Source organism: Algoriphagus confluentis (assembly GCF_036245625.1).
GTDB lineage: Bacteria > Bacteroidota > Bacteroidia > Cytophagales > Cyclobacteriaceae > Algoriphagus > Algoriphagus confluentis.
In genome coordinates this window covers 1-202,485 of sequence record NZ_BTPD01000010.1, presented here as the reverse complement: position 1 = coordinate 202,485, position 202,485 = coordinate 1, and the positions used below count along the sequence as shown (strand labels likewise).

Annotated in this window: 170 protein-coding genes; 116 read left to right on the top strand and 54 right to left on the bottom strand. The window is 44.5% G+C overall.

All coding sequences use genetic code 11. From position 1 onward, the window contains the following. Positions 1 to 5: 5 nt before the first annotated feature. The gene (locus AAA943_RS16200; protein ID WP_338225323.1) at positions 6 to 146 is read left to right on the top strand and encodes a transposase domain-containing protein; all 141 of its coding nucleotides are present in this window, start codon (positions 6 to 8) and stop codon (positions 144 to 146) included. Here the strand turns inward: AAA943_RS16200 and AAA943_RS16195 are convergent. Next, on the bottom strand, positions 123 to 1,640 hold the full coding sequence (locus AAA943_RS16195; RefSeq protein ID WP_338225320.1) for an L-serine ammonia-lyase, iron-sulfur-dependent, subunit alpha: 1,518 nt from the start codon (positions 1,638 to 1,640) through the stop codon (positions 123 to 125). The genes AAA943_RS16200 and AAA943_RS16195 overlap by 24 nt on opposite strands. A 456-nt stretch (positions 1,641 to 2,096) precedes the next feature. On the opposite strand from AAA943_RS16195, the gene AAA943_RS16190 reads away from it, so the two are divergent. The 3 genes from AAA943_RS16190 to AAA943_RS16180 all read left to right on the top strand — a co-directional run bounded on the left by AAA943_RS16190 (position 2,097) and on the right by AAA943_RS16180 (position 4,418). Beyond that, the gene (locus AAA943_RS16190) at positions 2,097 to 2,519 is read left to right on the top strand and encodes a hypothetical protein (protein WP_338225319.1); all 423 of its coding nucleotides are present in this window, start codon (positions 2,097 to 2,099) and stop codon (positions 2,517 to 2,519) included. Positions 2,520 to 2,563: 44 nt separating this feature from the next. Next, positions 2,564 to 3,181: a hypothetical protein gene (locus AAA943_RS16185; RefSeq protein WP_338225318.1), complete on the top strand. Its 618-nt coding sequence runs from the start codon at positions 2,564 to 2,566 to the stop codon at positions 3,179 to 3,181. Between the two features lie 391 nt (positions 3,182 to 3,572). Next, positions 3,573 to 4,418 (top strand): N-acetylmuramoyl-L-alanine amidase-like domain-containing protein, encoded by an 846-nt coding sequence (locus tag AAA943_RS16180; protein WP_338225317.1) that lies wholly within the window; start codon positions 3,573 to 3,575, stop codon positions 4,416 to 4,418. Positions 4,419 to 4,423: 5 nt separating this feature from the next. Here the strand turns inward: AAA943_RS16180 and AAA943_RS16175 are convergent, their stop codons facing one another. The 7 genes from AAA943_RS16175 to AAA943_RS16145 all read right to left on the bottom strand — a co-directional run bounded on the left by AAA943_RS16175 (position 4,424) and on the right by AAA943_RS16145 (position 14,989). Next, positions 4,424 to 4,963: an SRPBCC family protein gene (locus tag AAA943_RS16175; protein ID WP_338225316.1), complete on the bottom strand. Its 540-nt coding sequence runs from the start codon at positions 4,961 to 4,963 to the stop codon at positions 4,424 to 4,426. Positions 4,964 to 5,088: 125 nt separating this feature from the next. Next, positions 5,089 to 7,797 (bottom strand): DUF4184 family protein, encoded by a 2,709-nt coding sequence (locus tag AAA943_RS16170; protein ID WP_338225315.1) that lies wholly within the window; start codon positions 7,795 to 7,797, stop codon positions 5,089 to 5,091. Between the two features lie 7 nt (positions 7,798 to 7,804). Further along, positions 7,805 to 8,191, bottom strand: a complete 387-nt coding sequence (locus AAA943_RS16165) for a response regulator (RefSeq protein ID WP_338225314.1) — start codon at positions 8,189 to 8,191, stop codon at positions 7,805 to 7,807. A 209-nt stretch (positions 8,192 to 8,400) separates the two neighbouring features. Next, a complete protein-coding gene (locus tag AAA943_RS16160; RefSeq protein ID WP_338225313.1) occupies positions 8,401 to 8,895 on the bottom strand; it encodes a cupin domain-containing protein in 495 nt (164 codons plus the stop codon). A 1-nt stretch (position 8,896) separates the two neighbouring features. Further along, positions 8,897 to 12,961: a PAS domain S-box protein gene (locus AAA943_RS16155; RefSeq protein WP_338225312.1), complete on the bottom strand. Its 4,065-nt coding sequence runs from the start codon at positions 12,959 to 12,961 to the stop codon at positions 8,897 to 8,899. After that, positions 12,958 to 13,500, bottom strand: coding sequence for a heme NO-binding domain-containing protein (locus AAA943_RS16150; protein ID WP_338225311.1), 543 nt, complete (start codon positions 13,498 to 13,500; stop codon positions 12,958 to 12,960). Before AAA943_RS16150 ends, AAA943_RS16155 begins: the two co-directional genes overlap by 4 nt. 136 nt (positions 13,501 to 13,636) lie before the next feature. Continuing rightward, complete coding sequence (locus AAA943_RS16145; protein WP_338219618.1) at positions 13,637 to 14,989, bottom strand: sigma-54-dependent transcriptional regulator; 1,353 nt, start codon at positions 14,987 to 14,989, stop codon at positions 13,637 to 13,639. Positions 14,990 to 15,169: 180 nt separating this feature from the next. Between AAA943_RS16145 and AAA943_RS16140 the strand changes: the two genes are divergently transcribed. The 9 genes from AAA943_RS16140 to AAA943_RS16100 all read left to right on the top strand — a co-directional run bounded on the left by AAA943_RS16140 (position 15,170) and on the right by AAA943_RS16100 (position 27,061). Then, positions 15,170 to 16,045: a glycosyltransferase gene (locus AAA943_RS16140; protein WP_338225310.1), complete on the top strand. Its 876-nt coding sequence runs from the start codon at positions 15,170 to 15,172 to the stop codon at positions 16,043 to 16,045. A 26-nt stretch (positions 16,046 to 16,071) separates the two neighbouring features. Further along, entirely contained in the window at positions 16,072 to 17,157 is a 1,086-nt protein-coding gene (locus AAA943_RS16135; RefSeq protein ID WP_338225309.1) for a mannose-1-phosphate guanylyltransferase, read from the top strand. 38 nt (positions 17,158 to 17,195) lie between these two features. Continuing rightward, positions 17,196 to 20,186 carry a hypothetical protein gene (locus AAA943_RS16130; RefSeq protein ID WP_338225308.1) on the top strand — a complete coding sequence of 997 codons (2,991 nt, stop codon included), beginning with the start codon at positions 17,196 to 17,198 and terminating at the stop codon, positions 20,184 to 20,186. After that, positions 20,183 to 21,004, top strand: a complete 822-nt coding sequence (locus tag AAA943_RS16125; RefSeq protein WP_338225307.1) for a hypothetical protein — start codon at positions 20,183 to 20,185, stop codon at positions 21,002 to 21,004. The genes AAA943_RS16130 and AAA943_RS16125 overlap by 4 nt, the downstream gene beginning before the upstream one ends. After that, entirely contained in the window at positions 21,001 to 21,555 is a 555-nt protein-coding gene (locus AAA943_RS16120) for a hypothetical protein (protein WP_338225306.1), read from the top strand. Before AAA943_RS16125 ends, AAA943_RS16120 begins: the two co-directional genes overlap by 4 nt. A 3-nt stretch (positions 21,556 to 21,558) precedes the next feature. Next, positions 21,559 to 22,740, top strand: coding sequence for a glycosyltransferase (locus tag AAA943_RS16115; RefSeq protein WP_338225305.1), 1,182 nt, complete (start codon positions 21,559 to 21,561; stop codon positions 22,738 to 22,740). After that, entirely contained in the window at positions 22,737 to 23,225 is a 489-nt protein-coding gene (locus AAA943_RS16110) for a GtrA family protein (protein WP_338225304.1), read from the top strand. The genes AAA943_RS16115 and AAA943_RS16110 overlap by 4 nt, the downstream gene beginning before the upstream one ends. 136 nt (positions 23,226 to 23,361) lie before the next feature. Next, entirely contained in the window at positions 23,362 to 25,578 is a 2,217-nt protein-coding gene (locus AAA943_RS16105) for a T9SS type A sorting domain-containing protein (protein WP_338225303.1), read from the top strand. 160 nt (positions 25,579 to 25,738) lie between these two features. Beyond that, a complete protein-coding gene (locus AAA943_RS16100; RefSeq protein ID WP_338225302.1) occupies positions 25,739 to 27,061 on the top strand; it encodes an aminotransferase class I/II-fold pyridoxal phosphate-dependent enzyme in 1,323 nt (440 codons plus the stop codon). 8 nt (positions 27,062 to 27,069) lie between these two features. On the opposite strand, the gene moaCB is transcribed toward AAA943_RS16100, so the two are convergent. From moaCB to AAA943_RS16080, 4 genes are all read right to left on the bottom strand, one after another. After that, a complete protein-coding gene (gene moaCB, locus AAA943_RS16095; RefSeq protein ID WP_338225301.1) occupies positions 27,070 to 27,981 on the bottom strand; it encodes a bifunctional molybdenum cofactor biosynthesis protein MoaC/MoaB in 912 nt (303 codons plus the stop codon). A gap of 296 nt (positions 27,982 to 28,277) precedes the next feature. Then, positions 28,278 to 29,966 carry a sulfatase/phosphatase domain-containing protein gene (locus tag AAA943_RS16090; protein WP_338225300.1) on the bottom strand — a complete coding sequence of 563 codons (1,689 nt, stop codon included), beginning with the start codon at positions 29,964 to 29,966 and terminating at the stop codon, positions 28,278 to 28,280. A gap of 16 nt (positions 29,967 to 29,982) precedes the next feature. After that, the gene (locus tag AAA943_RS16085) at positions 29,983 to 31,677 is read right to left on the bottom strand and encodes a sulfatase family protein (protein WP_338225299.1); all 1,695 of its coding nucleotides are present in this window, start codon (positions 31,675 to 31,677) and stop codon (positions 29,983 to 29,985) included. 135 nt (positions 31,678 to 31,812) lie between these two features. Further along, entirely contained in the window at positions 31,813 to 34,239 is a 2,427-nt protein-coding gene (locus tag AAA943_RS16080) for a TonB-dependent receptor domain-containing protein (protein ID WP_338225298.1), read from the bottom strand. A 196-nt stretch (positions 34,240 to 34,435) separates the two neighbouring features. Here AAA943_RS16080 and AAA943_RS16075 point away from each other — a divergent pair, with 196 nt between their 5' ends. Next, positions 34,436 to 35,866, top strand: a complete 1,431-nt coding sequence (locus AAA943_RS16075) for a sulfatase (protein WP_338225297.1) — start codon at positions 34,436 to 34,438, stop codon at positions 35,864 to 35,866. A 2-nt stretch (positions 35,867 to 35,868) separates the two neighbouring features. Beyond that, complete coding sequence (locus tag AAA943_RS16070; RefSeq protein WP_338225296.1) at positions 35,869 to 37,329, top strand: sulfatase family protein; 1,461 nt, start codon at positions 35,869 to 35,871, stop codon at positions 37,327 to 37,329. Here the strand turns inward: AAA943_RS16070 and AAA943_RS16065 are convergent. Further along, positions 37,326 to 38,072 carry a LytR/AlgR family response regulator transcription factor gene (locus tag AAA943_RS16065; protein ID WP_338225295.1) on the bottom strand — a complete coding sequence of 249 codons (747 nt, stop codon included), beginning with the start codon at positions 38,070 to 38,072 and terminating at the stop codon, positions 37,326 to 37,328. The two genes, AAA943_RS16070 and AAA943_RS16065, sit on opposite strands and share 4 nt — an antisense overlap. After that, a complete protein-coding gene (locus AAA943_RS16060) occupies positions 38,069 to 40,132 on the bottom strand; it encodes a tetratricopeptide repeat-containing sensor histidine kinase (protein WP_338225294.1) in 2,064 nt (687 codons plus the stop codon). The genes AAA943_RS16065 and AAA943_RS16060 overlap by 4 nt, the downstream gene beginning before the upstream one ends. Before the next feature lie 140 nt (positions 40,133 to 40,272). Between AAA943_RS16060 and AAA943_RS16055 the strand changes: the two genes are divergently transcribed. Further along, the gene (locus AAA943_RS16055; protein WP_338225293.1) at positions 40,273 to 40,842 is read left to right on the top strand and encodes a hypothetical protein; all 570 of its coding nucleotides are present in this window, start codon (positions 40,273 to 40,275) and stop codon (positions 40,840 to 40,842) included. On the opposite strand, the gene AAA943_RS16050 is transcribed toward AAA943_RS16055, so the two are convergent. Beyond that, positions 40,839 to 41,423: a hypothetical protein gene (locus AAA943_RS16050; protein WP_338225292.1), complete on the bottom strand. Its 585-nt coding sequence runs from the start codon at positions 41,421 to 41,423 to the stop codon at positions 40,839 to 40,841. The two genes, AAA943_RS16055 and AAA943_RS16050, sit on opposite strands and share 4 nt — an antisense overlap. 224 nt (positions 41,424 to 41,647) lie before the next feature. Between AAA943_RS16050 and AAA943_RS16045 the strand changes: the two genes are divergently transcribed. Further along, on the top strand, positions 41,648 to 42,811 hold the full coding sequence (locus tag AAA943_RS16045; protein ID WP_338225291.1) for a sialidase family protein: 1,164 nt from the start codon (positions 41,648 to 41,650) through the stop codon (positions 42,809 to 42,811). Positions 42,812 to 42,842: 31 nt separating this feature from the next. Here AAA943_RS16045 and AAA943_RS16040 read toward each other — a convergent pair whose 3' ends face one another. Then, on the bottom strand, positions 42,843 to 44,993 hold the full coding sequence (locus AAA943_RS16040) for a glycoside hydrolase family 97 protein (protein WP_338225290.1): 2,151 nt from the start codon (positions 44,991 to 44,993) through the stop codon (positions 42,843 to 42,845). 74 nt (positions 44,994 to 45,067) lie between these two features. Between AAA943_RS16040 and AAA943_RS16035 the strand changes: the two genes are divergently transcribed. The 3 genes from AAA943_RS16035 to AAA943_RS16025 all read left to right on the top strand — a co-directional run bounded on the left by AAA943_RS16035 (position 45,068) and on the right by AAA943_RS16025 (position 49,101). After that, the gene (locus AAA943_RS16035) at positions 45,068 to 46,396 is read left to right on the top strand and encodes a hypothetical protein (RefSeq protein WP_338225289.1); all 1,329 of its coding nucleotides are present in this window, start codon (positions 45,068 to 45,070) and stop codon (positions 46,394 to 46,396) included. An 81-nt stretch (positions 46,397 to 46,477) separates the two neighbouring features. Next, on the top strand, positions 46,478 to 47,914 hold the full coding sequence (locus AAA943_RS16030) for a PhoPQ-activated pathogenicity-related family protein (RefSeq protein WP_338225287.1): 1,437 nt from the start codon (positions 46,478 to 46,480) through the stop codon (positions 47,912 to 47,914). Between the two features lie 2 nt (positions 47,915 to 47,916). Then, positions 47,917 to 49,101, top strand: coding sequence for a glucuronyl esterase domain-containing protein (locus AAA943_RS16025; protein WP_338225286.1), 1,185 nt, complete (start codon positions 47,917 to 47,919; stop codon positions 49,099 to 49,101). Between the two features lie 22 nt (positions 49,102 to 49,123). Here AAA943_RS16025 and AAA943_RS16020 read toward each other — a convergent pair whose 3' ends face one another. Next, entirely contained in the window at positions 49,124 to 50,443 is a 1,320-nt protein-coding gene (locus AAA943_RS16020) for a polysaccharide deacetylase family protein (RefSeq protein WP_338225285.1), read from the bottom strand. Between the two features lie 288 nt (positions 50,444 to 50,731). Here AAA943_RS16020 and AAA943_RS16015 point away from each other — a divergent pair, with 288 nt between their 5' ends. From AAA943_RS16015 to AAA943_RS15990, 6 genes are all read left to right on the top strand, one after another. Then, on the top strand, positions 50,732 to 51,079 hold the full coding sequence (locus AAA943_RS16015; protein ID WP_338225284.1) for a single-stranded DNA-binding protein: 348 nt from the start codon (positions 50,732 to 50,734) through the stop codon (positions 51,077 to 51,079). 164 nt (positions 51,080 to 51,243) lie between these two features. Then, entirely contained in the window at positions 51,244 to 52,239 is a 996-nt protein-coding gene (locus tag AAA943_RS16010) for a sialidase family protein (protein WP_338225283.1), read from the top strand. Positions 52,240 to 52,255: 16 nt separating this feature from the next. Then, the gene (locus tag AAA943_RS16005) at positions 52,256 to 53,191 is read left to right on the top strand and encodes a dihydrodipicolinate synthase family protein (RefSeq protein WP_338225282.1); all 936 of its coding nucleotides are present in this window, start codon (positions 52,256 to 52,258) and stop codon (positions 53,189 to 53,191) included. An 18-nt stretch (positions 53,192 to 53,209) separates the two neighbouring features. Next, positions 53,210 to 54,712 carry a sodium:solute symporter family protein gene (locus AAA943_RS16000; RefSeq protein ID WP_420915613.1) on the top strand — a complete coding sequence of 501 codons (1,503 nt, stop codon included), beginning with the start codon at positions 53,210 to 53,212 and terminating at the stop codon, positions 54,710 to 54,712. Between the two features lie 92 nt (positions 54,713 to 54,804). Continuing rightward, positions 54,805 to 55,020 carry a DUF2683 family protein gene (locus AAA943_RS15995; RefSeq protein WP_338225281.1) on the top strand — a complete coding sequence of 72 codons (216 nt, stop codon included), beginning with the start codon at positions 54,805 to 54,807 and terminating at the stop codon, positions 55,018 to 55,020. Continuing rightward, positions 55,017 to 55,343, top strand: coding sequence for a hypothetical protein (locus tag AAA943_RS15990; RefSeq protein ID WP_338225280.1), 327 nt, complete (start codon positions 55,017 to 55,019; stop codon positions 55,341 to 55,343). Before AAA943_RS15995 ends, AAA943_RS15990 begins: the two co-directional genes overlap by 4 nt. Positions 55,344 to 55,531: 188 nt before the next feature. Here the strand turns inward: AAA943_RS15990 and AAA943_RS15985 are convergent, their stop codons facing one another. After that, positions 55,532 to 55,672, bottom strand: coding sequence for a hypothetical protein (locus tag AAA943_RS15985; protein ID WP_338225279.1), 141 nt, complete (start codon positions 55,670 to 55,672; stop codon positions 55,532 to 55,534). 76 nt (positions 55,673 to 55,748) lie between these two features. Between AAA943_RS15985 and AAA943_RS15980 the strand changes: the two genes are divergently transcribed. From AAA943_RS15980 to AAA943_RS15965, 4 genes are all read left to right on the top strand, one after another. After that, on the top strand, positions 55,749 to 58,712 hold the full coding sequence (locus tag AAA943_RS15980; protein ID WP_338225278.1) for a DNA polymerase III subunit alpha: 2,964 nt from the start codon (positions 55,749 to 55,751) through the stop codon (positions 58,710 to 58,712). A 221-nt stretch (positions 58,713 to 58,933) separates the two neighbouring features. Then, the gene (locus tag AAA943_RS15975; protein WP_338225277.1) at positions 58,934 to 59,395 is read left to right on the top strand and encodes an antitoxin Xre-like helix-turn-helix domain-containing protein; all 462 of its coding nucleotides are present in this window, start codon (positions 58,934 to 58,936) and stop codon (positions 59,393 to 59,395) included. 3 nt (positions 59,396 to 59,398) lie between these two features. Beyond that, on the top strand, positions 59,399 to 59,854 hold the full coding sequence (locus AAA943_RS15970) for an RES family NAD+ phosphorylase (RefSeq protein WP_338225276.1): 456 nt from the start codon (positions 59,399 to 59,401) through the stop codon (positions 59,852 to 59,854). A gap of 79 nt (positions 59,855 to 59,933) precedes the next feature. Beyond that, the gene (locus tag AAA943_RS15965; RefSeq protein WP_338225275.1) at positions 59,934 to 60,890 is read left to right on the top strand and encodes a DUF1295 domain-containing protein; all 957 of its coding nucleotides are present in this window, start codon (positions 59,934 to 59,936) and stop codon (positions 60,888 to 60,890) included. On the opposite strand, the gene AAA943_RS15960 is transcribed toward AAA943_RS15965, so the two are convergent. The 5 genes from AAA943_RS15960 to AAA943_RS15940 all read right to left on the bottom strand — a co-directional run bounded on the left by AAA943_RS15960 (position 60,850) and on the right by AAA943_RS15940 (position 64,967). Next, positions 60,850 to 61,161: a hypothetical protein gene (locus AAA943_RS15960; protein WP_338225274.1), complete on the bottom strand. Its 312-nt coding sequence runs from the start codon at positions 61,159 to 61,161 to the stop codon at positions 60,850 to 60,852. The genes AAA943_RS15965 and AAA943_RS15960 overlap by 41 nt on opposite strands. A gap of 418 nt (positions 61,162 to 61,579) precedes the next feature. After that, positions 61,580 to 62,626, bottom strand: a complete 1,047-nt coding sequence (locus tag AAA943_RS15955) for a hypothetical protein (protein WP_338225273.1) — start codon at positions 62,624 to 62,626, stop codon at positions 61,580 to 61,582. A 96-nt stretch (positions 62,627 to 62,722) separates the two neighbouring features. Continuing rightward, the gene (locus AAA943_RS15950; RefSeq protein ID WP_338225272.1) at positions 62,723 to 63,133 is read right to left on the bottom strand and encodes a group III truncated hemoglobin; all 411 of its coding nucleotides are present in this window, start codon (positions 63,131 to 63,133) and stop codon (positions 62,723 to 62,725) included. Further along, entirely contained in the window at positions 63,130 to 64,371 is a 1,242-nt protein-coding gene (locus AAA943_RS15945) for an alkaline phosphatase family protein (RefSeq protein ID WP_338225271.1), read from the bottom strand. Before AAA943_RS15945 ends, AAA943_RS15950 begins: the two co-directional genes overlap by 4 nt. A gap of 83 nt (positions 64,372 to 64,454) precedes the next feature. Continuing rightward, a complete protein-coding gene (locus AAA943_RS15940; RefSeq protein ID WP_338225270.1) occupies positions 64,455 to 64,967 on the bottom strand; it encodes a GNAT family N-acetyltransferase in 513 nt (170 codons plus the stop codon). Between the two features lie 91 nt (positions 64,968 to 65,058). Between AAA943_RS15940 and AAA943_RS15935 the strand changes: the two genes are divergently transcribed. From AAA943_RS15935 to AAA943_RS15920, 4 genes are read left to right on the top strand one after another with little or no spacing between them, the layout of a single operon-like run. Further along, the gene (locus AAA943_RS15935) at positions 65,059 to 65,406 is read left to right on the top strand and encodes a PadR family transcriptional regulator (RefSeq protein ID WP_338225269.1); all 348 of its coding nucleotides are present in this window, start codon (positions 65,059 to 65,061) and stop codon (positions 65,404 to 65,406) included. 10 nt (positions 65,407 to 65,416) lie between these two features. After that, a complete protein-coding gene (locus AAA943_RS15930) occupies positions 65,417 to 66,103 on the top strand; it encodes a hypothetical protein (RefSeq protein WP_338225268.1) in 687 nt (228 codons plus the stop codon). After that, positions 66,100 to 66,726 carry a hypothetical protein gene (locus AAA943_RS15925; protein ID WP_338225267.1) on the top strand — a complete coding sequence of 209 codons (627 nt, stop codon included), beginning with the start codon at positions 66,100 to 66,102 and terminating at the stop codon, positions 66,724 to 66,726. Before AAA943_RS15930 ends, AAA943_RS15925 begins: the two co-directional genes overlap by 4 nt. Next, positions 66,723 to 67,421, top strand: a complete 699-nt coding sequence (locus tag AAA943_RS15920; RefSeq protein ID WP_338225266.1) for a hypothetical protein — start codon at positions 66,723 to 66,725, stop codon at positions 67,419 to 67,421. The genes AAA943_RS15925 and AAA943_RS15920 overlap by 4 nt, the downstream gene beginning before the upstream one ends. Here AAA943_RS15920 and AAA943_RS15915 read toward each other — a convergent pair. The 5 genes from AAA943_RS15915 to AAA943_RS15895 form a co-directional block, all read right to left on the bottom strand. After that, a complete protein-coding gene (locus AAA943_RS15915; protein ID WP_338225265.1) occupies positions 67,409 to 68,281 on the bottom strand; it encodes a bile acid:sodium symporter family protein in 873 nt (290 codons plus the stop codon). The genes AAA943_RS15920 and AAA943_RS15915 overlap by 13 nt on opposite strands. A gap of 151 nt (positions 68,282 to 68,432) precedes the next feature. Then, positions 68,433 to 69,566, bottom strand: a complete 1,134-nt coding sequence (locus AAA943_RS15910) for a DUF819 family protein (protein WP_338225264.1) — start codon at positions 69,564 to 69,566, stop codon at positions 68,433 to 68,435. A 50-nt stretch (positions 69,567 to 69,616) separates the two neighbouring features. After that, a complete protein-coding gene (locus AAA943_RS15905; protein WP_338225263.1) occupies positions 69,617 to 70,657 on the bottom strand; it encodes a DegT/DnrJ/EryC1/StrS family aminotransferase in 1,041 nt (346 codons plus the stop codon). A 22-nt stretch (positions 70,658 to 70,679) separates the two neighbouring features. Further along, on the bottom strand, positions 70,680 to 71,969 hold the full coding sequence (locus AAA943_RS15900) for a glycosyltransferase family 4 protein (RefSeq protein ID WP_338225262.1): 1,290 nt from the start codon (positions 71,967 to 71,969) through the stop codon (positions 70,680 to 70,682). 192 nt (positions 71,970 to 72,161) lie between these two features. Then, positions 72,162 to 73,616: an NADP-dependent isocitrate dehydrogenase gene (locus AAA943_RS15895; RefSeq protein ID WP_338225261.1), complete on the bottom strand. Its 1,455-nt coding sequence runs from the start codon at positions 73,614 to 73,616 to the stop codon at positions 72,162 to 72,164. 210 nt (positions 73,617 to 73,826) lie between these two features. Here AAA943_RS15895 and AAA943_RS15890 point away from each other — a divergent pair, with 210 nt between their 5' ends. From AAA943_RS15890 to AAA943_RS15810, 17 genes are all read left to right on the top strand, one after another. Continuing rightward, positions 73,827 to 74,612, top strand: coding sequence for an enoyl-CoA hydratase/isomerase family protein (locus AAA943_RS15890; protein WP_338225260.1), 786 nt, complete (start codon positions 73,827 to 73,829; stop codon positions 74,610 to 74,612). A 15-nt stretch (positions 74,613 to 74,627) separates the two neighbouring features. Next, entirely contained in the window at positions 74,628 to 76,133 is a 1,506-nt protein-coding gene (locus AAA943_RS15885; protein WP_338225259.1) for a lipopolysaccharide biosynthesis protein, read from the top strand. Between the two features lie 67 nt (positions 76,134 to 76,200). After that, complete coding sequence (locus AAA943_RS15880; protein ID WP_338225258.1) at positions 76,201 to 77,949, top strand: tetratricopeptide repeat protein; 1,749 nt, start codon at positions 76,201 to 76,203, stop codon at positions 77,947 to 77,949. Continuing rightward, positions 77,942 to 78,679: a lipoprotein insertase outer membrane protein LolB1 gene (gene lolB1, locus AAA943_RS15875; protein ID WP_338225257.1), complete on the top strand. Its 738-nt coding sequence runs from the start codon at positions 77,942 to 77,944 to the stop codon at positions 78,677 to 78,679. The genes AAA943_RS15880 and lolB1 overlap by 8 nt, the downstream gene beginning before the upstream one ends. A gap of 5 nt (positions 78,680 to 78,684) precedes the next feature. Continuing rightward, a complete protein-coding gene (locus AAA943_RS15870; RefSeq protein ID WP_338225256.1) occupies positions 78,685 to 79,926 on the top strand; it encodes a murein hydrolase activator EnvC family protein in 1,242 nt (413 codons plus the stop codon). 112 nt (positions 79,927 to 80,038) lie between these two features. Then, positions 80,039 to 80,236: a twin-arginine translocase TatA/TatE family subunit gene (tatA, locus tag AAA943_RS15865; protein ID WP_338219696.1), complete on the top strand. Its 198-nt coding sequence runs from the start codon at positions 80,039 to 80,041 to the stop codon at positions 80,234 to 80,236. A 19-nt stretch (positions 80,237 to 80,255) separates the two neighbouring features. After that, complete coding sequence (gene gatA, locus AAA943_RS15860) at positions 80,256 to 81,683, top strand: Asp-tRNA(Asn)/Glu-tRNA(Gln) amidotransferase subunit GatA (protein WP_338225255.1); 1,428 nt, start codon at positions 80,256 to 80,258, stop codon at positions 81,681 to 81,683. A 16-nt stretch (positions 81,684 to 81,699) separates the two neighbouring features. Then, a complete protein-coding gene (locus AAA943_RS15855; protein WP_338225254.1) occupies positions 81,700 to 83,073 on the top strand; it encodes a LysM peptidoglycan-binding domain-containing protein in 1,374 nt (457 codons plus the stop codon). 86 nt (positions 83,074 to 83,159) lie between these two features. After that, positions 83,160 to 84,254 carry a DUF4837 family protein gene (locus tag AAA943_RS15850; protein WP_338225253.1) on the top strand — a complete coding sequence of 365 codons (1,095 nt, stop codon included), beginning with the start codon at positions 83,160 to 83,162 and terminating at the stop codon, positions 84,252 to 84,254. A gap of 21 nt (positions 84,255 to 84,275) precedes the next feature. Beyond that, positions 84,276 to 86,549 (top strand): NADP-dependent malic enzyme, encoded by a 2,274-nt coding sequence (locus AAA943_RS15845; RefSeq protein ID WP_338225252.1) that lies wholly within the window; start codon positions 84,276 to 84,278, stop codon positions 86,547 to 86,549. Next, on the top strand, positions 86,546 to 87,142 hold the full coding sequence (ruvA, locus tag AAA943_RS15840) for a Holliday junction branch migration protein RuvA (protein ID WP_338225251.1): 597 nt from the start codon (positions 86,546 to 86,548) through the stop codon (positions 87,140 to 87,142). Before AAA943_RS15845 ends, ruvA begins: the two co-directional genes overlap by 4 nt. 249 nt (positions 87,143 to 87,391) lie before the next feature. Then, positions 87,392 to 94,291, top strand: a complete 6,900-nt coding sequence (sov, locus tag AAA943_RS15835; protein WP_338225250.1) for a T9SS outer membrane translocon Sov/SprA — start codon at positions 87,392 to 87,394, stop codon at positions 94,289 to 94,291. A 54-nt stretch (positions 94,292 to 94,345) separates the two neighbouring features. Further along, positions 94,346 to 94,723 (top strand): glycine cleavage system protein GcvH, encoded by a 378-nt coding sequence (gene gcvH, locus AAA943_RS15830; RefSeq protein ID WP_338225249.1) that lies wholly within the window; start codon positions 94,346 to 94,348, stop codon positions 94,721 to 94,723. A 10-nt stretch (positions 94,724 to 94,733) separates the two neighbouring features. Further along, positions 94,734 to 95,105: a VanZ family protein gene (locus tag AAA943_RS15825; RefSeq protein WP_338225248.1), complete on the top strand. Its 372-nt coding sequence runs from the start codon at positions 94,734 to 94,736 to the stop codon at positions 95,103 to 95,105. Between the two features lie 66 nt (positions 95,106 to 95,171). Then, the gene (locus tag AAA943_RS15820; protein ID WP_338225247.1) at positions 95,172 to 95,852 is read left to right on the top strand and encodes an energy transducer TonB; all 681 of its coding nucleotides are present in this window, start codon (positions 95,172 to 95,174) and stop codon (positions 95,850 to 95,852) included. 114 nt (positions 95,853 to 95,966) lie between these two features. Continuing rightward, positions 95,967 to 96,638: an energy transducer TonB gene (locus tag AAA943_RS15815; RefSeq protein WP_338225246.1), complete on the top strand. Its 672-nt coding sequence runs from the start codon at positions 95,967 to 95,969 to the stop codon at positions 96,636 to 96,638. 93 nt (positions 96,639 to 96,731) lie between these two features. Then, a complete protein-coding gene (locus AAA943_RS15810; RefSeq protein WP_338225245.1) occupies positions 96,732 to 98,300 on the top strand; it encodes an N-acyl-D-amino-acid deacylase family protein in 1,569 nt (522 codons plus the stop codon). Between the two features lie 18 nt (positions 98,301 to 98,318). Here the strand turns inward: AAA943_RS15810 and AAA943_RS15805 are convergent, their stop codons facing one another. The 3 genes from AAA943_RS15805 to AAA943_RS15795 are packed head-to-tail and all read right to left on the bottom strand — an operon-like array spanning position 98,319 to position 103,593. Beyond that, the gene (locus AAA943_RS15805; protein WP_338225244.1) at positions 98,319 to 99,197 is read right to left on the bottom strand and encodes a YicC/YloC family endoribonuclease; all 879 of its coding nucleotides are present in this window, start codon (positions 99,195 to 99,197) and stop codon (positions 98,319 to 98,321) included. 11 nt (positions 99,198 to 99,208) lie between these two features. Further along, positions 99,209 to 102,508, bottom strand: a complete 3,300-nt coding sequence (locus AAA943_RS15800) for a biopolymer transporter Tol (RefSeq protein WP_338225243.1) — start codon at positions 102,506 to 102,508, stop codon at positions 99,209 to 99,211. 20 nt (positions 102,509 to 102,528) lie between these two features. Next, entirely contained in the window at positions 102,529 to 103,593 is a 1,065-nt protein-coding gene (locus AAA943_RS15795) for an NAD(P)/FAD-dependent oxidoreductase (protein ID WP_338225242.1), read from the bottom strand. Here AAA943_RS15795 and AAA943_RS15790 point away from each other — a divergent pair. Genes AAA943_RS15790 through AAA943_RS15770 form a run of 5 tightly spaced genes read left to right on the top strand, consistent with a single transcriptional unit; the run spans position 103,574 to position 110,679 of the window. Next, positions 103,574 to 104,284, top strand: a complete 711-nt coding sequence (locus AAA943_RS15790) for an MBL fold metallo-hydrolase (protein ID WP_338225241.1) — start codon at positions 103,574 to 103,576, stop codon at positions 104,282 to 104,284. The genes AAA943_RS15795 and AAA943_RS15790 overlap by 20 nt on opposite strands. Further along, positions 104,281 to 104,973 (top strand): CDP-diacylglycerol--serine O-phosphatidyltransferase, encoded by a 693-nt coding sequence (gene pssA / locus AAA943_RS15785; protein WP_338225240.1) that lies wholly within the window; start codon positions 104,281 to 104,283, stop codon positions 104,971 to 104,973. Before AAA943_RS15790 ends, pssA begins: the two co-directional genes overlap by 4 nt. After that, positions 104,970 to 108,200, top strand: a complete 3,231-nt coding sequence (gene porU, locus AAA943_RS15780; protein WP_338225239.1) for a type IX secretion system sortase PorU — start codon at positions 104,970 to 104,972, stop codon at positions 108,198 to 108,200. The genes pssA and porU overlap by 4 nt, the downstream gene beginning before the upstream one ends. Then, on the top strand, positions 108,197 to 109,411 hold the full coding sequence (porV, locus tag AAA943_RS15775) for a type IX secretion system outer membrane channel protein PorV (RefSeq protein WP_338225238.1): 1,215 nt from the start codon (positions 108,197 to 108,199) through the stop codon (positions 109,409 to 109,411). Before porU ends, porV begins: the two co-directional genes overlap by 4 nt. Then, positions 109,411 to 110,679, top strand: coding sequence for a M16 family metallopeptidase (locus tag AAA943_RS15770; RefSeq protein WP_338225237.1), 1,269 nt, complete (start codon positions 109,411 to 109,413; stop codon positions 110,677 to 110,679). Before porV ends, AAA943_RS15770 begins: the two co-directional genes overlap by 1 nt. On the opposite strand, the gene AAA943_RS15765 is transcribed toward AAA943_RS15770, so the two are convergent. The 3 genes from AAA943_RS15765 to AAA943_RS15755 are packed head-to-tail and all read right to left on the bottom strand — an operon-like array spanning position 110,676 to position 112,973. Beyond that, positions 110,676 to 111,626, bottom strand: a complete 951-nt coding sequence (locus AAA943_RS15765; RefSeq protein ID WP_338225236.1) for a glycosyltransferase — start codon at positions 111,624 to 111,626, stop codon at positions 110,676 to 110,678. The genes AAA943_RS15770 and AAA943_RS15765 overlap by 4 nt on opposite strands. 2 nt (positions 111,627 to 111,628) lie before the next feature. Beyond that, positions 111,629 to 112,558, bottom strand: a complete 930-nt coding sequence (locus tag AAA943_RS15760; RefSeq protein WP_338225235.1) for a hypothetical protein — start codon at positions 112,556 to 112,558, stop codon at positions 111,629 to 111,631. Further along, the gene (locus AAA943_RS15755; protein ID WP_338225233.1) at positions 112,539 to 112,973 is read right to left on the bottom strand and encodes a sugar 3,4-ketoisomerase; all 435 of its coding nucleotides are present in this window, start codon (positions 112,971 to 112,973) and stop codon (positions 112,539 to 112,541) included. The genes AAA943_RS15760 and AAA943_RS15755 overlap by 20 nt, the downstream gene beginning before the upstream one ends. 203 nt (positions 112,974 to 113,176) lie before the next feature. Between AAA943_RS15755 and AAA943_RS15750 the strand changes: the two genes are divergently transcribed. Further along, entirely contained in the window at positions 113,177 to 113,791 is a 615-nt protein-coding gene (locus tag AAA943_RS15750) for an IMPACT family protein (protein ID WP_338225232.1), read from the top strand. Here the strand turns inward: AAA943_RS15750 and AAA943_RS15745 are convergent. The 3 genes from AAA943_RS15745 to AAA943_RS15735 are packed head-to-tail and all read right to left on the bottom strand — an operon-like array spanning position 113,781 to position 117,014. After that, a complete protein-coding gene (locus AAA943_RS15745; protein ID WP_338225231.1) occupies positions 113,781 to 114,383 on the bottom strand; it encodes a 3'-5' exonuclease in 603 nt (200 codons plus the stop codon). The genes AAA943_RS15750 and AAA943_RS15745 overlap by 11 nt on opposite strands. After that, positions 114,380 to 115,837, bottom strand: a complete 1,458-nt coding sequence (nhaC, locus tag AAA943_RS15740) for a Na+/H+ antiporter NhaC (RefSeq protein ID WP_338225230.1) — start codon at positions 115,835 to 115,837, stop codon at positions 114,380 to 114,382. Before nhaC ends, AAA943_RS15745 begins: the two co-directional genes overlap by 4 nt. 49 nt (positions 115,838 to 115,886) lie before the next feature. After that, positions 115,887 to 117,014: an NAD(P)/FAD-dependent oxidoreductase gene (locus AAA943_RS15735; RefSeq protein WP_338225229.1), complete on the bottom strand. Its 1,128-nt coding sequence runs from the start codon at positions 117,012 to 117,014 to the stop codon at positions 115,887 to 115,889. Positions 117,015 to 117,090: 76 nt separating this feature from the next. Here AAA943_RS15735 and AAA943_RS15730 point away from each other — a divergent pair, with 76 nt between their 5' ends. Continuing rightward, positions 117,091 to 117,570, top strand: a complete 480-nt coding sequence (locus tag AAA943_RS15730; protein WP_338225228.1) for an Mpo1 family 2-hydroxy fatty acid dioxygenase — start codon at positions 117,091 to 117,093, stop codon at positions 117,568 to 117,570. A gap of 47 nt (positions 117,571 to 117,617) precedes the next feature. Here AAA943_RS15730 and AAA943_RS15725 read toward each other — a convergent pair whose 3' ends face one another. Next, on the bottom strand, positions 117,618 to 119,879 hold the full coding sequence (locus AAA943_RS15725; protein WP_338225227.1) for a patatin-like phospholipase family protein: 2,262 nt from the start codon (positions 119,877 to 119,879) through the stop codon (positions 117,618 to 117,620). 195 nt (positions 119,880 to 120,074) lie between these two features. On the opposite strand from AAA943_RS15725, the gene AAA943_RS15720 reads away from it, so the two are divergent. After that, positions 120,075 to 120,566: a DUF4494 domain-containing protein gene (locus AAA943_RS15720; protein ID WP_338225225.1), complete on the top strand. Its 492-nt coding sequence runs from the start codon at positions 120,075 to 120,077 to the stop codon at positions 120,564 to 120,566. A 35-nt stretch (positions 120,567 to 120,601) separates the two neighbouring features. Here AAA943_RS15720 and AAA943_RS15715 read toward each other — a convergent pair whose 3' ends face one another. Continuing rightward, positions 120,602 to 121,213 carry an HD domain-containing protein gene (locus tag AAA943_RS15715; protein WP_338225224.1) on the bottom strand — a complete coding sequence of 204 codons (612 nt, stop codon included), beginning with the start codon at positions 121,211 to 121,213 and terminating at the stop codon, positions 120,602 to 120,604. Positions 121,214 to 121,294: 81 nt separating this feature from the next. Between AAA943_RS15715 and AAA943_RS15710 the strand changes: the two genes are divergently transcribed. Continuing rightward, positions 121,295 to 122,344 carry a PAS domain-containing protein gene (locus AAA943_RS15710; protein ID WP_338225222.1) on the top strand — a complete coding sequence of 350 codons (1,050 nt, stop codon included), beginning with the start codon at positions 121,295 to 121,297 and terminating at the stop codon, positions 122,342 to 122,344. Between the two features lie 52 nt (positions 122,345 to 122,396). Here the strand turns inward: AAA943_RS15710 and AAA943_RS15705 are convergent, their stop codons facing one another. Then, entirely contained in the window at positions 122,397 to 123,269 is an 873-nt protein-coding gene (locus AAA943_RS15705) for an SDR family oxidoreductase (protein ID WP_338225221.1), read from the bottom strand. Positions 123,270 to 123,347: 78 nt separating this feature from the next. Between AAA943_RS15705 and AAA943_RS15700 the strand changes: the two genes are divergently transcribed. Further along, positions 123,348 to 124,148 carry a hypothetical protein gene (locus AAA943_RS15700; protein WP_338225220.1) on the top strand — a complete coding sequence of 267 codons (801 nt, stop codon included), beginning with the start codon at positions 123,348 to 123,350 and terminating at the stop codon, positions 124,146 to 124,148. A 100-nt stretch (positions 124,149 to 124,248) separates the two neighbouring features. Here AAA943_RS15700 and ahcY read toward each other — a convergent pair whose 3' ends face one another. Both ahcY and AAA943_RS15690 read right to left on the bottom strand, forming a co-directional pair. Beyond that, positions 124,249 to 125,568 (bottom strand): adenosylhomocysteinase, encoded by a 1,320-nt coding sequence (gene ahcY / locus AAA943_RS15695; RefSeq protein WP_338225219.1) that lies wholly within the window; start codon positions 125,566 to 125,568, stop codon positions 124,249 to 124,251. Positions 125,569 to 125,643: 75 nt separating this feature from the next. Further along, positions 125,644 to 126,408 carry a biotin--[acetyl-CoA-carboxylase] ligase gene (locus tag AAA943_RS15690; RefSeq protein WP_338225218.1) on the bottom strand — a complete coding sequence of 255 codons (765 nt, stop codon included), beginning with the start codon at positions 126,406 to 126,408 and terminating at the stop codon, positions 125,644 to 125,646. A gap of 60 nt (positions 126,409 to 126,468) precedes the next feature. Between AAA943_RS15690 and rsfS the strand changes: the two genes are divergently transcribed. The 4 genes from rsfS to AAA943_RS15670 all read left to right on the top strand — a co-directional run bounded on the left by rsfS (position 126,469) and on the right by AAA943_RS15670 (position 130,625). Continuing rightward, positions 126,469 to 126,816 carry a ribosome silencing factor gene (rsfS, locus tag AAA943_RS15685; RefSeq protein ID WP_338225321.1) on the top strand — a complete coding sequence of 116 codons (348 nt, stop codon included), beginning with the start codon at positions 126,469 to 126,471 and terminating at the stop codon, positions 126,814 to 126,816. Positions 126,817 to 126,882: 66 nt separating this feature from the next. Continuing rightward, positions 126,883 to 128,952 carry an ATP-dependent zinc metalloprotease FtsH gene (gene ftsH, locus AAA943_RS15680; protein ID WP_338225216.1) on the top strand — a complete coding sequence of 690 codons (2,070 nt, stop codon included), beginning with the start codon at positions 126,883 to 126,885 and terminating at the stop codon, positions 128,950 to 128,952. A 63-nt stretch (positions 128,953 to 129,015) separates the two neighbouring features. Beyond that, the gene (locus tag AAA943_RS15675) at positions 129,016 to 129,792 is read left to right on the top strand and encodes a UDP-2,3-diacylglucosamine diphosphatase (protein ID WP_338225214.1); all 777 of its coding nucleotides are present in this window, start codon (positions 129,016 to 129,018) and stop codon (positions 129,790 to 129,792) included. Then, complete coding sequence (locus tag AAA943_RS15670; RefSeq protein WP_338225213.1) at positions 129,789 to 130,625, top strand: hypothetical protein; 837 nt, start codon at positions 129,789 to 129,791, stop codon at positions 130,623 to 130,625. The genes AAA943_RS15675 and AAA943_RS15670 overlap by 4 nt, the downstream gene beginning before the upstream one ends. A gap of 181 nt (positions 130,626 to 130,806) precedes the next feature. Here the strand turns inward: AAA943_RS15670 and AAA943_RS15665 are convergent, their stop codons facing one another. Then, a complete protein-coding gene (locus AAA943_RS15665; RefSeq protein WP_338225212.1) occupies positions 130,807 to 131,232 on the bottom strand; it encodes an FKBP-type peptidyl-prolyl cis-trans isomerase in 426 nt (141 codons plus the stop codon). A gap of 181 nt (positions 131,233 to 131,413) precedes the next feature. On the opposite strand from AAA943_RS15665, the gene AAA943_RS15660 reads away from it, so the two are divergent. The 11 genes from AAA943_RS15660 (at position 131,414) to AAA943_RS15610 (ending at position 144,307) form a co-directional block, all read left to right on the top strand. Continuing rightward, positions 131,414 to 132,796, top strand: coding sequence for a sigma-54-dependent transcriptional regulator (locus tag AAA943_RS15660; RefSeq protein ID WP_338225211.1), 1,383 nt, complete (start codon positions 131,414 to 131,416; stop codon positions 132,794 to 132,796). After that, positions 132,786 to 134,129 (top strand): sensor histidine kinase, encoded by a 1,344-nt coding sequence (locus AAA943_RS15655; RefSeq protein ID WP_338225210.1) that lies wholly within the window; start codon positions 132,786 to 132,788, stop codon positions 134,127 to 134,129. The genes AAA943_RS15660 and AAA943_RS15655 overlap by 11 nt, the downstream gene beginning before the upstream one ends. 73 nt (positions 134,130 to 134,202) lie before the next feature. Beyond that, complete coding sequence (locus tag AAA943_RS15650) at positions 134,203 to 136,632, top strand: poly(ethylene terephthalate) hydrolase family protein (RefSeq protein ID WP_338225209.1); 2,430 nt, start codon at positions 134,203 to 134,205, stop codon at positions 136,630 to 136,632. A gap of 12 nt (positions 136,633 to 136,644) precedes the next feature. Further along, positions 136,645 to 138,171, top strand: coding sequence for an ArnT family glycosyltransferase (locus tag AAA943_RS15645; RefSeq protein WP_338225208.1), 1,527 nt, complete (start codon positions 136,645 to 136,647; stop codon positions 138,169 to 138,171). 99 nt (positions 138,172 to 138,270) lie between these two features. Next, positions 138,271 to 139,308 (top strand): hypothetical protein, encoded by a 1,038-nt coding sequence (locus tag AAA943_RS15640; protein ID WP_338225207.1) that lies wholly within the window; start codon positions 138,271 to 138,273, stop codon positions 139,306 to 139,308. A 190-nt stretch (positions 139,309 to 139,498) separates the two neighbouring features. After that, on the top strand, positions 139,499 to 140,077 hold the full coding sequence (locus tag AAA943_RS15635) for a Crp/Fnr family transcriptional regulator (RefSeq protein ID WP_338225206.1): 579 nt from the start codon (positions 139,499 to 139,501) through the stop codon (positions 140,075 to 140,077). Between the two features lie 90 nt (positions 140,078 to 140,167). Beyond that, positions 140,168 to 141,328, top strand: a complete 1,161-nt coding sequence (locus AAA943_RS15630; protein WP_338225205.1) for a flavin-containing monooxygenase — start codon at positions 140,168 to 140,170, stop codon at positions 141,326 to 141,328. Positions 141,329 to 141,331: 3 nt separating this feature from the next. Further along, positions 141,332 to 142,288: a sterol desaturase family protein gene (locus AAA943_RS15625; protein ID WP_338225204.1), complete on the top strand. Its 957-nt coding sequence runs from the start codon at positions 141,332 to 141,334 to the stop codon at positions 142,286 to 142,288. After that, positions 142,269 to 142,925, top strand: a complete 657-nt coding sequence (locus tag AAA943_RS15620) for a hypothetical protein (RefSeq protein ID WP_338225202.1) — start codon at positions 142,269 to 142,271, stop codon at positions 142,923 to 142,925. The genes AAA943_RS15625 and AAA943_RS15620 overlap by 20 nt, the downstream gene beginning before the upstream one ends. A 159-nt stretch (positions 142,926 to 143,084) precedes the next feature. Continuing rightward, positions 143,085 to 143,849 carry a DUF6090 family protein gene (locus tag AAA943_RS15615; protein WP_338225201.1) on the top strand — a complete coding sequence of 255 codons (765 nt, stop codon included), beginning with the start codon at positions 143,085 to 143,087 and terminating at the stop codon, positions 143,847 to 143,849. A 104-nt stretch (positions 143,850 to 143,953) separates the two neighbouring features. Continuing rightward, positions 143,954 to 144,307 (top strand): hypothetical protein, encoded by a 354-nt coding sequence (locus AAA943_RS15610; protein ID WP_338225200.1) that lies wholly within the window; start codon positions 143,954 to 143,956, stop codon positions 144,305 to 144,307. Positions 144,308 to 144,460: 153 nt separating this feature from the next. On the opposite strand, the gene AAA943_RS15605 is transcribed toward AAA943_RS15610, so the two are convergent. Continuing rightward, positions 144,461 to 146,932, bottom strand: coding sequence for a S9 family peptidase (locus AAA943_RS15605; RefSeq protein ID WP_338225199.1), 2,472 nt, complete (start codon positions 146,930 to 146,932; stop codon positions 144,461 to 144,463). 246 nt (positions 146,933 to 147,178) lie between these two features. Here AAA943_RS15605 and AAA943_RS15600 point away from each other — a divergent pair, with 246 nt between their 5' ends. Together AAA943_RS15600 and AAA943_RS15595 are read left to right on the top strand one after the other, a co-directional pair. After that, the gene (locus AAA943_RS15600; RefSeq protein WP_338225198.1) at positions 147,179 to 148,054 is read left to right on the top strand and encodes a UDP-2,3-diacylglucosamine diphosphatase; all 876 of its coding nucleotides are present in this window, start codon (positions 147,179 to 147,181) and stop codon (positions 148,052 to 148,054) included. Then, positions 148,054 to 149,187, top strand: coding sequence for a glycosyltransferase family protein (locus tag AAA943_RS15595; protein ID WP_338225197.1), 1,134 nt, complete (start codon positions 148,054 to 148,056; stop codon positions 149,185 to 149,187). The genes AAA943_RS15600 and AAA943_RS15595 overlap by 1 nt, the downstream gene beginning before the upstream one ends. Positions 149,188 to 149,191: 4 nt before the next feature. On the opposite strand, the gene AAA943_RS15590 is transcribed toward AAA943_RS15595, so the two are convergent. Further along, positions 149,192 to 151,399, bottom strand: a complete 2,208-nt coding sequence (locus AAA943_RS15590; protein WP_338225196.1) for a M56 family metallopeptidase — start codon at positions 151,397 to 151,399, stop codon at positions 149,192 to 149,194. Then, a complete protein-coding gene (locus tag AAA943_RS15585; protein WP_338225195.1) occupies positions 151,399 to 151,905 on the bottom strand; it encodes a BlaI/MecI/CopY family transcriptional regulator in 507 nt (168 codons plus the stop codon). The genes AAA943_RS15590 and AAA943_RS15585 overlap by 1 nt, the downstream gene beginning before the upstream one ends. A gap of 155 nt (positions 151,906 to 152,060) precedes the next feature. Between AAA943_RS15585 and AAA943_RS15580 the strand changes: the two genes are divergently transcribed. Together AAA943_RS15580 and AAA943_RS15575 are read left to right on the top strand one after the other, a co-directional pair. Further along, positions 152,061 to 154,736: an MGH1-like glycoside hydrolase domain-containing protein gene (locus AAA943_RS15580; protein ID WP_338225194.1), complete on the top strand. Its 2,676-nt coding sequence runs from the start codon at positions 152,061 to 152,063 to the stop codon at positions 154,734 to 154,736. Next, positions 154,705 to 155,310 carry a ribonuclease HII gene (locus tag AAA943_RS15575; protein ID WP_338225193.1) on the top strand — a complete coding sequence of 202 codons (606 nt, stop codon included), beginning with the start codon at positions 154,705 to 154,707 and terminating at the stop codon, positions 155,308 to 155,310. The genes AAA943_RS15580 and AAA943_RS15575 overlap by 32 nt, the downstream gene beginning before the upstream one ends. Positions 155,311 to 155,392: 82 nt before the next feature. On the opposite strand, the gene AAA943_RS15570 is transcribed toward AAA943_RS15575, so the two are convergent. Genes AAA943_RS15570 through AAA943_RS15555 form a run of 4 tightly spaced genes read right to left on the bottom strand, consistent with a single transcriptional unit; the run spans position 155,393 to position 158,672 of the window. Then, positions 155,393 to 155,827 (bottom strand): lipocalin family protein, encoded by a 435-nt coding sequence (locus AAA943_RS15570; protein WP_338225192.1) that lies wholly within the window; start codon positions 155,825 to 155,827, stop codon positions 155,393 to 155,395. 35 nt (positions 155,828 to 155,862) lie between these two features. Then, positions 155,863 to 157,251, bottom strand: coding sequence for an NAD(P)(+) transhydrogenase (Re/Si-specific) subunit beta (locus tag AAA943_RS15565; RefSeq protein WP_338225191.1), 1,389 nt, complete (start codon positions 157,249 to 157,251; stop codon positions 155,863 to 155,865). Further along, entirely contained in the window at positions 157,248 to 157,535 is a 288-nt protein-coding gene (locus tag AAA943_RS15560) for an NAD(P) transhydrogenase subunit alpha part 2 (protein ID WP_338225190.1), read from the bottom strand. Before AAA943_RS15560 ends, AAA943_RS15565 begins: the two co-directional genes overlap by 4 nt. Positions 157,536 to 157,547: 12 nt before the next feature. Continuing rightward, a complete protein-coding gene (locus AAA943_RS15555) occupies positions 157,548 to 158,672 on the bottom strand; it encodes a Re/Si-specific NAD(P)(+) transhydrogenase subunit alpha (RefSeq protein ID WP_338225189.1) in 1,125 nt (374 codons plus the stop codon). Positions 158,673 to 159,042: 370 nt separating this feature from the next. Between AAA943_RS15555 and AAA943_RS15550 the strand changes: the two genes are divergently transcribed. Next, positions 159,043 to 160,509, top strand: a complete 1,467-nt coding sequence (locus AAA943_RS15550) for a Gfo/Idh/MocA family protein (protein ID WP_338225188.1) — start codon at positions 159,043 to 159,045, stop codon at positions 160,507 to 160,509. 93 nt (positions 160,510 to 160,602) lie between these two features. On the opposite strand, the gene AAA943_RS15545 is transcribed toward AAA943_RS15550, so the two are convergent. After that, the gene (locus AAA943_RS15545; protein ID WP_338225187.1) at positions 160,603 to 161,352 is read right to left on the bottom strand and encodes a carboxypeptidase-like regulatory domain-containing protein; all 750 of its coding nucleotides are present in this window, start codon (positions 161,350 to 161,352) and stop codon (positions 160,603 to 160,605) included. A gap of 140 nt (positions 161,353 to 161,492) precedes the next feature. Between AAA943_RS15545 and AAA943_RS15540 the strand changes: the two genes are divergently transcribed. From AAA943_RS15540 to AAA943_RS15390, 31 genes are all read left to right on the top strand, one after another. Beyond that, positions 161,493 to 162,533: a zinc-dependent alcohol dehydrogenase family protein gene (locus AAA943_RS15540; RefSeq protein WP_338225186.1), complete on the top strand. Its 1,041-nt coding sequence runs from the start codon at positions 161,493 to 161,495 to the stop codon at positions 162,531 to 162,533. A 24-nt stretch (positions 162,534 to 162,557) separates the two neighbouring features. Then, the gene (locus AAA943_RS15535; protein WP_338225185.1) at positions 162,558 to 162,752 is read left to right on the top strand and encodes a hypothetical protein; all 195 of its coding nucleotides are present in this window, start codon (positions 162,558 to 162,560) and stop codon (positions 162,750 to 162,752) included. 133 nt (positions 162,753 to 162,885) lie between these two features. Continuing rightward, on the top strand, positions 162,886 to 163,392 hold the full coding sequence (locus AAA943_RS15530) for a heme-binding domain-containing protein (RefSeq protein ID WP_338225184.1): 507 nt from the start codon (positions 162,886 to 162,888) through the stop codon (positions 163,390 to 163,392). Positions 163,393 to 163,544: 152 nt separating this feature from the next. After that, positions 163,545 to 164,549, top strand: a complete 1,005-nt coding sequence (locus tag AAA943_RS15525) for a Gfo/Idh/MocA family protein (RefSeq protein ID WP_338225183.1) — start codon at positions 163,545 to 163,547, stop codon at positions 164,547 to 164,549. A gap of 466 nt (positions 164,550 to 165,015) precedes the next feature. Beyond that, positions 165,016 to 166,419: a DUF6600 domain-containing protein gene (locus tag AAA943_RS15520; RefSeq protein WP_338225182.1), complete on the top strand. Its 1,404-nt coding sequence runs from the start codon at positions 165,016 to 165,018 to the stop codon at positions 166,417 to 166,419. 163 nt (positions 166,420 to 166,582) lie between these two features. Continuing rightward, positions 166,583 to 167,476 carry a hypothetical protein gene (locus AAA943_RS15515; protein ID WP_338225181.1) on the top strand — a complete coding sequence of 298 codons (894 nt, stop codon included), beginning with the start codon at positions 166,583 to 166,585 and terminating at the stop codon, positions 167,474 to 167,476. 212 nt (positions 167,477 to 167,688) lie between these two features. Then, positions 167,689 to 170,826: a WD40/YVTN/BNR-like repeat-containing protein gene (locus AAA943_RS15510; protein ID WP_338225180.1), complete on the top strand. Its 3,138-nt coding sequence runs from the start codon at positions 167,689 to 167,691 to the stop codon at positions 170,824 to 170,826. A gap of 76 nt (positions 170,827 to 170,902) precedes the next feature. After that, positions 170,903 to 171,688 carry a hypothetical protein gene (locus AAA943_RS15505; protein ID WP_338225179.1) on the top strand — a complete coding sequence of 262 codons (786 nt, stop codon included), beginning with the start codon at positions 170,903 to 170,905 and terminating at the stop codon, positions 171,686 to 171,688. Between the two features lie 47 nt (positions 171,689 to 171,735). Next, entirely contained in the window at positions 171,736 to 172,260 is a 525-nt protein-coding gene (locus AAA943_RS15500) for a hypothetical protein (RefSeq protein WP_338225177.1), read from the top strand. Next, a complete protein-coding gene (locus AAA943_RS15495; RefSeq protein WP_338225176.1) occupies positions 172,257 to 173,090 on the top strand; it encodes an agmatine deiminase family protein in 834 nt (277 codons plus the stop codon). Before AAA943_RS15500 ends, AAA943_RS15495 begins: the two co-directional genes overlap by 4 nt. 244 nt (positions 173,091 to 173,334) lie before the next feature. Then, positions 173,335 to 174,210 (top strand): formate/nitrite transporter family protein, encoded by an 876-nt coding sequence (locus AAA943_RS15490; RefSeq protein WP_338225175.1) that lies wholly within the window; start codon positions 173,335 to 173,337, stop codon positions 174,208 to 174,210. A 282-nt stretch (positions 174,211 to 174,492) separates the two neighbouring features. Continuing rightward, positions 174,493 to 176,319, top strand: coding sequence for an InlB B-repeat-containing protein (locus tag AAA943_RS15485; RefSeq protein WP_338225174.1), 1,827 nt, complete (start codon positions 174,493 to 174,495; stop codon positions 176,317 to 176,319). A 111-nt stretch (positions 176,320 to 176,430) separates the two neighbouring features. Further along, complete coding sequence (locus tag AAA943_RS15480; RefSeq protein WP_338225173.1) at positions 176,431 to 176,625, top strand: hypothetical protein; 195 nt, start codon at positions 176,431 to 176,433, stop codon at positions 176,623 to 176,625. Positions 176,626 to 177,604: 979 nt separating this feature from the next. Continuing rightward, on the top strand, positions 177,605 to 177,931 hold the full coding sequence (locus AAA943_RS15475; protein WP_338225172.1) for a hypothetical protein: 327 nt from the start codon (positions 177,605 to 177,607) through the stop codon (positions 177,929 to 177,931). 526 nt (positions 177,932 to 178,457) lie between these two features. Then, positions 178,458 to 180,107, top strand: a complete 1,650-nt coding sequence (locus AAA943_RS15470; protein WP_338225170.1) for an LVIVD repeat-containing protein — start codon at positions 178,458 to 178,460, stop codon at positions 180,105 to 180,107. 257 nt (positions 180,108 to 180,364) lie between these two features. Next, positions 180,365 to 181,219 carry an alpha/beta hydrolase gene (locus AAA943_RS15465; RefSeq protein WP_338225169.1) on the top strand — a complete coding sequence of 285 codons (855 nt, stop codon included), beginning with the start codon at positions 180,365 to 180,367 and terminating at the stop codon, positions 181,217 to 181,219. Between the two features lie 91 nt (positions 181,220 to 181,310). Further along, positions 181,311 to 182,054 (top strand): DUF3667 domain-containing protein, encoded by a 744-nt coding sequence (locus AAA943_RS15460; protein ID WP_338225168.1) that lies wholly within the window; start codon positions 181,311 to 181,313, stop codon positions 182,052 to 182,054. 42 nt (positions 182,055 to 182,096) lie between these two features. After that, a complete protein-coding gene (locus AAA943_RS15455) occupies positions 182,097 to 182,507 on the top strand; it encodes a cupin domain-containing protein (RefSeq protein WP_338225167.1) in 411 nt (136 codons plus the stop codon). Between the two features lie 290 nt (positions 182,508 to 182,797). Next, complete coding sequence (locus tag AAA943_RS15450) at positions 182,798 to 183,037, top strand: DUF6364 family protein (RefSeq protein ID WP_338225166.1); 240 nt, start codon at positions 182,798 to 182,800, stop codon at positions 183,035 to 183,037. Further along, positions 183,037 to 183,444, top strand: coding sequence for a type II toxin-antitoxin system VapC family toxin (locus AAA943_RS15445; RefSeq protein ID WP_338225165.1), 408 nt, complete (start codon positions 183,037 to 183,039; stop codon positions 183,442 to 183,444). Before AAA943_RS15450 ends, AAA943_RS15445 begins: the two co-directional genes overlap by 1 nt. A 55-nt stretch (positions 183,445 to 183,499) precedes the next feature. Beyond that, a complete protein-coding gene (locus AAA943_RS15440; RefSeq protein ID WP_338225164.1) occupies positions 183,500 to 184,393 on the top strand; it encodes an NAD-dependent epimerase/dehydratase family protein in 894 nt (297 codons plus the stop codon). Between the two features lie 115 nt (positions 184,394 to 184,508). Next, positions 184,509 to 185,441, top strand: a complete 933-nt coding sequence (locus AAA943_RS15435; RefSeq protein ID WP_338225163.1) for an aldo/keto reductase — start codon at positions 184,509 to 184,511, stop codon at positions 185,439 to 185,441. A 137-nt stretch (positions 185,442 to 185,578) separates the two neighbouring features. Then, the gene (locus AAA943_RS15430; protein WP_338225162.1) at positions 185,579 to 186,607 is read left to right on the top strand and encodes a zinc-binding alcohol dehydrogenase family protein; all 1,029 of its coding nucleotides are present in this window, start codon (positions 185,579 to 185,581) and stop codon (positions 186,605 to 186,607) included. Further along, positions 186,604 to 187,419, top strand: coding sequence for a TIM barrel protein (locus AAA943_RS15425; protein WP_338225161.1), 816 nt, complete (start codon positions 186,604 to 186,606; stop codon positions 187,417 to 187,419). Before AAA943_RS15430 ends, AAA943_RS15425 begins: the two co-directional genes overlap by 4 nt. A gap of 74 nt (positions 187,420 to 187,493) precedes the next feature. Beyond that, positions 187,494 to 187,835, top strand: coding sequence for an L-rhamnose mutarotase (locus tag AAA943_RS15420; protein ID WP_338225160.1), 342 nt, complete (start codon positions 187,494 to 187,496; stop codon positions 187,833 to 187,835). 236 nt (positions 187,836 to 188,071) lie between these two features. Then, a complete protein-coding gene (locus AAA943_RS15415; protein WP_338225159.1) occupies positions 188,072 to 188,881 on the top strand; it encodes an amidohydrolase family protein in 810 nt (269 codons plus the stop codon). Positions 188,882 to 188,961: 80 nt separating this feature from the next. Next, positions 188,962 to 189,906, top strand: a complete 945-nt coding sequence (locus AAA943_RS15410; protein ID WP_338225158.1) for a tetratricopeptide repeat protein — start codon at positions 188,962 to 188,964, stop codon at positions 189,904 to 189,906. Positions 189,907 to 190,289: 383 nt separating this feature from the next. Continuing rightward, positions 190,290 to 191,267: a serine hydrolase domain-containing protein gene (locus tag AAA943_RS15405; protein WP_338225157.1), complete on the top strand. Its 978-nt coding sequence runs from the start codon at positions 190,290 to 190,292 to the stop codon at positions 191,265 to 191,267. 82 nt (positions 191,268 to 191,349) lie between these two features. After that, positions 191,350 to 191,706 carry a DUF2200 domain-containing protein gene (locus AAA943_RS15400; RefSeq protein WP_338225156.1) on the top strand — a complete coding sequence of 119 codons (357 nt, stop codon included), beginning with the start codon at positions 191,350 to 191,352 and terminating at the stop codon, positions 191,704 to 191,706. A gap of 9 nt (positions 191,707 to 191,715) precedes the next feature. After that, on the top strand, positions 191,716 to 192,651 hold the full coding sequence (locus AAA943_RS15395; RefSeq protein ID WP_338225155.1) for an FAD-dependent oxidoreductase: 936 nt from the start codon (positions 191,716 to 191,718) through the stop codon (positions 192,649 to 192,651). A gap of 149 nt (positions 192,652 to 192,800) precedes the next feature. Further along, on the top strand, positions 192,801 to 194,195 hold the full coding sequence (locus AAA943_RS15390) for an MFS transporter (protein ID WP_338225154.1): 1,395 nt from the start codon (positions 192,801 to 192,803) through the stop codon (positions 194,193 to 194,195). A 56-nt stretch (positions 194,196 to 194,251) separates the two neighbouring features. Here AAA943_RS15390 and AAA943_RS15385 read toward each other — a convergent pair whose 3' ends face one another. The 3 genes from AAA943_RS15385 to AAA943_RS15375 form a co-directional block, all read right to left on the bottom strand. Next, complete coding sequence (locus AAA943_RS15385; protein WP_338225153.1) at positions 194,252 to 195,619, bottom strand: hypothetical protein; 1,368 nt, start codon at positions 195,617 to 195,619, stop codon at positions 194,252 to 194,254. Positions 195,620 to 195,697: 78 nt separating this feature from the next. Continuing rightward, the gene (locus tag AAA943_RS15380; protein ID WP_338225152.1) at positions 195,698 to 196,327 is read right to left on the bottom strand and encodes a response regulator; all 630 of its coding nucleotides are present in this window, start codon (positions 196,325 to 196,327) and stop codon (positions 195,698 to 195,700) included. Next, a complete protein-coding gene (locus AAA943_RS15375) occupies positions 196,303 to 198,147 on the bottom strand; it encodes a histidine kinase dimerization/phosphoacceptor domain -containing protein (protein WP_338225151.1) in 1,845 nt (614 codons plus the stop codon). Before AAA943_RS15375 ends, AAA943_RS15380 begins: the two co-directional genes overlap by 25 nt. 254 nt (positions 198,148 to 198,401) lie before the next feature. Here AAA943_RS15375 and AAA943_RS15370 point away from each other — a divergent pair, with 254 nt between their 5' ends. The 4 genes from AAA943_RS15370 to AAA943_RS15355 all read left to right on the top strand — a co-directional run bounded on the left by AAA943_RS15370 (position 198,402) and on the right by AAA943_RS15355 (position 202,302). After that, entirely contained in the window at positions 198,402 to 199,874 is a 1,473-nt protein-coding gene (locus AAA943_RS15370) for a potassium/proton antiporter (protein ID WP_338225150.1), read from the top strand. A 281-nt stretch (positions 199,875 to 200,155) separates the two neighbouring features. Continuing rightward, positions 200,156 to 201,682, top strand: a complete 1,527-nt coding sequence (purH, locus tag AAA943_RS15365) for a bifunctional phosphoribosylaminoimidazolecarboxamide formyltransferase/IMP cyclohydrolase (protein ID WP_338225149.1) — start codon at positions 200,156 to 200,158, stop codon at positions 201,680 to 201,682. Positions 201,683 to 201,851: 169 nt separating this feature from the next. Next, entirely contained in the window at positions 201,852 to 202,094 is a 243-nt protein-coding gene (locus AAA943_RS15360; RefSeq protein WP_338225148.1) for a type II toxin-antitoxin system HicA family toxin, read from the top strand. Beyond that, positions 202,084 to 202,302, top strand: coding sequence for a type II toxin-antitoxin system HicB family antitoxin (locus AAA943_RS15355; RefSeq protein ID WP_338225147.1), 219 nt, complete (start codon positions 202,084 to 202,086; stop codon positions 202,300 to 202,302). The genes AAA943_RS15360 and AAA943_RS15355 overlap by 11 nt, the downstream gene beginning before the upstream one ends. Positions 202,303 to 202,485 lie beyond the last annotated feature (183 nt).

The following is a 202,485-nucleotide window of genomic DNA, read 5'->3' as shown; positions in this document are numbered from 1 at the left end:
TTGCCATGTGTAAAACCGAAGAAGTCAACCCTCAGCACTGGCTCAAGTACGTCTTCGACAATGTCATGGACACCAACATCCAGAAAATACACGAACTCCTGCCCAAAAATTATAAACAATCTCTAGCAAAAAATCACACTACATAAAGACGCAGTTGCCCGGGTGGATACGTTAGGAATGCTTTTCCCAACCACATACATCGTCTCAATCACTTCATCCAAAGGTATCAAATGGTCATAATCCGCCAAGGCCATATTCGCACAAGAAAGCGAATTGGAAGCAGCCATCACGTTTCTGTTGAGGCAGGGAGCCTCTACCCGGTTGCCGATCGGATCACAGATCATGCCCAGTGAACTTTGCAAAGCCATAGAAGCTGCGGATAAACTTTGTTGGAGATTGCCCCCACCCAGATACACCAAGGCAGCCGCTGCCATGGTGGCTCCCGACCCACATTCGGCCTGACAGCCTCCGACTTCCGCTGCAAATGTGGAATGAGCGGCTATAAATACCCCGATCAATCCGGCGATCATTAAGGCCTTGACTGTTTCTTCTTCAGAAAGTCCCAAAGAATCTGCCACGCCCAACACAGCTCCAGGCATAGCTCCACAGGAACCTGCAGTGGGTGCTGCCACAATCACTCCCATGGAACTTTTGACTTCCATGATTGCCGAGACATACATGATGATTCGATTCAGCACATCCCCATCCATGAGTTTTTTCTGCTCCATCAGGGATTTGAATTTGACGGATTGAGGGCCCAAAATCCGGTCCTCGAAGTGGGTGCCCCGAAGCCCGGTTTCGACGGCAGATTTGAGGATTTTGCGGATTTCATCCATTTTCGCCAACACCTCATCTTGGGAAATATTTCCCCGCTGACTTTCATAACGCACAGCCAACTCCCACAGGGATAAGTTTTTGTCGGCATTGTACGCCAACATTTCCTCTACGGTGATGAAAGGAACCTGCGTATTTTTGGACGAAAGAACAGGAAGTACCGGACGGATTTCTTTGATCCTTTTCACTCCCTCGATTTGGGAAAGCTCCTCTTTCAGTATCGCATCCAAAGGAGCTTGAGCAGTCAGCAAGACCATGGAAGAAGTTCCCTTAAGTACCTCCAAACTATCCCAATCTCCTGCCTGCTTTAGGTAGTTCATCACCTGATCTGAAGAGTCAGCGTAGACCAAAGTCATGTATCGATCACCTGCAAGTGACACTTTTGCCCCATCGATTTCCACCACTTCGATCATACCTCCACCAGTAGATATAGCGACCACACGATGGGTTTCCCAAGGATTGGTGAGTGTTATTTGGTAAGCATTGGGATGCTTGTTTTCCAATTCTATGATTCGAATAGTGTAAGAAATCCCAGCTCCCTTCAGATGCATTTCTGAATCTACCAGCCGTTCATCGTGCGCCTCCCAACCCAAAAACCCTCCAAAAAGGCCCATATCCGATCCCTGATCTTTGTGAGTGGTTGCCAAAGAGCCATCGGGATCAAAGTCGATTTCAATAGAAGATATCCTCCCTCCCATCAAATCGTGACAAATTCGGGCAATCCTCAGGGAAGCTGCACAGTGAGAACTGGAAGGTCCGCGCATCACCGGACCGACTACATCATTGAAAATACTGGGGAGATTCATCGGGTTGTTATTTGATAGATGATGAAATTAAGAAAATTTCATGGACTAAATTTCTATCCAACCGATTTTCAGGGATAACCAATCTACAGTCCTTTTGCGAAAAGAAAACCTAGGCGAAAGAGTCTTGGAATTGAGTTGAGTCCTTGGATAAATGACCTCATTTTTAACTTGAAACCTGTCCACTTACTTTTCTTTTTTCCCTATTCCCAAGCTTGATCTAATGATTCTTTTCAACCATGAAAATTGAATAAATCCAAAATTCAATTTTTCCTCGAGTAATCTTCAAATTCCCTCCTTCTCAAAATCTTAAAAAACCAATAACCTTAGAAAACATCATCCGTAAAAATTTCAAATGATTTTGCCTTATGTCATAAATTTTATTTATGATTTATAAAAATACCTATCTATAAAGTTTTCAAAATACATCAAATCCATGGTTAACTAGAAGCTCATTATATGAATAAACTTCCTATCCTTATTCTGCTCTTGGCGCTTTATTCCTGCAATCTGGACGGAAATGAAGACACCAACAACTCGGACATCAGTGTAAGCCAACTTTCCAATGATCTCACCACGTCCTCTGGATTGAGAATAGTCCAATTTATCGAAGATGGAGAAGACGAAACTTCTGATGTGGATGGCTTTAGGTTTGATTTCAAAACAGATGGGACGGTTACAGCCACACAGGGAAATCAGGTCATATCCGGAACCTACAGGGTATTTAGGGATGACGGGGAGACGGAATTAGCGATGGCTTTTCCTTCCAATTCCGTCTTGAATAAACTAACAGACGATTGGTACTTCCGAGGTAAATCCAACAACCGGCTGACCTTTGAGGATGATGATGAGGACTTGGAAAGACTGGTATTCGAATTTTAGACAAAAAACAATCTTAAACCTACTACTATTTAACTCCACAAAAAATGAAAAAACAAGTAGCATTCTTGGGAATTATCCTAATCTCTGCTTTCGCCCCTCTGATGACCCAAGCCCAAAATTCAGCAGAACCTGAAACCCTTTTCAAAAAAGGGGACCCAATCTCCACAGAAAATTTAGGCCTTTTTATCGCACCTTCCTTTGGATTCACCCAAATGGATGGAGCAGGTGCAGCCCTTTTCAATCTGCGCGCAGGAGTAAGCATCAAGGACCAAATTTCTTTTGGGGGCTATTTCAGCACTTCGATGAATGACATAAAGCCACAAAGCGAAACTGTACCCAATGTGTACATGGACTATTGGACAGCGGGTGGTTTTGCAGAATACACCTTGAATGCTTCCAAATTAGTGCATTTGACATTTCCGGTTTACTTTGGCTATGGTGAGGTACAGATGGACAATGAAATCGGGGATACCGGACTTGGAGAAGCCAACTTCTTCCTAGTTGAGCCTTCTGCACTTTTGGAAATCAACCTTCTCAAATTCCTATCTCTGAACGCTGGAGCTGGCTACCGAATCGTCGGCAACATGAGCTACCGAAACTTCAATCAATCGGATCTCTCGGGAATCACCGGTTATGTCGGCCTAAAGTTCAATTTGTTTTAAGCTGATGGAAAAGGAAAAGAAAGCGGCTCAAAGAGTCGCTTTCTTTATCCCATTTCAAAAGACTAAATATCTATCAGGTCTAAAAACCGCCCCAATTGAAAACCTCATTTTTTATCAAAAATCAGGAACGATCACATCGCCCTCAAAAAACACCAAGTAGAAATTTGAGTCTTCCTTCATTTCGCTATCTGACAAAACACTAAAAATGTCGAAATAATTGATTTGTAGGATGCAAAAAGGATTCGATGATTTTATAAAAAAGACTCTGAAAATCAGATGGAATAGTACTCTACCCAAGAAAGGCATAGCCTTGGTAAAAATATTTTTGAAGCCGCTTCTTTTCAGATTTAAGTTAAAAAAGAAATATCTTCCCCTATCGAATCTTCACCCTATGAAACCAATTCTGGCGCTATTCGCCTTTTTATGCCCACTTTTTCTCTCTGCCCAAACCGTTTGTTCCTTGGAAAGCCGGCAACTTTTGGACAAAGAACTGGAGAATCTCGCGAGTGAAACCGCCAAAAACCAGTCAATTCAGGAATGGGTGGTAGAAATAGGAAGAGATTTTTTGGGAACCCCCTATGTCGAAAAAACCCTGGAAATCCCCGGTCCGGAGCAGTTGGTCATCAACCTGCAGGGAGTGGATTGCACTACTTTTCTTGAGGCGGTGGTGACCTTGGCAAGAATGACTGAAATGCAGGATTTGAGCTTTGAGCAATTCGAGAAAGAACTAGAGAAACTCCGCTACCGATCCGGAAAGAATGAAGGCTATCCGAGCAGACTTCACTATTTCACCGAGTGGATCGTAGCCAACCAGAAAAAAGGAATCATTCAGGATATAACAGCCGAAATCGGAGGCAGCCCCTACCCCAACAGTCCTTCCTTTATGTCGGAAAATCCCCAGTTTTACCCCCAACTCAGCGAACCTGCAAACCTTGCCAAAATTCGCGAAGCGGAGACTCAGATCAGTCAATATGCTTACTCTTTTATCCCAAAAGAAAAAATCCAATCCCTAGAAAAAGGAATTCAATCCGGTGATTTGATTGCAATCACCACCCCCATGGCCAATCTGGATGTGGTGCATGTTGGCTTTGCTGTCTGGCAAAATGGCCGGGTGCATCTGCTTCATGCCAGTTCCAAAAACAAAGAAGTAGAGATTTCCGCTCTACCTCTCCATGATTACTTGGCCGGCAATAAAGGACAATCGGGGATTATGGTTGCCAGACTTACCGGAAACTAGAAAACTTATTTTTCGAGAAGTCTCTTCAGGTTTTCCAGCCCAACGGTGAAATCATCCCCGATCATTTGCTCCATTCCCATCAGTGGAATCATCAGATTCATGGGATAGGCCATATTCCCTTCAAATCCCCAAGCCACTTCGGTCTGGTTAGGTCCCAAAGAGCTGAAGGTCATATAGGCTTTATCTTTTGCCTCAAAAGGTTCAAAAAACCTTAATTCGTAATCAATCCGCTCCATTTCCTGAATGGCAATGATTTCCTGCTCGCCGTGGCCGACATCTGGATTTTGGCTTTTCCATCCCGAGACAAAGCCGACGGTACCATCCTCTCCCTCGTAGTAATGCTCCATTTCAGGGTCCATCAGCTGCCATTTGCTGTATTGGTCCTGGTTTTTCAGGTTTTTGGTGAAAGCATAAACCTCCTCTATCGGGCGGTCAATGATGACTTTTTCCAAGACGCTGTACTGATTGGGGACAAATAGTCCATACAGCAAAAGGCTAGCAATAGCCAAAACCAGAACTAATCCGGCGATTTTCAGGAATTTCATAGTGTGGATATTTTAAGTGCTAAGGAATTTAAAAAGAAAAAAAGGGAAGTCCCAACTTACCCGAAAGCGAGTGAGACTTCCCGAGGGGAAGGGTGATTAGCAACTTCTCGTCCTCTTTTACTGTCTTAAAATGTCTTCTGAACTCTGAATGTGAGGTAATGAAATCGGTAACCTGTACCGGATGAGGCCGCAACATCACTGAATTGACCTCTCAATCCCAAATCGAATCCTGAAACTCTATAATTGAATTCAACCTGTCCTCTGAAGGTGGAGTCCCAAGGCTGATCTTCTATTTTTTGCAATCCTGCTGCCACCTGTAGCTGAAGAGCCAATTTGGAAATCAAAGGCATCGGAGTGCTGTAGTCCAAAAATACTTCGGTACTCAAAAAACGATCAGGAGCGAAGTATAGTGTGGTTTCGGAATCACTGTAGGTCAATCCTGAGAAATTCAAACCCGTCTTGAGCGTAGGCTCGGTACGCAATACGCGGTAAATAGACCCGAAAAACTGCATCCGGGTATTCTGATCATTAAGGGCTCCAAAGCTTCCTTGAGAGAAAATTCCAGTTCTACCATCCAACATCACATGAGCCATATATCCTACATCTTGACTTCTGATATTTTTTCCCAAAAGATCAGCTGTAAAATTGAGAATGTCTGACTGATAGAACAGGCCCACCATTCTCCGGTCATTGGGCTGATAGACAGTCTCTACCCTTCCCGTCAATCCTCTATAAGAATCCCCAACCTGAGGAGCGATTTGCTGCAAGGTTAATTCTCCCTTGGACTCAAGAGCAGCACTCCACCTGTAGCCAATTTTTCCGGAAATAAAGGAAGATTTGGTAGTCTGCCCTTCAGGAGATGAAACTTGGCTTGCACCTGCCCTGAATCCAACCTGTACAGGCTGATCTTTTTCATTCTGCCAGAAAATAGACTGGTCCAATCGGGAGTTACCTCCGATATCTTCAAAGAATCCCAGTTGAAGTCCTGCAGTCTGCAGGCTGGCTTGCTCTAGAAGCCCTTCTATTCGGGCACGCTGAGACTCACTCAGTTCGGCTCCCTTTGCCTCAACCAAGGCTTTTGCCTCTTGCCATCTTCTTTTACCGATCAATACCTCCCCGTACTCCAGAATGTAATGGGAAACCGGGAAGGCATTGACCAAAGTATCATAATAAGCCAAGCCGGAACGATAATCACCTGAGCTGGTAGCCAATCTTGCCTTCATCACCAAGTATTGATCCTGCTTCAACACCTCCTTATTAGCATCCAAAAAATCCGATGCTGCACTTGTTTTGGTGTTCCAAAGCATGGCGTTGAAGTGATTGACGATAGCTCCCTGATGAAGGGAATCTTGAGCCCAGGCTTCCTGAGCTACCTGGAGTGCCTTGGAAGGTTTTTTACTCATGAATAGGGCGTAGGACTTATTGATCCGAACTACAGTCAGTTCATAGTTTAGCGGTAAAAGGGCGTCATATGTCTCCACTGCTCGATCAAACTCTTTGTTTTGAAGGCAAAGATCACCTTTGAACAAAAGGATTTGGGCATCATCGGGATTGGCAGAAAGAATCTTGTCCAACTCCACGATTGCTTCAGAAAATCTTTCCTCAGCTCTCAGCTTGGAAGCCTGCTGTATAATTGCCTCCCTTTGTGCAGGATCCATGGTATTGGCAGCCTGAATAGCCATAGTTCCGGGTACTGCTGAAAAAATAAATAGAAGAACACCCAACACTTTACTCTTAGGATTAATATATTTCTTCAAATAAGTGAGACTATGGATATAGAGATCAATAAGTTTGTTGCTGCCGGGATTGGTGAACCCGCTCTTAGAATGATTCTGAGTGGAGAGGCTAAAGGAGCTGCTACCGAAACCCTGAGGAGCCACCTGAGTGAAATTCTTGGCAGCGATTTTAGCACGGTTTACTTGGATGTCACCGCCTTGACGGATAATGACCTGGGATTCATCAACGAGGTCATTCACTTCCATTACACTTTGGCTGAAAAGGGAAAGAGATTGATTCTTCTTTACAGAAAGGGATCTGATTTCGAAAATTGGATCAATACTTCCGGTATCGATAAGTTTATCGAACTCGCAGTCACTCCCTGAGAAAACTTTTCGGAACACCCAGAAAGCCAAAGAGGAGAAAATAAGCCCATAGAGTCCTGCCCCAACACACATCATAAATCCATCCCAAAAAGAAATAAACTCAGGGAAGAAATAGATCCTCGTTAAGACTGCCAATGAAGCTCCCACCCAAAGCAATGTCCAAAAAGGGAAATTGCTCTTTGCGAAAGCTACTTTAGGATAAACCGGCAGCTTGATCATCTCCCGGATCACCCATACCAATCCCAAAAGGCTTAAGCCCAGTTGAAGTACATGATAAAGAGGCATGGAGATGATTCCTAAGTGAATCATGCCGGACAAGAAAGAAAAGCGGCTTACCAATCCTCCGTCATGATGAGTAATGGAGTCAAGGATCAAATGAGAAGCAAGACCAATAGCAATAGAAATAAGAACAATCCAGATTCTGCTTGCCTTTTTCCAATCCGTGTTTGCCAGCGCTGCAAAGGAAATTCTTTGCTGAATAAATACCGGGCTAAACTGAAATAAGGTGGTTTTGATCAAACCTTGAAACAAGAAGAAACAAAGCAAAGCCACCGGGAAATCGAAAAGGAAAATACCTGCTGCTTTATGCCCGATATTCTCATCCAACCTCAATTTGAAATAGAATTCCAAATCAGGAACGATACTACCAATCACCAAAGCGGATACCGATAAGTTTTCAGACCGTTTGATAAATGGAACTATTGCTGCAGGATGAGAAAAGGTAAAAGGCATGGCTATTTTAGACTGTGTGGATTTTGTGGAAATTTTCTATGATATCAGCTAAGGCTTGCTCGGTAGCATTTGCCTTGAGCAAATACTCTGCAGAGCCAAATTCAATCGCACTGATGGCGACTTCCAGATCTTCCAGAGCGGTGCAGAATACTACCTCGATTCCTGGGTAGTAGGCTTTTACTTGCTGTAGTACATCAAGCCCGTTGGCATTACCCATCTGATAGTCCAGGAAAATCAGTCCGGGATTGAGGTGAATATGGTCTAGACAAGCTTCCCCGCTTTCGAAAGTAGAAATCTTGCTGAAGCCTAATCCCTCCAATAGTTGCTGGAGAATCGCAGTCCAAAATGGATCGTCGTCTACGATAAAGGCTCTCATGTTTTTTAAATCTCTCATGGTATGGTTTAAAGTTTATTTGTTCTTTTTCAGATGAGCCTTTTCTTTTTCCTTTTTTGCCGGATTAGAATTACTCAGCTCTGAACCATCTATTTCCATTTAGGTGCCAAAACAAAAAAGTGCCCCAGAATCCATCTGAGGCACTTTTTGAATTTTGAAATTCCGGTTATTGGAAACTTTTTCCGTTTTCTGGAATAAGAAATTGACTACTATCTCCCAAAATCATCCTGAAGTCGAACGATATCCTCTTCATCTGAAGGGTGGGAAGCATCGGTATGCTGCCAGATTTCAGCAACCACACCCCAGTCTTCCTTCCCGATCAGACGATGCCGCTCTCCTTGTTGCAGCTTGATCTTATCCCCTTCTTTCAGATGTTTGATTTCTGATTCCTCATCCGTTAGACTGGTAGCCACTGCCACTTCCCCATCAATACATCTCCAGATTTCAGCTCTGCGAAAATGATATTGCCAGCTAAGTCTTTTTTCCGGGGCTACGAGCAATATCTTGGGACTGAGTTTTTCAGAAATTTTTAAAGCTTCGAAATCCTCTTCCGGGAAAAACTGCTTGGCAAAAGCTGGGGCTTGACTTTCCTCTATCACCAAAAATCCTCCCCAAGGCCGATTTCGGTCTTCCTTAATTACCCGGAATCCCAGCTTATCCATCAATTTTTCTGCATGGGCAAATACTTCTTCTTTTTGTCTCATGTTATTTTTCTTTTAGGTCTTGCAATACTTCATTCAGAATCTCCTCCATATGCATGATGATGAATTTCATCCTGGGAGAATCCTTTTGTCCTTCTATTTCTTTTTCGAGCTCTGAGACCTCCTCCGAGATTTCCGATATTCTCATCATTTTGATTGAGGGTTTGATCCTATGGGCAATTCTTTTGACTTGAGTAAAATCCCCGTTTTCAAAACTTACCTTCAACTGCTCCATACCTTCCTTAGCATTGGTTTGGAAGAGTTCCAGCATTTTGGATACAAAATCTTCATTACCCTTCGCTATTGCCTCCAGCTCATCCAAGCTGTAGAGTTTTTCTTTTGGTTTTGTATCTATTTTTGGTTTGACGCTTTCCTTAGCATCCAGATCAAAGATTGACCCCAACACCCTCAGAATATCTTTTTCCTGGAATGGCTTTGCCAAAAAACCGTCCATTCCTTTTTTGGTATACTTTTCTTCATCTCCTTTCATGGCAAAAGCTGTCAAAGCGATGATTGGAACAGTCTTTTTGAGTTCTTCCCGGATAATTTGAGTGGCTTTGACCCCATCCATAATGGGCATTTGGATATCCATAAGGATAAGATCAAAGTCTTTCTCCCTGCAAATGCCCACTGCTTCCTGCCCGTGATTTGCTGTAGTGAGCTCCATTTCGAATTGATCCAAAACTGTCGTTGCTACCAGCCTGTTGAATTCATTATCATCCACTATCAGGATTCGTTTTCCTTTGAGCTTTTGCAAATCCACGGTCAATTGGGATTCCATTGGAATATCCTCCTCGGTTCCCTTCTGGAAGGTAAACTTTACGGTGACTTGAGTGCCAATCCCCTTTTTGGATTTGATTTCAAACTCACCTCCCATCAAATCCACCAGTTCTTTGGTAATACTGAGTCCTAAGCCCGTTCCTCCGTATTTTCGGGTGATTGCAGAGTCCTCCTGTGAAAACTTTTCAATGTTCCCTTTAATAAAAGAAGTATCCATCCCAATTCCTGTATCAGATATCTGAATAGAAACAACTTGCGAATCAGACCGGTCTTCCAGCACCTTGCAGGAGATTTGGACTTTGCCTTTTTCGGTGAATTTGACCGCATTGGAAATTAAATTCAACAAAATCTGATTGATCCGATAAGGGTCTCCAATCAAAATAGGATTAAGGCTTGAATCGCAGGAGGAAATATCTAAGTTCAGGCCCTTCTCCTCGGCTTTTGAATTCATCATCTGAATTACCTTGCTGAGAATTTCTCTAGGATCAAAACCGATAGATTCCAAGGTCATTTTGCCAGCTTCCAGCTTCGAAAGATCCAAGATATCCTTAATGATCACCGTCAGGTGATTGGCAGAACTATTAATGGTAGACAAAAAGACCTTTTGCTTTTCATCCAGCTTAGTTTTGGCCATTTGCTCACTCATCCCAACGATGGCATTCATCGGAGTCCGGATTTCATGGCTCATATTGGCAAAAAATATTTCCTTGGCACGCTTGGACTTTTCGGCTTCTTCCCGCTGTCGAATCAGCTCCTCTTCAAGCCTCTTTTGTTCGGTAATATCCAGATGAATACCGATCGATCCAATCAGCTCATTCTTGTCATTATAGTTTGGAGCTCCGCTGATATACCACCAGCGGGCTTCCCCATCTGGCCTATGATATTTTAGTTCATAAGAATCAGAAATTCCTTCAATTCGGCTTTTGGATCTTTTCAGCAGTTTTTCTTTTGAGTCTTCATCCAGAAGCAGATCAGTGGCCTTGGATCCGACGAGATTTTCCAAGGAATAGCCTGACATTTCGCAGAAAGTATTGTTCGCATGCAGTACATTCTCATTCAAATCCACCTCTAAAAGCCCCAAGTTCATGTTTGAAATAATGTTTCTGAACTTTTCTTCCTGATGAAAAAGGCGGGTTTCTGATTGCTTTCGCATCTGCACGTTGATCAGCATTTGGGCAAAAACAAAAAGCAGTTCGATTTCTTTTTGGGAATATGAATGTTTTTGATTGACTGAATCGAAGCCTACAAAACCCAAGAGTTCTTTTCGATACATCATAGGAATGGCAATGAGACTTTGTATCCCCTGAGGCTCTAAGATCTCTTTTAACTCTCCCAAGCCCTGCTGATCCAATACCGACACATCTTCTACCGAAAACGGTTCTCCTTTTTCGTGAGCTTCTACCCATTGGGGAAGGGCCTCCAAGGGCACATTTTGCGTGTTTTCTTTTTCCTCGGAAATTCCATGCTGCACCCACTCATAGGTACAGGAGCAGGTATTGGCTCCCAAATTATACTTGAAAATATAAGCCCGGTCCGCCCCCACAAATTCACCTATTCTTCTGAGGGAGTTCTGAATCTGCTGATCCACCTCATCCAGGTCCATATTGATATAGGTCGAGGATAGCTCAATCAGAATATTTTTAAGCTCTTCCTGGGCTTCAAGCAACTCCTCGGTTTTTTTCTTTTCGGTAATGTCGACCAAGATTCCATTCATCCGAATAGGAACCCCGTCTTCATAGATCAGCTTGCCTTTACTCTGGACCCATTTTATCTGCCCATCCGGGGTTTGAATCCTATATTTTTTCTCGTATTCTGATTTTTCAACTACTTCCGAAATGATTTCATTTAACACCGGAAGGTCTTCCTTATAGACTATTTTTCCCCACCAGGAATTATCCTTCATCAAGGTGTCCATATCCAATCCAAAAAGTTCTTCTGCTGATGGGGTAAAGAAAATACCGTTGAGGTCAGGATAGGTTACAGACCAAATCACATCCTTGAGTTCATTGAGCACACTTCCCAGCTTTTTGTTTACGCTGATCAGTTCTTGCTGGGCATTTTTCTGCTCTGTGATATCGGAGTGAGTGCCGATGATTTTCAGGGGTTTTCCTGATTCGTCCTTCTCGATGACGATCCCCCTATCTTTTACCCACTTGATGGTGCCATCCTGAGATTTAATCCGGTATTCGAGCTGATGGGAAGAGATCAGCCCTTTTCTGTAGTTTTGATCATTTTCTAACAAAACAGGAAGATCCTCCTCAAATATCGATCTATACCAAAGCTCAGCCAGATTGGTATTCTGATCAAATTTGAACCCAAGGAAATTGTTCTTTTTATTGGAAAAAATAGTTTTGTTTGTGTTGAAATCATGCTCCCAAACATTGTCTCCTGAGAACTCCAGTACTTTTCGGAACGTGTCCTCGAAGTCTCTCATTCTTTTCTTGGACACTTTTTCTTCCGTCACATTTTCGATTTGGGAAAAAAAGTGAAGGAATTTTCCCTGAGAATTTAAGATGGGCTGCCCATTGATCCTTGCTTCGAAGAAGGTGCCATCCTTGCGGTACATTTTGAGTTCCAGCTTGAAGCTCTCCTGACGGAAAAATGCCTGAAGCATAGCCTCAATTTTATCTTTTTCTGTTTCTGGACCACGTCCGATTTCAATGGGTGTGCTACCGATAACCTCAAATTTGGAATAGCCTGTCTGACGGATAAAACCCTCGTTGACGTAAGTAATCCTCCCCTCAGAGTCAGTATAGAGGATTCCATCTGCATTGGCACTTGCCACATAGGCCAATTTCTCCAGTTCTTGCTTTTGATTGTTGATCGTCTGAACGAGCTCTTTAAGATCATCAGTCACCAATTCCTGATTTTTGATCAAATGCAAGAGATCGATCAAAGGATCCAGTGGAGCAAAGTCTGAAATAGCGAGATCATTTTCTGATACCTCTTCGATACTTGAAAACCAAGGAGTTCCCAGAAAAATCAAAAAGCCTTGGTCCTTGAAATAATCAAATTGTCCTCTGAAAAGAGCGTTTTTCCCAACCTTTGCTTTAAATAGAAAAGTTTGATCCAAGGATTGGGTCATATCCTCCACATTAAAACCTAGAAGTTTTGGCCGTTCAAATTGGAAGAGATCCTTAAAAAAGCGCCCTCGAATGTCTCCCAACATTTTTTCCAAACTTGGACCTATAAAAAGAATTTTCCCTAACTCATCAAACCCAAAATGAAAAGGGAAAGTCCGGTTCATTTGGTTTTGACTGATGGAAATATGATTTGCCTTTGTTTTCACCAGCTTACTTTAAATGCTTCATGCTCCTTTCCGGTACTTTTTCCAAAAATATGTTCTATTTCTACCGGCGTCTCATACATTTTGCCGATTCCGGACAACAGGCCCTTCATGAATCCCACCAGACCTTCTCTTTTGGAAAAGTAGTGGACAATCAGGCTGTTTTCAGCTTCTTCCTCGATTTTGAATTCAGGCGGGGTCAGCTTGGGATAGATCATCATTATCCGGTCGTGAAAAGCCGGCAAGTTGCTTAAAAATTCCTTGACTGAACTCCCTCCTGCTTTCATAAGTCCGCCATATTTTTGAAGGCTAGTCTTTAAAATCCACCACTCCCCAAACGAAAATAAGACCTCGTCAACACTCACCCCCAACTCCTCAGAAGCTGCAATGGCTAGTTTATACGTGACTGAATCATCATAGGGCTCCGTACTGATGAAGTAATCGATATCTATCTGACTTCTTTCTTTGATGGTATTCCACTTTTCTTCACCATAGTTGGTGGTGATCAGGTCCTGAATGGCTTTGTTGACTAGTCCGTACATGATGTTAGCGCTTTATCTTTATCTATTGAAAAATCGGGCCATTCCAAAAACCCTCCCCTAGAGTCTGTATTTCGACTTTTTCAACTAAATCAATACTGGTTTTTTCCAAAAACTGGAAAAAATTCCAACTTTAAGACTATCCGGTCTTGACTTCGCCCTCCTGAATCATTTTGTAAATCGTGCTTTTGCCGATGTCCAAAACTTTGGCTGTTTCCAATACGTCCCCCTGATATTTATTTAGATAATGCTGAACAATATCGCAGGTATGCTGCCGAAGTGTCTTCTGTTCCAAAAAGAGTGTTTTCTCCTTCTGAGTACTGAAGAAACTCAAATCCTTGGCATCGATTGTCCCTTCATCAGCCATGACTGCAGCCAGCTCTACTACTGCTTTCAGCTCCCGGATATTTCCCGGAAAGGGATATTGGAGGAGTTTGTTTTTAGCCTCCTGAGAAAAGGAAATCGAGGACATTTTATTGGACTTGGCAAAGTCATCTGCAAAATGCTTTGCAAGAATTAAGACATCTGTTCCTCTATCTCTCAATGGAGGCAGCTCGATCGGTAAACCCATGACCCGGAAAAACAAGTCCTCCCTGAAATTTCCGGCTTTGACTTCCTCTGCGAGATTTTTGTGTGTGGCCGTGATGATTCGCACATCTAGCTTGACCTGTTCATTTCCTCCCACTCGGGTCAATTCCCTTTCTTGCAAAACCCGAAGAAGCTTGGACTGTAGATTAAGATCCATTTCGGCGATTTCATCCAAAAAGATGGTACCGCCCACCGCCTCTTCAAACTTTCCGATTTTTCTGGAAACAGCTCCGGTAAAGGCCCCTTTCTCATATCCGAAAAGCTCACTTTCGATCAGATCTTTGGGAATAGCAGCCATATTGACCGCAACAAAGCTTTTCTTCTTCCGCTCGCTATTGTAATGAATGGCTTTTGCTACAACCTCTTTTCCAGTCCCTGTCTCACCAGTAATGGACACATTGATATTAGTCTTGATTGCCTTTTCGATCAAGCCAAATACTTTGGTCAGTGCAGAACTCTTTCCGATAATAGTTTTTTCGAAGGAAAACTTCTGCCCCAGCTCTTCCTTGAGTACTTCCACTTCCTTCTTTAAGGATTGGTTTTCACGGATCTTGATGACCGAATTCCAAAGCAAGTCTTTCGTAGCTTCATCCTTGACCAGGTAATCACTTACTCCGGCCTTTAGCAATCCCACCGCCACCGAGATATCTTCCTGAGAACTGATTACCACCACCGGTATTGCAGGATCAAAGGCATTGATTTTTTGAAACAACTTGTCCCCCGAAATATCAGGTAAGGAAAAATCAACGGTCACCATGTCCGGTTTCTCATGAAGCCGAGACAGACATTCTTTACCCGTTTCGAAAAGCTTGACTTCGTAATCAGGATTCAAACTCAGATGATATTGAAGAATCTGCCCATACCAAGGATCATCCTCAACTATGAATATTTTGAACTGTGCCATGGCTATCTTTTGATTCTACGGAAGATAGGAAATCTATTTAAATCCTGTTCATAAAATGGAATTTTTTCCAATATCTGGAAAATAATTTTTTCTTAAAATTTACAAACAATTGATTTTCAATTATTTAATAATTTGGAAATGCTTTTGAATAAAAGTTGGCACACCGAAATCGAAACAGTCATGATCACAACCGAAACCAAAAACGCTCTTCAACTCAATCAGCTATTGAAAGATGCTTTGAAGTACCAGCCGGAGATTCAGCATCAATACGCCATCGTAGTTCCTTGCTACAATGAAGAGCAGCGTTTTGCTTACCAGCAGTTTAAATCCTTCGCTCTTGCACATCCAGAGGTTCTACTTTGCCTTGTCAATGACGGAAGCAAAGACAGAACGCTGGCGGTATTGAGAGGTTTACAAACAGAATCTCCATCCAATGTCTGCGTGCTGAATATGCCAAAAAACGGAGGAAAGGCAGAGGCGGTGCGATATGGAATGCTGTTCGTTCATAAAAATTTCGATTCCAAGCTGATTGGATTTCTGGATGCAGATTTGGCTACGGTACCAGAGGAATGGCTTCAAATGGCCAAATTCAAAGAAGCTCATCCAAAATTCGGTGCTATAGTCGGAAGTAGAATCCAGCGATTGGGTGCAGCCATCAACCGAGACGATAGCCGTTCATTTGCCAGCAAGATGATCAAGAAAATCATCAAGACTATATTGAAAGCAAACTTTCAGGACACCCAGTGCGGGGCAAAAATATTTCAAAGAAATCTGGTTCCCTTCCTCTTCAAGACTCCCTTCCAGACCCCTTGGCTGTTTGATGTGGAGATTTTTCTGAGACTTCAGGAAAAATTCGGTAAGACCACACTTCAGCGCGGAGTATTGGAGTACCCCCTTTTGCAGTGGACCGAAGTAGGTGATTCCAGACTCAAACTCAAGGACACCATCAGAATTCCTCTACAGCTTCTGGGACTATACTACCAGTATCATGTCAAATCAAAGCCACAAAAAATTTATACCAGCAAAACCAAAAAAATCTCAGTTCAATCCATTTGATCCATCAATCTTAAAAAAATATACCCATGAAAAATCAAAATCATTACGTCGCAATAATGGCCGGAGGAGTAGGAAGCAGATTCTGGCCCATGAGTAAGTCCAGCTATCCAAAGCAATTTTTGGACATTTTGAATACCGGACGAACGCTGATTCAGTCTACCTACGATCGATTCGCTGATTTCATTCCAGAAGAAAACATCTATGTGGTCACTTCCAGAGAATACATGGAAATCGTAAAGCAGCAGCTTCCAAACCTACCCGCAGAAAACATCCTGGGCGAACCGGAAAGAAAGAATACCGCAGCCTGCGTAGCCTACATTTCTTTCAAATTGAAAAAGATGAATCCAAAGGCAAATCTAATAGTAGCTCCGAGTGACCATTTGATCGGAGACTTGGACTTGTTTGAGGAAACCTGCCTGAAAGCACTGGACTACACCGAATCTCAGGAGGCTTTTGTCACCTTGGGAATTCAGCCCAATCACCCCAATACTGGATATGGCTATATCCAAAAAAGCCTAGAGAGTAAGCAGGAAGGAATTTTTCAGGTAAAGAGATTTACAGAAAAGCCAGATCGGGAAACAGCAAAAAAATTCTTAAAGTCAGGAGATTATTTCTGGAATTCGGGAATCTTCATCTGGAGAGCAGAGGAAATTGTCCATGCATTCTGGGAGCACGTGAAGCATATCTACGATTTATTTGAAGAAGCTCTTCCGGCTTTGAATACTCCAGAAGAGGATGCAGCCATCGAGAAGGCCTATGCAGAATGCAGATCGATCTCTATTGACTATGCCGTGATGGAAAAAGCAGAGAACGTGTTTGTGATTCCTTCCTATTTTCAGTGGAATGACTTAGGGACTTGGAATAGTGCCTGGGAAAACTTCTCCAAAGATGAATCCCTCAATGCATCCAATAGCAAAAGCACCATCCTAGTGGATAGTAAGGGCTGCTTAGTTCATAGCAACGAAGATAAACTCATGGTAATCGGAGGTCTGGAGGATCTGATCGTGGTCAATACTCCGGAGGCTTTGTTGATCTGCAAAAAAGAGAACGAGCAGCAAATCAAAGAATATGTTGCCCGAGTGAAAGAAGTCAAAGGAGAACTTTATATTTAAGGAAATCCAGCTTCTCTAATTTGAAAATTCAGGAAACGATGCTATGGGAAGATTTTATAGGGAAAAGGCTGCTCTTGGTAGCCCTTTCCCTTGGTTTATTGACCCATGGCATCATTGTTTATTTCACACTGCCTCAGACCTACGATGCCTTCGTGCATATCTTTTTTGCGGATCATTATTCCCGCTTTTGGTTTGAGCCCTGGGAATACCGTTGGTATACGGGATTTCTCACGATCAGCTACCCCCCGCTTGTTCATCAAGCAGTAGCCCTTATCGGCAAGCTTTTCCCTTTCAAAGTTGCCTTCGCCATTTATGCCATCATCGTCTATGAGGCATTAATTATTGGAGTCTACCGATTTACCAAAATGTTTTATGACAAGAGAACAGCTGGGGTTGCCGCCATTCTTGCTGTCATTCTGAGCTCATTGGTAGAGACCCTTCATGTCTACGGACAAGTCCCCACTCTGACTGGCTTGGCTCTTCTGCTCAACTCGATTCCTTTTCTTTACCAATACCTGAAAAGTTCAGATTCGAGGTATTTGGTCCTTTCTCTGTCATTTATTGCTGTAGTGGTCAGTTCTCATCATGTCACGGCGATTTTTGGAATGGTCTTTTTCATTGCACCTGCCATGCTGATGGCCTTAGTCGATTGGAAGGAAGGCTTGGCCGAAGAGAGTCTATTCAAAAAATTTGTTCCCCGGCTTTTAATGGCTGCTTGGGAAAAGAAAGTTGAAATCTTACTCTTTGGCATCATTGCAATTATTTTGGCCGTGGGATTGATTTTCCCTTACTGGTATTGGAGCAAAACTGACCCGATCAGTCAAGTATCTATTCCCCATGGTTCACGGGATAATTTTTTGGAAGTGACCAGTTCAGGACTGGTATTTTATATCATCCCTCTGCTGTTGATCTTGGCTCTACTGCCAGCCATTACCTTTTTGATAACCCGCCATAAAAGACACTTGGGCTGGGCGGTTTCTTTTTTCCTATGCCTGCTATTCGGTAGCGGAGGCACTACCCCACTTCCCAAACTGATGCTGGGGGAAAATGCCTTCAATATCCTGACCTTGGACCGATTTGGATTTTGGGCTTCGATCATTGCCATCCCTTACATCAGTCACTTTCTGGTATCCTTCCTGTCAGGTCCGATCCGACAATATTGGATAGGCAGGTTTGGAGAAACTTCCCACTTCCTACTTTCCGGATTGAGTGGTTTCTCTTACCTTCTCTTTATCATTTACATTTTTCATTTAGCCAGTTTTCGCCCTCTGCAGCCAAGAGAAGTGAAAATCGAACCCATTCTCAATTTTCTAAACCGGGACGATCACATGCGTTGGCGCTACCTGACTTTGGGTTTTGGAGATCAGATGGCCTGGCTTAGTGCCAATACATTGGCAGCTACCATCGATGGAAATTACCACTCAGCCAGAAGGCTTCCTGAAATGACTTCCCGAGCAGTGGAGCGTCTGGAAAATGCCAAGTATCTTTTTGAAGAAGGCATGGCTAGCTTGACTGACTTCCTGACCGATTCGGAAAAATACCAGCTGAAGTATGTATTCAGCAATGATCAATACTACGACCCGCTTTTGTTTTATACGGGTTGGAATCGAACTATCCGCTTGGAAAATGGAATTATGGTATGGGAAAAAGGAAACATATCTACAATCCAGCCTATTCAACCCAAAGACATTCACCCCATCCTGAAAAAGGCCTGGGGAATACTACCCTTCACCACAGTAGCAGTAGCTCTTTTGCTGACCTTCCTTTACCTCTTTCATTTCAAAAAATCTCAGACTGAAATGATTTCTCCTGAGATGGTGGAGCGCTATCCCAAGCCGGTGATTTTCCTCTCAGCTTGGATGCCTTTTTTGATTTTCTCCGGCTTTTTGACCTATCTAATCTATGAAATGCTGCTTGTCGATCAGCGAAAAGACCCAGAATCAACCATCTATGCCTTCTACGATCATTTGGACTTTCAGCGATTTGAGGAAGCTTTTTCCTATTTCAAATCCGGTCCAGATTATAATCTGGATCAATATTTATTGGAAAAATCAGTGAAAGACGGAGGACTCCTTCCCTCCTATGCCAAACTCAATCAGCTGGAAATAGACACTCTGGAGCTCGATGAAAACCGAATCAAATACCAAGTCAATACAACCTGGAGAACCTCCCTGGGGCCGAGGAATTTGGAGGAAGAGTTTGTACTTGAAAAAAATGGGAATCATTGGTCCATCCTTCCTCCCAAACTGGAATTGGAGATTCCCGAAAATCAGGTGATTTCCTATGATTACACCCTGTTTAAGAAAATGGGTAAAAGGGTCATTTCCGCTTTTCCGACTGTAAAAGACGATCGTATCAAAAAGCCCTTTGCGGCATTTTATCAAGCCAATCTGGTAGAAAGAGACGGATTGACTTCTATCACCGGAGAACTTATCAACGCAGACAACAACCCCATCACCCTTGCACTTAGAGCTGAAGTAACTTTTAAAAACGACAGTCTGGCGATCTTTTATCCTGAGCGAAAAATGCATTACAACCTTGCCCCAAAAGCCACGACATTTTTCGAAATTCCCTTGGCTAAGGATTCCACCCAAGTATATCCTATCCAAAGCATTACGCTGAAAGCAGAAACAGACGTGACAGAAAGAGGCTATATCCGGGGAATCCGGACAGGATTTGAAATCAAAAAAGAAAACCCCAATTCCTACCTACTCGAAATAGAAATGGAAAACCCGCTCACGACCGAGATCACTATTCCGGGAGTTCTGATTGCTGAGCGGGATAGTCTGGGAAGAATCATCCATGTAGCATTGGAAACACACCCTCGGTCCATCCGTAGTGGATTGGGCTCCATCTTCCAGATAGAACTGGAGAAAAAGGCCTTAGAGAGTGTGGTAGTAGAGGATATCCCGATTTTCCTCCAGATCAATGGGCAGGAGCGAAGCCTCGTCCTCAAAAGCTGGAATACTGAACAAAAAATACAGCTTTTGCCTCACTGCTTTATTTCACCTGAAATCTATCTGCAATGAAAAAGACCCTATCCCTACTCCTGTTGGTTTGGTTTTTTTCCTGCCAATCCCCCGAAGTCGATCAGCCTACTTGGATCAATCCTATTCAAGAATGGAGGGAATCGGATGGAATATTGAAGTTTAAAGTTCAGCCCGGAGACTGGTCAGTCCTCATTCAGACGAGTTCTCAGCCTATCCCGGCAGATTATCAAGTAGAAGAAGGCGAACTGAGGATTGCCTATCCCAAAGACCGTTCTTTTGTGGTAGGACAGGCTTTTATCGTTTTGGAATTGGAAGAAAAATCCTTTGCTTTTCCGGTAATCCTCAATCCCGAACTCGGAAATGGGAAATTGGAAGACATTCGCAGCCCAAAAACCCTGAACACGGACAGCAGTCTCGTGCAGCAGCAAATGCGCTATTCCTTTGGTAGAGGGGGAAATCTGGTTCCATTGGCGAACGGGGAGCTTTTCGAAGAGAGGTACATCAGTCAGAGCGATAAAGTCGGAACTTTTGCTGGTGAGTCTGATACCCAACTATCCAGCTTTTACATCACTGCCGGCACACCTGAGTCCATCCCGATGACCATTCAGTTTGATGAAATTCAAAACGAATTCACCGTCCTGGCAGGCCCCTTGAGGGACGCCTTTCAGAATCAGATTTCCAATGGAACCTTACTCACTTTTACCATTCGGAATTCCGGTAAAACCTGGATTATTGAAGAAGTGACAAGAGAGGGATTTGTAAGAGTTCGTTGTTCGGCAGAGCGCTTTGAAGGGGCTAGTGTTCACGCAAATGTGGCCCAGGTTTTTTCTGAAACTTTAATCTTCAAGAAGCAATGACACGATACATTTTTATCTCCTTTTTTGTGCTCGTCGGCATCTTGTTGTTTTCCTTGGCAAGCTTGCAAAAAGTCAAACCCGAACCACCCTATTTCCTTCGATTTGATGAGAGGGCATTTAATCATCAGACTCAAATGAACCTGAGAGTGGAATCCAGTGTGGAGCCCACCGATGATCAGTTGAGAACTCTGGAAAAAGATCTAGTAGCGATTTGGGCGCACCTGAACTACATCTATGAAAGCAATGATCTCAAACCCGGTAAGGACAGATTTACCGAACGGTTTTATCAAAGCCTGTCGGAAGCCTATCCCGGTCAGCTTTCTGGAGCGGTCAAAAGACAAGACATCAGCCACCTGGTGATAATTAAGAATTGGTCCCGCGATGGATTGGCTTGTCAGCTAATCGATTCTTCAGCAGTAATTCAGTACCACCTCCCCTCGGGAGACAGCATTCAAACTCAGGCCTCAATCGCCATGGCCCTGTATTTTCAGGGAGACAATTGGCGCTTGGATGCCTTAAAAATCATCAATGAAAAACCATTAAAACCTTAACATATGAAACTGGCCTTCATCACCCCATATCCACCAAGTCAAGTGACCCTGAACGAGTACGGATACCACCTGACCCGAAGTTTTCTGGGAAAGAAAGGAATCGATAAAATTTACATTCTGACCAATCATCTCGAGGATAACGCTCAATACTCTCGATATGCAGAAGAAGGTTTGGATATCATTCCTTGCTGGAAATTTGACAATTGGTTTACCGTACTGCATCTGCGGAAAAAACTCAAAGAGCTGAAACCGGATGCAGTGGTTTTGAACCTTCAATTCATGACCTTCGGAGCAGGTAAAATCCCTGCTGCCTTGGGACTTTTGACTCCTTGGATGTGCAAGCTTTTGGGAATCCCTTCTGTGGTCATCCTACACAATATCACCGAAACGGTTAAATTGGATACGATCGGCATGGCCGACAGCAAGTTTAAAGGACAACTTTTCCTTTGGATTGGGGAGCAACTGACCAAGTTCATCCTGAAAGCCGACTTGGTCGGAGTGACCATCTCCCAATATGTGACCATACTCAAGGAGAAATACAAGGCGAAAAATGTGGTTTTACTCCCCCACGGCAACTTTGAACTTCCCGAAAGAAATTACCTCCCAGATGAACCCGAGGAGATCAATTTGATGGCTTTTGGGAAATTTGGAACCTATAAAAAGGCGGAAGTAATGATCGATGCCATGGAGATTCTTCAGAAAAAGTATCCCAATCTGAAATTCAAGTCTACCGTGGCAGGCACAGACAATCCCAATGTCAAAGGCTACATCGATGGATTGAAGAAAAAGTATGCACATCTACCTAATGTGGAGTATACCGGCTATATCCCGGAAGAAATGGTATCCAAGATCTTTTGGGACAGCACCTTTGTCATTTTCCCTTATACCACCACTACAGGAAGCTCAGGCATCCTTCATCAGGCTGGAAGCTACGGCAGAGCCTGTATCCTTCCCAAAATAGATGACCTGGAGCGGGTAGTGGAAGAAGAAGGATACGGAGGAGCTTATTTTGAAACAGAAAATGCCGAAAGCTTGGCCCTTGCAGTCGCTTCTTTGATTGATAATCCAGAAGAACGAAAGAAAATTGAAGATCAAAACTTCAAAGCTGCAAAGGGCCTACCCATGAACGAACTGGCCCAATGGTACCTGAGTCACATTCAAAAACTCCTGCCTAAACCATCATGAATCTATCTTTGAGCAAAGGAATTGAGGCATTTCTTCAGTTCTTTTACCCCATCTTCAAAAAATGGCTAGCCTACGATGTCTACGCCTACCTGGCTGTGGGCGCCCTCAATACCGCACTGAATATTTTCCTCTTTGCTGTATTGTATGAATTTATACTTCCCAAAAGTGGGTTGGATGTGGGAGACTACAATGTGGCTTCTTATACCTTGGCTTTGATCATTTCATTTTTTGCCACTATTCCTACCGGTTTTTGGCTGAGCAAAAACTTTGCTTTCAAAACCGTGGATACGGGCAGAAAAAAAACCGGAAAGCAGTTTTTCAAATACATTCTGGTGGTTTCTCAAGGCTTGGGGAGCGATTATCTCATTCTTAAGGGCTTGATAGTTTTTTTTAATGCCCAACCCACAGTGGCAAAAATTGCATCTACAGTAATTGTCCTTACTGTAAACTTTCTTTTGCAAAAATACTTCACATTTAAAAAATAATTATTCCATATTTTGGAAAATAATCTCGCTATTTCCTGAAAATGGAATTAGATTAAATTTTTAAATACCTGATTTTCAATATTTTAAAAAACAGGATCATCTTTTGATCTTTTTGGAATAGCTAGAAAGATCAATTATGAAAAATCACCTGATCAAACCTTTACTATTTGCAGTTAAGTGGATAATCCTTGTTATCATTTCGCATTCAACTTTTGCCCAGGAAGTCGATAATAAGCGATGTCCTCAGATTTACAAAAGAAACAATGGCAACGGACAAAGAATAACCGAGTTTGCTTCAAATATCAGTCCTGTAAGTAGCTATTTTTTAAATGCGCTAACCAAAAACTATGAAGGGACATTCACTTTTGGCTGGGGAGGTCAGATTCTTTTTCCTCCTGTGGTCACCAAAAGCTGGATCACAGATACAAGCGGGGCTACAAGGCTGGATTGGACATTTGGGAACAATGACACAGGAAGCCCCTTCAATCCTCCGGGGGTACCTAATTCAAATCAGGTTTCTTATAATTTCCACAATAGTAACCTGCCTACCGCAGGGGTCATCACAATTGAATTTTCCGATCCTCAAGATAATCTACCGATATGTATTTGCTCTTATCCCCTGACCAACGGTAATGCTACGGATATCCAATTGATTGGGGAAGAAAACCTCAGGGTGAGTTCTGGAAGTGACGGAGGATTAGAAAGCAAAAGTTTGGGTACGGCAGTAGTGGAGCAAATTTTCTCAAAATACCAGAAAGGGAATATGGTATTGAACTACCAAAGACAGCCTAGCCTAAAAAACTACCGAACGGCTAGAACCCAAGGATTCACACTGGATTCTTTTATTCCCAATGAAGATCAGCTTGGGGAAGAGTACACTGGATATATTACCAGCCCGACTGAGCTTTTGGACATCACCAATGCAGAGGAAGTGGTTTCGGTAGATTACCTCAAGGAGGGAAATAATTTTGCCACTCTCTTTGCCACTGCAACTTCCGGAGTCATTTACGAGCATTCCAAGTACGTTTGTGACCGCCTCAAAGGATCTGAAGTGCTGGCTATTGACAGTCTTCAAGTTGGAAACTATAAACTCATCCGAAGCTTATTAAACCCACCTTCAGGTCTCAACGAATACGCAATCTCTTTTTCTGTTGGATTCAATCAAAATGGCTCGGAATTCCACCTTCAATCTGCCTGGTTGCTGGAGGATTATCAGCCAGAAGAGAAGTTTTTCAACTTTCAGCTTTGGAGTGCTGATGCAAAAGTCCTTCAACGCATGGTGGAAGCAGTAATTGAGTCATTTGAATCCAAAGGGACTATATTCCAAACCGTAGCGAAAACTCAGCCCGGCATTTTCGTCAGCAAATCGGTGAGGAAATCCAGTGATCCCAGCAAGGTGGAATTGACTATTTGGAATCGAACTCACCAATCCTCTGTCCAGTTGATCTCCACTTCCAAAAGGAATGAAAGCTCAAATGAAATGCTGACAGAGACAAAAGAAGTGGCATTGACTCCCATGGGAATTCAGAAAATCGAATGGGATGCTCAGGACTATGCAGAGTCTTCTCTGGAATTACTCTCCTCAACCAAGCAGGATTACATTTATGAAAGTGATGGTCTTTGGGCTTCATTTGTTCCATCAGGGGGTCAGGTTAGGGTTTTTGATATTCAGAATCAAAATGAACTTCAAGCCAAAGAAGGAACCTATCCCGTCTGGAGAAATGTACAGTTTGAATCTAGTGGTACGGATTATGCCACCGTATATAAAACAGTCAAAGGTGGCGGAGCTACTGCCGACTTAAGTTCTTTTAATTACCTAAACTTTGAAGCCTACGGAACTGGAAGTTTGACTATTCGGCTCATCAAAAAGTCAGTCCAAAATTTTGAAGATCACTATTCCTACACCATAGCCCTCAGTCCAAACTCCAGAACCTACAGCCTGCCGCTTTCTTCTTTTCAATCCCCAAAAATGAATACTCCTGTACAGTTGAATGATTTGGTTATCCTGTCTTTCACTGTAGAAAGTAAAGATGAACTTCAGGTACAGCTTAAATCAATCAATTTTGCCAGAGAAAAAGAATTGGTCAACACCAATCCCCTTCAGCTTCAGGCCTGCCCCAATCCAGTTTCTTCCCAAACGACTTTGGTATTTGAATCCGCTGTTGGTGGACCTATGGATTTAGGATTGTTTAGTATAGACTCTGGCAGATTGATTCAAAATCAAACCATTGAAACAAAAGCAGGATCGAATTCAACTTTATTAACTCTTAGTCCAGATGTAAAAAAAGGAATTTACATCCTTCGCCTATCTTCAAACAGAGAGTTGCTGACCACCAAACTACTGGTTCAATAAAAAATTAGAGCTGACTATCCAAAGTCTTAAAAGTGTCGGCAAGAAGAAAAGGCAAGTTCATTCTCCATAATTGAAGAAAACCAGATTATTGGGTTACATTGTATTTCAGACCTTGGAAGAAATACATTTTTAATCCCTCTGCTTTTCGCTGTACAAAACTATGCCTGACGCCTCTTTTCTGTCTCAAAAAGGATCAAAAGCTGCACAAAACCCCATCCGGGTAGATTTGAAAATCTACTCCGAAGCGATGGAAAACCTGTATCATCCCCAAACAAATCCCTCAGGCACACTTCCGATGAACATCGCAGAAAACCAGCTTTGCTGGGAAATACTGCGTGAACGAATTCAAAAAGTGACTCGGGAAAAGGATATCCCCGATTGGGTGGCCAACTATACCGATTCCAACGGAGCCCCATCCTTTAGGAAGGCGACAGCAGGGTTTTTGAGCAAATTTCTTTTCCATTGCCCAGTAGATCCAGACAGTCTTGCGCTCTCTGTGGGTGCTACTTCGGTGATTGAAATGACCAGTTTCCTATTGGCTAATCCCGGAGATACAGCCGTCATTCCTGCTCCAAGTTATCCAGTTTACACTGGGGATATTGGCAATTTACCGGGAGTGCTACGCTATGATTTGCAACTTCCGGGAGAATTCAATGAAAGCGAATATGACTTTGAAATCAGCCTGTTGGATCAGGCGAGGGCCGAAATCGAAGATAAGGGAAGTCAATTTAGACTACTGATTCTGACTTCACCTGACAATCCCACAGGGAAAATATACAGGGAAGACCACCTGAGAGCAATTGCCCAGTGGTGTATTAAAAATCAAACCCATCTCATAGTCAATGAAATCTACGCCTTATCCCAAATCGACATCAGGCATCCGGAATTGAAATCGGACTACCCCAACCCGGCCCCATTCGTTTCTTTTGGCAAGCTGATGCAGGAATTTCAAAGCCCATTCCTTCATTTTTGGTATTCCTTTTCCAAGGACTTCGGCATTTCCGGCTTTAGGATAGGCTTACTTCACTCGCACAATACAGCGCTGATTCAAGGGTATCAAAATGCCGGTGCAGGTCACTGCATTTCCAATTATACCCAATGGGTCATGCAGGAAGTTTTGGATGACTCCGCTTTTTTGGCTTCTTTTTTCAAGGAATTTCAAACCCTCCTGACTCAAGCCTACCTTTCCTTTACCAAAGGGCTGAGAAACCTGCATATCCCTTTCAATCCTTCACGGGGAAGCCTCTTTGTTTGGATGGATTTGTCCGAATTTTTAGAAGAAAAATCATATGCAGGAGAGGAAAAACTTTGGCTGGATATTTTCAATACCACCTCTTTATTGCTTACCCCTCCACAGGGCTTTGGTCATCAGCAGCGAGGGTGGTACCGGGCAGTCATTACTAGCCTCAGGCCGAATGAGATGGAAGTAGCCTTGAAGCGATTGGAAACCTTTGTGGAGAAGCGGAGAAAAGAAAGGATCTAAAGCAAAACTCACTCATGCCTCTGCCCTTCCAAGACTTTGAAAACATGCAGAAAGGCTGGAAAAACGGCATCGATAGTTTCTGAAGCTCCTTTGGTAGATCCTGGCACGGCAAGGACCATCATATCCCCCAGCTGACCTGCTAAAGATCGGGAGAGCATGGCAAAAGGGGTACGTTGCTGCCCATACGATCGAATTGCTTCTTCTATTCCGGGAATCCTCCGGTCTAGAATTTCCTCCAGAGCATCCGGTGTGACATCTCTCGGGGACAGACCGGTGCCCCCGGTGAAAATCACTAAATCCAGATTTTTCTCATGATAAGACCTGACTTGCTTTTGGATCAGATCGAAATCATCGGGAATGATCTCTTTCTCGATCACTTGAACTCCCAAATCCGTCAGCTTTTGGCGAATGACCTCTCCTGCTTCATCTTTCCCTTTTCCGGCTGAAATCGTATCCGAGCAAACAACAACAGCAGCTTGTATGACTCGACCAGGTTTTCCTATTCGATCCGATTTACCTCCTGTTTTTTCTACCAACTTGATCTGCTCAATACTTACCCCTTTGTCTATTGGCTTGAGCATATCGTACATGGTGAGGGCGACCACAGAGGCCGAATGCATGGCTTCGACCTCCACACCGGTTTTATAAATCGTATGGATTTCTACCAAAATCTTCACTTCCATCTCTTTAACCTCATAGCTGACCGAAGTGTATTCTATCGGCAAAGGATGACAATCCGGAATCATATCTGCTGTCCGCTTAGCTGCAAAAAGCCCTGCTACTCGGGCACATTCCAAAACATCCCCTTTGGGTACAGTCTTTTCCTGAATAGCCTGAATAGTTTCGGAATGGCTTACTTTGACGATAGCTTGGGCAATGGCTTTTCGAAGGGTAGTACTTTTTGGTGTGATATTGACCATCTTTCTGATTAATCTGATTTGATGCGTTTTGATTTTTTTCTTAGAGAAAAGGACCACACTGATGATGACAAATAGCCGAAAGTGTGGATTGATGCGATTAATTTACCAAAGAAAATATATAAATGAAATTTTAGTTGATTTATGAGGCTAGGATTGCGGAAAAATCCGGAAGGCTAATCCGAAAAAGGAATTAGCAGTCGGATTTACGCCAAGACTACAACTCAGCAATCTGACAATCTCATCTCTTCACAGTTCACCTTGCAGGTAATTCCTCTTTGAACCAACTTGTTATAAGCTTACTTGTTGCCTACTGTTCTTCTTTTCTCTTTAATCTCCTTTGCTCTTTCCCTGCTGATTCCCCAGACTTTTCCTTCCAAGGCGTCATTGAGTAGACGATCGATATACCCATTGCTGATCTCGCTGCTGTCTTTATATTTCACCCGAAGTTCTTCCAAACGCTTGTGAAGGGCTGCCTTAATTTCTGCATAGGCAGGATCTTCGTAGACATTTCGAAGCTCCATTGGGTCCTTTTTTCGATCAATTAGCTCCCAGTAATCTTGAATAAAATAATAGTGCACCAGCTTATACTCTTGAGTCACTAGGGCATAGTGTCTGTTGACCATGTGTTCGGCAGGATATTCATAATAGTGATAATACACCGCATCCCGAGTCCATTGTTCTGGTTTTCCGGTAAGAAGGGGAATCATACTTTCTCCCTGCATATCACTCGGAGCTGGAATCCCTGCAGCCTCCAAAAAGGTCTGCGCAAAATCAAGATTTTGGACTAACGCATCCGAGCGAGAACCTGGCGCGGTTTTTCCCGGCCAAGCGACCAACAAAGGGGTTTTGAACGATTCATCATAGACGAATCGCTTGTCATACCAGCCGTGTTCTCCTAGATAAAATCCTTGATCTGAGGTGTATACAATGATCGTGTTTTCCATCAAATTATTGGCCTCCAAATAATCCAGCAGGCGACCTACATTTTCATCCACGGCTTTGATTGTACCCAAGTAGTCCTGCATGTAACGCTGATATTTCCAACGCATGAGATCTTCCTTGGACATGGTGGGATATCTTTGTTTAAAATCCTCACTGATGGGATCGTAATATTTCCGGAAGTCTGCTGCTTGAGCTGGGGTAAACCGATTCATCTGCCCTATAAACCGGCTGGTATCATAGCCACCCACATCGGCAATTCCCAATTCTTTCAAAATCTCAGGCCGTAGCTTATTATCCCCTGACCAACCCATGTGGGTAAGGATATTCATCTCCGCTTCTGCTGCTGCAGGTCGGTTGGAATAGTCATCAAATAATGTTTTCGGCTCGGGAAAAGTCTTTTGAGTAAACTCTTCCATATGACGCTCTGCCATCAGCCAAGGCCGATGGGGAGACTTATGCAAATACATCAGTAGGAAAGGTTCATCTGGATTTCTTTCCTTTTCCAGCCAATCCAAAGTCATGTCGGTCACGATATCCGTCACATATCCCTCTACCTTGATATTCCCTTCGTTTTTGGTGATAAAATCGGGATTGTAATAGGAGCCCTGTCCAGGCAAAATCTTGAATTGATCAAAGCCCTTGGGATTGTTGCCAAAGTGAAGCTTTCCAAACATGGCTGTCTGATAGCCTGCCTGTTGCATGAGCTGGGGAAAAGTGACATTGGTGGTATCGAAGGGGAAATGATTGTCGATTTTCCCGTTGAGATGGGAGTGCTTTCCGGTCAGAATGGTGGCTCGAGAAGGTGCACAAATTGAATTGGTAACGGAAGCTTGGGTGAAAAGCATCCCCATTTTGGCAATCCGATCGATATTGGGGGTTTCGATCAAGGTATTGTCATAAGCCGAGATGGCCTGATAGGCATGATCATCCGACATGATGAAGATGATATTCGGCCGGTCTGTTCTAGCTTCTTCCTTTGGAGTACAGGATGCAAAACCAACAAGGAACGCTCCGGCAATCCATACTTTCAAGACATTTTTCATAGGCTATTCTAGTGGCTCAATTGCCCTTTTCCTTTCTTCGGTCTTCAAAAATCTTATTCAAAAGCTCGATGTTTTTTCCTCCGGCATAGGACTTGTTTTCCTCAAGATAATCCAAGTATTCCTGAAGGTACCGCTGTGAAATCTGGGAATTGTCCCCATACTTTTCTCTCAATCCATCCAGCCGCGTGTGAAGATTCTTGCGGATTTCGGCATATGCAGGGTCATCGTAGACATTGTTGAGCTCCTGAGGATCTTTGATTCGGTCAATCAGTTCCCATTCGTCGGTATCAAAATAGTAATGCACCAGCTTGTATTCCTTGGTCACGATCGCGTAGTGCCGCTTGACCATATGCACCGATGGGTATTCGTAATAGTGATAATAGACTGCATCCCGAGTCCATTTATCTGTCTGTCCTGTCAAAAGCGGAATCAGGCTTTCTCCTTGCATATCGCTTGGGGCTTGAATTCCTGCAGCCTCCAAAAAGGTCTGGGCAAAATCCAGATTTTGAACCATTTCATTGGACTTGGATCCGGGAGCCACTTTTCCCGGCCAGGCAACCAAAAGCGGGGTTTTGAAGCTTTCATCGTAAATAAACCGCTTGTCAAACCAGCCATGTTCACCCAGATAAAAACCCTGGTCAGAGGTGTAGACGATGATTGTATTTTCCATCAGGCCATTGGCTTCCAAGTAATCCAAAACCCTTCCTACGTTTTCATCCACAGCCTTGATCGTACCCAGGTAATCTTGCATGTAGCGCTGATACCTCCACTTCATTTTTTCTTCCTCGGTCATCTTCGGATAGCGCTTTTTGAAGTCCTCATTGATCGGCCAATAGTATTGATCCCAAACGGCCCTTTGGGATGGATTAAGTCTTCCTACCTCTCCTTCGAAGGCCGCTTTGCCCCAATTGGAAGTCTCTTCTATGCCCAACTCATCCATGACACTTGGATAGATTTTGGAATCTCCAGCCCAATGCATGTCCTTCAAAAGGTTCATTTCTGCTTCGCGAGCAGCTCTTCCCCGACCGGAATAATCGTCAAACAAAGTAGCCGGCTCGGGAAATGAACGCGTGGTGAATTCCGCCAAATGCCGCTCAGCAGGCAGCCATTCCCGATGGGGAGCTTTGTGCAGATAGAAAAGTAAAAAAGGATTATCCGCGTTTCGCTCATTTTGAAGCCAATCCAAAGTCATATCCGTGATGATATCCGTCACGTAGCCCTCCACTTGGATATTTCCTTCGTTTTTGGTGATAAAGTCCGGATTGTAATATTTCCCCTGTCCGGGCAGGATCTTAAACTGATCAAAGCCTTTGGGATTGTTGCCAAAATGCAGCTTTCCAAACATGGCCGTTTGGTAGCCTGCTTCCTGAAAAAGCTGAGGAAAAGTCACATTGGTGGTGTCAAAAGGAAAGTGATTGTCCACTTTGCCGTTGAGGTGGGAATGCTTTCCTGTCAGAATCGTCGCCCGACTGGGAGCGCAAATCGAATTGGTCACTGTGGCATTGGTGAAAAGCATCCCCATTTGAGCAATTCGGTCAATATTCGGGGTCTCGATCAGATGATTGCTGTACGCCGAAATGGCTTGGTAAGCATGATCATCCGACATGATGAAAATGATATTGGGACGTTCGGCTGGCTTTTCTTCCTGCTTGCAACTCCAAAAGGACACAATCAGCAGGACGATAGGAATTATTTGAAAAACTCTCTTCATAGACATTACCTTAAGCTGGTATAGCTAAAGTAAAAAAGATCTCTGTACCCAAGCCTCCATCCAAAGAATAATTGACGAAAACAAAAAAACCGTCCTCTTGATGAGAACGGTTTTATCAAAATCCATCTATTTATCTTAAAATTTCAATCCCAGCGTCAGGTAGAAGGTCCTTCCATCCGCAGGCATGATTCCGGGACCTGGATACCCTCCAGCTCTTCTTGTGAAATAGCGTTCGTCGGTTAGGTTGTTTACTCCTGCTTTTAACGAGTGCTGCTTCCAGACATTCCAGCTAGCCGACAGGTCCTGCACTTGGTAGGCAGGAATCAAACCTACTGTGGCCGCAGCATTAGGTTCTACTGTGTTGGAAGCATCGGAGAAGGTCTCACTGATGTCACTCATCTGCCAGGTCATGGAAAACTTACCATATTTATATGTAGCTCCAAATCGGTTGATGTTTCTTGGGGCATTTTCTACCTCATTTCCTGCTAGATTCCGTTCAGCAATCTCTCCGTTGCTCACCGAGGTGACTACAAAATCCTTATAGGTAGCATTGATGACTGCCACAGAGGCAAAAAGGTGCAAATACCCATATCTGGAACTCCCCACAAACGCGGTAATCGGATCAAACTCCACATAGCCTTCAAAACCTTGACTCACAGATCTTCCCAGATTGGTTCGGAAGTTGAAAATACTTCCATCAGCATTTGCCTGAGCAAGGGTACCGATTCGGTTGTCATAGTTCAGGAAGAAATAGCTGAGGTCAAAGTTGAGGTAAGAAGCGACTTTGCCTCGATAGCCAAAGTCAAAATTGTACCCCCGAGCATCCTGCAGATTGGGATCGATCACATCCGTGGTAGCCGGAGGAGTCAAATCAGAGATCAACACCGGGCGGTAAGCTTGAGAGAAATTGGTGTAAAATTCTGTGCTTTTTCCCACATGATATTCTGCACCCAGACCCAACAGTGCAAAAGTTCGTGTCCGGGTTGCTGGAGTTAAAATCTGAGGATTTCCATTGCTTATATTCAGCTGACCTTCCATGTTGGACTGGATATTTTCCAATCGGATTCCGGCGGTGAAAAGTAGTTTTTCATTGAACCGAAGTACATTTTCAGCAAAGGCAGCCAGGTTGATATTGGTAAAGTCGAGATCCCTTCTGAAGTCTCCGTCTACCACAGAAAAGTCCATTTCAGAGCCCGTTGTGCCGGTACCCAATTGCTTTCTGTCAATGGCGCCATTGAAGTAGCGTAATCCGCTCATTAAGGTTTGTTCTTGACCAAATAGCTGGTAATTGTGCTGCAGTCTTAACTCAGTGCCGTAAGTAGTGTAGAAATCACGGTCTACCTGCCTATTTCCCAAATCATCCTCTTGGTTAATAGGTCTCATGAAGCCCACTGAATTTCTTTCGGCGAAGGTCCCAAATGCTTTCCAACTCAGCTTGGTATTGGGTGAAACCAAATATTCGGCAGAAAGCGAAGGAATGAACCAAGGAGTATTAAACCAATTTCTGCTTCTTGAACTTTGTTGAGAATTCTCTCCAAATTGAGCATCAGTTAGCCCCCCCGGCTGTTGGGTTTCCGTGGTCATATAGGTCATTTCATACCCGAGCTTAAGTCGATTGCTAGCGGCATAGTTGACCTCAACATGTGCGTGATCGGTATTGAAAAACCCGTTTTCTCTCCACCCTTCTCCTCTTCTTTTCTGATAATATGCGGTGTAGTTCCACTTTCCTTCTGTTCCACCGATATAGTTGAAAGTGCTGAAAAGGCCATTGCTACCTACTGTATTGATAGACTCGGCAGTGAATCGGGTAGATTTGTCCGGCTTTCTCAGGACAAAGTTCATCAAGCCGCCAAACTGCGGACCGTACTGCAAAGAAGACGCTCCACGAATGATCTGAATCTCCTCTACCACTTCCATAGGAGGAGTGAAATACGCCTCAGGATAGCCCATGGGATCAGGAGTAATGTCATATCCGTTCATTCGGACGTTGAATTCCCAAGAGCGATTAGGACTGAGGCCTCTGGAAGCTACGCCGAGTTGGATCCCGGAACCGTCATTTTCCCAGATGGAAATCCCCGGTGTCCTTCCAAAAATCTGTCGGCTGTTATTCATCGCCAAATTGGCATCGATCTCAGCAAGCTTAATGACCTCGTTTTTCTTTCCGGCATTGATCTGAAAATCGCTGACTTCAGGCATATTTCCCTGTCCTAAAATCCCACGGCTTGCTGAAATGCTGAATTCGGAAAGAAGGTATTCCTCTTCTGTCAGGGTGATATCCAGATTTTTGGTTTCTTTTTCTCCAATGGAAAATGATCTCTCCTGAGATTCAAACCCCACCAGACTTACCACCAAGTCGTACTTTCCAGCGGGAAAATCCTTGATCTCAAAATTTCCCTGCAGGTCGGTCTGTACTCCTCTCACGGTTCCTTTCAACAAAACAGACGCACCTGACACCGGGGTCCCTTGGGGATCAATGACTTTACCTTCTACTTTATTCTTCTGAGCCAATGCGGTAGAAGAAAGAAAGAAAACGAAGATTAAAACTCCGTAAATCGAACGCATATCTATATTTATTTGGATTTATTTTAAATAATAACACAAACGTACAACAGGGGAGAATTGGATTCAATACTTATCTGGAAAAAATCTAAATAAAAATAATTAAGGTCTAAAAGTGGAGTTTTAGTAGATTTTGTCTGAACGGCAGGGAGAATAAAAAGAAATCATTTTACTTGCCCTTCCTCAATAGGATTGTAGCATGAAATGGATTTTGGCCAAATTTCTTTTGATTATTTCGGTTTCGGCTTTTTCTCAGAGCAAAAAACCAAATATTCTATTGATTGTCTCGGATGATCTGACCACCACGGCTTTGGGAGCCTATGGCAACTCAAAAGTAAATACTCCAGCCATCGATCAATTGGCCAAAGAAGGATTCCTGTTCGAGAACACGTATTCCCAATATCCTGTCTGTGGACCCTCCCGGGCTTCCTTTATGTTTGGATACTATCCTACCGCCACCCAGACCTACGGCTACGTCAGTGGGAGGGAGCAAGTCGGGCCCTCCAAAAAGTCTATGGCTCAAGTTTTCAAAGAAAAGGGCTACTACACTGCCCGAGTCAGTAAAATCTTCCACATGGGAGTACCCATCGATATCGAAAACGGAAGCGATGGGACCGACGACCCGGATTCATGGACCGAGCGATTCAACTCACAAGGGCCTGAATGGAGATCTGAAGGCTTGGCCGAATTGGTCCAAAACAACCCGGACGGCAGCATCGAGCGAAAAGGAGGCAATGTGATGACCCTTGTCCAATCCCTTGGGGGAGATTTAGCCCAATCTGACGGCAAAACTGCCGAAAAAACCATCGAATTGATCCAAAAACATAAGAACAAGCCCTTTTTTCTGGCGGTAGGCTTGGTCAGGCCCCATGTGCCTTTTGTGGCTCCCAAGGAATATTTTGAACCTTATCCTTGGGAAAAAATCGTTCCTCCACCCGTGGTAGCAGGTGATTGGGAGGATATTCCCGAAAAAGGAATCAATTACATCACCACCCAAAATGGGGAAATGACCTATTCCCAAAAGCAGAAAGCCATCGCAGCCTACTATGCCTCGGTCAGCTTTATGGATGCTCAGGTGGGAAAAATCTTGGCAGCATTGAAGCAAGAAGGTTTGGAAGAAAACACCATCGTGATTTTCACTTCCGATCATGGCTTCCATTTGGGTGAGCATGACTTTTGGATGAAAGTATCCCTGAAAGAGGAATCCGTAAAAGTCCCATTGATCATTCGGGCCCCGGGAATTGCTTCCGGACGGTCTTTGGCTTTTGCCGAATTGGTAGACCTCTATCCCACCCTTTTGGCATTCTCGGAATTGGAAAGCCCGCAGCAATTGCAGGGAAAAAGTCTGTTGCCGATTTTGCAAGGCAAAAAAGAAGCTGTCCGTGATTTTGCCTTTTCTGTCACTCAGGGAGGAGATACTTATCTCATCCGCACAGATCGTTGGGCCTATATTCAGTATGGAAAGGAGGGAGAAAACGGGCTGGAACTATTTGATATGTACCAAGACCCAGGACAATTTACCAACTTGGCATCCCTGGACAGCTTTCAAGCTGTAGTGAAGGAAATGCAAAGATTATTAACCCAAAAAATCGCTGAAGTCCAACAAAATGACTTAGGCAAAACCTATTGATAATGAAAAGACTCTTGATCGTACTTCTTCTTGCTTGCCTATTAGGCTGCCAAGAGAAAACTCCACCTCAAAAGCCCAACATTCTTTTCCTCTTTGCCGACGATCAGCGGGCAGATGCATTGGGAATTTCAGGGAACACTTATATCCAAACACCGACTTTGGACCAATTGGCCAGGGAAGGCAGCCGATTTACCCATGCCTATGTCATGGGAGGTAATCACGGGGCAATCTGTATGGCAAGCAGGGCTATGCTGCTCAGTGGACAAAGTCTCTTCCGCGTTTACGATCGGTTGAACGGAGTAGAAACGATGACCATGGACTTTGCCAAAGCAGGATATACCACCTTTGGTACCGGCAAATGGCATAACGAAAAAGAGGCTTTCGAAGCCAGTTTTCAACAGGCCAAGAATGTCTACCTCGGTGGTATGGCCAATCATTACGACATCCCGCTTAGAGATTATGGTCCTGACGGGAAATTGGGAGAGCCTACCAGAAAAGGATATTCTACCGAGGTTTTTGCCCAAACAGCCATTGATTTTCTCAATTCTCAAAAAGATGCCAGCAACCCCTTTTTCTGCTATGTGGCTTTTACAGTTCCTCACGACCCTTATTCACCGGAACTGGGACTGATCGGAAAATATCCCGATGGGTCAATCCCCCTTCCCAAAAATTACCAGCCTTTTCACCCTTTCCAGTTTGACGATCTGACCGTGCGGGATGAAAATCTGACGGGATGGCCCAGAAAACCGGAGGTGATTCAGATGATTCTTTCGGATTACTATGCCTTGGTTACCCATTTGGACTCCCAGATTGCCAAAATCATCCAAACCCTCAAAGAAAACGGCCAATATGACAACACGATCATTGTCTATGCCGCAGACAATGGCATTGCCGTAGGAAGTCACGGGCTGCTGGGAAAGCAGAGTCTCTACGAGCACAGCATGAAAGTCCCACTGATCCTCAAAGGTCCGGGAATACCACAGGAGAAAGAATTTGATGCCTTTGCTTACATCCATGACCTCTATCCGACTTTGGCAGAGCTAGCCGGTATCCCAGAAAGAGAGGGTCTGGATGGCAAAAGTCTGGCAAAAATCCTTTCCGGGGAGGAAAAGCAAGTCAGAGAGTCCCTATTTACTGCATACCGCAATACTGTCCGAGCTGTCCGTGACCAAAAATGGAAGCTTATCCGGTATCCGGAACGGGACTTCACCCAACTATTTGATTTGGAAAATGACCCGGAGGAAATGAACAACCTGGCAGAAGACCCCCGATTTGATTCCGAAAAAGTAAAAATGATGGGCCTGCTCCAAGCATCCCAAAAGGAATTTGGGGATACCATTCCCTTGACGGCTTATGTCCTGAAGCCGATGGTCTATAATCCGGATACCCTTCGAAGAAAACCGGATCAATGGCAGCCGGAGTACATCCTCAAGCGATACTTTTCCGATCTGAATCCAGATTAGCTACTTCCCAAAACCTGCATCAGTTCTTCTTTTCTGCGGGAGGCCACTTCTACCTCCGTACCATCAGAGAGGATCAAGGAGCCCCCTTTCCCTTTTTGGTAAAACTTGACTTCTGCTAGATTAATCAGATGGGAATTGTGAACCCGGAAGAATCCATGCGGTAGGAGCTGGATTTCAAATTCTTTAAGTGTTTTGGAAACGGTGATTTTTCGGCCGTTTTTGAGAAAAAAGTGGGTATAATTGATGTCTGCCTTACAGCGGAGGATTTCCTGAACTGATACATACTCGATCCCCACCAAAGAGGGCAGGGCGATTTTATGACCCAATTTTTCCTGAAAATGGAACTGTTTGAGCAGCTTTTCCAAGGCATCTACAGATTTGCCATTTTCTTTCTTGACCTTTTCCACGGCTAGTTTCAGCTCTTCCCGATCGATGGGCTTGAGCAAATAATCCATCGCGGCATGCTTGATGGCCTGCAGTGCATATTCTTGGTGGGCTGTGGTAAAAATGATCTGAAAGTCGATTTGCCCCAGTTGATTGAGCAATTCAAATCCTGTCTGCGCTCCCAGCTCGACGTCCAGAAACATCAGATCGACTTTTTCCTTTTTCAAAAACTCCAAAGCTTGAGGGACCGAATCCTTCCAGGCCAAAAGGTGAATGGAGTCTTGGTGGTCCGTTTCCAAAAAATACTGCAGGCGCTCTGCGCTGCCCTTTTCATCTTCAATAAGTAGTGCTTTGATCATACGTTTAGGGCAAGGGAATTGGCAATCCGAAGCTTCACTTCAAATCCGTCTTCTCTTTTTTCATAGTACAAAGAGGGATTAACTCCTTCTTTTTTCCCGTCCAGGTGCTCCAAGCGGTTTTTGACCAAACTGAGCCCCATAGAAGTGGCCTTGTAGGGAAGGGTTACCACATCGTCCTTTCCAGAACCATTGTCTTTTAAGGTTAGAATCAGCGAATTTTTCTCCGAGGTGATTTCCAACTGAATCTCTCCCGGATAAGGAGAATTGGCAATTCCGTGCCAAAGACTGTTTTCGACCAGAGGTTGAAGAAGTAAGGGGGGAATGGCGATTTTTTGCAAGTCCAGTCCTTCAGCATTGGTCAGAAGGAAATCTACAGGTTTTCCCATCCTGAGTGTTTCCAGAGCCAAATAATCCTCCAAAAGCTCCAATTCCTGATGTAGGCTGATTTCTCTTTTTTCTGAATATTCCAAAATCCGCCGAATCAGTCTGGAAAATTTGGTCAGGTAGCGGTCAGCCTCCCCGGGCTGATTTTTGAGCAGAAAATTACTGATTGAGCCCAAAGCATTGAAGATAAAATGCGGATTCATCTGAGCCCTGAGGGCTTTGAGTTCCAGCTCGACCATTTGTGCTCTGAAGCTGGCCTCCAGCTCTTTTTGGCGAATTTGATTCTGTCTTTTCACGAGAAAAAACACCAAGGTTCCGATACCCAAAAGGGACAAAATCCCAAGAAGCATCATGCTTGCCTTCAGCTTTTCCTGATTTCTTTCAGATTCAAGAAGGGACTTCTCCATGGCAAACACCTCCGCCATTTCCTTCTCTTTTTGATCATATTCATAGCCCAACTGAGCCCTGAGAAGCTTTTTTTCATTTTCCTGATTGAAAATACTGTCTTTATATAGGCTGTAATTTTTGAAAGAAACCAGGCTTTGTCGATACAGGCCCAATTGCTCCTCTCTCCGGGAAATTGCCTGCCATGCATGCTGCTGTGCATCAAGGGAGCCGGTCTTTTGGGCTTTTTCCAAAGCCATTTTTTCCAGCAAATATCCTTTTTGGGGGGAGTCGCCCAATTGATCTCCTACTTGAGCCAGTTGCAGCAAAACTGCCGAAAGCAAAAGCCCCTCTGAAACAGATTCGTAGATGACTCTGGCGCTGTCCAAAGCTAGTTTTGCCTCTCGGTACTGGCCAAATGAAATTCTCAAGGCACCCATATTGCTGAGGTCCGAAGCGATTTTTCTGGGGTTTCCTATTTCCCTATTCAGTGCCAAAGCTTGCTGGAGAAAATCTTCTGCCTCAGCAGGTTGATTCTGGAGCTGCTTGATGGAGCTGAGATTGCCCAAAATGCCAGCTTCAGAGGAGCGATTGCCCGTCTTTCGGTAGAGCTCAAGCCCTTTCCTGTAATAATCTTCGGCTTGGGAAAGGTTACCAAGATTCTTTTCCACCAACCCCAAATTGTTGTACAAATTACCCAGTTCCCAAATATCCTCCTCCTGGGCTTGGGCAAGGGCTTTGAGAAAAAGGCTTTTGGCATTCGGGTAATCCCCCAGCGCCAAAAACACCACTCCTTCATTGGATAGGCTGTTAATGAGATTTTTGCGAAGGGCTAATTCTTCAAAGATCTCCGTAGCCCGATGATGGGCTTCCAAGGCTGCTTTGAATTCATTTTGATTGTAATTCAAGAGTGCAATGTTATTGATCGTAGTGGCTTGGCCCTTTCGATTTCCATTGCTGAGATGATAATCCAACACCACCTGATACGCCTGAATAGCCAACGAATCCTGACCGGAGTACCAATAATTTACCCCTTTTCGATTCAAGGCGGCAATTTTCCCTGACTCAAACTGAAGCTCCCCAGCCAAAAGAAAAGCCGAATCTGCATAAAGCAAGCCCTTTTGGGGCTGGGTACCTGCCCATTCCCAAGCCAGTTCATTGTAGAGGTGTACCCGCTGAGTATCCCTCTTGGAAGTTTGAGACAAAATCTTTTGCAGGGAGTCAACAGCTGTCTGGGACCAAGCTTCAGCTTGGAAAAAAATCAGTGCAAAAAGAAAAAAAGACAGTTTCATAATCAAAGTAGAGAAGTCTCAAAATAGTCAATTTTCAAAAAATTGGGGAATTCAGACAAAAAATAAACAATTCAGGGCAATTAATCGGTAGCACTTGAGCGGATTAAACGAGGAATAGATTTTAGATAAAAAAACAAACCATGAAAACGAAAGCACTTTACCTCCTCGCCCTTGTCTTTTTCATTGTGGCCTATTCGAATGCCCAATCTTTCACCAAGGAAGACAAGGTGATTTCTCTGGGAATAGGCATCGGAAGTTCCTTGGGAAGTTTCGATTATAGCAGTCAGGTTCCAGCCCTTAGCCTAATGTACGAGCAGGGCATCGCGGTGGTAGGCGAAACTGGCGTGATCAGTTTGGGTGGGTATGTTGGATACAAATCCTTCGGGTATACCACCGGCAGTGGGGGATTTACCGCTGAATCCAAATGGAATTATACGATTGTCGGGGTGAGAGGAGCCTTTCACTTTTCTCAAATCCCCAATGAAAAATTGGATGTCTACGGAGGCCTTTTGGTCAGCTACAACATCCTAAACTATACCTACAAGGATAATTCCGGATTCAATGATGGAAGTTCGGGAAGCTACGGCAACTCTACCGGACTCACCCTGTTTGGAGGAGCCCGGTATTACTTTTCTGAAAATTTCGCCGGCTTTGCGGAAATAGGGTATGGAATTGCCTATCTCAACCTTGGGGTAAGCTTCAAGCTTTAAGGAATACTGCTGAGCATGGGAAGGGAAAATTGCCCTTCTGTGATCAGCAATTCAGTATTTCCTCTTCCGGTCAGGCTGCTTATCGGCCCTAGCAAAACTCCGGAAAAAGTCCCTTCTACCCATTTTGAATCGATTTTCGTGAATCGCAGCGTCGCATCATCCGTTACTTTGAGACCAGGAATAGTTTGCTGAACCAATACGGCATTGTATAGCTGCCCGATCTCATCGGAATAGGTCAAAAGGATGCGGACCATCGGTGCACCCTTGTAGGTAATCAGATCCTGCATTTGATAGTCGATCCCGGTCTGGAAATTGGATTCATTCCGCACACTGATACTCAGAAAGTTTTTGGTTCCATCTACAGGATTTCCCAAAATACTGGCAGTGGCTAAATACATCGGACCTGATGGATCCAAGGCAAATCCCATCAATTGATTCCCGGCGGCATATTCGATCCATTTCCCATCCACTTTAAACTTCAGATTTCCCTGAGTCTGCGGAATAGGGTCTTCTTCTTTTCCGCATGACAGCAGCAGCATCAAGGGAAAAATAAACGATAAAAATAGTCCAAGCTTCTTCATGATTTTTTCTGAATAATTTCTCAAAAGTCAACCCTGAATACCAGTGATTTTGATTGGTTGGGTTAGTTGAGTGATTGGACGAGCCAATTGGAGACTTGGATTGAGCGCAACTCTTTCCTCCTTATGCAGGCACCCGAGATCCAAGGAAAAAAAGACAATAATTTGAATGGAAGGCCATATTTCTGATTTTTTGCTTTCTTTGGATCACCCAAAATAGCCTATTGATGAAATCATTATGCCTAATCTGGCTCTGCCTATTTCTGAAGCAAAATCTCCAAGCCCAGGAAACGCCAGTGTTTGAAGGAGGACAGGAAGGTCATGCCATTTACAGAATTCCGGCGATTATTTCCCTTCCCAACGGAGATCTGTTTGCCTTTGCGGAGGGCCGGGTCAACGGCAGCGATGACTTTGGAGATATCAATCTTGTGATGAAAAAAAGTCATGACGGGGGGCACACCTGGTCCCCACTGAAGACTTTGGTAGACTACGACAGCCTGCAGGCTGGCAACCCGGCCCCTGTGGTGGATCTCCAGGACCCTGAATACCCGCTGGGAGTGATTTTTCTTTTTTACAACACCGGAAACAATCATGAATACGATGTGCGGATCAAAAAAGGAGTCCGGGAGGTTTGGCTAATCAAGTCTTATGACTTGGGAAAAACCTGGACCGAGCCTGAAAACATCACGTTGCAGGTTCATCGGCCTGATTTTCCGGAATTCAATACCGAATACACCTTCCCAGAAGACTGGAGACACTATGCGAACACTCCCGGTCATGCATTTCAATTCCAAAATGGCCCTTACAAAGGGCGGATTTATGTAGCTGCCAACCACTCTCAAGGTGGACCAAAAGAGGATTGGTCGGACTACCAAGCCCATGGATTTTTTACCGATGATCGAGGAAAAACCTATGGGATTTCTGAATCCTTGGAATTTGGCGGTTCCAATGAATCCATAGCCGCTGAACTCTCGGACGGAAGGATGATTCTGAGTTCGAGAAATCAAAAAGGAGATATCCGTCAGCGTATTATTTCTTACTCCTCTGATGGGGGACAAACTTGGGAGGAACAGTATTTTGAGGAGCAACTGCCCGATCCGGTTTGTCAGGGATCTATTTTGGATTTGGGAGAAAAAGAAGGAAAGACCATCCTCGCCCACTCCAATAATGCTGACGAAAAAGACCGAAACTACCTTACCATCAAGATCAGCTACGACTCGGGAAAGACTTGGGACCATGTGATCCCGGTTGACTTTACTTCAGATCCAAAAAAACTCCCTTGGACGGCCTATTCGGACTTGGTCAAATTGGATGAAAACACCCTCGGAATTATTTATGAGCGGGATAATTACCGGCAGATCGTGTTTAAACCCATCCAATGGAGAAATTGAAAAAAGCGGCAAAAAAGCCGCTTTTTCATTTTTACAATTTCTTAAGCCCCTTCAATTCCTCCTTGCTTGCCTCGCGGATTCGGATGGCATAACCTCCTCCCGGTGCGGAATACTCTTTCAACACTGATTTTGAGTTGACGGACACTTTTCTGATTTCATAGGCCTGAGGATTGGTTTTGAAGTGGGCATCAGCCTTGTCTGCATAGATCTCCGCTAAATAGGTCTTTTGCGGATCCAAAAAGTCAAACTTGATTTCTCCGATTCGTCCATCCAATCCATTGACATTCCCCACAAACCATTCTCCTGTTCCCTTTGCCTTTCTGGCGATAGTCAAATAGTAACCTGGTTCAGCTTCCAAATACAGGCTCTTTTCCCAATCCAAGGCCACATCCTTAATAAACTGGAAAGCATCCGGGAATCGATCATAATTCTCAGGAAAGTCTGCCGCCATCTGTAGCGGGGAATACATGGTCACATAAAGCGCCAATTGATTGGCGAGGGTGCTATTGACATGGGAACCGTTGAATACGTCCATCTCAAAAACTCCCGGCGTGTAATCCATCGGTCCGCCAATCTGCCGGGTGAAGGGCAAAATCGTCACGTGATTGGCTTTGTTTCCTCCGAAGGCCTGATATTCCGTTCCTCTTGCCGATTCATTGGCGATCAGATTGGGCCAGGTTCTAGCCACTCCGGTCGGACGAACCGCTTCGTGGGCATTGACCATGATTTGGTATTCGGCCGCTTTTTCGATGGCGTATTGGTAGTGATTGACCAGCCACTGACTGTAGTGGTATTCTCCCCGGGGGAGCATATCTCCTACGTAGCCGCTTTTCACAGCAGGATAGCCATAGTCTTTCATCAACTGGTAGGCCTCATCCATGTGCCGTTCGTAGTTGCGAGCCGAGGAAGAAGTCTCGTGGTGCATGATCATTTGCACGCCTTTTTCTTTGGCGTAAGTAGAAATCCCCTTCAGGTCAAAATCCGGATATGGAGTGACAAAATCGAACACGTAGTCTTTGGAATTGCCAAACCAATCCTCCCAGCCTACATTCCAGCCTTCGACCAATACCCCGTCAAAGCCATGCTTAGCGGCGAAGTCGATGTATTTTTTCACATTCTCAGTAGTCGCGCCATGGGTACCATTCGGTGTAGCTTTTGAGTAATCCGTCTCCCCCAGTTTGATGGCTTTGTAGTCGTTGGTGTAGGACCAGGAGCTTTTTCCGGTGATCATTTCCCACCAAACCCCGACATATTTCATGGGTTTGATCCAGGAAGTATCTTCGATTTTTGAGGGTTCATTGAGGTTGTAAGTAATTCTCGAAGCCAAAATATCCCCCGCCTTTTTGCCGACGATGATCGTTCTCCAGGGAGTCTGGGCCGGCGTATAGAGGTATCCTTTGTCTCCGATCGCATCCGGGGTGAGATGGGAAGTAAAAATCATCCGCTCGTCATCCAGCTCCAAGTGCATGGCCGGATAATCGATCAAAGCCGCCTCATGCAAGTTGATGTAAAGTCCATCTGCCGACTTCATCATCAGGGAAGTTTGAACACCTGTATCCGAAAAAGGCGTCTGAGAAGCATTGGGCGTGATGGCCGTTTTCATCAGGCCACGGATTTCAGATAGCTTTGATTCGGTAAAGTCATATTCTTGCGTGTCGTAATCCCCAGGAACCCAAAAGGCGGTATGATCTCCAGTCATCGCAAACTGGGTCTTTTCCTCTGAAATCACGAAATACCCCATCTTTTCCTGCAAAGGAAACTCATAACGAAAGCCCAAACCTTCGTCGAATGCCCGGAAACGAATGACCATTTTGCGGCCAGTAGCTGCTTGGGTCAATTCCACCATCAGCTCATTGTAATGGTTTCGGATTTGGCTTTCCTCACCCCACACCGGAGTCCAAGTTTCATCAAAAGTGCCAGTTTCGGTTTGGGTAATTTCGAATCCGTTCAAAAGATCCACTTCATCCTCTTTCAGGTCAAATCCCATAGTGCTGGGGAGGATTACCGGAAGGGAATTCAGATTAACCTGATACACAGGTTCTCCCCGATCGGAAAGCGAAAACTTCATTTCCAGCGTTTGGCTTGGAGAGGTAAGCACTTGAGCCTGAACAGTCCCCCAAAACAGAAACAAGAATACAAAAGATAAACGGTGCCGATTTGGGATCGAAATTAGGGTATACATAAAGCTTAGCGAAAAGAGGTGGTTCTGTCTCTTGAAATTATTAGATTGAATCAATTTCAAATCTAAGTGTAAATATGGCCCCTAAAAATACTTTTCTCCCAATTCGGGCTCAAATGCTCGTCTTCTGCTTGGCTTTTTTCGCCTGCGCCCCCAAAACTCAGGAAAAAACAGCCGATGTCCCTGACTTTACCCTCCCCTCCTTCCGACTGGTCCCGACGGATACTTTCCACTTCAACAATTTTGTAGATTGCAACATGGCGGAAGCTTGGGTGGGTGATACATTGAGGATTTTTCCGGGCAAATATGGAGAGGACCCAGTTTGGGGATTTGCAGAGGATTTGAAATTTGCCTCAGGTGCCAATGCCGATGAGGTATTCAGTACGCCTGCAGAAAAATACATTGCCCCTACCTTGCCAAAAAATGCCCCGGTAGGTCAACCCGGGCTTCATGGGGCGGTTTGGTTTGAGACGGTCTACCAGGATACCCGGGACCCTTCCGGTCGTACCCTTTTTGCCATTTACCACAACGAAAACTATCCCGAAACCCTCCCCTTCAATCCGGATACTGGAGAAGGCTATATCAATGAAAATTGGCCTTTGGGTCTTACCGATCGAATCACTCCGGCTGCTGTCCCGAGAATCGGCGTAATGAAATCTACCGACGGAGGCTGGAATTGGGAAAACAAGGGGCTGTTTCTGGAAGATAAGCAGCCAAGAATGATCCTAAAGCCACATAACATCTCCAAGACCTTCGCAGGAGGAGTAGGAGATCCCAGTGCAGTAGCAGTGGGCGACTACCTTTATCTTTTCTATGGAGAATATGGCTATCCAGGTGTATACCAAGCGAGCACCTATTCACCAGTTACAGAAGCTTCTGGCCAATGTATCAGCGTGGCCAGGATCAAAATCTCAGATCTAGAGAATCCCCAAGGCAAGGCCAAACGCTGGGATGGAAAGGGTTTTTCGGCAGATTGGGATGGCATAGGAAGCCCTATCTCTTCCCTCCAAATTCCAAAAGAAAAAGGAGGAGGACCGGCTTCTTCTCCTCAAGGTGGATTTCATTGGGGACCATCGGTGAGCTGGAATACCTACCTAGAGTGCTGGGTGATGCTGATGGGCCATGTGGAGGGCCAATCTTGGATAGGGGACAAACTCTACATTTCTTTCAACCCACACCGGGATTTGGGTGAAGGAAGCAACTCCCAAGCCTGGACCAGCCCTCAGCTGTTAGTCCAAAAGCCAGGACATGTACTTTGGTATCCTTCTCTTCAGCCTCTCAATACTGCTGAAGACATTGCTGAGAAAAATACCAGCCTTAAACTGGGAAAACGTGCCAGACTCTTTTTCAAGTACTCGGACTTGGGAACATACCTTTCTGAATTCATTGTGGAGTTTGAAAAATAACCATCAGGATCATTCCACAGGTGTTTTTCTTCCCATGTGTAAATCTTCCTTTCAAAAATATTAACCCAAAAACCTTCCCAGATGAAAAATCTAATTCTGACCAAAAGCCAAGCAATGCTCTTTGCCTTAGGGCTATGCCTGACTTTTTCCTGTAAAAAATCCGAAGAATTTCCTGAAACCCCTCCCAGATCCTTAACCCTTCTCCAAGACTATGTTCAGGCAGAGGACTCGACTTTTCGCTACGAAATCATCCATTCTGTACCAGGAGAGCAATTTGACTACCATGTGCTAAAGATGTACTCCCAGCATTGGCTGACCCCCGATATCGTGGACCAAACCGAATGGTGGCATTGGGTGTCTATGGTAATTCCCAAAGACACTCCCTACAGCACAGGCATGCTCTGGATCGGCGGGGGCAGCACCAACTCCAAAATGCCCGAGGAACCCAATGAGTTGATTTTAGCCGCTGCCACAAGTACCAATTCGGTGGTCGCCCAAATCCACAATGTCCCCTTTCAGCCGATCACGTTTGCCAATGACACCTTTGGAGAGCGCTATGAGGACGAGATCATTTCCTATGGCTGGAGAAAATTCCTGGAAGGTGGGGCCAAAGACGAAGATGCCATCTGGCTGGCCCGATTCCCCATGACCAAGGCTGCCAAGCTTGCCATGGATGCCGTCTCAGAGGTAGTTCAAAAGAATTACCAAAAGCCCATCGACTCCTTTATGGTCGGAGGAGCTTCCAAAAGAGGATGGACCACCTGGACCACCGCTGCTACAGACGATCGGGTGATTGCCATAGCTCCGGTGGTGATCGACTTGCTCAACTTGGTTCCTTCTTTTGAACACCATTGGAGAAATTACGGCTTTTGGGCACCTGCTGTGGGAGATTATGTCCGGGAAGGCGTGATGAACTGGGTGGGAACTCCGGAATTTGACCGGATGCTGGAAATCACCGAGCCGTATTCTTTCCGCAAAAATTATGACATGCCCAAGTTGCTGATCAATGCGGCAGGTGATGAGTTTTTTCAGCCGGACAGCTGGAAGTTTTATTGGGATAGCCTACCCGGAGAAAAGCACGTGATGTATGTTCCCAACTTTGGGCACGATGTGGGAGAATCGGACGCCTTGCCCAATCTGATTTCATTTTACAATTCCATCCTGAAAAAAGCCCAAAGACCGAACTACTCCTGGAAAATTGAGGGAGATCAGATCAAAGTCACTTTTGATCCAGCCAATAAACCCGCTGCAATCAAACTCTGGTCGGCACTGAACCCAATGGCTAGGGATTTCCGGATCGATGTCTTTGGTCCCAATTGGACATCCGAGGACATTGCTGTTCCTGATTCGGGAGAATTGACCGTGAATATGAACACACCGGAGTCAGGGTATCGAGGTTATTTTGTGGAATTGACGTACGGAGGAGAAAATCCGCTCAAAGTTACTACCGGAATTGACGTCCTTCCTAGGACTTATCCTTTCGAGCCCTTTGTCTCACCCATAGCTTCCGGCAATTGATTATGAGAAGTGTTTGGATTTGGATTTTCACCCTGACCAGCCTGACTGCTATGGCCCAACAAGAACCCAATTACGAAGAAAGCAAAGTACCTGCTGTGGTCCTTCCGGATATTTTTCTGAGTGAAAAAGGAAAATGGATTCGAACAATAGAAGAGTGGGAAAAAGTCCGAAGGCCAGAGATATTCCAGCTTTTTGAGTCAGAGGTGTATGGAAAAATTCCCAAGGATTTTGACTCCATGAATTTTGAAAAAGTCAAAGAGAGTCTAAACCCCTACCCGGAATCAGCAGATTTGGAAGAAATCAACATTACCGTCCGAAGAAATGGTAAATACCATACCATGCGAGTCAATCTATTTCTTCCCAAGTCAGGTAAAGGCCCATTTCCTGTAATTCTACTGATCAATTACCTTCCAAAATATCCCGATGGCAAGTTGGTAGATGAGTCTTTTTGGCCGGTGAAAAAACTGATTGAAAGAGGTTTTGCCACGGCATCCTTTCATGCAGAAACCGTGGCTCCTGATTTAACAGAATCCTATCAACAAGGCATCATTTCCACCCTTTATCCTGAGCAAATCGGTCAGCCGAATGGCCTCAAAGCCTTCGGTGCTTGGGGCTGGGCTGCCATGCGTGCCATGGATTATTTTGAGCAGCATCCTCAAATTGACAGCAAAAAATCGGTTTTGGTGGGCCACTCCCGAACCGGCAAAACCGCTCTATGGACTTCCGCCAATGATCCCCGATGGGCCATCACCTATGCCAATGAGTCAGGTTGCGGAGGTGCGGCTATTTCCCGAAGGAAGTACGGAGAAACTGTCGAAGCCATCAATCGGCGTTTTCCCTATTGGTTTGCAGACAACTTCCGAAAATACAATGAGCGGGAAGAAGCTCTTCCTTTGGATCAGCACATGCTGCCCGGATTGATTGCTCCGAGGGCAGTTTACTATTCCAGTGCGAGAGAAGATCGTTGGGCGGATCCAAAAGGGGAATATCTGGGACTAAGTCTAGGCAGCCGGGTGTTTTCGGAGATTTATGGGAAAAAGGCGGTTTTTGAACAGGAGTTTGAAGCCTTGAGCGGGCCTGTTCACCTTGAATCCGTGGGCTACCATATCCGGGAAGGCAAGCACGACCTGACTTGGGAGGATTGGAGGATTTTTCTGGAGTTTGTGAGTAAAACTTATAAAGAATGATCAATATGGAGATTGAATCAGATCAGTTTGCCTGCTCCAATACCACTTCTCTTTGAGAAAGAGGCACATCATAAACTACAAAATCACCCTTCTCATCATTTCCAAAGACCAAATCCAGCTTGTTCTTCCCTTGAGTTCCTTGCACTTTTTTCCAATCCGAAGGAATGTAGGTTTTAAGAGTCAAGGGAACCCGATAGATCTGTGGATCCAAAATTGAACTGAGACTGATCGAAATCCTCTCAGCATGGACTTCTGTAGTCACCTGAGTGGCTTTCCTCTCTCTGAGATATTGGGTTACCTCCCGAAAAGGCGCTACCCAAACCTGATCTTCTTTTGCCTTGATATAGGAGAAGTACTCGACCAATTCCTGACGGGTTTTGGGTTCCCAACCCAGATTCCCCACACCATGATACACCAAAACCAGCCAAGTGTGGTCGTGATTCATGAGTGTGTCAACCCAACTTTTCATCTGGGCTACATCAGTACGGGTAAGCGGTCCTCTTTGCCATTGAACATACTCTTTTTCAGATTGTCCGGGAGTCATTTGGCTGCCCCGGTTGATTTCTTCCAGCCATTCTTCCGGCATGCGATTTCGGAGAGCTGGATATATTGTGTGAGCATATTCCATGACCCTTTCATTTTCTGTTCCGTAGGGCCCTTCCGCTGTGAATACTGACTCAGGACCTATGAATTTCAATAAATCCGCTTTGCTCTGTTCAAGTTCATAAAGCATATTGGCTTCATCCAAAACAGCAAGCCGGGGATGAGTTACCGTATGGGAAGCTATTTCATGACCTTGATCTGAGTAGGACTTGTATTGCGCCCAGGTGGTGGTGTCTTCCACATTGTTGTGAAAAACCACATCATCGGTATCCTGGATGGTTCCTTTCCGGATTTTCTCATAGCCTTCATCAATCAGGGCATAGGCTTGGTCCACCCTTCCCTGTTCAAAAAGAGAGCCTGCCCGGGCGTGGTAATCTTCGGCCTCACTTGTACCGGTAAATGCAATCAATGATGCTCTTTCAAAAAAATTGCTGGAATCAGTCGGGATGGTCGCTGTCTCTTTGATGATCTCAGCCGGATCTCTTCCGATGAATTTTCCCTTGCCCGATCCTTCTACTTTTCCGGTAATGATGTAAAAAGTAGCCAAAAGATCAAGGCTGTCCAATATTGGCTTGGCAATCGTCAGTTGGTTGATAATTCCGTCATCAAAAGTGATGGAAACCGCCCCGGTTTTGTCTCCATACCACTTGGTGATTTCCGTTTTCCCGACCTGGGGATCGGGGGAAGTGCAGGAAACCCAGCAAAGAGTGGCGAAAATACAGGCGAGTAGCGTCTTCATGAAAGAGGGAGATTGGATGGAAAACCAATATCCGAAAAAGAAAAGGAGGGTAAAAACCACCAGTCAAGTTTTAGGAAAATGATGGAGATGAATGCTTAGACTTTTTTCCTGTTTTAAAAAAAATGCCCTGAGGGCTAAAAAACGGAGATTATCCGACAACAAACGACTACAATCGAATACAACTGCTTAACTACCGACTAGTCCCTGGATCTCTCCCCAATTTTGACCCATCAGTTTTCCTCTGGCGAAAACGCAAAACAAATCTTTCACATCTAACTATTCAACATCATGAACGCGCTAAGAAACAAAGTTCAACTCATCGGTCGCTTGGGCGACAAAGTCGAAATCAAAACCTTGGAATCCGGAAAAATAGTAGGCCGGGTAAGCATCGCTACTCAAGAGGTCTATCGGAATGCTCAGGGAGAAAAAATCACGGATACCACCTGGACTAATCTGGTGGTCTGGGGAAAGCAAGCTGAAACTCTTGAAAAATACACGGACAAAGGCTCAGAAGTAGCCATCGAAGGCAAACTCTCCAATCGTTCCTACACGGACAAAAACGGGGACAAAAAGTACATCTCCGAGGTGGTCATTTCAGACTTTCTTCTACTGGGAGGAAAAGAAAAACAAGATTAAAATGGGGATCAACCCATTGACCAAGCTAAACCGTGTACGCGAATAGTAATCCAAAATTCTAAATCTTCAAGAAAAGCTCAGGTCAGAGCCGGACAGTTTTCAAAAAATGTCCGGCTTTTTTGTTAGGTTCAATTCCATTTTGCTACCCAAACTAACCCAAGCCTATGTACTCCCTGATTTCATTTTTCGGACTTTTGAGTCTGCTGGTTTTCGAAGAAAAACCAAAACCTGAAATTCTTGCTTCTGGATTTATTTACGAAACAGCCCCTTTTCCTTCCTGCCATGCTTCAACCCTTTTGGAAACTCCTGATGGGATTTTGGCCGCTTGGTTTGGAGGCACCTATGAGCGGCATCCCGATGTGAATATTTACACCTCCCTGAGGAAAAACGGTTCCTGGTCCACTCCACGGGAAGCGGCAGACGGAATTGAAAACAAAGACTTCCGAAATCCAACTTGGAACCCAGTCTTGCACCAAAAAACCAATGGGGAAATTGTCCTTTTCTACAAAGTAGGCCCCAATCCTAGGGAATGGTGGGGGCTTTATAAAACCTCCACGGATGGGGGAAAAACCTGGTCCAAAGCCATCCAAACCCCTCCCGGCTACCTCGGCCCGGTGAAAAACAAATCTGTTGTTCTATCAGACGGCACCTTGTTGCATCCTTCAAGCTTTGAAACCAACGAAATCTGGACTACCCACATGGAATTTACCAATGCGGACTTGAAAAACTGGAAGAAAGTGGAAGTGCCAGGCCCCTTTCAGGCGATCCAACCCACGATTCTTTTTCATGGAGGGGAAAAACTTCAGGTCCTGACCCGAACCCAAGAAGGAGTCATCGCCACGGCCTTTTCAGAGGATAATGGAAAAAGCTGGACAGCATTGAGTTCCAGCGGCTTGGTCCACAACGGCTCCGGGATCGACGCGGTGACCTTAAAAAACGGATACCATCTGCTGGTTTGTAACCCAATTCCCAAAGGAAGAAATAAATTGAGTCTCTTGGGCTCGACTGATGGCAAAAACTGGGAAGAGCTTTTGGTGCTGGAAGATGAGCCCAGCGGAGAATTTTCCTACCCTGCCATTATTCAAGCCAGTGACGGTACTGTGCATATTTCCTACACTTATCAGCGGGAAAAGATCAAGTACGTTCACCTCAGCCTCTAACCATTTTTTTCAGCCTATGAAATCCAGCGCTTCCTATTTTGGAATTATTCCACCACTCATTACTCCCCTCAATCCGGATTGGTCATTAGATGGGATACACACTGAAAAACTTATCGAACACCTGGTGCAAGGCGGAGTTCATGGGATCTTTATCCTGGGTACCACCGGTGAATTTGCCAGCATCAGTCAGGATGTAAAAAGTGATTTGATTCGATTGACCTGCAAAAAAGTAAACCGGAGAATTCCCGTTTTGGTGGGAATTACCGGGTGCTCCATGGTGGAGAGTTTGGATTTGGCCAGCATTGCCAAAGATTCAGGAGCTGCGGCCCTAGTGGCAGCGCCACCTTTCTACATGAATATCGGGCAGGAAGAACTTCAAGCCTACTACCTGCAATTGGCAGACTCGGTGAATCTTCCCCTGATGCTGTACAATATGCCTTCCCACACCAAAATCAGCATTGCCATTGAAACAGTGGAAGTGCTGGCTTCTCATCCCAATATCATCGGAATCAAGGACAGCAGTGGGGATTTGGGCAATTTTCAGGAACTGTGCAAAAAATTCGAGGATATGCCTGAGTTTCGGATTTTTGTAGGCCCGGAGGAAATTCTTGCTTCCACCCTGAAAATGGGCGGTCATGGAGGAGTCACCGGAGGCGCCAATCTTTTTCCCAAACTGTATGTCCAAGCTTTTGAAGCCTTTCAGCAGGGAGACGAATCACGCTTGGGCCAACTCCAAGAAACCATCCTTTTTCTCAGCGAAAAACTCTATCAAAATGCCAGCTATAAATCCAGCTATTTGAAAGGACTAAAAGCCGCCATGAGTTTCGAAGGCCTATGCAAGGGGATTTTGGCACCTCCCCTGACTGCCTATTCTGAAGAGGAAAAGGCTTTGCTCAAAGAAAATTTTCTCGAGGTCAAAAACCGGGTAAGTCGAGTTTTAAACCCATCTTAAGTCTCGAAACAAATCCTTATGCCTGATTTAGACCTTTTGGTTTTTTTCGTTTACCTCCTCGCCATCGTAGGTTTTGGCGTTTCTTTTTCCTTCAAAAAAAGATCCTCTTCAGATTTTACCACCGGAGGTGGAAGGCTCCCTGCTTGGGCAATCGGGATGTCGATTTTCGCCACCTTTGTCAGCAGCATCAGCTTTCTGGCCTTGCCTGGAAATGCCTATTCAGGCAATTGGAATGGATTTGTATTTAGCCTCTCTATTCCTTTGGCAGCTTGGATTGCTGTCCGGTATTTTGTCCCGCTTTACCGGAAATTGGGCAGCGAATCCGCCTATTATTATCTCGAGGAGCGTTTTGGCACTTGGGCCAGAATCTATGCCTCGGCCTGCTACCTTCTCACCCAGCTCGCCCGAATGGGGGCCATATTGTACCTCTTGGCCTTGGCTGCCCAGGCATTGTTGGGTTGGAGTATTCCGACGATTATTCTGATTACGGGAATCAGTGTGATTGTCTATTCCATGTTTGGAGGAATCGAGGCGGTCGTCTGGACAGACGCTGTGCAGGGAATTGTGCTAATTGGAGGTGCTTTGGCTTGTCTAGGGGTGATCTTTTGGGAAATTCCCGGAGGAAGTTCGGAAGTGTTTCGCATAGCCGAGGAATCGGAAAAGTTCAGTTTGGGGAGTTTTGAACTGGATTTCACCACCTCTACCTTCTGGATGATTTTGGTGTATGGACTATTTATCAACCTGCAAAATTTCGGAATTGATCAGAGCTATGTGCAGCGCTATCTCACAGCCAAAACCGAGCAGGAAGCCAAGAAATCCACTTGGCTGGGAAGTTTGCTCTATGTGCCGGTTTCCTTTATTTTCTTCATGATCGGAACTGCGCTTTTTGGATTCTATCAAGCGCAACCGGAACTTTTGCCCAAAGGAATAGCCGGAGACAAGGTTTTCCCACACTTTATCGTAAACCAACTGCCTGTAGGAATCACTGGGCTGTTGATTGCCTCCATTTTTGCAGCGGGGATGAGTACGATCTCGACCAGTGTGAACAGTTCTGCCACGGTGATTTTGTCTGATCATTTCAAAAAGTACATCCATCCCAAGCCTTCGGAAAAGACTTCTCTATTGGTCTTGAGACTGGCTTCATTGGGGATGGGAATACTCAGCATTTTGGTGGGTTTTGCTTTCAATGGCGTGGAAAGTGCCTTGGATTCCTGGTGGGCTTTGGCTTCTATCTTTAGCGGAGGGATTTTGGGACTTTTCCTCTTGGGACTTTTGTCCAAAACCCAAAAACCACAAGCCTTGATTGCTGTGATTTTAGGCGTTTTGGTGATTGCCTGGATGAGTCTTTCTACGGTTTGGGTGAAAAACGGCTTTCCCGAAACCTTCGCCAATCCGCTTCACACGAATATGACCATTGTGATGGGCACGCTGACGATTTTTGTGGTGGGCTTTGGTTTGGGGATTTTCATACAAAAAAGAAACATTAAGATCAAGTCATTCCAGGATTTGAATAGGTGGTAATGCTATTTTGAGTCTCATGAATATTTGATCTTTTTCTTACCTTATGTCTGAAAATAAAAAAACACCCATTGCCCCCTACCGTAAAATAAACCATGAAAACAATCCTAATCGAACCAGAAGATCAAGAGCAGCTCAAAGCGATTACTACTGTTTTGAAAGCCATGAAGGTGAAATTTAGTACTTCAAAAATGGACGTCGAATCTCTTAGAATTCTTAAAAGTGTGGCAAAAGGATTCAAGGAACTAAAAGACGTCGAGTCAGGAAAAATCAAAGCCAGAAATGTTCAGGATGTATTGGCCGAACTATGATCTATCATGTCAAGACTCTTCCTGAATTTGAAAAAGAATTAAAGCGTCTGGCAAAAAAGTATCCTTCCCTCAAAGATGACATGCTCAAACTGGCCAAAAGCCTTTCTCAGCAACCCAATCAAGGCACTCCACTTTTTAAAAATTGCTATAAAATCCGTTTGGCTATCAAAAGTAAAGGAAAAGGGAAATCAGGTGGAGGAAGAGTAATCACACATTTTGCAATCAAGAAAGACAGTGTCTACTTGCTCACGATTTATGACAAATCGGAAAAGGATTCCCTGCCCAACCAATACATTAAACTATTACTTGAATCTTTTGAGTAGGCTTCTCCTCAGTTTCAAGGCTTTTTAGAAAAATTAGATGATTTGCAATTGTTCAGCCTAGTCGCCGCTTCAAAAATAACCCCGACATTTTTCTCCAAAAATCTCAACTTTCTTGGATGGAGAACATACTTTTTGTTTACATTATAAACACATTAATGTTAAAATAATTAACATTTAGCTTATCAGAATCAGCTTCCAAAAGTTGCCGCTATGCTGCTTCTGGAGAAGCGGCATTGAAGCATGTCCAGCGTCCCGAGACGCAGGACAAAACATGCTCTTGGAATCAACTTTTCCAAAGTTTCGAACTTTGGAAAAGTTCGTTCAAGCACAACTCCTCGGATTTGGCCATGCCAAACCTTCGAGGTTTCAAAACCCTCAAAGGTTTTACCCAATCATAATTCAAACATGTTTATCAACTGCCATTCTCACTTCAGCTTCAAATACGGGACGATGTCTGTGGAAGCGCTGATCGCTGAGGCGAAGGGCAAACGACTCGACGCCCTCGCCCTGACAGACATCAACTGCACTGCCGGGATTTTCCCCTTCATCCGGGAAGCCCAAAAATCCGGTATCCACCCCGTCATCGGCATCGACTTCCGCAATGGTATCCAGCAGCAATACATCGGCTTGGCTCGGAATCAGGAAGGTTTTTTCGAGCTAAACAAGCACCTCTCCGAGCACCTGGTTCACAAGCGGGAATTCAAAGCACGGGCTCCCAAGTTTGAAAACAGCTTTGTGATCTATCCTTTTTCGGAAAAGACTTTTCCCCTACGGGAAAATGAATACATCGGCGTACATCCTGCCCAACTCAACAAGCTGCTGACCTCGCCGTGGTTTCGCAGAAAGGAAAAGCTCGTGCTGCTCCAGCCGGCTACTTTTACTTCCAAGCTTGAGTTTAATGCGCATCGACTTTTGCGCAGCATGGATCTAAACACTTTGCTGAGCAAGCTACCCGTTGAGGAGCAGGCAGATGTTACGGATCAGCTCTACTCCTATGCGGACCTGATCGCCCGCTGCGAAAGTCACAGCTACCTACTCGTCAATGCCCAAAAGCTCCTGGAGCAATGCCAGTTTTCCTTCTACTTCCAAGCCGTCAAAAACCGACGGGATATTCTGGGTTCGGACTGGGAAGATTTTGACTTTCTCCGGCAGGAAACTTACAAAGGTGCACTGCATCGCTATCCGGATTTTTCGCCAGAAATTTCCAAACGCATCGACAAGGAGCTCGAGCTCATCCAGCAAAAGGGCTTTGTCTCCTACTTCCTGATCAACTACGACATCATCACCTTTGCCCAGCAGCGCAACTTCTACCACGTCGGCCGGGGATCGGGTGCCAACAGTATTGTGGCCTATTGTCTGGGCATCACGGACGTGGATCCGATCGAGTTGGACTTGTATTTTGAGCGCTTTATCAATCTCTATCGGGAAAATCCCCCCGACTTCGATATTGACTTCAGCTGGACCGACCGGGATGAGGTGACGGATTACATTTTCCGCAAATACAACGGAAAGCAAGAAGAGCATGTGGCTCTATTGGGTTCGTACAGCACTTTTCAATACAACTCCATGCTGCGGGAATTGGGAAAAGTATTTGGTCTACCCAAAACCGACATCGAGTCTCTGATCCATCATGCTGATAAGGAAGGCTACGTACCCGATCAGTTTGGCAAACTGATCATCAAGTACTCGCAGGTGCTGCATGACATGCCTTCGCATCTGACCATCCATGCCTGCGGAATTCTGATTTCCCACAAACCCATCCACTACTACACCGCGACGGACATGCCTCCAAAGGGCTTTCCTCTGGCCCATATCGACATGCACATTGCAGAAGATATTGGGCTGCACAAGTTTGACATCCTAAGTCAGCGGGGACTCGGTCACATCAAATCATCTTTGGAAATCATCTACCAAAACCAGGGTGTGAAAGTAGATATCCGGGAAGTAGAAAAATTCAAAAAGGATCCCAAAATCAAGGAGCATTTGCGCACCGGGCATACCATCGGAGCTTTCTATGTGGAATCCCCCGCCATGCGGATGCTTTTGGCCAAGATGAAAGCCGATACCTATCTGGAACTGGTCGCAGCCAGCTCTATTATCCGTCCGGGAGTGGCCCGGTCCGGAATGATGCGGGAATACATCCTGCGCCATATCAGCGAGGAGCGTCGCAAACAAGCCCATCCAGTCATGTGGGACATCATGCCCGAGACCTACGGGATCATGGTCTATCAGGAGGATGTGATCAAGGTCGCTCACTACTTTGCCGGATTGAGTCTGGCCGAAGCAGATGTACTGAGACGAGGCATGAGCGGAAAGTCCAGGTCCAAGGACGAATTCCAGCGGGTGAAGGACAAGTTTTTCGCCAACTGCAAGAAGCTGGGGCGGGAAGATCAAGTAGCCAAAGAAGTCTGGCATCAGATCGAGAGCTTTGCAGGATACTCCTTTGCCAAAGGACACTCGGCTTCCTTTGCCGTGGAAAGCTACCAGAGTCTGTACCTGAAAGCCTACTTCCCGCTGGAATTTATGGTCGGGGTGATCAATAATTTCGGGGGATTTTATCATACCGAATTCTACGTCCACGAGCTCCGGATGAACGGAGCCGACATCCAGGCTCCTCATTTGAACGAGAGTGAATACCTGACCCGAATCGCTGGAAAAACCGTTTTCCTGGGATTTATCCATATGAAATATCTGGAGAAAGCCGCGGTGGAAAAGCTGCTTTCCGAGCGGAGAGTAAATGGGCCTTTTCTGGGTTTGGCGGACTTTGTGTCCCGTGTGGAAATCGGCCTGGAGCAGCTGCTGATTCTGATTCGGATGACTTGCTTCCGGTTTACAGGAAAGACCAAACAGGAACTCCTCTGGGAGGCCCATTTTCTCCAAAACAAACGAAGTACCTTGGTTCATACCAATGAGCTATTCCGAACCGGGGAGATTAGCTTTGGCAAAAAGCCCCCGGAAGTGCCCGATCTGGACGAGACCGATATCCGTCAGGAGATTTTGGATCAGATCGATATCTTGGAATTTCCGCTGGACTCCCCTTTTCACCTGGTCAAAGACCAAAGTATCCAAGGGATCAAAGCCCGGGAAATGACCCAGTATTTAGGGAAAAATGTAATGATCTTAGGCTACCTCGTCACAGTCAAATATACCCGAACAGTCAAAGGAGATGTAATGAACTTCGGTACCTTTTTGGATCGGGATGGAGACTGGATCGACACGGTACACTTCCCTCCCGTGGTCAAAAAGTATCCTTTCAAAGGCCGGGCGATCTACAGGATCGAGGGTAAAGTCGTGGAAGAGTTCGGCTTCTACTCCATCGAAGTGGATAAATTGGAGCGGATGGCGTATTGGAATGCCGGGGAGGACTGAGCGTCAAGAAAGGCTCCAGTGAGCTTCTAGCAAAGGGCCAGATTGGAAGGTTTTTTTTTATCACGAAGTCAGGAAGACGCTATGTGGTGTGATAAAAAGTAATCCAAGGTCATAGGAAAATCTCTGTTTGTACTGATCCACTTAGATAAAAAAAGGTTAAGAAGAAGAATCATTTTCGGACAAATTACGTTATCTTAATGGACAAATTACCGATAAATACCATGGCAAAGAAACTATCTAAAGTAAGTGAGCCGGCGGTAGCCCTTTACCAAAAAGCAAAAATGAGCGTAGGAGACATTCTAAGAATAGATTTAGCTGACTTGAACGAGCCACTCTCCCGATTGGACACATTTCGAAGTGGCCTGGATAAGAGTGCCTTTGAAAGCTTCAAAGCACTTTCAGGCCTAGACTATGAGACCTTGGCAGACGCTTTGGGGGTCTCTGCCAAGACCCTGCAGCGCAAGGAAGTATTTGACACAGGTCAGTCCGAAAAGCTCTATCAGCTGGCTGAGCTGTATGCTATTGGGATCAATTATTTTGGTAGGGATGGATTCCGTCGCTGGATGGAGCGACCACTTTTTACCCTCGGTAATCGCATTCCCCTAGATCTAATCGACGTATCCGAAGGGATATCACTTCTCAAGACAGAGATCCTAAGACTTCAGCACGGAATTGCAGTCTGAGTAATGAAGGCCTATCGAATCGCACTGACTCCATTTTGTGATGCAAGTGGAGAAGGAGCCAAACTGTATGGTGGAAGATGGAATCTCCAAGGAACGCCAGCGATTTATACAGGAGCAAGCATCTCTGCCTGTTTACTGGAAAGGCTTACCATAGACTCTGAAATCCTATCCTCAGAGCGGTATTTGCTCTATTCTGTCATGGAATTTGAAATTCCCGACCATCTTATTTTTTATCCAGGTGAAACTGAACTACCCAGAGATTGGAACAAGATCCCTGCAGCCAAACCTTCAATGGAGTACGGCACAAATCTACTCAACTCTGGAATCACTTGTTTTGGAGTGCCTTCGGTAGTCGACCCTAGCTCCTTAAACTTTGTAATCAATCCTAATTCGAAGGATTTTCACTTGATAGAATCAAAAACCTATCCTTTGACACTTGACAAAAGAATTCTGCGGTAAGCCTTGAGAAGACTCTCTCTTCTCCTATTATTTGGTTTTTTTAGGTTTTGACTTATTTTCATCAAAAATCCACAACTGCATGAAAATCCTCCAAACCGCAATTATTCTGATTTTCACCATACTGGTTGTTCCTGTTTTTACCTATTTATTCGGAATCCCACTGGGAGAGAAAGAGTGGGAAGTCCTAAAAGTGCTGATGTATATCTGTGGATTTTCCATAGCTTACTGCTTTATCGTCGGGGAATTGACCAACAACAACAGCCAAGTGGATAAATACTGGAGTATCCTGCCGATAATCTATGCTTGGGTGATGGCCTACTATGGGGATTTCAGTCCCAGAATGATTTTGATGGCCTCTTTGGTCACTGCCTGGGGAGTCAGACTTACCTACAACTTTGCCCGAAAAGGAGCTTATCGATGGAAGTTTTGGGAAGGTGAGGAAGACTACCGGTGGGAAATTTTGAGGAAAAAACCGGAATTCCAGCCCCGTTGGAAATGGACTCTTTTCAACTTGTTCTTCATTTCTGGCTACCAGAATATACTCATCCTTCTCTTTACTCTCCCTATGCTGGTTTCTTTGCAATTTGATGGGGCAGCTCTCGGTATTTGGGAATTGATCGTGACTTCTGGAGTGCTCTTTTTTCTAGTCCTTGAAACTATCGCAGATGAACAGCACTGGAACTATCAAAGTGAAAAATGGAGATTAATCCGGGAAGGAAAGCTGCTTCATGGAGACTTTGCTAAGGGCTTTTTAGACAAAGGTCTTTGGGCAATTTCCCGTCATCCCAATTACCTTGGAGAGCAGGGAATCTGGGTCTGCTTTTACTTCTTTTCAGTAGCAGTTTCCGGTCTTTGGATCAACTGGTCCATTGTGGGAGCGATGTTGTTATTGATTCTATTTCAAGGGAGCTCCAACTTCAGCGAAGAAATAAGCGCCTCCAAATATCCGGAATACAAAAATTACCAAAAGAGAGTGCCTCGGTTCATTCCAAAAGTTAGGCCTGAAGGCGTTGGAAAGCCTGCCCCCTCCTCCTGAGATGGGTTAGATTTGGTCTGGCCGGGATCTTTGAGAGCTTATTTTCAAAGGACCTTATGATGTCCAAGGGGGATTGGATTTGATAATTATCTTCCTCGTCCAAGATCACTCCTAATCGGGTCTCTAATTCAAAGAGAATACCTTCAACATAGATTCGATCGACAGCTATTTCTGAATAAAATTTTCTCTTTTTTTGACTTCCTGTGGTAGGAATTCCAAATTCCTGAAATACGGAAAGAATGATTTTTGAGAGATTCATCTTGGTTTTCATAACAGTAAGGATTGGGGGTTAAATATGTCCATGTTTAATAGTCATACAGAAAATCAAATCCTTCATTCACGAATTAGTCACTATATTTTACTCTTTTACATTTGAAACGGGAATGATATGATTGAATTGGATTAAAGCAGGGAAAGGAAAAAATAAGTAGAAAAAAGATACCTGACTGGTTTGGATTTTAGGTAAAACAATCATTCAAAAATCAGTAGAATTACCTTTCCTTTGCTTGGATTAAGTTGGCTAATTCCGAAAGGAAAATCAGTCTAAAAATATAAATCAGGAATTTGATTTTAGCATTTATTGCAAATTCCATTTCATCCGGAAATAAAGAGTAAACCAAAGGGTTCCAGTGGGCATTTCAACTTGGCTTTGGCGCTAATCTTTTTTGGACACAAAAACAGTCCTTTTCCTAAAAAGAGTAGCTCCCATCCAAATTCCTACAAGAACTGACTATTCTATCCTTGAAAAGTTTGTCAGATTTCAGCATAACAAAGAACTCGGAAACGAAAGATTTCATCGCTTTCAAATCTGCGGAAGTATACAGGTCTTGATATTGGTCAATCAAGCCCATAAGCTCCGACTCCTTGTCCAGAAAATGCTGCCTTACATATTGAAATAAAGATTCATCCCTACAAAATCCTCTGTAAAGCCTTTCAGTGACTTTGCTAATGGGCACTGCTGAATTAACCTGAGCATAGGGAGGATTGACCAATCCGCACATGTCAAAATCATAGGCAAGTGGATAAATCGTCTTTTGACCTACGATCATTACTTTTTGATTATGCTGATACAGCCCTGACCAATCCGTATTGCCAATCATCATCTGATAGAAATCATGAATAACCGTGGCGGTATCTTCCATGATATTGGGTGGAATTTTCTTCTCAGAGATCTCAGCGTCAAATCGTTGGGCAACATCGTCATCATCCTCAATCACAAAGCCCAAAAGCTCCTCCTGCTCCCCTTTTTTATCATCCAGATTGGTCAGCTTCATTTTGACCAATCGGGTTCTGAAATAGTAATCAGTGACTAATTCATACATCTTGTAAGCCAAGTATTCCTTTCCTACATAGTTGCCGGAATTCTTCCCTTTCGCACAGGGAAGGACCAATTTCAACTTTCTGGTTCCCTGAAAAATAGACCCTTTGGCATCATCTTTTGCCATTCGGATGCGGGTGGGAGGATAATAGCAGTTTTTAAGTCGAAAATTTCCTCGGGTTCTGATTTCAAAAGGATAGGTTTCCCAAGTACCCTCTTCATTGACAGAGATATCCTGAGTCATAAAAGTAGAATCGTTGGTCTCAACTCTTAGCTTTTTTAGGGATATGGACATATCCAGTTCAAGAACCTCATTGGAATCAAAAAGCCGCTTTTCACTTTGCGCCAAAAGCTCCTGAAGAGAAAAAGAAAAGGCTATGGCTACAACTAGAATCCTTAGGGTTAGACGTGCTTGCATGGGTTGATAAAATTCGATCAGCATTAAAAGTTAGGAATTTTATCCTTCTTTTTCACCATACAAAAATTCAGACTAACCTAATCCACACTAGTGCTGCTAGCTGCTGGGAGGGATAGCTTGTCTTGCTTCCCAAATTCTCATAAAAAGCATATGAGCCATTCTTCGGGCATGTTCCTTGGCATATTCTGCTGTTTCCCCCTCGAAATACCGATTGACAGTAGCAAACCACAATTCCAACCAATTCCCAAAATGAGCTTGGTCGATGGTGTAATTTACCGACACATCAACTTCCCGATGAACCTGCGCCGGATTGAATTTTCCACGCCCCGGACCGGTCTGAAGCAGAATCATTTCCCAGAAATCCGACAGATGAATCAAATGGTGATCCCAATCCTTGACGATTTGATTGAAAATTGGCCCCAAAAGCTCATGCTCACGAACTTTCCCGTAAAACTTTCTAACCAAAAAATCAACTTCCTTTCGGGACTGGATAGGGATTCTGTTCATTTGAGGATAGGTTGTAGCACTTCCAATTTCCCATCGATATCCGAAGGAATAGGCAAACCCAATAATTGGCAAATCAAGGGATACACATGAATGTTATCAAAGGAATCAATGGTCAATCCCGATTTGATCTGAGGTCCCTTGGCATAGAAGATGGCATGCATTTCTTTCTCCTTGGGATCAAAACCATGCTCCCCACGTGCTGTAGAACCATCCATTCGCATTCTCCTAGCCACCACATCGAGGTATCCTTGATCATTGGCAAGGTAAAAGCCTAAGTCTGCTAAAATGATCAAATCCCCAATCCGATCGGCATGAGTAGATAAGTCACCATAGTACTCCAAATCAGCCGGATCAACGATCTTGAATCGCCCCTTTTTTGTCAATAGCTGTTGTTTGACTGCTTCTTTTTCCCCTGGATTTAGAAGGTACACATGCGCCAAAGCCCCGCTATTGACTATTCGGGCTTTGATTCCGTCCACCAGCTGATCCAGCAAAATTCGATTTTCCAAAGTCACATCCACCATTCCATGGTCTGACACAATAATGATATTTACCTCTTGATCCAAGCTTTTTACCCCTTCAAAAAGCGCCCCGAGTTCGGCATCCAGCTTTTTCAATCGGGCTCCGATTTGCTCTTCGTCACTTGGTCCATATCGATGCCCAATATCATCCATGTCGGAAAAATACATGGTAATCATCCTCGGCCGAATGGAATCCGGCATCTGAAGCCATTCAAAGGCTTTGGAAATACGGGTCAGGTTATTCACCCGCCCGTCATAATCGTAATAGTAGCTAGGCCTGACTCCTTGGATAGCGGCCTCTGAACCTACAAAGAAATAGCTTGCGGCTTTGATACCGTTCTGCTCCGCAAGCACCCAAAGCGGAGTGCCTCCGTACCAAGATCCATCCGTCACCAGTTCCCGCTTGCCGATCGCATAGACTTCGTCTTTCTCAGGATCGTAAAAGGTATTGTCCACGATTCCGTGCCGCTCAGGACGCATACCGGTGGCGATGGTGTAGTGGTTCGGGAAAGTTTTGGAGGGAAAGGAAGAGATCATGGATTGGGCCTGAGTCCCTTCCGAGATAAATCTGGAGATATTCTCCGGCTTGAATCGCTCCACATAATCGTATCTAAATCCGTCCAGAGAAATGAGAATTACTGTGGGTTCTTTTTCCTGGGCCAAAATGGTAAAACTAATTCCGAGAAGAAAAACAATTTGAAAAACGACCTTAATCATGTGAGACTTGATTTTTAGAAGAAGTCACAAACTTAAAGGTTTGTTCCCGGAAAAATGTTCCATTGATTTGATCAGGTCTATTTTCAAAAGTCAATGCGCATCAGGTAATCTGTCTGAATCTCGTCACCGAATGGAAAAGGATGGCTTCCGAAGATGCGAAGGCCATTTTTCTCATAGAAGCGGATCGCTCGGGGATTATGCTCCCACACGCCCAGCCAGAGGTATTTTTTTTGGTTTTGCTTCGCAAAGTCAATGGCCGTATCAAGTAGCCTTTTCCCAAATCCACTGCCCAAATGCTCCTCTAAAACGTACAGCCTTGCGATTTCCAGACTTTCTGGATCATGAATATCCGTCTGTGCAGGTACCTGATTGACTTTGGTATACCCGATAATTTCGCCTTCCAATTCTGCCACAAAAAAGGTAGAAGCAGGATTGGCCAGCTCCTTTTCAAATTGATTTAACGTAAAGGCTTCAGCAAGATAGGCTTCTACATTTTCAGGCTTATTTCCGGCGGTAAATGCCTGCAAAAAGGCCGTTCGGGCCATGTGGAGCAAGTCAGCTAGATCTGAAGGAATTGCTTTTCGGATGGAAATCATGGCGGCAAGCAGCAAATTTTTTGAAAAAAATAATATACCTCAGCTTCTTATGTATGTAAGATTTTGATATATTCGAATCAAACTTAACACCATGTCAAGCAACGCGCTGATCAAAGGAAGTCTTCAAACCATCATCCTCAAGCTGCTGGAAGAAAATGAAAAGATGTATGGCTACGAAATCACACAAAAAGTAAAGGAACTCACAGCCGGGGAGATCAAAATCACCGAAGGTGCCCTCTACCCTGCCTTGCACAAGCTCGAAGCCGAAGGACTCCTCACCACCGAAATCCAGCAAGTGGACAATCGGGTCCGGAAATACTACAGCCTGACCAAGGATGGGCAAAAAGAAGTGAGCTCCAAGCTCGCCGAGCTTCAGGCTTTTGTCGAGAGTATGCAACGCATCATCAATCCGGGATTGAAGCCGGAATTGGGATTTTAACTTTTGATAAATGAGAAAGCTTTCCGAACAAGAACTCAAGCTTGTCCAAATGGCCATATCCGAAAAGGGGATAAACTCTGCCGAACTTCTGATGGAAGTATATGATCACTTTTTAAGTCATTTGGAAAGCTTCCCCGAAGAGCAATTTGAAGTTCAATTGAATTCGCTGAACTTAAAATGGTCAAAGAGGTATTGTGCAAAGCTTCAAGACAACCTCAGAAAAAATCTGAATAAAACGGTAAGGAAAATCCAGTGGAATCTGATCAAAAGTTATTTTTCTTGGCCAAAGTTTTTCATTACCCTATTACTAATCGGCGGAATCACTCTATTGATCAATCTTCTCACCAGTAAATTACAATTGGCTATCCTTTTCTCAGTACCTCTGATTTACCTAACAGGGTTTCTGGCTATGGTTTTGTTTAGGACTCATCAAAAGCTAAAGCCCATTAAATCCACATTCAAGGATTCTGGTCTTAAAATCAACTCGCTTTACAGTTCGTATTTTATCACATACCTGACTTTGCCTTTTCATTTTTACAATATCTGCCTCAATATTCCTAGAATACTTAAAGCGAATCAATTGGTCTCTGATGAATTGGTGAATTATCTATCCATTGGCTTTTGCTTTATCATTTATATTCATGCTATTACAGTCTATGAAGCCTGGAAAATCAAATCCAAAACTGCTTTGATATGAGAACACTTTCATCTACTCAATTGGATAGAATTCGGAGAAAAATCAGCTCAAGTCAAGTCTACTACACCGACATCCGGGCCGAGCTGACTGACCATATTGCCTGCAAAATCGAAACGGAAATCAAGGATGAAGAAGAATTTGAAAGCTTACTCCAAAAGTCCTTGGCGGAGATCAATCCAAGTAAGTTTCAGCGAAATCTTTTGATTCAGTCGCACTTCAGTTCCTTGAAAGAGTTGTTGGGCAATTTGGGCAACCTGAGAATTATGGTCAAAACCGTCGGGATGACTTTGATTATCGGCTCCTTTATCAATGTATTTTCAACTTACACCCCTGAAACTGCCGAGAAAGCACTCAAAACTGCTTTCTTGATTACCTGTTATGGAGGATTCGTTTTGGGACTCTGGAAAAACAAATACCTCAGCAATTCTCAGGTATTGACCTCGGCAAATGTCTTATTCTTTATCGCCTCTCTTTCCCAGTTCTTTCTCCGACTGGAGTGGCTGGCATGGACTGGAGCGAATCCTAAACCGCTTTTGTTTTTTATGACTGCCTGCTTTTCCTTTATCCTTTGTTCAGGCTATGCCAACCTATTCCGGAAGTTAAAAAAGGTCCAATGGACATGAAACTTTCTCCTGACCAAATCACCACACTCAAAAAACTCATTTCCATCAAAGGCTATGAGGAAATCGACGTGCAATACGAGATTTTGGATCATGTGGCCTGTCGGATCGAAGTGCTGATGGACGAAAATCCCAAATTGTCTTTGGAGGATGCTTTCCGAAAAACCCACGCCGAATTCGGGATTTTTGGCTTTGCTGACTTGGCGGATTCCTACCGAGAAAGCATCCGAAAGAGGTTTTGGAGCCGATATTGGGCGAGTTTGAGAAGCTTAGTGACTTCCTATCGGGTAATTTATCTTATCCTACTCGCTTGGAGCTTTCATTTGGTCAGTCAGAATTTTACCTTTTTTGGAGAGCGTCTCACCGCACCGGGTTGGGCGGTGATTGGGCTGATGATCTCAATGGTCCTTTTCTTGATTTACTTTCATCGAGTAGGGAAAAAATTTAAAAACTACGCGACTTTCAAGCATGGGCTGAGTTTCTTTGGTGGGTTTAATTTGATCATCCATATTTCTATTCAGGGAATGCGGTTTTTGATGGGCCCCAAGATCCCCATGGAATTGAGCTTTCAAGGAATTATGGCTTGGATTACTATGGCTGCTTTGCTTATAGCTTGGGTTTCGCTTTTTCTTTTACCAAAAATCATCCAGGAAGCCTCCATGGAAACCCAGCGACTAAAAGCGATCTACGAAGCCTGAGTTTTCCTCTTCCTATTTCCCCAAAAAATCACCACAGCCGCCGTACCAAACATAATCAGGCTGTAAATCGCCGAAGGGATGGTCATCACCGAATTGACAATCAAGGTGGCTGCGATGGTGATTCCCAAAGTACCATTCTGAATTCCTGACTCTACAGCGATGGTGAGACTTTGTCGGAAATTCAACCCCGCCATCTTCGCAATTCCATATCCCAAACCTAAAGTAGCTATGTTCAAAGCTAAAGAAGCTGGTCCGGCTTCGATAAAAAACTGAACCAGATTGTCCTTTTCCTTCAAAATAGCCGCGATGATGATGATCACAAAAAATACGGCAGAAATCTTCCGAAAGGGAGCATCCCAACGCCTAGCCAGTTCAGGAGCTTTTTTCAACACCAACATTCCAATCGCCACAGGAATAATGGTGATCGCTAAAACCGCCACCACCGTCCCCAAAATCTCCAGCTTTAACTCTTCTCCCCCCGGGATAAAGTAGCCAATTGAAAAATTGACGATAAATGGAATGGTCACAACGGTAATCAAGGAAGAAAAGGCAGTCAAGGTGATCGAGAGTGCAGAATCCCCTTTGGCCAAATGAGTAATCAGATTAGACGTAGCACCGCCGGGACAGGCTGCCAAAATCATCAATCCTACTGCCAACTCCGGGGAAAGATCAAATGCCTGCGCAAGCAAAAAAGCAACTGCCGGCAACAAAATGATCTGATTGAATAATCCCAGAGAAACTGCCTTGGGGTAAATCAAAATCCGCTTAAAATCAGCCGGAGTAAGGCTTAACCCCATTCCAAACATGATCACGGCCAAGGATAAGGGCAAAAACAATTCTGTAAGCAAGCTGGATTCCATGGTATTTTGGGTTATTGGTTATTGGTAATTGAGTTATTGGTTATCAGGAATTTTTAACATCATCAATTCCATGAAAATTGAAAATTGCTCATTGGAAATTGATAATTCTTGTGTCTTATGTCTTGATACTAGATACCTGATACTGGATACTTCAAAGCATCCCCGCCACAGCAAACCCAACATACGTTCCGAGTGCATTTCCCAAACTCCCCACCAGCACCCCGGGAATCAATAAATCGGGCCGATTCAGACTCTCTGCCGCAGCCAAAGCCGTGGTATTTCCACCCACATTGGCTTGAGAGGCTACCGCAAGCACGTCCCAATCCATCTTCAGCAAGGCTCCTATCCCAAACAAAACTACCCCGTGGATCAATACCAAAAGCCCAACAAATAGCATCAGCGTTCCCGCCAACTCCCCCGTTTTTGCTAAAGCTCCAAAATCACATAGTGTCCCAATGACTGCCAAGAAAATCAGAATAAAGAAAAAGCCAAAAGTTTGCTTTCCATATAGTTGTTGAACAGAAGGAAATTGAGCCAGAATCAAGGCCAAGGTGGTGAGGAAGATGATCTCAGGCACTTGAGGAAACCAAGTCACCAGCACCTTGCTAATTGCCATGCCCAATAAGCCTAAAGCCAAAATCGAAGCCAAAGAAGATATAGAAATGTGCTCGATTGTCCGGATTTTCTCCCCGTTTTGGGCAGAAGCGAGTTTCTTTCGAGGGAATAGTTTCTGCAGGTATTTGGGTAAAATCAACGTAGCGATAATCCAGGGCGTACCGATCAGATTATCGACAACGGTAGTGGCTGCAAACAGATTCCCCGCTTCATTTACCTTGTAGTGTAGGGCTACCGCATTGAAATTGATCGATCCGCCGATATAGGTTCCGGTATACATACCCGCTACTGCCGGTGCAAGTTCCCCGATTTTCACCTCCGGATTCACCAAATACCAGGAAATAAGAACCCCGGCGACAGTTGCTGCCGAACCTAATAAAAACATGCCCAAAAGTGGTAATCCGGCATTTTTCAAACTTTTCAAATCCACCTCCAACAAGGCGATAAAAATCCCCAGAGGTGCCAAATAAAGGAAAACCCCATCATACACCGGACTTCCTTCCATGGCACTCGGAATCACACTCAGGTTGGAGAGCAAGGCACAGATCAAGATGACCCAAATCGGGGTTCCGACGGTTTTTCCCCAAGAAAACCGGGTTAGCCATTGGGCAAAAAACACAGCTATGCAGAGCGTACCTGCAATAAAGATTGGCTCTTGGGTGAAGGACATGAGGGAAAATAGAAAAAAAGAAGCAATTGCTGATAACAATCTCTTCAGACCTAAAAAAATCGCCGAACTTCCCGAATGATTTCCTCTGTCTCGGCAGAAGTCAAAAAGGGATTAAGTGGCAAGGAAAGCCCTCTATGAGCCAACCTTCTGGAATCCTTAAAATCTCCGGTTTGAGAAAAAGGCTTCATATCCGGCAAAATCATCGGATAGTGAATAGCTGTCCCAATTCCTTTCTCCGCCAGATAGAACTTCAGCTTATCCCTTCTTTCGGTTTGGATCACAAAAAGGTGAGCATTATGATCCTCCGCTAAAATCCCATCCGGTAAAGTCAGTTCGGGAATTCCACTAAACGCTTCCAGATATCGCTTAGCAATCGCTTTTCTCTTTTCCTGATTTTTTTCAAAATCCTCCAGCATCACATTCAAAAAAGCCGCCTGCAGCGTATCCATTCGGCTATTTCTTCCGACCAGTTCGTGCTCATCCCGGATGGGCTGCCCGTGATTGAGCAGGAGTCTGATTTTTGTAGCCAGTTCAGGGTTTTGCGACAGGCACATTCCTGCTTCTCCCAATGCTCCTAGATTTTTGGTCGGATAAAAACTCAGGCAGCCTACATTTCCCCAGGTTCCGGCTGATTTTTCGTTTTGAAAAGCGCCAAAAGCTTGAGCCGCATCTTCAATCACAAAAAGTTGACGGGATTTGGCTTTTTCCATCAATGGCTTCATGTCCACCATTTTTCCATATAGGTGAACCGGAAGGATAGCTTTGGTTTTTGGAGTGATAGCATTTGGCCAGTCTACTGAAATCAAACCTTGCTCATCCGTATCCACAAAAACTGGTTTTGCCCCTACCAGAATCACCGATTCGGCGGTAGACACCCAAGTCATCGCAGGTACAATGACCTCATCTCCTGGGCCGATTCCCAAAGCCCGAAGAGCCAATTCCAAAGCATCGGTCCCATTGGCGCAGGGAATGGAATGCCTGGAATTTAAAAAGCTCGAAACTGATTCTTCCAAGACCTGAACTTCCTTCCCTCCTGAAAAAACCCCAGCCTCCATCACCTCTGAAAATCGCGATTTTAACCGTGACTTCAAGGTTTCATCCATTCGGCCTAGATCAAGAAACGGTATTTTCATCCAAAATTTGAGCTAAATCAAAGGTGAGGGATCTTCGGGAAAAACGATCCAGATCGGCGCCATCTTTATTTGCTATTCCAGAATCCATCAGCTCCCTCAAAGCCACCTGAATACCCACAAAATCATCATGCCGAATAACTTTCCCGGCTTTTCCTTCCTGAATAATCTGAGCCGAATCCCCATTTGGGTCTCCCAAAGCCAAAATGGGAACACGGGTTGCCATGTATTCAAATAGCTTCCCGGGGATATTTCCCTGGGCATTTTTAGTATCCGTGAGGATCAGGACTAGAGCATCAGCTTGCGCATAAAACCCAAAAACCTCCCTGTGGCTGACATATCCTGGAAAACTGACCCGATCTGCCAACCAAGCATCCTGGGCTACAAACTCCCGAACTTGCTCAGACACCTTCCCCACAAAAGTCAGGCTGACGGCTTCTCCTGTTTCCGCAAACTCTTCCTTGAATGCTTTGAGCAGAGGAGTCGGATTCCGGATCGAGTCTATCACCCCAGAATAAACCAAATGAAGAACTCCAGCTTGTTTTTCTTTTGGAGAAAAGCCATCCGGAATGTCTGAAGGGTCAAATCCATTAGTCAGCAGGTGAATTTTCCTTTTGGCCAATTTTTCTAAATCCATTTGAAAAGTGGGAGAAATGGTCATTACTGCATCCGCTTCCTTCAAAACAGTTTCCTCCAAGAGTTGATGCTTTTTCCTTACTCTGGATGTCATCGGCAGCGTGTCCAAAAACTCCCAATGCGACCAAGGATCCCGAAAATCAGCAATCCAAGGCAGGCCTGTCTTTCGCTTGAGGTCTCTCCCGATCAGATGCATGCTGTGAGGGGGGCCGGTGGTAATGATGGCCTGGAACTGCCCACTCTGAGCTAAATCAGTCAAAAACTTCACCGATGGCTTCACCCAAAACACCCTAGGGTCAGGCACCAACAAATTAGCCCTAGCCCAAATGGCTGCTTTTTCCAAAAAACCCTTTTCCTTCTGCTCCAGCAATCTTCCAGGATGGGTTTTGGATTTTCTTTTCACTTTGGAGAAAAGCTGGTAAGGTTCCCAAATCGGGAATTTGATTACCTCCAGATGAGTGGGGATTTCTTTTTCCAGACTTTCATCTTTAAGATCAAAATCCGGATTTTCGGGCGTAAAAATCACAGGTTCCCAGCCTGCCTCTGGCAAATACTTGGCAAACTTCAACCAACGCTGCACTCCCGAGCCACCGCTTGGCGGCCAGTAATACGTGATGATGAGAACGCGTCGGGACATGGATGATTTGAAATTTATGGTTTGAAATTAGAAAATCCTTCCAAAAAGAAAGGGGAAAGTTTCCTCTCCCCTTAACTTCATTATTCAGTGTTAGAAGCTCGACGCTCGATTTTTTCTATAAGCCTCCAGCTTTCAAAAACCTCAAAGGCTCTTTCAAACCTCGTAACTCGTAAATCAAAATTCGTATTTCCTTTACTCCCCTTGCGCCAAGGAATAACCTCTGACTCCATCGAAAGTGTAAAGATGCTCAGTCTTGATAAAGTCAAAGCCCAGATCCTTAATCTGCCGGAGCAAGTCTAACACATCCCAGTGGGTGATTGGGGCTCCATCATCGGTTTTGAATCGACATCTCCAGTGGTCGGTACAGAAGGTTTCCTTTAGTCCTTCAGGGAAAACCTTCACACCTCGGTTGGTAATCAAATGAAGTTGTAGCCCGTTGGCATTGGCTTGTCTGAGTCGGTCACCGATTACGTTTGGATCTCTGCCTTCTTCATCCCAGTCGATAAACACATCCACCCCGGTCAGCTCTTTCTTCGCTTTGATTTTCGAAGTCAATCTGATTTTCATGGGCTCGGTATCCTCCTTGGAGAAGGTGACAGGAGTCATTTTCTCCGGTTTTTGTCCGAGTCGCTCGATGATAGCCTGAGCAAACTCCTGCGTACCGGCCTTTTTGGTAGAAAGCCCATCCTGATAGATATCTCCGGTATGGATGCCATCTTCGAGGGTTTTCATCCAGGCATTGGCTACTATTTCTGCGATATCCGGCTGCCCGATATGGACCAGCATCATGATGGCCCCGTTGAGCAATCCGGAGGGATTGGCCATATCCTGTCCTGCAATATCCGGAGCAGAACCATGGATAGCCTCAAACATTGCTACTTCCTCTCCTACATTGGCAGAGCCTCCGAGTCCTACCGAACCCGTAACTTGAGCTGCTACGTCGGAAATAATGTCCCCATACAAATTCAGGGTCACAATCACGTCAAATATTTCCGGTCTCTCAGCAATAAGGGCTGTTCCGATATCGATGATTTTGTGGTCAGTCTGGATTTCAGGATATTCCTTGGCTACCTCATCAAACTTCTTGTGGAAGTGCCCATCGGCCAGTTTCATGATATTGTCCTTGGTCATGCAGGTGACCTTCTTTCTGCCATATTTTTTGGCATATTCAAAAGCATATCGGATGATTTTTTCCGAACCCGGCTCTGAAATAAGCTTGAGGGTCTGGTAAACTTCCTGAGTTTGTCTGTGCTCGATCCCTGCGTAGAGGTCCTCCTCATTTTCCCGAATGATGACCAAGTCAGTTTTGGGGAAATGGGTTTTGACAAAAGGAGAGTAAGCTTTACAAGGTCTTACGTTAGCAAACAGACCAAAAGATTTACGGGTAGTCACATTGAGGGATTTGAAACCTCCACCCTGGGGAGTAGTGATCGGAGACTTCAAGAAAACTTTGGTCTCTCTAAGTGACTGAATAGCCCTTGGCTCCATCCCGGAACTGATCCCTTTCAAGTAGACTTTTTCACCTATTTCAATGACATCGTATTCCAGCTGCGCACCGGCCGCTTCCAGGATCGCCAGGGTGGCTTTCATGATTTCCGGACCGATTCCATCACCATAGGCAACCGTAATTTTTCTTTTGGAGGACATAGAAGTTATTGTTTAGTTTTGGATTAACTGCCGCAAAAGTAAGGAAAAATGAATGAAGCAGGCCTTCCTAATCCATGAATATACTTTATCCAACCCATAAATCTCCCTGAGCTACAGGGCTTCGCCTAACAGTTTTTGGATAAATATTTCCCTTCGATTTGGCATTGAGTCCCCTGACTGTATATTTGTTTTCCAACATCCCCCATTTCAATGGCAGATTTAGTAAATATCCTGACCGAAGAAAAAAACGGAGTTCTCTATCTCATCATTAACCGGGAAGACAAACTCAACGCGCTCAACTTCGCCACACTGGAAGAGATCAAGAGCATTTTTGAAGAAGTGGCAGACAATAAATCCATCAAAGCTGTCATCATCACCGGGGCTGGAGAGAAGGCCTTTGTCGCCGGAGCCGATATCCGCGAGATTGCTGATCTCAATGAAGTCAATGCCCGGAAGTTTGCCGAAAATGGCCAGGAAATCTTTGCCATGATTGAAAACTGCCACAAACCAGTTGTGGCCGTAACCAACGGTTTCGCTCTGGGAGGTGGTTGCGAATTGGCCATGGCCTGCCACATGCGTGTAGCCTCTGCCAACGCAAAATTTGGACAGCCTGAAGTCAATCTGGGAATCATTCCCGGATACGGAGGCACTCAGAGACTGACACACCTGATAGGAAGGGGAAAAGCCAACGAACTCATGATGACCGGAGACATGGTGGATGCCAATGAAGCCCTTCGCCTTGGTTTGGTCAACTACGTCCTGCCTACCAAAGCCGAGGCAATCGCCAAGGCAGAGGAGATGGTGGGGAAAATCATGAGCAAGGCCCCTTTGGCTATTGGCATGATAGTGGATTGTGTCAATGCTGCATTCCTCCCCGAAGAAAACGGCTACCAAACCGAAGCCAACAGCTTTGCAAGATGTGTCAAATCAGGCGACTACAAAGAAGGTACCTCTGCTTTTTTGGAAAAAAGAAAGCCCGTTTTCAAAGGGGAGTAAGCTCCTAGCTTCCCCATGAGCAATTTAAAACAACTTGCCGGACAGACCGCAGTCTACGGCCTGAGCAGCATTCTCGGCCGATCCATTAATTTTTTGCTGATCATCGTCTACACAGGTTATCTCAGCAAAGCCGACTTGGGTGCTTTCACTGGGATCTATGCACTGATTGGTTTTCTGAATATTGTCTTTACTTACGGTATGGAGACCTCTTTTTTTAGGTTTTCTACCGGCAAAAATCTTGATCCGCAGCAGGTTTATGCCAACACCCAATCCCTGCTCGTGACCAGTTCGGTGCTGATGGGCTCAGGTTTGTTTCTATTGGCACCGTGGATTGCGGAGATTATGGACTATCCCGGACAGTCCTATTTATTCAGATGGACTGCCTTGATTTTGACTTTTGATGCAGTTTTGGCTATTCCTTTTGCAAAACTGAGGTTAGAGAACAAGGCTTTGGTTTTTGCTGGTAGCAAACTCCTGAATATTCTGCTCAATGTCCTACTCAATCTACTTTTGATCATTTGGATGCCCAACTGGATCCAAAACGGCCTGTTACCGGGTGGATTTCTTGGCTATAGGATGGATTGGGGAGTAGAGTATATTTTCTTAGCCAACTTGATAGCCAATGGACTGATCATTCCTTTCGTTTGGTGGCAAGCAGGATTTTTTCGTTTTTCCATGGACAAAAAAATTCTCTTCCCGATGTGGAAGTATTCCCTGCCCCTTTTATTTATGGGGCTTGCAGGAGTGACTAACGAACTGGTTTCCAGACTTTTATTTGAATACACCATTCCAGACAAGTTTTACTCAGGGTTAAATCCCCGGGAAGCAGGGGGCGTATTTGGTGCCACATTCAGACTGGCTATTTTGATGAATCTGGTGATTCAAGCTTTCAAATATGCTGCTGAACCTTTCTTTTTCAGACAATCCTCAGACAAAAACTCCCCCCAGCTCTACGCCCGGGTGATGCATGCGTTTATTCTGTTTTGTACGCTTTTGATGATTGCCATTTCGGTCAATCTGAACTGGATCGGGCCCCTTTTCATCAAGGGCGAAGGATATGCTGAAGCGTTTGTTATCGTCCCCATGCTGCTATTTGGTTATTTGCTTTTGGGTGTCTATTTCAATCTTTCGATTTGGTTTAAGCTGACTGACCACACCCAGTACAGCTTTTGGATTACTGCCTTGGGTGCGGTGGTGAGTATTGTGGTGATTTTGGTGGCTGTTCCCAAGCTCGGCTACTTGGGTGGCGCGATGAGCACCCTTGCTTGCTACACAGTGATGACCATAATCTGTTATTACTTTGGTCAAAAATATTTCCCCATTCCTTACCAAACTGCAAAAGGGATTCTCTATTTGCTGACGGCGTTTGGCTTGAGTTACTTGGGTTTTTCCCTTCCTTTTGAAAATTTTTGGTTGGGGTTCCTTGCTAAAAACAGTCTCATACTGCTCTTTTTGGGATTGGTCCTCTACTTGGAAAAAAGCGAACTTTCCAAGCTGACCAATTCGTTTAAAAGAAGTTGAACTGCATCTGTCAGTTAGTCCAAAAACTTCCATTCTATTTCATAAAAGGCATTATGTTTGTGCTGAGATGCTGCATTACAGACCGCACGTGAGAATTACCCCCAGTATACTTCTTGGTTTTTTCTTTTTTCTAGGCATTTCCGCAGGATTTGCACAGGATAAAATTTCCAAAAAAGAAGCCAAACGACTCGAAAACCAAACCAAAGGAAGCCGCTACTTCATTGAAGGAGAAAAAGCCCTTGTCTTGGGAGATTTGGAGCGTTCTTTTTTCTACTTGCAAAAAGCATTGGAATTTTCTCCCGACGAACCAGCCATTCATTACAAGATTGCAGAAGTATTGGTCAGGTCCGAGCAGGCTGAAAAAGCACTACCCTATGCCAATCGGGCGGTGGAGACAGATCCAGAAAACAAGTATTATGCCCTCCTTGTGGCGGAGATTTACACTCAACTCAAGCAGCCGCTCAAAGCCGCTGAAATCCTGGATAGACTCACCGCCGATTCCGAAAAAAATCAGCAATACAATCTCGATCTCGCTTCGATTTACTTACAAGCAGGTGAATTTGACAAGGCTTTGGTGGTATTGGATCGAGCAGAGGAATACTACGGAGTCCGGGAGCCTTTCACTATGCAAAAGCAAAGGATCTATCTGAGAAAAAATGACCTTGCCCAGGCTTTGGCAGAGGGAGAAAAACTCATCGATGCCTACCCGGGAAATCCTACCTACGTCCTCAATCAGGTAGAAATCTTGTACAACAACGGACGATTGGATCAAGCGCTCACCTTGGTCGAGGAAGAAATGGAGAAATTCCCCAATCAACCCGAACTTAGAATGGCTGCCTACACGCTACTCAAGGAAAAAGGGCAGCAAGGAAAGGCTCAGGTGTACCTGATTTCTGCTTTTGCCAATCCTGACTTGGATCCTGAGGTCAAAGCTAAGACTTTTGTCTCCATTCTTTCCGAAATGCAGACCAGCCAAAGAGATTCTCTGCTAGATCAGATGGAGAGCCTGATGCTAGACCTCCACCCGCAGGAAGCCATGGTATTGGAAGCAGCAGGTGAACGAAAGAAAAGGCAAGGAAACATGGAGGAGGCTGTGGAATTGTATAAAAGATCCCTCCAATCCAATCCAAAAAATGCCAGCCTCCTAGAGCAGGTCATTCTGAATTCGTTTGGGGAAAATGCTGATTTCGCCAAGCTGGAAACCTTCACGGTCATGGCTACGGATGAATTCCCTGAAGCAGCGGAGTTTTGGTTTTATGACGGGGTAGTGAAGTCTGCCAGAAAGAAAGACTCTTTGGCCGTCAACTCACTCAACAAAGCAATCGGACTCAATCAAGGGAGGAATTCTCAACTGGACCAAGTGGCTTTCGGATCTTTGGGCAATAGTCTTTTTAATTTAGGGAAAAAAGATTCGGCATTCCACTACTTCGATCGAGCGCTCCTACTCAACCCCAATGACGAACAAGTATTGAACAACTTTGCCTATTTCCTTTCCCTCGAAAAAAAGGACCTGGAAAAAGCCATCGCTATGTCCGGGAAAGTGGTCGAAAGATTTCCGGACAATTCTACTTACCTCGATACACATGCCTGGGTTTTATTTCAGATGGGAAATTATCAGGAGGCGTTGACGTTTATGGAAAAGGCAATTGCAAACGAATCCGACCCAAGCGGAGTACTGTTGGAGCATTACGGAGATATTTTGTTTCATCTTGGCAAAGTTTCTGAGGCTTTAAGCTGGTGGAAGAAAGCCTCGGAAAGTGACGAAGCTTCTGAACTTATTTCAAAAAAAATTAGCGACAGGAAATATTATGAATAGATTTTTTGCATTCTCCCTTTTGATTCTTTTGGTGGTGTCTGCCGGATGCGCCAGGAAAGTAGTCCTTTATGAAGGAGATCAGGGCATGACTGACTTCACTCCCCGTAATGCAGATTATGACTACCTAAATGCCAAAGCCAAAATTGTCATCGAGGAAGAGTCTGGAAAAATCACACGAGGGACTCTTAGCCTAAGGGCAAAGAAAGACAGTGTCCTCTGGTTTACCATGTCTCCGGGCATGGGCATGGAAGCCATCCGAGGATTTTTCACTCAAGAGAAAATACAGATTCGGGATCGGATAGGACGTGACGATGTCAACCTGACCTATCAGGAGTTTGAGCGATTGTATGGACTCAAACTCTCGCTGGAAATATTCCAAAATGTACTTTGGGCAAATATTCCCCATCCGGTAGACTATCAGGATCGATTGGTCAGAATTGGAAAAAAGTTTGAACTGACTCAGGTAAGAGATGGGGTACGGTATTTTACCAAAGTGGAAACTTCTACAGCAAAGGTGGCCGAACTCACCTCCAATTCCTTGGATGACCGAGGTTCTTTCCTGGCTAGCTTCCCCAAGTTTATGGATGTCAATTCTCAACCCTTCCCTGCTGAAGCTCTTTTCAAACTCATGTACCAACTGCCGGAAGGAAGTCAAAATACGATCATCCATGTGGAATGGACCAGCATGGAGCCTACATCCGCTCCATTAAGTTTTCCATTTAGGTTTTGATTGATATGACGTCTTTTTTCCGGTTTTTTTTAGTCATGCTGTTGGTTTTTGGCCTGGGTAAAGACGCATTTCCTCAGACCAAAAAATCAAGAGAAGATCTCGAACGGGAAAAAGCCGAAGTGCAGGCACGACTCCGGGAGTTTGATGCAATCCTCAAGCAAACCACCGCCACCAAAAGGACCTCTATTGGCGAACTGAATGCGATCACCCAACAATTCCAGACCCAAAGCCGGTTGGTCACTACTTTGGACAGAGAAGTTCGTCTGATCAATCAGGAAATCCAGGAAACCGAGCGAAAAATCGAGATGCAGGAAAAGCAGCTCAAAGAATTGAAGGCAGAGTATGCCCGAATGATTTACAACTCTTCCAAGCTCAATCGGGGACTTTCCATTGTGGCTTTTGTGTTCAGTTCGGCCAATTTCAATCAGCTCTACATGCGATTAAAATACCTCAAGCAGTACAGCGATAGCCGAAAACAACAAGCCGAACAGATAGTCAAGCTTACCGAGCAGCTGGCCGAACAGCGGGTCCTACTCGATGAAAGAAAAGCCGAAAAAGAGGTAGTCTTGGCCGAGGAAAAAACCGAGCGAGAAAAACTCGAAAACCTGAGAAAAAACCAACAATCGGTGGTCAATACCCTTTCCCGAAAAGAACGAGATATCCAGAAACAAATTACAGCAACCAAGAAACAGCAGGAACAACTCAACCGAATGATCAAAGCGGCTATTGAGGAAGAAATCCGATTGGCTGAGGCTGCTGCTAGAAAAGAAAACAGCACCACGACCAAAAAAGCGGGAACTTCCATGCCTATGACTCCTGAGGCAGCAGCGCTTTCCAGCTCGTTCGCTGGTAACCGGGGAAAACTCCCTTGGCCCGTGGAGACGGGCTTTATTACCCAACGCTATGGAACTTACCCTCACCCGACCTTGAAAGGAATCACCCTGGATAGTGACGGAATTGACATTCGCACTCAACCCAACTCCAACGTCCGAGCGGTGTTTGACGGGGTGGTCACCAAAATCACCACCATTCCTGGGTATGGAAACACTCTGATTATCAAACATGGGGAGTATTTTACTATGTACAGCCGACTCAAAACCATCACCGTAAAATCAGGACAGGAGGTCAAAGCCAAAGATATCATCGGACAGGTAGCTACCAATGCCGAAGGACAGGCCGAAGTTCACTTCCAAACTTGGAAAGGATTGCAAATCATGGACCCTGCAACATGGATTACGTCCAAATAGGTCAAAAATTCGTAGCTTCATAAAAAAGATGCACCTCTACAGCCGGGAACTTTGGCTATGCGGGGGACAGTTGTATCTTTGTTATCTTATATATCCTTAAACACACACCATCATGCTTACATTAGGTTTCATTCAAAACATGGGCGGAGGTTCTTTGATTCTCATCATCCTCGTTATCCTTCTGCTCTTTGGTGCTAAAAGGATCCCTGAATTGGCCCGAGGATTGGGTCGTGGCATCAGAGAATTCAAAGATGCCACCAAGGAAATTCAGAACGATCTTGAAGATGGGCTGAAAGACAAAAAGAAATAATCTCTAAAGCCAATTCACATTGGAAAAATTCGATTCCTTCGACGATATAAAAAAATCGCTCGAAAAGAGAGAGGCTGATTGCAAGTCAATAGTCACGTATTATTTAAATAACATCCAGACGAAGGCGCATCTCAACGCCTTCGTCGAAGTTTATGCCCAATCCGCTCTCCAACAGGCAGAGCAAATTGACGAGAAAATTTCCAAAGGAAAAGCCGGTAAGCTTGCCGGAATGGTCATCGGAATCAAAGACGTTCTCAATTTTTCAGGTCATGAATCCAATGCCTCTTCAAATATCCTCAAAGGATACATTTCCCAATATACGTCCACGGCAGTACAGCGATTGATCAATGAAGACGCCATCATCATCGGTAGACTCAACTGTGACGAATTTGGGATGGGCAGCTCCAACGAGAATTCGGCACATGGAAAAGTATTGAATGCGCTGGATGAAAGCCGGGTACCCGGAGGCTCATCGGGCGGTTCTGCCGTGGCTGTCCAAGCCAATCTCTGCACGGTTTCGTTAGGTACGGATACCGGAGGTTCTGTCCGTCAACCCGCAGCTTTTACAGGAGTCATTGGCATGAAGCCCACCTATTCCAGAGTTTCCAGATGGGGATTGATTGCCTATGCCTCTTCTTTTGACACCATTGGAGTTTTCTCCAAAACCGTAAAAGACAATGCTTTGGTGATGGAAGTGATGGCTGGACACGATGAATTTGACAGCACTTCCTCCCGGAAACCAGTTCATCATTACAGTGAATTACTTCACTTTGAAAAAAAAGTGAAAGTGGCCTATTTCACCGAAACCCTGGAATCTCCTGCTCTTCAGCCGGAAATCAAAGTCCAAACCGAGGCTATTTTGGAGAAACTAAAAGCGGAAGGACACGAAGTGAAGGAGGTTCATTTCCCCCTTTTGAAATACACGCTTCCGACTTACTATATTTTGACCACAGCGGAAGCAAGCTCTAATCTTTCCAGATTTGACGGAGTCAAATACGGCTATCGGTCTCCCAATGCCCATAATCTGGAGTCCATGTACAAGCTGACCCGAAGTGAAGGTTTTGGAGAGGAAGTGAAGCGGAGAATCATGCTGGGAACATTCGTGCTATCGGCAAGTTATTATGATGCCTATTTTACTAAAGCTCAACGGGTAAGAAGAATAATCAAAGACTTCACAGAGAATCTTTTGGATGATTTTGATTATCTTATCATGCCGACTACGCCAACTACAGCGTTTAAGTTTGGTGAGCACAGTGGAGACCCCGTTGCGATGTATTTGGAGGATCTATTCACCGTTCAGGCTTCAGTCTCAGGAGTACCGGCTATTTCCCTTCCTAACGGAAAAGACCAAAATGGCATGCCGATTGGTCTACAGGTAATCGCCAATTCCTACAAAGAAGCTGAATTGTACGCTTTTAGTAATTATTTGACAGAATTAACAACCTAAATAAAACCTTATGAAAATGACTTGGCATAGAACCATCCTCAGCTCACTGGCAGTATGTTTGATTCCCATGACCGAAGTCTTTTCTCAGGAAGAACCCCTAGAAGTGGCTTCCGCTCTCAATGAAGAGATTCTTCCCAATTACCACTACGAATACATTCCCGACTTCACCTACAAAGAAGTGGAGCAAAGAATCAAATCCATGAAAACGGATATGCCCTTTGAGCTCAATGACCGGATTTTTTCCTTCATCCAATACTTCACCGTCAGAAATCGAGAGTACACCAAAATGGTTTTGGCAAGAAAGGATAAGTTTTTCCCCCTCTTCGAGTCAACCATGAAGAAGCACGAGATGCCGGTGGAAATCCAATACCTCTCCATCATCGAATCCGGATTGGATCCTCAGATTCGATCCAGAGTGGGTGCAATGGGGCTTTGGCAGTTTATGCCGGCTACAGGAAGGATGTATGGCATGTATGTCAACTCCGATGTGGATGACCGCATGGACCCTGAAATGAGCACTGATGCAGCGGCTAAATATTTGAAGTCACTTTATCGAATGTTTGGAAATTGGGAAGTTGCTTTGGCAGCTTACAATTGTGGCCCGGGAAATGTCCGAAAAGCTATCCGCCGTTCTGGAGGAAAAACCACCTTCTGGGGAATATACAATTACCTCCCTCGAGAAACTCGCGGATACGTTCCTCAATTTCAGGCGATGCTTTATATTCTGAATCACTTGGAAGAGCATAATTTCAATCTGGAAGAACCCACCTACCCTATCGAATACGAAAAGATTCGGTTTGATAGGGCATTTAGAATGGAAAAACTGGCTGAACTAACTGATATCTGCCTGAAAGATTTGGAAGAACTCAATCCCAGCATCAAAAACCGAAACATTCCTGAATCCAACAGGTCCATGGCGGTACGAATCCCCAAAAACAAATCCATGTTTTTGAAAGAGAATCTGGCTTGGATTGGTGATTCTCTGGGCAATGCTCCAACCTTGCTACTAGCTTCCCAGGTGGTACCTGTAAATGAGGCTGTGGCTGCTGTCAATAGGGAAGCTGTTACTTACCGGGTAAGGTCAGGAGATGTCTTGGGTAAAATAGCTTCCAACCACGGGGTAACTGTAACCCAACTCAAGGATTGGAACCATCTCAACTCCAACCTGATCAAAGTAGGTCAAACTTTGAAAATCTACTCCGGGAATTCATCCCCATCGGGTACCCTGGCAGAAAATTCCTCATCTGGCTCCAAGACTTACACCGTACGCCCTGGAGATTCGCTTTGGATCATTTCTAAAAAGCATTCGCTCACTGTAGAGCAAATCAAAAGGCTAAACAACCTCAACTCCAACAACATCAAACCCGGGCAAAAACTGATCATCGGTTGATTACTGGATGAAAAAAAATAAATCCTCCCCATTCCTTCATTTTCTGAGGTATTTGGAGATTAATTCATGACTTAAAAAACTTCGAAATGAAACGATTTACCCATATAATTTTGATTCTTTCAGCCCTTAGCCTATTCTCCTGCGGAGAGGGTAAAGAGGGCTTTGGAGGCAGCAAACCCAAGGCCAAAGGATCCATTGGTGAGATTGTCCTGGCCATAGATTCTGCAAAATGGGCGGGCCCAGTCGGGGAAGAGCTAAGGGGTATTTTTGAATCAGATTTACCTGGGATGCTTCGCTCTGAACCCATGTTTAAGGTACATCGGGTAGATCCCAGAGGGATGACTCGGATGCTGAAAATGTTTACCAATCTGGTCTATGTGACCACTTTTGACGACAAAAGCGGTGGTAGCCAGGTGATTAATGCGCAGTTTTCCAAAGAGTCCAAAGAAAAGGCTGCAGCTGACCCAGGTCTGTATTCCTTGAGGATGGAGGACGAATATGCCATAGGTCAGGAAGTATTGTATCTATTTGGCAACAATGAGGAAGAACTCATTGCCAATCTTCGAAAAAATAAAGATCGGCTTCAAAACCTTTTCGAAGTACGGGAAAGAGGCCGATTGGAAAAGGCTTTGCTGGCAAGAAAAAATTCAGCTGCTCAGCATGAAGCGAGAAACAATCTGGGAATTCAGATTCAACCACCAGTTTCCTACCAAATTGCCAAAAGCGAACCAGGATTTCTATGGCTAAGACAACCTTCCCCTACCGAAAAAAGACCGGATATCAGCCTGTTTTTTTACGAAATGGATTATACTTCAGAAGAGCAGACTTTTCCTGAAAACATCGTGACTCTCAGAGACTCAATCACCAAAACGAGGATTTTTGGGGACCCCGAAAACCCAAATTCCTATCTGGTAACCGAAAAACAAATTCCTCCGGCATTCAGAAACCTAGTGATAAATGATAATTTTACCGTCGAAATCAGGGGTACCTGGAAGACCAACAACATCAGTATGGGCGGTACTTATCTTGGCTATCTCATGGTAGATGAGGCAAAAGGTAAGCTATATTACATGGAGGGATTTGTCTATTTTCCCAATGAAATCCACCGGGATGCATTGAGAGAAATCCAAACCATTCTACTCAATACGGATGTAAGTTGGATGGAAAACCAGGGAGCCTAAACCCAGTCTAACCCATCATTTATGTCCATCAAAATCCGAAAACAGGATGCCTTAAATTACCATAGCCAAGGCTCCCCCGGAAAAATTGAAGTTATCCCTACCAAGCCCGTTTCCAGTCAGCTAGACCTTGCCTTGGCCTATTCTCCTGGAGTGGCTGAGCCCTGTAAGGAAATTGCCGAAGACGAGGAGAAAATTTACAAATACACTGCCAAGGGAAACTTGGTCGCCGTCATTTCAAACGGTACAGCTGTCTTAGGTCTGGGAAACATCGGACCTTCTGCCTCCAAACCGGTTATGGAAGGAAAAGGCGTACTCTTTAAGAAGTTTGCTGGAATCGATGTTTTTGATCTCGAAATCAATGAAACCGACCCCAAAAAACTCATTCAAATCATTCGCTCTCTTGAGCCCACCTTTGGTGGAATCAATCTAGAGGACATTAAAGCACCAGAATGCTTCGAAATCGAGCAGACCCTGAAGCAGGAAATGAATATTCCTGTGATGCACGACGATCAGCATGGAACTGCCATAATTTCCGGAGCGGCATTGGTCAATGCCTTGGAACTGGTCGGTAAAAAAATCGAAGACATCCGCCTGGTAGTCAGCGGTGCGGGGGCCGCAGCCATTTCCTGCCTGAGATTTTACATCAGTTTGGGAATTCAAAAAGACCATGTCATTGTCTGTGACAAAGACGGGGTGATTCGTACTGACCGGGAGGGGATATTGGACATCCACCGGGAGTTTGCGACCCATCAGGATATCACTACCATTGCAGAGGCTCTTCCCGGAGCTGATGTATTTTTGGGCCTTTCTGCAGGCAATATCATTTCTCCTGAAATGATCAAAACCATGGCACCGAATCCCATTGTCTTTGCCTTGGCAAATCCTGACCCGGAGATCGATTATTACACAGCCATCGCGGCAAGAGAAGATGTGATTATGGCCACTGGCAGGTCTGATCATCCCAATCAGGTGAATAATGTATTGGGTTTCCCTTACATCTTCAGAGGTGCCTTGGACGTAAGAGCCACAGTCATCAACGAAGAAATGAAATTAGCGGCAGCCCGGGCCATTGCCAAGCTCGCCAAAGAACCAGTACCTGAAACCGTGAACAAGGCCTACGGGGACAACAGTCTTTCCTTTGGCAAACTTTACCTGATTCCCAAGCCGGTGGACCCCCGATTGATCACGACAATCGCTCCTGCTGTAGCCAAAGCTGCTATTGATTCCGGAGTGGCCAAAAAAATCATTACCGATTGGGAAGGGTACGAACTTGAGCTTCAAAAAAGAATCGGTATCGATCAGCGACTCATGCAAGTGGTCATTGGCCGAGCCAAAAAAGACCCGAAACGGGTGGTCTTTGGGGAAGCGGACAACCTCAAAATTCTCAAAGCAGCTCAACTCATTCGGGATGAAAAAATTGCTATTCCTATCCTTTTGGGCAATCGGGAAAAGATCCTTTCTCTAATCGAAACCAACTCCCTGGATTTAGCCACCGTCACCATAATCGATCCCATTTCAGAGACTGAAAAGCTTCTCGAATTCGGAAATTTCCTCTACGAAAAAAGAAAACGAAAAGGCATGACCGTGCATGATGCCCATCGGCTGGTAAGAGAGAGAAATTACTTTGGGGCCATGATGGTGGAGAAAGGAGATGCCGATGCATTCATCTCCGGTCTTACCAGAGATTATCCGAAGACTATTCTCCCTTCACTGCATGCCATCGGAGTGAAACCCGGTGTAAATCGAGTGGCAGGGATGTACATCATGAATACGCCAAAGGGGCCTTATTTCTTTTCCGACGCCACGGTCAATGTCAACCCCACCGCCGAGGAATTGGTAGATATCATCGGCCTCACAGCCAATGCCGTGAAGTTTTTCAATATGGAACCAAGAATCGCCTTGCTTTCTTACTCTAACTTTGGGTCTGCTCAAGGCGAAACGGCTACCAAAATGGCTAAAGCTACTGCATTGGCCAAAGCGAAATATCCTGACTTGGTCATCGAAGGAGAAATGCAGGCGAATGTGGCGCTCAATCAGGACATTCAGCGGGAGGTTTATCCCTTCTCAGTGTTGGCCAATCAGCCGGTAAATACCCTGATTTTTCCTGACCTTTCTTCATCAAATATTGCCTATAAACTTCTGGCAGAACTGGGCAATGCAGAAGCTATCGGGCCCATTCTATTGGGAATGAATAAACCTGTTCACATCCTGCAGCTGGGGAGTTCCATCCGGGAGATTGTCAACATGGTCGCCATTGCCGTGGTAGATGCCCAATCTTCAGGAAACATGTTATGATCGCCTACTTAAATGGTCGCTTGGTTTTCAAAGATCCTACCTATGTCATCCTGGACGTGGGAGGGGTAGGCTATCAAGTCAAAATATCCCTACAAACCTACAGTCGAATCAAGGATGAGGAGCAACTCAAGCTCCTTACCTACCTTCATATCAAGGAGGATGCACATACCCTCTACGGATTCAAAGAAGAGCGGGAGAAAAATCTTTTTCTCCTGCTCTTGTCCATCAATGGGGTAGGCCCAAATACGGGTTTGATGATCTTATCTTCACTTAGCTCAGAAGAAATCGAGCAAGCAATCCTATCCAATGACGTGGCCACCATTCAGGCAGTGAAAGGAATCGGAAGCAAAACCGCTCAAAGGATTATTTTGGAGCTGAAAGACAAGCTGGGCAAAGGCTCTGGCACCGAAACGACCGCACCTCTTGGCTTCTTGCATTCCGGCAATAAAGTCCGCGAAGAGGCGTTACAAGCATTGATTACTTTGGGCTTCCCGAAAGCAGTCGCTGAGAAAAATATCACACAGGTGCTGAAAAAAACAAACGGAGAAATTTCCTTAGAAGATTTAATTAAAGCATCTTTAAAGACACCTTAATTTGAATCTGGATTGAACTTTAAGGACTTACTGACTTTTTGCAGGAGGAAGCCTGGAAGCTTGATCCCTGTTGGATTGATCCTGCTGATTTGTCTGTTAAATCTATCCCCAGTACATGCTCAGCAGACAGGAGAACGAGACAGTATCCAAGCTCGAATAGATTCTCTCAATTCTAGAAGACTTGCCCCCTCCTTTTTGCTGTGGCAAAATCTGAGGACAAATCCCCTGTTTCCATACAGCAACCCTTTTTTGAAACAGCGGTCCCCATTTCTGCCCCTCTCTCCGGTAGACCAGTCCGTAGAAGTCCGAATGGATTCTACCCTGAGATACAACATTCAGGATCAGGTAGACAGCGCCCGAATCGGCAACGAACAAGAATACAGTTTTGATGAGTTTTCGAAAATTCAGGAATATCGGGTCAGGCAGGATTATTGGAGATCCCGTGCCCGGGGAATGGACGGAGAAAGTGCCGTGGAAGGCAGGAACCTCATCCCTCCGCTCACAGTCAGTCCCTCTTTTGACCGGATTTTTGGCGGTGATCAAATCAACATAGTCCCCACAGGGTATGTCAATCTGGATTTTGGTGCGATTTTCCGACGAGTTGACAATCCCACCTTGCCAATTAGGCAGCAGCAAAACGGGGGATTCAATTTCCAGCAGCAGATCCAAATGGCCGTCAATGGAAGTTTGGGTGAAAAAATGAAAATCGCCGCCAACTTTGATTCCAACAACTCTTTCGATTTTCAAAATCAACTCAAGGTTGAGTACGATGGCTTTGATGAAGACATCATTCAATCCATTGAAATAGGCAATGTGAGTATGCCCGTTCAAAACCGATTGATTCAGGGGGCTCAGAACCTTTTCGGGGTAAAAACCCAAATGCGCTTTGGAAAATTAAATGTGACCGCTGTAGCCTCCACCCAAAGAGGCCGAAGAGACAACCTGGTAATCGACGCAAATGGGCAAGGAAGAGCTTTTGACATCCAAGCCTCCAGGTACGACGAAAACCGACACTTTTTCCTTTCTCATTTTTTCAGGGATAACTATGAGAGATGGCTGAGAGGACTCCCTCAGGTACTTTCAGGAGTGAATGTGACCCGAATCGAAGTCTATATTATGAACCGTGCTACCAATACCGAAACCCTGAGGAATTTTGCGGCATTTTTGGATTTGGGCGAAGGTCGGGTCATTTACAATCCTTCGAACCCCTCCATCGGCAACGGAGATCCCAATGCACCTGCGGGAAACGGAGCCAACCTTCTTTATTCGAATATTTCAACTAACCCCAGCTACCGGCCTTTTGACACGGGCGCAAGAGCCATGGAATCAGACTTGGGTTTGAGGAAGGGAGTGGATTTTGAGCAAATCAACGGCGCAAGAAAACTGGCTCCGACTGAATTTTTCTTTAACCCCCAATTGGGTTATTTATCCCTTTTTCGAAGACTTCAAAACGACGAAGTACTGGCAGTATCCTATGAATACACCTACAATGGGCAAGTTTACAAAGTCGGGGAATTGACCGAAGACTACCAAGTCAGAGCTGAAGACGAGCTGATTTTCCTCAAGCTCCTCAGACCAGCAAGAATCAACACCCGAATTCCTACCTGGGACCTGATGATGAAAAACGTCTACAGTCTCAATGCCAGTCAGATTCTAAGGGATGGTTTCCAGCTTCAGATCATTTACCGGGATGATCGCACGGGTCTGGATAATCCAGCCCTATTGGAAGGGGCCAATGTCAAAGATGTCCCCCTCATCCGGCTCACCGGACTTGACAACCTCAACCCACAAAATGATCCCGCACCTGACGGCAATTTTGACTTTGTGGAAGGCTTGACGATGATTTCCAACCGGGGCTTACTCATTTTCCCTGTTTTGGAGCCATTCGGTTCCAATTTGGAGCGAAGGTTTAATCCCGAAGAAATCGTACTTAAGGACAAGTACGTCTACGACACGCTCTATCGTACAACCCAAGCCGATGCAGAACTGGTCACCCGGCTCAACAAATATTTTATCAAAGGAAGGCTTACGGCAGGTTCTGCAAGCGAAATCCAACTTCCCGGCTTGAACATCGCTCCGGGGTCGGTGATCGTACAGGCAGGAAATATTCCTCTCACTGAAGGGGTCGATTTTACAGTGGATTACAATGTCGGACGATTGGTGATCATCAATGATGCCATTCTGCAATCAGGAAAGCAAATCAATGTGAGTTTTGAAAAGGCGGATTTGGTCTCGTTTCAAACCAGAAGCCTACTTGGAACCAGGCTCGACTACTTAGCCAGCAAAAAGCTGAATATCGGTGGTACTTTTCTCTACCTCAATGAAAGACCCAATGTGACAAGAATTGCCACTGGAAATGAGACTTTGAGAAACAGCCTCTGGGGCTTTGATGTAAACTTCAATGATGAGTCCCGATTTCTGACCAAACTGGCCGATGCTTTACCTTTCACTGATACCAAAGAAAAATCCCTTGTCCAGTTCAATGCGGAGTTTGCCCATCTTATCCCCGGGTCTTCCAACAGAGTAGATGGAGATGTGGCCTCCTACATCGATGATTTTGAAGCTGCAGTCACCCCGTTTTTTCTTGGAGCACAAGCTAATCAAACCTGGAAATTGGGAGCAACCCCAGTAACTCCAGACAATAAATTTGATCTGAGCAATCAAGCAGGAGACAACTTGGGAAACGCCTACCGAAGAGCAAGACTGGCATGGTACAATATCGACAATATTTTCTACAGGGAAAGTGGCCCTGGTGTCCCTACCAATCTGAGTGCAGAGGACCGGAGAAATCACTATGTCCGCAGAGTGGTGCCTCAGGAAATATTTCCCAACCAGGACAGGGAGGTAATCATTGTGCCTCAACCCCTGTTTGAAATGGCTTTTTTCCCCAGAGAAAGAGGAATCTACAATTACAACCCGGATCTGACTCCGGAAGGATTATTGCCCAATCCCAGGCAAAATTATGGAGCGGTAACCCGAGCGATTACCACAGAGGTGGATTTTGACCGAACAAACATAGAATACATCGAATTCTGGTTGATGGATCCCTTTATTTCGGGAGAAAACGGTCGGGTATTAGATGGGATTTTTAATCAAAATAATACCACGGGGGGTAAGCTATTTCTCAACTTAGGAGACATATCCGAGGACGTGATGAAGGATGGCCGTCACGCCTTCGAAAACGGTCTTCCTGCCGATGGTGATCCTACTAAAACAGGAGAAAACGAATGGGGAAGGATTACCAGAGAGCAGTTTTTGATCCCGGCTTTTGACAATTCAGAGGCCTCCAGAATCAATCAGGATGTGGGCTTGGACGGATTGAAAAATGAAGACGAGGTCGACTTTTTCAGGTCAAGATTTTTGGACCGGCTGAATGTGACTCCTGAAGCCCGAAACAGAATCACCCAGGATGTTTCTGCAGATGCGTTTCAATACTATCTGGATCAGGAATTTGACAACAACAATATCAAAATTCTGGAGCGATACAAGAAGTTTAACGGCTTGGAAGGAAACACCCCAGTCTCTGCCGACCCTAGTCTTCCTTACACTCCGTCCGGCACCAACTCCCCGGACAATGAAGATTTGAACACTGACAATACCATCAATGAACTGGAGAATTACTACGAATATGAAATCGACCTCCGACCCGGACAGCTCAATGTGGGCCAAAACTACATTGTAGACCAAGTCACCGCCAATGTCGGGGGGGATGAGGTAAACTGGTACCTATTCAGAATACCCGTAAGGCAACCAGACCGAGTGCAGGGAGATATCACCGGGTTTAAATCCATCCGGTGGATGCGAACTTACCTCACGGACTTCGAGCAGCCGGTAGTCCTGAGAATGGCTGAATTCAGAATGGTAGGAAGCCAATGGAGGATATTTCAGGAGTCGCTCTTTGAGCGTGGATTTTTTGAAATTCCAGAACCTGATCTTTCCAACGTAGTGGTGGACGTAGTAAATATCGAACAAAACTCCCAAGGAAGTGACAAGTCTAGCCCTTATGTGCTTCCTCCCGGAATAGTCCGTGACCGAGACAATACGTCTACGGTAGAAAGAAGATTAAATGAGCAATCTCTCCGGGTATGTGTGGAAGATTTGGCACCAAAAGATGCAAGAGCAGTATTCAAAAACTTAACCATTGATCTGGTCCAATATGAACGGATCAAGATGTTTTTCCATGCCAACAGCGAAGATGCCCAAGATGGAGAAGTAACTGCTTTCCTAAGATTGGGGACAGACTACACAGACAACTACTATGAGATCGAGGTACCTTTGACCATCTCTCCCTTGGGTAGCAATGATCCCACGTTGGTTTGGCCAAAAGAAAACGAAATAGACATTGCCATTCAGGAAATCGTAGGTGTCAAGGTAGAGCGTGACAATACGCAATCGCCACTGACTTTACCATTTTCTCAGAACATCAGGCAATACAAGGTGACGGTGGTCGGGAGGCCTGAGTTGAGCCTAGTTCAGGGAATGATGATAGGGGTCAGGAACCCCGGCACAGGAATCGGTTCTTCCAAGTCTATTTGTATATGGGCAAACGAACTCCGGGTCACCGGATTCACCAAAAGCAACGGCTGGGCTGCCAATGCCTTCCTCAACACCAAAATAGCCGATGTAGCTGTGGTCTCTGCCTCCATAAGGCACAATTCCATAGGTTTTGGAGGACTGGAAACCCGGCTATCTCAAAGGACCCGTTCAGCTACTACCCAATATGATATATCCACAAATGTGGAAGTAGACAAGCTTTTGCCCAAGGAATTGGGATTAAGCATACCGATGTACTTTTCCATCGAAAATTCCTCCACACGACCCGAATATGACCCCCTGAATCCCGATGTTCCCTTTGAGGTGGCTTTAGGAAAATTTGAAACTGAAGATCAGCGAAGAGCCTATCGGGAAATCGCCCTGGACCAACTCAACAGAAAGAATCTCAGCTTCAACAATATAAGGAAAATCAAATCAAATCCTGAAGCTCCAAACCGAATCTATGATCTGTCCAATTTTGCATTTTCCTATGCTGTGGGCACAGTGACCCAGACCAATGCACAGATCCAAGGCTATACATTCAAGACCAACCGAGGTAATTTGACCTATAGCTTTCAGCCCAAGGAGTGGGTAATTGCCCCTTTCAAAAAATCAGAGGGAATGAAATCCCCATACCTGAAATTGATCAAGGATTTCAGTCTCAACCTTTCCCCTACCCTACTCTTAGCCAGATTGGATGTAGACCGCCGTTTTGTAAGGTCACAGTACAGAAATGACCAATTGAGTACGGCAGGTGTGGACCCTCTTTTCCAAAAATCCTTCTTCATGAACCGTTCATTCAATGTAAACTGGGATCTTTCCAATAGCCTCAGGGTAGATTTTGATTCCAGAGCCATGGCAGTGGTGGATGAACCGGAGGGAGATTTGGATACGCAGGCAAAGATAGATTCTGTCCGTGCCAACTTCTGGAGATTTGGCCGAACCACCAATTACAATCATACCGCGACCGTCAACTACTCCATTCCCCTCAACAAACTGCCAATCACCGATTGGGTTCAGGCAGAATACCGCTACCTGACTTCCTACACTTGGCAGACGGGGGCCATAGGACAACGGGACACTTTGGGTAACGTCATTCAGAATACCCGAGACCAAAGCATTACCGGCAAATTGGACTTTCTAAAACTATATAACAAAAATAAAAGCCTTGCCGCTTTAAACGCCCCCAAACGACCCAGCATACCGGGAAGGAATTCCGTAGCGGCAGAGGACACGATAGGCACACCATTCAGCAATAAGTTGCTGAAATTTTTGATGATGCTAAAAGAGGTGACATTCAATTATGGAGTAGTAGAAGGGACCTTCCTACCTGGCTATATGCCCAATACCGGCCTTTTGGGCATGGATCGGGCTTGGAATAATCCGGGCTGGGCTTTTGTTTTTGGCAGTCAGAATCCCAATATCCGATTTGACCTTTCCGAAAATGGAAACATGGCTCCTAGTGTAGAACTCACCCAGCCTTTCCGACAAAACAGAGCCACCAACTTGCGTCTAACCGGATTGGCAGAACCTGTCCGTGATTTTAGGATTACCTTGGCCGCCTCTAAGCGGGAAATCGGGGACTATCAGGAGATTTTCCGGAATTCATCAGACAATCCGGGCAATTTCCAATCACTCAGTCCCAATCGCTTAGGCTCTTACAGTATCACAACCATTCTCATCGGAACCACTTTTTCCAGAGACAATGCTCAAAATGTGTCCCCGCTTTTCACCGATTTTGAAAATTATCGGTCCATTATCAAGGCCAGACTGGATGGGGCTAACCCCGAACAGGGCGAGTTTGGAATAAACGGGCAAGATGTGTTGATACCTGCATTTTTGGCAGCGTACCGAGGACAAGATCCCAATACCGCCAATTTGAATCCTTTTCCCAAAACACCTCTTCCCAACTGGAGACTGGATTATCGGGGACTCTCCCGCCTGAAAGGATTAAGTGATATCTTCTCCAGCATCAATATTACTCATGGATACTCTTCCACCTATGATGTGAGCAATTTTTCAAACTCACTTCAATACCAAAGAGGCCTGGAATTATTCAATTCCTTACAGCAAATTCAAAATCCGAGCATTGTCAACGACGATGGACTTTTTATTCCGATTTATGTATTGAATCAAGTGGTGCTTTCCGAACGGTTTGAGCCTTTTATAGGCCTGGATCTTTTGACCAAGGATCGATTCAATATCAATGTCAACTACAACAAGGAAAGAAACCTGGGCTTGAATTTCTCTAACTCACAAATTACCGAGCAAAAAACGAGTGACTTCGGACTGACCCTGGCCTATACCAAAGCAGGTGTGAAAATTCCATTCAAAATTCAGGGAAGTCAAAAAGTATTGAAAAACGACCTGCAATTTAGGCTAGACTCCAGAGTCGGAGACACCCGGACAGTCCAGCGAAAAATCGGGGAAACCAATACCGTAACCAATGGTAATCTGAATATTCAATTCAGACCTACTATAGGATATGTGATCAACCAAAACCTGAACCTAACCATCTATTTTGAGCGAACAATCAACGATCCCCGAGTCACTACCGTGTACCGAAGGACCTCCACCGCCTTTGGTGGACAATTGAGATTTAATTTGTCACAATAGATTTCAATCTGTCCTGAATCCTTTTAATTTTGACGCTCTGTAAATAAAAAAACTATGAATTTTCCTGAAGAATTAAAGTACACCAAAGACCACGAGTGGGTAAAAATTGAAGGGGATATTGCAACCATCGGAATCACCGATTTTGCTCAAAAAGAACTGGGAGACATCGTCTATGTGGAAGTAGAAACGATCGGCGAAACCATCGAAGCAGGTGAGGTATTCGGCACCGTAGAGGCCGTCAAAACCGTTTCAGACTTATTTATGCCGGTGACCGGTGAAGTTATTGAAGTCAACGAAGTATTGGAATCTTCTCCGGAGTTGGTCAACGAATCTCCTTACGAGTCCGGCTGGATGGTCAAAGTGAAAATTTCAGGGGACCTGCCTTCGGATCTGATGGATGCTGCTGCCTACGCAGAACTAATTGGTGAATAAATAAGATCATTTGAGAATATTCCTAGCATCAGTCTGGCAAATTTTCCTTTTCTGGGCCATGCTGAGCCCGGGAAATCAATTTCCTGAGATTGATGTTTTTGATCTTCAGGACAAGTTGATTCACTGGTTGGTATTTGTCGTTCAGACCTACCTATGGTGCGGAGTGAGTCTGAGAAGAACCCCTTCACTCAGCAACAAATGGAGAGTATGGATCCATTTTCTGGTGTTTGGATTGGCCATGGGAGTCTTCTTGGAATATGCACAACAGTTTATCCCCTACCGATCTTTCGATTATTGGGACATGATTACCAATGCAATAGGTGCTTTCTCCGGATTTCTTATCTACCGAAAGTGGCCTTCCATTAAATTCATTTTGGAATAATCTTCAATTATTCTTACTCTTGTTATCACTTTGGAAAAATATTAACCTGTATAAACCAATTAACTCATGGAAGCAAAAAAGACTCCTAAAGCTGACTTGACCAAGAGGGTGGGAATGTTCACCAACCTTGGTTTGGCAGTTTCTGTAGGTCTCACACTTGCTGCCTTCGAATACAAGTCTTTTGACGACAGTGCCTTGAAAGATCTTGGCGCCGTCAATGACAACTTCGAGGAACTGCTCGATGTGCCTATCACAGAACAGCCACCACCACCGCCACCACCACCACCGATGGAACAGCCTATCATTGAGGAGATTCCGGATGAGGTAGAAATTGAAGAAAAAATCGAGGTTAACTTTGACGTGGACGTGAAAGAAACCACAGTCATTAAAGAAGTAGTCATTGCAGAAGCTCCAGTAGAAGAAAAAGCAGACGAAATCTTTGACGTGGTAGAAACCCAACCCAATCCTCCGGGGGGAATGTCAGGATGGAATCAGTATCTTTCCAAAAACCTGAAATATCCAACTCAAGCACGAAGAATGGGTATCGAAGGGACAGTAATCGTAGTATTCGTAATCAACACCGACGGTTCTATTCAGGACGTAGAAGTACTGAGAGGTATCGGCGGAGGTTGTGACGAAGAAGCTGTAAGGGTAGTAAGTGAAGCCCCTAAGTGGGAGCCCGGTAAGCAGCGAGGTAGACCAGTACGTACTCGAATGAGACTACCGATCCGATTCAAACTAAGCTAAAACAAGCAGAGGCTGTCAGCAAAAACTGACAGCCTTTTTTCTTAATTATTGTTAGAGGATTAGTTTTTCAATAGAATAAAAATTAATTTTTTAATACACTAAACTCTAACAGCCATGGAAAACAAAAAGAACCCGAGACTTGATCTCCAGAGATGGAATCAAGTCTTTCTTAATTTGGGACTGCTTATTGCAGTTGGCGCTGTTTTGGCGGCCTTCGAATGGAAGGCTTATGAGGAAAAACCCCCAATGAATCTGGAAGATGGGATTACAGATTGGGATATTCTGGATATCCCAATCACCATTCAGGAACCTCCAAGGGCACCTGACCCTGTGGTCATTCCACAGTTCAAACCCACACCAGACGATATTGTCTTGGACGACCTTCCCAATTTTGATCTGAATGTGGACCCCACCTCAGAACTTCCCTCAGTGATTTTGGATAGTATTCCTCCAACTATCGAAAATGCTGACGAAATCTATGATTTTACAGAAGTTCAAGCCTCTTTCGTAGGAGGTATGCAGGGATGGTACGAATACCTCAAAAAGAACCTAGTCTATCCCAAAATGGAGCAACGGGCAGGACGAGAGGGAACCGTGATTCTCAGCTTTGTAGTGAATATTGACGGAAGTATCGAAGATGTGGTCATAAGGAGATCGGCTGGAGAGGGTTTGGACGAAGCGGCCAAACGAGTGATTGAAGCCTCTCCCAAATGGGAACCGGGAAGATTCAGAGGACAGGCTGTCCGCTCCAGAATGACCATCCCAATCCGGTTCAAGCTCAATTAATGAGGAAAAGGAACGCGAAGACAAAGTCTGATCTACTGAGGTCAGACTTTTCTTTTTATATTCCTTTATACTTGACATTTCCTCCCAGACAAAATGAAAAATCGACTGGCCTTAATTCTATTTCTTTTCATTTTCAGTTGTTCCCAAAATCCTGAATTTGATCTGCTTATTCTCAATGGAACCATCTACGACGGTACTGGAAGCGATCCGATCAAGGGGGATATTGGAATCAAGGGCGATCGGATAATTGAAATCGGTAATTTGAAAAGCAAGAAAGCCGCCACCACTATCGATGCCATCGGGCTTGCGGTAAGCCCTGGTTTTATCGATATGCACACTCACTTGGAACCGCTTATGCAACTGCCTCAAGCAGAGAGCTTAGTCAGGCAAGGAGTTACTTTTGCACTTGGCGGTCCAGACGGCGGCGGACCCTGGCCTTTTGGACCCTATCTTGATTCTCTGGCCCAATTTCCCTTAGGATTGAATGTCGGCTACCTTGTGGGACATAATACAATACGGGAAGAGGTCTTGGGCATGGAAGACAGAAAGCCTAGCCAGGAAGAATTATCAAGAATGGAGTCCATGGTGGAAATTGCTATGGGAGAAGGGGCTTTCGGTATATCCACAGGATTGAAATACCTGCCAGGCACTTTTTCAGAAGTAGACGAAGTGATCGCACTTTCAAAAAAAGCGAGCGAGCAAGGTGGAATATATACTTCCCACCTCCGCGAGGAGGGATTGGGACTTTTGGAAGCAGTGAGGGAGGCTATTTTTATTTCTAGAGAGGCAAATATCCCAGTGATTCTTACTCATCATAAGGCCATAGGGGTGAAAATGTGGGGAGCCAGCGAAAAAACTTTGGCCCTGGTGGATTCTGCCCGGAATATCGGACTTGATATTCGAATTGACCAGTATCCTTATGCTGCCAGTCATACCGGACTCAGCGTCCTGATCCCAAGTTGGGCTTTGGAAGGAAATCAATTTAAAGAGAGAACAGAGGATCCAGAATTAAGGAAAAAGTTAAAAGAAGGCATAGAATACAACATTCTAAATGACCGGGGTGGAAGCGATTTACGTCGGATTCAGTTTTCAAGAGTATCCTGGAAAAAAGACCTAGAAGGAAAAACCCTTCACGATTGGGCTGTCGAATCTGGATTGGAACCTACCGTTTCCAACGGGGCTGAATTGGTGATTGAAGCCCAGCTTAGAGGTGGAACGGGGACTATTTATCATGCGATGGATGAGCAAGATGTGGAAAATATTATGAAGCATCCGATGACCATGATCGGTTCGGATGGGAGACTTAGCCAGCCCGGAGAAGGACATCCGCACCCCAGAGCCTACGGGACTTTTCCGAGAGTACTTGGTCTTTACAGCAGGGAAAAAAGTCTTTTTCCACTACAAACAGCTATTTACAAAATGACTGGACTCTCTGCAGAATCACTGGGACTGAAGGATAGAGGAATTTTGGAAAAAGGAAAGGTAGCTGATATCACGATCTTCAATCCGGAAACGGTCATTGACCAATCCACCTATATAGATCCTCACCAATACCCAAAAGGAATTGAATACGTGATTGTAAACGGAATTCCAGCAGTGGAAAACGCTGCAATGACAGGCAAAACACGAGGAAGGGTAATCCGAAAAACAGAAATTTATTAGAGAACAGGCAAGATCCGGTTAAAGTACATTCAGACTTTGTTCTTTGATCTTTTCCAGCTCGTCTTTCATTAAGATGACATGCTTTTGGATTTCTGCGTCATTGGCTTTAGATCCAATCGTATTGATTTCCCTTCCGATTTCCTGACTGATAAAGCCCAACTTCTTACCCTGCTGAGCATCTTCATTCATCGTCTTTTGGAAATAATTCAGGTGGGTCTCCAAGCGAACCAACTCTTCAGTGATGTCGATTTTTTCAAAGTAATAAATCAATTCCTGTTCAAATCGATTGGGATCGAAGGAATTTTCTTCCATCCACTGTGAAAAATGACCTTGGATGCGCTCTTGGATTCTTGCTTTACGGATCGGATCTTTGATTTTGATCTCCCCCAACTCTCTTCGAATCAACTCAATGTTTTCGTTTAGCTTTTCATAAAGCGCTTTGCCTTCATCTGCCCTAAATCCATCACACTTGACCAAGGCTTGCTTCAGTACTTGTTTCACCAAATCCCAATCTTCGTTTTCCTCTCTTTCCTGAGGAATGGAGTTGATCACATTGGGAGATTGAAGAGCCAATTTGAACAGGTCTGAAGGTTCTTCTCCGACTTCATTGGCCAAGGTTTTAAACTCCTGATAGTACGATTTGAAAAGTTCCTTATTGATGGTAACGGGAAGACTTTCAGCTCCTTTCGGCACAAATTCAATAGACACATTGACCTTTCCTCTGTCTAGGTGAGTTTGGACGAGTGTCCTGATTTCCGGCTCCTTGTCTGAAAATTGCCTTGGACTCCTCAGGGAAAGATCCAAAAACTTGGAATTAAGCGAACGGACTTCCACCTGAATGACCACTTGCTCATTCTCCAATCCAGCTACACCAAAGCCGGTCATTGACTTAATCATGATACTATTGCTTAGAAATTGTAGCCCAAGGTAAAATAAAACTTCAAGTCTTCCTGCTGATAATTGCGAACTGGTCGGGCCACATCAAATTTCACGTAGTAATTCAACAGCACGGTACGAAGACCTGCTCCATAACTCTGAAGCCAAGGGTTATTGAAGTTATTCAGAATAATCTCAAAAGGCGAACCTTCCGTATTGATCACCTCTGTGTTTTGATCATTGACTTTTTGCCATGGATTGAAATCATTCCAAGCCGATCCAATGTCATAGAAAGCTACCAATTGGAAATTCCGGATAAAATTGGAGGTGATATTGCCTCTGGTGAGGTAAGAAAATACAGGAAGTCTAAGCTCAGTGGTAAAGGTGAGGACATTTCTTCCTCTGATTTCATCATAATCATACCCTCGCAGATCCACAAATTCGGTAAACAAAAGATTGGAGTTTTCGAGTCCGGTAGGGTTCCTCACCGGAGAAGGCTCCGGTCGGTTGGAAGGCGGGTTGTAGTATTCATTAAACAGCCAATTGTCCATGCCCCCCACTAAATAATTCTGAGGATTGTTTCCCATAAAGGAGCCGTAAAACAGGCGGGAAGCTAAGACAATATTCTTGTGAATTCTCTGGAAGTTACGGACATCTACATACAGATTACTGAAAGAGCGATCCCCATGATTCATTCCTTGGTAATGGACAAAGCCCACTTTTCCCTTAAGTCCGGTGAAGGAATAAAGTCCCAAAGGCTGAGTACGGTCATAGACGAATTCCGCTTTGCCACCGACATAATTGACATCAAATCGATTCTGGTCGGGATCTTGGCCAAATATCAACGAATCTGGGTTCAGATTAAAGTATTGAGTCTTGGCTAAGAACGGAGCCAAATACACTCGTGAATTGATATTCAGCGGATAGCTCACGCCTAACTCTGTTTTGGTCAATGCATATTTTTGGACTGATATATCGCTTTCATTGGATCGGATGACTCTTCTGTCGAACCTTCCTCTGAGATCAAATCGATTCTTCAAATATTCATACTCAAACCAAATATCCCCACCCGAACTGAAATCCAAGGACTGCATGATTCCTCCCATAAACACATGGTTATCGAGGATGTCCGTCATTTTTCCATTGAGATTGATTCCAAATCCCCGGATTGGATCCACTACAAAGTGAGTATTGATGTTGTTGGTGAAAAACTGAGGCTCCATTTGTCTGGGACCGGAAACCCTCTTTGTCATGCTTTGCTTGCGAAATGCCTCGAGAAGATTACTTCTTCCCGTCTCAGTCCTACTTACGGTTTCTTGGACATTCACTCGTTGTGGAAGGGTATCAAACTGATAATTTTCTGTATTGATTCCTCTTTTGTTATCAAATCTCAAGCGATCCAAGCTGATGGAAGAGGTACCGCTTCTGGTGGTATCTATTTTCGCATTGTCTATGGGAGCAGCAATCGGTTCCTGCAAAGGAGAAGGCTCTTCTTTGGCTTGATTGGTTCTCGCCTCCAGCAGTCTCCTTGCAGCCAATCGCTCATTCAATTCTTTGGCTTGGGCAAGCTGAATTCTTGGCGTACTGGGGGTAAATTGGTCAGCACCACTGTAGCTCTCCACGAACAACTCTGCCGATTTGCCATCCCGAACCGCATAGGCAATTTTGTTCATGCGGCTATTGACGTCAAAGACTTCTATACTCTTCCCCAAAGCAGAGATTTGATTGGAGACTTGATTTCCGATATTCAATTTCATCAGATTATTGATTCCGCTCAAATCACTCAGGTAAACCATCGTGTTGTTGTTTACCTTTCTGGGCATGAGGTTTTTGCTGTTCGAGTTGGTCAGTTTGGTGAAAATAGTCGTGTCTTTCAAAACCTGAACCATATACAGATTGTACAAATCGGGCAATACCTTAATATCCGGAGTGGCCGTTAGGACCGAATCAGGTAGCTCGGTGAAATTGGTGGAATAAATTATGGTAGAGTCATTCAAAAAGGCCGGAGTTAAATCATCAAAAAGATCATTGGTCAACCTTTTGCCCTGACCACGGACATTCAGGGTGTAGATATCCGATCTGCCATTGGAAATAGCAGAAAGAACCATATTCCTGCCGGATTCATTGAAATCCAAGCTGGTGATTTGGGTAATGTTTCTTAGGAAAATTTTATCCTGGGAAGAACCATCAATAGAACGGAGACGAAGGGTCGTGATTCCTCTTTTGAATGAAGCTATGGCGATGTTAGCAGAATCTCTCCACGCAATTATCGGAGAACCCGTATTGGGAGGAAGCTCATCGTACGAAGCACCGCCGGTGAAAATGGTTTGTTCCAATCCAGAAGACAAGTCCCGCACGATGACTTTGAATTTACCAGAATTGTTGACCACATAGGCAAGATTCAACCCATCAGGACTGAATTTGATATCTGAAATAGCGCCCTGAGTTCGTGAAGAGGTGGAAGCAATGGCGGAGTTGGGATTCACATCTTTGAAACCGGAATACACGGGTTCATTGATTTTGAGATAAAAATTTTTCCAATCATCAAAAAACTGCTTCACATTTAGCCCTATCGTATTGGAAATGCTGTTTTCCTCATTTCTGTTTATTCTCGATAGATTCAAAATGCTGGAGATGTACCTTCTCCCGTATTTTTCCGCAATAAAATTCCAAATGGACTGCCCTACCAAGGCGGCATCCGCGCCGGAAAGGTTCAAAATCTTAGGATTGGAGTTTTCTTTCAGATAATACCTTAAAAAATCATCCATTTCTCTGCTCCATCCTTTGGCAAGAAAAAGAGCAACACCATCGATATACCATTCTGGAAAATCATTAACCAGATTAGCCTGGAATGCATCCGACACAGAAGCTCCGTAGAGCATTTCTTTGATGATGACCTTGGTGGTGGCATAAATCAGATCTTCTTTAAACTGGTCAATTCGCCCTTTGTAAGCAAGTTCTGCGATAAGTCGGGTAAATTTGGTCTGCCCATCGATGGTATACTGCTGCTGATTAAGGTCCAGATTACTTTGGAGCCTCTCCTCAGGAGAATTGTAGATATATATTTTTGGTTTGGTGTAGGCTACATATCCAATGCTTTGGGTGATTCTGTCAAATTCTGACTCCAAATACTCTATCGCCATTTTGGCATTGGGTCCGCCCCGGTCGTAATAATAGACCTCAAAATTATTGGAGGAATAGAAATACCAATTGATTTCTTTGTGTTGCACCCTATTTTTACCAAAACGCTCCTGGTCAAATTGTGCCCAGGCAAGCTCTCCTGAACCCAGGAAAAAACATAGGATAAGAAGTCGAAAGACCAGTAATCGCATTCTTAGTGATTTGAACGGTTTTAAATATACTTAAAATACCTTTTGATATCCACTTCAGCCAATAAGGGTTGGTTTTGTAAAAGATAAGCGGTCATCATTTGACTAAAATAGGGAATTAATGACACTCCTTTAGCCCCAAAACCATTGAATATGTAAACGCCATCTTCTCCAGGATGTTTTCCCAAAAAAGGCTTTCTGTCTTTGGTCGCAGGACGTATTCCCGATCGGTGACTTTTCACCCCCTTTACAGCAGGTTTGACCAGTTTCTCGAGCTTTTCCAAAAGCTCATTTTTTGCAGTATCGGTGGGACCTTGGTCCAAATCATGCCAGGTGTAGGTAGACCCCACCCGAAAAAGCCCTTTTCCCAGAGGAACCCGGAAGACCCCGCGATTGACAATCCATCCCGGATCAAAATCCTGAAAAACCTCCAGAATTTCTCCTTTGACCGGAGCGAAAGGCAGAACGCCAAAGAAACGGGATTTTAGCTCTCCAAGTCCTCCACAATAGATAAGGGATTGGGTAAGGATACCTTTATACTCCCACCCTTTCTTGGTTTTGACCAATTCTTTTTCCTCAAACCAATCTAATATCAACCTTTCTCCTAAAAATCCGGCAAAACCATCCAGATATACGGGGATATCCAGCCATCCGGACTTCTTCAAAAGGACCCCTCCATAGGAATCTCTCAATTCGGATGATTGACTGCAAGTGGGGATACGCTCCAAAAACAAGTCAACCATCGGATCACTTGAGTGCCCCATCCACTCATTTTGCTCCTCTATCGTGAGAAAAGGCCGGTAAATAGGAAATTCATGGAGAAATTTCTTCCCGATTACCAGCTCCAACTCTCGGTAAAAAGGCACAATTTCAGGAAAAAGATGCTCTGCCATCCAGGATTTGACCATTTTTTTCCCGGTCACCGGATTGTACAATCCGGCGGCAATCCGGCTGCTTTGGTTGTTTTTGGGTTGATCAATCACGATGACTTTTTTCCCGGCCAGCAATAGCCTGTAGGCCATCGCACTGCCAGCCAAACCCTGTCCGATAATCAAAAAATCAATTTCCATGACCAAAAGTAAGTCCATATTTCTTTATTTTGCCGACTTTCAGCGGACTTTTACCATGCTTTCGATTCACTCCTTTACTTTCAATCCTTTCCAAGAAAACACTTATCTTATCCATGATGAAAATGGAGTGGCTGCCCTTATTGATCCGGGTTGTCATGAGCCGGGGGAAAAAGCAGAGTTGACCGAGTTTATCGAGAGGCATCAATTGGATCTCGTTTTGCTTTTGAATACGCATTGTCATATCGACCATGTGTTGGGTAATGCCTGGGCAAAGCGTAAATGGGGGATTCCGCTTTGGATTCATGAGAAGGAAATCCCCGTACTCAAATCTGTTGAAGTCTATGCGCCTAATTATGGGTTTCATGGATACGAAGGTGCTACTCCAGATCATTTTCTTCAAGAAGGACAGGTGATTACCCTAGGAGAGGAGGAGATTAAAGTCCTATTTGTGCCGGGACATTCACCCGGTCATGTGGTTTTTTACCACGAACCCAGCAAACGATGCCTCGGTGGAGACACGCTGTTCAAAGGAAGCATAGGGCGAAGTGATCTCCCTGGAGGAAATCACGCTCAGCTGCTTTCCAAAATAAAAAGTGAACTCTTCACTCTTCCAGAGGAAACAGTGGTCTTTCCCGGACACGGGCCAGAGACCACCATTCAATTTGAAAAAAGAAACAACCCCTTCGTGGGAGAAAAAGTAAGCTATTGACTATACTGAGACATATTCCCAACTTCATCACCCTTCTCAATCTGCTAACGGGAGTATTGGGGATCATTGCCGTGCTCGAAGGGAAGGTACTTCATGCCGCCACTTATGTCTTGCTTGCCGCAGCCTTGGACTTTTTGGATGGGTTGCTTGCCCGCCTGCTGAACGTACAGAGTGGAATCGGGAAAGAATTGGACTCGCTCGCCGATGTCGTTTCTTTTGGAGTGCTTCCAGGAATTGTCCTGTTCCGAATGACCTTGGGTAGCACTACCTGGGATTGGCTTCCCTATTTCACGCTGATTGTCCCTATGCTTTCAGCCTATCGACTTGCCAAGTTTAATCTGGACACCAGGCAAAATGATCGGTTTATCGGTCTTCCCACTCCAGCAAATGCACTGTTTATCAGTACCTTACCCCATCTTGCGTTACTTTGGCCAAAAATCGGAATTTGGATCACTGGCCCCGTTTCCCTGCTGTTTATTGCTTGGTTTTTTTCGATTTTATTGGTTGCTGAGCTTCCATTGATCGCTCTGAAGTTTAAACATTTCAGATTTTCGGGAAATCAGTTTAGATTTCTTCTGGTCGGAGTAAGTTTTTTGGCTTTTGGGCTATTTCAGCTCGCGGGAATCCCGCTAATCATTTTAACTTACATCCTACTATCGATTGCAGAAAATTTAGGGACAAGTGAATGAGGCGAAGATATTGGGTGTTGGTTTTCATCTTTTTTGCTCTTAATTACCAAAGAGCCTCAGCCCAATTTTTTGAGTTTGAAATCAAAGAATCAGGAGTTTATAAATTATCCGGAGAAAAAGCCCGATCGCTTGGCCTTGGTGATTTGTCCCAAATCAGCTTTTTCGGATATCCGGGTATGCTCCCTCAAAAACTGGATTCGACCCAACTCCAACTTCTGGAAATCCCCTCTTGGCGATCCGAAGACGAGCTTTGGGTTTTTCTCCAAGGTCCACATACGATAGCATTGGACTCTACCGGAGACATTCACTATCAGCATCACCTCTATTCCAATGCTTTAAGCTATTGGATAGGGAAAAATAATGATCCCAAACGGATTGCCAGGGAAGAATTTACAGAATCGACTCTCCCCTCCCCTGATTTTCTCTATCAATTGTATCCCTACAAAGAGGAAAAAACCAACCTTCTGGATTCAGGACGAGATTGGTATTCCCTTCCTATCCGTCAGGGACAAAGCCTGAATATCAACTTTGGGCTTACCTCCGAGGCTTCTGCTCCTTGGCTGATTCAAGGGCGCAGCATGGCCCAATCTTCCTCATCCTCGCTGATTCGAATCTTGTCGGGCAACACACTTCTTGAGGAAATTGAGTTTCTCCCGATTCCAAACACCCTTTACGGGATCAAAGGCCGAGAACAAAAGTTTTCCTTTACAATTTCTCCTTCAGACAATCGCCTTTCTCAGCTTCGATTTACCTATCAAGCATCAGTCTCCAACTCTTCTGGCTATTTGGATTACGTGGCAGTTGGCGCTCCTCGAACTCCGAATGAATGGAGAAACGGAATTTTCCACAGCATCTCACCCGTCCGATTTACCCTTCCCAATGCTGGTGTAGCTTGGGAAATCACGGATTTTTTTCACCCCATTGCCTCAGCTCAAAATGTAGCCTCCGGAAAGAAGTGGGCTATATTCAGTCCTGATCAAATCCCTGAAATCGAATCTGTTCGAGAAGTCACGCTGAGCAGAAGATTGCAGCCTTCAGAGTCAGAATTGTTGATTATTGCTTCGGAAGACCTCTTGAGTTCGGCCAGAAAACTTCAAGCACACAAGCAATCCTTGGGGGTTTCGACAGAGGTTGTTCCGGTAAATGAAATCTACAAAGAATTTGGGTACGGAAATCCAGACCTCACCGCAATCCGCAACTTTATAGCCTGGGAATATCATCAGGGAAAAGTGCTGAAAAATGTGCTGGTACTTGGGAAGGGCACTTTTGATTATAAGGGAATTTTGGGAGGAAGGCCAAATCTGCTTCCAATTTACACCAGTAGAAGCAGCCTAAATCCACTGACTACCTATAGTTCGGATGATTATCTGGGATTGATAGAATGGGGACAAGGTCAATGGGAAGAAAACCGAGAAGGAGACGAACGGATGCAAATCGGAGTGGGCAGGATTCCTGCAATTTCGCATGCAGAAGCAAACGAAATCGTCGAGAAAATCATCCGATACGAAACCGACCCACTTCCAGGCAAGTGGAAGCATCGACTCAGCTTTTTGGCAGATGACGCGGACAACAACATCCACATGAGGGACGCGGAGGCACATATAGCCTACCTTGAAGAAAATCATCCGGGATTTCTAGCCCAGAAGCTTTACCTCGACCGGTTTGAACAAGTAAACAGCTCAGGAAGCCAATCCTCACCTGCTGCCAAAGAAGCGCTGCAAAAGGCTTTGGATGAAGGCACTCTCCTGCTGAACTTCATCGGACATGGCAACGAAACTACCCTGACTGCCGAAGAAATTTTCCAGGTCAGTGACCTTCCAAACTGGCCAAAACAGCCCTTTCTGCCCATTTGGATGACAGCTACCTGCGAATTTGGCAGACATGACAGCCCTTTTATCCGGTCAGCAGCTGAAGAACTCCTTTTTGCTGAACAAAAGGGAGGAATTGCACTTTTGACTACAGGAAGACCCGTTTTCAGCAGTGTCAACTTTACTTTGAACAAGGAATTCATCGAAGAATTGCTTGCCTCAGAAGAAGGGCGATACCAAGATTTGGGCACTATTTTCAAAAACACAAAAAATCAAAGTCTAAACGGTCCTCTAAACAGAAACTTCTCCCTTTTAGGCGATCCGAGTTTGAGGCTTCCCCTTCCCGAACTACAGGTGTCAATAGGAAAAATAAGTCAGCCCGATTCAGAAAACGAAACAGACACCCTTACTGCTCAACAGGAATACGAGCTTTTTGCTCAGGTGGTGGACCCTCTCACTGGGGCGATTCAGCCCACTTTTCAAGGGGAGTATCAGCTGGAAATCCGGGATAAACCTGTGAACAAATCCACCTTGGGAGATGAAAACAGCCCCTTCGGTTTTTCGGAGGAAAGCACCTTGCTGGTTCAGGGGAAAGGTAAGGTGGTGGAAGGAAAGCTTGTGGCCAAGATTTTTGTTCCAAAAAACATGGACTTGAATTGGGGTGAAGGGAAAATTCGGATTTGGGCGGCTTCCGATTCCGATGTGGAAGCTTTTGGAAGTGAGCGAAAAAAAATGGGTGGCATCGCTGCTGACCCCACAAGTGACAGAGAAGGCCCTGAAATAACCATTTTTCCAGGAGGAATGACATCCCCGCCTTACTTGTTTAATGCGCCCAGCATAGGCATAGTTGTCCATTTGGAGGACCCGAGCGGAATCAATATTTCGGATTTGGTTTCTCAGGAATTATTGACCATCCAGGTGAACGAAGAGGCACCTGTTTATGTGGGCAGACGGTTCGAAGCCGTAGAAGGAGGATTTTCGAAGGGCTCATTTTCTATCCGGATTTCAGGCCTGAAAGAAGGAAAAAATCTAATTCGAGTCAGGGCTTGGGACAACGTAGGCAACGGGAGTGAAAAACAAATCGAGATTCAGGTAGAAGGGAGTAAGGAACTTCGGATTCTCACGCATTTGGTTTTTCCCAATCCTGCCACAGAGGTGGCTAATTTTCGATTGAGTCACAATCGACCCGGCGAAAACTTAATGCTCACGTTTCAAGTTTATAATTTGTTGGGTCAGATACTTCTTTCGGAATCCTATCGTTTAGTGAGGGCAGAAGAAACTATCGGGGATTTGTCCTGGTTTTTTTTCCAAAGTCAAACAAAATATCCAGCAAAAGGAACTTATATTTACAAATTAACGCTTCAATCAGAGTCGGATTTTAACTTCGACTCCAAAAGCGGGAAATTAGTTATCAGATGAAAATAAAGGCCATTTTCCTTAGGCAAAGCTCCTTATTCCTTTTCTTTTTCCTAATTGGTTTCTCCACTTTTGGGCAAAACAGCGTGATCATTTCCGGTCAAGACCCCAATCGACGGGTGATAACCACGGCAGTCCCTTTTTTGAATTTTGCACCTGATTCCAGACACTCCGGGATGGGTGATGTAGGGGTAGCAACCTCTCCAGACGCCAATTCTGCCCATTGGAATTCAGGAAAATTGGCTTTCATCAAGGATGATTTAGGTTTTTCACTTTCGTATTCTCCCTGGTTGGGAAAACTGGTCAATGACATGTCTCTCAGCTACCTGACCGGGTTCAAACGTATCGATGAAAACTCCGCATTTGGCTTTGACCTTCGGTATTTCAATATGGGAGATATTCAGTTGACTGATGGCCGAGGTAATGACGTGGGAGAATTCAATCCCAGGGATATTTCCATAGGCGGTACCTATTCCAGAAAACTTTCTCAAAATTTTGGACTGGGTATTTCTGCCCGATTCATCTATTCCAATCTTTCGGGTAACATCTCTTCTTCCGGAGGCAACGAAGCCCGTGCCGGTATCGGTGTAGGCGCTGATATTGGATTGTATTATCAAAAACCAACCCTGATTGGTTCCAAAGAGGGTACTTGGGCTTGGGGTTTGTCCATCACCAACATAGGACCCAAAATCACTTACAACAGTGCGGAGGATTTGGATTACATTCCCACCAACTTCCGAATAGGAACCTCTTACGGTATTTTCCTCAACCCAAACAACAAAATCACTTTCTCTCTGGACTTCAACAAACTGATGGTTCCTACCCCTCCGGTGTATGCCACCAATGACGACGGAACATTGGCCACGGATGAAAATGGAGACCTGATTATCGAAGCAGGCAAAGATCCCAACCGACCGTTGATATCAGGCATGTTCGGCTCATTCTCTGATGCTCCTGGTGGATTTGAAGAGGAAATGCAAGAATTCTCTATTTCATTTGGAGCAGAATATGTGTATGCTGAAAAGTTTGCCTTTCGTACCGGATATTTTTATGAAAACCCATCCAAAGGAGGAAGACGCTATTTCACCGTTGGTCTAGGTCTTGACATCAATCGAATCGGGATTGATTTTTCGTATTTGGTCCCGCAAATTCAAAACCACCCCCTCGCCGAAACCCTTCGATTTACCCTCCTCTATACCATTTCCAATAATTAATGCTGGATAGGACCCAGGCCCCAAAATTCCATCTGCCGGAGGACTTTACGCTCAGTGATCCTGTAAAATGGCTCACTCCATCTGGAGTTCCTGTCTTTTACTTTCGTACCCCATTACTTGAGGCAGTTAAAATCGAAATCGTATCCAAAGGAGCAAGAAAACATCTGCCTTTATCTAAAAATCTGGTTCCTTCCTTTACCTTGCAACTCCTCACCGAAGGAACCCATAGCCAAACAGAGAATCAACTTTCCGAATTCTTTGATTTTTATGCCAGCGAAGTCCAGCCTTCTTCTGGTTTTTCAAGGGAAGGAATCAGTCTTCTGACTACCAAAAAACACTTAACTACCGTCCTGCCAGTTTTTTTATCGCTCTTAACGGAAGCTAATTTCCCAGAAGAAAAGCTGAAAAAAAAGAAGTCCTTAAGAAAGCTCGGGCTCAAACTGGAGAGAGAAAAGACTTCCTCCAGAGCCTCACAGTTATTCAGGATGGCTCTTTTTGGACCTAATCACCCGTATGGACTGGAAATAAACGAGGCACATATTGATGAGGTCAGCAGGCAGGATCTTTTGGATTACCGGGATCAGATTCTCTGGAATGAAGCCGAAATTTTCATTAGTGGAGATTTTTCCCTGTCTGAATTAAATGAGCTTAACGGAAGATTGGAACAGGTACCCTATGTCAGGTTTGTGGAACCAGCCTGGACCGAGGAAATTCAGCAGCGTTTTGCTCTTTCGGAAGAACGTCCACAGGCCTTCCAAACCAGTATCCGAATAGGAGCTTGGTCAATCCCCAAAAATCATCCCGACTATTTCCCCCTCTCAGTTTTCAATACGGTATTAGGCGGGTATTTTGGTTCTCGACTCATCAAAAATATCCGGGAAGACAAAGGACATACCTATGGCATTTCTTCCTCCTTGGGCGAAATTGATGATTTCCCTTATTGGAGTATCGCTGCAGATGTCCAGAAACAGTTCAAAAAGGAAGTTTTGGAGGAAATAAGAAAGGAAATTCACCTGTTGTCCAGTCAATTAATCGCTCCCGATGAGCTGGAATTGGTGAGGAATTACTTAATCGGACAAATGGTCGGCCGGTTCAGTACTTCCTTTGATTGGGTAGACCGCTACAAAAGCGTTCACTTTTCCGGGCTGGATTTCTCTTTTTATCGAAAAAAGATGGAATTTTTGAGATCGTTTGATGCCGAAGAGATCCTCGAAAAAGGAAGTAAGTATTTTACAGAGGCTCCGGTCATCGAAATCACCGTAGGCTAGGTCAGCTTCTCATAAAGCCAAGAAATATCCCATCGTTTCTTGGCCCAAAAGCGGAACAATTTGAATCTCAAACTCCGCATTCCTATCCGGCCTCCCAGCTCGGCCAACTCCCTGGCAGAATCAAAATTAGCTGACCAAAGTGCGTGCTTGAGTTCATACATGACCCGTTCTCCCAAAGCCTTGTTTTCTTCCTCGGATTGATTCATTGCTTCAATTTTCAAACAGACCTTGACCGTGGTCGGAAGCATTTTGGAATCATAGCGCTTGTATTGCCCTTCAGACATGGAAGCGGCATGTTTTCTTTTCAACACTCCGATGTGATCGGAAAAAACCAAAGGATAATTACGGGCCAAACGCACCTGCACATCAAAATCCTCGTAAAACAGCTCTTCATCATAGCCTCCATTTCGCCTGAGAATATCCGTGTGGAAAACCATGGTGGGTGAACAAATGAAATTCCTCTTCACCAAGGTCTCATAGATATTAGTCAGAAGTACTTCCTCTTTCAAATCTCCTGCCTGATTTCTTGGATAAAAGGTGGAAATCTCATTGATCTGATTCAGGATGTAAGCATCAGAGAAACTGAAGGCGGCAAAGGGAGCAACTCTCAACTCCTGAACACTTCTGGAAATATGGTCGGGAAAAAGCACGTCATCCCCTGAAAGGTCCACTAGATATTTTCCCTTAGCCTTAATCAGGTAGTCATTAAAAAGTTGACAATAGGGCTTTTGCTCATTTAGGAAGTGCGTGGAAACCGACAGAAAGGAGGCATTTTGACTCAGCCAAAACTTAATCTTTTCCACCGTCCCATCAGTACTTCCATTGTCAATTATGATCAATTCTTTATAATAATATTCTTGCTCTTTTACGCTTGCTAGGGTCTCTTCTATCCATTTTTCCTGGTTATAAGTGATGCAAATGATGGTGACTAACTCTTCAGCTTCCATAGTCAGATTGTGCGGCTCCAGGTGATTTTGATACTAATATCGTTGGAAAACCTGGATTTAAAGTGAATCAAGTTGTGGTTGGGACCCTCATTCAAGTCCGAAGAGCCCAAATCCACCTCATTTACCTTAAGTTCACTGGCCAGGAAAAAAAACTTGGCCAAAAGAAGATCCCCAAGATTTTTTACTTCTGATTTGGGATTAATGGCAGAAAGAAAATAATAAAGGCAATCTTCAGTCAGCAATACTCCTAAGGCATGGGCTATCGATTGTTTATTTTTCAAAATAGAAACCAAAAAGTACCGCTCAGGAAACTCAGATACCTGCTGAATCAATCTCCCCTCTTCAAAAGTGACCGAATACCCCTTTTGAGCATTCCAATTTCTGATCTCCTCCAAAAATCCAAAATTTTGAATCGGCCCAATCATAGCCTTCAATCCCGATTCTTTGAATTTTGAGGACCATTTCATCTGTTGATCTTGAGCAAACTTTTTGATTTTCTTCTTGCCACAGAGAAAATGATGACTTACTACTTTTTCCACCGAGAAGCCGGTCTTAAACAACAAATACTGGATTAGATCAATCTCTTCACCATAGGGTTTGGGTGGCTGCACCAATAGGATTTTTCGAACTTTCCTCAATCGGAGATTTTCCACCACGGCATTCAAAAAAGCTTCCAGGGATGCCGAGCTGAGCTTTTCTTCCATCCAAATCCCTCCAAAAGGAGCATGAGGTAAGGAAACGGCCCGCCCATCTTGCGAAAGGGCAAAAGTCACTCCAGCTTTTATCCTTTCTTTTTTGACCCATTGGAAATCCAAAAGCTCCGGATACCCCGGCATAGGAAACTTCCTTAGGAAATAGGAAAATGTACCTTCAGCCGCAGAAGCCACACGAAGAAGGTAGGGGTTGCTCACTTCATTTTTGTATGCTTCCAAAGTCTTTCTTATCTCTGATATAGTCCGATTCGTCAAATTCCCGGTCAGCCAAGCCCAACAAGACCGCACCGGAGGAAAACTCCACCTCCACCCAATTCATGGGAGGCACGTATAAGCCCTCTGATGGGGAAGAAAGCTCAAACTGAGTTACCTCACCATTCAGGCCTTCTACCCTAATCTGGAGTTGTCCATTCATAGCCACAAGGAGCTGCGACTCCTGATAATGTGCATGCTTTCCTCTGATTTCTCCTTGGGCTACCCCGCAAATCCAGAAGCTTCTTTTGATCCCTTGAGGAAAAAGCGGAGAATCGTCCCAGAAGTAGATATTGCCTGAGGCATTTTCCAAACCTGGAATAGCCAACATTCTTGGAACTCGTTCCTGCTTGGAATCTTTGGGTGAAACCGATCGAATCATAGCTAAAATTAAGACAAAAGGCTTGAAGGTGACATTAGCGAAAGGTTAAATTTATAATTTACTGATCTTGGTGGAGCCTGTAGTCATTGGGGAAAATTCTGCTGAGGAAGAATTTACCAATTCGAACTCGCCACAGAAGGAAATCAAGACAAAGGAAGTGATGCAGGCCCAAGTCCCAACATGAAACAAAATAAAAAGTATACATGAGCGATGATCTGGGAGGAGACTCCTATCTCACGTTTGCCAGGGAGTCAGCAGGGCTATTCAAAGACCGCGGGAGTAAGTTTCATTTCTTTGGATTTCCTGTAGGCTCCGAAGAGGAAATCAGACTCAAGCTCCTGAACCTAAAAAAGGTCCATTTTGATGCCAGTCACCATTGTTACGCCTGGATGTTGGGTAAGGATGGGACACACTTTAGAGCCAATGATGATGGCGAGCCTAATCACTCTGCAGGGGATCCGATTTTGGGAAAGATTCGCTCCTTTCAATTGACCAACGTATTGATCGTGGTCGTCCGTTATTTTGGAGGCACCAAGCTTGGAGTCAGTGGTTTGATCCAAGCCTACAAAACTTCAGCCCAGATGGCAATTGAATCCAACGAAATCACCAACCACTTTCTTTTGGACCAAATCAGGCTGAATTTCCCCTATTCGGCGATGAATGAAGTGATGAAGCTGGTCAAAGGCCTCAATATGGACATTGTAGAACAAAACATGAATTTGAATTGTGAAATGGTTCTCAGCTTTCGAGCGGGACTGAAACAGGAGGTCGAAAACCGAATTCAGGACATGGAATCGGTCGTCCTCCTCAGGGGTTGATCAGCGTATCCAGAAAGCCCTCATCCCTCAGGACTTTATAGATCTCCAAGCAAGCCCATGCGTCTGTGGCGGCATAGCGAAGCTGTTTTTCACTCAACCTTTCTGCTTCCCAGTTGGATACTTGTTCCGTTTTGGAAATCCGGATTTTCAGTACCATCCCACTGAGGTTTCTAACTCCTACGTTGTGAAAACCAACTTTTTTCAACTCATCGTTGAGATCAAAAAAGGAATTCGGATGGAAGGAAGTAGTCAGCTTGCGAAGGGCCTTGATATCATCGTGCACAGCAGCGCCTACTTTGATCAAGTTGTCTTTTTCCAGAAGATTTCTGAGTTCATTGGGAAAGCCAATGGAGTTCAAGCGAAAAAGAAAAGCCTGAGTAGCCGTCGAAAGTTGCAAAAGTGAGACATGATTAAACTGTCCTTTTCTAAAAGAGGGTTTAGTCTCGGTATCAAACCCGATGATATCTTCATTTTCCAGGAAATCCACGACCTCTCCGACATCGTCACGATGATCGATCAAAAATATCTCACCTTCAAACTGTCCCAAAGGGAGCTCATTGATTTCTTCTTTGCTAATACTGTAAGGGATCATACCAACTCTTCTTCCGGCTCATAATAGCGGATACCCAGATTTAGGTATCCAAAAAGAATGGTCATAAATGGGCTTATTATATTGAAAAAGCAATAGGGGGCATAGACTAAGGTAGCCACACCCAAAACAGATGCCTGTGTAGCTCCACAGGTATTCCATGGCACCAAAACTGAGGTAACGGTGGCGGAGTCTTCCAAAGTTCGGCTTAGGTTTTCGGGTTTCAGCCCACGCTTTTTATAAACATCTGCATACATCCTGCCTGGCACCAAGATAGCCAGGTACTGATCAGAGGTGGTGACATTAAAGAATACACAGGTGGCAGCTGTGGAAGCAATGAGCGAACCTACCCGATGGACATTTCGGATAATCGACTCAGCCAATACCTTCAGCATACCGCTTTCTTCCATAATACCTCCAAACACCATGGCACAGACGATCAACCAGATCGTATTGAGCATTCCGGACATTCCTCCTGTCACCAATAGTTCATTGACAATGTCATTATCAGTCACTACACTTATTTCTCCGTAAAGTGCCATCATGAGTGCTTTAAAACTCAGATAGGCATAGGAACCGGATTCATTGGCAATCAACTGAATGATATCCGGTTGAAAAATCAAGGCAAAAATCCCTCCCAACAAAGCTCCTGTCAAAAGAGCAGGAATAGCAGGCACTTTTCGGATAATCATGACCAATACTACGATCGGAACTACAAAAAGCCAGGGAGTGATGTTAAACTTGGATTGAATCACCGAAGAGATAGTTTTGACATCTTCCACATTTCCCCCCGTCTCATAGTTTAATCCGATAATGATGAATAGGATGAACGTAATACTGATTGATGGCACGGTGGTTTTGGCCATGTATCGGATATGTGTGAAAAGATCAGTTCCGGCCATGGCAGGTGCCAAATTGGTCGTATCCGAAAGGGGAGACATTTTGTCCCCGAAGTACGCTCCAGAAATAATTGCACCTGCGATGATTCCTTCCTCAAAGCCCAGGGCTTTGCCTATCCCAAGAAGAGCAACTCCCACGGTAGCTACCGTGGTCCAGCTACTCCCAGTAGCGATGGATACCACCGCACTGATGAAGCAGGCAGCAAACAGGAAGATCACCGGACTCAACACTTGCAAACCATAATAGATCATAGCCGGAACTATCCCACTCAGCAGCCAAGTGCCGGCCAAAGCTCCGATCAGAAATAAAATCAGGATGCTGCTCATGGCAGAACTGATGCTTTTCACCACGCCATCCTGTAGCGTCTCCCAAGAATAGCCCAGTCGGAAAATTGCCACACAGGCCGCAACAGCCGCAGAAAGGACCAAAACAATCTGATTGGACCCCGACAAACCATCAGTACCAAACACACGAATATTGATCACCAAAAGGACAATTAAAAAGGAAAGGGGAATCAGCGCGTCGAGTACTTTGGGGGACTTGGGTAAGCTTTTCATCAACTAAGGAACAAGAAAATTGTGGTCCAATCTAAATAAAAAAAACCAATTACCGGACCGAAAGAAGCTCCGAAAGCTCTTTTCCTACCTGCCAGCCAATGGCCACACCCATACCTCCTAATCGGACCGCAGCACCTAATCGATTCCCAACTTTTTGGATTAGAGGTGTTTTCTTGGATCCAAAAGCCATTATACCAGTCCATTCCATTTCCCAGGTGATGCTTTTACCCGGCAGAATTACGGTTTTGGCCAAAGCGTCCAGGTGATTTTTAATCTTTGGATTGACTTTAAACTCCGTAGAAGTTTCACCTTCAAAATCCAAATTTCTCGCTCCTCCCAGCAATAGCCTCCCATCGATCTGACGGAAATACACGTAGCCTCTGTCTAAGTGGTACGCTCCTTTCCAAGGGATTTTCCCCTCTATAGGCTGGCTCAAAAGAATCAAACCTCTTCCCGGGTTGATTTCAGATTCTGGCCAGAGTTTTTTGGTAAATGCATTGGTGCAGATTCCAACCTTATCAGCTTGAAACTCATAAATTCTCGTCTTATCCAGATTTTCTGCCAATACTAGCCCAGTATCCTTTTGAACTTCAATCACTGAAATTCCGGTGAGGATTTTCACTCCCATTTCTGAGGCCATTCTCCATAGCGCTCCCAAGTATTTTCCAGGATCTAATTCCCCTTCAAATTTATTTTCTACTACCGCTTTTACTGAGGAAGAAAAGCCCAGCTTTTTCATTCTCTTTACAGGTGAAAAGACGTCTTTATTAAAAACATTCCTAAGTAGACGGTTTACTCTGTCCAAATCCTTCAAAGCCTCTTCGGACTTTTCATCCAAAATCTCAAATCCATGGTTCCCTTTATATTCTAAGGATTTGTCCCCAAATACCTTTCGGATCTCTTCCAAACCCCGGTACCTTTTTTTGACCAGACCCAAGACCTCTTCCTCAGATAGGGTCTGCAAATCGTCTAGAAGCTCGGTCAGGCTACCAAAACAGGCAAATCCGGCATTTTTTGTACTAGCTCCGGTAGGAAAAATCTCCTTTTCCAAGACCAATACCTTGGCTTTAGGATTCTTCTTTTTGAAATGGATCGCAGTAGAGAGCCCGGTAAAACCCGAACCCACCACAATTAAGTCATGATTCAAAAAGTTTTTTTGCTCCCAATAACTGATCATTTTCAAAGGGTTTGATTTAATTTTTTCTTTCAGTTGATTAATTTGACCCAACTTAATCGAAGAAACCCAAAAAGCCATGAGAAAGATAGACTTGCTACTCGAAGAATACGGGGAAAGCCACCAAAACCCCACCAACAAATTGATTCATTGGGTCTGTGTCCCTGCTATCTTTTTCAGCGTGATAGGATTGATTTTCAGTATTCCGGCAGGTTTCCTTCCCTCTGCTCTTCCTTTTCTTGGAAATTTTGCCAATTGGGCCACCATTGCTCTTCTGTTGGTGATGATTTATTACCTCTCTCTGTCTGTTCCGCTCTCATTGGGCATGTTGTTTTTTTCTGCCCTTTGCCTGGCTTTGGCTAATTTTCTGGACATCGCCTTTCCAGGATCACTTTGGATGATCAGTTTGGGCATTTTTGGGATCGCTTGGGTAATTCAGTTTTTCGGGCACAAAATAGAAGGGAAAAAGCCTTCCTTTTTCAAGGATGTTCAGTTCTTGATGATTGGACCAGCTTGGCTGATGCATTTTATATACAAGAAGATAGGAATCGGCTATTGAATCCATGCACCTCAGGACAAGGTCATTATCCTATTGAATGCCCGCGATCATTCCTCTTTTTGAAAGATTTCCACCAGTCTTTGAAGTGCTGCCTGATTCTTTTGGGTATTGATACTCATCAGAATTGATTTCTTTTCTCTTGCAGTCAGTCTCCAGTTGAGTGAGGCCCTTTGCATCGTTTCCTGACTTCCGGTAAGCTGGGTTGCCTGAGATTTTCCGGGTGCATATTCAAATTCCACCCGTTCCAATCCAAAAGGCATGGATTCCAACATGTAATTGAACAACACCTCATTTTGAATGGTCTGCACATTATCCCAGTTGGCGTAGATGTTTTTTAGTGGGTTAAAGACTTTCTGAAAAATACGGGGAAGTTCTGTTTCGGGGATTTCTGTGGTCTTTTCAGAATCCCTGATCGTGATTAGTATTACCCCTGATGTATTTTGACTGATCCATTCTCTGAATACATACATAAAGCGTAGCGCATCCTGAATACCGAAATTATCTGAAAGGCCTGTATCCATGGTCTCCATTTGGGGCCTGGAAGGCAGCTGAATATTGGGTGTGATGAAAGGAAAAGTAGCACTCATTCGCAAAGCGGTGAGAAACCGGAGATTTTGGGGTTGATGATTTTCAAAAAACCGGAGAAAATCAATAGACTGCTTCTTTTCTCCCGGGATGGTTTTGCCAAGAACCGAACTTCCCAAAAAAGACATAGAATGAGGTGAAATGACCAATTTTCGCCCATCATTGGTAATCAGAGAGGTGACGGGCAAGAGAGGAATGATTCCCTCAGATTCAGGTTGCAGGTAGGCGTGAAGCGGTTTGTCCAATATTCCCTCAGTATTGTCATTGAGCTGCTTTTCAAAAGCATACCCTCGATCCTTGAGGTAGTTAAAACCCTGGTAGCTGAATTTTTGATTACGAATCAAAAGATCATTTACAAGGAGGGTAAACAGAATGGGGTTGAGGTTGTCAGCAGAGATTTGGTCCAGGTATCGGGTGTCAGAAAGACGCATTTCAGAATCGGACAAAGACCGGAAGTACAGTTCCCGGAAGAAGGCCTCCCCAATCACGCCTCCTGAAGCCCCAGTGTAGAGCTTGGTGTGTCTTGTAGCTTCTCCATCAGTCAGGGTATGAATCGTCTGCAAGACATGAAAAGTCCATAAACTAGCCCTTTGTCCCCCACCACTTGCAGCGGCAATGACCAATTTGGGTAGAGCCTCTCCTCCTATTCTTCTTTTCCAATTCTCCAGAATTCGGATGATGTTTTTTTGGTCTTTAGTTAAAGTATCCGGATGGAGAAGATCATCCAGTCGCTCTACAGTATAGGGCGCTGGGTCTTGGGAATAATCCAAGCCAAAGGCCTCATGAGGTCGATTGAATACAGAAAGGTTGGAAAAGTAATTGCCCATAAACAGCAAAATCACCACCGTAAAAGTAGAATATCCCCTAAGCCAAAAACTAACCGCTCCCACAAGCATAATCAAAATTGACAAAAGCAGCAGGGAACTCATCGCTGCTGGGAACATCAGGAATTCCTGCTCTTTGAACAAGCCCAAAATCAAAACGAACAAAATCAGAAACAGCTGAATACTGAGAAGATTAAGATGATTTTGATCGAATACCCTCAACAACTGCCCCTTTTCAAAGCGGGCAATATCCGGACGGACATCCTGTGCCCGTAGACGATAATCCAAGAATACTTCTACCCTTTCTTTTTTATCTTTCAGCTCCTTAATTCTGCTCAGCGTACTTGCTCGGGTAAGCTTTACCTTGCGGAGCCGCTTATTGACCGACCCTGCAAACAGAATAAAGAAGTCCTTGTTGGTAAGAGCGGAATAGCCGAAAATCAAAATATAAGTCAAAATGCTCCCGCCGGCAAATCCCAGGTAATACTGCAAAACATACCAGTCGGAGGGGAGGTCATTGTCCAGCTGAAAAGTGACAAATTTGAAAGTATAGAGTAAATAAAAAAGGAGGGGAACCAGAGAATTGTTGACACAGTAGGTGATAAATGGCTTGGGTACGATGGCCAAAAACCGAAACCGGCTTCCATCCATGATGTAGGTAGTCATGTGATAGGCCATAGTAAGAATGGCCAAACCCACTCCCATCAGGAAAAAACTTATCCAGGAAACTTGATGAAGGTATTCCGGGTCCAGGAAAAGAAAAGGAATCCCCAGGACCACTCCGAACTGCTCCAAAATGATTCCGGAAAGTATCACCCAAACCAGAAGAAGGGCCAGATTTTTCCTCAATTGCAACAAAAAAAGCTGGACAGGAAAACTATAAATTAACTTATCTCTCATAGTGTTATTTGGTCTCTTAAGATATCTCTTTTTTATTGTTAGAGACTTGGGGCGCAGGTCGAAATACAAAGAATAAAAATTTGGCTCTAAGCAAATTAAACTTGCAACAAAAAAATCTTTGAAGATTCCAAGGGTAATCGCTCGCTGCTTTCGTCTAGAAAAAGTACTTTCGGCCAAGAAATAAATGCTGGAAAAATGAGAATTTGGTTTTTGTGCAAAGTAAAATATGCGAAGGAGAACGAGGAAGGCTTGCTAAAAAGCATTTCCGAACAATACTTGGTAGACGCCGTCTCTTTTACCGAGGCGGAGGCCATTCTTTACGATCGCTTGGGGTCCCAAATCCGTGGTGATTTCCAAGTCACCGGGATAAGCAAAAGCAACATTGTGGATGTCTTTTACTACGAGGATGCCGATATCTGGCACAAGTGCAAAATCACGTATCTCATCGCCGATGCAGATTCAGGGAAAGAAAAGAAGGTAACCCAATTCATGATTGTCACGGCAGAGGATATCAAGCAGGCCTACGATCGGATTCAGGAAAGCTTGAGCAATATGCTGGTGAGTTTTCGGGTACCGGATATTACGGAGAGCCCCATTGTGGAGGTTTTCCCCTTCGAAAAAGATGAAGTAGCCGAACAACTTCCGCCCGGTAACTTCCGCCCAGTCAATGAAGTCGAGCAGGAATAGATGAGGCCGTGCCCAGCAAGGGCACGGCTTTTTAATTAGAAAAGATCCGCGTCCCGCTGATGATCGATGACAAACTGAATTAATTCTTCTTGGGAAATGCCAGCCCGCTCGGCAGCGTCCCGAATGTCCTCCCTGCTGACTTGGGCGGCAAACTTTTTGTCTTTAAGCCGTTTTTTCACCCCTTTTACTTCCATCCCAAGATATCCCTCCGGTCTCATCAAAGAGTAAGCATGAATAAATCCGCTCAGTTCATCAAAGGCATAAAGCATCTTGTCCATCTCGGTCTCGGGATTGACTCCAAAATACCTTGGCCCATGAGACGCAATCGCCCGGATGATTTCAGGGTCGATTGCTCGGGATTCCAATTCCTTAATGATTTTACTGCAATGCTGCTCAGGCCATTGGTCCCAATCTGCATCATGGAGCAACCCAGCCAAATACCATCGGTGCAAAGTGGCTTGATCATATCCTTGGGATTTGGCATAGGATTTCATCAGGTGCGCAACCTGCTTCATATGGACTTGAAGTTTTTCATTTTTCACCCAATCATCCAGCAAGCCCAAAGCCTCGTCCTTGGTCAAAACCCTACCCTTATTTTCAGGACTTCCGAAGAATGATTGATTCAGTTGAAGTGAAAGATTTTCCATTTTAGACCTATTTTTATGCAGTTTGAATAATTTTTTTTGCCTTTTGTTAAATCGTATTTACTAATATTTTATCTTTGACACATGAATAGTTGGGAATCCATTCAGGTACTTAGCCAGTTAGCCATCACTTCGGAATATTTCCTGCAAGTGACACTGGATAAGTCTGGACGGGTGTTATCCTCAGACTCGGGAATTGGGCCAGTACCCAGCTTATTCGATTACAAAGAAAAGCCTATTTTTTTCGCAGACTGTTTTCTTTCGTCGGAATGGACAAAATATGAAAACCAAAGGATAAAGGCTTGGAAAAACAGTCATCAATCCTTTTTCGTCGAGCTACAAAAAATCAATCATCCGGATGAAACGACCACGCTGACCAAATGGGAGTTTTTTTTCATTTCGGAGGATTTTGGGACCTGCCTGGGAATTGGCCATCCAGTAGATCCGCTAAAGCCCTATAGTTTGGGGTTGGGTGAGTTCATAGACGGAAATTTCAACAACAATGAATTAGTTGACAGTCTTCTTGAAAACAAATTGTTGGGGTTTTGGAAGTTTGACCCCAGTCATGACCGGGAAAACATCAGCCCTGGACTGGCCCAGATGCTCGGATATCAAACCGATGAAATCAAATCCATTCCCAATCTTTCGTGGCAGCGGCATATTCATCATGAAGATCTTAACAGAGTCAGCAACCAACTTAAGAGCCATCTCAAAACGAAAGGGAATCTTTCTTTCCGTTCTGAATTCCGGATTATTTCAAAAAACAATCAGGTTACTTGGGTAATTGCGTTTGGCAAGACCACCGATTGGTCGCCTGAGGGGTATCCTTTGATGCTTCAGGGCTTGCTCATTGATATCACCGAAAAAAAGAAACAGGAGATTTGGATCAGGGAACATCATTATTTTCTCAGAGATTTAGCGTTTCAGCAGTCTCATTCCCTTCGAGCCAGAGTGGCCAATATTATGGGGATTCTAGAGATTCTTGAGACTGAAAGTCATGCTCCAGAAACCCAAAAATTGCTCAACATCATCAAAACAGAAACAAAAATGCTGGACAATTCCCTGAAAAAAAGCATCAAGGAATCCGTCCAGCAAAACCAAAGTTGGGAAAGAGGAATACAGGGAGAAGGCTAAAGACTTCTGATTTTCCATTTTGCCTTCAGATAGCCCCAAATCACTTTGGGGCTCATTGCTTTTTTCCCCTGGATGCCTCCAGCATGTCCCACATCGCTTCGGGGATTTGATCCAGATTATTGAACTCCCCTGCCCCTTTGAGCCACTCCCCTCCATCTATCGTCATCACTTCCCCATTGACAAAAGAAGAGAAATCAGAAGCCAGATAGGCCGCTAAATTGGCCAATTCCTGATGCTCTCCCACCCTTCCTACAGGCACTTTTTTGGCAGGGTCAAACTTCTTCACCAAGTCTCCGGGAAGGAGTCGGCTCCATGCACCTTCGGTAGGAAAGGGCCCCGGAGCAATGGCATTGGAACGAATTCCATATTTTGCCCACTCCACTGCCAAAGACCGGGTCATTGCCAAAACTCCCGCCTTAGCTGCTGCTGAGGGGACCACATAGGCAGAACCTGTCCATGCGTAGGTCGTCACGATATTGAGAAATACTCCAGGCTGCTTCTGTGCTATCCAATCTTTGCCTGCAGTCAGAGTAACTTGCGAAGTACCTTTCAAAACGATATCCAAAACTGTATTGAAGGCATTGACAGAAAGTCGCTCCGTGGGACTGATAAAATTCCCCGCGGCATTATTAAGCACCACATGAATTTGTCCCAATTCTTTTTTTGCTTGAGCCCACATTTCTTCTACTTGCTGAATGTCCCTCACATCACAGGATAAAGGGATCACCCGCCCCCCTTTTTTTTCCATCATTTCCTGAGCTGTATCTTGGAGTACATCCAGTTTACGGGAGGTAATGACCAGGTTGGCACCCAGCTCCAAAAAGTACTCCCCCATGGATTTCCCCAAACCTGTACCCCCTCCGGTAATCAGTATGTTTTTATCTTTGAGGGCATCTGCTCTCAGCATTCCTTGGTTAAAGTTCATTGGGTTGATAAGATTAGTTTCAGCCAAGATAGCAATCAGGCGCGGTAATTGAAAGAAGTTGGATCTTCTCACTTGACTATGAAAAATCTATTGTTTCCCCTTCTTTTTCTGGGGTTATTCTGTTCCTGTAATGAGGAAATCGGAAGAGAGATTTCCACAGACTTATCGGAAGAAGTGCGTCAATTTTACACCTTGTCCACCGCACTGACTGAGGGAAGTTACCTAGCAAACTTCACTTATGGGGATTATTTTAGGCTGCAAAGCGAGTCTCTACCCGGCTGTCCCAAGATCGAAATCGACCAGTCCCTTCGCCTGATTACCTTGGATTATGACAGCGTAGATTCCTGCATGCAGGAAAGAAACTTTTCCAGAAAAGGAAAAATCCGAATTGATTATTCACTATCCAACACCCAGATCTCGACTTGGTGGATGGAATACGAGGACTATCATTTTGATAAATCCCGGATTCAGGGGACTAGGCAATTTCAGTCCTTGTCCCCCAACCAAAACCAGGAAAGTTTCGAAAACCTCCGGTTGATTACCGATACTAACCTCTCCTTTACTGCCAAAGGAAGCCATACCTACTTTATTTCCAGATTTTCTTCAAGGCCCTTTGCAATCAGTTTTGTAGGAACCATCGAAGGTATAAATCCTGTGGGGAGAAGATTCAAACAAACCCTTTCTGGAGCTAAAGAAGTTTTCATCAACTGCTACAGTGAAGGATGGATTCTCCCCTTCGAAGGAGAAGAGACTTGGACCGTCGAAAGAGGTGCCACTAGAGAACTGAGCTACAAAATTGCCTTTTCCAGCGAGGAGGAATGCAATCCTCTCGTGAATGCCACTCTGCCGGATGGGAGAATCCTGATTTTGAATCCATAAAATATTCCCTTTCTGTGCATTAGCTCCCATCTTTATGGAAAACAAAAAAGCCTCGGTTTTCCCGAGGCTTTATATCATCCCGCCAAGTACAGGTGGAGATTTAGTACCTGTAGTACTCGGGCTTAAATGGACCTTTTACTTCCACGCCAATATATTGGGCTTGGTCTTCAGAAAGCGTGTCCAGTTCTACTCCCAACTTGGCCAGGTGAAGTGCTGCTACTTTCTCATCCAGATGCTTAGGCAGCACGTAGACTCCCGGCTGATAGTTCTCGTGATTTTTCCACAATTCCAATTGAGCCAAGGTCTGATTGGTAAAGGAATTGGACATCACAAAGGAAGGGTGTCCGGTTGCACAACCCAAATTAACCAATCTTCCTTCAGCCAAAACAATGATCTCTTTTCCGTCCAAATCATACAAATCCACCTGAGGCTTGATTACATTTTTGGTTTGGCCATAGTTTTTGTTTAGCCAAGCCATATCGATCTCATTATCAAAGTGGCCGATATTACAAACGATGGCCTTGTCCTTCATCGCTTTGAAATGCTCTCCGGTGATGATGTCCTTGTTTCCCGTTGCAGTCACTACTATATCAGCTTCTTTCACGGCATCAGCCATCTTTTTCACAGCAAAGCCATCCATCGCAGCCTGAAGTGCACAGATAGGATCAATCTCAGTCACGATCACTCTCGCTCCTGCTCCTCTCAAAGAGGCTGCTGAACCTTTTCCTACATCTCCGTATCCTGCCACGACTGCCACTTTACCTGCCATCATCACGTCGGTAGCTCTGCGGATAGCATCTACCAAGGATTCTTTACAGCCATACTTATTGTCAAACTTGGATTTGGTCACCGAGTCGTTTACGTTGATGGCTGGCATGGGAAGAGTACCGTTTTTCATTCGCTCATACAGTCTGTGAACTCCGGTCGTAGTCTCCTCAGACAAGCCTCTGATTCCGGAAACCAACTCGGGATAGTGATCCAAAACCATATTGGTCAGGTCTCCTCCATCATCCAAAATCATATTCAACGGCTGCTTTTCTTCTCCGAAAAACAAGGTCTGCTCTATGCACCAATCAAACTCCTCTGCTGTCATGCCCTTCCAAGCATAGACTTGAATCCCCGCTGCGGCGATGGCTGCTGCGGCATGATCCTGGGTCGAAAAAATATTGCAAGAAGACCAAGTCACCTCAGCTCCCAAGGCCACCAAAGTCTCGATCAAAACCGCAGTCTGGATCGTCATGTGAAGACATCCTGCGATTCTGGCCCCTTTCAATGGCTGGGATGGACCAAATTCCTCTCTCAAAGCCATCAAGCCGGGCATCTCTGCCTCAGCCAATTTGATTTCTTTTCTTCCCCACTCCGCCAAGGAAATGTCCTTTACTTTGTACTGGATGAATTTCTCAGATTTGATTTCTGACATCGTATTGATTATTAACAGTTAAAAACTCTTTTCTGCCGCAAAGGTACCCCATAAATTCGGCATACAAAAACCCGATCAAAGGTTAGTAAACTGGATTTCCTTCAACCCGAACTCTTGATGATCCCCATTTTCATATTCCAGGACCAGCTTGCCGTCCGAACTGATCCCGATGATTTTACCCAAAACTTCCCTTTTTCCCATCTGATACAAAGCCCATTCTTCCAAACGGAACAAATGCCTTAGATAGTTCTCCCTTATTTCTTTGTGCTTGTTTTTTTTCAATGCAATATATCCTTGCTCCAGCTGAGCGATCAGCAGTCTGAAGACCTCTTCAAGATTGTAATCACTTCCGGTCAAGGAAGACAGAGAGCATGCCTTTTGGGGCAGAAAATTAATTTGATTGATGTTGATCCCTACTCCTACAAGAGCATATTCCCAACCGGAAAGTCCGACAATGTTTTCAATAAGGATCCCTCCCAACTTCCCAATTCCAGGCACCACCAAATCATTGGGCCACTTGACTTGAAGGTCAGGAATGTAATCTTTCAGCACCTTTAGCAGCGCATTGGAAACCATCATATTCAACAAAAACTGTTGGGATATATCCAGAAAATCGGGTCTCAAAACCAAGGTGAAGGTGAGATTTTTTCCTGGCTCCACCTCCCAAGAATTCCCTCTTTGGCCTTTTCCTTTGCTCTGATGTCCACAGATGACCACGGAGCCTTCTTTGGCTTTCTCTGACCTGACTAACTGCATGGCTGTGTCATTGGTCGAGTGACACTCTGGCAGGAAAAGGACATCTTTCCCCAGAAAAATGGTGTTGGCAAGAATTTTATACATTAATTTTCGGTTCGGCTAAACGAGAGCATTTAAATGCCGATTTAAAATTAAATGAATTATATGACAGCAGAAGGGCTGAGCAAAGTTATCATCAAAGGGATGGAGGAAAAAAAAGCTTCTGACATTTTGGTGATGGACCTGAGAAATATCAAAAACACCGTTACCGATTTTTTTGTGATTTGCTCGGGCAACTCAGATACCCAAGTGGACGCCATCTCCCAATCCATCGAACAGCAAGTACATAAGGCCGGAGAATCTCCTGCTTGGAAAATAGAAGGCCGATCCAACGGGCAGTGGGTATTGATGGACTACGTCAATGTGGTGGCCCACATTTTCCTCAAAGACAAACGGGAGTTTTACGGACTTGAGGAGCTTTGGGGGGATGCCAAAACCACGCGTATAAAATAAAATCCGGATGAACTTTCAAATGGGTAATCCGTTTTAGCATAAGTTTATAGAATTACCAAAAAAGCGATGAGCGAAACCAATAAGAATAAAAATTTTGTACCTAAGCCTCCCCAAAAGCCTAATTTTCAGCTCTATCTGATTATTGCTGCAGTTTTGGTATTGTTGGGACTGACATGGATTCAGCAGAGAGGTGTAGTTATAGATATAACGCAGAAAAGATTTGAGGACATGTATCTAGCGGGTGATGTGTCCAAGGTAGTAATCGTCCGAAATATGAATCGTGTCGACGTGACTCTGAATCCTTCTGCCCTTCAGAATGCCAAATACAAAACTGAATTAGAGAGTAATTCTACCTTCTTCAATCCTTCAGGACCGCATTACTCCCTGAATGTAACTACTCCTGACAAATTCCAGGAAGACTTTGAAAAACTTCAAGAACGAGTCCCTGAGGATCAAAGAATTCCTTTTGAGGTGAAAGTGGAAGAAAACTGGACCAACTGGTTTAGCAGCTTTGGATTCTTAATCCTCCTATTTGTCTTCTTCTGGTTTATGATGAGACGAATGGCCGGACCATCCGGTCCCGGTGGACAAATCTTCAATGTGGGCAAATCAAGAGCTCAGCTTTTCGATGCAGAAAACAAGGTCAAAATCACCTTTGACAATGTGGCTGGATTGGATGAGGCCAAAGAGGAAATCCAAGAAATCGTAGAGTTCCTGAAGAATCCATCCAAATTCACCAAGCTGGGAGGTAAAATCCCCAAAGGTGCATTGCTAGTGGGCCCTCCCGGTACCGGTAAAACCCTTCTCGCAAAAGCAGTAGCCGGAGAGGCAGGAGTTCCATTCTTTACCCTTTCGGGTTCTGATTTCGTGGAAATGTTCGTAGGTGTGGGTGCTGCCCGTGTCCGCGATCTCTTCAAGCAAGCCAAAGAGAAAGCCCCTTGTATTATCTTCATCGATGAGATAGATGCTATCGGCCGATCCAGAGGAAAAGGCCAAATGCCAGGCTCTAACGATGAAAGAGAAAATACGCTCAACTCCCTTTTGGTGGAAATGGACGGTTTTGGAACCGATTCAGGTGTAATTGTACTTGCTGCCACCAACAGACCGGATGTACTGGATAGTGCCTTGTTGAGACCGGGACGATTTGACCGACAGATCTCCATCGACAAGCCGGATATTGTGGGCAGAGAGGCTATTTTCAAGGTTCACCTCAAGCCAATCAAAATCTCCGACGACGTAGATGCCAAAAAGCTGGCCGCACAAACTCCCGGATTTGCCGGAGCAGAAATTGCCAACGTATGTAATGAGGCAGCACTTATCGCAGCCCGAAGAAATAAATCTGCTGTGGACATGCAGGACTTCCAAGACGCCGTAGATCGGGTAATTGGAGGTTTGGAGAAGAAAAACAAGATCATTTCTCCTGAAGAAAAGAAGATCGTGGCCTATCATGAAGCAGGCCATGCTGTGGCAGGATGGTTTTTGGAGCATGCCGACCCATTGGTGAAGGTATCTATCGTTCCCCGAGGGGTAGCAGCTTTGGGCTATGCCCAGTATCTTCCCAAAGAACAGTTCCTGTACCAAACAGAGCAGCTTATCGATGAGATGTGCATGACTTTGGGCGGCCGAGCAGCGGAGGAGATCGTTTTTGGAAAGATTTCCACAGGAGCCTTAAGTGACTTGGAAAGAATTACCAAAATGGGTTACAGCATTGTTTCCGTTTACGGAATGAACGAAAAGCTGGGCAATATCTCCTTCTACGACAGCAAAAGCGATGGGTACAAGATGACCAAGCCGTACTCAGAAGCTACTGCGGAAATGATCGATCAGGAAGTAAGTAAATTGATTCAATTTGCCTACGAGCGCACTTTGGATTTGCTCAAGGAGCACAGAAATGAATTGGAGACTTTAGCCAATGAGCTTTTGGAGAAGGAAATCCTGTTCCAGTCTGATTTGGAGAAACTGATCGGTAAGCGTCCTTTTGCCAAGGAGACCACTTATCAGGCTTATACAAACAAAAAGGAAGCTCCAAAAGGCCCTGAATTAGTCAGCAAAGAAGAAGAAGGAAAAGAAGAAAGCTCGGATCCACTTACTTCCCAACCCGTACCTGAACCTAATCCAGACAATCAGATCAACTGATCCCAAAGCCCCGGATTTTTTCGGGGCTTTTTTAATTTTGCCCTCCCCTAGTATCTTTAGCTCATGCAATCCCAACCCCTGAACTTTCATCTAAGAGGCAAGAAAATCTATTTCGCTTCGGATTTTCATTTGGGTGCTCCTGACCGTGAAACAAGCAGGGCAAGAGAAGCAAAAATCATCCGATGGCTGGAAAGTATCCGAAAGGATGCTGCGGCAATTTTCTTAGTCGGAGATATCTTCGATTTTTGGTTTGAATACCGAGAAGTCATTCCCAAAGGGTTCATTCCTTTCATTTCCAAAATCACCCAACTGCGTGAGGAAGGCATTCCAATTCTCTTTTTTACAGGCAATCATGACCTTTGGATGAGGGATTATTTCACCCAAGAACTGGGAATACCTGTCTATGCTCATCCCATAGAGCTTTTGGTTGATGGTAAAAAAATCCTTGTCGGTCATGGAGATGGTTTAGGACCTGGAGACCATACTTACAAGTTGCTCAAAAAAGTCTTCACCAATCCAGTGGCTCAGTGGTTGTTTCGCTGGCTTCATCCTGACCTGGGGATTCGTCTGGCCAAAGCCTGGTCTGGACACAGCAGAATTACCAATATCGAAAAAAACGAGAACCATTTCCTCGGAGAGGACGAGTGGCTTTGGGCGTATTGCAAAGATTTGGAAGCCAAAACCCATCATGATCTCTATATTTTTGGCCATCGACATCTACCCTTGGAATTAGAAGTTTCGGACAATTCCACCTATTTTAACTTGGGAGAGTGGGTAAGTCAGTACACTTTCCTAGAGCTCTCCGAATCCGAGCCCCGTCTGAAACACTTTGAAGAATGAATTCCTTCCTGTTGATACTACTCTTTATTTTTTCCGGCTTATTTTCTGGCCCCGGTCCAAGAGAGCTTACTTTTTCCAATCCAACTGCTGAAATCCCTCTGGAATATGTGGATTTGGTCTCATTGGATACAAGAGATCAGATTTTCGCAAGCAATACTTCTGGTGACGTGTATTTGTATGACAAAAACGGAAAACAACTCAATCTCTACTCCCCGGTAAATCAAGGAAGATTACATCAGCTGGAAGCTTCCTGGACAGTCAATATTTTCACCTTTTCGGCCGACCTTCAGGAATACCGCATTATGGATAGATTCCTGAATGAGCTCAGCAATAGACAATTTTTTTCCTCCGGTATCAATTTGCCAAAAGCTGCAACCTTGGGCAATAACAACATCATCTGGGCTTGGGATGAATCCGATTTGTCCCTTAAAAGGCTCAATTACCTACAAAATCAGATCATCCAATCCCAGCCGCTCAATTTGATATTGGAATCGGAAAATCTTACTGTCTCCGAGATCAGAGAATTCAAAAACCGCCTCTTCATGAATGTCCCGGAATCGGGAATTTACATTTTTGACAATCAGGGGAATTTCCTTCAAAAAGTAAATCTGAGGATCGACCAAAGGCTTTGCTTCTACAGGGAAAATCTTTTTTGGGTAGAAGGAAAAAAACTCAAAATGTACTCTTTGGGATTAAAAGCCATTTTTGATGTCGGTGTATTGCCTTCAGAAGGGGTACACTACCTTCAGATCGGGCAGGAAATCATCACCTTTGTCAAAGAAGACCGGATTGAAATCTATCCTCTTCCAGAAGGACTGAAGTACATTAATTGAAAAACGACTTTCTCCTCAGCTTTGCTTCAACAGGTGTTGTAAACCTATCCCGGTAGTAATTTTTTTAAGCCCAAGTCATCCTCGAGTACAGGAGAAAGCAATTAGTCGACTATTTCGGCACATTGAGGGCAAAAAAATACCTCAAGCTAAGCCTGAGGTATTTTTGTGGTGAGTCTCAAGATCAATTGATCTCAACAAGCTCAATGTCAAAAATCAGATCTTTGCCTGCCAGTTCGTGGTTCGCATCCAAGGTGATTTTTTCCTCGGTCACGTCTACCACTGTCACCGGCATAGGCTGACCTCCTCCGCCCTGAAGGACCAATTGAAGTCCGATCTCAGGAGTGATGTTTGGGGGAACCTGACTTACCGGAACGTCGATCATCATGTCATCTCGGCGCTCACCGTAAGCCTCGGCAGCAGGAATGGTTACTGTTTTCTTATCTCCAATCAGCATTCCGTAGACTGCCGCATCAAATCCTTTGATCATATTGCCATCACCCAAGGTAAATCCCAGGGGTTCTCTGGACACCGAACTGTCAAATACACTTCCATCATCGAGTCTTCCAGTATAATGCACTTTTACAGCATCGCCTTTCTTTGCTTGCATGTGTTTTAATTTTAGTGAGTTACAAAGGTAAGGGGAAAAAACCGGACACCCAACCGGACAGAAGTGTACGGAAACAGTATAAATCCGTACATTTTCGAACACTGTATCTAAGAAATAAGCCTAAATTGTCCATAAATGCACTTGGCACCATTTTCCCAAGACTAATCCCAAATAAGTTACCATGGAAAATCAGACACTCGGCAAAATCCTGATCATAGACGACAATGAAGACCTACTCTTTGCAGCAAAAATGCTTCTGAAAAAGCATGCCCGGGAAGTAGTGATGGAAAAAGACCCCAGACGGATTCCTTTTTTGATCAGCAACAACAACTTTGATGTGATCCTTCTGGACATGAATTTCCGGGAAGACACCACCTCGGGTAAAGAAGGTTTCTATTGGCTCAATCAGATCAAGGAGATCGATCCCAAGGCTGTGGTTATCCTGATTACAGCCTTTGGGGATGTGGAGATGGCCGTACAGGCGCTGAAAGAAGGAGCTACGGACTTTATCCTGAAACCTTGGCAAAATGAAAAGCTTATCGCAACTCTGCATGCGGCGGTCAAGCTCAAAGAAAGCTACAATGAGGTAGACAAGCTCCAATCCAAACAAAAACAACTGCAGACCGATCTGAAGAAACCTTATGCTGACATCATTGGGAGTTCGGCTTCCATGAAAAACATCTTTTCCATCATTGATAAGGTAGCCCAAACCGATGCCAATGTGCTGATCTTGGGAGAAAACGGAACCGGAAAAGAGCTGATCGCCCGAGCCATTCATGAGCGTTCCCTGAGAAAAGATGAAATTTTTGTGGGTGTGGATATGGGAGCGATCACGGAGACACTCTTTGAATCCGAGCTTTTTGGACACAAGCGTGGAGCCTTTACCGATGCCAAAGACGATCGTGCAGGCCGATTTGAAATTGCTGACAAAGGCACCCTTTTTCTGGACGAAATCGGAAATCTCTCTATGCCTCTCCAATCCAAATTGCTGACGGTATTGCAAAAGAGAGAAGTCACCCGAATTGGGACTAACAAGGCCATCCCAGTGGATATCCGCCTGATTTGCGCCACCAATATGCCTGTGCATGAGATGGTGCAGGACCATACTTTCCGTCAGGATTTGCTCTACCGGATCAATACCGTAGAGATTTTCCTTCCTCCCCTGCGGGAAAGACAGGACGACATCCCAACTTTGGCCAATCACTTCCTAAAGCAGTACGGACAGAAGTACCGAAAGAATTTCAACGGCTTCACTCCTTCTGCCATGGAGCTCCTGCAGCGCTACACTTGGCCAGGAAACATCCGGGAGCTGCAGCATGCCATCGAGCGGGCCATCATCATGGCTGAAGGAGATCAACTGGACAGCAGGGATTTTTTCTTCCTCTCTGCCAAGCCCGCCTCTGAAAAAGCGCCTTTGATCAATACACTCAATCTTGACGACATGGAAAGAACCACCATCCAAAAAGCCATAGACAAAAACGGAGGCAACATCTCCAAAGCCGCCAAGGAGCTCGGACTAACCCGTGCTTCTCTTTACAGAAGACTGGAAAAGTATGGATTATAGAGTAGGATTACTTGGGAGAATCGCCTTGATGGCGGCTTCTCTTTTTCTTTTAGCCTACGGCATCATCGATGACTGGGGAGTCTTTATGATTTCCCTATTCCTGATTCTCGTGGTCTTTCAGTTGATTTTTTTGCTCCGGTATTCCGAAAGCTCTTTCAAAAAAGTCCGGGTTTTTCTGGACAATATCAAGCAGGACAAATATACTCAACTCTATCCTGTCAAATTTGACGGGACCGAAACCGACGATCTTCATATAGAGTTTAACGCCATCCTGGCCAAGCTCAAAGAAGATCAAGCCGAAAAGGAGGCCAACTACCAGTATTTCCGCTCAGTCTTCAAGCACCTGAGTATTGGTTTGATCACTTTTGGGGAAAATGGGGACATCCAAATTCTCAACGTAGCAGCCAAGCGAATCCTGCAGGTGGACGAGCTCAAAAACATTTCCGAGATTGAGCAGGTCAACAAGGAGCTTCACCTAGCCATCCAAAATCTCAGAACCGGCGGCAGTGAGCTAATCAAAATAGCCCATCCCGACGGGATCATGCAGCTCTCTGTCTATGTCATTGAGCTCCTGATGAGAGGAGAACGATTCAAGCTGGTTTCTCTCCAAAACATCCAATCCGAACTCGAAGAAAAGGAAATGGAAGCTTGGCAAAACCTGGTCAAGATTCTTACCCACGAGATCATGAACTCCATCGCTCCGATCTCCTCCCTTGCGGGTACGCTGAAGGGCGAACTGGAATACAAAATCGACCACGATGAGCCTCTACTTCCTGCCGATATGGAAGACTGCATGATGGGCATCAGCACCATCGAAAAGCGAAGTGAGGGATTGATCAGTTTTGTTTCGGATTTCCGGAGCCTGGCCCATATTCCTCCTCCGAAGTTCGGAAGTATCGGGATTGCCGGGCTCTTTGACCAAATGGAAATCCTCCTCCAAAACCAGCTCGAAGCTCAAGGAATCACGCTAAAGAAGGAACTCAATCCAAAAGAACTGATACTCTTTGGAGATCAAAATCAAATCGAGCAAGTCTTGATCAACCTGCTCCAAAATGCCATTCAAGCCCTGGAGGATGCCGAGGAAAAAACCATTACCCTCAAAGCCTATATCGATGAGGCCGGAAAGATCATTTTGGAAGTCTGGGATACCGGAAAAGGCATCGAAGAAGAAGCCTTAAGCAAAATCTTCATTCCTTTCTTCACCACCAAAAAGAAAGGATCGGGCATCGGGCTGTCTCTCTCCAAGCAAATTATGCGCCGGCACAAGGGAAATATTCAGGTCCGCTCCACACTGGGTGAAGGGACTACCTTTAAGTTGATTTTTAATGGGTAAACTGCAAAACACCCTGAAAGACAGGCATGTTCCCAAAAAAACCCTTACTTTCTGAGAAAAAAGCCCTATTTCCATGTCCTTCAAAACCTCCATTAAAAAACTCCAAAACTGGATTTCCCGCCTTTTCAATAAAATCAAACCCGGAGACTATGCCATTCAAGGTGCCGGAATCGGCCTGTTGATCGGTTCGGTGGTCTTGTTTGTGATCGAGGTCCTTGGGATGGGGATCAACTTTGCCGATTCCTGGATATTGATTTTGGGTGGACTGATTGTGCTCGGTAGTGTTTTGCTAAGCTACCTCGGCAATTGGCTGATCAAAAAATATGTCGAAATCCCCAAGCCGTATAAAATCGCACTGCTGATCTCCATACCTCTGCTTTTTTTGATGCGACTGGGAGACACAAGAATTCCTGCATTTATGGTGCTGGTTTTTTCACTTTTGGGTGCCGGGATATGGGTTTTACGACCGGCTCACTTTGGGAAATTAAGCGTTCCAAAGAAAGCCGTCGCTTTTTTGGGACTGATTTTAGGCTTGGCTGGTTCAGGTGCTTTTCTCTACTTTCTCACCATTCGAGGCTTAGACATGGAGGAGCAGATCAACGCTGCCCAACTTTCAGCAGATAAAATCACTCCCTTGGAAATGGAATCTCCGGCCAGTCCCGGTGCCTTCGAAGTGGAATATTTTACTTATGGCTCTGGAAAAGACAAGCGGAGAGAGGAATTTGCCGGAGGAGTCAAGTATACAACAGAATCTGTAGATGGAACCCCCTTCCTTGACCGATGGGAAGGCTGGTCCGGAAAGTACCGAACCTGGAAATGGGGTTTTGACTACCGGGAGTTACCCTTGAACGGACGGGTTTGGAAGCCAAAAGGAAAGGGCCCTTTTCCGCTGGTTTTGATCGTACATGGCAATCATCCCATGCAGGACTATTCCGATCCGGGTTATGAATATTTGGGAGAATTGATGGCTTCTCGGGGATTTATTTTTGTATCGGTAGATGAAAACTTCCTCAACGGCTCTTGGACCGACTATTCCAAAGGTTTGGAAAAAGAAAACGATGCCAGGGGCTGGATGCTTTTGGAGCATCTGCGGCAATGGAAAGACTGGAATCAAGATTCTTCCCATGAGCTTTTTGGGATGATTGATATGAAAAAGCTTTCCTTGATCGGACACTCACGGGGAGGCGAGGCGGTCGGTCATGCAGCCATGCTGAATCAGCTGGATTACTACCCGGATGATGCAAGTATACCTTTGGGCTATCATTTTGGCATTCAATCGGTCATCGCCATCGCTCCGGTGGATGGGCAATACAAGCCCGGGGGAAGTCTGACCAAATTTTCGAACGTCAGCTATTTGACCATCCATGGAGCTCAGGATCAGGATGTAGAGTCCTTTGACGGAGCCAAGCAGTTTGAGCGAATTACTTTTTCCGATTCCGTTTACCGATTCAAAGCAGGGCTGTATGTCGCCAATGCCAACCACGGGCAGTTTAATTCCAGCTGGGGAGACAATGACATGCTGGCAACTTTTTCCGGTGTACTCAACCGAGGACAATTGATGGATGCCAAAGAGCAGGAAACCATCGCCCAAGTGTATATCAGCGCCTTTTTGGAAGCTACGCTCAACCAAAAGTACGAGTACCTTCCCCTGTTTATGGATGCCAGAAAAGGCCGAAATTGGCTCCCAGAGACGATTTACCTTAATCAGTTTGAAGATTCAAGAAGTCAGTTTTGGGCGGGGTATGATGAGGATTTTGATGTTCTTTCTTTACCCAAAGGAGGAAAAGCTCAAGGGAAAAACCTGAGTGTCTGGAGAGAGGGAGAGGTTGTCCCAAAATATGGACTGAAAGGAACCCGGGCAGTTTTCTTAGGTTGGAATTACGAGGACTTTGGAAAGGATAGCTTGGATTGGGACGGGGATCAAAAGCCAGTTTTACCGGATTCCATCAGTGCCAGCTATACCTTGACTTTGGGTCCCGAATCTTTCCGTCCCGATTCTAGCTCGGTGTTGATTTTTTCACTGGCTGAATCCAACGAAAGCTCCAATCCAAAAAGCAGTGGAAAGTGGGTAAAAAACAACGATGAAAATCAGGAAGAAGCTGAGCCAAAGGAAGAGTCTGAGCCGGAAGAAAAAGAGGAAGAACAAGAAGATGAGGAGGAAGAAAAGCCCTTGGCTCCTTTGGATCTTACCTTGGAGTTGGTAGATACCGAAGGAAAGCAAATTTCATTTCTCCTGAGTGAATTTTCTCCCCTGCAGCGCTTAATTCAGTCTCGGGTGATGAAAATCCAGTTTCTGGACAAAAAGGATGAGACGGAAAGCATCTTCCAGATTTTCCAGTTTGATCTGGTAAAAATGGCTTCTCGAAATCCGGATTTTCAGCTGGAAAAGCTCCATCAAATCCGATTCATTTTTGACCGATCGGAGCAGGGAGTGGTGATTTTGGATCAGGTCGGGTTGATGCCCAAACTTCCAATAAATTCAGAGAATAGTCCTCCACTCTAATTCTGATTCTGAATGAAAAAAGAATACCTACTGCTACTATTCTTTATACTCGCCAAGTTTGCGCTGCAATACTTGGCGGTGCATCCGGATTACGATTTGCAGCGGGATGAGTTTCTGCATTTGGATCAGGCCAAGCATTTGGCTTGGGGCTACCTTTCAGTGCCCCCATTTATCTCCTGGAATTCGGTGCTGATCAATGGGCTCAGAGGCGGGGAGTTTTGGGTGAGGTTTTTTCCGGCATTGTATGGGGTTTTGACTTTGGTTTTGGCTTGGGATCTGGTCAAAAGACTCGGAGGAGGCCTTTTTGCACAAAGCCTATCGGCCATTTTTCTGCTTTGCTCTGCCATGATCCGGGTCAATATCCTCTATCAGCCCAATGCACCAGATATCCTGTTTTGGACTTTGGCCTTTTACAGCTTGATTCGATGGGTTCAGAATTCAAATCCAAAATGGATCTATTTGCTTGGTGTGGCATTTGGCTTGGGCATGCTCAACAAATATTCCATCGCCTTTCTGGGTTTGGGGATGATGCTTTCCCTTCTTTTGACCTATTCCAAACTTTTCAAAAACAAACACCTATACGGAGGTTTGGCCTTGGCTTTTCTGCTTTTTCTTCCCACCCTGATCTGGCAAATCACCCACGGATTTCCTGTACTGACCCACATGCGATTGCTTCAGCAATTCCAATTGGTCAATAACAGTGCAGCAGGCTTTCTGGCAGAACAGGCCCTATTCATTTTCCCATCTCTTCTCCTCATCCTACCGGCCCTGATTGGGTTTTTGATTTCGGATTGGGGAAAGCCTTATCGCTGGGTTTTGCTTTCTGCCGGTATGACCTTGGCGATTCTGGCATATTTTCAGGCCAAAGGGTACTATGCCTTGGGACTTTATCCAACCCTGTTGGCCCTATCGGCTTTCAGTCTGGAGAAAATGAGTAAAAGCGGATGGATAAGAAAACTCAGGCCAGTTGCTTTGGCCTTGCCCATTATCCTGTTTTTGCCTGCATTCAATTTAATTCACCCCACTGTTAGACCCGAGAAGATCTTGGTCTCCTCACCCAATTATGCCAAGCTGGGACTCAATCGCTGGGAAGATGGCAAGGAATATCCTTTGCCACAGGACTTTGCCGATATGCTGGGCTGGAGTGAATTAGGAAGCTTGGTCGACCAAGCTGTAGCCCAAATCAAGGAGCCTGGACGAGTTTTAGTGCTTTGCGGAAATTACGGGGAGGCGGGAGCGGTTAATTTTTATTCCAAAACTTCCGGTTTGGAGGCCTTCACCATGAATGCAGACTATTTGTATTGGTTTGATCTGGAGGAGCCGATTCGTCATTTGATTTTGGTCCGAATAGCGGAGGAGCCATTGACCGAGAGGGAAAAGGGATTTTTCGATTCTTACACCGAGATCGGACGGGTTTCCCATCCCTTGGCACGAGAGGCTGGAACAACCGTCTACTTGCTTCAAGGAGCCAAAGGAGATGTGAATTCTATTCTCAGAGAGGAAATAGTAGAGGAAAAGAGGGTTTGGGAGGGGAATTGAAACTTTCTAAGCTAATTTGGAAACAACTCAGAAAAATTTATCTAGTTTGGAAATGCAATAATTTTTAAATGTTCGTTCTTTAATCTTCCAGCTACTCTTATGACTAAAAACTTATATCCGCTATTTCTTCTTTTGCTATTTTTTGCGTTCTTTTCCTGCGACCCTAAAGAAGACCCTGCTCTTGAAACTGATCCTTTCCCTTCTCTTTCCATCTATGTGGATCGATTTGTAGCGGAAGCTAGGGCAAGAGGATTAAACTTGGATATGTCAGGTTTGGATGTTCAGTATGTGGATGACAAAATCACCCAAAATGGTAGAGAATTTTGCGGATATGGCTGGTCTAATTTCCCTCCGACAGGAAGAAGGCAAGTATTGATTTCAAAAGACCCCTCCTGTGGATTTACGATCAACTCAGATATTGAGCGGGAGATTTTTGTCTTCCATGAAATCGGACATGCATTTCTCAACCTGCAGCACGACAATTCTTTTTTATGTGATAATCGACCCCTATCCATAATGCATGAAAATGTAAATCTCTATGGCTATTATGAGGATAGTCCGGAGTACAAAGATTATTATCTGAATGAACTTTTTGACCGGTTAGCTGCTGAAGAAGAGTGTATCAAGTACGCCAAAGAATTTGATACAGATTCCGTGTTTTTCACTATTCGGGATAATGAGGGAAGTTGGATTTTTTCCAACGCACAGGGGAGTTTCACAGGTGAAAGAAGAACCAATTCCGCTCCCAATGCTTTGGTGATTAGCGCTGTCCCAAACAGAATATCTACTACCACAGGCTATTGGTTTACGCAGATCTACAACCCCAATATCCCGAAGGATGCAAGGGTCATTCTCCGGACCAAAGTGTATTCGGAAGGATTGACAGGGCCAGGCGTGGCCATTGGATTACGAATATATGAAGCCCTATTTTCAAATAATGGTGCTCAAACAGTAGAAACGGCCGTCTTAACTACTGAAAATGCTCCAACCTCTGGGACTTTGACCGGACAATTGCTAGAGTTGGTAATTCCAAAATTTACAAGGAAGACTGAAATCTTAATTCCTTTTGCCATCATGATGCCCGGTACCCAAGGTGAGGCGAGATTTGAGGATTTTGAGATTATTGTCCAAAAGTAATCAGTAGCTCATCCCACTGGAATTGAGATGGTCAAAAAAATGAATCTGCCAATTTGCCTGGCTCCGAAATCAAAATCTAGTACGCCGAGCCCTTAAAAAGAAAAAGGTGAGAAGAGGATGGAAAGTAAGGAATCCCATTCGGAAAACCTAAGCAGCATTTTTGTGTTTAAAGATTATTCAACGATTTCCTTTGAGAGAATTAGCTCAATACATCAAAAATCATGTGCCCGGTGTAGGAGATGAACTACTCCCCGATATTGAGGAGAACTTTCGTATCCGCTTTCTCGGAAAAGGAGAACACCTGATTCGAGAAGGGGAAGTCTGCAAAAATGTTTACTTCGTCAAAAAGGGCTTTTTGAGAAATTATGTACTGAAAGACGGCAAGGACAATACGGTGTGGTTTTTTTTCCCCAGCGATTTTTTGACGGTCTTTGACAGCCTTCAGCTAAAAAGTCCCGGAAGAGAAAATACCGAGGCACTCAGCGATTCGGAACTCTATTGGATCTCTCTTGAAAACCTAGAGGCACTCAATCTCAAATCCCATACTTGGGAGCGAATCAGCCGACTATTCACGATCCAATTTGCCTTGCAGCAGCAAGCAAGACTCTTCATGTTTCAGACCATGAATGCAGAAGAGAAGTACGAGTACCTCTGCGAAAATTTTCCCAAAATCATTCAATATATCCCCAATCAGTACATTGCCAGCTATTTGGGCATTACCCGAGAAACACTGAGCAGAATCAGGAGCAGGAGGAAAGACAGAAGGTAGTGTTTTATTGGAGGGATTGATTTTTTTGACCTAGATCACAGAATTTTATCCACGCAATTGATTTCTTGAGATCAGAAATCTTTTGTAGAAATGACCGAAACAAATACATTAATCATCGGAGGAAGTTTTTCTGGCTTGGCTTGTGCTGCCTGTTTGGGAAAAAACAAAGTCAATTACCTCTTGATCGAGAAAGCAGATCAGATAGGAAATCCTTGGCGAAATCACTACGAAAGGCTTCATCTTCACACGCACAAGGCACTTTCACATCTTCCCCACCTGCCTTTTCCTTCCAAAACGGATAAATACCCCTCCCGGCAAGAAGTAGTGCAATACCTGGATGATTATTGTTGGGAAATGGGGATTTTTCCTAAGCTCAATACTGAAGCCCAAAGGATATACAAAGAAGGTGAACGATGGCTGGTCATCACCAATAAAGAGCCCATCGTTTGCGAAAACCTGATCCTGGCCTCAGGACCATTTGGTAAACCAAGAAAAGGGAATTGGAAAGGAGAGGAACAGTTTCAAGGTCCCATCCTTCATAGTAGTCAATATAAATCAGGCCGGGATTTTCGTGGAAAACGAATGCTTGTCGTTGGTTTTGGTAATTCAGCCTGCGAAATCGCCTTGGATCTTCACGAACAAGGTGCTTTTCCCAGCCTTTCGGTTCGTTCCGCAGTTAATGTTCTCCCAAGAGATATTTTGGGTATACCCGTCTTACAAATTGGAGTCTGGATGAGTAGCATTCCTCCCAAACTCGCTGACAAGCTCAATGCACCTTTGATTAAATTTTTGACAGGGGATATTGAAAAATTGGGACTAAAAAAGCTTCCCTATGGGCCCTTAGAGCAAATCACTACCCATCAGCAGGTGCCGCTCCTAGACTTAGGAACCTTAAAACTAATCCGGGATGGTAACTGTCCTGTCTTTGGAGAAATCAGCCATTTGGAACCTCATCAAGTGGTATTCAAAGATGGAAAAACGCTGGACGCGGATGGAATAATTGCCGCAATCGGCTATGAGAAGAATTATGGGCAACACTTGATGGATCTTACCAAAGAGCGAATCCAAGATTTGAGCCTTCCCATCCAAAAACAGCAATTTGCCGGAAAAGATGGGCTCTACTTTTGTGGATACTACATTTCTCCCACAGGACAGATTAGGGAGATTGCCTCTGATGCACAATGGATTGCACAGCAAATTTTAAAAGACCAAAAGAAAAAGAACCAAGTTGCATTAGCAAAAACTCAATAACCCATGATTGACATACTTGCAGGATATTGGGACGCTTTGGTCCAGCTGGTAGATACAGGTGAGGCAACTACCAAGCTTCTTTTACCCTTTTACCTTTCAGTTATTTTTATTGAGCGGTTAGGTTACTTTATTGGACATACTCGGTACAATGGAAAAGATGCATTTACCAGTTTGGCCATATCTGCCTTCAATACCCTAGTCGTTGGCACCTTGGTGGCAGGCTTTGTGTTTTTCACGGTTTATACTTGGATTTACGACCATTTCCGCCTTTGGGAAATGCCCTACAGTTGGTGGGGCTGGGTTTTGGTTTTCTTGATCCATGATCTTTTCTACTACACAGAGCATAGACTGGCTCATCGGGTGGGTTTGTTTTGGGCGTTTCACCATGTGCACCATAGTTCCAAGGAGTTCAATTTCACCACCGCAAGTCGAGGTTTCTTTTTGGATGGATTTCTCACTACGAGTTGGATTTACTACCTCACTCCTTTGTTTGGCGTGGATATCCTTCAATTTACAGTAATTGTGGTGTTGACTAACCTATTCGGAATTTTCAACCATACTCAACTGGTCAAAGATTTGGGATTTCTGGAATATGTCCTAGCTACGCCCAAAAATCACAGTGTCCATCATGCCAAAAATGTCAAATACCTAGACAAAAACTATGGACAGGTATTGATCCTTTGGGATATCCTTTTCGGAACTTTCCAAAAAGAAGACCCGAAAGAGAAACCCGTCTATGGTCTGACCAAAGATATCGACACCTTTAATCCAGTAAAGGTAGAAGTAGCCGGCGTGGCTTGGCTTTGGTCACAGATCAAATCTGCTGACAAATGGAAAGACAAATTAAATTATCTGATTCAGCCCCCCGGATGGAGCCATACCGGAGACCATCAGCGAGTCGAGGATATGATTCTGGAAAAACAACAAAAACCTCTCTCCCATGCCTTATCAGAAGTATAGAACCTTGATAGAAATCTTTTTCTTTTGGCTCCTTCCACTTACTGTACTTCCTTGGAGCTTGAGTCAATTGATCCCGATCTACAGTTTTGATTTGGCTTTATTTCTGGTTTTTTTCCCAGCCATCACCATGTATTGGGTAGTAGGCACTGGTGCAGGGTATTGCAAATTTTGGTATTTCACCACGAACTATTCACCCGCCGGAGTGATGCTCACGATCGGTCTGCTTTATGCTACAGTGGTGCATAGTTCTATTCCTTGGACCTTGCCCTACATGGAAAACAACCCCTTACTCTTTGTAGGTTTGACAGGACTGACTGTATCAGTTGGCGGAACATTTATAGATATATTCCTTTTAGGCTCGGGCCTCTTTTACCTCAAGTCCAAAAAATTCCCACGAGGCTCCAACCCAATTCGGCATGCACTAAGCTATGGTCCACTTTTCTTCGGGATCGTGGGAGTTTGGAATGCATTGGGCATACTATTGGGTAAGTGGCTGATGGAGTCAATTGATCAAAATCTAGTCGTAACCCTGACTATACTCCCTTTCTTGTTTGCCTTGCCCTTTATGGTCTTTTTCTTGTTTAGGTTAAGAAAAATAAACCTGATGAAGATTGCTAGTACAACCTCTTCTTCCTAGTCGCACCTAGCCCAAATTCTTATTGGAAAAAACAAAACTTCTATTTCCTATTCTCCAGAAAATCGGAGGAAGAAACAGAAACTCTAGTTTTTTCAGTTCTTTTTTCAGGCTTTTTTAGCGGAATGCCCTAGGTTAGTCATCCAGAACCGACTGATTTTTATGAGTAGACTGTTCCGAAAATTCAGAAAAGAGATCATCGCCAAGGGGAAAATCCAAAAATATCTCCTGTATGCTTTGGGGGAAGTGATCCTTCTGGTCATCGGGATTATGATTGCCTTGGCGATCAACAACAACAATCTCAAAAATCAAAACAGAGTCAAAGAACAGGTGTATCTCAAAGGTTTGAAGGAGGATTTTCAGATCAGTCGGGCAAAACTCCAAGAGCTGATCAAAGTCAACCGAAACAATCTGGAAAGTGCCAAGAAGATCTTTCAGGCAGGTCCCAAAGCCCCTAATCTGGAAGAAAAGCAGTTTTCCCTGTGGGTTTTTGAAGCGTTGGCCTTTGAGATTTCATTCAGTCCAAACAACTCACTCCTGATGGAAATGGTCAGTTCAGGAAGCCTAAAAGATCTATCCAACCCGGACCTGAGAAAGGCTTTGACGGATTGGTTGGCCACCTTGGAGGATATCCAGAAACAGGAATTGGAACTAAGCCTTCAACGGGAGAATGTAGTCAGTATTTTTGACCAAGAAGGCTACAGTATCAGAAAAGTCTTCGAAGATGTCGAGGTGACTCAGGGTTTGGGAATTCCAAAAGGGGATTTTGAAGGGAGCAATTTGGGTATTTTGGAATCAGTTTCCTTCGAAAATCGACTCCTGACCTTCATCCTTACCACTCAGGCCACGGAAGAGGCTCACTACCTCCCTCTAATGGAAAAGCTGGAATTTATTTTAGGATTGATTGAAAAAGAAATTAAAGGCTAGATAAAAAAAAGGAAAGAAAAAGAAAAATAAGGACTTGACAAGGTTAGCAAAACTAAATATATTTTATTACGTATTGTATTCTATACCACCAAATTGCACCTGTCATGAAAATCATTACAAGCTTTTTTGTTATTTTTTTAGGAACCCTAGGATGGACTTTTGCTCAAGAAAAAATAGACACCCTCAATAAATCCCAAAAAGACACCCTTTTGTACAATTGGAAATTCAACCCTGAATTCAAGACTGATTCCTCTCAGAAGGGAAGGATACTTCTTGACAGTGGGTTTACATTTTTGCCCAAAAGCCTTAACCCCGGCGGAACGATCGATTTAACACCCAACCCTAAATTCAGAGTGGGAATGCCTACCTACAAATTACCCGATCCCCAAAGCCGAATGCCCATCAAAACCTTTGACAACTCGGTAAATTATACGATTCTGATCAAGGAATATAACTAAGTTCACTTCATCCATAAGCACAAAAAAGCCCGATTTCCTCTCGAAACCGGGCTTTTTTCATTTAGATCGGCATGTTTTAGCCCACAGTTGGCGTAGATTACCACAGGTAAACTATCGTATACTGTACCGGTACCTGCCTATTGCAAACGGCTACTAATCCTTCGGCTTATCTCGCTGCATCTCAATCATATCCACTGGAGGTGGAGTATTGTCTCCCAAAAGGTGACGGACAAAGTAGTCTCCCATTTTCCAGAAGAAATACTCCGTCATATCACCGTAGCCGTGTCTTTGGCCAGGCAAAATCACAAATTCAAACCGCTTACCGGCTTTGATCAGGGCATCTGCCATTCGGATGGTTCCTGCCGGGTGCACATTGTTGTCCACATCTCCACTGCTGAGCATCAAGTGACCTTTTAGATTTTTTGCCAAATCCGGGTTCTTCTCGATTTGATAGACGAATGTCGTGTCTCCTTTCGGAGTGATGACCTCTTTCACTCCGTGGTGCTTTTCAGACCACCAACGGTTGTATATATTGTTTTCATGGTTCCCTGCGGAGGAAACCGCCACTTTGAATACATCCGGGTAAACAAGCATTGCCGCCGTGGACATAAAACCACCTCCAGAATGTCCGTGAATTCCCACGCGGTTGCGGTCAATGAAAGAGTGACGGTCTGCCAATTGATCCACTGCTGCTTTTTTATCCGCCAAGCCATAGTCTCTCAAGTCTCCATAGCCATAGTTATGATACCACTTTGATCTGGCAGGATGACCGCCTCGATTACCCAAAGTCACCACCACGAATCCAAATTGAGCCAATCGATCAGTTCGGTCCATCCCTCTTCCAAAAGACTTATTCACCGCCTCAGTCTGAGGACCTGGGTAGACATATTGTACCAATGGATATTTTCGGGTAGAGTCGAAGTCAAAAGGCTTATACATGACCCCATACAAATCGGTGATTCCATCGTCTGCTTTAAACTTAAATGGCTCTGGGAATTGATAGCCTGCAGCAAATAGCTGACTCAAGTCTGCTGTCTCCAAATCCATCACTTTCGCTCCATTTCGGTCCATCAGAACAGAGACAGGAGTAGTATTCACTCGGGAATAGTTGCTTACAAAGAAGGACGCATTGTCATTGATTTCGATGCTATGGTTAAAATTCCCTGAGTTTAGCAAGCTGACATTTCCTCCATCCATGGATACACTGTACAGGTGCTCGTAGTAGGGGTCTTCTCCTTTTTCTCTTCCATTGGCTACAAAGTAGACTCGACGATTTCGTGCATCCACTCGTGCTATTCCTCCCACATGATAAGGGCCTGAGGTCAATTGTCTTTTCAGAGAGCCGCTTTTATCATACAGATAAAGATGACCCCAACCGTCTCTCTCAGACCACCAGACCAGCTCATTTCCCAGGATCTCAATCTTTTCAAAATCGATATAGGTATTGCTTCTTTCCTCGATGACCACTTCTTTTTGGCCGGTGGCAAGGTTCCAACGAACCACATCCACCCGCTTCAGGTCTCTACTCGTGATGGCAAAATAGAATTCATCCAGATCTCCCAACCAAGTAGCCGGACGGAAATCATCATCTCTAGTATTGGCAGGAGGTGTGGTTGACCAAAGGCTGACGGTTTGATCCTTGAAAGTGGAAATCGGCAATTTCTTCAGCTCTTTGGAATCAAAGGAAAAATGCAGCAGTTCAGTTTGGGGCTGCTCCTTTTCTCCGGGCATGGCGTATTTGTAGGTCTCCAAAGTCGGTCTTGGATCCCGGATATTGTGAATGACCCACAGGTCTTTGACTTGACGCTGATCGGTTCTAGTCAAGATAAACTGCTTGGAATCCGTACTCCAAAGCACACCTACCCGCTTACGGTCATCCTTTTTCTTTTCTTCTTCCACATTGTCATCTCCACGGCCACCCCAGCCGTATTCGTAGTCTTTTTCCCCATCGGTGGTCAATTGATTTTCCACAAGGGTCGAATCTTTTTCATCTTTTACTGCCTTTAGGAAGTTTTCCTTGTCCATCCAGTAGAGGTTGAAGTTTTTGGCATAAACTACCTTGGATGAATCCGGAGCTATATTGGCCCAGGAAAGCCGCTTAGGATCTTTTTCGGTTTCGATCTCCGTCAAGGTTTGGGAACCAATATTGAAAAGAAAAGTATGAACCTTCTTCTCCATGGAGTCCTTTGCGTTTTTGTTTTTTTCCTTGATTTCAGCCCAGTCGGACTTCAAGACATCTGCGGTGGACTTTACCTTAAATCGGATGGTATTTTCATCCTCCATCAGTTTCAGATCATCCAACTTTAGATGCTGACCATCAAAGGGATCTTTTACTGCTTTGGTGATTTCAGCGGCCAGTTTATCCCGATCAAAAAGCTCTGTTTTGGTTTTGCGGACAGGATCTACCACGTACCATCGCTTGCCTTCCGTGGTTTCGTACTCATACCAAAAGCGGTCGGATTTCTTCATCCAGTGGGGATCTACACTGGTCGAAAAGATCATTTTTTTTAACTTTTCAGGAGAAAAACGAGCGGCGAGCTCATAATTTCCGGAGTAATTCTCCTCTTGGGCATATCCGGACACAGAGGCCAGAATCAAGCCCATCACTAGTATAATTTTCCTCATTTGAGTTTATTTTTCTTGTTTGCGAAGCTAAAAACCAAGGAAAAAAAGGGCATTACCGCTTATAATATTTTCGGAATTGCCAGACAAAAGAATAGCCCAAACTACTCCATCTCTTTTACCCAACTTCTCAATCCCTTAACCTTTAATTCATTTCCGCCAAAGAATATTCGGAAATCAAAACAAATACTTAACAACCTAAACATATTGGATTGATATGCTCAGTGTAGTTTTGAAAAAACCAAGAATGTGAAAACTCACTTCAAAACCATTGTCATTTCTGACGTCCACCTAGGAACTAAAGGAGCCAAAGCAAAGGAAATAGCCCGCTTTCTCAAGCAGTACCGCTGCGACAATCTGATCCTCAATGGGGACATTATCGATGGCTGGCAACTCAAAAAATCAGGCAGCTGGAAGCGAAAACACACCCGCTTCTTCAATCGAGTCCTGAAAATGATAGAAAATCATCATACCCAAGTCTATTACCTCCGGGGAAATCACGATGACTTCCTTGATCAGATTCTACCGCTTCAAATCGGTAATTTGCGTATTCAAACAGACCTGATTTATGAGAGCAATGGCAAGAAATATTTCATCACTCACGGGGATGTTTTTGACAGCATCACTACCCATCTCCGGTGGATCGCCTATCTAGGAGACATGGGTTACACTTTTCTTCTTTGGCTCAACCGGGTAGTCAACCACTACCGGTTCAAGCGGGGTTTGCCTTATTTTTCCCTTTCCCGCTATGTCAAGTCCAAGGTAAAGTCGGCCGTTTCCTACATCGATCAATATGAAACCGAGTTGGCAAAAATGGCTAGAGCCAAAGGCTGTGACGGAATCATCTGCGGACATATTCATCAGCCGGAAAACCGGATGATTGACGGCATTCATTACCTCAATTCCGGAGATTGGGTCGAAACTATGAGTGCTTTGGCAGAGGATCACGAAGGCAACTGGCAGTTGATTTATTACAATGAAATCGACTTTAAGCAATTGCAAACAACTGAGCTATCCAAACGCAACAAGGAAGACGACCTGCCTGAAAATGACTTCCTGCCAATGAAAAGGGTAGCTTTTGATAGACCTGGAGAGGATTTGAATCCACCATCATTCAGATTGTGATGAAATTTCTTTTTATCGTACAAGGCGAAGGCCGCGGGCATATGACTCAGGCGATTGCCTTTGCCCGCTTACTTCGTGACCAAGGGCACGAGTTGCTCGGTGTTTTGGTTGGGAAAAGCCATCGTCGCAGCATTCCGGATTTTTTTATACGGGAGATTCAGGCCCCGATTACCCTGTTGGAAAGTCCCAACTTCGAAGCAGATGGAGCTGATAAAAAAATCCTGTTGGGAAAAACGATCCGGAAAAACCTGGCAAAAGCTCCTGTTTTTTGGAAAAGCCTCTGGCAAATTGACCGACAAGTCAATGATCTGAATCCGGACGTGATTCTGAACTTTTATGACCTTTTGGGTGGCCTATATTCCCTTTTGTTCCGGCCAAAAGCAGCCTATTGGGTGATCGGCCATCAATATCTTTCCGGACATCCTGAATTTATTTTTGCTCCGGGGAGAGCTTGGGAGCGCATCCTTTTTCGATTGAATACACAAATCACTGCCTGTGGTGCAGATGAGGTTTTAGCCCTCTCCTTTTTACCAAAAACCCCAAAGAACAAGATAAGAATCCTGCCTCCGCTTCTGAGAAAAGAAATCAAAGACTTGGTGGTCCGGCAAGAGGATTTTTTCCTTGCCTATATGGTCAATGTGGGATATGGAGAAGAGGTGAAAGAATTTGCCGGAAAATATCCTCACCTCAAGATTAAGGCCTATTGGGATAAAAAAGATGCCCAAGAAGTCGAATACCCACTCCCCAATTTAACCTTTTACCAGGTCAACGACCGGACATTTTTGGAAGACATGGCCGCCTGCCGCGGACTAGTTTGCACTGCTGGATTTGAATCAGTTTGCGAAGCTATGTACTTGGAAAAACCCGTGATGATGATTCCCGTGGCAGGTCAGTACGAACAGGCCTGTAATGCCTTGGATGCTGAAGCCTCCAGAGCAGGTATTGCAGCTCGGAGTTTTGATTTTGCACTTTTGGAAAAGGCAGAAAAAAAGGATGCCGAAGCATCCTTGATTTATCAGGAATGGGTGGATTCCTGGCCTGAACATTTTTGGGAAATGGTAGAACAAGCTGGTGTAAGACAGTCAGTTTCTGCCAATTCCAATGAAATGCAAGGTAATCCCGCGTTTGGGTGAATTCTTAACACGCCATACTTCGCCTCTCTTCCTCAGTCAAATCCTCTATTTTTTTGTAGATAGTGATTCCATTCTTCTCGGTTTTAAAAAATGGAAAATTTACCCGTTGTACCTGAGTTCTTTCAATTGGGCTAAGAAGTGAAAAACGTGTTCTTAGATCCTGAAAGTCTTTTTCCAGATCGATGATTTCCTGATCAGTCCATTTGGAAAACAGTTGGTTTTCATAGGCTTTGGTCTGATATTCCCCGTAAAGTTTGATATACATTTTCAAGGCCTCACTTTTGTATAATGGAGCATTTACCATCGAAAAGGGAATCGAATTGGGATCCGAAGAGACTTCAGCCATTGCTTTTCCTTTTGATTCTTTTTGGGAGGAAGATGGATCAAGAGGCAATGGTTTTACCAGTCTCTTTTGCCTGTTGGCAGGTGTCTGGTTGTAAATGGCATTCAATTCTTGGTATAAACTTTCCAATTCTGCCTTTACTTGAGGGGAATCCGCGTTTCCGTCCGACTTAAGCTTCTCGTATCTGGCGTTTTTCTGCAAGTAGGCGGTGACAGGATCCGGATATCGAGACAAATCCTTAAATGAAGTCAAATTGCGTTGTGTGAGCGTGATGGTGTCCTGATTGGTTAGAGGCTGAAACATCTCCGAGGATGGCCCCAACTTTTGATCAAAGTAGGCCTCTTTGTAGAGACTTACCTGAAATGGCTGAGGGTATTTTTCAGAACGGGCATTCGGAAAAACACGAGATTGGAAGGCCCAAACGAAATCTTCAGGCTTATAGGAATCCAAAACAGAATTTTCCACCGGTTTTCCATCTATCCAAAGGGCTACCTCTTCCTTATTTTTCCAGGACTCAAAAGCTTGGGGATCTGGGGTTTTCTTCTCTGTGTGCTTAGGAAGCAGCAAACCTTCTTTTTCTTTAGTAGAAAGTGCGGAATAGCTCTTTTGGGTGTATTCCATATCCTCGCTTTCGATCATGAAGACAGCGTCGCGATACTTTTTCTCTCTTTGGGTTTCTTGCTCGTCTACTGACTTGGGAAGTGCGGCCTGCTGATAGCTTAATTTTCGGATCGATTGACCTCTAAGTAAATCTTGGATTTCAGCCAGATCGCCCATTTGCACACCAGGATCTGCAAAAAGTTCGACAAGAATATCTTGCCCTTCGATCTCCGAAAGATAGGTCAATAGCTGCTCTTTGCTCACCGATTTCCCCTCAAAAAGAATTTCACCAGATTCTTTCAAGCTAAGTAAAACCTTCTTTTCCTTATCCGAAGAAAGACTAGTTGCTTCAATACCCTTGGAAAAAACAGGGGTATTTACAAACACTTTCTCAGCAAATACTGTTACGACCACCCCAAGAAAGACCACCAAACTGGCCAATTTAAGGACTTGAATTCCGGGTTTTGGTGTTTTCTTCATCATGGTAAATCGTTTTTTGGTGAGGGAAAAATTTAGATCGGTGCCAAGAGTAAATCTGTTTTGCCCGGAAAGAACGGAGACTAGCAGAAATTGATAATCCTGAACCGACGTGCTTTTGACCACCTCTTGGTCAGCAATAAATTCATGGTTGAGCCGAATGGATTGTAGAGCGAAATGCAAGCCTGGATGAAACCAGAATGGAATCAGCAAAACCTCCAACAGGAGAATATCCCAGCTGTGTTTTTCCCGAACGTGACACTGCTCATGGAGGAAAACCGCTTCGGGAATCCCTTCATTTTCATAGGTGGATTTGGAAAAAAAGATATAACTCAGAAAGGAAAAGGGAGAAATTTCTCGATCCAACAAAACCAGCGTCTCCTCCTTGTAAATCACCCGAATATTCCGCCGAATCTGGTCCCAAATGATTCGAATGTTTCGAAGAAAACGAATCAGGAATATCAAAACACCTGAGAGATAAACTGTCCAAGCTATGGCTGTCCAGGGAATTTCAGCTTTGGAGGTGGAGGCGACAGGGGCCATTTCAGTCAAAGTTGGAGTTGTCAGAAAATCTTTGGAATAGCTTTCGCCAGAAAAGACAACTTCAGAAACAGGCGGTAAGGGTACCTCTTTTTCTATTTCAAAAGTGATCAGAGGAATAAGAAAAGACCCCAGGACTGATGCCAAAAGATAGAATCGATTGAAGCGATGAAGTACCTCCTGCTGCAGAAACAATCGGTGAAAAAGTAGCAACAAAAGCAGGCAAAGGACGGATTTGAGCAGATATTCCATTATTTCTTGCGGTGGAGTTGGTCATCAATCAGAGACTTGAGCTCCTCAAGCTGAGCCTCAGTCAGTGGAGTTTGCGCTGCAAAAAAGGAAGCAAACTGGGCTGGAGAATCATTGAAAAAATTCTTGATCAGGCCTTGAAGGTGTTTGCCAAAATAAGATTCCTTCGAAACTAGAGGGAAATATAGTCTGGCTTTCCCCTCAGTCTGATAGTCCACAAAATTTTTATCCTGCATGCGCTTCAGCAAAGTGGAAACGGTAGTAGCAGCAGGCTTGGGTTCAGGATAAGCCTCGATCAGCTCTTTCAAATAAGCTTTCTTCTGTTCCCACAAGTAATTCATTAATTCTTCTTCAGCTTTGGACAGCATAATTTCTCTTTTTATTTCTACAAATGTAGAAGAGAATTTGAATTCTACAAATGTAGAAGAAAAAAATCCTTCATTTTTGAGAAATTTCAATCCCAACTCGGAACAGGTCTGGAAACCGATTTCCAAGGAATCTTCTGACATCTTTCCGGGGAATCTTTTGACATCCACTTAAAAACCAAGGGGATTTCAGGCAAAAAAGAGTGAAAAAAATCAGGGATGAATTGAACACAATCCTGCATTTTCGGCTTAAATACCCAGAAATTGATAATTTCGAATCTTGCTCAAGGAGAACCTACATGTCAGCTGAACATATACGATTACAAGAAGATAAGGACCGCAAAAAGCATTGGAAAAAATGGGGGCCTTACCTCACTGAACGCCAATGGGGAACAGTGCGGGAAGATTACAGTCCCGATGGGGCCGCGTGGGAAAATGTGACCCATGACGATGCCCGCAGCAAAGCCTACCGATGGGGGGAAGAGGGAATAGCGGGGATTTCAGATCACAAGCAGAAGCTTTGTTTGGCTTGGGCGTTTTGGAATGGAAAAGACCCGTTCATCAAAGAGCGGCTATTCGGTCTGACTGGAAATCAAGGCAACCATGGTGAGGATGTAAAGGAAATCTATTACTACCTTGACTCTACTCCTTCCCATAGCTACATGAAGATGCTGTACAAGTATCCTCAGGCTGAATTTCCCTACAAAAAGCTGATCGATGAAAACAGAAAAGCAGGAAAGCTTAAAACCGAATATGAGCTGATCGACACCGGTATCTTTGATGAGGACCGCTACTTTGACATTTTCATCGAATACGCAAAAAATGATGTCGAAGACCTGGTAGCTGTAGCCACTATTCATAATCGGGGACCTGAGGATGCAGAGATATGGGTGATGCCTACCATCTGGTTTAGAAAAACCTGGTTTACCGGACATGAACCCTTCATGCCCAATATCAGCAAACTGAATGATCACTCGATCAAGGCCTTTAGCCCCAAATCAGGTAACTACATCTTTTCTTTTTGCGGAAATCAGGAGTTGGCCTTCTGTGACAATGAAACCAACCGGCAGCGTCTCTATGGTATTCCCAACGAAAGAAAATTCCCCAAAGACGCCATCAACGATTACCTGATTTCAGGTGATGCTGCTTTTTTAAACCCACAAAACAAGGGAACCAAAGCAGCAGCCATTTATAAGCTCAGCATTCCAGCGGGAGGACAAAAGCATGTAAAGATGCGTATGCAGCATCAAATCGAAGAAAATCCATTGGACTCTTGCGAACAAACCCTCGACGAAAGAAGAAAGGAAGCAGAAGACTTCTATGGTATGATTCAAGACCGGGTTTCAGATCCTGAACACCGGCTGATTCAGCGACAGGCTTTTGCAGGGTTGATGTGGTCCAAGCAGTTTTACTATTACGATGTCAACCGATGGCTGGAAGGAGACCCGGGACGTTATCAGCCCCCAGCCCAGAGAAAAAAGGGACGAAACAACCACTGGAGACACCTTCAAAACTACGATATCATCTCCATGCCTGATAAGTGGGAGTACCCTTGGTACGCGGCTTGGGATTTGGCCTTCCATTGTATTCCCATTGCAAGAATCGATCCTGAATTTGCCAAAAACCAGCTCTTGCTTCTGCTCAACGAGTGGTATATGCACCCCAACGGGCAAATTCCTGCTTATGAGTGGAACTTCTCCGACGTCAATCCTCCCGTGCATGCCTATGCAGTACAGCGAGTCTACCAGATTGACAAAAAGATGAATAATGGGAAAGGGGATCAGGAGTTTTTGGAGCGGGCTATGCACAAGCTGATGCTCAACTTCACTTGGTGGGTCAACCGAAAAGACAGCGAAGGCAATAATATCTTTGAAGGGGGCTTCCTGGGACTGGACAACATTTCCCTTTTTGACCGTAACCATGCCCAATACTATCAAGGAAAACTTGAGCAAGCAGACGGCACGAGCTGGATGGCTATGTTTTCCCTGAATATGCTGAGAATCGCTCTTGATCTCTGCGAATTCAACAAAGTGTATCAGTTCAGTGCGACCAAGTTTCTCGAGCATTTCCTGTATATCGCAGGAGCGATGAATAACATTTCCTCCGAACACATCTCCTTATGGGATGATGAGGACAATTTTTTCTACGATGTCTTCCACTATCAGGGAAAAGAACCCAAAAAGCTTAAAGTAAGGTCGATTGTGGGTCTTATCCCCTTATTTGCTGTCGAACCCATCCGGGAAGATTTATTCGACAACTTGCCGGAGTTCAAAAAGAGATTGGACTTTTTCCTCAGTGAAAAGCCCAAATTAGCAGCCTTGGTATCGAGCTGGATCCAACCGGGCTACGATAAGCGAAGGCTTTTTTCACTCTTGCGAGGCCATCGGATGAAAAGCGTACTTTACCGAATGCTGGACTCCGACGAATTCCTCAGCGAGTTTGGAATACGATCGCTATCAAAATTCCATGAGAAAAATCCCTACACGATGAAAATCAACGGGGATGTGCTTTCCATCGAATTTACCCCAGGAGAATCCACCACCCGAATGTTTGGTGGAAATTCCAACTGGAGAGGGCCGATCTGGTTTCCGATCAATTACCTCATCATCGAGTCGCTGAAGAAGTTTGACTTTTACTATGGTGGAGATTTCTCTATAGAGTATCCTACCGGATCTGGAAACTTTCTGACCATTGACCTCATCGCCAAGGAGCTTTCCAATCGATGCATCCGCCTTTTTACCAAGGACCAAAAAGGCAATAGACCTGTATTTGGGGACAATAAGAAATTTCAGGAAGATCCGTATTTCAAGGACTACATTCTCTTTTATGAGTATTTTCATGGAGACAGCGGTCGTGGCATGGGTGCTTCCCATCAGACTGGTTGGACTGCCTTGGTCGCCGAGATGATTCACAAAATCCACAAACCCAGCAAAGTTCATCAAAGTGTCTCCACTACTCCCCTATTTAGAAGCTAATCGACTGGAAGCAGGCTGTGATGAAGTAGGCAGAGGATGTTTGGCAGGTCCTGTGGTAGCGGCTGCGGTGATTCTTCCGGTAGATTACTCCAATCCCTGGATCAATGATTCCAAGAAGCTCAGCAAATCCAATCGAGAGGAACTTATAGAGGAGATCAAGGACAGAGCTTTGGCTTGGGCTATAGCAGAGGCAAGTGTGGAAGAAATCGATCAGATCAATATCCTGAATGCCTCCTTTTTGGCGATGAAAAGAGCCGTTCTTCAGCTGTCTGTCCAGCCGGAGCATTTACTAATCGATGGCAATCGCTGGAAGTCTGACCTGAAACTCCCCTACACCTGTGTGATCAAAGGCGATGGGAAATTTGCCGCTATTGCCGCAGCATCTATTCTGGCCAAAGTGTACCGAGATGATCTGATGGAAAATCTGGCCGAGGAATATCCCCACTTTGCTTGGGAGACCAATGTCGGATATCCTACTCAGGCCCACCGGGATGGGATTGAAAAATTCGGGCCTACGATCTGGCATCGCAAGAGCTTTCAGCTACTCAAGAATCAGTTGGATTTGGGGATTTAATTTATATCTGCTCCATGATTCCAATAAAAAACCTCCGAAGATTCTTCGGAGGTTTTGGTTTATGTAAGGGTGATTGGGTATTCTATTTTATTCGCTCAAATACCAACTTTCCAGAACGGGAAGTGGCACTGATGGGGAGTAGAACCATTTTTTTAGGAGAAAGTTCTACAATTTTCGCAAGCCGATCCTCATCCTCATCGTGAATGATCAGCATATTTTCATCCTTCAGTTCGATCTTGGCTTCCTTCTGTACTACCGTCTGATTGACAAAATCAATGTATTTCAGCACGTCTTTTTCTTCGAATTGGTATACGGTATTTTCAAGCCTAAACTTAATCCTTGCGTCCATATTGGCTCTCTGCGTGGGAGTAGCATTCTGATATTCAGGAGAATGGACAATCTTTTCGATCCCATCAAAATACGTCAGTTGCCAAGTTCCTACCAGTTCGCTATACTGAACCTGATTCCAAAAGAAGAATAAAGGCAGGAGAATAGAGGTGATTAAAGAAAGATTCATGCTGGCTAATCGGCAATAATTTTGCCAAATATTTTCTAGCTCATTTCTTTCATCTCACCCACCACTTTGGTAAGGGTCTGCTTGGCATCCCCGAAGAGCATCAGACAGTTGGGATAGCCGAAAAGTTCATTTTCGATCCCCGCATATCCCTTACCCATGCTTCGCTTGGACACGATTACGGTACGGGCCTTATCTGCATTTAGGATTGGCATTCCATAAATCGGGCTTTGAGGATTAGTGCGGGCAGCTGGGTTGACCACATCATTAGCCCCAACTACTAACACGATGTCTGTATTCGTAAAGTCGTCATTGATTGATTCCATCTCGATCAGCTTGTCATAGCTAATATTGGCTTCAGCCAGAAGCACATTCATATGGCCGGGCATACGTCCTGCCACAGGATGTATCGCAAATCGGAAATCTATGTTTCGCTTTTCACATTGCTCCATGAGCTCTCGCATCACATGCTGCGCTTGTGCCACAGCCATGCCATAGCCGGGAACTACGATCACAGAGGATGCCGAATCAAAAAGCATAGCTGATTCCTCTACTCCAATCTCTTTGATGACAATAGATGGTCCATCTTGAGCTCCGGCAGAGGTGGTCTGACCAAAACCTCCCAAAAGCACATTCATCAGTGAACGGTTCATGGCTTTACACATGATTTGGGTCAAAATTATTCCTGAGGCACCGACCAAAGAACCTGCTACGATCAGTACATTATTGTTCAGAATGAAGCCTGTAGCGCAGGCAGCCATCCCCGAATACGAATTGAGCAAGGAAATAACCACAGGCATATCCGCACCGCCAATCGGAATCACAATCAATACCCCGACAAGCAAAGCAATTGCAACCAAAATGGTGATGTAAATAGGTTCGATTTGGAAAAGATAGGTCATCACAGCCACGCCCAAGAAAGTCAGAAGCAGAAGTAAATTCAACAAATGCTGTCCTTTAAAAGTGATTGGCTGACCCGAAACTTTGCCATTCAGCTTCAACCAAGCCACTACAGAACCGGTAAACGTGACTCCGCCAATCAAGACGGAGGCAATGATACTGACTGAGTTGACCGTGTCGATCTCCACTCCTTGTATTTGGGTTTTGAAAAAATGATCAGAGAGTGCCACACCTAGAGAGGCCATTCCTCCAAAACCGTTGAAAAGTGCAACCATCTCTGGAATTTGGGTCATTTCTACCTTCTTGGCGTAATAAAGACCAATAGCTCCACCCACAAGCATGCAGGCAAACATCTCCACGAAGCTGAGAATCTCAAGGGTGGTCAGGGTTGCAACTATTGCAATGAGCATACCGACCGCAGAAAGCATATTTCCACGTCTTGCATCCTTGGTTTTACCCAAAAACTTGATCCCCAATACAAAAAGAACCGAGGCGATCAGATAGGCGATTTGGACAATATTGCTCATTTCTTCTTAAACATTTTTAGCATCCGATCTGTAACCGCATAGCCTCCGACCACATTGATCGTGGCTAAGACCAAGGCAAACATGCCCAACCACTTACTCAGAGTAGTAAACCCCATCTCACTGGTAGCAATCAGGGCTCCTACTATGGTAATTCCGGAAATGGCATTGGAACCGGACATCAATGGAGTGTGTAAAGTGGGCGGCACTTTGGATATCAATTCAAACCCAAGAAAACTGGCCAAAACCAGCACATAAATCAGGATAATCAATGCTTCTGCATTCATAGCTATTCGGATTTAAAGGTTGAGAATGCTTTTGGTGAAAGGATGAACCAATTCTCCAGCTTTGGTGATCAATACTCCTTTGGCAATTTCCTCTTCCGACTCGTAGATAAAACCAGAGGAATTGGCCAGGTGAAGTAAAAGAGTGCTGATATTGGTAGCGTAAAGCTGACTGGCATTGACAGGAAGCAGGGAAGGAAGATTGGATTCTCCGACCAAAGTCACTCCATGCTTGACCACGGTTTGGTTTTTCTCCGAAAGCTCACAATTACCCCCTGATTCCACAGCCATATCCACGATCACCGATCCGGTCTTCATGGATTTGACCATTTCCTCGGTCACCAAAATCGGAGACTTTTTACCCATCACGAGCGCAGTAGTAATAACCAGGTCGGCGTCTTTGATTTTCTCCCGGATCAATTGCTGCTGCTTTTCCAGATATTCTTTGGAAACTTCTTTGGCATAGCCTCCTTCCACTTTGACCCCTTCAGCTCCTTCCACGGTGAGAAATCTGCCCCCTAAAGACTCCACCTGTTCTTTGGTTTCCGGTCTCACATCGGTACATTCCACGATGGCACCCAGTCTTTTGGCCGTAGCAATAGCCTGCAATCCCGCTACTCCTGCGCCAAAAATAAGAACCTTGGCAGGAGTGATAGTACCCGAAGCGGTCATCATCAGTGGGAAAATCTTACCCAGGTGATTGGCCCCCAGCAAAACGGCCTTATACCCCGCCAAATTGGCCTGGGAAGAAAGTGCATCCATTTTTTGCGCTCTGGAAATCCTGGGAACGGCGTCCATGGAAAAGGATAGAATTTGCTTTTCTTTGAATGCCTTTACCAGTTCTGCCTGCTGATAAGCATACAAAAAGGAGATACAAGCTGCCCCTTTGCGCATTTCTGCAACTTCTTCTAAGGTGAAGGCATTGACCTTGAGAAACACATCAGCAGAAAAAACTTCCTTTTTGGGCACTACCTGAGCACCGGCAGCTTCAAAATCTGCATCCAGAAAGTAGGAAGATTCCCCTGCTCCGGATTCGATGATGACTTTAAATTCCTTTTTGATCAGCAGCTTCACCACATCCGGACTGAGGGCTACCCGCTTCTCAAATTCTTTGGTTTCTTTGAGAACTCCGATTTTCATTGTTGGAGAGGATACAGGGTCTATCGAAATAATTTGTTACTAAATCTCTTCGAAAGTAATTTTTTATGGGGTATATCTTCTTGCCTGCAGGGAAAAATTGAAGAATTATTTACGAAATCGATCTTGGATTGTATTTTTTTCAAAAAAGCCCCTAGACAGAAAAACAAGATTCTGTTCAAAAAATCCCTTCTTCATATTTACTCTTAGGGAATGAGGGATCCCCTGTAGGCGATTTTGTTTTCAAAAAAATACGTTTTCCATCTCTTTAGACCCAAAGATTATCCTTTCATCATTCTTTTGAATAGGATTTCTAGAAGATGCCATAATTTTCTACTTTACTGATCCGAATAACCGATAACTCTATCAAACCATGAAAAAAACTGACCCCTCCTCTACTGGGCAATCCAGAAGGGAATTTATCAAAAATGCAGCGATCGCATCCTCTTTTTTTATTGTCCCTAGGCATGTATTGGGAGGAGTAGGATTCACTGCACCATCCGATCAGCTCAATTTGGCAGCTATTGGGGCAGGCGGAAAAGGCCGAAGTGATATTTTGAATGCCTCTGTCAATGGCAGAGAGCGTGTGGTAGCACTTTGTGATGTGGATTTTTCCGGCACGGCAAAAGATTCCGTAAAAAGCTTTCCCAACGCCAAGCTTTATGCTGACTACCGCAAAATGCTCGAAGAGCAGAAGGACATCGATGCCGTGACCATCTCCACCCCTGACCATGTGCATGGTCCGGCAGCTAAATTCTGCATGGAGCGTGGCAAGCATGTCTATGTGCAAAAACCCATGACCCACAACATTCGGGAAGCGCGAATGCTCACCCAAATGGCCCGAGACCAAAAAGTAGTTACCCAAATGGGAAATCAGGGAGCTTCCAATCCCCTGATGGATATGATCCGTGGCTGGATGAATGAGGACAAAATCGGTAAAGTATCCAAAGTACAAATCTGGACCAACCGTCCCGTATGGCCACAGGGAGGACCTTTCCCCAAAGCAGATTCAGGAAGCAAGCCAAGCGAACTCGAGTGGGATCTTTGGCTCGGTCCGGCACCCGAAATTCCGTTTACCCCTAACCTCCACCCATTCAACTGGAGAGGCTGGTGGGATTATGGCACAGGCGCCTTGGGAGACGTAGGATGTCACTTGATGGATATTCCTTTCCGCATGTTGGGCTTGAACTACCCAACTGATGCGGAATGCTCCGTGGGTTCTGTGTATTCCCAAATGTGGACCGCTGACTATAATCCGGAAGGATGCCCTGCCTCCTCTTTCATCACCCTACACTATGGCCCGACGGCAAAAAATCCGGTGCCTCTGGAAATGACCTGGATGGACGGGGGAATCCGACCTTCCCATCCGGATATCATACCACCGGATCATGACTTAGGTGGTGCCAACTCTGCCAACGGAGTAATGATGATCGGTGAGAAAGGAATTATCACTCATAATATCAATGACAGTTCTCCTTTGATGCCCAAGCTGTATCTCTATGACGGTACTCAGGAATTTGGTCCCGATCGGATCGAAGGCACCGAGCCGGAATATGGACATCAGCGCAAATGGGTGGATGCCTGCAAAGCTGGATTTGGTTCGGAAGAACACAAGGCCTTAACCTCCTCCTTTGACTATGCGGGACCGATGACCGAGACTGTGCTGATGGGTAACTTGGCTATACGAAGCTATATGCTGAGAAGAAAAAATGCTCAGGGAAGAGACGAGTTCTTTGGAAGAAGAAAGCTGCTTTGGGATGGAGAAAATATGCGAATCACCAACCTGGAAGAAGCCAATCAGTTTGTTGGCAGAACCTACAGAAAAGGGTTTGAAGTTTAGTTCAGTTGGCGGTTGTTAGTTTTGAGTGATCAGTCACAGTAAACAGACAAGAACAACAATACTAAAACCGTGGGTGGAAACATTCACGGTTTTTTAGTTTTTTTCCAATAGAATCAATTCCGATGAAACGGGGTTGAGGTTGGGAAAAACTACCCGACCGTTTTCTACATACAGATTTTCATGGTAGGAATTACCATAGACTTTTAGATAAGCTTTCCCGGTTTGCGGATGAAGTAAACTTTCATAGACAGCGTCCGGCAAAAACACAACCAAAAGGTTGGAATTACTGGAATACTTAAATGAATAATCAAAATCCCGCTCGGAAAAGTTGGGATTGGTGGTAGAAACGAGGAAAGAGAAATATCTTTCTCGGCTAATACTCCCTCCCGGATTTCCTTCCACAGAGAAACGATACCCGCCCACTACCTTCTCGACATTTACATTCTGAATCTTGGTGGTAGATTTTTCGCCTAACAAAAAATGGGGGATTTTTGAATTAACTATTTCGGGAAGGTGCTCAAATTTATCTCCGTCGTCTTCTCCCAAATACCTAAAAGTTCCATACCCCTCTTTTTCATAAACCACAGCATAACTCCCAAAAGGAACATTTTTCAATTCAAATCTTCCAAATTGATCCGAAAAGGTAAAAATTAAAGGATCAGTACCTTCCAAAGAAATTCTCATCCCGGCAGAGGAGGCTTTTTGAGTGGTCCCTTCGTCAAATAAGGCTAAAGAACCCGAAATCGAACCTTTTTCAGCTCCAACAGGAGGGAATTCATAGGAATCACAGGAACTAAGCAACCATCCAAAAAAAACAATCCCAAAAATCAACACCTTTTTCATAATCCTATGCTTATTCAACTAATTTAAATGTAGTCGATTGAGTTTTTGTTTCCTAAACCTGATGGAAATTTTTCGACCTTTCAAAAATTCGACTTGTGCTCATTCTGGAATTTTTTTCAACTTTCAGAAATCAAAAATTGATGAAAGCTCTTCTGTTCGAATCCTTCCAAAAACAACCCGCCATCACCCAAGTCCCCGATCCAATCGCACCCGAAAACGGAGTAGTCTTGGAAGTCAAAGCCACCGGAATATGCCGGAGTGATTGGCATGGATGGATGGGCCACGATTCCGATATCTTACTTCCCCATGTGCCCGGGCATGAGTTTGCCGGAGTGATTCGTGAAGTGGGAAAAGGGGTGAAAAACTGGAAAGTCGGTGATCGGGTGACCGTCCCCTTTGTCTGTGCATGCGGTACCTGCCAGACCTGCCAAAGCGGGAATCAGCAGATCTGCGATGACCAATTCCAGCCTGGATTTACCCATTGGGGTTCCTTTGCTGAGTATGTGTCTGTTTATCGAGCCGAAACAAATCTAATCCGGTTGCCTGAAACCGTAAGTTTCGAAGCAGCTGCCAGTTTGGGGTGCAGATTTGCCACTTCCTATCGAGGAATAGTGGCTCAGGGAAAAGTCACAGGCGGGCAGTGGGTGGCTGTACATGGCAGCGGAGGAGTCGGACTTTCGGCCATTATGATCGCTTCGGCATTAGGTGCGCAGGTCATCGCGGTGGATATTTCTGAAGAAAAACTGGCCCTTGCCAAAGCATCAGGGGCAAATTATCTCTTGAATGCGAAAACTGAAGCTGATATTCCCGCAGCTATTCTTGAATTGACCCAAGGAGGCGCCCACGTAAGCATGGATGCTTTGGGAAGTAAAATCACCTGTTTCAATTCGGTTTCTTGTCTTCGAAAAAGAGGGAAGCACATTCAAGTCGGACTGATGGCAGGCTCAGAGACCAACCCTCCCATACCCATGCATTTGGTCATTGCCAAAGAACTGGAAATCCTCGGAAGTCATGGAATGCAAGCCCATGCTTACCCCGAAATGATGCAAATGATCCATGTAGGAAAACTTTCTCCTGAAACACTCATCGGAAGGCGAATTTCCTTAAATGAAGCTGTACAGGCCCTGATGCATATGGACAGCTTCTCCGAAACGGGCATGACTATGATCACTTCTTTTTAACCAAAAAATCAAAAAACCAAGGAAATGAAATCAAAAACCCGATGGTTTGTCCAGTCTGTATCAGGACTATTGCTTACTGGAGCTGGACTTTGCTTGACCGTGGATGCAGGTTTTGCCCGGTATTCGGGCGAAGAATGGTTTTGGTATGGAACCTTCGCTCTGATTGTATTTCAAGCAGGACTCTGTTTGGTGATAGACGGTGTCCGGTTCCGGAAATAAAGAATTAAGCGAATCTTAAGATGAATGGCAGGAAAAAGCGGATAAATAGCACGAAATTGGGATAAGAAATGGTCTTTCTATAATAAACCCCAGAGAAAAACCAGAGTCTAATCGCAAACTAACCCTCCCAGCCATGTTCAAAAAAATCACGATCGGATTTCTTGCACTCCTTGTCTTGATTCAGTTTATCCCAGCTGAAAAAAACGAAAGCAATGACACCGAATTCGACATCAGCAAAAGCTACAATATCCCGGAAAATGTCGCTACTATTCTAAAGGGTGCCTGCAATGACTGCCATACTAATCTGACACGATACCCTTGGTACTCCCACATTCAGCCAGTCAAATACATGCTGGCAGACCATGTGAATGACGGAAAGAGGCATCTGAACTTTTCCTCGTTTACCAACCTACCTATAGCGGTACAAAACCACAAATTTGAAGAAGTAATAGAAATGGTAGAGGAAAAAGAGATGCCACTGGAGTCCTACACCTATTTGGGCCTGCATCCGGAAGCCAATCTGAGCGAGCAAGAACGACAGGTCCTGATCGATTGGGTAAAGGAACAAATGGCCTATCTCGCTGCCACTTACCCCGCAGACAGTCTGGTGATGAAACGCAGAACTCCTCCTTCACAGTAATTTAGGAGAAAGCCATACCGTAAATACTCCCAAAAAGTAAATCACTTTGAGGGAGTATTTTATTTAGGTTAGCACAGAATGGATTCATGCCATTTATTATTAAATCCGATTTTTCCCCTTTCAAAAGCTTTCATCTTTTGCTACTTTCCAAAATGAATAAATTTTTAGATCCAGAAGTCCGTTGGGGAATCATCGGTGTAGGCAACGTTTGTGAAGTGAAGTCTGCCCCGGCGATGAATTTGATCCCCAATAGCAGATTGGTCGCAGTCATGAGACGGGATGAAGCCCAAGTGAAAGACTATGCCTCTCGACACCAAGTCCCCAAATGGTACACAGACGCCCAAGCCTTGGTTTCTGACCCAGAGGTGAATGCCATATACATTGCCACTCCTCCCAACGTGCATTTGGATATGACCCGAATCGCTGCAGCTGCTGGGAAGCCGGTTTATGTGGAGAAACCCATGGCGAGAACCTATTCAGAGTGCAAAGAGATGATCAGGATATGTGAAGATGCAGGTGTCCCGCTCTTTGTCGCCTACTACAGAAGAGCACTTCCCCATTTTGTCAAAATCAAAGAATTGATTCAAAGCGGCGCCATTGGAGACATCCGCTCGGTTCACATCAACATGAAACAAGTGCTCCGCCCGGAAATTATTACCCATCTGGAAAACAACTGGAGAGTGGACCCCGAAATTGCCGGAGGAGGCTATTTCTTTGATTTGGCTTCCCATCAGCTGGACCTGATGGATTTCTTTTTTGGAAAAATCACCCATGCCTCCGGTTACTCCGCCAATCAGGGAAAAATCTATCCTGCTGAGGATATTGTGGCGGGAAGTTTTGTCTTCGAATCAGGGGTGTTGGGTACAGGTAACTGGTGCTTTACTGCCTCCAAGGAAGCGGAAATAGACGAAACGATCATCTACGGGAGTGAGGGAATGATTCGCTTCGAGACCTTTGGGAAAGGAGAATTTGAGCTTTGGCAAAATGGCCTAGATCCCAAACTGCATCAGTTTGAGCTACCCAAGCATATCCAACTCCCCTTGATCAAATCCATTGTAGGAGAATTGCTCGGAAGAGATTTTTCTCCATCAACCGGGATTTCAGGGGCACGCACCAATTGGGTAATGGACCAGCTGGTTCAACCCAGGGTTTTTTAAAACATTCCATCCACTATTTTTCTAAACACCTATCCATCGCAAAAAGGCTTGGAAGCATACTTCTAGAAACTTCAAGCACTCCATTTGATTTTTTTTTAAAAAAAATGAAAAAAAATTATGGCAGGAAAAATGGTTGCTTAAGCCTTATTTCCGTTTAGTTTTTTGAAAAACAGGGAAAGCCTTTATTGATTTTTTTTCAAGGCTTAAAATTAGTTAATTAAATTTTTTTTATAAGTATCGTATTTTATTGTTTATTTTTTATTTAATAAGAATAAATCACTCCAACCTTTATTTATTTTTTTACGATACATATCATAAATCAAACCCATATTTTAAAGAAGATTGTAAAAATGGCCTGATTTATGAAATAGATCATGCAACGCAATCAAAACAAACTGCATCTACCTAAATAGAAAACGAGCCCCAACCGAGTAAACCGAAGTATTCACCTTTAACCACTACTACCATGTTATCTAACCTAATATTCGAAAGACTGAGGATACCGGCCCTGAGCCTATTCCTTTTCGCCGGCTTGCTTTTCTCTTCATCAAAAGTGAAAGCAGATCATTTTGGAGTAAGCTTCCAGGTCTTCTACGATGCATTGACTCCCTATGGGGACTGGGTGAAAGATGCCCGATACGGATACATTTGGCTGCCTGCAGTATATGATGACTTTCATCCCTATGGTACCAACGGTCACTGGGTCATGACTGAATTTGGCAACACCTGGGTGTCTGACTACGACTGGGGATGGGCTCCTTTCCACTATGGAAGATGGTATTTTGACGATTACTACCGGTCTTGGGCTTGGATTCCCGGCTACGAGTGGGCTCCTGCTTGGGTCAGCTGGAGATCAGGCGGGGGATATTATGGCTGGGCACCGCTTGGACCAGGAGTATCCATCAATGTGAGAATCAACATCCCTACCAGACATTGGGTATTCATCCCTTCCGCACGGATTTACCATAGAAATGTCTATGGCTACTACGCTCCTTTTGCTCAGCATAGAACTAAGGTAAAAATCATCAACCGAACCACCGTCATCAACAATACGGTAGTTTACAACAACTACAACGTCTATGCAGGCCCTTCCCGAAGAGAGGTAGAGCGCATCACAAGGCAGACGGTCCCTGTCTATCAAGTAAGGTCTTCCGAAAACCCAGGCCGAGCTTCCTTGGCGAGAAACGAGGTGAGAATTTACCGACCGGATATCGACTCATCCCGTGGCAGAAGTGTGGAAGCGAGACCTTCTCGGGTGATTGACTCCAATCAAGCCCGATCCTCCCGATCCGGAAGCGAAGTTAATCCCTCCGCCAATCAGCCAAGCCGGGTAGACAATTCCAGAAGTGCCAGTTCTGGAAGAAGTTCCAGCCCTTCGGCGAGACCAAGCGAAGGAAGGGTTGAGGTGAAGCCAGCTCCCAGCGAGACCAGATCCCGAGAAACGGTCAGCTCACCTTCCCGTTCCGCTCAGCCCAACCGAACTGAATCTGTAAGGACCCAACCTGCTCCCTCAAGAGAAAGTCAGGTAAGAACTCAGCCTTCTCCTTCCAGAGAAAGTCAGGTAAGGACACAGCCAAGCAGACCTGCTCAGGTAAGGACTCAACCTCAGCCTTCCCAGAGAGAAAGTGTACAGCAGAGGGGAGCTTCTCCAAGTAGATCTCCGGAGGTGAGATCTTCTCGGCAGCCCAATCAGAGCCAAGTAAGGACAACTCCTTCCCGAAGCTCCGATTCCAGAGTGGCTCAGCCTAGCCGAATCCAGAGCAAGCCAGAAGTAAGAGCTACTCCCCCTGCAAGAAAAGCACCTGAAGTGAGCAGTAGGAGTCAAAGCTCAGGAAGCAGCAGAGGAAATAGCCGAGAAAGAAATAATTAAGCCCTTTTGATTACTAAACCAACTCAGCCTCGTCGGTAGTCCGACGAGGCTATTTTTATTCAAATAAAAGAAGATAAATGAACCTCCTTATCAGCTTACTGACTAAATCGGTATATTGAGCTAAAGTGGTGGTTTACCACAAAATTCAATGACCAAAGAACTTATGAAACGAATTCCCCTACTTTTCTACTTGCTCGCATTTGCTTTTGCACCCGGGATAGTACTGGCGCAAAATCTTAAAAACAGGGTTGTCCCGGGTAAAATGTACAATGCAGGAGAAGAAGTCTTTTCTCCTCGCTATGGATTTTCATCCACTATACCGCAGGGTTGGGTCGGGGTGCTACCCAGAGAGACTGAAGTTTTTTTGCTCAACTCTACTACAGGTGTATTTGGGGAAATCTTTGTTTTTGGAAGAGAAAAGATCGATTTAATCGAACTTTCAAGAGTTTGGCAAGAAGGCGTCAATATATCGGAAACCATTAGTCTGAAAGCTTCTGAACCCAAGATTGAAGGGGATCTTCTCTTTTCTCAGGTTGAGGCCGCAGGAAATTACGTAGCCCCAAAAAATTATCGGGCCTTTGCTGCCACCCGATGCGGTGAAGCATGCATCACTGTCTTGGCTATCTCTATGGAAGAAAATGCCGAAATGGTCTCCCAATCTGCCCTGGAATTACTCAAAACCGCAACTCTGACCACAGCAAGAGAAGTAGATGTTTATGAAGGTTTTGACTGGAAAGAGTTCCTGTCTGACAAGCTTTTGATCGCATATGAAGGCTTTGTTGGAGGAAAACAACAAACCAAAGTCAATCTGTGCTCAGACGGAGGATTCAATGCCAATATTTCCAAAAAAGGAATCATGAAGGACAGCAATCCAGAGTACAAAGGCACTATGAAAGGGCAATGGACGGTAGAAAGCGAAGGTTCAAAAGCCACTTTGACCCTGACTTTTGAGAAAAAAGGACTAGCCCCCGTTACTGTAAATCTGGAGTTTATCAATGAAGAACTCTATGCCAATGGAGAGCGGCACTATGCGAGCAAATCGGAAAAGTGCTTTTAACCTGAATTATGTATAATTATTCGTAGAGAGAGCTTAAAATTGAGTTTGCCGTAGACATTTAAATCTTTATTTCAAGTTTAATACAAGCAAGCAGTCCTTATTTCAACTTTTCAAGCCTCGAGCCCACATCTAGGGGCTTTTTCTTTCCTTCACCTCTTCCCCAATTTTTTCAGGATTTGTCTATCTTAGGTTCCAATCCAACCCACCCTTTTATGAAAAAAATTCTGTTTGGCCTACTTCTCGGCCTCAGCGTTTCCGCCTTCTCCCAAACCTTCGACAAATCCTTACCCATCAAATACCGAAATATCGGCCCCTACCGGGGAGGCCGCTCCGTCACTGCTACCGGAGTGGTCAACGATCCGCTGACCTACTACTTTGGCACCACCGGGGGAGGACTCTGGAAAACCTCAGATGCCGGTCAACATTGGGAGAATATTTCTGACGGATTTTTTACCACAGGTTCAGTTGGAGCAGTGGCTGTCGCCGAGAGCAATCCCAACGTCCTCTATGTTGGCATGGGTGAGCACGCACCACGAGGGGTGATGACTTCCTACGGAGACGGCGTTTTCAAATCCACCGATGCCGGAAAAACATGGAAAAAACTTGGTTTGGAAAAGACGCAGCACATTTCCCGAATTCAGATTCACCCGACTAATCCTGACATTGTCTATGTCGCTGCCCAAGGAGCTTTGTATGCACCCAATGAAGACCGCGGAGTGTACAAATCCACCGATGGAGGAGCGACTTGGGAAAAAGTCCTTTTCGTGGACAATATGACCGGAGCGGTGGAGCTGAGTATGGATATGAACTTCCCGGAAATCCTCTATGCGGCCATGTGGGAGCATCAGCGATTCCCTTGGCAGGTGAAATCAGGCGGTCCGGGTTCGGGCATGTACAAATCCACGGATTCAGGAAAAACTTGGAAAAAAATCGAAACTGGATTGCCTAAGGAAAAAGGAAAAATGGCCGTCTCCGTCTCCCGAGCCAATTCCAATCGAGTTTACACACTGATCGAAAGCGACACCTACAAGGACTTGGGCGGTTTGTTTGTCTCCAATGATGCCGGAGAAAGCTGGTCCTTGGTCAATAAAGACAACCGACTCACGCAGCGTGCATGGTATTACATCGAGGTCTTTGCCGACCCCAATGATGAAAACACGGTTTGGGTGCAAAGTGCACCGATGCTGAAGTCCTTTGACGGAGGAAAAAGCTTTGAGGCTATCGACGGAGCCCATGGAGACTATCACGATCTCTGGATCAACCCGAAAAACTCCAAAAACATGATCTTGGCAGACGATGGAGGGGGTTCGATTACCTTCAACGGTGGCGAAACCTGGTCCACTCAGAATAATATGCCGACCGCTCAGTTTTATCGGATCAATACCGATAATCAGTTTCCTTATCGAATCTACGCGGGACAGCAGGACAATACCTCTTTGGTGATTTCCAGCATTGCGCTGGGTAGAGGTGGAATTGGAGAGGAACACTGGAACTACTCCGCAGGTGGGGAAAGTGCCTTTTTGGCCTTTGACCCGGATGATCCTCGGTATGTCCTGGGAGGAAGCTATCAGGGAACCATTGAGGTCTTGGATATGCAGACTCAGGGTTCGACCAACATCATGGCTGCCCCCATCCAATACCTTGGAATGGATGCGAAAGACATGAAATATCGCTTCAACTGGAATGCACCGATCATTTGGTCCCAGCACGAGCCAAATACCTTTTACCATGGGGCTCAGGTGCTGTTGAAAACTCAGGATTGGGGACAAACCTGGACGGAAGTCTCTCCGGATTTGACCCGAAACGAAAAGGAAAAGCAAGGCACTCCCGGCGTTCCTTACACCAATGAGGCAGTGGGCGCAGAAAACTACGGTACTTTGGCCTATGTAATCGAAAGTCCCCACGAGGCGGGAGTCATCTGGACAGGAAGCGACGACGGATTGGTGCATTTGACCCGTGATAATGGAAAAACCTGGACCAATGTGACCCCGAAAGGTCTGCAGGAATGTTTGGTTAATGCCATTGACGTATCTCCTCATGATCCCGCCACAGCCTACATCGCCACGACCCGATACAAATTCAACGACTATACGCCTGCACTCTACAAAACCACGGACTACGGAAAGACTTGGACCAATATCTCCAAGGGAATTCCTTACGGAGCCTTTACCCGAGTGGTGAGAGAAGACACGGAGAAAAAAGGACTGCTATATACCGGCACCGAGCAGGGCATGTACATTTCCTACGATGCGGGTGCGAATTGGAAATCTTTCCAACTTAACCTTCCTGTCACTCCAATCACGGACTTGAAAGTGGCTCACAATGATCTCATTGTCGCGACTTCGGGAAGATCTTTCTGGATCTTGGATGAGCTGAATGTCGTGCGTGAGGTAAAAGAAAAAGTAGACCAAGTCACGTTCTACACCCCAGAGGATGCGCTTTTGGGCAACTGGTACTCCAGCATGAATGGAGGAAATCTGGATGACTTTACCGGCACTCATCCGCTTCAGGGATTGAATCCGGCCAATGGAATGGTGATCCATTATTCTCTTCCAGAGTCTGTAAATGACTCTACGGAAGTGATTTTGGAAGTCTTGGATTCACAGGGAAATCTGGTCAGAAAGCTGAGTTCCAAAAGAAACCCCGAAGCCAAATCCTGGGCAGGCGGTCCGCCAATGGAGCCTACCCTTTCGAAAAGAAAAGGATTGAATCGATTTGTGTATGACCTTCGCTACCCCACCCTGCCGGGCATTCCGGGTGCCTATATCGAGTCCAGCTATCGAGGCCACAAAGCCATCCCCGGAACCTACACCCTACGCTTGACTGCGGATGGAAAAACGTCCGAAGCCCAAGCCGAAATCAAGGATATCCCGGCTTACAACCTTACTAAGGCGGACTACCAAGCTTATCACGCTTGGATGAGCCAACTCGAGGCAGAGGTAACCTCCATGCACACGATGATCAATACGGCCAAGGACTACCAGGACCAACTCGCCGACTTGCTGAAAAAACTGGAAGGAAAAAGCGAGTACGCTGACCTGAAATCAGAAGGGGAAACTCTCCTGAAGGCACTCCAAGCTTGGGACGAGAATATGATCCAACGAAGATCAACCGCCTACGACGATGTGGAAAACTTCCCGAATAAGTTCACGGCCAACTTTATGTTTATGATGAACCATGGAGAAAGCAGCATTCCCAAGGTCAATGCCGGCACCAAAGCGGAATACGCCCGACTGATGGAAGAGTGGAAACCGCTAAAAGCCGAAGGCGATCGTCTGATCCAAACCGCCGTTCCGGCATTTAATAAGCTGGCGAGTGAGAAGGGTGTGGGGGTGTTATTTGTGAAGTGAAAATATAAATTAATTAATTGGGTGGAGAAAATACTCCACCCATATGAAGAGTTAAATTCAAATTTTCGAATTACTGATGAGAAAATTAATTTTGAATACGTTTTTTATCACAGCTTTAATTTTAGGAGCGATTGGAATCTTTTTTTTCTACCTGAGTCTTTATGATCAAGAGAATTTAAAATTCTATTCAGACCAAATAGGAGATCTTAATTGGGATTCTGAGGTATTTCAATTCTCAGCCTTATGGGTTTCATTTTCAGGATCAATATTCCTAGTTGTAACAATAATTATCCAGCAACTCCAAATAAGCAAACAGACAGAACAATTTAATATTACAAGAAATGAAGTAGCATTTGCTGAATTATTTCAAATGGTAAAAGAAGAGAAGAATAAAATTCAATATGGAAAAGAAAAAGGAGAGCAAGGACTAAATGAATTCTGGATCAATGTTTTAAAAGCTGTGAACAATAGCTATTCGATATCAAATGAATCATCTCATCATCGTAGTAAACATTCAGAGTTTTTTAAGATCGCAATTGAAGGAAGTGTTTTTTTTAAATCTGGACAATACCAAAGATATATGAGGCTCCTAGTTTCAATAATTAATTTCATAGACCAAACTAAACTTAAATCTCGATTTACCTTTGTTGAAGCATTTGTATCTAGTGAGGAGGCTTCATTAATTTTATATTCTTTGGCTTATTATTTCAATGAAAAAGATCAAAGATGGGTATTTAAAAATGGATTATTCTCAACCCTTATTAATGATGACTTACTTGTTTCACCAGGTGATTATTACAAGTTTTTCCCAATTAGAACATGGCCGTTTCATTTTATAGGATTTAATATAAAACGGTTTTAATTGTCATTGATTAGGTTAAAAAGCCACTTATTAAACCCTAGCGCATAATGGACTTTTTAAAAATCACTCCTGAAAAAGAAAACGAAGACGGTTTCAAAGAAATCGCAAGAATTCTTTTTGATCAGTATGCAATTCAGAGAAATGATCAACTTTACCGCTTGATTGAAATTGAGTTTTATTGGAATTCTCCAAAACATGTAGACGATACTACCTATAGAAGAAAGCATATTGATCCAAAATCAGGAGAATGGTTCTTTCATTACTCAGGTGTTGACATTGCCCTTAGAAATGAAATGACGGGCGGATTTGGAGGTATTTTAATTAGAGGACTATACAATTTGAATGAAAATACCGATCAAAAAGAAAGGATTATTAAAGGTCCAATGGTTTGTGCAATGAAACTTTTTAGTGGGTTTGATGCATTCAATGAATCCATAAAAACGAAAATCATCAAACACCAAAACCCTTCCAAAAAAATTGATGTCCGAAGGAGAAAAAATATTGGGAAAAATGGAGAAATAAATAATGCCAAAAGCTTTAATTACGCCTTCTCGATCAATCCCAAAAAATGACCCCCGACTCCCAAACCAACTTCCTTTTCTTAGCTGATTCCCTTCCGAAGAAGTATCCAGAGTTTTATGCGCGATTGGAAAAGGAATTAAAGAAGCATAAAGTTGATTTTGGCTTTTTACCCGGCACCAAAGATGTCTGGGCGGTGGATTACATGCCGATTCAGGTTGGAAAGAAGTTTATCCAGTTCCGATACGACCCTAGCTATCTTCGATTCAAGAAATACGAAAAGACCAAGTCTGATGTAGATTCGATTTGTGAAGCTTTAGGAATTAAAACCCAGAAATCTGACATTGTTTTGGATGGAGGGAATCTAGTTCGCTCTGCCCATCAGGCCTTTGTGACCGATCGGATTTTTGAAGACAATCCCACTTGGGAGAGAAAAGCACTTTTGACTGAACTCAAAAACCTATTGGAATTAGATCGGCTGTTTCTTCTTCCTGTGCAGCCCGGGGATTTTACCGGACATGCAGATGGGATGGTTCGCTTCGTGGACGAGCATACCATCTTGGCCAATGATTATTCCAAAGAACCCAAAAAGTTCTACGAGGCATTCGAAATCGCCCTTCATAACACCGGATTGGAGGTAATCAAACTCCCCTACAATGTCTACGACAATACAAGTAATAGCCACGCAAATGGGGATTACATCAATTTCCTTCAGATGGAAAAGGTAATCTTCGGACCTATTTTCGGTTTCAAAGAGGATCAAGAAGTAATTCGGATTTTGGAGCAGGCTTTCCCTAAGGACTCCATAATTCCTATCGAATCCAATGAGCTTGCAAAAGATGGAGGCATTCTGAATTGCATCAGTTGGAATATTCTGAGATAACCATTCGTCTCCCCTTTTCTAAGAAAGAGCTGGAAATAAACCAAGGCATGGAAATGAAGGTAAATTCCCCTAATTTCACTTGCCTCCCTTTCAAATTCAGAAGTAAGGATTCAAGGAATTCCAAGCAGAGGTTTTCATTTAGACTGAAAAAATCAATCCGTCAGAAAAAAATATGCGGGGTTTCTTTCTGCAGTTTATTCAGCTTTCTGTTTATGCCTTATATTGATTACTTAACCCATTCTATATGATCTGGAAAAAGGAGAAAAGCCCTGAACAGCAAGAAAAAGAACGTCAACGGGAAATAGACAAGGAAATCCATAATTCTGCTCAGGAAAAAAAAGACGGCACCAAGACTCAAGGCGAGGTTTTGCGTGATCAGATTACCGACGCACTCAAAACCTACGATAAAAAAACCAGCAGCATCTTACTCAGTTCTCTGACTGCGGGAATGGAGATTGGATTTAGCTATTTACTGCTTGCCTCACTTTTTTATTTTCTTGAAGGAAAGATGGGAGAAGATTCCATTTTCAAAATGATTGCCTTGGTTTATCCCATGGGATTTATTCTGGTGGTACTAGGCCAGTCAATCTTATTCACCGAGCAGACCGCTTTGCTCACCCTTCCTGTTTTGAATAAGAAAAGAACTCCTCTCAGCATGCTCAAATTATGGGGACTGGTGATCAGCGGGAATTTAGCCGGGGGCTATTTTATCGGTTCTTTGCTGGTCTGGTTGGGACCAAGATTGGGGATCTTTGATTTGCATGTCATCGAAACCATCGCTCTTCATGTCCTCAAATCCGAAATCCAAGTAATTTTTGTGAGTGCAGCAATCGCTGGCTGGCTGATGGGCCTGCTTTCCTGGTTATTGGCCTCGGTGAGGGATACGATCAGTCAGATCGTGATTATCTTTCTGATTACCTCTGTTTTGTCCTTTGCCAGTTTGCATCACAGCATCATCGGGAATATTGAAGTGTTTACCGGAATGATCACTTCAGATAAGGTGCATTTCTTTGATTATTTATCCTTCCAAACTACTGCATTATTGGGAAACGCCTTCGGTGGAGCATTTTTCGTAGCCTTGCTCAAATACCGGGCATTTGTATTCAATATCGGTAAATAGAGTAAATTGGAATTACCTCTACCCCATTGTTTATACCTTAATTTTCAAGTCCGAAAATTCGTCTATCGAAAACAAGACTCAACTCTTTTTCTAATCTGAGTACACTGAAAAATTTAAATCCAAAATATTAACTAACAGTTAGATTTTGTAATAAAAACTCAGTTTCTTTGTCAACGATTTGAAAGCTCCTTTTACAGAGAAAATATTCATTTTTCATTTGTTGATTAAAGGCTTAAGAGTCACTATTTCAACTCTGAATTCAAGCCAACTCATTGATTCCTCATGCTTATTCCTAAAAAAACGTTCCAACTTATTTCATTTTCCATAAGTATTCTTCTCCTTTTCATATCCTGTGAATCAGAAGAACCTATTCCATCGTACTCCCTCAGCACCCTAGTTTCCCCACCCAACTCAGGTAAGATCGAAGCCCCAAGCTCAACTATTCGATCAGGTGAAACCGTGATCCTCACTGCAATTGCCGAACCTAATTGGGTTTTTACTCAATGGGAAGGCGATGCCTTGGGAAATGCCAACCCTCTGAGTGTGGCAATGAATTCGGATAAAACCATTACCGGGATTTTTGTAAAACGGGAATACCCCCTTACTCTGACGGTAGAAGGCGAAGGAACAGTTGAGGAAAAGTTGATCATCAATACTGCCGGAAGAGAATATCCACATGGATCTATTGTAGAATTAACCCCCAAACCCAAAGAAGGCTGGGCCTTTGCCGGATGGTCTGGAGATGCTTCGGGAACCTCATCACCACTTAGAGTCACCGTGGAAAAAAGCACGGCGATTACGGCTACTTTTGTATTAGCTTCTCCTTTAGCCCTGTTTGGAGGTTCTCAGGATGATGTTTTAAGTAAGGTTATCACCACAGCACAAGGGAAATACCTTTTGGTTGGAACCACAGCATCCAATGACGGAGTATTTGAAGGTCTACACAAAGGCGGTATGGACGCGTTCGTAATTCAACTCCATGCTGATTTAAGTTTGGATTGGGTGAGAGTTTTCGGGGGTAGTGGAGATGATACCGCAGCATCGGTTATTCAGAACATGGACGGGTCCTATTCTGTAACAGGCACATTTAACTCCATAAACGGAGATTTCTCAGGCTTACTTCGGGGAGAATCAGACGTTTTCCACATCAAGTTGGACCAAAATGGCAATACCTCATGGATCAGGACATTCGGAAATGCACGTACCCATGTGGTAGCCAAATCCCTGATTGAGGATCAGATTGGGATATCCGTGGTGCTGGCTACAGCCGATGGGGAATGTTGTAACGGATTCTCTGGAGGCAACTCCTACAGAGGAGGAAAAGACATGGTAATGATTTTCATCGACCAATCCGGTAACCTCTTACAGGTAGTAAACTATGGTACTTCTCAGGACGATGATGCGAGTGTACTCTACAGAAAAAAAGACGGTAACCTGATTATTTTGGGAACCAGGCAGCCCATAGGCACAGAGAATAAAGAAGATTTGGTCGTAATCAGTACAGACAGGTCGGGAAGTCAACTTTCTTCCGCCCTCTACAGGGGTTCAGGAAGTGAAGTGGGATTTGATGTGATAGAACCCAGGACATCAAGCGAATTGATAGTGGTCGGAACCACCACGTCCATGGATGGTGATTTTTCATATGATGGATACGGAAAGTCCAACATTTTCCTCCTGCGTCTGGCTTCTTTTGGTCTTGGAATTGGAGGGATAGCTGTTTTTGGAGGAAATGAACATGACTATGGAACTGCACTACTGAGATTCCCCAATTCGGATGACATTTACATTTTGGGAAGTTCAGATTCTCATGATTTGGATTCCAACGGAGGCTCTGTTGGCGGATCTGATTTGGTTTTGATTAAATCAGCCAATTCCTTCAACCAAAAGTGGATAAAGACCTACGGCGGTTCCGGTAATGAAGGATTTTTTGCCAACCCTTTTGGCAGTTCATTTCCTTCCAAAGCAATCGCCTCTATCACTACCACTCCGGCGGGAGGTTTACTATTGGCTGGAAGCACAGAGTCAAACGATCTCCTTTTTGATGGGTTAAACAGAGGAAAAAAAGATATTTTCATTATTCGAACTGACGCAGCGGGGGTTGTGAAATAAGCTCTCTGGGTTTGGTGAAAAAGGCCGGAATAACTGAGAATCGTTTTGGAATTGGACCGACTGTTTCTTCTTCCGGTTTAGCCCGGGGATTTTACCGGACATGCAGACGGGATGGTCCTCTTCTTGGACGAAAAAATGATCCCGGCCGATGACTATTCCAAAGAACCCAAAAAGTTCTACGAAGCCTTTGAGATCGCCCTTCACAATACCGGATTGGAGGTAATCAAGCTTCCCTACCATGTCTATGACAACACAGGTAATTACCTAGCAAATGGCGATGACAGCAATATCCTGCAGATGGAATAGGCGAAATTTATCCCGGTATTTAGATTGGGTGAAGTTGACGAAGTACTTCGAATATTGATCATGTGTTTTCCGATCAGTCCATAGTCTCTGCAGAATCCAGCGAATTGGCAGAAAATGGAGGTATTCTAAACTGCTTCAATCGGAATATTCGCCAAGACTCCTTGCAGGCCGTTTACTGACGGATAGCTGAAACCTACCTTTCTGAAAGCGTCTATATTCGGCAGATTCACCTGTCAACCTAATCCCATTCTCTCCCGTTTCGCAATTTGACTCTTCCCTTTTCTTCTTTATGATGAAAAAGCAAATACTAAACTCCTGAGGCCTTGGATTACTGATTTTCGCTCAAAGTTGCCTATCCAAGAATCCTGAAGGACTGGCGAAAAAAGATGCGTCCACTTTTTTTAGAAATCTGGATAACATAGAAAAACTGGAAAATCATCCCCTAGTCAAGGTAGCGGATGTACCTGATGATATAGCCCGAAAGAATAGGACTCAGGCTTTCGAAAGACTTCGGTCCTTTGTACAAGAAACCTGTCCAAATGTCAAAGAATTCACGCTACTGAAGACGTACCGAAAATTTGGCGACAATCAGGAGAAGAAGCTTTTTTTGGAATATGGATTCTGTAACGCAGGAATTTTGGTCATGGGTTATGCTGTAACGGACAATGGAGTTACTCTTTTCAGTGTTTGGCCCATAAAAAAAGAGGAGAGGCCTGAGGTTCATTTTTCAGAGGATCAAGATTGGTAGCATAACCACTTGGCAAACCTGCTATTTTGCTTTACAATTGAACAGAAATTAGGATTCTTCATAGCTCGACGGAGTTGAGATCAAAACAATCTCTATTCTTGACTTGCATTTTTTTGAGAGGAAGGGAAGAAAAATTTAAAAGGCATTGGTAATTTAAGAGTACGACTAAATGGGGATTCATAGTACATCCCTGAGGTTTTAGCATTTTAATGGACTTCTGATTCGAAACCTTTGAAACCTAAAACACATTTTATCCTGATCGGAATCACCACCTTCCTCGCAATGAGCCTAGTGGAATACCTGGGATGGAAAATTTATGGCAAAATTTCTCCCAATTCAGTAGAAATTGGCTTTTTTTCCTTTCAAGGACTAAGGGGGATTCTGGAAAATTGCCTGGGTGCTTTTCTTTTTGCCTTGATAAGTATAGGACTGGCACTTATCCTTCCTTCCTTTCGCAAAAACTGGAAATCGAATATCCATCGCCCGGCTTGGGTGGGAGTTATTCTATTTTGCCTAGCCTTGTTGGCTGCTACTAGTTGGGGAGTATTTTCCACCTAAACCAGAGGATTCTAAATAAATTTCTTTCATTTATTTCCGAATGGCTCATGATTTTTTCACATTCCCTTATCTGCAAACTCAAACAGTTTTGGGATTCTTCCTTCAAGAATCTGATTGCCCCCCTTTGGAGCTTATTCTGCTCCAATCCTGCGTTGGGCAAAGCTGATTTGCATACCACTAAGCTTGCCAAAGTTTGGCCTCCTCGGCATTCCCAATTCCTTCAGCTTCGAGAAATCCGACTTACCGGTAAAAGTTAAAACCTAAAAATCCCCCTGCGGCCAATCGATTGAGATTATCCGTCTTTTTACTAGCTACCCAAAAATCACCCAAGTGAACTCTGAAGCAGGTCAATTTTCATAAAAAAGGAGAGGCATAATTTTCATTTAAATCTTGAACACACCCTTTTAGATGAAAAAAATACATTTTTCAGAGTCTTAAATAACTTTTTCTGTATTTATAAAAATATAGTCATAATGAGTTGATTTACAGATCAATAAGATAGTTTTGTCCTTCAAATTAATCACCTATGAAAAGGCATTTACCATTTATTCTTCTCCTTTTTATCCTAGCCATAGGATCCTGTACCAATGATCAGGAAAGTCCCAGTTCACCCGATGAAATTCCTTATCGATTGGATTCAAATCAAGGGGTCCTTGGAGCTCGAGTGGATTTGAGTCAAGCAGGAACTATTTTCCCCCTTCTTCAAAGCAGTCTGTCTTCCTCCCGAATCCAAACGGTGGATTTCAAACTGGAATTACTCAGTGAAGTGAAACCACCCCAACTGAACGGTCAAAGCCTGCGGGCTGCCAACGTAAGGATTTCAGGGGACCTTTTGGTTATTTCTTACAACTTTGAAGGCAGCACCTATTTGGGAGGGATGGACATCGTCAATATCTCACAGCCTAATTCTCCAAGATTGATCACCCAAGTGCTGTTTGAAGACGGTTCTGTCAGTGATGCATATATTGAAGGGGGCCACCTGTATTTCGCTGGTGCCTTGGATATTGACCAAATAAGTGGATTAAATTCTCCTGCCATCGTAGGGAAAATCCGCCTGAATGAGGCCTCAGAAGCCACGGATGCGTATACTCAAGTCGATCTCCCCAGTTTTGTCGGAACTTACACCGAAAGGGGCTTTGGACGATATTTTGCCACCTCAGGAAATAGTGGTGGAGGATTGACGATCATGGACGAAAATTTCCAACGGACCGGATTTATCGATTTGCCCAATGCCCGATCTGTAGCTGTAGGGGATACCACTGCTGCCGTGCTTCAAGGCGAACCGGGAAGAATCGCAGTATTGGATGAAAATTTAGCCCTGATCAATCAGTTTTCCATAGCAGGAGCAAGCAATCCTGAGGCAAAAGGCCAGGTAAATTATTTCAATTCGTATTTGGCAGTGGCCGGAGGACTGGAAGGGGTTTTGATTTATAACCCAGTGGAGGGAAAATTAATCACCACTTTGAAAATGAGCCCTATTGAAGGCGTAGCTGACCCGGATATTGTTGCCAATGGTCTGGTATCAGAAGGCAATTCCCTCTTTATGGCCAATGGGGCGGCCGGACTGTATGTAGCGGATCTCATCGGCAACGAATTGGAAATTTTGGGGACTTTTAATGTAAATGCGTCTGCAAATGGAGTAGCAGTAAGGGAGGATTTGGTGGTGATAGCCAACGGGACAGCTGGTACACGAATCCTGAATCTGACCAAATCCAAACCCATACAGGAAGGAGAAATCTTCAATATCGACTTTTCTACCACTTCCCGGGATGAATTGGCTGTAAAGGGATGGGTGTTTCAATCCTTTACCCAAAGTGGAAGCGAACTTCGGGGAGGAAGGTATGGTGGACCTGACCGAACCAACTTGCTCAATCCAAGTGCATCCCAGAAAAACCAAATCAAAATTCCGGCAAGCCAATTGATTGCAGTCGACGAACTGAATGTATCCATCCGTCGTGATCAACCCTATGAAGTGTATGTTTGGTTTCAAAAAAAGGATGGGAGCATCGAGAATCTGGGCTTAACCAGACTGGCAGACAACAACTCGGTTCAGAATCTGAGCTTTGATCTGAAAGGTACCGAAAACTTGGACTACGTCATCTTAGGTGCCGCACCCGCTGCAGGAGGATACGGAAGAGTCTTTGTTTCCAAGGTCAGCATGAGTGGCAAATTTTGATTAACCCAACTAGAAAATAGTTTATCCAGCCCTATTGAAAGAAGTAAATCTCACTAGGATAGGGCGGGATTATTTCCTAGTTGTCTTAAATCCAATCCTTTTCAGATTTAACCCATTTATATTTCCGGAAACTCAATATTGATTTTGTTTTACCATTTCTATCGTATCCCCTTGGAATTGGGGTTATGGTATTGAGGAAAACATTTTGCATTTTAAGGGAGATAGTTAAAATTCAATCCTTACTCAGCTTTGTAGTCATGCAGTCAGGTAATGGTAAAATTGCCTTCCTTATTTCTTTCTTTTTGTTTTTTTCCGTGACTTTTTCCTTTTCCCAGGCAAAAGTAGTCTATAAAACTATAGATACTCTAGCCCTGACTTTAGAGATTTACTGTCCAACTAAATCGAGTGAATCCGGAAAATATCCGGCCATGATTTTCTTTTTTGGAGGGGGATGGACGGGTGGTGTTACCACCCAGTTTGAGCCGCAGGCGAAGTATTTCTCGGAGCGGGGCATCGTCTGTTTTTTGGCTGAATATCGGGTAAGCTCCAGAAATCAAACCTCCCCTTTTGAGTCTCTGATGGATGCCAAATCCGCCATTCGCTTTATCCGGAGCCACGCGGATGAATTCCAGATTGATCCGGACCAAATCATCGCCTCGGGTGGTTCGGCAGGTGGACACTTGGCAGCTGCCACGGCATTGATTGATGGATACAATGACCCTACGGATGACTTGGGAATCAGCTGCAAACCTGCTGCTTTGGTCCTCTTCAATCCCGTCATCGACAATGGCCCGGGGGGCTATGGCTTTGAGCGGATTGGTGAGGCTTACCTGGACTTTTCTCCCCTGCACAATATCCGGAAAGGGGCTCCGCCTACTGTGATTTTCTTAGGCACCGAAGACAACTTAATCCCGGTGGAGACGATGGAATACTACCAAAAAGTCATGGAAAAAGTGGGAAGCAGATGTGAGCTTTTCCTATATGAAGGGCAGCCGCATGGGTTTTTTAACTACCGTAATTTTGACTATTACGAAGAAACCCTGCTTCAGGCAGACCTATTTCTTCAGTCTCTGGGCTATCTGAAGCAAGGTCCAAAAATCGAGATAAAATAAGCTCTCAAATCCTAGCCACAAGCGATAAGAACTCAGGTCCAGTTCGTTTGGCTGTGATTATTTCTTTATTTTTCTTTAAAAATCAACCACCATGGAGCCACTCAAAATCTGGGAAGTCGAAGAGACTGTCATTACCAAGGAAAAAAAGATAAGACGCTTTACTTTCCGCAATCTCCTGCAGAGTTTTCTGGATATTTTTGAACTGGACCAAGGGATAGTCTACACCGTCATCGGATTGTTTAAATTTCCGGGCAAAATCATCCGGGAATACCTCGATATGGATCGGCTGACCATTACGAATCCCCTCCGGTACTTCTTCTTTGTGGTGGGGCTCAGTGCTTTTCTCACGATCAAGTATGACTTCTGGATCAAGCAAAATATGGCTTTGAACGGGGCAGAATCTGCCAGCCTGAGTCAGGAACAGCAGGCTTTCAATCAGCAATTCTCCGAAGTGTACCAGTCTGTCTTTATAGATTACCTTTCCCTTTGGTTTGCAGTGGCTGTCTTTTTCGTGGCTTTTTTCTCATTTCTGTTTTATAAAAAATCCGGATTCACCTATTGGGAACAGTTTATAGCCAATCTCTTTATCTTCAATCAGATGACACTGATTTTTATACCTTTCATTCTGGTATCCGAGCTGTTTGACAACATGAGTTTGTACTTGATCTACCTCCTTTTGGGCTATATCTATGCCATATGGGCCTACCGAGATCTTTTTGGTCAAGGTTGGGGAATTTCAATAGTCAAGGGTTTGCTGGTTCAGATTTTGGGTTCAATCCTCTTTTTTGGGGCATTCACCATCGGGTTGACTTTGGTACTGGTTTCAAAAATGTAGCACTCAATCCTATCCCATGCCTATGTCCATGCCTAGTTTACTATGAAAAATCTATTTTTTACCTTGCTTTTAACTGCTCTTCTAGGATGCCAAAAGGAAGGTTCCCAAACGTCTACTTCAGAGCTTCTTATCGAATCCTTCCAATCCTGGAATGGGGACAGCCTACCCTCCTATCCGGCTGGTAAACCGAAGATTTCCATTGTGAAAGTGACCCTCCCTCCCCATTCTGAATTGCCCAAACACTATCACCCCGTGATCAATGCTGGAGTTTTACTAAGCGGAGAACTGACGGTGATCGACTCAAAAGGGAATACCCTAAAAATGAAAGCCGGAGATCCCATCATCGAGCTGGTCAATCAGGTGCATTATGGAAGAAATGAAGGAGATGTACCTGCGGAAATTGTGGTTTTCTATGCAGGAACAGAGGATACGGAGATTGTAGTGAAAGAGTAGCCTTTTAGCCTTGATTTGCAAACTTCTCTTCGTCGAGCAGGATGATTGAATGTTTACCTCTTTTATTTCATTTCATACAAAAAAACGTCTGATTACAGGATTGAAGACTTAGTCCATAGCTTTTCAGAAATCAACTCAGCGTTTTATTCAGCCTGCATTAAAATGAAACTATTAGATAATTTACAATTTCTCCTTCCTTCCTAGTAAGAAGCACACCTTTTTCCCTAGGGCATTTTCCTCCTTTGATGCCACGTATACTTTTTTTATTTTCGTACGTAATTAATCAAACCATGAGCACTAAACTCACCTTAAATCTCAAAAAAGAAGTGATCGAAGAGGCCAAGGCTTACGCGAAACAACATCAAACAAGTGTATCCCAACTCGTGGAAAACTATCTGGACTCCTTGACCAGAGTTTCCAAAAAGAAATCCACCGTGAGCCCATTGGTAGAAAGTCTTACCGGAATCATCCCTACCGATTACGACGAGAGAAAAGATTATCGAGACTATATCGATAAAAAGTATCGCTAATGGAACGCCTATTCATCGATACCAATATCGTAATAGACCTCTTGGCAAGGAGAGAACCTTTCTTTCGGGAAGCCCAAGATCTTTTCACTTTAGGAGATCAAAAGAAAGTCCAGCTTTTAATTTCTGCTTTGACCTTTGCAAACGCTTACTATTCCATTAGCAAGCACCATAAAGAAGTCGAAGCGAGGAGACATTTGGCCAACTTCAAGGTTTTAGTGACCATTTTGCCCATTGATAACAAAATCATCGATTTATCCCTTGCCTCTGAATTTGCTGATTTCGAAGATGGATTGCAATATTTCACCGCAATCGAGAATTCTTCTGATTTAATTATTACCAGAAATAAAAAAGACTTTAGAGATTCTCAAATCCCCGTGCTGTCAGCCGGCGAATACCTGAGAAAATAGCCCATTCTTTCCCTAATCCTAGCAAAATAATTCCCGATCCCAAAACAAAATAACCATGCGAATATTCTTCACAGGAGGCTCCGGAAAAGCCGGAAAACACGTCATCCCCTACCTGCTTGACCAAGGACACCGAGTTCTCAATGTAGACTTGACCCCTTTGAATCATCCCGGAGTGGACAATCTTACGGCGGACATCACCGATTCCGGACAGATGTTCAATGCCATGAGCATGTATGCGGGATTTGATGAGATGGAGCCGGGAACAGGTGTGCCTCAGTTTGATGCTGTGGTTCATTTTGCCGCGGTACCTCGCATTTTGATCAAGCCCGACAATGAAACCTTCCGGGTGAATACGGTCGGAACCTACAATGTGATCGAGGCGGCCGTCAAACTCGGCATCAAAAAGATCATCATCGCCTCCTCTGAAACGACTTATGGGATTTGCTTCTCGGACGGAAAAACTAACCCGGCTTACCTGCCTCTTGATGAAGAATACGACGTCAATCCCATGGACAGCTACGGGCTTTCCAAAGTAGTCAATGAGCAAACTGCCCGGGCTTTTCAGCGCAGAACGGGAGTGGATATCTATGCCCTTCGGATTGGCAATGTGATCGAGCCCCACGAATACCAGCAACTTTTTCCTCATTACTTCAAGCATCCTGAGGTGAGAAGAAGAAATGCCTTCTGCTACATCGATGCCCGTGATTTGGGGCAAATCGTGGATTTATGTTTGAAAAAGGAAGGTTTGGGCTATCAGGTCTTCAATGCCGGAAATGACCACAATGGAGCCATCATTCCCAGCAAGGAACTGGCTGAGCGTTTTTTCTCCGGAGTACCTCTAAAGCATGATTTGGAAGAGAATGAAGCCCTTTTCTCCAATCGGAAAATTCGGGAAGTATTGGGATTCAAAGAGCAGCACCACTGGAGAAAGTATGTCAAAGAGGAGTAAGTCCCCTTTTTTTTTACCAATAAACCCGACTTTAACCGATCCTCCTCTCACAGGATTCCTTCTTCGGGAAAATCTTCTATTTTGCTTTAAACTATTCATATAGCGCTTTTATCCAATGCAATACCGCAGACTTGGCAAAACCGAACTAGAAGTCTCCATTTTAGGCTTTGGTGCCTCTCCCATGGGCAATGTCTTTGATCCTGTGGATGAAAAAGAAACCATTTCGGCAGTTCATTTAGCCTTGGACCACGGAGTCAATTTCATCGACGTGTCTCCCTTTTATGGATTGACTTTGGCAGAAAGTCGATTGGGAAAAGCGATCGAAGGAAGGCGCAAAGAGCTCATTCTGGCCAGCAAATGCGGAAGGTATGATCTTCAACACTTTGACTTTTCCAGAAAACGTATCCTCCAGAGCATCGATGAATCGCTCACCCGACTGAAAACCGATTACCTGGACTTATTTCAGCTTCACGATATTGAGTTTGTGGACAAGCAGATTATCCTGGAAGAAGCCGTTCCTGCCATTCAGGAGGTGGTCAAATCCGGAAAAGCTCGATTCTGGGGCATCACCGGATTGCCAGTCCGGTATCTTACCCAGATTGCCCGAGAAAGCCATCCCGACACGGTGCTTTCCTGGGCTCATTACAACTTGCTGGAGGATGAGATCAATGATGAATTGGTTCCACTCGCTCAGGAAATGGATTTTGGACTGATGAATGCCGCCCCATTGATGCAGCGCATCCTCTCCGATGCTCCTTTGCCTCCTTGGCACCGCTCTCCGGCAGAAGTAAAGGCCATGCAGCCCATTTTGTTGGACCTCTGCCAAAGTTTTGGATGCAAGCTGAGCCAAGTAGCCCTACGCTTTGCGATGGATCACCCCCTCATTTCTACCACGATAGTAGGGATGTGTGAAGTCAAAACTGTCCAGGAAAATCTCGAAGCAGTAGATTTAGAAATCCCTTCAGAATTAATAGATCGAATCCTTACGCTCGTCCAACCGGTCAAAAACCGAATGTGGTTTGAAGGAAAGGCGGAGAATAATGTTTGAGCAGGCAGGAATCGGAGAGAGAGAAGAAAGAGGTTGTAAAGTTGTAAGGTTTTAAAGTTGAAAAGTTAGGCTCCCTTTAGAAGGGTTTGAGATTCTTAAAAATCTCGTAAATCTGAATTCTTAAATCGTAGATCGAAATGAAAGCTCTTTTTCTCACCGAAGTCGGAAAATCGGAAGTTCGGGAAATCCCAAAACCCAGCCCCAAAGCGGGAGAAGTGCTGCTTGAGGTGGGGATGGTCGGATTTTGCGGCGGGGATTTGAATGGATTCAAAGGACTTTTTCCCCTACAGGAATATCCCAATATCCTGGGTCATGAAGTGGGTGCTACCTTGGTGGAAAAAGGGGTAAATGTCCCTGAGCACCTCCTATTGGGCACGAAAGTCACCCTCTACCCTTATCTGGCTTGTGGCACCTGCGTGGCTTGTCGAAAAGGCCGACCCAACGCCTGCAAAACCAATAAAACCATGGGCGTTCGCCGTCCGGGGGCTATGACGAGGTACATCACAGTGCCTTGGCAGGATGTATTTCCTTCAGAAAAATTGAGCCTACGAGAACTGGCTTTAGTGGAACCTCTTACTGTAGGCTTTCATGCAGTCAGCCGGGGACGAGTAAGCGCTGAAGACCGGGTTGCGGTCTTGGGTTGCGGAATCGTAGGCCTGGGAGCAGTGGCATCTGCGGTCAATCGAGGCGCTCAGGTCATTGCCATTGATCTGGATGAAAGCAAGCTGGAAGTGGCCCGGAAAATCGGAGTAGCTCATACCATCAATCCAAGCTCGGAAAACCTCCACGATCGTTTACAAGAAATTACCCAAGGAGAGGGACCCGATGTTATTATCGAGGCGGTAGGAAGTCCGACTACTTACCGAAGTGCAGTAAAAGAAGTGGCTTTTCTGGGCCGGGTAGTCTGTATAGGCTACGCCAAAGCTCCCGTGGAGTTCAATACCTCCCTTTTTGTCCAAAAGGAAATAGAAATCCTGGGTTCGAGGAACTGTGTAGGCAAAACCGACTTCCCCGAAGTGATCGAATACCTCGAATCCGGCAAATTCCCGGTGGAAGCTGTTATTTCCAAAACCATTTCAATCGAAGAAGGCCCCGTCACCCTCATAGAATGGGCCAGCAATCCCCAAGGAATCATTAAAATCATGCTCAATCTTGAAGACCAATGATCAAATCAGCTGTTACACTCAATCTTATAGAAACCATGTCCATCGGTCCTTGGATCTTTTGGCATAATCTGGAAGAAAGTCTAAAAAAAGCCGCTGAATTGGGTTTCGACGGGGTGGAACTTTTCACTGCCTCCGGGAATGCTTTGGATGCTTCCCATCTTCGAGATCGCCTTGACTTTTATGGGCTCGAGCTGGCAGCAGTGGGCACTGGTGCGGGCAAAGTACTTCAAGGTCTGACACTAACCGACCCTGATCCAGAAATCCGGAAAAGGGCGATTGACTATATCGCCGAAATGATTGATTTCGGTGCTCAGTTTGGTGCTCCTGCAATCATCGGATCCATGCAGGGAAATATTCCATCAGGACATTCTAAAGAGGATGCCTTAGACTTGTTGGCCGACGGGCTTTCCCAGTTGGGAAAAATCGCCAAATCGGCTGGGGTAATCCTGATTTATGAACCCTTGAACCGATATGAAAGCAATCTCATCAATACCCTTAAGGCAGGGAGTGAGTTTTTGAAGCGAAATCAATTGGGAGCAATTCGCCTTTTGGCTGACCTTTTCCACATGAATATCGAAGAGGACAATATGGCTCAAAGCATTCTTGATTTTGGTCAATACATAGGGCATGTACACTTTGCCGATTCCAACCGAAAACCCATGGGTTTTGGCCACACAGATATGCCCCCCATTGCCGCAGCGCTCAAGGAAATTAACTACTCGGGATACATTTCCGCAGAAGCTTTCCCCTACCCCAGTCCAGACGAAGCAGCAAAACAAACGATCAATCAATTCAAAAAATACTTTCACTAGATCTATCGCGTCATCACTTCCTAAACCTTATTCTTCCAAACTCCCATTCTCCCCAACTCCCAAACCTCCACACCATGAAACGATATTGCCTAGCTCTCGACCTGATCGACGATCCCGAATCCATCAAAAAATATGAAGCTCATCATGCTCCCGGAGCTGCTTGGCCGGAAGTGACTCAGCATGATGTTGACTGTGGAATATTGAATATTGAAATCTTCCGGACCGGTAACCGGATGTTTATGATTTTGGAAACAGTGGATGAGTTTACTTTCGAGAAAAAGGCAGAAATGGATGCCGCAAATCCCATCATTGCCAAGTGGGAGGAGTTGATGTGGGGATTTCAGCAACCTTTGCCTTGGGCTAAACCCGGAGAAAAATGGGTGCTCATGGATCGGATTTTCAAATCGGGAGAATAAATTCAATTCTGCTAAATTGACTCCAAATCCCCCAAAAAAGCGAGCGATTTATTTTTGGAATAAGTACAAAAACCAATTAATTCAGGGGATTCATTTCATGGCTCTCAGTAGACGAACCTGAAGAGGCCATCACCAAATTTGATCTTTTCTTTCTTTTGATTCTTTCCCAATTTTTGTTTATTGAATGTTACCCCAGCTAATTTTCATCTTTTTTTTAACCCTAATCCTAATCATAAATGATCATTGATGTTCATACGCACATAAATAATTACCACGAAGAAAAAGTAAGGTCACTGGAAAATTGCCTGGATCTCCTTTTGGAAAATATGGAGGAAAATAAGGTGGATTATTCTTTGGTCTTGACTTCTTACAAGGTCAATGAACACCGCCCAAGTACCCAACAAGTGGTAGAGGCAATTTCAAAACGAAAAAACCTGGGAGTAGTCGCAGGAATAAGCTTTCTGCATTACAACCATTGGGATATCCGGCAGATCGGAGAGTATCTGGGGCAGGGATTGGTAAAAGGCCTGAAATTTTACCCTGGCTACGAACCGTTTTATCCCAACAATAGTCGACTGAAAGTCTGGTACGAAATGGCCATGGAGTACGAAGTCCCGGTCATGTTTCATTCAGGAGACACCTATTCCCCCACAGGCCGGGTGAAGTATTCACACCCCTTGCAAATTGACGATTTGGCAGTGGATTACCCTGACTTGAAGATTGTCATTTGCCACTTGGGCAACCCATGGATCAAAGACTGCATGGAAGTGGTATACAAAAATGACAACGTCTATGCTGACATTTCCGGTTTGGTTTTAGGAAACTTCTCAGAAAAATTTGAACGCTTCATGAAGCACGAGATCGAGCAGATGATCACCTACGCAGGCAATCCCAAATACTTGCTCTATGGGACTGACTGGCCCATTTCCAACATGGATTCCTACTTGAACTTCATCGATCAGCTAGACCTGACTCCCGAGAAAAAAGACCTGATCTTTTGGCAAAATGCAGCCGAACTTTTCAAAATCGATTTAAAAAATCTGTAGTATGCCCGAATTGAGCCGCGCAGGTCGAATTCTATTGTCAAGAATTATGGCTTATTTTCCAATTCTAAATCCCCTTGATGATGAAAAAAACACTTTTTCTATCCTTGGCTTTGGCTTCAATGACCATGGCTTGCAAACAGGCCTCCAAAGAAATCCAAAAAGAAACCTCAAATGAAGACTCTGTTTTTACTACCTCTTTAGGAAAAGAATATTCCATTCCTGCCCCTTCCGAAAAGCTACTCGCCCAGTATGAAGAAGCACAATCAAGGTATGAGGCCAACCCGGAAGATGTGGAGGCTTTGATTTGGTACGGCAGGAGGACTGCCTATTTGGGTCAGTACAATCAAGCTATTCAGATTTTTTCTCAAGGGATAGAAAAATTTCCAAACCAACCCAAACTCTATCGCCACCGAGGTCATCGGTATATTTCCATCCGGAAATTTGACCAGGCTATCGCAGATTTGGAAAAGGCTGCCGAACTAATCCTGGGAACTCCCAATGAAATCGAGCCAGACGGCATGCCCAACGCCCTGAATATTCCTGTCAGCTCGCTTCATGGCAACATTTTCTACCACTTAGGCTTGGCCTACTACCTAGTTGGAGACTACGAGAAAGCTTACCTAGCTTACTTGAAATGCCGGGATAGCGGTTCTCATTATGACAACATCGTCTCGAGCATCCATTGGCTTTACATGATCCAGCAGCGATTGGGCAACCCAACCCTTGCCGATTCACTATTGGCCCCCATACATGCCGATTCGGTGGTGATTGAAAACCAAAGCTATGCGGACCTTTGTCGCTTGTACAAAGGCTGGATTCCGGTGGATTCGCTCATGGAGCAAGGCCCGGGAGGCACCCCCTCCAATGATGCGGTCCGCTATGGCGTGGCCAATTGGTACTTGTACCATCAAGATACCTCAGAAGCCAAAGAAATGATGAAGGGCTTATTGGAGACCAATTCTTTTGCTTCCTTTGGCTACATCGCTGCAGAGCAGGATTGGATCCGGATTTTTGGAAAAAAATAACCTTCCTTCTTTGATGCCTTTTTGAGTTTTAGGGAATTGCCCTTCCACTTTTTTCTCATAGAAAGGAAAAAGCAAAGTATCAATTCCATAAGTTTGAAAGGATATCCCTGCCAGTAAAATATAAACTCAACTCCTAAATCCAGACCACGAAAAAAAAAGTCTATCTTTTGGTAAATCAGGTACCATTGAGGCTAGAACAGCTAAATATAATTGCGAAAGGCTTTTTTGGAGTATCGGGTTTTGGACCAGATTAAACCCTTTTTCCCGGAAGGAGTCCAACCACAAAATCTCAGGGTATGAAAGGAAAATATTCGTTTTGGATTTTGGTAATTCCCTTTTTCCTAAGTTGTGAAAAAGAGAATCCCGCCCCTTCAAACCCCGAGATGTACTTTCCACCGGTGGGTAGCCCCACATGGGAGACCAGCAGTAGTGCGGAATTGGGATGGAACGAAAGTCGACTCCCTGACTTGTTGGATTTTCTCAAGCAAAAAAACTCCAAGTCTTTTCTGATTTTAGTCAAAGGAAAGATCGTTGTTGAGGAATATTTTGACGGACACACCCCTTCCACCACCTGGCAGTGGAACAGCGCCGGTAAAACTCTCGTTGCAGCCAGTGTCGGCATCGCTCAGGAAGAGGATCTGGTGGACATCAACAGCCCCGTATCCAGGTATCTCGGAACTGGCTGGACCAGTGCTCCTTCCGAAAAAGAAAACCTCATCACTATCCAATCTTTGCTGAGCATGACTTCCGGACTCAACGATGAAAGTGAGTTGGTCATCAAGCCCAACCTTACCTATCTTGCCGATGCCGGAACGAGGTGGTCTTACCATAATGTTTTTCAAAAATTGATGGATGCGATAGCTTCTGCGAGCGGGGAGAGTTTTGATAGTTACTTCGATTCCAACCTGGAAAGTAAAATCGGAATGGAGGGATTTTGGAACAAGGGGCTCGTATTTTCCATCTTCCACAGCAATACCCGAAGTATGGGCCGATTTGGTTTATTGGCCTTGAATCAGGGAAAATGGCAGGATGAACAAGTGGTGAATGAATCTTTTTTCAAAGCAAGTACTACCAGCTCACAATCAATCAACCCGTCCTATGGCTATTTTTGGTGGCTCAATGGCAAGCCCAAAGCCATGCTTCCCGGCAGCCAAACTATATTCCCTGGGCCTCTTATTCCCAATGCGCCCGCCGACATGGTTGCTGCTATGGGTGCTGAAGATCAGAGAATCTATGTGATCCCAAGCAGAAGCATGGTCATCGTCAGAATGGGAAGAGCCTCAGATCCTTCCAAACCTAGCTTTGCACTTTCAGGATTTGATCAAGCCCTGTGGGAAAAAATCAATGCCGTAATCAACTAATCTTCCCTAGTCAAGTGGGAGGGGCATCTTTTCTTGTTTTTTGCCTACCTTCCAATATGGAACCGAAGCTATAGAGAAACCCATGAAAACCCAAGATGAACGAATCGCCTCCATGACCTTCTCCTCTATCTACCCTCACTACGTGAACAAAGTGGAAAAAAAAGGAAGAAGTATCCAAGAACTGGATCAAGTAATCGAATGGTTGACGGGGTATGACAAAAACAGAATTGAGTCTCTAATCAAAGAAAAAGTCAGTTTTCTGATGTTTTTTGAAAAGGCAAACCTGAATCCCAATGCCCACTTGATCACCGGACTCATTTGTGGCTATCGAGTGGAGGATATCGAAAACCCACTGACTCAGAAAGTTCGCTACTTGGACAAGTTGGTGGACGAATTGGCCAAAGGCAAAAAAATGGAGAATATCCAAAGAACACCCTAGTCTTTTAGGATGAAAGCTAAATCAGTATCTGTCATTGGTTCCGGAATTATCGGCCTCACCGCTGCTATTGCTCTTCAAGAGGCCGGCTTTACCGTTCGCCTCTTAGCCAAAGAAAAGTTTCACCTCACCCTCTCTCATAAGGTCGGTGCTGTATGGTTTCCCTACACCATCGAACCACGGAAAAAAGTGGACCGATGGGCAGCGGTGAGCTATGAACGCTACCAAAAAGAATCCGCCTACGCTTCCGGGGTTTCCATGATTTCCTTTTTAAATGCCTACAAAGACCTGAAGGAAGAAGAGTGGGTCCGTCAGTTGCCGATCGGCACTGTGAGAGAAGCTTCCAGAGATGAGCTCCCCAAAGGAATGGAAAAAGGGCTGATTGCTGATGTCCCTTTGACCGAGCCTCCCTTGTACCTTCCCTATCTTTTTGGAAAATTTCTGGAATCCGGCGGGGAGTTTGAGCAAAAGACTTTTGAAAATTTGGCACAGCTGGAAAACTTAGGTGGTCTTGTGGTGAATTGTACCGGTTTGGGAGCCAAAGACCTCTGTCAGGATGAGGATTTGCAGCCCATGAGGGGGCAGATATTACGTGCAGAAAAGCTGGATATTCCTTCCTTTGCCGATCCTACCCGCAAAGGGGCTCTTTCCTACATCATTAAAAGAAGTCAGGATTCCATCATCGGAGGTACAGATTATGATCAAGATTGGAATGAAAAGGAGGACCCGGAGGATACTTCCAAAATTCTGTCCCGACTTCGGGGCTTTGGGATTGCCGAGCCACCCAAAATTCTAGAAACCTTGGTGGGACTGAGACCCAAGCGAAGCTCGGTGAGGTTTGAATTCGATCGGGATTTCCCCCATATTTTTCACAATTATGGGCATGGAGGGGCAGGATTTACTGTAGCTTGGGGATGCGCATTGGAGCTGGCAGAAATCCTCGGCTGATTAAGGATACTTCCTCCTGCAAAAAAATAAGGCAAATGAAACTATTTAAGGCTATTTTCAGGATAGGAAGAGACCGAACTGAATGAATGGAAAGGATTCCTCAAGTCTGGTCTGAATCCCCGTCTCGCTAAGCGTCCTCCCCAACAAGTATGGCTCAAGTACCGGTAAGCAATCAGGTAAAAAGAATACTTCCCATCATTCTGGCTACGGCCATTTTTATGCTGATGCTGGACTCCACGATTTTGAATACGTCCCTGCCGGCCATTGCCAATGACCTCAATGAGTCCCCGCTCAACATGCAAAACGCAATCATTAGCTATGTATTGACGGTGGCTTTGTTGATGCCTATCAGCGGATTTATGGCAGACCGATTTGGTACCAAGCGGGTATTTATCGGGGCATTGATGGTCTTTGCTCTTGGGTCTCTTTTCTGCTCATTATCCCAAAACCTCAATCAATTGGTGCTTTCCCGGGTGATTCAGGGAGTAGGTGGCAGCATGATGACGCCTGTGGGCCGACTGACTCTGATCAAATCCTTTCCCCGAAACGAAGTGGTTCAAGCCATGAATTTTGCTATTGTTCCGGCCTTGATCGGGCCGATTTTGGGACCATTGGTGGGTGGCTACATGGTCGATTACCTTTCTTGGCATTGGATTTTTATGATCAATCTCCCCATAGCAATCCTGGGCATCTTACTCAGTCTGAAATTTCTTCCTGATTTCTATTCTCCCGCTTCAGCGTTTGATTTGAGAGGATTCCTGATTTTCGGTGCAGCCACTTTTATTCTATCCATATCCTTGGAGCTTTTAGGAGAGTCGGTCCAGCTTACCCCCTTGCTGATCGGCGTTTTTCTGGGCTTTCTTTTGCTCTATTTCTATTACCGCCACGCCAAGCGGGAAGATAATCCTCTATTCCCTCTGGACCTTTTTCAGGTAAGAACCTTCCGAGTTGGTATCCTTGGCAATCTCGCCACCCGATTGGGAATCAGTTCAGTTCCTTTGCTCCTGCCCTTGATGATACAGATCGCCTATGGAAAATCAGCCGTGGTATCAGGCTGGATCGTGGCTCCAATGGCCCTGACTGCCATGCTGGGCAAGTCCGTGGTGATCCAAATTCTGGATAGAATCGGGTACAGAAAAACATTGATGATCAATACCTTCCTGATCGGCTGTCTGATTTGCTCTTTTGCTATCCCCAGTCTGGAAGCTTCCATCTTTTGGCATCTGCCCATTATTGCGGTTTTGGGATTTTTCAATTCCATCCAGTTTACTTCCATGAACTCAATCGCCATTGCAGACCTACGCCCCTATCACACAAGTAGCGGAAACTCCCTGCTATCGGTCAATCAACAACTGTCCATAGGATTTGGAGTAGCTTTAGGTCTCTTGATTCTCAAACTTTTTGAGGGTGATGAAAAACTAATTCCAAAAGAAGTCCACCAGGCTTTTCGCTATACCTTTTTGATCATAGGAAGCTTGACCATCATCTCCGGTCTGGTTTTTAGAAGACTTCATTTCAGAGATGGAGAAAATTTGAAATCTTGATCTATCCATTACATATCTTTTGGGAAAGGACACAGAAGTTATTTTCATCCGAAAGTCTAGGTACGATATAAATCGCTTTTGATGAGGGGGAATGTTGCAAACTGAGGAAGAAGCCAATTTTTCCAGTTTTTTTTCTGGGTCAACAGTAAGCAGAGGACAATTTGTCCCAAAACCAAGCTGATAATCAGGTTCAAGGTATTCAGCTCAAAAAGAAAGTAACCCAGTCCCATAAAGACGAAAATCAATAAGGCATAGAGTACTTTAAGCCTGGAAAATCGGGCGATTTTGAGCTGGACAAATAAAGAAAGAAAACCAAATTTTGTTTGGCTGTTTAGCAAGGCCAATCCCGGCAGCAAGCCCAAAATCAGCAAAAGATACCGATCCTCAGGCATGGTATAGATCAAAACCCAAGAAAGAGAGAAAAAAACTCCCAAACTAAGGAGAAAAGAAAGGGTAGTCACCGCACGTTTGGTGGCCTCAAACCTCTCCAAATTACCCGAACTCCATTCCTTGGAAAACAGGTGAAGGGCTGCCTCATAGACCCCGTTCGCCGGAGCCATCATCACACTCCATAGGGCAAAAACCATCGAAAAATACATCAACTCAGCACTTGCGCAGCAAATAGTAAGGTATCCCATAAACAGATAGGTAAATAGGTAAAAAAAGAAAACGGATAAGCCCGGCAGAAATGCCGCCTTGATTACAACCCGGTCTACCCTAAGGGATTTTCGAGGTGAGCGAGGTACAGCTCTGAACCATCGGTAGACCTGAATTCTCAGCAAAATCACCCAAACCATTTCCGAAATAATTCCAGAAAGGAGCACGATTTTGACTGGATCAAGGGAATCCCAGCCTAAGACCTGAAAGCTCAGAACCAAGCTGGTATTGAGCACGATCGAAATCAAGGCCAAAACCCCGACTGTTTTGAGTTGCCCCATTCCTACCAGAAGGGCATGATGGCTTAGGCCCAAGAAAAACACCAGCACCAAAAGCAACAGAAATGGCAGACTCCCCAAAAGCATTTCGATGGAGTCACTGGACATCCACCCACTCAGGAGTGCCCCCAGCAAGGCGGTCAATACAAATACTTTCAATCCTTGGCCCAAAAAGATTCGAATTGAGCGATTGAAAACGCCTTTGGCAAGAGGAAGCCGGCTGTGGTGCTTTGTTCGTGCATAAAAATTGTGATAACTATCGGCCAGTGCATTACCGATTGCAAAACAACAAAGCAAAAACGTATCCAACAGGCCAATCACCCCTATGGCTTCCCCCTGACCAAAAGCAAATAAAAAAACTCCTGAAAAGAGCAGGACACTTTCGCTCAATTCACAAAGAATCAAAGAAAAAGAATAGTTAAAGAGTTGAGACTTTCGAATGGTCATCATTTTTACCTGCACAAAATCACTTCTCCAAGGTCCAAACATCCGGAAATTCCCGTGTCACCCAAATGGGTGATTTAGCTCCGCCAGGAGAAAAAATAAGCTTAAACAGATAAAACCAAGTCAGGAAAGACCTTCTAAAAGTTCTTTGATTCGAAAGAGAGCCTGGGTCCTGTTTCGAACATCGAGCTTTTCAAAAAGATGTTGCAAGTGAGTTTTGACGGTATTCACCGAAATAAAAAGTTCTTCAGCTATTTCCTTGTTTGTTCTTCCTGTTTTCAATAGCTCCACCAATTCCAGTTCTCTTTCGCTGAGCGCATTGGGAAGCATGCTATTGATTTCCTTTAGGCTGAAACCAGCGGTCCCTTGCCTTGCATAGTCAAAATTGAATATAGCCACCTCCAGTGAGGTCATCAGGCTATTGCCATCAAAGGGCTTGAGAAGGTATCCGGATGGAATAGTCTGCTTTGCTCTTTCCAGAGTTGCCTTATCCGCATGACTGGTCAAGAATACAAAGGGAAATTGGTAGTGCTTTCTGATTTCACCGGCCAGGGTTACTCCATCCATCCCATCTCCCAAATTGATATCCAGCAATAAGGCATCTGGCTGGGAAAGTTGCAAAATCCGAAGGGCCTCCTCTCCTTCGTGTGCGATTGCCTGAACCTCAAATCCACTTTCTTCCAAATAACCCCGAATATCCTCTGCAATCAAAGGCTCATCCTCTACGATCAGGATGCGATATTTTCTAGCCATATGCGCCTGTATTTTCCAATGGCACAGGTGACACTGTAGCCATTTTTGTTTTCAATGATGATTTCCGCTCCCAGCTTTTGCTGAAAAGCTTGGATTAACTTCATTCCAAAATTCGTCCCTGTGTTTTGGCTGGCATTATTGCCGATACCGTCATCTTTGACTTGGAGCTCCAGCTGCCTACCTTTTTCCATAAATATTACCTCAAGCTGACCAGATTTCCCTTCCGGAAAAGCATATTTTAGGGAATTGGTTATCAGTTCATTTAAAATAATCCCCACCGGAACAGCCGTATCCACATCCAAATGAATGGGCTCCACATTCAGGATCAATTCCACCAAATCCCTGTCCAGTCGATAGGTGTCAAACAAATTCTGACTGAGCTGGGTGACGTATTCCTTCATGTTGATGCTTTTCAGGTCATGCTCTCCATAAAGATACTGATGGATCAGAGCCATGGATTTGACCCGGTTTTGACTCTCTTTGACTGCTTCTAGAGCCTTGGCATCCTCGATTTCCCTTCCCTGAATACTAAGAAGGCTGCTTACCACTTGAAGGTTATTTTTGACCCGATGATGGATTTCTCTCAGGAGTACTTCTTTGTCCTGAAGGGCTACTTGAATCGCTTTGTTTTTTTCTGCCAAAATCAGTGCGTTTTTCCTTTGAGTCCTATATCGGTAAGCAAAGAATCCCCCCAAAAAAAGCAGCAATAGCGTCACGACCACCAGCATACTGAGTCTTGCCCTGTTGGCACGGACCTGTAGCTCCCTTTCCGCTGCTTGCAGTTCGAGCTCGGTAATTTGCCTTTCTTTCCGCTCGGACTCATACTTCTGCTCCATATCTGCCGTGAGCCGAAGTATTTCCATAGTCCGTAAAGAATCGTTTAGGTTAATGTATTTCTCAAAATATTGACTGGCTTGCTCAGGCTTTCCGGAATCTTTGAAAATCTGTGCCTTTCGAAAATAGACATTGCTGAGCCCGTGAAAGCTCTTTACCCTGTCCAAATAGTCTTCTGCCTGATTAAGGTAATCCATGGCAGGTCCAAGTCTTCCCTCCTCCTGCTCCAAGGTACCCAATCCCTGCAAAGCGACCCCTACCGAATTGTAATCTTTTGAGGCCAAACCTGATTTTCGGGCCTTTTCATAATAAAACCTCGCCGAATCACCTTGGGTATTTTTCCAAAAAAAATCCCCCAAACTCAAACTGCTGTGAACGATCAATAGGGAATCCTGAATCGCTTCAGCAATTTTGTTTGCTTCTCGAAATAGCCCCTCCGCAGTATCCAACTGGTTCATGTTTTTGTAAGAAATCCCCATATTGATCAGACAGGCCGCTATTCCAGCCCTATTTTGTCTGGATTGCTCAATCTCCAGAGACTTCCGGAAGTAAACCAGAGAAAGTTCATAGTTCTGCTGGTTTTGAAAGAGCGCTGCCATGTTGTTGAAGGTATTTTCCAAACCTTCCCCGCCAACTTCCTGCCTTAGAGGAATGACCTGAAGATAGAGAGAGATAGCCTCCTCGTATCTTCCGGATAATTCCATCAGAATCGCTTTCATCTCCAGGGAAACAGATTTCCAGTAGGTGTCTTCCAACTCGATGGATTTGGTCAAAGCCCAATCGGTATAATGCAGGGCACTGTCAAAATCTTGGTAATAGTACTCCCAGGCTAGGTCGTTCAGCAGTCCCACCATCTCCTGATCCTTCTCTGCTTGCGCTAGCTTTTGCTTCAAATCCAGAATCAGTTCCGAATCAGATTGGGCATAACCCACTTTCGGGTAAAAAAGAACCAATAGAAAAAGGATCAGATTAAAAACCGACTTCATCTTCATGGAGATAGAAAAGATCGAAATGAAGGTTGAATTTTTTCTAAAATAGGAATTTCTTCATTATCAGCCACTTTCATTCCGGCTTCTACAGCAAAAACCCGGTTTATCAAGAAAAAATATCCAGTGCAGTGAAAGAAGAGGAAAGGATAGACCACCGTACTTCCAAGCAGGAAAATCAAAAAAACATACTAGCCCCCATGCTTCCGTATAAGATTTATTGAATTATTTTGGAGGTATTCAACCCTTTCGGCATGAACCTCACCATTGAAAATATTGTATTAATCGGCTCCATTTTGCTTCTCTTGAGCATCGTAGCGGGAAAAACTTCCTACAAATTCGGAGTGCCTACTTTGCTTTTGTTTTTGGCCATCGGTATGCTGGCTGGCTCTGACGGAATCGGCGGAATAAATTTTGATAATCCCAAAATTGCGCAGTTTATCGGCGTCGTCTCGCTCAATTTCATCCTTTTTTCCGGGGGATTGGATACCAGTTGGAAGTCTGTCAAGCCCATAGTCCGGGAGGGATTGGCCCTCTCTACCCTGGGAGTTTTATTGACAGCACTTTCTTTGGGGACTTTTGTTTGGCTGATTACCGAATTCACCTTTTTTGAAAGCATGCTCTTGGGATCCATCGTATCCTCCACCGATGCAGCTGCCGTTTTTTCCATCCTACGATCCAAAAGTCTCGCACTCAAGACCAACCTTCGACCAACCCTGGAGCTTGAGAGCGGAAGCAATGATCCCATGGCCTACGTCTTGACCCTTACATTTTTAAGCTTGGTCACCAACCCCAACCAGGGTTTTCTAGCTATTCTTTTGCTGTTTCTGCAGCAAATGATTTTGGGAGCAGTAGCGGGTTTTGTATTTGGCAAGTTGAGCAAATACATCATTAACGGAATCAAGCTGGGATTTGAAGGGCTATATCCGGTCTTGGTCATTGCCTTGATGTTCATCACTTTTTCTGCCACGGATTTTATCGGAGGCAATGGGTTTTTGGCCATTTATCTCTGTGCGGTTTACTTGGGAAATCAGGAGCTGATTCACAAAAAAACCATCTTTCAGATGTTTGATGGATTAGCTTGGCTCATGCAGATAGTTCTATTCCTTACGCTGGGATTGTTGGTTTTTCCTTCGGAAATAGTCCCCTATCTGGGAATAGGCCTATTGATCTCTCTGTTTTTGATTTTGATTGCCCGACCTGTAGGTGTGATGATCAGTCTGATTTTTTTTAAAATGAAATTCCGAAGAAGGCTCTACATTTCATGGGTAGGACTGCGTGGGGCAGTGCCCATAGTTTTCGCCACCTATCCTCTATTGGCAGGAATCGATAAAGCCAACATGATTTTCAATATTGTCTTTTTCATTTCCGTCACCTCGGTTTTAATCCAAGGAACTACCCTCTCGGTAGTAGCAAAATGGCTGAAAGTCGCTCTCCCTGAGAAAGTGAAAAAAATAACCGAAATAGACAAGCTGGTTTTAAATATTCCAAAATCCTCAATGCAGGAGTTTGAAATACTCCCGGAATATCAAGCAGTCAATAAACGGATCGTCGATTTGAATTTCCCCAAAACAGCCTTCATCATCATGATTAAACGCAAGGGTCAGTACATCAGACCGGGAGGATCCACCGAAATTGAAAGCAAAGACACCCTGATGGTATTGGCGGATCAGGTAGAAGATTTTGAAAAAGTGGAAAAATGCCTTCAAAACCCGGATAAAGCCTGAACTAGTATTTATCCTTTATCCGAAAGAGGAGGAAGACCGCCAAATTTTGGACCTCCTTCCATTTGAAGGAGGTCGAGCAAAAGACCAAATTTCCCACCCTAACCCGGGAACTGCCAAAGACGGGGCACAAAGCCCTTCAGGTAAAGAACCCAGGTCCTTTTGGTCCGTTGAGCTTACTTTCAGACTGAAGGACAAATTCTGTACAGGACAAATTCCTGAGTCCTTTATTCATTTTTTCCTACCTTTGCGGCTTGTTGATTTCTCACCTTTCCATCTAAAAAATGGCCCTCAAAAAAATTCAATCCGCTTTAATCTCCGTCTACTATAAAGACAATCTCGAACCGATAATCGCCCTACTCAAGCAGCATGGAGTAAAAATCTACTCCACAGGAGGTACGCAGAAGTTTATCGAAGAACAAGGCGCTGAAGTCATCCCCGTAGAAGAACTTACATCCTACCCCTCTATCTTCGGCGGTCGGGTGAAAACCCTCCACCCAAAAGTATTCGGAGGCATCCTTTACCGAAGAGAAAATGAAGGCGATTTGGCTCAGGCAGCAGAATACGACATTCCAGCCATCGATTTGGTCATTGTGGATTTATATCCTTTCGAAGAAACAGTGGCTTCCGGTGCATCCGAGGCCGACATTATCGAAAAAATCGACATCGGTGGCATCTCCCTCATCCGTGCCGCTGCCAAAAACTTCAAGGACGTGATCATCATCGCTTCCAAAAACCAGTACGGAGAATTGGAAGAAAAACTGAAGGCACAAGATGGAGGAACTACCATCGAGGACAGAAGATACTTTGCCGCGCAGGCTTTCCAAGTGTCATCCCATTACGACACTCATATTTTCAACTACTTCAACCAAAGCGAGGGAATTCCCGCTCTGAAAGTGTCCGAAAGCAAGGCCAAAGCCCTTCGCTACGGAGAAAATCCGCATCAGGCAGCTCATTTCTACGGAAATCTGGAAGATCTTTTCGATCAGCTCAATGGCAAAGAGCTTTCGTACAACAACCTGGTGGACGTGGACGCTGCAGTCAACCTGATCGCTGAATTCCCAGACCAAACCGCCTTTGCCATCCTAAAGCATACCAATGCTTGTGGCTGCGCCACTGCCGACTCCGTCAAGGAGGCTTACCAAAAAGCATTTGCTGCAGATACTACTTCTGCATTTGGAGGTGTATTGGTGACCAACAAACCAGTCGACAAAGCCGCTGCAGAAGAAATGCATTCCCTCTTCTTCGAAGTGTTGATCGCTCCGGAATTCACCGAGGAAGCTCTGGAAGTATTGAAAGGCAAAAAGAACAGGATTCTGCTTCGCCAAAAAATGGCCCTTCCTGGCACTAAAATGATCAAGACTCTTCTGAACGGAGTGATCGAGCAGGACAAGGATTTGGCTACCGAAAGCAAGTCTGATTTCAAAGTGGTGACCAAAGTTGCCCCATGTGAAAAGGAAATGGACGCATTGGTTTTCGCAGCAAAAGTCTGCAAACACACCAAGTCCAATACCATTGTATTGAGCAATGATTCCCAGCTTTTCGCATCCGGAGTAGGCCAAACTTCGCGTGTGGATGCTCTCCGTCAAGCGATCATCAAGGCGGGAGAATTCGGCTTTGACCTGAAAGGAGCTGTAATGGCTTCCGATGCCTTCTTCCCCTTCCCGGATTGTGTGGAGATCGCGCACGAAGCCGGAATCACAGCCGTGGTGCAGCCCGGCGGCTCCATCAAAGATCAAGACAGCATTGATTTCTGCGACGCCCATGGCATGAGTATGGTGATGACCGGAGTCAGACACTTCAAACATTAATTTGAAGTATCAAGTAGCTAGAATTTAGTATCAAGACCTCCGGTTCGACTAGAATCGGAGGTTTTTTGTTTTTTTCTAAACCAATTGATTAAATCCGGATTAATTTGAAAATTCAGATTCTTTTTAATGACATTATTTTAGAAGTAGTATGGGGAAGTACCAAAAATTTTTGATAAAAATTCTATCAGGAACTTCGGATGCTAATGTAGATTTTGAAGAGCTCAGAAGATTATTGATCCTCTTTGGTTTTGCTGAAAGGATCAAAGGAAGCCATCATATTTTCACCAAAGAAGAGATAGAGGAAATTTTGAATATTCAAGAAATTCAGGCCAAAGCCAAACCCTATCAGGTGAAACAAGTAAGAAACCTTATATTGAAGTATCAATTAAAACTCGAAGAAAATGACAATTGAATCAAAATACGAAATCATCATTTATTGGAGTGAAGCAGACCAGTCATTCATTGCAGAGGTCCCAGAACTAGCTGGTTGTACAGCTGACGGAAAATCCTATGCTGAGGCGCTAAAAAATGCGGAAACAGTCATTTCTGAATGGCTCGAAACAGCAAAAGAATTGGGAAGAACTATCCCAAAACCAAAAGGTAAATTGATGTTTGCTTAATGGTAATTTTAAAATTCCCAGATTCAAGTAATAAGTGCAACACTAAAGGTTTAAGGAAGGAAGCCTAGGCTTCCTTCCTTAGGCTGAAGAATTAAATTAGTGTTGTCATGCAGAAATTCAATCATCTCAGCCCAGAGCAAAGGTACCAAATCGAAATTTTAATCAAACAAGGGGTGACTCAGA

Excerpts from the sequence above, each read along its gene's own strand:
- AAA943_RS16140 (WP_338225310.1), top strand. The coding sequence starts at position 15,170 with ATGATCACAACCGAAACCAAAAACGCTCTTCAACTCAATCAGCTATTG.
- AAA943_RS15415 (WP_338225159.1), top strand. The coding sequence starts at position 188,072 with ATGATCATTGATGTTCATACGCACATAAATAATTACCACGAAGAAAAA.
- AAA943_RS16125 (WP_338225307.1), top strand. The coding sequence starts at position 20,183 with ATGAAAAAGACCCTATCCCTACTCCTGTTGGTTTGGTTTTTTTCCTGC.
- AAA943_RS16090 (WP_338225300.1), bottom strand. The coding sequence starts at position 29,966 with ATGAAAAATGTCTTGAAAGTATGGATTGCCGGAGCGTTCCTTGTTGGT.
- AAA943_RS15540 (WP_338225186.1), top strand. The coding sequence starts at position 161,493 with ATGAAAGCTCTTCTGTTCGAATCCTTCCAAAAACAACCCGCCATCACC.
- AAA943_RS15890 (WP_338225260.1), top strand. The coding sequence starts at position 73,827 with ATGGCAGATTTAGTAAATATCCTGACCGAAGAAAAAAACGGAGTTCTC.
- AAA943_RS15950 (WP_338225272.1), bottom strand. The coding sequence starts at position 63,133 with ATGAACAGAATCCCTATCCAGTCCCGAAAGGAAGTTGATTTTTTGGTT.
- AAA943_RS15440 (WP_338225164.1), top strand. The coding sequence starts at position 183,500 with ATGCGAATATTCTTCACAGGAGGCTCCGGAAAAGCCGGAAAACACGTC.
- AAA943_RS15505 (WP_338225179.1), top strand. The coding sequence starts at position 170,903 with ATGAGAAAATTAATTTTGAATACGTTTTTTATCACAGCTTTAATTTTA.
- AAA943_RS15395 (WP_338225155.1), top strand. The coding sequence starts at position 191,716 with ATGAAAGCTAAATCAGTATCTGTCATTGGTTCCGGAATTATCGGCCTC.
- AAA943_RS15485 (WP_338225174.1), top strand. The coding sequence starts at position 174,493 with ATGCTTATTCCTAAAAAAACGTTCCAACTTATTTCATTTTCCATAAGT.
- AAA943_RS15945 (WP_338225271.1), bottom strand. The coding sequence starts at position 64,371 with ATGATTAAGGTCGTTTTTCAAATTGTTTTTCTTCTCGGAATTAGTTTT.
- AAA943_RS15895 (WP_338225261.1), bottom strand. The coding sequence starts at position 73,616 with ATGTCCTCCAAAAGAAAAATTACGGTTGCCTATGGTGATGGAATCGGT.
- AAA943_RS15660 (WP_338225211.1), top strand. The coding sequence starts at position 131,414 with ATGGAAAATCAGACACTCGGCAAAATCCTGATCATAGACGACAATGAA.
- AAA943_RS15515 (WP_338225181.1), top strand. The coding sequence starts at position 166,583 with ATGAAACGAATTCCCCTACTTTTCTACTTGCTCGCATTTGCTTTTGCA.
- AAA943_RS16160 (WP_338225313.1), bottom strand. The coding sequence starts at position 8,895 with ATGAGACAAAAAGAAGAAGTATTTGCCCATGCAGAAAAATTGATGGAT.
- AAA943_RS15625 (WP_338225204.1), top strand. The coding sequence starts at position 141,332 with ATGATTGACATACTTGCAGGATATTGGGACGCTTTGGTCCAGCTGGTA.
- AAA943_RS15605 (WP_338225199.1), bottom strand. The coding sequence starts at position 146,932 with ATGAGGAAAATTATACTAGTGATGGGCTTGATTCTGGCCTCTGTGTCC.
- AAA943_RS15880 (WP_338225258.1), top strand. The coding sequence starts at position 76,201 with ATGCTGCATTACAGACCGCACGTGAGAATTACCCCCAGTATACTTCTT.
- AAA943_RS15720 (WP_338225225.1), top strand. The coding sequence starts at position 120,075 with ATGAGAATTTGGTTTTTGTGCAAAGTAAAATATGCGAAGGAGAACGAG.
- ftsH (WP_338225216.1), top strand. The coding sequence starts at position 126,883 with ATGAGCGAAACCAATAAGAATAAAAATTTTGTACCTAAGCCTCCCCAA.
- AAA943_RS15885 (WP_338225259.1), top strand. The coding sequence starts at position 74,628 with ATGAGCAATTTAAAACAACTTGCCGGACAGACCGCAGTCTACGGCCTG.
- AAA943_RS16115 (WP_338225305.1), top strand. The coding sequence starts at position 21,559 with ATGAAACTGGCCTTCATCACCCCATATCCACCAAGTCAAGTGACCCTG.
- AAA943_RS15550 (WP_338225188.1), top strand. The coding sequence starts at position 159,043 with ATGAAAAAAACTGACCCCTCCTCTACTGGGCAATCCAGAAGGGAATTT.
- AAA943_RS15590 (WP_338225196.1), bottom strand. The coding sequence starts at position 151,399 with ATGGAATATCTGCTCAAATCCGTCCTTTGCCTGCTTTTGTTGCTACTT.
- AAA943_RS15815 (WP_338225246.1), top strand. The coding sequence starts at position 95,967 with ATGGAAAACAAAAAGAACCCGAGACTTGATCTCCAGAGATGGAATCAA.
- rsfS (WP_338225321.1), top strand. The coding sequence starts at position 126,469 with ATGACAGCAGAAGGGCTGAGCAAAGTTATCATCAAAGGGATGGAGGAA.
- AAA943_RS16085 (WP_338225299.1), bottom strand. The coding sequence starts at position 31,677 with ATGAAGAGAGTTTTTCAAATAATTCCTATCGTCCTGCTGATTGTGTCC.
- AAA943_RS16165 (WP_338225314.1), bottom strand. The coding sequence starts at position 8,191 with ATGAGAGATTTAAAAAACATGAGAGCCTTTATCGTAGACGACGATCCA.
- AAA943_RS16055 (WP_338225293.1), top strand. The coding sequence starts at position 40,273 with ATGAAAACGAAAGCACTTTACCTCCTCGCCCTTGTCTTTTTCATTGTG.
- AAA943_RS15800 (WP_338225243.1), bottom strand. The coding sequence starts at position 102,508 with ATGCGATTACTGGTCTTTCGACTTCTTATCCTATGTTTTTTCCTGGGT.
- AAA943_RS15855 (WP_338225254.1), top strand. The coding sequence starts at position 81,700 with ATGACTTGGCATAGAACCATCCTCAGCTCACTGGCAGTATGTTTGATT.
- AAA943_RS16195 (WP_338225320.1), bottom strand. The coding sequence starts at position 1,640 with ATGAATCTCCCCAGTATTTTCAATGATGTAGTCGGTCCGGTGATGCGC.
- AAA943_RS15610 (WP_338225200.1), top strand. The coding sequence starts at position 143,954 with ATGAAAATCATTACAAGCTTTTTTGTTATTTTTTTAGGAACCCTAGGA.
- ruvA (WP_338225251.1), top strand. The coding sequence starts at position 86,546 with ATGATCGCCTACTTAAATGGTCGCTTGGTTTTCAAAGATCCTACCTAT.
- AAA943_RS15750 (WP_338225232.1), top strand. The coding sequence starts at position 113,177 with ATGAGCGATGATCTGGGAGGAGACTCCTATCTCACGTTTGCCAGGGAG.
- AAA943_RS15935 (WP_338225269.1), top strand. The coding sequence starts at position 65,059 with ATGTCAAGCAACGCGCTGATCAAAGGAAGTCTTCAAACCATCATCCTC.
- AAA943_RS15525 (WP_338225183.1), top strand. The coding sequence starts at position 163,545 with ATGAATAAATTTTTAGATCCAGAAGTCCGTTGGGGAATCATCGGTGTA.
- AAA943_RS15520 (WP_338225182.1), top strand. The coding sequence starts at position 165,016 with ATGTTATCTAACCTAATATTCGAAAGACTGAGGATACCGGCCCTGAGC.
- AAA943_RS15650 (WP_338225209.1), top strand. The coding sequence starts at position 134,203 with ATGTCCTTCAAAACCTCCATTAAAAAACTCCAAAACTGGATTTCCCGC.
- AAA943_RS15435 (WP_338225163.1), top strand. The coding sequence starts at position 184,509 with ATGCAATACCGCAGACTTGGCAAAACCGAACTAGAAGTCTCCATTTTA.
- AAA943_RS15380 (WP_338225152.1), bottom strand. The coding sequence starts at position 196,327 with ATGGCTAGAAAATATCGCATCCTGATCGTAGAGGATGAGCCTTTGATT.
- moaCB (WP_338225301.1), bottom strand. The coding sequence starts at position 27,981 with ATGGTCAATATCACACCAAAAAGTACTACCCTTCGAAAAGCCATTGCC.
- AAA943_RS15470 (WP_338225170.1), top strand. The coding sequence starts at position 178,458 with ATGAAAAGGCATTTACCATTTATTCTTCTCCTTTTTATCCTAGCCATA.
- AAA943_RS15915 (WP_338225265.1), bottom strand. The coding sequence starts at position 68,281 with ATGGAATCCAGCTTGCTTACAGAATTGTTTTTGCCCTTATCCTTGGCC.
- AAA943_RS15500 (WP_338225177.1), top strand. The coding sequence starts at position 171,736 with ATGGACTTTTTAAAAATCACTCCTGAAAAAGAAAACGAAGACGGTTTC.
- AAA943_RS16045 (WP_338225291.1), top strand. The coding sequence starts at position 41,648 with ATGAAATCATTATGCCTAATCTGGCTCTGCCTATTTCTGAAGCAAAAT.
- AAA943_RS15480 (WP_338225173.1), top strand. The coding sequence starts at position 176,431 with ATGGTCCTCTTCTTGGACGAAAAAATGATCCCGGCCGATGACTATTCC.
- AAA943_RS16190 (WP_338225319.1), top strand. The coding sequence starts at position 2,097 with ATGAATAAACTTCCTATCCTTATTCTGCTCTTGGCGCTTTATTCCTGC.
- AAA943_RS15980 (WP_338225278.1), top strand. The coding sequence starts at position 55,749 with ATGTTTATCAACTGCCATTCTCACTTCAGCTTCAAATACGGGACGATG.
- AAA943_RS15555 (WP_338225189.1), bottom strand. The coding sequence starts at position 158,672 with ATGAAAATCGGAGTTCTCAAAGAAACCAAAGAATTTGAGAAGCGGGTA.
- AAA943_RS15990 (WP_338225280.1), top strand. The coding sequence starts at position 55,017 with ATGATCTATCATGTCAAGACTCTTCCTGAATTTGAAAAAGAATTAAAG.
- AAA943_RS16030 (WP_338225287.1), top strand. The coding sequence starts at position 46,478 with ATGAAAAATCTAATTCTGACCAAAAGCCAAGCAATGCTCTTTGCCTTA.
- AAA943_RS15715 (WP_338225224.1), bottom strand. The coding sequence starts at position 121,213 with ATGGAAAATCTTTCACTTCAACTGAATCAATCATTCTTCGGAAGTCCT.
- AAA943_RS15925 (WP_338225267.1), top strand. The coding sequence starts at position 66,100 with ATGAGAACACTTTCATCTACTCAATTGGATAGAATTCGGAGAAAAATC.
- AAA943_RS15765 (WP_338225236.1), bottom strand. The coding sequence starts at position 111,626 with ATGGAAGCTGAAGAGTTAGTCACCATCATTTGCATCACTTATAACCAG.
- AAA943_RS16175 (WP_338225316.1), bottom strand. The coding sequence starts at position 4,963 with ATGAAATTCCTGAAAATCGCCGGATTAGTTCTGGTTTTGGCTATTGCT.
- AAA943_RS16065 (WP_338225295.1), bottom strand. The coding sequence starts at position 38,072 with ATGATCAAAGCACTACTTATTGAAGATGAAAAGGGCAGCGCAGAGCGC.
- purH (WP_338225149.1), top strand. The coding sequence starts at position 200,156 with ATGGCCCTCAAAAAAATTCAATCCGCTTTAATCTCCGTCTACTATAAA.
- AAA943_RS16035 (WP_338225289.1), top strand. The coding sequence starts at position 45,068 with ATGGCCCCTAAAAATACTTTTCTCCCAATTCGGGCTCAAATGCTCGTC.
- AAA943_RS15820 (WP_338225247.1), top strand. The coding sequence starts at position 95,172 with ATGGAAGCAAAAAAGACTCCTAAAGCTGACTTGACCAAGAGGGTGGGA.
- AAA943_RS15920 (WP_338225266.1), top strand. The coding sequence starts at position 66,723 with ATGAAACTTTCTCCTGACCAAATCACCACACTCAAAAAACTCATTTCC.
- AAA943_RS16000 (WP_420915613.1), top strand. The coding sequence starts at position 53,210 with ATGCCTGATTTAGACCTTTTGGTTTTTTTCGTTTACCTCCTCGCCATC.
- AAA943_RS15510 (WP_338225180.1), top strand. The coding sequence starts at position 167,689 with ATGAAAAAAATTCTGTTTGGCCTACTTCTCGGCCTCAGCGTTTCCGCC.
- AAA943_RS15970 (WP_338225276.1), top strand. The coding sequence starts at position 59,399 with ATGAAGGCCTATCGAATCGCACTGACTCCATTTTGTGATGCAAGTGGA.
- AAA943_RS15565 (WP_338225191.1), bottom strand. The coding sequence starts at position 157,251 with ATGAGCAATATTGTCCAAATCGCCTATCTGATCGCCTCGGTTCTTTTT.
- AAA943_RS15405 (WP_338225157.1), top strand. The coding sequence starts at position 190,290 with ATGTACTTTCCACCGGTGGGTAGCCCCACATGGGAGACCAGCAGTAGT.
- AAA943_RS16120 (WP_338225306.1), top strand. The coding sequence starts at position 21,001 with ATGACACGATACATTTTTATCTCCTTTTTTGTGCTCGTCGGCATCTTG.
- AAA943_RS15790 (WP_338225241.1), top strand. The coding sequence starts at position 103,574 with ATGACCAAAAGTAAGTCCATATTTCTTTATTTTGCCGACTTTCAGCGG.
- AAA943_RS15735 (WP_338225229.1), bottom strand. The coding sequence starts at position 117,014 with ATGATCAGTTATTGGGAGCAAAAAAACTTTTTGAATCATGACTTAATT.
- AAA943_RS16020 (WP_338225285.1), bottom strand. The coding sequence starts at position 50,443 with ATGAAGACGCTACTCGCCTGTATTTTCGCCACTCTTTGCTGGGTTTCC.
- AAA943_RS15665 (WP_338225212.1), bottom strand. The coding sequence starts at position 131,232 with ATGCAAGCAAAGAAAGGCGATGCTGTAAAAGTGCATTATACTGGAAGA.
- AAA943_RS16050 (WP_338225292.1), bottom strand. The coding sequence starts at position 41,423 with ATGAAGAAGCTTGGACTATTTTTATCGTTTATTTTTCCCTTGATGCTG.
- AAA943_RS15620 (WP_338225202.1), top strand. The coding sequence starts at position 142,269 with ATGCCTTATCAGAAGTATAGAACCTTGATAGAAATCTTTTTCTTTTGG.
- AAA943_RS15630 (WP_338225205.1), top strand. The coding sequence starts at position 140,168 with ATGACCGAAACAAATACATTAATCATCGGAGGAAGTTTTTCTGGCTTG.
- lolB1 (WP_338225257.1), top strand. The coding sequence starts at position 77,942 with ATGAATAGATTTTTTGCATTCTCCCTTTTGATTCTTTTGGTGGTGTCT.
- AAA943_RS15580 (WP_338225194.1), top strand. The coding sequence starts at position 152,061 with ATGTCAGCTGAACATATACGATTACAAGAAGATAAGGACCGCAAAAAG.
- AAA943_RS15705 (WP_338225221.1), bottom strand. The coding sequence starts at position 123,269 with ATGAACTTTAACCAAGGAATGCTGAGAGCAGATGCCCTCAAAGATAAA.
- AAA943_RS15495 (WP_338225176.1), top strand. The coding sequence starts at position 172,257 with ATGACCCCCGACTCCCAAACCAACTTCCTTTTCTTAGCTGATTCCCTT.
- AAA943_RS15385 (WP_338225153.1), bottom strand. The coding sequence starts at position 195,619 with ATGTTTGGACCTTGGAGAAGTGATTTTGTGCAGGTAAAAATGATGACC.
- AAA943_RS15545 (WP_338225187.1), bottom strand. The coding sequence starts at position 161,352 with ATGAAAAAGGTGTTGATTTTTGGGATTGTTTTTTTTGGATGGTTGCTT.
- AAA943_RS15955 (WP_338225273.1), bottom strand. The coding sequence starts at position 62,626 with ATGCAAGCACGTCTAACCCTAAGGATTCTAGTTGTAGCCATAGCCTTT.
- AAA943_RS15960 (WP_338225274.1), bottom strand. The coding sequence starts at position 61,161 with ATGAAAACCAAGATGAATCTCTCAAAAATCATTCTTTCCGTATTTCAG.
- AAA943_RS15975 (WP_338225277.1), top strand. The coding sequence starts at position 58,934 with ATGGCAAAGAAACTATCTAAAGTAAGTGAGCCGGCGGTAGCCCTTTAC.
- AAA943_RS15570 (WP_338225192.1), bottom strand. The coding sequence starts at position 155,827 with ATGAATCTTTCTTTAATCACCTCTATTCTCCTGCCTTTATTCTTCTTT.
- AAA943_RS15530 (WP_338225184.1), top strand. The coding sequence starts at position 162,886 with ATGTTCAAAAAAATCACGATCGGATTTCTTGCACTCCTTGTCTTGATT.
- AAA943_RS15420 (WP_338225160.1), top strand. The coding sequence starts at position 187,494 with ATGAAACGATATTGCCTAGCTCTCGACCTGATCGACGATCCCGAATCC.
- AAA943_RS15450 (WP_338225166.1), top strand. The coding sequence starts at position 182,798 with ATGAGCACTAAACTCACCTTAAATCTCAAAAAAGAAGTGATCGAAGAG.
- ahcY (WP_338225219.1), bottom strand. The coding sequence starts at position 125,568 with ATGTCAGAAATCAAATCTGAGAAATTCATCCAGTACAAAGTAAAGGAC.
- AAA943_RS15675 (WP_338225214.1), top strand. The coding sequence starts at position 129,016 with ATGCAATCCCAACCCCTGAACTTTCATCTAAGAGGCAAGAAAATCTAT.
- AAA943_RS16170 (WP_338225315.1), bottom strand. The coding sequence starts at position 7,797 with ATGCCTTTTACCTTTTCTCATCCTGCAGCAATAGTTCCATTTATCAAA.
- AAA943_RS15595 (WP_338225197.1), top strand. The coding sequence starts at position 148,054 with ATGAAATTTCTTTTTATCGTACAAGGCGAAGGCCGCGGGCATATGACT.
- AAA943_RS16040 (WP_338225290.1), bottom strand. The coding sequence starts at position 44,993 with ATGTATACCCTAATTTCGATCCCAAATCGGCACCGTTTATCTTTTGTA.
- AAA943_RS15805 (WP_338225244.1), bottom strand. The coding sequence starts at position 99,197 with ATGATTAAGTCAATGACCGGCTTTGGTGTAGCTGGATTGGAGAATGAG.
- AAA943_RS15400 (WP_338225156.1), top strand. The coding sequence starts at position 191,350 with ATGAAAACCCAAGATGAACGAATCGCCTCCATGACCTTCTCCTCTATC.
- AAA943_RS16070 (WP_338225296.1), top strand. The coding sequence starts at position 35,869 with ATGAAAAGACTCTTGATCGTACTTCTTCTTGCTTGCCTATTAGGCTGC.
- porV (WP_338225238.1), top strand. The coding sequence starts at position 108,197 with ATGAAAATAAAGGCCATTTTCCTTAGGCAAAGCTCCTTATTCCTTTTC.
- AAA943_RS15910 (WP_338225264.1), bottom strand. The coding sequence starts at position 69,566 with ATGTCCTTCACCCAAGAGCCAATCTTTATTGCAGGTACGCTCTGCATA.
- AAA943_RS16015 (WP_338225284.1), top strand. The coding sequence starts at position 50,732 with ATGAACGCGCTAAGAAACAAAGTTCAACTCATCGGTCGCTTGGGCGAC.
- AAA943_RS16005 (WP_338225282.1), top strand. The coding sequence starts at position 52,256 with ATGAAATCCAGCGCTTCCTATTTTGGAATTATTCCACCACTCATTACT.
- AAA943_RS15730 (WP_338225228.1), top strand. The coding sequence starts at position 117,091 with ATGAGAAAGATAGACTTGCTACTCGAAGAATACGGGGAAAGCCACCAA.
- AAA943_RS15370 (WP_338225150.1), top strand. The coding sequence starts at position 198,402 with ATGAACCTCACCATTGAAAATATTGTATTAATCGGCTCCATTTTGCTT.
- AAA943_RS16185 (WP_338225318.1), top strand. The coding sequence starts at position 2,564 with ATGAAAAAACAAGTAGCATTCTTGGGAATTATCCTAATCTCTGCTTTC.
- AAA943_RS15410 (WP_338225158.1), top strand. The coding sequence starts at position 188,962 with ATGAAAAAAACACTTTTTCTATCCTTGGCTTTGGCTTCAATGACCATG.
- AAA943_RS15560 (WP_338225190.1), bottom strand. The coding sequence starts at position 157,535 with ATGAATGCAGAAGCATTGATTATCCTGATTTATGTGCTGGTTTTGGCC.
- AAA943_RS16025 (WP_338225286.1), top strand. The coding sequence starts at position 47,917 with ATGAGAAGTGTTTGGATTTGGATTTTCACCCTGACCAGCCTGACTGCT.
- AAA943_RS16200 (WP_338225323.1), top strand. The coding sequence starts at position 6 with ATGTGTAAAACCGAAGAAGTCAACCCTCAGCACTGGCTCAAGTACGTC.
- AAA943_RS15850 (WP_338225253.1), top strand. The coding sequence starts at position 83,160 with ATGAAACGATTTACCCATATAATTTTGATTCTTTCAGCCCTTAGCCTA.
- AAA943_RS15710 (WP_338225222.1), top strand. The coding sequence starts at position 121,295 with ATGAATAGTTGGGAATCCATTCAGGTACTTAGCCAGTTAGCCATCACT.
- AAA943_RS15425 (WP_338225161.1), top strand. The coding sequence starts at position 186,604 with ATGATCAAATCAGCTGTTACACTCAATCTTATAGAAACCATGTCCATC.
- AAA943_RS15655 (WP_338225210.1), top strand. The coding sequence starts at position 132,786 with ATGGATTATAGAGTAGGATTACTTGGGAGAATCGCCTTGATGGCGGCT.
- porU (WP_338225239.1), top strand. The coding sequence starts at position 104,970 with ATGAGGCGAAGATATTGGGTGTTGGTTTTCATCTTTTTTGCTCTTAAT.
- AAA943_RS15460 (WP_338225168.1), top strand. The coding sequence starts at position 181,311 with ATGGAGCCACTCAAAATCTGGGAAGTCGAAGAGACTGTCATTACCAAG.
- AAA943_RS15390 (WP_338225154.1), top strand. The coding sequence starts at position 192,801 with ATGGCTCAAGTACCGGTAAGCAATCAGGTAAAAAGAATACTTCCCATC.
- AAA943_RS16010 (WP_338225283.1), top strand. The coding sequence starts at position 51,244 with ATGTACTCCCTGATTTCATTTTTCGGACTTTTGAGTCTGCTGGTTTTC.
- AAA943_RS15455 (WP_338225167.1), top strand. The coding sequence starts at position 182,097 with ATGAAAAATCTATTTTTTACCTTGCTTTTAACTGCTCTTCTAGGATGC.
- AAA943_RS15810 (WP_338225245.1), top strand. The coding sequence starts at position 96,732 with ATGAAAAATCGACTGGCCTTAATTCTATTTCTTTTCATTTTCAGTTGT.
- AAA943_RS15355 (WP_338225147.1), top strand. The coding sequence starts at position 202,084 with ATGACAATTGAATCAAAATACGAAATCATCATTTATTGGAGTGAAGCA.
- AAA943_RS15965 (WP_338225275.1), top strand. The coding sequence starts at position 59,934 with ATGAAAATCCTCCAAACCGCAATTATTCTGATTTTCACCATACTGGTT.
- AAA943_RS15930 (WP_338225268.1), top strand. The coding sequence starts at position 65,417 with ATGAGAAAGCTTTCCGAACAAGAACTCAAGCTTGTCCAAATGGCCATA.
- AAA943_RS15445 (WP_338225165.1), top strand. The coding sequence starts at position 183,037 with ATGGAACGCCTATTCATCGATACCAATATCGTAATAGACCTCTTGGCA.
- AAA943_RS15745 (WP_338225231.1), bottom strand. The coding sequence starts at position 114,383 with ATGATCCCTTACAGTATTAGCAAAGAAGAAATCAATGAGCTCCCTTTG.
- AAA943_RS16075 (WP_338225297.1), top strand. The coding sequence starts at position 34,436 with ATGAAATGGATTTTGGCCAAATTTCTTTTGATTATTTCGGTTTCGGCT.
- AAA943_RS16060 (WP_338225294.1), bottom strand. The coding sequence starts at position 40,132 with ATGAAACTGTCTTTTTTTCTTTTTGCACTGATTTTTTTCCAAGCTGAA.
- AAA943_RS15725 (WP_338225227.1), bottom strand. The coding sequence starts at position 119,879 with ATGAGAGATAAGTTAATTTATAGTTTTCCTGTCCAGCTTTTTTTGTTG.
- AAA943_RS15995 (WP_338225281.1), top strand. The coding sequence starts at position 54,805 with ATGAAAACAATCCTAATCGAACCAGAAGATCAAGAGCAGCTCAAAGCG.
- AAA943_RS15770 (WP_338225237.1), top strand. The coding sequence starts at position 109,411 with ATGCTGGATAGGACCCAGGCCCCAAAATTCCATCTGCCGGAGGACTTT.
- AAA943_RS15465 (WP_338225169.1), top strand. The coding sequence starts at position 180,365 with ATGCAGTCAGGTAATGGTAAAATTGCCTTCCTTATTTCTTTCTTTTTG.
- AAA943_RS15690 (WP_338225218.1), bottom strand. The coding sequence starts at position 126,408 with ATGTATAAAATTCTTGCCAACACCATTTTTCTGGGGAAAGATGTCCTT.
- AAA943_RS16130 (WP_338225308.1), top strand. The coding sequence starts at position 17,196 with ATGCTATGGGAAGATTTTATAGGGAAAAGGCTGCTCTTGGTAGCCCTT.
- AAA943_RS16135 (WP_338225309.1), top strand. The coding sequence starts at position 16,072 with ATGAAAAATCAAAATCATTACGTCGCAATAATGGCCGGAGGAGTAGGA.
- AAA943_RS15700 (WP_338225220.1), top strand. The coding sequence starts at position 123,348 with ATGAAAAATCTATTGTTTCCCCTTCTTTTTCTGGGGTTATTCTGTTCC.
- AAA943_RS15615 (WP_338225201.1), top strand. The coding sequence starts at position 143,085 with ATGAGTAGACTGTTCCGAAAATTCAGAAAAGAGATCATCGCCAAGGGG.
- AAA943_RS15645 (WP_338225208.1), top strand. The coding sequence starts at position 136,645 with ATGAAAAAAGAATACCTACTGCTACTATTCTTTATACTCGCCAAGTTT.
- AAA943_RS16180 (WP_338225317.1), top strand. The coding sequence starts at position 3,573 with ATGAAACCAATTCTGGCGCTATTCGCCTTTTTATGCCCACTTTTTCTC.
- AAA943_RS15795 (WP_338225242.1), bottom strand. The coding sequence starts at position 103,593 with ATGGACTTACTTTTGGTCATGGAAATTGATTTTTTGATTATCGGACAG.
- AAA943_RS15490 (WP_338225175.1), top strand. The coding sequence starts at position 173,335 with ATGATCTGGAAAAAGGAGAAAAGCCCTGAACAGCAAGAAAAAGAACGT.
- AAA943_RS15375 (WP_338225151.1), bottom strand. The coding sequence starts at position 198,147 with ATGAAGTCGGTTTTTAATCTGATCCTTTTTCTATTGGTTCTTTTTTAC.
- gcvH (WP_338225249.1), top strand. The coding sequence starts at position 94,346 with ATGAATTTTCCTGAAGAATTAAAGTACACCAAAGACCACGAGTGGGTA.
- nhaC (WP_338225230.1), bottom strand. The coding sequence starts at position 115,837 with ATGAAAAGCTTACCCAAGTCCCCCAAAGTACTCGACGCGCTGATTCCC.
- AAA943_RS16150 (WP_338225311.1), bottom strand. The coding sequence starts at position 13,500 with ATGTACGGACTAGTCAACAAAGCCATTCAGGACCTGATCACCACCAAC.
- AAA943_RS15940 (WP_338225270.1), bottom strand. The coding sequence starts at position 64,967 with ATGATTTCCATCCGAAAAGCAATTCCTTCAGATCTAGCTGACTTGCTC.
- AAA943_RS15755 (WP_338225233.1), bottom strand. The coding sequence starts at position 112,973 with ATGATTCGATCGGTTTCACCCAAAGATTCCAAGCAGGAACGAGTTCCA.
- AAA943_RS15585 (WP_338225195.1), bottom strand. The coding sequence starts at position 151,905 with ATGTCAGAAGATTCCTTGGAAATCGGTTTCCAGACCTGTTCCGAGTTG.
- AAA943_RS15640 (WP_338225207.1), top strand. The coding sequence starts at position 138,271 with ATGACTAAAAACTTATATCCGCTATTTCTTCTTTTGCTATTTTTTGCG.
- AAA943_RS15670 (WP_338225213.1), top strand. The coding sequence starts at position 129,789 with ATGAATTCCTTCCTGTTGATACTACTCTTTATTTTTTCCGGCTTATTT.
- AAA943_RS15430 (WP_338225162.1), top strand. The coding sequence starts at position 185,579 with ATGAAAGCTCTTTTTCTCACCGAAGTCGGAAAATCGGAAGTTCGGGAA.
- AAA943_RS15870 (WP_338225256.1), top strand. The coding sequence starts at position 78,685 with ATGACGTCTTTTTTCCGGTTTTTTTTAGTCATGCTGTTGGTTTTTGGC.
- AAA943_RS15535 (WP_338225185.1), top strand. The coding sequence starts at position 162,558 with ATGAAATCAAAAACCCGATGGTTTGTCCAGTCTGTATCAGGACTATTG.
- AAA943_RS15900 (WP_338225262.1), bottom strand. The coding sequence starts at position 71,969 with ATGTCCCGACGCGTTCTCATCATCACGTATTACTGGCCGCCAAGCGGT.
- tatA (WP_338219696.1), top strand. The coding sequence starts at position 80,039 with ATGCTTACATTAGGTTTCATTCAAAACATGGGCGGAGGTTCTTTGATT.
- AAA943_RS15845 (WP_338225252.1), top strand. The coding sequence starts at position 84,276 with ATGTCCATCAAAATCCGAAAACAGGATGCCTTAAATTACCATAGCCAA.
- AAA943_RS16100 (WP_338225302.1), top strand. The coding sequence starts at position 25,739 with ATGCCTGACGCCTCTTTTCTGTCTCAAAAAGGATCAAAAGCTGCACAA.
- AAA943_RS16110 (WP_338225304.1), top strand. The coding sequence starts at position 22,737 with ATGAATCTATCTTTGAGCAAAGGAATTGAGGCATTTCTTCAGTTCTTT.
- AAA943_RS16080 (WP_338225298.1), bottom strand. The coding sequence starts at position 34,239 with ATGCGTTCGATTTACGGAGTTTTAATCTTCGTTTTCTTTCTTTCTTCT.
- AAA943_RS16105 (WP_338225303.1), top strand. The coding sequence starts at position 23,362 with ATGAAAAATCACCTGATCAAACCTTTACTATTTGCAGTTAAGTGGATA.
- AAA943_RS16145 (WP_338219618.1), bottom strand. The coding sequence starts at position 14,989 with ATGGCACAGTTCAAAATATTCATAGTTGAGGATGATCCTTGGTATGGG.